This is a genomic window from Micromonospora sp. WMMD710 (genome assembly GCF_029626045.1).
Classification (GTDB): domain Bacteria; phylum Actinomycetota; class Actinomycetes; order Mycobacteriales; family Micromonosporaceae; genus Micromonospora.
On sequence record NZ_JARUBD010000001.1, the window covers coordinates 4,802,220 to 5,032,905 of the forward strand.

207 protein-coding genes, 1 tRNA gene, 4 pseudogenes and 1 riboswitch (2 of these 213 only partly in view) are annotated in these 230,686 nt (G+C 71.1%); of the genes and pseudogenes, 93 read left to right on the forward strand and 119 right to left on the reverse strand.

Translation table 11 applies throughout. The features are described from left to right. The 9 genes from O7620_RS22150 to O7620_RS22190 all read left to right on the forward strand — a co-directional run. Positions 1-575: the 3' portion of a peptidoglycan recognition family protein gene (locus O7620_RS22150; protein WP_278124873.1), read on the forward strand. Its footprint begins 580 nt before the window's first position; the window shows 575 of its 1,155 coding nt (coding positions 581-1,155); its start codon lies off the left edge, out of view; its stop codon occupies positions 573-575. A 224-nt stretch (positions 576-799) separates the two neighbouring features. After that, entirely contained in the window at positions 800-1,960 is a 1,161-nt protein-coding gene (locus O7620_RS22155) for an acyl-CoA dehydrogenase family protein (RefSeq protein WP_151492780.1), read from the forward strand. Then, positions 1,950-3,164, forward strand: coding sequence for an acetyl-CoA C-acetyltransferase (locus O7620_RS22160; protein ID WP_151492779.1), 1,215 nt, complete (start codon positions 1,950-1,952; stop codon positions 3,162-3,164). The genes O7620_RS22155 and O7620_RS22160 overlap by 11 nt, the downstream gene beginning before the upstream one ends. 15 nt (positions 3,165-3,179) lie before the next feature. Beyond that, positions 3,180-5,345: a 3-hydroxyacyl-CoA dehydrogenase NAD-binding domain-containing protein gene (locus O7620_RS22165; protein WP_278124876.1), complete on the forward strand. Its 2,166-nt coding sequence runs from the start codon at positions 3,180-3,182 to the stop codon at positions 5,343-5,345. Continuing rightward, a complete protein-coding gene (locus tag O7620_RS22170) occupies positions 5,342-6,463 on the forward strand; it encodes a CaiB/BaiF CoA-transferase family protein (RefSeq protein ID WP_278124878.1) in 1,122 nt (373 codons plus the stop codon). Before O7620_RS22165 ends, O7620_RS22170 begins: the two co-directional genes overlap by 4 nt. A gap of 212 nt (positions 6,464-6,675) precedes the next feature. Next, positions 6,676-7,938: a DUF2786 domain-containing protein gene (locus tag O7620_RS22175; protein ID WP_278124879.1), complete on the forward strand. Its 1,263-nt coding sequence runs from the start codon at positions 6,676-6,678 to the stop codon at positions 7,936-7,938. 147 nt (positions 7,939-8,085) lie between these two features. Further along, entirely contained in the window at positions 8,086-8,442 is a 357-nt protein-coding gene (locus O7620_RS22180; protein ID WP_278127104.1) for a YciI family protein, read from the forward strand. Continuing rightward, positions 8,439-9,695, forward strand: a complete 1,257-nt coding sequence (locus tag O7620_RS22185) for a DUF6596 domain-containing protein (RefSeq protein WP_278124880.1) — start codon at positions 8,439-8,441, stop codon at positions 9,693-9,695. Before O7620_RS22180 ends, O7620_RS22185 begins: the two co-directional genes overlap by 4 nt. Before the next feature lie 643 nt (positions 9,696-10,338). Continuing rightward, positions 10,339-10,539, forward strand: a complete 201-nt coding sequence (locus tag O7620_RS22190; protein WP_151488017.1) for a hypothetical protein — start codon at positions 10,339-10,341, stop codon at positions 10,537-10,539. Positions 10,540-10,583: 44 nt separating this feature from the next. Here the strand turns inward: O7620_RS22190 and O7620_RS22195 are convergent, their stop codons facing one another. Further along, a complete protein-coding gene (locus O7620_RS22195) occupies positions 10,584-10,844 on the reverse strand; it encodes a hypothetical protein (RefSeq protein WP_278124883.1) in 261 nt (86 codons plus the stop codon). Between the two features lie 398 nt (positions 10,845-11,242). Between O7620_RS22195 and O7620_RS22200 the strand changes: the two genes are divergently transcribed. Beyond that, complete coding sequence (locus O7620_RS22200; RefSeq protein ID WP_278124885.1) at positions 11,243-11,398, forward strand: hypothetical protein; 156 nt, start codon at positions 11,243-11,245, stop codon at positions 11,396-11,398. A gap of 286 nt (positions 11,399-11,684) precedes the next feature. On the opposite strand, the gene O7620_RS22205 is transcribed toward O7620_RS22200, so the two are convergent. The 4 genes from O7620_RS22205 to O7620_RS22220 all read right to left on the reverse strand — a co-directional run bounded on the left by O7620_RS22205 (position 11,685) and on the right by O7620_RS22220 (position 15,364). Further along, positions 11,685-11,858, reverse strand: coding sequence for a CsbD family protein (locus O7620_RS22205; RefSeq protein WP_278124886.1), 174 nt, complete (start codon positions 11,856-11,858; stop codon positions 11,685-11,687). 75 nt (positions 11,859-11,933) lie between these two features. Continuing rightward, positions 11,934-14,180 (reverse strand): heavy metal translocating P-type ATPase, encoded by a 2,247-nt coding sequence (locus tag O7620_RS22210; RefSeq protein WP_278124887.1) that lies wholly within the window; start codon positions 14,178-14,180, stop codon positions 11,934-11,936. Between the two features lie 12 nt (positions 14,181-14,192). Beyond that, a complete protein-coding gene (locus O7620_RS22215; RefSeq protein WP_278124889.1) occupies positions 14,193-15,140 on the reverse strand; it encodes a hypothetical protein in 948 nt (315 codons plus the stop codon). Then, positions 15,137-15,364: a copper ion binding protein gene (locus O7620_RS22220; RefSeq protein ID WP_151488013.1), complete on the reverse strand. Its 228-nt coding sequence runs from the start codon at positions 15,362-15,364 to the stop codon at positions 15,137-15,139. Before O7620_RS22220 ends, O7620_RS22215 begins: the two co-directional genes overlap by 4 nt. A gap of 95 nt (positions 15,365-15,459) precedes the next feature. On the opposite strand from O7620_RS22220, the gene O7620_RS22225 reads away from it, so the two are divergent. Next, positions 15,460-15,756: a metal-sensitive transcriptional regulator gene (locus O7620_RS22225; protein ID WP_030329541.1), complete on the forward strand. Its 297-nt coding sequence runs from the start codon at positions 15,460-15,462 to the stop codon at positions 15,754-15,756. 6 nt (positions 15,757-15,762) lie between these two features. Here the strand turns inward: O7620_RS22225 and O7620_RS22230 are convergent, their stop codons facing one another. Continuing rightward, complete coding sequence (locus O7620_RS22230; protein ID WP_278124893.1) at positions 15,763-17,793, reverse strand: copper-translocating P-type ATPase; 2,031 nt, start codon at positions 17,791-17,793, stop codon at positions 15,763-15,765. 314 nt (positions 17,794-18,107) lie between these two features. On the opposite strand from O7620_RS22230, the gene O7620_RS22235 reads away from it, so the two are divergent. Continuing rightward, positions 18,108-19,478 carry a YibE/F family protein gene (locus O7620_RS22235; RefSeq protein ID WP_151488011.1) on the forward strand — a complete coding sequence of 457 codons (1,371 nt, stop codon included), beginning with the start codon at positions 18,108-18,110 and terminating at the stop codon, positions 19,476-19,478. A 166-nt stretch (positions 19,479-19,644) separates the two neighbouring features. Then, a riboswitch (cyclic di-AMP (ydaO/yuaA leader) is annotated at positions 19,645-19,775 on the forward strand. A 4-nt stretch (positions 19,776-19,779) separates the two neighbouring features. Next, positions 19,780-20,799, forward strand: a complete 1,020-nt coding sequence (locus O7620_RS22240) for a hypothetical protein (protein ID WP_278124894.1) — start codon at positions 19,780-19,782, stop codon at positions 20,797-20,799. A gap of 57 nt (positions 20,800-20,856) precedes the next feature. Here the strand turns inward: O7620_RS22240 and O7620_RS22245 are convergent, their stop codons facing one another. Continuing rightward, complete coding sequence (locus O7620_RS22245) at positions 20,857-21,573, reverse strand: carbonic anhydrase (RefSeq protein ID WP_278124895.1); 717 nt, start codon at positions 21,571-21,573, stop codon at positions 20,857-20,859. A 225-nt stretch (positions 21,574-21,798) separates the two neighbouring features. Here O7620_RS22245 and O7620_RS22250 point away from each other — a divergent pair, with 225 nt between their 5' ends. Both O7620_RS22250 and mycP (O7620_RS22255) read left to right on the forward strand, forming a co-directional pair. After that, positions 21,799-22,134, forward strand: a complete 336-nt coding sequence (locus O7620_RS22250) for a MarR family winged helix-turn-helix transcriptional regulator (protein ID WP_151488008.1) — start codon at positions 21,799-21,801, stop codon at positions 22,132-22,134. A gap of 50 nt (positions 22,135-22,184) precedes the next feature. Continuing rightward, positions 22,185-23,426 (forward strand): type VII secretion-associated serine protease mycosin, encoded by a 1,242-nt coding sequence (mycP, locus tag O7620_RS22255; RefSeq protein ID WP_278124897.1) that lies wholly within the window; start codon positions 22,185-22,187, stop codon positions 23,424-23,426. A gap of 87 nt (positions 23,427-23,513) precedes the next feature. Here mycP (O7620_RS22255) and O7620_RS22260 read toward each other — a convergent pair whose 3' ends face one another. From O7620_RS22260 to eccCa, 3 genes are all read right to left on the reverse strand, one after another. Then, positions 23,514-23,792: a WXG100 family type VII secretion target gene (locus O7620_RS22260; RefSeq protein WP_139583997.1), complete on the reverse strand. Its 279-nt coding sequence runs from the start codon at positions 23,790-23,792 to the stop codon at positions 23,514-23,516. 25 nt (positions 23,793-23,817) lie between these two features. Continuing rightward, positions 23,818-24,126 (reverse strand): WXG100 family type VII secretion target, encoded by a 309-nt coding sequence (locus tag O7620_RS22265; protein WP_151488007.1) that lies wholly within the window; start codon positions 24,124-24,126, stop codon positions 23,818-23,820. Between the two features lie 205 nt (positions 24,127-24,331). Beyond that, positions 24,332-28,297: a type VII secretion protein EccCa gene (gene eccCa / locus O7620_RS22270; RefSeq protein ID WP_278124899.1), complete on the reverse strand. Its 3,966-nt coding sequence runs from the start codon at positions 28,295-28,297 to the stop codon at positions 24,332-24,334. A gap of 166 nt (positions 28,298-28,463) precedes the next feature. Between eccCa and eccD the strand changes: the two genes are divergently transcribed. Further along, positions 28,464-29,861 (forward strand): type VII secretion integral membrane protein EccD, encoded by a 1,398-nt coding sequence (gene eccD, locus O7620_RS22275; protein ID WP_278124902.1) that lies wholly within the window; start codon positions 28,464-28,466, stop codon positions 29,859-29,861. A 23-nt stretch (positions 29,862-29,884) separates the two neighbouring features. Here eccD and O7620_RS22280 read toward each other — a convergent pair whose 3' ends face one another. After that, positions 29,885-31,072 carry a type VII secretion protein EccE gene (locus O7620_RS22280; protein WP_151488004.1) on the reverse strand — a complete coding sequence of 396 codons (1,188 nt, stop codon included), beginning with the start codon at positions 31,070-31,072 and terminating at the stop codon, positions 29,885-29,887. 161 nt (positions 31,073-31,233) lie between these two features. Here O7620_RS22280 and eccB point away from each other — a divergent pair, with 161 nt between their 5' ends. From eccB to O7620_RS22320, 8 genes are all read left to right on the forward strand, one after another. Next, the gene (gene eccB / locus O7620_RS22285) at positions 31,234-32,748 is read left to right on the forward strand and encodes a type VII secretion protein EccB (RefSeq protein WP_278124904.1); all 1,515 of its coding nucleotides are present in this window, start codon (positions 31,234-31,236) and stop codon (positions 32,746-32,748) included. A gap of 88 nt (positions 32,749-32,836) precedes the next feature. Further along, the gene (locus tag O7620_RS22290) at positions 32,837-33,205 is read left to right on the forward strand and encodes a hypothetical protein (RefSeq protein WP_278124906.1); all 369 of its coding nucleotides are present in this window, start codon (positions 32,837-32,839) and stop codon (positions 33,203-33,205) included. Further along, positions 33,198-34,457, forward strand: a complete 1,260-nt coding sequence (locus O7620_RS22295) for a WXG100 family type VII secretion target (RefSeq protein WP_278124908.1) — start codon at positions 33,198-33,200, stop codon at positions 34,455-34,457. The genes O7620_RS22290 and O7620_RS22295 overlap by 8 nt, the downstream gene beginning before the upstream one ends. Before the next feature lie 166 nt (positions 34,458-34,623). Continuing rightward, the gene (locus O7620_RS22300) at positions 34,624-34,983 is read left to right on the forward strand and encodes a hypothetical protein (RefSeq protein WP_278124909.1); all 360 of its coding nucleotides are present in this window, start codon (positions 34,624-34,626) and stop codon (positions 34,981-34,983) included. Between the two features lie 232 nt (positions 34,984-35,215). Further along, a complete protein-coding gene (locus O7620_RS22305) occupies positions 35,216-36,010 on the forward strand; it encodes a hypothetical protein (RefSeq protein ID WP_278124911.1) in 795 nt (264 codons plus the stop codon). A 37-nt stretch (positions 36,011-36,047) separates the two neighbouring features. Continuing rightward, positions 36,048-36,389, forward strand: coding sequence for a YkvA family protein (locus tag O7620_RS22310; RefSeq protein ID WP_151487998.1), 342 nt, complete (start codon positions 36,048-36,050; stop codon positions 36,387-36,389). A 31-nt stretch (positions 36,390-36,420) separates the two neighbouring features. Further along, entirely contained in the window at positions 36,421-36,828 is a 408-nt protein-coding gene (locus O7620_RS22315; RefSeq protein ID WP_278124922.1) for a TIGR03618 family F420-dependent PPOX class oxidoreductase, read from the forward strand. A gap of 280 nt (positions 36,829-37,108) precedes the next feature. Continuing rightward, positions 37,109-37,753, forward strand: a complete 645-nt coding sequence (locus O7620_RS22320; RefSeq protein WP_151487996.1) for a C39 family peptidase — start codon at positions 37,109-37,111, stop codon at positions 37,751-37,753. Positions 37,754-37,763: 10 nt separating this feature from the next. Here the strand turns inward: O7620_RS22320 and O7620_RS22325 are convergent, their stop codons facing one another. Both O7620_RS22325 and O7620_RS22330 read right to left on the reverse strand, forming a co-directional pair. Next, positions 37,764-39,089 (reverse strand): FUSC family protein, encoded by a 1,326-nt coding sequence (locus O7620_RS22325; protein WP_278124924.1) that lies wholly within the window; start codon positions 39,087-39,089, stop codon positions 37,764-37,766. Between the two features lie 87 nt (positions 39,090-39,176). After that, the gene (locus O7620_RS22330) at positions 39,177-39,752 is read right to left on the reverse strand and encodes a M20/M25/M40 family metallo-hydrolase (protein WP_278124925.1); all 576 of its coding nucleotides are present in this window, start codon (positions 39,750-39,752) and stop codon (positions 39,177-39,179) included. A 209-nt stretch (positions 39,753-39,961) separates the two neighbouring features. On the opposite strand from O7620_RS22330, the gene O7620_RS22335 reads away from it, so the two are divergent. After that, entirely contained in the window at positions 39,962-40,567 is a 606-nt protein-coding gene (locus tag O7620_RS22335) for a hemerythrin domain-containing protein (protein WP_278124926.1), read from the forward strand. A 66-nt stretch (positions 40,568-40,633) separates the two neighbouring features. Here the strand turns inward: O7620_RS22335 and O7620_RS22340 are convergent, their stop codons facing one another. Further along, the gene (locus tag O7620_RS22340) at positions 40,634-40,816 is read right to left on the reverse strand and encodes an antitoxin (RefSeq protein ID WP_278124927.1); all 183 of its coding nucleotides are present in this window, start codon (positions 40,814-40,816) and stop codon (positions 40,634-40,636) included. 266 nt (positions 40,817-41,082) lie between these two features. Here O7620_RS22340 and O7620_RS22345 point away from each other — a divergent pair, with 266 nt between their 5' ends. Then, positions 41,083-42,270 carry an AI-2E family transporter gene (locus tag O7620_RS22345; protein ID WP_151487992.1) on the forward strand — a complete coding sequence of 396 codons (1,188 nt, stop codon included), beginning with the start codon at positions 41,083-41,085 and terminating at the stop codon, positions 42,268-42,270. Here O7620_RS22345 and O7620_RS22350 read toward each other — a convergent pair. Then, complete coding sequence (locus tag O7620_RS22350; RefSeq protein ID WP_278124928.1) at positions 42,260-42,913, reverse strand: dienelactone hydrolase family protein; 654 nt, start codon at positions 42,911-42,913, stop codon at positions 42,260-42,262. The genes O7620_RS22345 and O7620_RS22350 overlap by 11 nt on opposite strands. Positions 42,914-43,084: 171 nt before the next feature. Between O7620_RS22350 and O7620_RS22355 the strand changes: the two genes are divergently transcribed. Next, positions 43,085-43,264 (forward strand): hypothetical protein, encoded by a 180-nt coding sequence (locus tag O7620_RS22355; RefSeq protein ID WP_151487990.1) that lies wholly within the window; start codon positions 43,085-43,087, stop codon positions 43,262-43,264. A 45-nt stretch (positions 43,265-43,309) separates the two neighbouring features. Here O7620_RS22355 and O7620_RS22360 read toward each other — a convergent pair whose 3' ends face one another. The 10 genes from O7620_RS22360 to O7620_RS22405 form a co-directional block, all read right to left on the reverse strand. Continuing rightward, the gene (locus O7620_RS22360) at positions 43,310-45,682 is read right to left on the reverse strand and encodes a glycoside hydrolase family 65 protein (protein WP_278124929.1); all 2,373 of its coding nucleotides are present in this window, start codon (positions 45,680-45,682) and stop codon (positions 43,310-43,312) included. Continuing rightward, positions 45,679-46,464: an HAD-IA family hydrolase gene (locus O7620_RS22365; RefSeq protein WP_151487988.1), complete on the reverse strand. Its 786-nt coding sequence runs from the start codon at positions 46,462-46,464 to the stop codon at positions 45,679-45,681. Before O7620_RS22365 ends, O7620_RS22360 begins: the two co-directional genes overlap by 4 nt. Positions 46,465-46,524: 60 nt before the next feature. Then, positions 46,525-46,989 carry a DUF4442 domain-containing protein gene (locus O7620_RS22370; protein ID WP_151487987.1) on the reverse strand — a complete coding sequence of 155 codons (465 nt, stop codon included), beginning with the start codon at positions 46,987-46,989 and terminating at the stop codon, positions 46,525-46,527. A 146-nt stretch (positions 46,990-47,135) separates the two neighbouring features. Beyond that, positions 47,136-48,128: a hypothetical protein gene (locus O7620_RS22375; protein WP_278124930.1), complete on the reverse strand. Its 993-nt coding sequence runs from the start codon at positions 48,126-48,128 to the stop codon at positions 47,136-47,138. 94 nt (positions 48,129-48,222) lie between these two features. Beyond that, the gene (locus O7620_RS22380; RefSeq protein WP_151488022.1) at positions 48,223-49,521 is read right to left on the reverse strand and encodes an ABC transporter ATP-binding protein; all 1,299 of its coding nucleotides are present in this window, start codon (positions 49,519-49,521) and stop codon (positions 48,223-48,225) included. A gap of 132 nt (positions 49,522-49,653) precedes the next feature. Beyond that, a complete protein-coding gene (locus O7620_RS22385; protein ID WP_278124931.1) occupies positions 49,654-51,864 on the reverse strand; it encodes a bifunctional glycosyltransferase family 2 protein/CDP-glycerol:glycerophosphate glycerophosphotransferase in 2,211 nt (736 codons plus the stop codon). Positions 51,865-51,879: 15 nt separating this feature from the next. Beyond that, positions 51,880-53,907 carry a DUF5941 domain-containing protein gene (locus O7620_RS22390; RefSeq protein WP_278127106.1) on the reverse strand — a complete coding sequence of 676 codons (2,028 nt, stop codon included), beginning with the start codon at positions 53,905-53,907 and terminating at the stop codon, positions 51,880-51,882. 11 nt (positions 53,908-53,918) lie between these two features. Continuing rightward, the gene (locus O7620_RS22395; RefSeq protein WP_278124932.1) at positions 53,919-54,665 is read right to left on the reverse strand and encodes an ABC transporter ATP-binding protein; all 747 of its coding nucleotides are present in this window, start codon (positions 54,663-54,665) and stop codon (positions 53,919-53,921) included. Continuing rightward, positions 54,665-55,492: an ABC transporter permease gene (locus O7620_RS22400; RefSeq protein WP_278124934.1), complete on the reverse strand. Its 828-nt coding sequence runs from the start codon at positions 55,490-55,492 to the stop codon at positions 54,665-54,667. Before O7620_RS22400 ends, O7620_RS22395 begins: the two co-directional genes overlap by 1 nt. A 72-nt stretch (positions 55,493-55,564) precedes the next feature. Further along, positions 55,565-56,935 carry an L-serine ammonia-lyase gene (locus O7620_RS22405; protein WP_278124936.1) on the reverse strand — a complete coding sequence of 457 codons (1,371 nt, stop codon included), beginning with the start codon at positions 56,933-56,935 and terminating at the stop codon, positions 55,565-55,567. A gap of 485 nt (positions 56,936-57,420) precedes the next feature. Between O7620_RS22405 and O7620_RS22410 the strand changes: the two genes are divergently transcribed. Next, positions 57,421-57,630: a PspC domain-containing protein gene (locus O7620_RS22410; protein ID WP_007454856.1), complete on the forward strand. Its 210-nt coding sequence runs from the start codon at positions 57,421-57,423 to the stop codon at positions 57,628-57,630. 66 nt (positions 57,631-57,696) lie between these two features. Here the strand turns inward: O7620_RS22410 and O7620_RS22415 are convergent, their stop codons facing one another. The 7 genes from O7620_RS22415 to pdxH form a co-directional block, all read right to left on the reverse strand. Continuing rightward, positions 57,697-58,467 carry a DUF4230 domain-containing protein gene (locus O7620_RS22415; RefSeq protein ID WP_151487980.1) on the reverse strand — a complete coding sequence of 257 codons (771 nt, stop codon included), beginning with the start codon at positions 58,465-58,467 and terminating at the stop codon, positions 57,697-57,699. Between the two features lie 99 nt (positions 58,468-58,566). Next, on the reverse strand, positions 58,567-59,727 hold the full coding sequence (locus O7620_RS22420; RefSeq protein WP_151487979.1) for an acyl-CoA dehydrogenase family protein: 1,161 nt from the start codon (positions 59,725-59,727) through the stop codon (positions 58,567-58,569). A gap of 34 nt (positions 59,728-59,761) precedes the next feature. Beyond that, complete coding sequence (locus O7620_RS22425) at positions 59,762-60,067, reverse strand: type II toxin-antitoxin system VapB family antitoxin (RefSeq protein ID WP_278124939.1); 306 nt, start codon at positions 60,065-60,067, stop codon at positions 59,762-59,764. 188 nt (positions 60,068-60,255) lie between these two features. Continuing rightward, the gene (locus O7620_RS22430) at positions 60,256-60,858 is read right to left on the reverse strand and encodes a nitroreductase family protein (RefSeq protein WP_278124941.1); all 603 of its coding nucleotides are present in this window, start codon (positions 60,856-60,858) and stop codon (positions 60,256-60,258) included. Further along, entirely contained in the window at positions 60,858-61,787 is a 930-nt protein-coding gene (locus O7620_RS22435) for an aldose 1-epimerase family protein (RefSeq protein WP_278124942.1), read from the reverse strand. The genes O7620_RS22430 and O7620_RS22435 overlap by 1 nt, the downstream gene beginning before the upstream one ends. A gap of 18 nt (positions 61,788-61,805) precedes the next feature. Further along, on the reverse strand, positions 61,806-63,104 hold the full coding sequence (locus tag O7620_RS22440) for an MFS transporter (protein WP_278124944.1): 1,299 nt from the start codon (positions 63,102-63,104) through the stop codon (positions 61,806-61,808). Next, positions 63,101-63,730, reverse strand: coding sequence for a pyridoxamine 5'-phosphate oxidase (gene pdxH / locus O7620_RS22445; RefSeq protein ID WP_278127108.1), 630 nt, complete (start codon positions 63,728-63,730; stop codon positions 63,101-63,103). Before pdxH ends, O7620_RS22440 begins: the two co-directional genes overlap by 4 nt. 282 nt (positions 63,731-64,012) lie before the next feature. On the opposite strand from pdxH, the gene O7620_RS22450 reads away from it, so the two are divergent. The 3 genes from O7620_RS22450 to sepH all read left to right on the forward strand — a co-directional run bounded on the left by O7620_RS22450 (position 64,013) and on the right by sepH (position 67,708). Next, positions 64,013-65,119 (forward strand): citrate synthase 2, encoded by a 1,107-nt coding sequence (locus O7620_RS22450; protein ID WP_030329620.1) that lies wholly within the window; start codon positions 64,013-64,015, stop codon positions 65,117-65,119. A gap of 193 nt (positions 65,120-65,312) precedes the next feature. Next, the gene (serC, locus tag O7620_RS22455) at positions 65,313-66,440 is read left to right on the forward strand and encodes a phosphoserine transaminase (RefSeq protein WP_278124946.1); all 1,128 of its coding nucleotides are present in this window, start codon (positions 65,313-65,315) and stop codon (positions 66,438-66,440) included. A 185-nt stretch (positions 66,441-66,625) separates the two neighbouring features. Then, positions 66,626-67,708, forward strand: a complete 1,083-nt coding sequence (gene sepH / locus O7620_RS22460) for a septation protein SepH (protein WP_151487973.1) — start codon at positions 66,626-66,628, stop codon at positions 67,706-67,708. An 83-nt stretch (positions 67,709-67,791) separates the two neighbouring features. Here sepH and O7620_RS32100 read toward each other — a convergent pair. The 5 genes and pseudogenes from O7620_RS32100 to O7620_RS22480 form a co-directional block, all read right to left on the reverse strand. After that, positions 67,792-67,938 (reverse strand): annotated as a pseudogene (locus O7620_RS32100) (RNA 2',3'-cyclic phosphodiesterase); the annotation flags it as partial. A gap of 13 nt (positions 67,939-67,951) precedes the next feature. Further along, positions 67,952-68,461, reverse strand: a complete 510-nt coding sequence (locus O7620_RS22465; RefSeq protein ID WP_278124948.1) for a hypothetical protein — start codon at positions 68,459-68,461, stop codon at positions 67,952-67,954. 80 nt (positions 68,462-68,541) lie between these two features. Continuing rightward, positions 68,542-69,825 (reverse strand): MFS transporter, encoded by a 1,284-nt coding sequence (locus tag O7620_RS22470; RefSeq protein WP_151487968.1) that lies wholly within the window; start codon positions 69,823-69,825, stop codon positions 68,542-68,544. A 74-nt stretch (positions 69,826-69,899) separates the two neighbouring features. Further along, positions 69,900-70,349 (reverse strand): MarR family transcriptional regulator, encoded by a 450-nt coding sequence (locus O7620_RS22475; protein ID WP_278124950.1) that lies wholly within the window; start codon positions 70,347-70,349, stop codon positions 69,900-69,902. Between the two features lie 114 nt (positions 70,350-70,463). Then, on the reverse strand, positions 70,464-71,942 hold the full coding sequence (locus O7620_RS22480; protein ID WP_151487967.1) for an NCS2 family permease: 1,479 nt from the start codon (positions 71,940-71,942) through the stop codon (positions 70,464-70,466). A gap of 88 nt (positions 71,943-72,030) precedes the next feature. Here O7620_RS22480 and O7620_RS22485 point away from each other — a divergent pair, with 88 nt between their 5' ends. Continuing rightward, positions 72,031-72,276 (forward strand): DUF2530 domain-containing protein, encoded by a 246-nt coding sequence (locus O7620_RS22485; RefSeq protein WP_151487966.1) that lies wholly within the window; start codon positions 72,031-72,033, stop codon positions 72,274-72,276. Between the two features lie 24 nt (positions 72,277-72,300). Here O7620_RS22485 and O7620_RS22490 read toward each other — a convergent pair whose 3' ends face one another. Beyond that, positions 72,301-73,230, reverse strand: coding sequence for a DUF3027 domain-containing protein (locus tag O7620_RS22490; protein ID WP_192580114.1), 930 nt, complete (start codon positions 73,228-73,230; stop codon positions 72,301-72,303). On the opposite strand from O7620_RS22490, the gene O7620_RS22495 reads away from it, so the two are divergent. Beyond that, the gene (locus tag O7620_RS22495) at positions 73,229-74,830 is read left to right on the forward strand and encodes an MFS transporter (RefSeq protein ID WP_151487964.1); all 1,602 of its coding nucleotides are present in this window, start codon (positions 73,229-73,231) and stop codon (positions 74,828-74,830) included. The two genes, O7620_RS22490 and O7620_RS22495, sit on opposite strands and share 2 nt — an antisense overlap. A 13-nt stretch (positions 74,831-74,843) precedes the next feature. Further along, positions 74,844-75,494, forward strand: coding sequence for a futalosine hydrolase (locus O7620_RS22500; RefSeq protein ID WP_151487963.1), 651 nt, complete (start codon positions 74,844-74,846; stop codon positions 75,492-75,494). Here O7620_RS22500 and O7620_RS22505 read toward each other — a convergent pair. Beyond that, positions 75,457-76,326, reverse strand: a complete 870-nt coding sequence (locus tag O7620_RS22505; RefSeq protein ID WP_278124953.1) for a helix-turn-helix domain-containing protein — start codon at positions 76,324-76,326, stop codon at positions 75,457-75,459. The two genes, O7620_RS22500 and O7620_RS22505, sit on opposite strands and share 38 nt — an antisense overlap. A 552-nt stretch (positions 76,327-76,878) precedes the next feature. Here O7620_RS22505 and O7620_RS22510 point away from each other — a divergent pair. After that, positions 76,879-77,709 carry a 1,4-dihydroxy-6-naphthoate synthase gene (locus O7620_RS22510; RefSeq protein ID WP_278124954.1) on the forward strand — a complete coding sequence of 277 codons (831 nt, stop codon included), beginning with the start codon at positions 76,879-76,881 and terminating at the stop codon, positions 77,707-77,709. Here O7620_RS22510 and O7620_RS22515 read toward each other — a convergent pair. Both O7620_RS22515 and O7620_RS22520 read right to left on the reverse strand, forming a co-directional pair. Continuing rightward, positions 77,670-78,056 carry a cold shock domain-containing protein gene (locus tag O7620_RS22515; RefSeq protein ID WP_088986676.1) on the reverse strand — a complete coding sequence of 129 codons (387 nt, stop codon included), beginning with the start codon at positions 78,054-78,056 and terminating at the stop codon, positions 77,670-77,672. The two genes, O7620_RS22510 and O7620_RS22515, sit on opposite strands and share 40 nt — an antisense overlap. Before the next feature lie 27 nt (positions 78,057-78,083). Next, positions 78,084-78,707, reverse strand: coding sequence for an HAD hydrolase-like protein (locus O7620_RS22520; protein ID WP_151487960.1), 624 nt, complete (start codon positions 78,705-78,707; stop codon positions 78,084-78,086). Between the two features lie 83 nt (positions 78,708-78,790). On the opposite strand from O7620_RS22520, the gene O7620_RS22525 reads away from it, so the two are divergent. Beyond that, positions 78,791-81,277 (forward strand): helicase-associated domain-containing protein, encoded by a 2,487-nt coding sequence (locus O7620_RS22525; RefSeq protein WP_278124958.1) that lies wholly within the window; start codon positions 78,791-78,793, stop codon positions 81,275-81,277. A gap of 28 nt (positions 81,278-81,305) precedes the next feature. On the opposite strand, the gene O7620_RS22530 is transcribed toward O7620_RS22525, so the two are convergent. Together O7620_RS22530 and O7620_RS22535 are read right to left on the reverse strand one after the other, a co-directional pair. Then, complete coding sequence (locus O7620_RS22530) at positions 81,306-81,542, reverse strand: hypothetical protein (RefSeq protein ID WP_278124959.1); 237 nt, start codon at positions 81,540-81,542, stop codon at positions 81,306-81,308. A gap of 96 nt (positions 81,543-81,638) precedes the next feature. After that, a complete protein-coding gene (locus tag O7620_RS22535) occupies positions 81,639-82,523 on the reverse strand; it encodes a L,D-transpeptidase family protein (protein ID WP_278124960.1) in 885 nt (294 codons plus the stop codon). A 137-nt stretch (positions 82,524-82,660) separates the two neighbouring features. On the opposite strand from O7620_RS22535, the gene O7620_RS22540 reads away from it, so the two are divergent. Then, positions 82,661-84,340: a DNA repair helicase XPB gene (locus O7620_RS22540; protein WP_278124961.1), complete on the forward strand. Its 1,680-nt coding sequence runs from the start codon at positions 82,661-82,663 to the stop codon at positions 84,338-84,340. Between the two features lie 194 nt (positions 84,341-84,534). Here the strand turns inward: O7620_RS22540 and O7620_RS22545 are convergent, their stop codons facing one another. The 4 genes from O7620_RS22545 to O7620_RS22560 all read right to left on the reverse strand — a co-directional run bounded on the left by O7620_RS22545 (position 84,535) and on the right by O7620_RS22560 (position 91,726). Beyond that, positions 84,535-85,224 carry a hypothetical protein gene (locus O7620_RS22545; RefSeq protein WP_278124963.1) on the reverse strand — a complete coding sequence of 230 codons (690 nt, stop codon included), beginning with the start codon at positions 85,222-85,224 and terminating at the stop codon, positions 84,535-84,537. Positions 85,225-85,437: 213 nt separating this feature from the next. After that, the gene (locus O7620_RS22550) at positions 85,438-90,372 is read right to left on the reverse strand and encodes a carbohydrate-binding protein (RefSeq protein WP_278124964.1); all 4,935 of its coding nucleotides are present in this window, start codon (positions 90,370-90,372) and stop codon (positions 85,438-85,440) included. 147 nt (positions 90,373-90,519) lie between these two features. Beyond that, complete coding sequence (locus O7620_RS22555) at positions 90,520-91,233, reverse strand: hypothetical protein (RefSeq protein WP_278124965.1); 714 nt, start codon at positions 91,231-91,233, stop codon at positions 90,520-90,522. 148 nt (positions 91,234-91,381) lie between these two features. Next, positions 91,382-91,726 (reverse strand): type II toxin-antitoxin system HicB family antitoxin, encoded by a 345-nt coding sequence (locus O7620_RS22560; RefSeq protein ID WP_278124966.1) that lies wholly within the window; start codon positions 91,724-91,726, stop codon positions 91,382-91,384. 286 nt (positions 91,727-92,012) lie between these two features. Between O7620_RS22560 and O7620_RS22565 the strand changes: the two are divergent. Further along, positions 92,013-92,206: pseudogene (locus O7620_RS22565) on the forward strand (helicase); the annotation flags it as partial. A gap of 223 nt (positions 92,207-92,429) precedes the next feature. Here the strand turns inward: O7620_RS22565 and O7620_RS22570 are convergent. From O7620_RS22570 to O7620_RS22580, 3 genes are all read right to left on the reverse strand, one after another. Next, complete coding sequence (locus O7620_RS22570) at positions 92,430-93,542, reverse strand: DUF262 domain-containing protein (RefSeq protein ID WP_278124967.1); 1,113 nt, start codon at positions 93,540-93,542, stop codon at positions 92,430-92,432. Further along, positions 93,535-94,134 carry a hypothetical protein gene (locus O7620_RS22575; protein ID WP_278124968.1) on the reverse strand — a complete coding sequence of 200 codons (600 nt, stop codon included), beginning with the start codon at positions 94,132-94,134 and terminating at the stop codon, positions 93,535-93,537. The genes O7620_RS22570 and O7620_RS22575 overlap by 8 nt, the downstream gene beginning before the upstream one ends. Positions 94,135-94,778: 644 nt before the next feature. Then, positions 94,779-95,006, reverse strand: a complete 228-nt coding sequence (locus tag O7620_RS22580) for a winged helix-turn-helix domain-containing protein (RefSeq protein WP_278124969.1) — start codon at positions 95,004-95,006, stop codon at positions 94,779-94,781. A 438-nt stretch (positions 95,007-95,444) separates the two neighbouring features. On the opposite strand from O7620_RS22580, the gene O7620_RS22585 reads away from it, so the two are divergent. Then, on the forward strand, positions 95,445-95,705 hold the full coding sequence (locus O7620_RS22585; RefSeq protein WP_278124971.1) for a hypothetical protein: 261 nt from the start codon (positions 95,445-95,447) through the stop codon (positions 95,703-95,705). Between the two features lie 76 nt (positions 95,706-95,781). Here the strand turns inward: O7620_RS22585 and O7620_RS22590 are convergent, their stop codons facing one another. Beyond that, entirely contained in the window at positions 95,782-96,723 is a 942-nt protein-coding gene (locus tag O7620_RS22590) for a zinc metalloprotease (RefSeq protein ID WP_278124972.1), read from the reverse strand. A 158-nt stretch (positions 96,724-96,881) separates the two neighbouring features. Then, the gene (locus O7620_RS22595) at positions 96,882-97,634 is read right to left on the reverse strand and encodes a TIGR03089 family protein (protein ID WP_278124974.1); all 753 of its coding nucleotides are present in this window, start codon (positions 97,632-97,634) and stop codon (positions 96,882-96,884) included. Between the two features lie 141 nt (positions 97,635-97,775). Here O7620_RS22595 and O7620_RS22600 point away from each other — a divergent pair, with 141 nt between their 5' ends. Next, positions 97,776-98,873 carry a hypothetical protein gene (locus O7620_RS22600; RefSeq protein WP_278124976.1) on the forward strand — a complete coding sequence of 366 codons (1,098 nt, stop codon included), beginning with the start codon at positions 97,776-97,778 and terminating at the stop codon, positions 98,871-98,873. A 121-nt stretch (positions 98,874-98,994) separates the two neighbouring features. Then, the gene (locus O7620_RS22605) at positions 98,995-99,741 is read left to right on the forward strand and encodes an esterase-like activity of phytase family protein (protein ID WP_278124977.1); all 747 of its coding nucleotides are present in this window, start codon (positions 98,995-98,997) and stop codon (positions 99,739-99,741) included. 56 nt (positions 99,742-99,797) lie between these two features. Here O7620_RS22605 and ligD (O7620_RS22610) read toward each other — a convergent pair whose 3' ends face one another. Both ligD (O7620_RS22610) and ligD (O7620_RS22615) read right to left on the reverse strand, forming a co-directional pair. Then, entirely contained in the window at positions 99,798-100,712 is a 915-nt protein-coding gene (gene ligD / locus O7620_RS22610; protein WP_278124978.1) for a non-homologous end-joining DNA ligase, read from the reverse strand. Then, the gene (ligD, locus tag O7620_RS22615; RefSeq protein ID WP_278124980.1) at positions 100,702-101,643 is read right to left on the reverse strand and encodes a non-homologous end-joining DNA ligase; all 942 of its coding nucleotides are present in this window, start codon (positions 101,641-101,643) and stop codon (positions 100,702-100,704) included. The genes ligD (O7620_RS22610) and ligD (O7620_RS22615) overlap by 11 nt, the downstream gene beginning before the upstream one ends. 85 nt (positions 101,644-101,728) lie before the next feature. Between ligD (O7620_RS22615) and O7620_RS22620 the strand changes: the two genes are divergently transcribed. The 6 genes from O7620_RS22620 to O7620_RS22645 all read left to right on the forward strand — a co-directional run bounded on the left by O7620_RS22620 (position 101,729) and on the right by O7620_RS22645 (position 107,055). After that, entirely contained in the window at positions 101,729-102,751 is a 1,023-nt protein-coding gene (locus O7620_RS22620; protein ID WP_278124981.1) for a Ku protein, read from the forward strand. A gap of 72 nt (positions 102,752-102,823) precedes the next feature. Beyond that, a complete protein-coding gene (locus tag O7620_RS22625; RefSeq protein WP_151489306.1) occupies positions 102,824-103,462 on the forward strand; it encodes a DUF4241 domain-containing protein in 639 nt (212 codons plus the stop codon). Between the two features lie 100 nt (positions 103,463-103,562). After that, complete coding sequence (locus tag O7620_RS22630; RefSeq protein ID WP_278124982.1) at positions 103,563-104,273, forward strand: FKBP-type peptidyl-prolyl cis-trans isomerase; 711 nt, start codon at positions 103,563-103,565, stop codon at positions 104,271-104,273. 189 nt (positions 104,274-104,462) lie between these two features. After that, the gene (locus O7620_RS22635) at positions 104,463-105,290 is read left to right on the forward strand and encodes a hypothetical protein (protein ID WP_278127109.1); all 828 of its coding nucleotides are present in this window, start codon (positions 104,463-104,465) and stop codon (positions 105,288-105,290) included. Positions 105,291-105,323: 33 nt separating this feature from the next. Then, positions 105,324-105,977 (forward strand): HAD family phosphatase, encoded by a 654-nt coding sequence (locus O7620_RS22640; protein WP_278124983.1) that lies wholly within the window; start codon positions 105,324-105,326, stop codon positions 105,975-105,977. 67 nt (positions 105,978-106,044) lie between these two features. Continuing rightward, positions 106,045-107,055 carry an NADPH:quinone reductase gene (locus O7620_RS22645; protein ID WP_151489309.1) on the forward strand — a complete coding sequence of 337 codons (1,011 nt, stop codon included), beginning with the start codon at positions 106,045-106,047 and terminating at the stop codon, positions 107,053-107,055. 210 nt (positions 107,056-107,265) lie between these two features. On the opposite strand, the gene O7620_RS22650 is transcribed toward O7620_RS22645, so the two are convergent. Then, complete coding sequence (locus tag O7620_RS22650) at positions 107,266-108,900, reverse strand: fatty acid--CoA ligase (RefSeq protein ID WP_278127110.1); 1,635 nt, start codon at positions 108,898-108,900, stop codon at positions 107,266-107,268. Between the two features lie 71 nt (positions 108,901-108,971). Here O7620_RS22650 and O7620_RS22655 point away from each other — a divergent pair, with 71 nt between their 5' ends. Then, positions 108,972-109,463 carry an NUDIX domain-containing protein gene (locus O7620_RS22655; RefSeq protein ID WP_278124985.1) on the forward strand — a complete coding sequence of 164 codons (492 nt, stop codon included), beginning with the start codon at positions 108,972-108,974 and terminating at the stop codon, positions 109,461-109,463. A gap of 228 nt (positions 109,464-109,691) precedes the next feature. Here O7620_RS22655 and O7620_RS22660 read toward each other — a convergent pair whose 3' ends face one another. After that, positions 109,692-110,801, reverse strand: a complete 1,110-nt coding sequence (locus O7620_RS22660; RefSeq protein ID WP_278124987.1) for an FAD-dependent oxidoreductase — start codon at positions 110,799-110,801, stop codon at positions 109,692-109,694. A gap of 149 nt (positions 110,802-110,950) precedes the next feature. On the opposite strand from O7620_RS22660, the gene O7620_RS22665 reads away from it, so the two are divergent. Next, entirely contained in the window at positions 110,951-111,805 is an 855-nt protein-coding gene (locus O7620_RS22665) for a helix-turn-helix transcriptional regulator (RefSeq protein ID WP_278124988.1), read from the forward strand. 46 nt (positions 111,806-111,851) lie between these two features. Here O7620_RS22665 and O7620_RS22670 read toward each other — a convergent pair whose 3' ends face one another. Both O7620_RS22670 and O7620_RS22675 read right to left on the reverse strand, forming a co-directional pair. Continuing rightward, the gene (locus O7620_RS22670; RefSeq protein ID WP_278124989.1) at positions 111,852-113,528 is read right to left on the reverse strand and encodes an MDR family MFS transporter; all 1,677 of its coding nucleotides are present in this window, start codon (positions 113,526-113,528) and stop codon (positions 111,852-111,854) included. A gap of 138 nt (positions 113,529-113,666) precedes the next feature. Next, the gene (locus O7620_RS22675) at positions 113,667-114,209 is read right to left on the reverse strand and encodes a type 1 glutamine amidotransferase domain-containing protein (protein ID WP_278124991.1); all 543 of its coding nucleotides are present in this window, start codon (positions 114,207-114,209) and stop codon (positions 113,667-113,669) included. Positions 114,210-114,341: 132 nt separating this feature from the next. Here O7620_RS22675 and rfaE2 point away from each other — a divergent pair, with 132 nt between their 5' ends. Then, positions 114,342-116,165, forward strand: coding sequence for a D-glycero-beta-D-manno-heptose 1-phosphate adenylyltransferase (gene rfaE2, locus O7620_RS22680; RefSeq protein ID WP_278124992.1), 1,824 nt, complete (start codon positions 114,342-114,344; stop codon positions 116,163-116,165). Beyond that, the gene (locus tag O7620_RS22685) at positions 116,162-117,040 is read left to right on the forward strand and encodes a glycosyltransferase (RefSeq protein ID WP_278124994.1); all 879 of its coding nucleotides are present in this window, start codon (positions 116,162-116,164) and stop codon (positions 117,038-117,040) included. Before rfaE2 ends, O7620_RS22685 begins: the two co-directional genes overlap by 4 nt. A 1-nt stretch (position 117,041) precedes the next feature. Here O7620_RS22685 and O7620_RS22690 read toward each other — a convergent pair whose 3' ends face one another. From O7620_RS22690 to O7620_RS22700, 3 genes are read right to left on the reverse strand one after another with little or no spacing between them, the layout of a single operon-like run. Continuing rightward, positions 117,042-118,148 (reverse strand): glycosyltransferase family 9 protein, encoded by a 1,107-nt coding sequence (locus O7620_RS22690; protein ID WP_278124995.1) that lies wholly within the window; start codon positions 118,146-118,148, stop codon positions 117,042-117,044. An 8-nt stretch (positions 118,149-118,156) separates the two neighbouring features. Beyond that, a complete protein-coding gene (locus O7620_RS22695; protein WP_278124997.1) occupies positions 118,157-118,705 on the reverse strand; it encodes an Hsp20/alpha crystallin family protein in 549 nt (182 codons plus the stop codon). Then, the gene (locus O7620_RS22700) at positions 118,705-119,208 is read right to left on the reverse strand and encodes a DUF2231 domain-containing protein (protein WP_278124998.1); all 504 of its coding nucleotides are present in this window, start codon (positions 119,206-119,208) and stop codon (positions 118,705-118,707) included. The genes O7620_RS22695 and O7620_RS22700 overlap by 1 nt, the downstream gene beginning before the upstream one ends. 180 nt (positions 119,209-119,388) lie before the next feature. Between O7620_RS22700 and O7620_RS22705 the strand changes: the two genes are divergently transcribed. The 3 genes and pseudogenes from O7620_RS22705 to O7620_RS32105 all read left to right on the forward strand — a co-directional run. After that, the gene (locus tag O7620_RS22705) at positions 119,389-120,006 is read left to right on the forward strand and encodes a pyridoxamine 5'-phosphate oxidase family protein (RefSeq protein ID WP_151489319.1); all 618 of its coding nucleotides are present in this window, start codon (positions 119,389-119,391) and stop codon (positions 120,004-120,006) included. 45 nt (positions 120,007-120,051) lie between these two features. After that, positions 120,052-120,696: a class I SAM-dependent methyltransferase gene (locus O7620_RS22710; protein WP_278124999.1), complete on the forward strand. Its 645-nt coding sequence runs from the start codon at positions 120,052-120,054 to the stop codon at positions 120,694-120,696. An 84-nt stretch (positions 120,697-120,780) separates the two neighbouring features. Further along, positions 120,781-121,008 (forward strand): annotated as a pseudogene (locus O7620_RS32105) (patatin-like phospholipase family protein); the annotation flags it as partial. Positions 121,009-121,169: 161 nt separating this feature from the next. On the opposite strand, the gene O7620_RS22715 reads toward O7620_RS32105, so the two are convergent. From O7620_RS22715 to O7620_RS22725, 3 genes are all read right to left on the reverse strand, one after another. Next, positions 121,170-121,961, reverse strand: coding sequence for an ABC transporter ATP-binding protein (locus O7620_RS22715; protein ID WP_151489327.1), 792 nt, complete (start codon positions 121,959-121,961; stop codon positions 121,170-121,172). Between the two features lie 26 nt (positions 121,962-121,987). Continuing rightward, positions 121,988-122,704 (reverse strand): ABC transporter permease, encoded by a 717-nt coding sequence (locus O7620_RS22720; protein ID WP_278125001.1) that lies wholly within the window; start codon positions 122,702-122,704, stop codon positions 121,988-121,990. 211 nt (positions 122,705-122,915) lie between these two features. Further along, entirely contained in the window at positions 122,916-123,932 is a 1,017-nt protein-coding gene (locus O7620_RS22725) for an ABC transporter substrate-binding protein (protein WP_278125002.1), read from the reverse strand. Between the two features lie 385 nt (positions 123,933-124,317). Here O7620_RS22725 and O7620_RS22730 point away from each other — a divergent pair, with 385 nt between their 5' ends. The 4 genes from O7620_RS22730 to O7620_RS22745 are packed head-to-tail and all read left to right on the forward strand — an operon-like array spanning position 124,318 to position 127,373. Then, positions 124,318-125,031, forward strand: a complete 714-nt coding sequence (locus O7620_RS22730) for a GntR family transcriptional regulator (protein WP_225854317.1) — start codon at positions 124,318-124,320, stop codon at positions 125,029-125,031. Between the two features lie 37 nt (positions 125,032-125,068). Continuing rightward, positions 125,069-126,004 (forward strand): DUF6282 family protein, encoded by a 936-nt coding sequence (locus O7620_RS22735; protein ID WP_278125004.1) that lies wholly within the window; start codon positions 125,069-125,071, stop codon positions 126,002-126,004. Then, the gene (locus O7620_RS22740; protein WP_151489323.1) at positions 126,001-126,717 is read left to right on the forward strand and encodes a PIG-L deacetylase family protein; all 717 of its coding nucleotides are present in this window, start codon (positions 126,001-126,003) and stop codon (positions 126,715-126,717) included. Before O7620_RS22735 ends, O7620_RS22740 begins: the two co-directional genes overlap by 4 nt. Then, positions 126,714-127,373 (forward strand): 4-carboxy-4-hydroxy-2-oxoadipate aldolase/oxaloacetate decarboxylase, encoded by a 660-nt coding sequence (locus O7620_RS22745; protein WP_278125005.1) that lies wholly within the window; start codon positions 126,714-126,716, stop codon positions 127,371-127,373. Before O7620_RS22740 ends, O7620_RS22745 begins: the two co-directional genes overlap by 4 nt. 661 nt (positions 127,374-128,034) lie before the next feature. Here O7620_RS22745 and O7620_RS22750 read toward each other — a convergent pair. The 3 genes from O7620_RS22750 to O7620_RS22760 form a co-directional block, all read right to left on the reverse strand. After that, complete coding sequence (locus O7620_RS22750; RefSeq protein ID WP_278125007.1) at positions 128,035-128,451, reverse strand: hypothetical protein; 417 nt, start codon at positions 128,449-128,451, stop codon at positions 128,035-128,037. 87 nt (positions 128,452-128,538) lie between these two features. After that, complete coding sequence (locus O7620_RS22755; RefSeq protein ID WP_278125008.1) at positions 128,539-130,767, reverse strand: ATP-dependent RecD-like DNA helicase; 2,229 nt, start codon at positions 130,765-130,767, stop codon at positions 128,539-128,541. Between the two features lie 134 nt (positions 130,768-130,901). After that, a tRNA-Thr gene (locus tag O7620_RS22760) sits at positions 130,902-130,975 on the reverse strand. A gap of 144 nt (positions 130,976-131,119) precedes the next feature. On the opposite strand from O7620_RS22760, the gene O7620_RS22765 reads away from it, so the two are divergent. Then, entirely contained in the window at positions 131,120-132,832 is a 1,713-nt protein-coding gene (locus tag O7620_RS22765) for a metallophosphoesterase (protein WP_278125009.1), read from the forward strand. 119 nt (positions 132,833-132,951) lie between these two features. On the opposite strand, the gene ricT is transcribed toward O7620_RS22765, so the two are convergent. The 6 genes from ricT to tmk form a co-directional block, all read right to left on the reverse strand. Beyond that, a complete protein-coding gene (gene ricT / locus O7620_RS22770; protein ID WP_278125011.1) occupies positions 132,952-133,791 on the reverse strand; it encodes a regulatory iron-sulfur-containing complex subunit RicT in 840 nt (279 codons plus the stop codon). Positions 133,792-134,090: 299 nt separating this feature from the next. Next, positions 134,091-134,771, reverse strand: a complete 681-nt coding sequence (locus tag O7620_RS22775; RefSeq protein ID WP_151492242.1) for a hypothetical protein — start codon at positions 134,769-134,771, stop codon at positions 134,091-134,093. Next, positions 134,771-135,076 carry a hypothetical protein gene (locus O7620_RS22780; RefSeq protein ID WP_278125014.1) on the reverse strand — a complete coding sequence of 102 codons (306 nt, stop codon included), beginning with the start codon at positions 135,074-135,076 and terminating at the stop codon, positions 134,771-134,773. The genes O7620_RS22775 and O7620_RS22780 overlap by 1 nt, the downstream gene beginning before the upstream one ends. Before the next feature lies 1 nt (position 135,077). Beyond that, a complete protein-coding gene (locus O7620_RS22785; RefSeq protein ID WP_007454690.1) occupies positions 135,078-135,407 on the reverse strand; it encodes a YbaB/EbfC family nucleoid-associated protein in 330 nt (109 codons plus the stop codon). Positions 135,408-135,530: 123 nt separating this feature from the next. Further along, the gene (locus tag O7620_RS22790) at positions 135,531-136,784 is read right to left on the reverse strand and encodes a DNA polymerase III subunit delta' (protein ID WP_278125018.1); all 1,254 of its coding nucleotides are present in this window, start codon (positions 136,782-136,784) and stop codon (positions 135,531-135,533) included. Then, the gene (gene tmk, locus O7620_RS22795) at positions 136,784-138,874 is read right to left on the reverse strand and encodes a dTMP kinase (protein WP_225854736.1); all 2,091 of its coding nucleotides are present in this window, start codon (positions 138,872-138,874) and stop codon (positions 136,784-136,786) included. Before tmk ends, O7620_RS22790 begins: the two co-directional genes overlap by 1 nt. A 316-nt stretch (positions 138,875-139,190) precedes the next feature. Here tmk and O7620_RS22800 point away from each other — a divergent pair, with 316 nt between their 5' ends. Further along, positions 139,191-140,399: an amino acid deaminase/aldolase gene (locus O7620_RS22800; RefSeq protein WP_278125020.1), complete on the forward strand. Its 1,209-nt coding sequence runs from the start codon at positions 139,191-139,193 to the stop codon at positions 140,397-140,399. A gap of 23 nt (positions 140,400-140,422) precedes the next feature. On the opposite strand, the gene O7620_RS22805 is transcribed toward O7620_RS22800, so the two are convergent. Further along, the gene (locus tag O7620_RS22805; RefSeq protein WP_151492250.1) at positions 140,423-141,025 is read right to left on the reverse strand and encodes a TetR/AcrR family transcriptional regulator; all 603 of its coding nucleotides are present in this window, start codon (positions 141,023-141,025) and stop codon (positions 140,423-140,425) included. Between the two features lie 226 nt (positions 141,026-141,251). On the opposite strand from O7620_RS22805, the gene O7620_RS22810 reads away from it, so the two are divergent. Beyond that, a complete protein-coding gene (locus O7620_RS22810) occupies positions 141,252-142,568 on the forward strand; it encodes a D-arabinono-1,4-lactone oxidase (protein WP_278125022.1) in 1,317 nt (438 codons plus the stop codon). A 74-nt stretch (positions 142,569-142,642) separates the two neighbouring features. Here O7620_RS22810 and topA read toward each other — a convergent pair whose 3' ends face one another. The 6 genes from topA to O7620_RS22840 all read right to left on the reverse strand — a co-directional run bounded on the left by topA (position 142,643) and on the right by O7620_RS22840 (position 150,803). Beyond that, positions 142,643-145,498: a type I DNA topoisomerase gene (gene topA / locus O7620_RS22815; protein ID WP_278125024.1), complete on the reverse strand. Its 2,856-nt coding sequence runs from the start codon at positions 145,496-145,498 to the stop codon at positions 142,643-142,645. Between the two features lie 475 nt (positions 145,499-145,973). Further along, on the reverse strand, positions 145,974-146,699 hold the full coding sequence (locus O7620_RS22820) for a hypothetical protein (RefSeq protein ID WP_278125026.1): 726 nt from the start codon (positions 146,697-146,699) through the stop codon (positions 145,974-145,976). Continuing rightward, positions 146,690-147,232, reverse strand: coding sequence for a hypothetical protein (locus O7620_RS22825; RefSeq protein WP_151492065.1), 543 nt, complete (start codon positions 147,230-147,232; stop codon positions 146,690-146,692). Before O7620_RS22825 ends, O7620_RS22820 begins: the two co-directional genes overlap by 10 nt. 102 nt (positions 147,233-147,334) lie before the next feature. Next, positions 147,335-149,695 (reverse strand): sodium-translocating pyrophosphatase, encoded by a 2,361-nt coding sequence (locus tag O7620_RS22830; RefSeq protein ID WP_151492066.1) that lies wholly within the window; start codon positions 149,693-149,695, stop codon positions 147,335-147,337. Positions 149,696-150,012: 317 nt separating this feature from the next. Further along, on the reverse strand, positions 150,013-150,450 hold the full coding sequence (locus O7620_RS22835) for an ATP-binding protein (protein ID WP_151492067.1): 438 nt from the start codon (positions 150,448-150,450) through the stop codon (positions 150,013-150,015). Continuing rightward, complete coding sequence (locus O7620_RS22840) at positions 150,447-150,803, reverse strand: STAS domain-containing protein (RefSeq protein ID WP_151492068.1); 357 nt, start codon at positions 150,801-150,803, stop codon at positions 150,447-150,449. The genes O7620_RS22835 and O7620_RS22840 overlap by 4 nt, the downstream gene beginning before the upstream one ends. A 140-nt stretch (positions 150,804-150,943) precedes the next feature. Here O7620_RS22840 and O7620_RS22845 point away from each other — a divergent pair, with 140 nt between their 5' ends. From O7620_RS22845 to O7620_RS22855, 3 genes are all read left to right on the forward strand, one after another. Then, positions 150,944-153,373 (forward strand): DEAD/DEAH box helicase, encoded by a 2,430-nt coding sequence (locus O7620_RS22845; protein WP_278125029.1) that lies wholly within the window; start codon positions 150,944-150,946, stop codon positions 153,371-153,373. A gap of 101 nt (positions 153,374-153,474) precedes the next feature. Beyond that, complete coding sequence (locus O7620_RS22850; RefSeq protein ID WP_151492070.1) at positions 153,475-153,681, forward strand: hypothetical protein; 207 nt, start codon at positions 153,475-153,477, stop codon at positions 153,679-153,681. A gap of 111 nt (positions 153,682-153,792) precedes the next feature. Further along, positions 153,793-154,371, forward strand: a complete 579-nt coding sequence (locus O7620_RS22855; protein ID WP_278125030.1) for a hypothetical protein — start codon at positions 153,793-153,795, stop codon at positions 154,369-154,371. A 250-nt stretch (positions 154,372-154,621) separates the two neighbouring features. On the opposite strand, the pseudogene O7620_RS22860 reads toward O7620_RS22855, so the two are convergent. From O7620_RS22860 to ssd, 7 genes and pseudogenes are all read right to left on the reverse strand, one after another. Beyond that, positions 154,622-154,969: pseudogene (locus tag O7620_RS22860) on the reverse strand (Rv3654c family TadE-like protein); the annotation flags it as partial. 176 nt (positions 154,970-155,145) lie between these two features. Continuing rightward, entirely contained in the window at positions 155,146-155,520 is a 375-nt protein-coding gene (locus O7620_RS22865; RefSeq protein WP_278127112.1) for a TadE family type IV pilus minor pilin, read from the reverse strand. Between the two features lie 110 nt (positions 155,521-155,630). Further along, entirely contained in the window at positions 155,631-155,798 is a 168-nt protein-coding gene (locus O7620_RS22870; RefSeq protein ID WP_151492073.1) for a DUF4244 domain-containing protein, read from the reverse strand. A gap of 22 nt (positions 155,799-155,820) precedes the next feature. Beyond that, positions 155,821-156,402 carry a type II secretion system F family protein gene (locus O7620_RS22875; RefSeq protein ID WP_278127114.1) on the reverse strand — a complete coding sequence of 194 codons (582 nt, stop codon included), beginning with the start codon at positions 156,400-156,402 and terminating at the stop codon, positions 155,821-155,823. Positions 156,403-156,710: 308 nt separating this feature from the next. Beyond that, positions 156,711-157,946 (reverse strand): hypothetical protein, encoded by a 1,236-nt coding sequence (locus tag O7620_RS32110; protein WP_347403778.1) that lies wholly within the window; start codon positions 157,944-157,946, stop codon positions 156,711-156,713. Continuing rightward, complete coding sequence (locus tag O7620_RS22885; RefSeq protein ID WP_278125033.1) at positions 157,943-159,154, reverse strand: TadA family conjugal transfer-associated ATPase; 1,212 nt, start codon at positions 159,152-159,154, stop codon at positions 157,943-157,945. The genes O7620_RS32110 and O7620_RS22885 overlap by 4 nt, the downstream gene beginning before the upstream one ends. Continuing rightward, complete coding sequence (gene ssd / locus O7620_RS22890) at positions 159,151-160,257, reverse strand: septum site-determining protein Ssd (protein ID WP_278125035.1); 1,107 nt, start codon at positions 160,255-160,257, stop codon at positions 159,151-159,153. Before ssd ends, O7620_RS22885 begins: the two co-directional genes overlap by 4 nt. Positions 160,258-160,654: 397 nt before the next feature. On the opposite strand from ssd, the gene O7620_RS22895 reads away from it, so the two are divergent. The 5 genes from O7620_RS22895 (at position 160,655) to O7620_RS22915 (ending at position 168,377) form a co-directional block, all read left to right on the forward strand. Next, a complete protein-coding gene (locus O7620_RS22895) occupies positions 160,655-162,208 on the forward strand; it encodes an ATP-binding protein (protein ID WP_278125036.1) in 1,554 nt (517 codons plus the stop codon). Between the two features lie 828 nt (positions 162,209-163,036). Beyond that, the gene (locus tag O7620_RS22900) at positions 163,037-164,068 is read left to right on the forward strand and encodes a hypothetical protein (RefSeq protein WP_278125037.1); all 1,032 of its coding nucleotides are present in this window, start codon (positions 163,037-163,039) and stop codon (positions 164,066-164,068) included. A gap of 981 nt (positions 164,069-165,049) precedes the next feature. Next, entirely contained in the window at positions 165,050-165,595 is a 546-nt protein-coding gene (locus O7620_RS22905) for a hypothetical protein (protein WP_278125038.1), read from the forward strand. A gap of 317 nt (positions 165,596-165,912) precedes the next feature. Then, positions 165,913-167,421 carry an RNA-directed DNA polymerase gene (locus tag O7620_RS22910; protein WP_278125040.1) on the forward strand — a complete coding sequence of 503 codons (1,509 nt, stop codon included), beginning with the start codon at positions 165,913-165,915 and terminating at the stop codon, positions 167,419-167,421. 59 nt (positions 167,422-167,480) lie between these two features. Beyond that, positions 167,481-168,377 carry a hypothetical protein gene (locus O7620_RS22915; RefSeq protein WP_278125042.1) on the forward strand — a complete coding sequence of 299 codons (897 nt, stop codon included), beginning with the start codon at positions 167,481-167,483 and terminating at the stop codon, positions 168,375-168,377. 556 nt (positions 168,378-168,933) lie between these two features. Here the strand turns inward: O7620_RS22915 and O7620_RS22920 are convergent. From O7620_RS22920 to O7620_RS22930, 3 genes are all read right to left on the reverse strand, one after another. Continuing rightward, positions 168,934-169,290 carry a hypothetical protein gene (locus O7620_RS22920; RefSeq protein WP_278125043.1) on the reverse strand — a complete coding sequence of 119 codons (357 nt, stop codon included), beginning with the start codon at positions 169,288-169,290 and terminating at the stop codon, positions 168,934-168,936. Positions 169,291-169,353: 63 nt separating this feature from the next. Beyond that, the gene (locus O7620_RS22925; RefSeq protein ID WP_278125045.1) at positions 169,354-169,902 is read right to left on the reverse strand and encodes a GNAT family protein; all 549 of its coding nucleotides are present in this window, start codon (positions 169,900-169,902) and stop codon (positions 169,354-169,356) included. Between the two features lie 14 nt (positions 169,903-169,916). Next, positions 169,917-171,227, reverse strand: a complete 1,311-nt coding sequence (locus tag O7620_RS22930) for a hypothetical protein (RefSeq protein WP_278125046.1) — start codon at positions 171,225-171,227, stop codon at positions 169,917-169,919. 603 nt (positions 171,228-171,830) lie between these two features. On the opposite strand from O7620_RS22930, the gene O7620_RS22935 reads away from it, so the two are divergent. From O7620_RS22935 to O7620_RS22985, 11 genes are all read left to right on the forward strand, one after another. Then, positions 171,831-172,151 carry a hypothetical protein gene (locus O7620_RS22935; RefSeq protein ID WP_278127116.1) on the forward strand — a complete coding sequence of 107 codons (321 nt, stop codon included), beginning with the start codon at positions 171,831-171,833 and terminating at the stop codon, positions 172,149-172,151. Next, positions 172,148-172,456, forward strand: coding sequence for a DivIVA domain-containing protein (locus O7620_RS22940; protein WP_278125048.1), 309 nt, complete (start codon positions 172,148-172,150; stop codon positions 172,454-172,456). The genes O7620_RS22935 and O7620_RS22940 overlap by 4 nt, the downstream gene beginning before the upstream one ends. Positions 172,457-172,493: 37 nt before the next feature. Then, entirely contained in the window at positions 172,494-173,225 is a 732-nt protein-coding gene (locus O7620_RS22945; protein WP_278125050.1) for a GntR family transcriptional regulator, read from the forward strand. A gap of 113 nt (positions 173,226-173,338) precedes the next feature. Beyond that, the gene (locus O7620_RS22950) at positions 173,339-173,767 is read left to right on the forward strand and encodes a hypothetical protein (protein WP_278125051.1); all 429 of its coding nucleotides are present in this window, start codon (positions 173,339-173,341) and stop codon (positions 173,765-173,767) included. 96 nt (positions 173,768-173,863) lie between these two features. Then, a complete protein-coding gene (locus O7620_RS22955) occupies positions 173,864-174,163 on the forward strand; it encodes a hypothetical protein (RefSeq protein WP_278125053.1) in 300 nt (99 codons plus the stop codon). Then, a complete protein-coding gene (locus tag O7620_RS22960; RefSeq protein ID WP_278125054.1) occupies positions 174,154-175,584 on the forward strand; it encodes an FtsK/SpoIIIE domain-containing protein in 1,431 nt (476 codons plus the stop codon). The genes O7620_RS22955 and O7620_RS22960 overlap by 10 nt, the downstream gene beginning before the upstream one ends. Beyond that, a complete protein-coding gene (locus tag O7620_RS22965; RefSeq protein ID WP_278125055.1) occupies positions 175,581-176,258 on the forward strand; it encodes a DUF2637 domain-containing protein in 678 nt (225 codons plus the stop codon). Before O7620_RS22960 ends, O7620_RS22965 begins: the two co-directional genes overlap by 4 nt. Next, a complete protein-coding gene (locus O7620_RS22970) occupies positions 176,255-178,036 on the forward strand; it encodes a replication initiator (RefSeq protein ID WP_278125057.1) in 1,782 nt (593 codons plus the stop codon). The genes O7620_RS22965 and O7620_RS22970 overlap by 4 nt, the downstream gene beginning before the upstream one ends. Continuing rightward, positions 178,033-178,332, forward strand: a complete 300-nt coding sequence (locus O7620_RS22975; protein ID WP_278125058.1) for a helix-turn-helix domain-containing protein — start codon at positions 178,033-178,035, stop codon at positions 178,330-178,332. Before O7620_RS22970 ends, O7620_RS22975 begins: the two co-directional genes overlap by 4 nt. 2 nt (positions 178,333-178,334) lie before the next feature. Beyond that, positions 178,335-179,762, forward strand: a complete 1,428-nt coding sequence (locus O7620_RS22980) for a site-specific integrase (protein WP_278125060.1) — start codon at positions 178,335-178,337, stop codon at positions 179,760-179,762. 170 nt (positions 179,763-179,932) lie between these two features. Further along, complete coding sequence (locus tag O7620_RS22985; RefSeq protein WP_151493264.1) at positions 179,933-180,739, forward strand: HAD-IB family hydrolase; 807 nt, start codon at positions 179,933-179,935, stop codon at positions 180,737-180,739. 124 nt (positions 180,740-180,863) lie between these two features. On the opposite strand, the gene O7620_RS22990 is transcribed toward O7620_RS22985, so the two are convergent. Beyond that, positions 180,864-181,610: an oxidoreductase gene (locus O7620_RS22990; protein ID WP_278125063.1), complete on the reverse strand. Its 747-nt coding sequence runs from the start codon at positions 181,608-181,610 to the stop codon at positions 180,864-180,866. A 253-nt stretch (positions 181,611-181,863) separates the two neighbouring features. Here O7620_RS22990 and acs point away from each other — a divergent pair, with 253 nt between their 5' ends. The 5 genes from acs (at position 181,864) to O7620_RS23015 (ending at position 191,022) form a co-directional block, all read left to right on the forward strand. Next, positions 181,864-183,828 carry an acetate--CoA ligase gene (gene acs, locus O7620_RS22995; protein WP_151492878.1) on the forward strand — a complete coding sequence of 655 codons (1,965 nt, stop codon included), beginning with the start codon at positions 181,864-181,866 and terminating at the stop codon, positions 183,826-183,828. 263 nt (positions 183,829-184,091) lie between these two features. Further along, a complete protein-coding gene (locus O7620_RS23000) occupies positions 184,092-186,887 on the forward strand; it encodes an immune inhibitor A domain-containing protein (protein WP_278125065.1) in 2,796 nt (931 codons plus the stop codon). Between the two features lie 343 nt (positions 186,888-187,230). Further along, entirely contained in the window at positions 187,231-189,669 is a 2,439-nt protein-coding gene (locus O7620_RS23005) for an immune inhibitor A domain-containing protein (protein WP_278127117.1), read from the forward strand. A gap of 59 nt (positions 189,670-189,728) precedes the next feature. Next, the gene (locus O7620_RS23010) at positions 189,729-189,980 is read left to right on the forward strand and encodes a hypothetical protein (protein WP_278125066.1); all 252 of its coding nucleotides are present in this window, start codon (positions 189,729-189,731) and stop codon (positions 189,978-189,980) included. 109 nt (positions 189,981-190,089) lie between these two features. Further along, positions 190,090-191,022, forward strand: coding sequence for an alpha/beta hydrolase (locus tag O7620_RS23015; RefSeq protein WP_151493302.1), 933 nt, complete (start codon positions 190,090-190,092; stop codon positions 191,020-191,022). Between the two features lie 3 nt (positions 191,023-191,025). Here the strand turns inward: O7620_RS23015 and O7620_RS23020 are convergent, their stop codons facing one another. Beyond that, positions 191,026-191,391 carry a hypothetical protein gene (locus O7620_RS23020; RefSeq protein WP_278125068.1) on the reverse strand — a complete coding sequence of 122 codons (366 nt, stop codon included), beginning with the start codon at positions 191,389-191,391 and terminating at the stop codon, positions 191,026-191,028. Beyond that, positions 191,388-194,081 carry an SseB family protein gene (locus O7620_RS23025; RefSeq protein WP_278125070.1) on the reverse strand — a complete coding sequence of 898 codons (2,694 nt, stop codon included), beginning with the start codon at positions 194,079-194,081 and terminating at the stop codon, positions 191,388-191,390. The genes O7620_RS23020 and O7620_RS23025 overlap by 4 nt, the downstream gene beginning before the upstream one ends. A 152-nt stretch (positions 194,082-194,233) precedes the next feature. Here O7620_RS23025 and mycP (O7620_RS23030) point away from each other — a divergent pair, with 152 nt between their 5' ends. Beyond that, positions 194,234-195,457 carry a type VII secretion-associated serine protease mycosin gene (gene mycP, locus O7620_RS23030; RefSeq protein ID WP_151492929.1) on the forward strand — a complete coding sequence of 408 codons (1,224 nt, stop codon included), beginning with the start codon at positions 194,234-194,236 and terminating at the stop codon, positions 195,455-195,457. A 73-nt stretch (positions 195,458-195,530) separates the two neighbouring features. Here mycP (O7620_RS23030) and O7620_RS23035 read toward each other — a convergent pair whose 3' ends face one another. Both O7620_RS23035 and O7620_RS23040 read right to left on the reverse strand, forming a co-directional pair. Beyond that, entirely contained in the window at positions 195,531-195,824 is a 294-nt protein-coding gene (locus O7620_RS23035; RefSeq protein ID WP_278125073.1) for a WXG100 family type VII secretion target, read from the reverse strand. Between the two features lie 22 nt (positions 195,825-195,846). Continuing rightward, positions 195,847-196,167 (reverse strand): WXG100 family type VII secretion target, encoded by a 321-nt coding sequence (locus tag O7620_RS23040; RefSeq protein WP_151492931.1) that lies wholly within the window; start codon positions 196,165-196,167, stop codon positions 195,847-195,849. A 284-nt stretch (positions 196,168-196,451) separates the two neighbouring features. Between O7620_RS23040 and eccE the strand changes: the two genes are divergently transcribed. From eccE to rarD, 4 genes are all read left to right on the forward strand, one after another. Next, a complete protein-coding gene (eccE, locus tag O7620_RS23045; protein ID WP_278125075.1) occupies positions 196,452-198,332 on the forward strand; it encodes a type VII secretion protein EccE in 1,881 nt (626 codons plus the stop codon). 112 nt (positions 198,333-198,444) lie between these two features. Continuing rightward, a complete protein-coding gene (locus O7620_RS23050) occupies positions 198,445-198,831 on the forward strand; it encodes a phage holin family protein (RefSeq protein WP_278125076.1) in 387 nt (128 codons plus the stop codon). 117 nt (positions 198,832-198,948) lie between these two features. After that, positions 198,949-199,425 carry a GNAT family N-acetyltransferase gene (locus O7620_RS23055; protein WP_278125077.1) on the forward strand — a complete coding sequence of 159 codons (477 nt, stop codon included), beginning with the start codon at positions 198,949-198,951 and terminating at the stop codon, positions 199,423-199,425. 17 nt (positions 199,426-199,442) lie between these two features. Beyond that, positions 199,443-200,363: an EamA family transporter RarD gene (gene rarD / locus O7620_RS23060; protein WP_278125079.1), complete on the forward strand. Its 921-nt coding sequence runs from the start codon at positions 199,443-199,445 to the stop codon at positions 200,361-200,363. A 105-nt stretch (positions 200,364-200,468) separates the two neighbouring features. Here rarD and O7620_RS23065 read toward each other — a convergent pair whose 3' ends face one another. Next, complete coding sequence (locus tag O7620_RS23065; RefSeq protein ID WP_278125081.1) at positions 200,469-201,188, reverse strand: zf-HC2 domain-containing protein; 720 nt, start codon at positions 201,186-201,188, stop codon at positions 200,469-200,471. Beyond that, entirely contained in the window at positions 201,185-201,700 is a 516-nt protein-coding gene (locus tag O7620_RS23070; protein ID WP_109817284.1) for a sigma-70 family RNA polymerase sigma factor, read from the reverse strand. The genes O7620_RS23065 and O7620_RS23070 overlap by 4 nt, the downstream gene beginning before the upstream one ends. A 239-nt stretch (positions 201,701-201,939) precedes the next feature. Here O7620_RS23070 and O7620_RS23075 point away from each other — a divergent pair, with 239 nt between their 5' ends. Continuing rightward, positions 201,940-204,066 (forward strand): PhoX family phosphatase, encoded by a 2,127-nt coding sequence (locus O7620_RS23075; protein WP_278125083.1) that lies wholly within the window; start codon positions 201,940-201,942, stop codon positions 204,064-204,066. 110 nt (positions 204,067-204,176) lie between these two features. On the opposite strand, the gene O7620_RS23080 is transcribed toward O7620_RS23075, so the two are convergent. Then, complete coding sequence (locus O7620_RS23080) at positions 204,177-204,959, reverse strand: IclR family transcriptional regulator C-terminal domain-containing protein (RefSeq protein WP_151489201.1); 783 nt, start codon at positions 204,957-204,959, stop codon at positions 204,177-204,179. A 154-nt stretch (positions 204,960-205,113) separates the two neighbouring features. Here O7620_RS23080 and O7620_RS23085 point away from each other — a divergent pair, with 154 nt between their 5' ends. Further along, positions 205,114-206,331: an MFS transporter gene (locus O7620_RS23085; RefSeq protein ID WP_278125086.1), complete on the forward strand. Its 1,218-nt coding sequence runs from the start codon at positions 205,114-205,116 to the stop codon at positions 206,329-206,331. On the opposite strand, the gene O7620_RS23090 is transcribed toward O7620_RS23085, so the two are convergent. The 20 genes from O7620_RS23090 to mqnC form a co-directional block, all read right to left on the reverse strand. Beyond that, a complete protein-coding gene (locus O7620_RS23090) occupies positions 206,307-207,392 on the reverse strand; it encodes a polyprenyl synthetase family protein (protein ID WP_278125087.1) in 1,086 nt (361 codons plus the stop codon). The two genes, O7620_RS23085 and O7620_RS23090, sit on opposite strands and share 25 nt — an antisense overlap. A 90-nt stretch (positions 207,393-207,482) precedes the next feature. Continuing rightward, positions 207,483-209,036: an NADH-quinone oxidoreductase subunit NuoN gene (nuoN, locus tag O7620_RS23095; protein WP_151489198.1), complete on the reverse strand. Its 1,554-nt coding sequence runs from the start codon at positions 209,034-209,036 to the stop codon at positions 207,483-207,485. Positions 209,037-209,091: 55 nt separating this feature from the next. Further along, the gene (locus O7620_RS23100; RefSeq protein ID WP_278125090.1) at positions 209,092-210,624 is read right to left on the reverse strand and encodes an NADH-quinone oxidoreductase subunit M; all 1,533 of its coding nucleotides are present in this window, start codon (positions 210,622-210,624) and stop codon (positions 209,092-209,094) included. A 64-nt stretch (positions 210,625-210,688) separates the two neighbouring features. Next, positions 210,689-212,617, reverse strand: coding sequence for an NADH-quinone oxidoreductase subunit L (gene nuoL / locus O7620_RS23105; RefSeq protein ID WP_278125091.1), 1,929 nt, complete (start codon positions 212,615-212,617; stop codon positions 210,689-210,691). Between the two features lie 11 nt (positions 212,618-212,628). After that, positions 212,629-212,928: an NADH-quinone oxidoreductase subunit NuoK gene (nuoK, locus tag O7620_RS23110; protein ID WP_030486270.1), complete on the reverse strand. Its 300-nt coding sequence runs from the start codon at positions 212,926-212,928 to the stop codon at positions 212,629-212,631. Between the two features lie 58 nt (positions 212,929-212,986). Then, positions 212,987-213,757, reverse strand: a complete 771-nt coding sequence (locus tag O7620_RS23115) for an NADH-quinone oxidoreductase subunit J (protein ID WP_151489195.1) — start codon at positions 213,755-213,757, stop codon at positions 212,987-212,989. Continuing rightward, positions 213,754-214,395, reverse strand: a complete 642-nt coding sequence (gene nuoI, locus O7620_RS23120; RefSeq protein ID WP_151489194.1) for an NADH-quinone oxidoreductase subunit NuoI — start codon at positions 214,393-214,395, stop codon at positions 213,754-213,756. The genes O7620_RS23115 and nuoI overlap by 4 nt, the downstream gene beginning before the upstream one ends. Before the next feature lies 1 nt (position 214,396). Continuing rightward, positions 214,397-215,743, reverse strand: coding sequence for an NADH-quinone oxidoreductase subunit NuoH (gene nuoH / locus O7620_RS23125; RefSeq protein ID WP_278125095.1), 1,347 nt, complete (start codon positions 215,741-215,743; stop codon positions 214,397-214,399). Continuing rightward, positions 215,740-218,247 carry an NADH-quinone oxidoreductase subunit G gene (locus O7620_RS23130; RefSeq protein WP_278125097.1) on the reverse strand — a complete coding sequence of 836 codons (2,508 nt, stop codon included), beginning with the start codon at positions 218,245-218,247 and terminating at the stop codon, positions 215,740-215,742. The genes nuoH and O7620_RS23130 overlap by 4 nt, the downstream gene beginning before the upstream one ends. After that, positions 218,247-219,563, reverse strand: coding sequence for an NADH-quinone oxidoreductase subunit NuoF (gene nuoF / locus O7620_RS23135; RefSeq protein WP_151489191.1), 1,317 nt, complete (start codon positions 219,561-219,563; stop codon positions 218,247-218,249). The genes O7620_RS23130 and nuoF overlap by 1 nt, the downstream gene beginning before the upstream one ends. Further along, the gene (nuoE, locus tag O7620_RS23140) at positions 219,560-220,576 is read right to left on the reverse strand and encodes an NADH-quinone oxidoreductase subunit NuoE (RefSeq protein WP_278125098.1); all 1,017 of its coding nucleotides are present in this window, start codon (positions 220,574-220,576) and stop codon (positions 219,560-219,562) included. Before nuoE ends, nuoF begins: the two co-directional genes overlap by 4 nt. Next, on the reverse strand, positions 220,573-221,898 hold the full coding sequence (locus tag O7620_RS23145; RefSeq protein WP_151489189.1) for an NADH-quinone oxidoreductase subunit D: 1,326 nt from the start codon (positions 221,896-221,898) through the stop codon (positions 220,573-220,575). Before O7620_RS23145 ends, nuoE begins: the two co-directional genes overlap by 4 nt. Beyond that, positions 221,895-222,623, reverse strand: coding sequence for an NADH-quinone oxidoreductase subunit C (locus tag O7620_RS23150; protein ID WP_151489188.1), 729 nt, complete (start codon positions 222,621-222,623; stop codon positions 221,895-221,897). The genes O7620_RS23145 and O7620_RS23150 overlap by 4 nt, the downstream gene beginning before the upstream one ends. Next, the gene (locus O7620_RS23155; protein ID WP_151489187.1) at positions 222,620-223,297 is read right to left on the reverse strand and encodes an NADH-quinone oxidoreductase subunit B; all 678 of its coding nucleotides are present in this window, start codon (positions 223,295-223,297) and stop codon (positions 222,620-222,622) included. The genes O7620_RS23150 and O7620_RS23155 overlap by 4 nt, the downstream gene beginning before the upstream one ends. 14 nt (positions 223,298-223,311) lie before the next feature. After that, positions 223,312-223,677 carry an NADH-quinone oxidoreductase subunit A gene (locus O7620_RS23160; protein WP_007454588.1) on the reverse strand — a complete coding sequence of 122 codons (366 nt, stop codon included), beginning with the start codon at positions 223,675-223,677 and terminating at the stop codon, positions 223,312-223,314. Between the two features lie 132 nt (positions 223,678-223,809). Then, a complete protein-coding gene (locus O7620_RS23165) occupies positions 223,810-225,087 on the reverse strand; it encodes a geranylgeranyl reductase family protein (RefSeq protein WP_278125106.1) in 1,278 nt (425 codons plus the stop codon). Between the two features lie 139 nt (positions 225,088-225,226). Beyond that, positions 225,227-225,451 (reverse strand): hypothetical protein, encoded by a 225-nt coding sequence (locus O7620_RS23170; RefSeq protein ID WP_151489185.1) that lies wholly within the window; start codon positions 225,449-225,451, stop codon positions 225,227-225,229. A 71-nt stretch (positions 225,452-225,522) separates the two neighbouring features. Beyond that, positions 225,523-226,233, reverse strand: coding sequence for a demethylmenaquinone methyltransferase (locus tag O7620_RS23175; protein WP_278125108.1), 711 nt, complete (start codon positions 226,231-226,233; stop codon positions 225,523-225,525). A gap of 138 nt (positions 226,234-226,371) precedes the next feature. Then, positions 226,372-227,598, reverse strand: coding sequence for an LPXTG cell wall anchor domain-containing protein (locus tag O7620_RS23180; protein ID WP_278125110.1), 1,227 nt, complete (start codon positions 227,596-227,598; stop codon positions 226,372-226,374). Between the two features lie 412 nt (positions 227,599-228,010). Further along, positions 228,011-229,201 (reverse strand): cyclic dehypoxanthinyl futalosine synthase, encoded by a 1,191-nt coding sequence (gene mqnC, locus O7620_RS23185; protein WP_151489182.1) that lies wholly within the window; start codon positions 229,199-229,201, stop codon positions 228,011-228,013. A 240-nt stretch (positions 229,202-229,441) separates the two neighbouring features. On the opposite strand from mqnC, the gene O7620_RS23190 reads away from it, so the two are divergent. Continuing rightward, positions 229,442-229,813, forward strand: coding sequence for a hypothetical protein (locus O7620_RS23190; protein ID WP_278125113.1), 372 nt, complete (start codon positions 229,442-229,444; stop codon positions 229,811-229,813). Between the two features lie 43 nt (positions 229,814-229,856). On the opposite strand, the gene paaE is transcribed toward O7620_RS23190, so the two are convergent. Further along, positions 229,857-230,686, reverse strand: the 3' portion of a protein-coding gene (gene paaE, locus O7620_RS23195) for a 1,2-phenylacetyl-CoA epoxidase subunit PaaE (protein WP_278125116.1). It continues 280 nt past the right edge of the window; only the last 830 of its 1,110 coding nucleotides appear in the window; its start codon lies off the right edge, out of view — the gene reads right to left on this strand; it ends in the stop codon at positions 229,857-229,859.

A 230,686-nucleotide genomic window follows, 5' to 3' on the forward strand; every position in this document is an offset into this window, starting at 1 on the left:
CGGTCCACCACAGCGGGGTGTACGAACACAACGAGGACCCGGATCCGGCGGCGACGGTCCGTGCCATCTACTACGACCAGTGCATCCTGCAGGAATTCGGTGACATCGGCTACCACCTGCTGATCGACGAGGCGGGGCGGATCTACGAGGGTCGCTACTCCGACCCGGGAGGCCTCCCGGTGTACGGCCCGAGCGCCGGCACCGACGGCCGGCCGCTCATGGTCAACGCGGCGCACGTGGGTGGCTACAACGCGGGCAACATCGGCATCTGCCTGTTGGGCCGGTTCACGTCCCGCCAGCCCAGCGCCGCGGCACACCGGTCGTTGGTGTTCGTCCTGGCGGGCCTCGCCGCCACGGGTCGACTCGCCCCCGGCGCCAAGACCAACTACGTCAACCCGATCAGCGGGGCGAGTGGCACGGTCAACGTCATCTCCGGCCACCGGGACTGGGCGACCATCGGGGCCGGTCCGACCGAGTGTCCCGGCGACGCCTTCCACCCCTACCTCGGCGCTCTTCGCCAGGAGGTCGCGGTGATGCTGTCGCAGTTCCCGACTCCTCCGAGGCGCTCTCGATAGGTCGACACACCCCCGCGACAGGTCGACCCCTCGCCCCACCGTCTCCACCGCCCCCCGGTGGAGACGGTGGGGCCCGCGCTCATCCAGCCCGCCGGTAGCTTGAGCTCACCATGAAGGCGGGGTGTCGAGCGGATGGCCCGACTCCACGAAACCGGGAGTCGATCACGGCGAGGGCTGCTCACGGCTTATTGACATGCCGCCAACAGGGCGCGAGGGTGGTGCACATGCCCACGCCCGACGGCTCCCCCTCGCCCTGGCGCGAACCGGAACACGACGACCTCGCCGACCTGGCCCGCACCTTCTTCACCAAGGAGGTGCTGCCGCACACCGAACGCCTGCTGGCGCAGGGCCACCCGGATCGCGAGCACTACCGTCGCGCCGGCGAGCTGGGGCTGCTCGGCCTGTCCGTCCCGGAGGAGTACGGCGGCGGAGGCGGTGGCTTCACCCACGAGGCCGTCCTGCTGCACGAGCAGGCGTACACCGGGGAGAGCAGCCTCGGGCTGGCCGTCCACAGTGGCATCGTCACCGGCTACCTGGTGGCGTACGGCAGCGAAGAGCAGAAGCGGCGGTGGCTGCCCGGCCTGTGCAGCGGTGAGCTGGTCGGCGCGATCGCGATGACCGAGCCGGACGGCGGCTCGGACCTGCAGGCCATGCGCACCCGGGCGGTCCGCGACGGCGACGACTACGTGGTCACCGGCGCGAAGACGTTCATCACCAACGGCGGACTGGCCGATCTGATCCTCGTGGCGGTGAAGACCGACCCGGAGCAGCGGGCGGCCGGCGTCTCGCTGCTGGTCTGCGAGGTCGGTGGCGACCCGGAGGGCTTCCGCCGGGGCCGGCTGCTGTCCAAGATCGGGCTGCACGCCAACGACACCGCCGAGTTGTTCTTCGACGAGTTCCGGGTGCCGGCGGCCAACCTGCTCGGGGGCGCCGAGGGGTTGGGCTTCATCCAGCTCATGCAGCAGCTTCCACAGGAACGCCTCGTGATCGGCGTCGGCGCGGTCGCCGCCATGGAACGCGCCGTCGAGCTGACCGTCGCGTACGCCAAGGAGCGCAGCGCCTTCGGCAAGACGCTGATGGGTCACCAGAACACCCGGATGGTGCTCGCCGAGTGTGCCACCCGCGCCCGGGTCAGCCGGGTCTTCCTGGACGACTGCATCGTCCGGCACAGCCGTGGCGAGCTGGACGTTTCCACCGCCGCGATGGCGAAGTCCTGGCTCACCGACGGGCAGTGCGAGGTCATCGACCGGTGCCTGCAGATCTTCGGCGGCTACGGCTACACGACGGAGTACCCGATCGCCCGGATGTACGCCGACGCGCGCGTCCAGAAGATCTACGGCGGCACCAACGAGATCATGAAGGAGCTGATCGCCCGTGCCCTCTGAGGCGTACGTCTATGACGCGGTCCGCACCCCGCGCGGACGCGGCCGGGACACCGGCGCGCTGCACGGGGTCAAGCCGATCTCGCTGGTGGTCGGCCTGATCGACGCGTTGCGTGAGCGCAACCCCGGCCTGGACGTCGGCCGGCTGGAGGACCTGCTGCTCGGCATCGTCACCCCGGTCGGCGAGCAGGGCGGTGACCTGGCCCGCGCCGCCGCCCTGCTGGCCGGGCTGCCCGATCAGGTGGGCGGGGTGCAGCTCAACCGGTTCTGCGCGTCCGGGCTGGAGGCGGTCAACGCGGCCGCCGCGCGGATCCGCTCCGGCTGGGAGCACCTGCTGCTGGCCGGCGGGGTGGAGTCGATGTCCCGGGTGCCGATGGGCTCCGACGGCGCGGCCTGGGCCACCGACCCGCAGACCGCGCTGGCCACGTCGTTCGTGCCGCAGGGGGTCAGCGCGGACCTGATCGCCACCCTGGAGGGCTTCAGCCGCGACGACGTGGACGGCTATGCGCTGCGGTCGCAGGAGCGGGCCGCCAAGGCGTGGGCCGGCGGGCACTTCGCCCGGTCGGTGGTGCCGGTCCGTGACGCCAACGGGTTGGACATCCTCACCGTCGACGAGCACCCGCGCCCGGAGACCACCCGGGAGGCTTTGGCCCGGCTCACCCCGTCGTTCGCCACGATGGGCGAGGCGGCCGGCTTCGACGCGGTGGCGTTGCAGAAGTTCCACTGGCTGGAGGCCATCGAGCACGTCCACCACGCCGGCAACTCGTCCGGCATCGTGGACGGCGCGGCGCTGGTGCTGATCGGCTCGGAGGAGGTCGGTCGGGATCTCGGCCTCACCCCGCGCGCCCGGATCGTCGGCGCGGCGGTCACCGGCGCCGACCCGACCCTCATGCTGACCGGCCCGATCCCGGCCACCCACAAGGCGCTCGCCGTCGCCGGGCTGACCCTCGACGACATCGACCTGTTCGAGATCAACGAGGCGTTCGCCGCGGTGGTGCTCAAGTACGTCCGCGATCTGGGCCTCGACCCGGACCGGGTGAACGTCAACGGCGGCGCGATCGCCCTCGGCCACCCGCTCGGCGCCACCGGAGCGATGCTGCTCGGCACGGCGTTGGACGAGTTGGAACGCCGCGACCTACGCCGCGCCGTCGTGACCCTGTGCATCGGCGGCGGCATGGGCGTCGCCACCGTTCTCGAGCGCTGCTGACCGGGGGTAAGACCGATGACCGACACCATCCGGTACGACCGTGGCGCCGACGGCATCGTCACGCTCACCCTGGACGACCCGACCCAGTCCGCCAACACCATGAACCGGGCGTACGCCGCCTCGATGAGCGCCGTCCTCGACCGGCTGGAGGCCGAGCCCGATCTCGTCGGTGTGATCGTGACCAGCGCGAAGTCGACGTTCTTCGCGGGTGGCGACCTGCCGGAGATGATCCGGGCCACCCGTGAGGACGCGCCCGCCCTCGCCGACCTGCTCGGCACCATCAAGCGGGACCTGCGCCGCCTGGAGACGCTCGGCAAACCGGTGGTCGCCGCCGTCAACGGCTCCGCGCTCGGTGGTGGCCTGGAGATCGCGCTCGCCTGCCACCACCGGGTCGCGCTGGACGCGCCCGACAGCCGGCTCGGGTTGCCCGAGGTGACCCTTGGCCTGCTGCCCGGGGCGGGCGGTGTCACCCGGACGGTCCGGATGCTCGGCCTGGCCGGGGCGCTGACCACGGTGTTACTCACCGGCCGGCGGATGCGCCCGGCCGACGCCCTCGCCGCCGGCCTGGTCGACGAGGTGGTCGCCACCGAGGCGGAGTTGCTGGACCGTGCCCGGGCCTGGATCGCGGCCAACCCGCAGCCGAAGCAGCCGTGGGACCGGCCGGACTACCGGATGCCCGGCGGCTCACCGGCCAGCCGATCGCTGGCCGCCCAGTTGCCGGCCTTCCCGGCCACCCTGCGCAAACAGCTCAAGGGTGCCCGGCTGCCCGCGCCCGAGGCGATCCTCGCCACCGCCGTCGAGGGCGCGCAGGTCGACGTGGAGACCGCGTTCACCGTGGAGACCCGGCACCTGATCGGTCTGCTCACCGGGCAGGTCGCCAAGAACATGATCGGGGCGTTCTTCTTCGACCTGAAGGCCGTCAACGGTGGTGCGGCCCGACCGTCGGGCGTGGACGTGGCGCCGGTGCGCCGGGTGGCGGTGCTCGGCGCCGGCATGATGGGCGCCGGCATCGCGTACGCCTGCGCCAGCGCCGGTCTGGACGTGGTGGTGCGGGACGTCTCGCCGGAGGCGGCGGGGCGGGCCCGGGAGCACGCCGAACGGCTGCTGGCCCGCGCGGTCCGCAAGGGCCGCGCCACCGAGGCGGACGCCCGCGCCGTACTGGACCGGATCACCATCACCGACCAGGTGGATGCCCTCACCGGCTGCGACGCGGTCATCGAGGCGGTCTTCGAGGACCCGGCACTGAAGAAGGCGGTCTTCGCCGAGGTGTTGCCGGTGCTGGCACCCGACGCGTTGCTCGCCTCCAACACCTCCACCCTGCCGATCACCGGGCTGGCCGAGGGCGTGGACCGTCCGGCCGACTTCATCGGCATGCACTTCTTCTCCCCGGTGGACCGGATGCCGCTGCTGGAGATCGTGGTCGGCGACCGGACCGGCGACGAGGCGCTGGCCCGTGCGTTCGACCTGGCCCGGCGGATCGGCAAGACCCCGATCGTGGTCAACGACGGCCGGGGCTTCTTCACCAGCCGGGTCATCGGCCGGTTCATCGACGAGGCGGTCGGCATGGTCGTCGAGGGCGTACCGGCTGCGTCGGTGGAACAGGCCGCGTTGCAGGCCGGCTACCCGACCGGGCCCCTCGCGCTGGCCGACGAGGTGAGCCTCACCCTGATCCAGCGGATCCGCCGCCAGTTCGAGGCGGCCAGCGAGGAGTACCTGCCACTGCCCGCACACCGGCTCGTCGACGAGTTGGTCGACGCGTACGACCGGCCGGGCCGCGCCGCCGGACGCGGCTTCTACTCCTACGACGACGGCACCCGGGGCCGGTTGTGGCCCGGCCTCGCCGACCTGGTCACCGACGCCGGCCGTGCCGTGCCGTTCACCGACCTCCAGGAGCGGATGCTCTTCGCCGAGGCGCTGGACGCGCTGCGCTGCCTCGACGAGGGAGTGCTGCGCACCGAGACCGACGCCAACATCGGTTCGATCTTCGGCATCGGCTTCCCGGCCTGGACAGGTGGAGTGATCCGCTACGTGCGGCAGTACGCGGGCGGGCCGGCCGGTTTCGCGGCACGGGCGGCCGAACTGGCGCAACGCTACGGCGAGCGGTTCACACCGCCGGAGGATTTGGTCGACCGGCTCGTCGCCTCGGCCGGCCGCCCCGCCGAGTCGGTGGGCACCGCGTGACGCCGGCACGCGGCGGGCCACTCGCCGGGGTGCGGGTGGTCGAGTTGGCCAGCCTCGCGCCGGCGCCGTTCGGCTGCATGGTGCTCGCCGACCTCGGCGCGGACGTGGTGCGGGTCGACCGGCCCGGCGCCCCGGGAGCCGGCCGGCTGGCCGCGCCGACCGACGGGCCGTTGCAGCGCGGCCGGCGGGTCACCACGCTGGATCTGAAGTCCCCGGACGGCGTGGCGGACCTGCTGCGCCTCGCCGAGCGGGCGGACGTGCTGGTCGAGGCGTACCGGCCGGGGGTCGCCGAGCGGCTCGGCTTCGGCCCGCAGGTGTGCCAGGACCGCAACCCCGCACTGGTGTACGCGCGGATGACCGGCTGGGGTCAGGACGGCCCGCTGGCGAGCCGCGCCGGACACGACATCGACTACATCGCGGTGGCCGGGGCGTTGGAGCCGCTCGGACGGGCCGGCGAGCGCCCGTACGCGCCGATGAACCTGCTCGGCGACTTCGGTGGCGGCGGCATGCTGCTGGCCGTGGGAGTGCTGGCCGCGCTGCTGGAACGGGAACGCTCCGGCGTCGGCCAGGTGGTCGACGCGGCCATGGTGGACGGGTCGGCGCTGCTCACCTCGTTCCTGCACGGGCTCATGGGCGGTGGCCTGTGGGCGGCGCCGCGCGGGCGCAACCTGTTCGACGGTGGGGCGCCGTTCTACGACACGTACGCCACCTCGGACGGTGGATTCATGGCCGTCGGCGCGATGGAACCGGCCTTCTACGCCGTTCTCCTCGACGGCCTCGGCCTCGCCGACGACCCGGACCTGCCCGCCCAGTACGACCCGAGCGGCTGGGACGAGCTGCGCCGACGGTTCACCGAACGGTTCGCCGAGCGGACCCGGGACGAGTGGACGGCGGTCTTCACCGAGCTGGACGCCTGCGTCGCCCCGGTACTCGCCCCCGGCGAGGCGCACCAACACCCGCACAACACCGCCCGAGGCACCTTCGTCGAGGTGGACGGCCAGATCCAACCGGCCCCGGCCCCCCGCTTCAACCGCACACCAGCACCGCGCCCGACCCCGGCCCCCGACCCGACCCGCAACGCCCTACCGGTAGAGCAGATCCTCACCACCTGGCCCTAACACCCACCCACACCGACCTCCCTAAGTTGATCAAGAGGTTCGCGTCAGGGAGCCGTCCTCTGATGACGCGAACCTCTTGATCAACGCGGCAGAGCGGGCCTGGGAGCGGCGAGCGGGCGGGCGGGCGGGCGGCGACTTCCCTGTTTCGCGCCGCCGGCACCTGGCGCGGCATGATCATGGAGCCTGAAGGGTCAGCCGAGAAGGAGGTGCACGTGCCGGACGCGGACGAACTCGTCGCCAACGCGCTCGCGGCGGTGCGCGGCACCGACGTACGCCAGGCCGAACGGCAGCTGGACCAGCTGATGGTCGGCACCGGCGCGGCGGACGGCACCACGGCGGTCGACGCGGCGTTGCTGCGTCGCCTGGTCCGTGGCCTGGGGCGGCTCTGGCCGCGCGGGTGGCAGCCGGCCGACGTGCACCGGCTCACCGCGCGACGGCTCGACGCCCGCGCGGCCCGGCTGGTCGGTGACGCGATGGCCGCCCAGCGGCCCGAGCAGGCCGAGCCGGTCCCCACCTGGTGGGACGACCAGCTCCGCGAGCTGACCGCCGAGGTGCGCCACGACGACCGGGGCGTGCTGGCCGGCTGGGCCAGCCGCGAAGGGCTGGACCGGGTCGACGCCCTCCGCGCCGCCATCGACGTACTCGCGCTGGTGGAGAGCCTGCCGCCGATCGCGGTGCTGCGCCCGCCGCCCGGCTCGACCGGCGCGGCGATCCCCCGCGCGGCCGGTACGGCCCGCAGTGGGTCGCCGATGCTGGATCGGGTACGGGCGCTGCTGGCGAAGGCGGAGTCGACGACCTTCCCGGCCGAGGCGGAGGCGTTGACCGGCAAGGCACAGGAGTTGATCGCCCGGCACAGCATCGACGAGGCGTTACTGGCCGCCGGGGCGGAGAGCGGCGACGTGCCGGGCGGAGTCCGGCTGAGCACCGACCCCCCGTACGCGGGCGCGAAGGCCCTGCTGGTGCAGGAGGTGGCTGCGGCGAACCGGTGCGAGGCGGTCTGGTCCGACGACCTGGGCTTCACCACCGTGCTGGGCTGGCCGGCGGACCTGGTGGCGGTGGAGTTGCTCTACACGTCGCTGCTGGTCCAGGCGACCGCCGCGATGCTGCGCGGGCGTACCGAGCGCCGAGCGGGGTCGGGCCGGCGGACGAAGGTGTGGGACGAGTCGTTCCTCAACGCGTTCGCGCTGCGGATCGGTGAACGGCTGCGGACGGCCACCGACGCGGCCACCGACGCCGCGGACCAGGCGGCGGCCGGGACGGCTGGGGCGGAGCTGCTGTTGCCGGTGCTCGCCAAGCGCGGCGAGGCGGTCCGGGAGCGGCTGGACACCCTGTTCCCCGGCGTCACCCGGCACCGGCTCAGTGTCCGCGACGCCGAGGGCTGGTCGTCGGGCACGTCGGCCGCCGACCGGGCGTCGCTGGAGGTCGGCGGCGGCGGAAAGCCTCGACAGGTGCCCGGACGGCCCGATCGGCGCTGACCCGATCGGCGTGGGACCGCCGTCGGGGAGGTTTTCTGCGATTTTCTTCGGTACGCGGTAGGGAACGGGCTGACGGCTCCGACCCTCCGGTGAGCCGCACCCCGACCGGGGTGCGACCAGGACGCGAGGAGCATCGCCGTGAAGTACATGCTGCTGATCTGGAACCGGCCCGGCTTCACCGAGGAGCTGTCCGAGCAGGACCGTACCGCCCTGTTCGGCGAGGTCGACGAGATCATGAAGGAGCTGACCGAGACCGGCGAGCTGATCGGCGGCCAGGCGTTGGCCAATCCGTCGCAGACCCGTACGGTCCGGCTCGCCGGCGGCCACCCGGAAGTCGTCGACGGACCGTTCATGGAGAGCAAGGAGCAGTTCGCCGGTTACCTGGCTGTCGACTGCGACAGTCCCGAGCGGGCCGCCGAGATCGCCGCCCGCTGGCCGGACGTCCGCTTCGGCGGCGCGATGGAGGTCCGTCCGATCATGGACGAGGCCGGGACGGAGATGTGACCGGGGACCGGACGGTCGAGGATCTGCTGCGCACGCTCGCGCCGCAGGTCCTCGGCCTGCTGGTCCGCCGGCACGGGCAGTTCGACAGGTGTGAGGACGCGGTCCAGGAGGCGCTGCTCGCCGCCGCCCTGCAATGGCCCGGGCAGGGCGTACCGGACAATCCCCGTGCCTGGCTGCTCACCGTCGCCACCCGCCGGCTCACCGACGAGTGGCGCAGCGAGCGCGCCCGCCGCGACCGCGAGATGGCGGTGGCGTTGCGGGAGCCGGCGTACGGTCAGGTGGCGCCACCGGCCGACGCGGAGCCGGCGGTGGCGGACGCCGACGACACCCTCACCCTGCTGTTTCTCTGCTGTCATCCGGCACTGGCCGGGTCGGCGCAGGTGGCGCTCACGCTGCGCGCGGTCGGCGGGCTCAGTACCGCCCAGATCGCCCGGGCGCACCTGCTGCCGGAGGCGACGATGAGCCAGCGGATCCGCCGGGCGAAGCAGCGGATCGAGGCCGCCGGCGCCCGCTTCGACATGCCGGCGCCGGGTGAGCGGGAGGAGCGGCTACGCACGGTGTTGCGGGTGCTCTATCTGATCTTCAACGAGGGGTACACGGCCTCCAGCGGGCCGGACCTGCACCGGGTCGACCTGACCGGCGAGGCGATCCGGCTGGCCCGCATCCTGCACGGGCTGCTGCCCGACGATGGTGAGGTGGCCGGCCTGCTGGCGCTGATGCTGCTCACCGACGCGCACCGGGCGGCCCGGGTGGGTCCGGACGGCGAGTTGGTGCCGCTGGCCGAGCAGGACCGCAGCCGCTGGGACGCCGCCGCCACCGCGGAGGGGATCGCGCTGATCACGGAGGCGTTGACCTGGTCGCCACCCGCCCCGTACCAGCTCCAGGCGGCGATCGCCGCCGTGCACGCCGAGGCGCCGACGGCGGCGCAGACGGACTGGCGGCAGATCGTCGCGCTCTACCGGCTGCTGGCCCGGATCGCCCCGAATCCGATGGTCACCCTCAACCAGGCGGTGGCGGTCGCCATGGTGGACGGTCCACGCGCCGGGCTGGCCCTGCTCACACCACTGGACGCCGACGAGCGCACGGCCGGGCACCACCGGCTCGCCGCCGTCCGGGCGCACCTGCTGGAGCTGGCCGGTGAGCCCGGTGCGGCGCGGGAGGCGTACCTGGCGGCGGCGCGTGGCACCACGAGCCTGCCGGAGCAGCGGTACCTGGAGGTGCGGGCGGCGCGGCTGGCCGCCGGGCGGCACTGACCGTCCGACAGCCGCGCGGTCAGACCACGGGGTCGACGGCCGGACAGCGCGCGCCCCACTCGGGTACCACCTGGTCGATCAGGTAGGCGCGACGGCGTCCTTGGCGATTATGCAGATGAGGGATTTCTAGTAACGCTGCGATCGGTCCCGACCACCCGGTACGCCTTCAACCGGTCGCGCGCCCACCGCAGTTCGCTGCACCCACCTGGCCGGCAGCGCTGGCACGACCCATGCGCCTGGTGCTGCGCGAGGGTCTGCCGGGCCAGCATCGGCACCCACACCGACCGGGGCAACTCCCGCTCGATCACCTGCGGTGCGCCTTGAGCGTGTCTCGTGCCCACGTCAGCATGTCGCACCGGTCGCCCTGGCACTGTGCTCAGCCTCCGGTGGCCCGGTGCTCGCTGGGTGGCTTGTGATGCTGGGTGATCACCCGTTGCGCGGTCCAACCGACCAGCGCTGGCGTCACAGGTCCGTCGTCCATGGCCACGGCTCTACCTCCAGAACGGGCAGGTCCGGCCACCGATCCCTGATCAGGTGACCGGACCGCATCCGGTTGTCGCCCCGCCAGCCTCCCTTGCAACGTGCACACCGTCAAGCTTGGAAGTGGCAACGTGCGCACGTAACACGTACATACGGTCATGGCGTGAGACTCGTGGCGCTCTCCGACATCGCGGACATGCTCGGCGGCGTGTCGCGCACCCGCGCCACCGAGATCACGAACCGCGCGACCTTCCCGGCACCGATTGATACGGTCGCCAGCGGCAAGGTGCGAGTCTGGGACCGCGCCGACGTCGAAGCGTGGATCAAGAAGCACCGGCCGCACCAAGCGCGTGACGAAAGCTGAGACGGCCCGGACCCTGCCAAGGTCCGGGCCGTCTGCCGTACCGCTTACTGCTTCTCCACCACACCCTTGAGCCAGTCGGAGATGTAGTAGAGGCTCGTGCCGGCGTCGGAGGCACCCGGGCCATCGAGCTTGTCGGCTACGTCCTTCACGGCGTCGCGGAGTCGGTTCAACTCCTGCGCAACGGCCAGCATCGCGTACGCCGCGCCGCACTGGCGGAGGTCGTTGGCATTCAGCTTGACCCCCGATTCGTCGTCCCGCTGCTCTGCGCCGGACAGGTAGTTGGCGGCCAGCCCCCGGTAGTTCATCTCGGAGCACGTCTGGCACACCTGCGCGGAGCACCGACGGCGAAAACGGCGATCCGTCAGACAGCGTCCACATACTTATCCACAGCGACACCCCGCAAGTTGTCGCACTGATGTGCATTTGCCCTCTAGCTGCGACGCCCTGGCGCACGCGCGGGCGAGTCGGTAGTGGAGGGAGGTGCCGTTACAGTCCAACCGAGCGCGCGAGACGGGCCGCCGAACGCTCAGTGGTGGGGTCGCTGTCCGGTGCGAAAGCTAGATTGCTCCAACGGAAGTAGCCGGCCTGGCTCGCCAGGTCAAGGCGGCCGGCTCCCGGGGATGGCACTCCCCGGGGCCGCCTTGAACGGTCACGTCCGCTCATGTCCGAGGCAAGAACCATCTATGAGGGAGAACGAGACCCAGTGACCACGGGTACCGGGCCGCACCAGCCCGGGGGACCTGGCAGCACGGAGAACGCCCTGATCGCGGGGTTGTTGCTGGTGACGGCGCTGTCCATCGGGGCGCTGCTCTGCATCGTCTTGAGCAGCGCCGAGGAGATGGGCGACGTCGCCCGGTAGCGATTCCTGCCATCAGCGGAATTGCCCTGGCCGCGATCGGCGCGATTGCGGTCGTGCTGCGTAAGCGGCCTCCCCGGAGCCGGCGCTAGCGCGAGCGGCAGTGGGGGTTGTTAAAAGCACCTCCCTGCCAGCCGTTCGCCCACAACTTCATCAAGGCGGGCGACACTGACCCGGAGAAGATGTCGCCAGGGGGTCGGATGCCGGCTTCACTGATTCGGACCGGCTGGTCAGCGCGACGCCGGGCCGGTAAATGATCACCGGCCCGGCGTGCGGGTTACGTCGTACGTCAGCTCTTGAAGGCGTCCTTGATCTTCTCGCCGGCCTGCTTGAGCTTGGCGATGGACTGGTCAGCGCGGCCCTCGGCCTCGAGCTGCTCGTTGTCGGTGGCCCGACCGGCGCCTTCCTTCAGCTTGCCGGTCGCGTCCTCGGTGGCGTTGTTGATCTTGTCGTCGATACCCATTGCCAACCTCCAATTGCAAGCGTCTCTACGACCCCAGAGGTACCCCCGCCGTCACCACTCCAACCATTACCGCCGTCACAGATCACCAGCAGCCGGGCGGAACCGGCGCAGGCGCAGGCTGTTAGCCACCACGAAGACCGAGGACAACGCCATGGTGGCGCCGGCGATCATCGGGCTGAGCAGCCCGGCGGCGGCCAACGGCAGGGCCGCCACGTTGTAGCCGAACGCCCAGAAGAGGTTGCCCCGGATGATGCCGAGCGTGCGCCGGGACAGTCGGATCGCGTCCACCGCCGCGTCCAGGTCGCCTCGGACGAGCGTGAGGTCGGACGCCTCGATCGCCACGTCGGTGCCGGTGCCCATGGCCAGACCCAGGTCGGCCTGGGCCAGCGCCGGGGCGTCGTTGACCCCGTCACCGACCATCGCCACCGACCGCCCCTCGGCCTGGAGCCGCTGCACGACGTCGACCTTGCCGGCGGGCAGCACCTCGGCGATCACCTCGTCCACGCCCACCTCGGCGGCGACCGCGCGGGCCACGGTGGCGTTGTCCCCGGTCAGCAGGATCGGGGTGAGCCCCAGCGCGCGCAACCGCGCAACGGCCGCCCGGCTGGTCGGCCGGACCACGTCGGCGACCGCGAGGACCCCTCGGGCCCGCCCGTCCCAACCGGCGAGGATCGCCGTCCGGCCGGCGGCCTCCGCGTCGCTGACGGCCCACTCGACCTCCGGCGGTACGTCGAGTCCCCGCTCGCGCAGCAGCCGGGGCCGACCGACCAGCACGACCCGCCCGTCGACGGTGCCGGTCACGCCCAGCCCCTCGAGGTTGGCGAAGCCGGTGACCGGAGGCAGCGTGCCGGCCTCGGCGGCGCCCGCGGCGACCGCACGGGCGATCGGGTGCTCGGAGGCGGCCTCCACCGCCCCGGCCAACCGGAGCAGCTCGCCGCGGTCCTCCCCGCTCGCCGGCACCGCGTCCACCAGGGTCATCCGGCCGGTCGTCACGGTGCCGGTCTTGTCCAGCACCACGGTGTCCACCCGCCGGGTCGACTCCAGCACCTCCGGCCCCTTGATCAGTACGCCGAGCTGGGCGCCCCGCCCGGTGCCGACCAGCAACGCGGTCGGGGTGGCCAGGCCGAGCGCGCACGGGCAGGCGATGATCAGCACGGCCACGGCGGCGGTGAACGCGGCGGTCGGGCCGGCACCGGTGCCGAACCACCAGCCGAGCGTGCCGACGGCGAGGGTGATGACGATCGGCACGAAGACCCCGGAGATCCGGTCGGCCAGCCTCTGCACCGCCGCCTTGCCGCTCTGCGCCTGCTCGACCAGGTCGGCCATCCGGGCGAGCTGGGTGTCGCCGCCGACCCGGGTGGCGGTGACGACCAGCCGGCCACCCGCGTTGATCGTGGCACCGACCACGCCGTCACCGGGACCGACCTCGACCGGCACCGACTCGCCCGTCAGCATGCTGGCGTCGACGGCCGACGTGCCCTCGTCGACCACCCCGTCGGTGGCGATCTTCTCCCCGGGCCGGACCACGAACCGGTCGCCCACGGCGAGCCGGTCCACCGGTATCCGGGTCCCCACGCCGTCGCGCAGCACCGCCACGTCCCTGGCGCCGAGTTCGAGGAGGGCGCGCAGGGCCGCGCCGGCGGTGCGCTTGGACCGCGCCTCGAAGTAGCGGCCGGCCAGGATGAACACCGTCACCCCGGCGGCCGCCTCCAGGTAGATGGTGCCGGCGCCGTCGGTGCGGGTGATGTCGAGGCGGAACGGGTGTGTCATGCCGGGCAGACCGGCGTCGCCGAGGAAGAGCGCCCACAGCGACCAGCCGAACGCGGCCAGGGTGCCGAGCGAGACCAGCGTGTCCATGGTCGCCGCGCCGTGGCGCAGGTTGGTCCAGGCGGCCCGGTGGAACGGCAGGCCACCCCAGACCACCACCGGGGCGGCGAGGGTCAGCGACAGCCACTGCCAGTAGTCGAACTGCCAGGCCGGGACCATGGCCAGCAGGACCACGGGCACGCTGAGCGCCACCGACACCCACAGCCGGGTACGCGGGCCGCGCAGCGGGTCCACCGGCTGCTCTGCGGTCGGCGGGGCCGGCAACGCCGCCGAGTAGCCGGTCTTCTGGACGGTGTCGATCAGGTCGTCGGGCGTGACGCCGTCGGCGTAGCGGACGGTGGCCTTCTCGGTGGCGTAGTTGACGGTGGCGCTCACCCCGTCCATCCGGTTCAGCTTCTTCTCGATCCGGGCGGCGCAGGCGGCGCAGGTCATCCCCCCGATCGCCAGCTCGATCCGGTTCGGCGCCTCGGGCAGGGGTCTGCTGGTGGTGGTCATCGTCTGGTCCCGTCAGTTGTGCCCGTGCCCGGGGGTGCCGTGCTCGGCGCCTCCGGTCGGCGCGGGTCCGCTCGCGCCGGGGTCGCCCCCGGTCGGGGCGGTGCCGGCGACGACGGTGAACTCGGCGGTGTGCACCGCCCCGCCGTGCCGGAAGTCGAGGTAGAGCCGGTAGCTGCCGGTCGACGGCACCTCGGCGAGGAAGGTGACGTTCGGGCCGGGACGGGTCCGGCCGTCGCCGGGTGTCCCGTCCGGGTGCACGTGCAGGTACGCGAGGTCACCCCGGCGCAGCGCCACCAGGTGGCCGTACGCGCCCAGGTAGGGCTCCAGGTCGGTGACCGGCTGCCCGGCACGGCTGACGGTCAGGGTGAGCGACGAGGTGCGGCCGGGCTGCGGCGCGCCGGTCAGGGTGACCGTGTAACCGTCGACGGTGGTGCTGGTCGCCGGTGCGGGCAGCGGCCGCTCGGTCAGCTCCCCGGGGACGGTCACGTCGACACCGAGGGTCAGCGGCTCACCCCGGGTCGGGGCGAAGTCGGCGAAGGCACGCCACTGGCCGGGGCCGGCCAGCGGGGTGGCGACCCGCCAGGTGCCGTCCGGGCCGAGGTCGGGGTGGACGTGGCGGAAACCGGAGAGGTCCCGCCGGGCCACGATCAGGTGCATCCGCTTGTCGTGCGCCACGTCGTACCGGGTGACCGGGCGGCCGTCCGGGCCGTCGATCCGGAAGGCGAACTCGCCGGCCGGGGCGCCGACCGGGGCGAGGGTGTAGCCCCGGTCGGAGACGAGCAGGCCGCCGGGGAGCCGGTCGGCCGTCTCGTCGTGGCCCCCCGCCGAGGTGGCGCCGCCGTCGTGCCGACTCTCCACGGCGGGCACCTCGGGGTCGACCACCTGGCCAACCTCGTACGCCGTGCCGAAGACCGCAACGAGAGCGAGGGCGAACCCGCCCAGTCGGGTCACCGTGCTCACGCCGGGACTTCCGACGACCCGTCCACGAGGTCGTAGCCGGCCTCGTCGACGGCGGCCCGGACGCTCGCCACGTCCAGCGGCTGGTCGCTGCTCACGGTGACCCGGCCGCTGGCGAGATCGACCTGGACGTCGCGCACACCCGCGAGGGCGCCCACCTCGGCGCTCACCGCGCTGACGCAGTGCCCACAGGTCATGCCCTGCACCTGGTACGTCGTGTTGACCATCGGACCGTCTCCTCCGCCTCGCTTACCGGTACCCGGTGGGGGTATCGCACGAAGGACCGTACCATACCCCCCAGGGGTAGGCTATCCTGGTCGCCATGACCGCACCCACCCCGATCCGCGGGTACACCGCCAGCAAGGACCAGCTGCTCGCGCGGCTCCGCCGCGTCGAGGGGCAGGTCCGGGGGATCGAGAAGATGGTCGACGACGACCGCTACTGCATCGACGTGCTCACCCAGATCTCCGCGATCCAGGCCGCCCTGGACAAGGTGGCGCTGGGGCTGCTCGACGGGCACGCCCGGCACTGCATGCACGAGGGCGCCGCCGAGGGCCGCGCCGACGAGATGGCCACCGAGATGATGGCCGCGGTCGGCCGGCTGATGAAGCGCGGCTGACGCCCCTCAGTCCCGCTCCGGGTCGAGCCGCACCCGCCGCAGCAACTGGGCGTTGAGCGCGACCACGACGGTGGACGCGGACATCAGCACCGCGGCCAGCGCCGGGCTCAACGCCACCCCGGCCCAGGCCAGCACCCCGGCCGCCAACGGCAGCGCCACCGCGTTGTAGCCCGCCGCCCAGGCCAGGTTCTGCCGCATCTTCCGGTACGACGCCCGGGACAGCCGCACCACGGCAGCCACCCCGCGCGGGTCCGACGAGGCGAGCACCACCCCGGCCGACTCGATCGCCACGTCGGTGCCCGCACCGATCGCGATGCCCACATCCGCGCGGGCCAGGGCGGGCGCGTCGTTCACCCCGTCGCCGACCATCGCCACGGTCAGGCCCCGGCGCCGGAGTTCGGCCACCCGGCCGTCCTTGTCGGCGGGCAGCACCTCGGCGAAGACCTCGTCGACGCCGGGACGGAACCCGAGTTCGGCAGCGACCGCCTCGGCCACCGGCCGCGCGTCTCCGGTGATCATGGCGATGGTCCGGACACCCTCGGCACGCAACTCGTCGACGGCCCGCCGCGCCTCCGGACGCACCTCGTCGGCCAACGCGAACGCGCCGAGCACGGTGTCCGGCAGCCGCACCAGGTGCAGCACCGCCGCACCGCGCGCCGACCAGTGCCCGATCGCCGCCTCCAGATCGGCCGGGAGGGACACCCCCAGCTCGCGGAGCAGCGCCGGCCCACCCACCGCGTACCGCGTACCGTCGACGGTTGCCTGCACCCCGCGGCCCGGCAGCGACCGGAACCCGGCCGCCCGAGCCGGACCGGCGGGCCCCGCCGCCGCGACGATCGCCCGGGCCAACGGGTGCTCGCTGTCCGACTCCACCCCGGCAGCGAGCCGCAGCGCCTCGTCCCGGTCGACACCCGCCGCGGCCAGCACGTCGGTGACGGCGTGCTCGCCCCGGGTCAGGGTGCCGGTCTTGTCGAAGAGCACCGCGCCCACGGTCCGCATCCGCTCCAGCGCCAACCGGTCCTTCACCAGGATCCCGGATCGCGCGGCAAGCGCGGTGGAGAGCGCGACGACGAGCGGAATGGCCAGGCCGAGCGCGTGCGGGCAGGCGATCACCAGGACGGTGACCGCGCGCACCACCGCCTCGTCGGGCTGGCCGAGCGCCGTCCACACCAGCACGGTCAGCACGGCGGTGCCGGTGGCCACGTAGAACAACGCGGCGGCGAACCGGTCGGCCAGCAGTTGGGCACGACCGCCGGAACGCTGCGCCTGGGCGACCATGCGCTGGATGCCGGCGAGGGCCGTCTGGGCACCCAGCGCCTCGACACGTACCCGGATCGCCGAGTCGGTGGCGACGGTGCCCGCCACCACCCGGTCGCCGACCGCGCGGGCAACCGGCCGCGACTCGCCGGTGATCATTGATTCGTCCAGCTCCGCGCCGCCGTCGACGATGCCCCCGTCGGCCGGCACCCGACCGCCCGGGCGGACCAGCACCACATCGCCGACCCGCAGCTCGCCGACGGACACGGCCTCGACCCGCCCGTCGGCGGTCACCCGCTCGGCGTCGTCGGGCAGCAGCGCGGCCAGCGCCGCGAGCGCGCCCCGAGCCTGTCCGATGGCCTTCATCTCCTGCCAGTGCCCGAGCAGCATGATGGTGACCAACGCCGCCAGCTCCCACCAGAAGTCCAGGTCGAAGGCACCCACGCTGGTGGCCAGCGACGCGGTGTACGCGACGGTGATCGCCATCGCGATCAGCAGCATCATGCCCGGCGCCCGGTCCCGGACCTCCCGGACCGCACCGACCAGGAACGGCCAGCCACCCCACCAGAACACCACCGAGCCGAGCACCGGCCCCACCCAGGAACGCCCCGGAACATCCCCGCGCAGGCCGAGCCGGTCCGCCACGAGGTGACTGGTCAACACCACCGGCACGGTGAGCACCAGACAGACCCAGAACCGGCGACGGAACATCGCCGGATCGTGACCGGCGTGCTTGTCGTGCCCGCCACGATGCCGGTCCTGCGGTGACTCAGCGCGCATGACTCCACCATCCAGCCCCGCACGCCGCCCCGCGGGCTGTTCGACAACCCCCGACACTCCGCCACGACCTGCGTCCCGCGCCCGGGCTGGTTAGCATTTCCGGCGATGGCCCTCCGGATCCCGCCGCGCAGTCCGGCGCCGACACCGCCTCGACGCGGCGGCGCCCCCGGCCGAGCCGACCCCTCGTTCACGGTGTGTGACCAAACGGTCGTCATCCAGCGATCCGTCGCGCCCGCCGCCGCAATACCGCGGCGGCGGTGAACCGACCGGCCCGTCGGCACGTACCCCGCACCGGATTCGTTGGGAGTCTCGCATTGGGTTCCGACCACACCCGTTCCGCTCCGTCCGCCCCGCCCCGGGTACGACGGATCCTCGTCGCGACGGTGGTACCCCTGTTCGTCGCCACGGTGGTCGCGGCGCTGGTGCTCTGGCCCCGCGACGGCACGCCGGAGACCGGCGGCGGCGCGGACGTCCCGCGCTACCAGGGCACCGTGACCCGTGTGGTGACCGAGCCGTGCCCGCCCACGCCGCAGACCCCGGAGGGCACACCGGACGCCGGCGACGGGCCGTGCGGCACCGTGGACGTCCGGGTGCAGAACGGGCCGAGTGCCGGGCAGCAGGTCCAGACTCCGGTACCGGACGGCCCGGGGGCGCCCCGGGTCGACGTCGGCGACGAGGTCATCCTGGTCGAGCTGAACGACCCGGCCGATCCCAGCGCCAGCAGCTGGAACATCGCCGAACACCAGCGCGGCACGCCGCTGGTGTGGCTCGCGGTGGTCTTCGCCGCCGCGATCGTGGCGTTCGGCCGGTGGCGTGGCCTGGCCGCGCTCGCCGGGCTGGCCGCGAGCTTCGCCATCCTGCTCACCTTCGTGCTGCCGGGCATCGCGGCCGGTCGGTCACCGCTGCTCGTGGCGGTCGTCGGCGCCGCGCTGATCATGTTCGTGGTGCTCTACCTGACGCACGGGGTGACCGCGCAGACCTCGGTCGCCGTGCTCGGCACCCTGGGCAGCCTGGTGCTCACCGGCGTGCTGGCCACCATCGCCACCGCCGCCACCCACCTGACCGGCTTCGGCAGCGAGGACGCCACCACGCTGTCGATGTTCCAGGCCGACGTGGACCTGCACGGCCTGCTCCTCGCCGGGATCATCATCGGTTCGCTCGGGGTGCTCGACGACGTGACGGTCACCCAGGCGGCCACCGTCACCGAGCTGGCGAACGCCAACCCCGGCCTGACCCGGTTGCAGCTCTACCGGGCGGCCACCCGGGTCGGCCGGGCCCACATCGCCTCCACGGTCAACACCATCGTGCTGGCGTACGCGGGCGCCTCGCTGCCCCTGCTGCTCCTGCTCACCGCCGACACGCGCCCCCTCGGCCAGATCCTCACCAGCGAGTTCCTCGCGCAGGAGATCGTCCGCAGCGCGGTCGCCACCCTCGGCCTGATCGCCGCCGTACCGCTGACCACCGGGCTCGCCGCGGTGGTGACCGCCGCCGGCCGGTCGGCTGCCGCGCCGGCCGACGACGCCCCCGCCGGGCGGCCCCGGCCGGACCGGGCGGAAGCGCTGGCCGCCCTGAGCTCCCCCCGCACGGGTCCACCGGACGGACCGGACCCGACGGGGCCCACACCCCCGCCCACCGCCACCGACCGGTGGCCAGAGCCGAACAGGAGCACGGATACGGCATGGTGACACTCCTCAGCGTGACCAGATCGGGCATCCGGCCTGAGAACCGCATCACTGGTCACTCAACGCCATGGCGAAATGACGCTTTTAGTCGGCATCGGGACGTAGCTCAGGCGGTCGACTCTCGGGTAACCTCGCTGCCGGTCACCGCCGAAGGCGCGAAGCGGCGCCTGCGGTACCACCGCCCAATCGCCAACCGGCGAGCCGGGAACCCAGGTACGTGGGGTGAATCCGCGACAGCGGTAGGGGCCACTTCCGCCCCGAACCCGTCAGCTAACCCGGTCGGCGGTCGACGGAAGGGAACATTGTGACGGCACCCCTACGCCGCTGGTTGACACCGGTGGTGGCCGTGATCGCCGCACTGACCGTGCTCGCCGGGCCCCTCCCCGCGCACGCCGCCCCGACGACTCCCACGCCGTCCGGGCACGAGGAGGACGGCGAGCCCAAGCTGCTCACCGACGTCATCGAGAAGACCAACCGGGACTACGTCGCCGCCAAGTCCAAGCTGGACAAGTCCAAGAAGCGACAGCTCGAACTCTCGCACGAGGTGGACCGCGCGAAGGCCGACCTGGAGGCCCTGGCCCCGCAGGTCGGTCAGATCGCCGCCCAGTCGTACCGGACCGGTCGGATCGGCGCGATCGCGATGCTGCTGGAGAGCGACGCCCCCGACTCGTTCGTCCGGCGCGTCGCCACGCTCGACGAGATGAACATGGTCAACGAGAAGAAGCTCGCCGAGGTCAACGCGGTGAAGTTTCGCGCCGAGCAGGCCAAGCTGGCCCTCGACGCGGAGGTCCGCGAGCAGCAGAAGCAGGCCGCCCTGATGGCCAAGGAGAAGCGCGACGCGGACAAGGCGCTCGCCCTGGTCGGCGGCCAGGGCTTCACCGGCGGTCTGGTGGACGCCACCTCACGGGTCGCCGCGATCGGCCCCGGCCGGACCGTCGACGGTGAGTGGAAGTCCGAGTCCTGCAGCGAGAACGACCCCACCACCTCCGGCTGCATCACGCCGCGCACGCTGCACGCGTACAAGGAGGTCAAGAAGGCCGGCTTCAACCGGTTCGTCGGCTGCTACCGCCCCGGCGGGCCGTGGGAGCACCCGAAGGGCCGCGCCTGCGACTGGTCGTTGCAGAAGAGCGGCTTCAGCCCGTGGCACAACGACGACACCCGCATGTACGGCAACAACGTTGCCGCATTCCTCATCCGTAACGCCGACCGCCTCGGCATCTACTACGTGATCTGGAACCGGCAGATCTGGTTCCCGGCAACCGGCTGGAAGTCGTACAGCGGGGACTCGGACCACACCGACCACGTCCACATGTCGATGCTCTGACCCGCACCTCTCGCTGTCGAGGGCCGTCCCGCGTCACGCGGGGCGGCCCTCGTCGCGTCAGGCGGCTGCCGCCGCAGACCCGTCGGGCACGTCGAGCGTCGCCACGCCGGCCGGGACGGCGGCGACCGGGCGCACCACTCCGGCGGCCAGCCGGTACGACACGCCCACTACCGCGCACCGTCCCCGCGCCACCTCGTCGGCCAGCACGGACGACTGCCCGAGCAACGTCTCGACGGTCTGCGCGATGTGAATGTCGACGATGCCGTCGATGTCGTCGACCCCCTCGGCGGCGGCCCGACGGAGGCTGGGCAGGACGGCGTCGACCACCGCGCCCAGGTGCCCCGCCGGTGCGACGCCGGTGGCGGTGACCTCCCGGGCCGCCTGGACCGCGCCGCACGAGTCGTGGCCCAGCACGACCACCAGCGGGGTGCCGAGCACGGTCACGGCGTACTCGACGCTGCCCAGCACCTCCGGGCCGGTCGTGTGCCCGGCCGTGCGGACCACGAACAGGTCCCCCAGCCCCCGGTCGAAGATGATCTCGGCGGCCAACCGTGAGTCGGAGCAGCCGACGATCACCGCGAACGGGTGCTGTCCGTCGGCCACCGCGGCCCGGTGCCCGGCGTCCTGGTTGGGGTGGCGCGGGGAGCCGCTGACGAAACGCCGGTTGCCGGCGACCAGCTCGGCGTACGCCCGGGCCGGTTCGGTGTGCGTCGACGACTCGTCTGCGCCGCGCTGCGAACCCGGCTGCCCGCCGGATGCTCCGGGAAGACTCATCCCCGCTCCTCGTCCATGCGTATGACCTGGTCAACCGGGCTCTTCAGGCGGGCCTGCGGTGAGCGCCGGCTCGGGGCTACACCGTCACACGCACCGGAAGAGGCGTCAAGATATGCGTGATTTAGATTTCATGCATTGACCCGGCGGTCAGTCGTCGGACACCCCCCGAGAGTGGGGCGGGGAAGCCCTTGAGGCAGGCTTGGCACCTGGAGAGGTGATCCAACCATGGCACGGACTGTGACGGGCGACACCGGCGGCGGGCGGAACTGGACGTTCCTCACCAACCACGGGCACGTTCTGCTGGCCATCGCCCGCGACCCCACCGCACGGCTACGCGACGTCGCGGCGGAGGTCGGCGTGACCGAACGGGCCGCGCAGGCGATCGTCGCGGACCTGGAGGCGGAGGGCTACCTGCGGCGCACCCGGGTCGGGCGGCGCAACGAGTACACCCTCAACCCGTCCGGCCGGTTCCGGCACCCCGCCGAGGCCGACCGGCAGGTCGGCGACCTGCTCGCGCTCTTCACCGAGGCACCCCCCGTGGACACCACCCGCCCCTCCTGACCGCGACCGCCGGGCCGCTGCCCGGCGCACCACAGCGGTAATCTCTGCGGGTGCGCGAAAGCCTGCCGATGAGCGCGACCGAGCCGCCCCGCCGTGCCCGGCGGGCCACCCGCCGCGTCCTCAGTGGAGCGTTGGCGACCCTGCTCGGCACCGCCCTGGTGGCACCCGCCCCGGCGGTCGCGGCACCGCCCACCTGTGGCCCTGCCGGCGAGTCGGGCCTGACCGAGATGCCGTGGGGGCTGCGCCGACTGGAGCCGTCCTCGGCCTGGCCGTTGTCCCGTGGCGCCGGCGTGACGGTCGCCGTCATCGATTCCGGGGTTTCCGCCATCCACCCGGTGCTCAAGGGCCAGGTGCTCGACGGTCGCGACTTCAACGACCTCCCGGCCAACCAGGGGCAGTGCGACCTGGTCGGGCACGGCACGATGATCGCCGGCATCATCGCCGGGAAGGAAGGCACCGGCGTCCCGTTCAGCGGCATCGCCCCGGCCGCGCGCATCCTGCCGATCCGGGTCCTGCCCGATCTCAAGAGCACCAACGACGAGGCGCTGCCCGGGCAGGTCGCCGCCGCCATCGACTGGGCCGTCGACCAGGGCGCAGACGTGATCAACATGTCGCTGACGACACTGCCCCGCCCCGAGCTGGCGCAGGCCGTCGAACGGGCGCTGACCAAGCGGGTGATCCTGGTCGCCGCCGCCGGCAACCGGCAGGAGAACCAGCAGGACCGGCCGGGCTACCCGGCCGCCTATCCCGGCGTGATCGCCGTCGGCGGCGTGGACGAGCAGGGTAGCCACGTCGGCACGTCGGTCAGCGGCTCCTACGTGGACATCGCCGCGCCGGGGTTGAACATCGTCGGACCGGCCCCCGGAGGGTCCGGCTACCGCGCCGAGCCCAACGGCGGCACCAGCTACGCCGCCGCGTACGTGTCGGGGACGGCCGCGCTGGTCCGGGCCGCCTACCCCAACCTCGACCCACAGCAGGTCGCCGACCGGCTGGAACGGACCGCCGACAACCCGCCCGACGGGCACAACGCGGACATCGGCTACGGCGTGGTCAGCCCGTACCGGGCGGTGTCGAGTGTGCTCGGCACCCGCACGGACCCACCCGCCGGGGCACTGCCGGCACCCACCCCGGAGGCCGACCCGCTGAGCTGGCAACGCACCGCCGCGCTCTGGGCCGCGGCGGTCGGCGCTCTGCTCGTCGTGCTGCTGCTGGTCGCGCGACCGGTGCTGGCCCGAGGCCGTCGGCGCGGCTGGCGCCCGGGCCGGCGTACGGACACACCCGTCACCGACTGAGCTGGCTCCTGGGCCGCCACGGGCTGGACAACGCACTGCGGCCCCGACCCAGGTCGAACCCGGACCGGAGCCGCAGCGGAGATTGCCTCAGCTCCACACCTTGGAGTTGCTCATCTCGGTGGAGACGTAGTTTTCCCGGGCGATGCCGACGGCACCACCGATCTCGTTGAGAATCCGGTTGATGTCCCGGACGGCCGTGTCCCACTTCGCCTGGTGCTGCTCGTAGGCGACCCGGTCCTCGCCGTCCCAGTGCAGCTTGGACAGCATCGACCGCAGCGTGTCGAGCTTCTCGTCGATGGTCTTCGAGATGGCCTGCATCTGCTGGTTGCTGCTCTCGAGGACCGCGTAGTCAACCTTGATCGTCACGACTTCCTCCTCTGCTGACTGCGGATCACGGGTTGAGAGCAGAGTGGAACTTGTCCAGCATCTGCTGCTGCTCTTCGTCGTTGACCTGGTGCGTCGTACCCGACTTGTCGAGCAGGTCGGCGATGCTGTCCATCGCCGTCAGCAGCTTGACGGTGTCCTCGTTCCAGCGCGACATCAACGACTGGAAGCCCGTGGACGCCTGACCCTTCCACGCCATGGCCAGGTCGTCGACCACGTTCCACAGCTTCTTCAGCTCGCCGTCGACCTCGCTGCGCGTGGACCGCACGTCACTCGCGGCGGTATGCAGAGTCGCAGCTTCGACCTCGAACGCCATGCTTCACACCCTTCCGTCATGTTGTGGTGGCGGCTTCGCCGCACCCCTCCCCCGCGGCAAGGCAGCGACACCCCACCGACGGACACTCCAGTGAAGACCGTAGCCGACCCGGTCCAGCCGGCGCAGCCCTGACCGGCCACGTTCGATGGATAGTGGTGAATCGGGAATGCGACCCAACGATCGGCGCCCGTGCACGTCGACCCCGTCAGGACGGCTCGGACCAGGCGGTCTGGATCAGTTGCTGGCCGTCGCGGCGACGCACGAGGGTGCCCCGACCCGGCGGCTGCGGGCTCGGCCGCAACGTGCCGAAGACGGCACCCTCCTCCCGGTTGCCGGACATCAGCAGGCCCGGCGAGTCCAGTTCCCGTAGCCGTTGCAGCACCGGTTCGTAGAGCGCCCGGGACACGCCACCGACCCGCCGCGTGACGACCAGGTGCAGGCCGATGTCCCGAGCCTGCGGCAGCAACTCCAGCAGGGCGCTGAGTGGGTTGCTGCCGCCGGAGGCCACCAGGTCGTAGTCGTCCACCAGGATGTACAGGTCCGGACCCTTCCACCAACTGCGGTCGCGCAGCTGGGCCGTGGTCACGTCCGGGCCGGGCAGCCGGTTGGACAACGCGCTGCGGATCGAGCCGAGCCCCTGGGCGAACGCCTGGTTGGACGGTGCATAGTCCAGCAGGTGGTCGCCCTCCACCGCACCCAGCAGGCCGCGCCGGTAGTCGGCGATCACCAGCCGGGCCTGCGCCGGCGTGTACCGCTCGGTGATGCCTCGGGCGATCAACCGCAGCAGGTTCGTCTTGCCGCACTCGGCGTCGCCGAAGACCGTCAGATGCGGCTCGTTGACCAGGTCCAGGTAGACCGGCGCGAGCGCCGACTCGTTGACGCCGATCGGCAGACCGGGCACCGACCGGTCGATGATCCGGGCCAGCTCGGCCACCGGAAGTCGACGCGGCAGCAGCCGCACCTTCGGCGCCGGACGACCCGGCCAGTTCGTCGCCACGTGCCCGGCCAGGGCGATCGACGCCTCGGTCAGGTCCTCGATGTCGCGGCGGCCGTCGATCCGGGAGATGGCGGTGAGAAAGTGCAGCTTGTCCCGGGTCAGACCACGGCCGGGTGCCTTCTCCGGCACGTTCATCGCCGAGCGGCGGTCGATCTCCGACTCGGACGCGTCACCCAGCCGCAGCTCAAGCTTGGTGCCGAGCAGATCCCGCATGTTGATCCGGATCTCCGCCCAGCGCACCGCCGTGAGCACCACGTGCACGCCGAAACCGAGACCCCGGTTGGCGAGCGTCGTGATGGTCTGCTCCAGCTCCTCGTACTCCTGGCGCAGCGTGTTCCAGCCGTCCACCACCAGGAACACGTCACCGAACGGGTCGTCGGCGAACTCGCCGGCGGCCCGCCGACGGCGGTAGCTGGCCACCGAGTCGATGCCGTGCTGGGCGAAGCGCGCCTCCCGGTCGTCCAGCACCGCGACAACCTCGGCCACCGTGCGGCGCACCGCCTCGACGTCCCGCCGGCCGGCCACCCCGGCCATGTGCGGCAGCCGCTCCAGGCTGCGCAACGCGCCACCGCCGAAGTCCAGGCAGAAGAACTGCACCTCACGCGGCGTGTGGGTGAGCGCCAGCGACGCCAGCAGCGTACGGAGCATGGTGCTCTTGCCGCTCATCGAACGGCCCACGATGACCACGTTGCCGCCCGCGCCGGCCAGCTCGACCATCATCGGGTCACGGCGCTGCTCGTACGGGCGGTCGACCACGCCGACCGGCACGGTGAGGCGGCCCCGGCCCGGCCACGACGCGGTGCACAGGCCGTACGTCGGGTCCACGGCCAGCTGGCCGAGCAGTTCACCCAGGCCCGGCGGGTCGGCCAGCGGCGGCAACCAGACCTGGTGCGCCGGACGGCCACGGCCCTTGAGCTGGTCGATCAACACGTCGAGCATCGCCACGGCCTTGCCGTCCGCCGGCTGCTCCGGCTCCGGTGCGGTGTCCACCGGCATCTGCGGGGCCTGCGCCGGAATGAAGTCGAGCCCGTACGGCACGATCCGGCGTTGCACCAGCGCCTGCGACGCCGACGCCTGCTGCCCCGGCGCCCGGTACGCCCCCGACACGTACGCGGCCCGGAACCGCAGCATCGTGCTGGTGTCCGTCTTCAGGTAGCCGTGCCCGGGCGCGTTCGGCAGCTCGTACGCGTCCGGCACGCCGAGCACGATCCGGCTCTCCACCGCCGAGAAGGTCCGCAGACCGATCCGGTACGACAGGTGGGTGTCCAGGCCGCGCAGCTTGCCCTCTTCGAGGCGCTGGCTGGCCAGCAGCAGGTGCACGCCGAGCGAACGGCCCAGCCGGCCGATCATGACGAAGAGGTCGATGAAGTCGGGTTTGGCGGCGAGCAGCTCGCTGAACTCGTCACAGATGATCAGGAGGCTGGGCATCGGCGCCAGCGGTTCGCCGGCCGAGCGGGCCTTCTCGTACTCGAAGCGGGAGACGTAGTTGCCGGCGGCCCGCAGCAGCTCCTGCCGGCGCACCATCTCGCCGGCGAGCGCGTCCCGCATGCGGTCCACCAGCGGCAGCTCGTCGGCCAGGTTGGTGATCACCGCGCTGGTGTGCGGCAGCGCCTCCAACGAGGCGAACGTCGCGCCACCCTTGAAGTCCACCAGGACGAAGTTCAGTTCCTCCGACGAGTGGGTGACCGCCAGCGCGGCCACCACCGTACGGAGCAGCTCGCTCTTGCCGGAACCGGTCGCGCCGATCACCAGACCGTGCGGGCCCATGCCCTCGTGCGCGGACTCCTTGAAATCCAGCTCGACCACGTTGCCGTCCGGGCCGACGCCGAGCGGGATGCGCAGCCGGTCCCGGTGCCCGCGTGGCCGCCAGGTCTGCCGGACGTCGACCGTGGCGGCGTCACCCACGCCGAGCAGGTCGGGCAGCTCCATGCTGCGGGCCAGCGGCTCCTCGTTGCTGGTCTGCTGCTGGGAGAGCCGGTAGGGGGCGATCTGCCGGGCCAGCCCCTCGGCGGCCTCGGCGGTGAGCCGGTCCGGGCGGCCCAGCGGCGACGACGAGCTGCCCCGGACCAACTCCAGGGTGCTTCCGTCGCCCACGTCGAGGCACAGCAGCCAGCGGCCGGCGTCGCGCGGGACGGTGCCGGACAGGTCGATCATCGTGGCGCCCAGCAGACCCGGGCCCAGCAGCTGGCCGGTCGGCGACACCTCGCCGCCGTCGATCACCACGACCAGGTGCGGCGCGGTGGTCAGCGGCTTGGCCTCCGGCGCGAAGCGGGGTCGCCCGGCCAGCTCACCGGCGAGGGACTCCTCCGCGTCGGCGAGGCTCGCGAACACCAGTCGACGCGCGCCCGCCGCGTCGGTGCGTCCACTGTGGTGCGCATGCGGCAGCCACTTCACCCAGTTCCAGGCGGACTGCCGGTCCGGTGCGGCCACCACCGCGATCACCAGGTCGTCCGGGGCGTGGAAGGTCGCCAGCTGACCCAGCGCGGCCCGGGCCAGGTCGAGCACCGGCTCCCGGTCGCCACGTAGCACCACCCGGCTGAACGCGCGCACCGACAGCGCGGTCGGCAGGTCGGGCACGCTCGAGTGGGCGCGGACGAACCGGCGCAGCGCGATCGCGCTCATCGGCTCCAGGTCCTCGACCGGCTTGGTCTCCGGCGGAACGATCTCCACCGCCAGTCGCTGCGGGCCGAGCGCGATCCGGGTCTCGCCGAAGTCGTCCTCGGTGATCCGCCGCTCCCACAGCCGCCGGGACGCGGCGATCGACCAGAGCGCGTCCGGCTCCGGATGCCGCCACGCCATCGCCGCACGCTGCTGCTCGGCCGCGCGCCGGGTGCGCTTGCGCATCTGGGCCAGGTAGCGCATGTAGTCGCGGCGGTCGGCGTTCAGCTCGGCCTTGTCCTTGCCGCCGTTGTTGGCCAGCGAACCGATCGCCATCCCGAGCATGGAGACGCCGAACAGACCACCGGCGACGTACGTCATCATGCCGCCGCCCTTGCCGGCGTAGAGGAATGCCATCGCGCCGACCCCGCAGAACATCGGCAGGATCATGAGCAGCTGCCCCATCCCGCGGGGCGTCGGCTCCGGCAGCTCCGGAGGGGACTCCAGCAGCACCTCACCGCGCGGCAAGGCTGGCCCCGGCTGACGCGGGAGCCGGCGGAACACCACCGTGCTCACGGCTGTCTCCTCCCCAGAAGCGGCCTTGACGACATGCCGTCGCGGACCGAAGTCTGCGGGCGGGCATCGTACGTGCACGCCATCGTAGGTAATCTCCCGTGGGCGCGGTGGACCCGCATCGCGGCACCGCGGCCAGCCGATCGTAGACGGACACCTGGAGGCCACTGTGGCGACGAAGACGGCGACCGGTGGTCTGAGCCGGATCACCATCGTGGCTCCGCGTACCCGAATGGATCTGGCCCTGCCGTCGGACGTGCCGTTGGCGGACCTGCTCCCCACCCTGCTGCGCTACGCCGGAGAGGATCTCGCCGACGAGGGGGTGCGGCACGGCGGTTGGGCACTGTCCCGGTTGGGCGGTGCGCCGCTGGACGGCGGGCGTACGGCGGTGCAGCTCGGCGTCCGCGACGGTGAGGTGCTCTACTTCAATCCCCGCTCGGCGGCGGCCCCGGAGATCGTCTTCGACGACGTGGTGGACGCGGTGGCCACCGCCACCAACCAGCGACCCGGTGCCTGGCAGGTCGGCGAGAGCCGGTCCTTCGCGGTGCTGTTCGCCGCGGCGGCGCTGGGTGCCGGCGCGCTGGCCGCGCTCTTCGCCGGCCCACCGCACCTGCCCGGCGCGGTGGCGGCTCTGCTGGTGGCGGTGGCGCTGCTGGTCGGCGCGGCGGTGCTGTCCCGGGCCGCCGGTGACAGCCGGACCGGCGCGGTGCTGGCCATGGTCGGCCTGGTGCACGCGGGCACCGGGGGTCTGCTGCTGCTGGCCGGCGACCGGCCGTTGACCGACCTGGCAAGCCCGCACGTCCTGCTCGCGGCGACCGCCGTGGTGGTCGGCGGGGCGGTGGCGGTGCTGGCGGTCGGTGACCGGTACCCGCTGTTCTTCGCCTCGATCGGCGTGGGCGCGGCCACCGGCCTGGGCGCACTCCTCTGCCTGGCCTTTGGCATCGACGCCGCGGCCGCGGCGGCGGTGGTCGCGGCGGTCGCGTTCGGCGCGGTGCCGGCGCTGCCGATGGTGGCCTACCGGCTGGCCCGACTGCCGGTGCCGTCGATCCCGACCGGCCCGGAGGACCTGAAGACCGACAACGAGTCGGTCGACGGCCGGCAGGTGCTCCAGCAGAGTGAGCGCGCCGACGAGTTCCTGACCGGTCTGCTGTGGACCGTGTCGATGCTGGTCCTCGGCGCGGAGCTGGTGCTCGCCCTGGACGGCCGGCTGCCGGCGGTCCTGCTGTGCCTGGTGCTGGGGCTGCTCTCGCTGCTGCGTGCCCGTCCGCTGCTGGGCCGGGCGCAGCGCGTCCCGGTGCTGCTCGCCGGCACGGTGGGGCTGGGCCTCGCCGCCGCGGCGGCCTTCGCCGACGGGTCGCTGCCGGTCCGGCTCGGCCTGGTCCTCGGTGGGCTGCTGCTGGCCGCCGTGATCAGCCTGGTCTACGGGCTGACCGTCGCCGGCAAGCGCATCTCACCGGTCTGGGGCCGGCTGCTCGACATCGTCGAGATCCTGCTGATCATCTCGCTGGTGCCGCTCGCCGTCTGGGTCTGCGGGCTGTACGGCTGGATCGTCAACCTGCGGCCCTGACCGCCGAAGCACGGACCAGCCGGTCAGCGCGCCGGCGGGCGGGTGGAGACGCCCAGCATCGATCCGACCGGCGCGCTCGCGTACACACCGGGGCCGTGCTGCCCGTCCACCGGCCGGGCCGACGCACCGGCCCGGCCGGCCACCTCCCGGACCACCTTGACCAGCGCCTCCACGTGGTTGTCCATGGCCGCGACCCGCAGCAGCGGCGCCGCCATCCGCCCGTCCGCGGACACCGACACGGCCACCGTGTGCGACGGCGCAGAGGTGGCGGTGACCGCGTCCACGAGCGGACCGAGCGGTGCGTCCGGACGGCCGCGCAGGGCCATGCAGCGGTGCGTCCAGCCGCCGCCGCGCAGCCCCTGCCAGGTCTCCGTCGGTGGCTCCGGCACGAGGTCCAGCCCGGCGGCCGAGACCACCGCCGAGCGCAGCTCGTCGCGACCCAGCGGACGGTGGGACAGCCCGGCCGCGGTCAGCGCCTTGCCGAGCCGGCCGATGCCGGCGGCCAACGTCCGGTGTACGCCAGCCAGTCCGCCTCCCCGGCTCACCGCCTCCACACGGGCGTCGCGCACGGTGAGCCGCAGCGCCACCCAGACCGTCCGGTGCGCCGCTGGCGCCGCGCCGGGCGCCGGATACCAGACCAGGGTGTGTGCGACGACCTGGGTGCCGGACACCGGCGCGGCGAAGTCCGCGAGCACCGCCAGCGCTCGGTCTACGGTGGACGCCTCGACCGAGCCGACCGCCGTGCCGGTGCCGGACTGCAACGCGATCGCCGCGAACCAGCCGTTGTCGTCCTGCCCGATCCCGAGCCGGGTGCCCCGGTCAGTCAGCTCGATGACGCTCAACTCGGGGGCGAGCGCGGCGAGGCGTGGGTCCGCGGCGCTGCCGTCGGCCAGCGCCGCCGTCGCGCGTTCGCGGCGTCGCCGCAGTCGACGGCGCAGCAGCAGGTCCTCAAACCACCAGCGGCCGGCCCGGCGGGCGAACGCGGCCAGGACGACCAGTGCCGCCACGGTGCCCACCGCGGCGAGCAGCCAACTCGGGCCGGTGGTCGAGGCCCAGACCGCGACCGCGCACAGCTCCAGCAGAACGAGCTGCCCCACGAGCACCGGGCCGACCCGGCCGCGACCGGGACGGTCGGCCGGTGGCGTCGCTCGTGCCGGGACGTCGGACGGGCTCGTGGCTGCTCGGGCGGGTCGCGCCTGAACCTGCGTCATGGCTGACTGTCCCTCCTGCACGGTACGGCTCTGCGCCGGGTCGGTCCGGTGCCGGCCACGGGCGGTGGTCCCGAAGACCCGCCGTCGGCCCCTTATCGTAGGGAAGCCCGCGACGGCACCCCGAGGAGATCGTCGCGGATCCATCCCGCCGGAGGTAAGTCATGCGGACCCGCCGCGATCAGGTGCAGGCGTACCGCTTCGTCACCCGCCGCATCGTCTCCGCACTGCTGTCGGGCGATCCGGAGACCACCAACCTGCCGATGAGACGGCTCGGCATGGCGGTCTTCGGCAGTGTCATCGCCGCCGCGATCGTGCTCGGCGGGGTGGGCGCCTACGGTCAGTTGACCGGTAACACCGCGCCGTTGGAAGACAAGACGCTGGTCATCGAACGGGAGACCGGCGCGACGTACGTGTTCGTGGGCGGGCAGCTGTATCCGGCCCTCAACTACACGTCGGCGCGGCTCATCCTGAACGTGCCGGACCCGACGGTGCGGACGATGTCCCAGGCGTCGCTGCGGGACCGCCCTCGCGGTCGTACGCTCGGCATCGTCGGCGCCCCGGACGCGTTGCCGGACCGCACGTCGCTGACCGGGCTGCCCTGGTCGGTCTGCGACGTGCCGGACCCGGCCGATCCGCAGCGCTCCACCACCCGGGTCGTGATCGACCGGGCGTTGCCCGGTGGGGCGCCGCTGGGCGACCGGGCGGTGCTGGTCACCGTGGACGGTGAGCGGTACCTGCTCACCGGTGACAACCGGCTCCAGGTGCTCGGTGGCGAGCAGACGATCGCGGCGCTGAAGATGCCCAACGCCACCCAGCTGCGGGTCGGGCAGCAACTGCTCAACGCGGTCCCGGCCGGGCCGGCACTGCGCAGGCCGACACTGTCCGGCGACGGTGAGCGGAGCGGGCTGATCGTGGGCGACCGGCCGGCCACCATCGGCCAGGTGTTCCAGGCGGCCGGCCGGTACTACGTGCTGGCTCGCGAAGGGCTCGTCTCGGTCACCGAGATCACCGCCCTGTTGATGATCAGCGGTGGCGGTCAGATTACCGACATCACCCCGAACCAGGCCGGTCAGCTGCTGGTCGACCAGCGGGTGGAGGAGGAGGGGCTGCCGGAGACGCTGCCGAGCCTGTACCCGGCCCGGTCCGGGCAGACCACGCTGTGCGCGACGTACCGGGCGGGCACCGGTGGCGGTCCGCCGACCACCACCCTGGAGGTCTTCGACCGGGCACCGGCGGAGCTGACCGCGACCGATCCGGGGCCGGTGCCGGTGCGCCAGACCGCCCGGGACGCGGTGCGTACCGCCGAGGCGGTGCTGCTGCCCGGTGGGAAGGGTGTGCTCGCGCAGGCCGCGCCCGGGGCCGGGACCAGCGGTTCCGGCGCCGCCGGGTCGACGATCTATCTGATCAGTCCGCAGGGCGTCCGGTACCCGCTCGCGTCGGTCGAGACGCTGGCCGTGCTCGGCTACGCCGGGGCCACACCCCTCGCGGTGCCCGGGACTCTGCTCGCGCTGATCCCGACCGGGCCCACTCTGGACCCGGAGGACGCGGCGGCCTTCTTCGCGCCGGAGGGTGCCGCGCCGACCGCGACCGCCCCGACCGCGACGACCGGCGCCACGCCCCCGGCCGGAGGAGCAGGCGGTGCGGTCCCGGCGGTATCGACAGGCACCGACGGCTGAACGGCTCACACGGGTCGCCCGCGATCGCGGTGGTGAACTAACCTGGATGCGCTGACGGTTGTCAACCAGATCGACGGGGAGGGTTGCCATGACCGGGCGCACGGAAGTCGACCTGCTGTCCCTTGAGGACTTCCACAAGAACCTGTCGGCCCGGCTGAGCCAGGCCGAGTCGGTGTTGCGCAAGCTCAACACCGAGATGCAGTGCACCCCGCCGGCGTTGGGGTCGTTCACCGACGCCACCGACAACGCGCGCCGTTACAACACGGTCCACCAGTCCTACGTCGAGCAGGCCGAGCGGCTCCGACAGGCCGTGCTGGCGGCCCAGCAGGCCACCAGCACGATCCTGGCCAACTACCGGACGGCGGAGGCGCGCAACAGGGCCAACGCCACCGACATCACCGCCGCGTTGACCGGGGTCCAGCAGGCGTTGGAGCCGAAGGGGGACGGGCGTGTCTGAGTACACCCAGCGCTACCAGGGCCACAGCCACCAGGAGTTGTACGACGCCGTGATGGCCGGCAAGCCGGAGCAGATCGAGGGCGTAGCCGCCCAGTGGGCTTCGCTCAAGGGCATCCTGGACGGCCTCGGCCGGGAGCTGAGCGGTGACCTGGACAAGCTCGGCAACACCTGGACGGGTTCGGCGGGCCGCGAGTTCCAGCGACGGCTGGGGCTGATCGTCGTGCACTCCGACGCGCTCGGCGAGGGGATGGCCGGCGTCAAGCAGGGGCTCACGATGATGGCCGGCCAGTTGCGCACCGCGCACAAGCAGGCGGAAAACCCGGAAGAGACCGACGACAACGACCAGATGATCAACGGCGCCCTCTCCGGCAGCGCCTTCGGCCTGCCCGGCGCCGTGATCGGCGGCATGCTCGGTCACCAGCAGGACAAGGAAGAGCAGCAGAAGGCCCACCAGCGGATGGTGACCCTGGTGGCCGAGCTGGCCGCCGGTTACGACCTGTCCGCGTACGACCGGGTGGTCGATCCGCCTCCGCCTCCGCCGGACACGCCGGAGACGACCACCAACGACCGGACGACGCCGCGCGGCGGCCCGCACACCGCACCGCCCACCGCCGCGCCCACCATCAGTGGCCACACCACGCACACCGGTGACGCGACCATCGGAACGCCCGACCGGGCCGGTGAGCCGCCGGTGGTCGGCGTCGGTGACGACTCGGTGCCCGACCAGGACACCGGCGCCACGCCGGGCGTGCTCATCGTCTCGGACGACACCGTGGGCGGCGGCACCAGCCTCGCCGGCGCGGATCCGCTGGTCGGCGGTGCCCTGCTGGCCGGCGGTGCCGCCGGCCTGGCCGGTCTGTCCGGGCCCGCCACCATGCCCGCCAGTGCCGGCGGCCCGGGTCTGCTCTTCGGTGCGCAGGGCGGGGCTCCGGCCGGCGGGGTGCTGCGCACCTCGTCACTCGCCAGCTCGGGCAGCACGCCCACCACGTCGGCCCGGCCGGCCAGCGCGCCAGCCCCGGCCGACAACCGCTCCGGCAGCGGCATCGGGCGCAGCATGGACGGCCGGCGCGCGGAGGCCGGGAACGCCCGCCCGGGCTCCGTCCGCGCGGCGACCCGTCCCGGGCTGCTCGGCGGCCGTGGCCACTCCGACGATGACGAGTCCGACGAGCGGCTGACCTGGCTGACCGAGGACGAGATGGTGTGGCGGGAGGGTGAGTCCGGCCCACCCCCGGTGCTCGGCACCGACAGGTAAGGCACACACCCCGGCAGCACGTTCCGGTGGCCCCGTCCCCTGGACGGGGCCACCGCCGTTTTCGGGTGCCGGCGGCGATCGTCCACAGTGCCGCGGTGGTGGTGGTCACGCCGCAAAGCGCTCTCATCGAGCTGCGCCACGCCGGGGCGGGCGATAGGTTGGTCGGGTGTCGTCCGCAGCGTCCGTCCGCCCCGCCCGGTGGGCCGTGCTGCGGTCCCTGCGGGAGCTGACCCGGCTGGCGGTCACCGCGCTGGTGCTCGCGGTCGGCCTCGGCGGCGCCCTCGCCGCGACGGCACCCCCCGCCCCGGCGCAGCCGCGGCCGAGCGCCGTGACCAGCCAGGTGGACACCCTCCGACCGGACGTCGCTGGCACGGTCGAGCAGGCGAGCCGCCCGGTCACCTCCCCGCCGACCGGCACGGTCGACCGCCGTGCGGCGACCGCTCCGGTCACCGTGGGCCCCGAGCACGCACCGGCCGTCGATCCCGGCCGAGGTGTCCCGTCCCGACGCGGTCCGCCGAGCCACTGACCTCGGCCGACCATCGGCCCGCGGCCGCTCCTGCGGCCCGGCCCAGGTCACCCGTCGGGGCCTCCCGGCCCCCCACACCCGCCGGACGGCACCGAACGGTGACCAACCCGCCGGGCTCCGGCCAGCGGTGACCCGACCCCGAGGCGTGGCCGACCGGCCATCCGGCCCCTGTCGTCGAGATCGCCTCCCTGCCATCCGTGGATACCCGCCATTCGACCGCGAGGTGCTGATCATGCAGACCGTCCTCTCCGCTCTTCTGCCCGACGTTCCCCGAGCCGCCGCCATCTGGCTGAGCCTGCTCGGGGTCGTCGTGGTCGCGGTCGCCGCCCTGCTGCTGCGGCCCGGCCGACTCCGCATCGACCCGGGGGCCCGGATCCGCCGTGCGGCCATGCCCAGCCACCTCGAACAGGCTCACCAGGAGCGCGAGCAGAGCCGCTACGCGCAGGAGGTCACGGTGGCCGCCGAGCGGGCCACCACCACCGCCCAGCGCCGCCGGGCGGAGTGGGTCGCCGCGCAGGATGAGGTCGAGGCCGCCTGGCAGGCCTGCGAGGCCGCCGAGGCGGCCGTCCGGCGTCTCGGCACGGCGGCGGCGATGCCGCTGCCGCACACCGCCCGCACCCCCGCCGAGTACGCGGACCGCGAGCGCTACCTGCACCGGGCCGCGCTGGACGCGTACTGGCGGCGGGAGCTGTCGGTGGAACAGCTCAGTGACGTGTTCGCGCACCGTGCCGGCTGGGACCCGCGGCTGCACCCGGTGGAGCAGGAGCTGGTGTTGCAGCGGGCGATCCGTGACAACCTGGCCGCTCGACACGCCGCTGCCCGCGAGCGGGAACAGGCCGCGTGGCGGGCGGCGGAACTGGCGGTCGCGGCGGCTCGTAGCCTTCGCGAGGAGGCCCACGAGGCGAGCGGTCGACGGGTGGCGGAGTCGGCCTCGGTGCTGCCGCTGAGCGAGGTCGGCCGGTCGGTCGAGCAGACCCGGGAGAACCAGGTGGTCGCTCGGGGTCGCGCGGCGGTGCCGGCGTACTGATCCGCCGTCGACGGCCGTAGTGGGTTAGCGTGACGGCATGTCCCGAGAGGCGTGGGTCCTCGTGGTGATCGCCGGCATCCTGGCGATCGCCACACTGGTCGGTGCGGTGCTGCTCGCGGTGCGGGTGGTACGGACCCGGCGGCTGCTGACCGGGCTCGGCGCGGGTGGCAAGGTCGCCTTCTACGGGGCACTGATCTACACGATCTTCCCGATCGACGTGCTCCCCGACCCGATCTATCTGGACGACATGGGCGTCCTGGCCGGCGCGCTGATCTATCTCACCCGACTGGTGCACCAGCGGCGGGCGGCGGGGCGCCAACTGCCGGGGCAGCCGGACTCTCCGTCGGACCCGGATCGGGCGCGCCGCCGCGTGCCATGATCGAGGTCGGTTCGGTGGACGGGGGACGGGCATGGCGGGCGATCATCGGCTGGACGTACGCGACCCTCGCGTGGCGGCCTTCTGCGCGGAACGGCATCTCGCGACGCTGACCACCCTGCGCGCCGACGGCACTCCGCACGTGGTGCCGGTCGGGGTCACTCTCGACCCGGAGGCCGGGCTGGCTCGGGTGATCACCTCGGGCACCTCCCGCAAGGCCCGGCAGGTGGCCGCCGCCGGTGCGGCCGGCACCCCGGTGGCCGTCTGTCACGTCGATGGGCGCCGCTGGTTGACCGTCGAGGGCCGGGCGGTGCTCCGCTCGGATCAGCCCGCCGTGGCGGAGGCGGAGCGCCGCTACGCGGAGCGGTACCGGACGCCGCGCCCCAACCCGGAGCGGGTGGTCATCGAGATCACCGTGACCGGGCTGCTCGGCAGTCTCTGACGCCCTGGGCCGACCGCACCCCGCTGTCCGACAATCGGCCGCTTGTCCGTTTCCGTGCGCACTGACTCGCGTGCCGGTGGTCACGTTTCGGCCCTCGTCTCCTCCGGGCACCCGCGGTCCTGCGGAATCCCCCACCGCCAGCAGCCGTTACACCTGGTCGCGACGCCCGTAGCGGCAGCCCAGATCGGCTGCGGGCGTCACCGGCCGATGAGCCGAGCGCCATTCCCGGTGCGCTGCCTCCGCCAGTCGGAGGCGCCAACCCCCGAACGGAGACTCGACCATGAATCCGATCATGCAGAAGAGCGGTCTGTCCGTCGTCGGCCTGCTGGTCGCCGGCGGATGCGCCCTCGGCCCCGCCGTCGCCGCGCAGGCCGCCCCCGCGCAGGCCACCCCGGCCTCGTCGAGCCAGACCGCCAAGGGCGGCGAGCGGATCCTCGGCATCGACTACCAGGCCCAGCCGAACTTCTACTACTGCGGTCCGGCAGCCACTCGGATCGCGTTGTCCGCCCAGGGCAAGGCGGTCTCCCAGGACGAGGTGGCCAAGCTGCTCGGCACCACCGAGGCCGGCACCCCCTCAGCCCTGGACACCACGCGGGTGCTCAACGAGCTGACCGGCGGCAGGTACCGCACCACCGAGATCCGGGACGCGGTGGCCCGCCCCGACCAGGTCGAGAAGCTGCGCCAGGACGTCCTGGCCGCGGTCGACGCCGGCCGGCCGGTGGTGGCCAACATCAAGGGCACGACCGTCGACACCGACGGCAACCCGCACTCGTACGAGGGCGGCCACTATCTGACGCTCGTGGGCTACCGCGACGGCGGTGACACGATCCGGGTCGCCGACCCGGCCGACCCGGCGCTGGGCGAGTACTGGATGAGCCTGCCGAAGGTCGCCAACTGGATCGCCGAGCGCGGCTACTCCTCCTGATCCTGACGGCTCACCGGGCCGGCCTCTCCCTGCGGGGGAGGCCGGCCCGGCCGTCGTCGCGCCGCCGGGCGGCGAGGTGCGCACGCCGGCGGGCGCGGGCGGCCCGGGTGGGCCGGGCACGGTGCAGGTGTCGCCGCAGCGGCGGATGGACGGCGGCCTCGCCGGCACCTGCCGCTTTTCGCACGATCCGGTTGGCATCGTCCGGTTCGCAGCCGGCGGCCCGCAGCAGGTCGCTGGAGGCGGTACGCAAGCCGGTGACGAGCGCGTCGCCGAAGGACTTCACCCCGGTCGCGGCGGCCCGCCCGGCCAGGTCGGCGCATTCCTCGACCAACTTCCGGGTGCACAGCGGGTAGTCGCCCATCCGGCACTCCCTCCGCATCTCCGCCACCGCCTGACCCAACCGGGCGATCGCGTCCGGCAGCTCCGGCGGGATCGGCTCGTCGTACTGCAGGGCGGTCGTCGACCAGCGGGCCATGGCACGGCTGTCCAGCAGCAGCCGTTCCAGATTCGACGCACTGCGGGCGTACTCGTGGAACTGCTGGCGGCGGTGCCAGCGCGCTGGCGCGATCGTCACCACCTCCTCGGCCCCGCTCAGCGAGTCGTGCAGTCGCCCCAGGTCCTCCTCGGTGCCGCGCAGCCGTTCCAGGACCCGCATCGACCGGTCGCCGTTGCGCTGCCGCAGCGCCTGCGCCAGCTCCTCAAGTTGCTCGCTGAGGACCGCGAAGATCGGCGTCGCCGCCCGGTCCAGCACCCGCATGGGGTTGATCGGCAGCAGCAGCGCGACCACCAGGAGGCCGACCGCCCCACCGACGAGCGCGTCGAAGATCCGGGGCAACTCCAGACCCCGCCCCGTCGGGGCCAGCGTGGCGATCAGGACTGCGGTACCGCCGGCCTGACCGACCAGCGGGCCGCCCTTCCCGGCCACCAGCAGGGCGGTGGCGATGGCCAGGGCGACGACCACTCCGGTCTGCCACGGCCCCGAACCGAGGACGAAGCGCAGCGTGTCGCCGATGACGATGCCCAGTCCGACGCCGCCCAGCAGTTCGAAGGTGCGCCGGGCCCGTTGCCCGATGGCGGTGGCGATCGTGGCGACGGCGGCGGCGGGAGCGAAGACGTGCGATCCCGGGCCGAGCAGGTTCTTCGCGATCAGCGCGGCGATCGCGGCGGCCAACCCGGCCTGGAGCGAGATGACCAGGGTGACCTCCCACTGCCGGGCCCGGACCCGACGAGCCTGCCCGCTGCGGTGGCGCACCCGTTCGGCCACCTGACCGCTCCGCTCGGCGGCCTCGTCGAGGCGCGACCGCACAGGGCCGGCTGGTCGGCGGTCGTCGGTCATGGCGGCGGTTACCCCGGCGGCGGCCCGGCAATCGTGCCCGTACGCCCCGCCGACCCCATCCGCACCACCGGCAACCGGGCGTCGGCGTCAGCCGCCGTTGTCCCCGCTGACCTGGTCGATCAGGCCGGCGAGCAGGGCGGTGCGGGGTACGACGGAGTCCAGGTCCAGCCACTCCGACGGGCTGTGGTCCGCGCCGCCGACCGGACCGAGCCCGTCCAGCACCGCCGCACCCGCCTCGGCCAGCAGGTTCGCATCGGCACAACCACCCGTGGCGGTGTGGGACACCGGTACGCCCAGCCCCGCCCCCACCTTCGCCGCCAACTCGGTGAGCCGGCGGTCGGCCGGGCGCGGCTCCCAGGGCGGGGTGGGCGCGTGCACGGACACCTCGGCCCGGACCCCCGACACGGTCGGCAGAGCCACCAGCCGCCGGATCTCGGCCAGCGCGGCCTCGTACTCGCCGGTGCGCCATGCGCAAAGGTCGACCAGCATCCGGGCGCGGTCGGCGACCACGTTCGGCCGATCCCCGGCGTGCAGGTGCCCGACGTTGACGGTCACTCCGGGCCAGCGGCCGTTGAGGGCGTCCAGTGCGACCGTCAGTCGGGCCGCGGCGAGCAGCGCGTTGGCGCCGCGACCAGCGGGACGCTCAGCGCCACCGCCGTGCACGCGCCGAGCCCGAGGGCCAGCAGGCGGTTCAAGGGCATGACTGCTCCTCACTGGAAACCGTGAGGGCGGGCCGAGACGAAGCGTATGGCAGCCGTACCTGCGCGGACAACGCCCGGCGGCGGATCCATCGGCGACCGTAGGTTTGTGCGACCGGTGCCGGGTACCAGGGGCCACACACCCACCGATCCGCAACCGGTAAGGGGCCGAACATGAGCAGTCCAGAGACCACCGACGACGAGGACGTCGTCGACATCCTCGTCGCTGACCACCGTGCAGTCGAGGTCCTTTTCCTCGAACTGGAGACCCGGCAGGGCACCCCGGAGTACCGCCGCCAACTCGTCGACGTGGTGATCGCCGAACTCGTCCGTCACGCGGAGGCCGAGGAGGCGTACGTCTACCCGACCGCCCGCCAGGTACTGCCCGACGGGGACCAGATCGCCGAGCACGAGATCGTCGAGCACGCCGACGCCGAGAGGACCATGAAGGAGCTGGAGTCGATCGACCCGTCCGACCCCCGCTTCGACGAGTTGCTCGCCCACCTGACCAGCACCATCCGGCACCACGTGCGGGACGAGGAGAACGAGTTGTTCCCCCGGCTGCGTGCCGCCACGGCCGGGGAGGAGTTGGTCGAGCTGGCCGCGAAGGTGACCGCGTTCAAGCAGATCGCACCGACCCGACCACACCCGGGCGCACCGGACCACCCGCCGGCGAACAAGCTGCTCGCCCCGGGCACCGGGATGATCGACCGGCTGCGCGACGCACTGAGCGACCGGCCGACCACGATGGGCGAGCTGCGCGAGCAGCAGCAGCGCTGACCATCGTCCGGTCCGGACCGCACTCCCGGGCCGCCGAACCCTCGGCGGCCCGGGACGTCGGTTACGTCAGCGGACCTGATCGCCCTCACCGGTGCGCGCCTGGGCCTGGTCGACGCCCTTGTCGATCTGGTCGTCGTACTTGCCGCCGGTGCGCTTGTCGGCCATGTCGCCGGCCTTGTCCAGCCCTTGGTCGACCTGCTTGTCGTGCTTGTCCGCGACGTCCTTGGCCTTGTCCATGAAGTCACCCACGATGTGCCCCCTCCGGTCGATCGCTTCCCGGTCGCGTACTGGGCCGTCAGCGTTCCCTGGGCCTGGCGGCGCAAACACCGACGGTCCGGGCGTGGACCGTGAACACCCGACCGGAGCGCCCGCAGCGGCGTACGATCCGCGCGGGCGGCGCGAACCGGCCCATCCGGACTGTCCTGAATACACACGCCACGCCGCCGACCAGCCCCAGCGGGTGTCGGCGCACGGCCGGCCGGGTACCGACCTCGCCGAGATCGAGGAGGGCCGACATGGCGGCAGACGAACCCGGTGCGGACACCGCGCCGACCACCGGCAGCACACCGACACGAGGCAGCACGGTGACGACGGGCAGCACGACGACGACGGACGGCAGCCCGGTGACGGACGGCACCGGCCCGCGCCAGGCGTGGACGGCGCTGCCCTGGCTGGTCCGCACGGCGGTGCTGTGGAGCGCCTGCCTGGTGGTGATCGTCGCCGGGCTCTACCTGCTGGGCAAGATCGCCGTACTGCTGGCGCCACTGGCGATCGCGCTGGCCGCCACCATCTTCCTCACCGCGCTGCTCGACCCGGTGCTGCTCCTGTTGCGCCGACTGCGCCTGCCGGCGGCGCTGGCCGCGCTGCTGACCGTGCTGCTGCTGCTCGGCATCCTGGTCGGGCTCGGCGCGCTGGTGTGGAACCTGACCGCCAGCCAGTTCGACCAGCTCAGCCAGGAGCTGACCCAGGGGCTGGATCGCAGTCGGGACTTCGTCACGTCCACGCTGCCGGTCAGCGACGCCCAACTGGACAAGCTGGTCGAGCAGGCCCGCCAGGGGCTCAGTGGCAGCTCACCGGACCCGGTGGCGGGCGCCCGGACCGCCAGTGAGGTGGTCGGCTCCGCGCTGCTCGCCCTTGTGCTGCTGTTCTTCCTGCTCAAGGACGGCCGATCGATGTGGCACTGGATGCTGTCCCGGGTGGCCGATCCGACCCGGCCGGTGATGACCGAGGCCGGCCGGGCCGGCTGGCAGACGCTGGGCGCGTACAGCCGGGGAACGATGCTCATCGCGGCCATCGACGCGATCGGCATCGGTCTGGCCCTGGTGCTGCTCCGGGTGCCGCTCGCCCTGCCGCTGGCGCTGATCACCTTCCTCGGCGGCTTCGTGCCGATCATCGGGGCGACCGTGGCAGGTGCGGTGGCGGTGCTGGTGGCGCTGGCCGCCAACGGTCCGACCACCGCGCTGCTCACCCTCGCCGCGGTCATCGCCGTGCAGCAGATCGAGGGCAACCTGCTGGAGCCGTTGGTCATGAAGCGGCAGGTCCGGCTGCATCCTGCGGTGATCCTGGTGGCGGTCACCGCCGGCACGCTGATCGCGGGCATCGCCGGCGCGTTCGTCAGCGTCCCGATCACCGCCGTCGTCTGGCGCGTCATCGACACCGTCCAACGACGCCGGTCCGCCGCGAGCGGTCTGATCACCGGCTGAGGTGGGTGGTGAACCAGGCGCCGGCGAACTCGGCGACCCGGTCGAGGGTGCCGGGCTCCTCGAAGAGGTGGGTGGCACCGGGGACGACCCGCAGCTCACCGACGTCGCCCAGCTCGGCCGACGCTTGCTCGTTCAGCGCGAGCACCTCCTCGTCCAGGCCGCCGACCAGCAGCAGCGTCGGCGTACGCACCTGGGTCAGCGCGGCGCCGGCGAGGTCTGGCCGGCCGCCCCGGCTGACCACGGCACCCACCCGGTCGGCGCGGGACGACGCCGCGACCAGGGCGGCGGCGGCACCCGTGCTGGCGCCGAACAGGCCGATGGGTACGTCACCAGCGGGCCGCTCGACCGCCAGCCAGTCGACGATGCCGGCGAGCCGGTTCGCCAACAGCCCGATGTCGAAGCGCAGCTCGGCGGTGCGCGCGTCCACCTCGTCCTCCGCCGGGCTCAGCAGATCCACCAGCACCGTGCCGAGCCCACGGTCGTTCAGCGTCCCGGCCACCTCCACGTTGCGCGGGCTGTGCCGGGAACTACCGCTGCCGTGCGCGAACAGCACCACGCCGACCGGTTGGGCGGGCACCGTCAGGTCGGCGGGGAGTTCAACGTCCCCCACCGGAATCGTCACCGTGCTGCGCCGCACGTCCATGCCCCCACCTCCGCGTGGTCGCCTGCGGTCCGGGTACCCGGCCCGCCGCACGGCACGCACGCGGCCGGCGGCACCGTACGGCCGCGTTTGTGCGTCGGGGCGTCGGGTACGCGACGAGCGACCGCAGACCGTGTCGGCGCAACCGCGCCCCGACGGATCGCGAGGATCGCCATGGCCAAGCAGCAGATATCCCGGCAGCAGCAGATGACCGAACGGGACCGGCGGGAACAGGACGCCGAGCGCAATCAGGACTTCGGGGACCAGGCCGCCTCGGCCCGCCTGCCCGACGACCCCAAGGCGATGGCGCCCCGGGACGCGATCGGGCGCCCGTCCACCGGCGAGCCCATCTGACCCAGCGGTGCGACGGCCGGGGCGGGATCCTTCCCGCCCCGGCCGTTACTGCTGGTGCTCGGGCAGCCGCAGCAGCGGCGACCGGCCCGGCGGTTGCTCCGGCCGCGGTGCGGACGGCTCGGCGGGCGGCACCGGCACGGTCACCGGCTCGTCGCAGGTGACCCGCAGATCCTGGTCGTGGTGACGCAGCTCGATCACGTCGTCCGGCCCACCGTGCCGCAGCGAGTACGTCGTCTGGTGTGGCCGGACGTCCACCCGCAGCGCCAGGCCACGCCACTGGAGCGAGAACTCCAGCCGACTCAGGCGACTGGACAGCCGGGGCGCGAACGACAGCCGGCCGTCGTGGTCGCGCAGGCCACCGAGGCCGCCGACCAGGGCGATCCATGCGCCGGCCAGCGAGGCCATGTGCACGCCGTCGCGGGTGTTCTCGTTGAGGTCGTGCAGGTCCATCAGCGCGGCCTCGCGCAGATAGATGTGCGCCAGTTCGGGATGGCCCACCTCGGCGGCGAGCACGGACTGAGTGCAGGCCGACAGCGACGAGTCCCGCACGGTGCGCCGCTCGTAGTAGAGGAAGTTGCGGACCTTCTCCTCGGGGGTGAACGCGTCCCCCCGCCAGTGCATGGCCAGCACCAGGTCGGCCTGCTTGACCACCTGCTTGCGGTACAGGTCGAAGTACGGGTAGTGCAGCAGCAGCGGGTACTTCTCCGCCGGTGTGTGCGCGAAGTCCCACTCCTCGAGCCGGGTGAACCCCTCCACCTGCTGGTGGACGCCGATCTCGTCGTCGTAGGGGACGTGCATGGAGCTGGCCGCGTCCCGCCAGCTCGCCGCCTCCTCGTCGGTGACCCCGAGGTGGGCGGCGTCGTCCCGGTAGCGCATGACCACGTCGGCGGCGGAGAGCAGGTTCCGCTGCGCCATCAGGTTGGTGTAGACGTTGTCGTTCTTCACGGCGGTGTACTCGTCCGGGCCGGTCACCCCGTCGATGTGGAACTGCCCGTGCCGGTCGTGGTGCCCGAGCGAACGCCACAACCGGGCGGTCTCGACCAGCAGCTCCAGCCCGATCTCCCGCTCCAGTGCGGTGTCCCCGGTGACCAGGACGTACCGGCGCAGCGCGTCGGCGATGTCGGCGGCGATGTGGAAGGCCGCCGTGCCGGCCGGCCAGTAGCCGGAGGACTCCGGACCCCCGATGGTCCGCCAGGGGAAGGCGGCGCCTTTCAGGTTCAGCGTCTCGGCCCGCTCCCGGGCGCTGTCCAGCGTGCTGTGCCGCCAGTGCAACGCGTTGCGCACCGCGCTCGGCTGGGTGTACGTGAGCACCGGCAGGACGAACATCTCGGTGTCCCAGAAGGCGTGCCCGTCGTACCCGGGGCCGGTGAGCCCCTTCGCCGAGATGGGCCGCCGCTCGGCGCGGGAGCCGGCCTGGAGCACGTGGAAGAGACCGAACCGGACGGCCTGCTGCACCTCCGGATCACCCTCGACCCGTACGTCGGCCGCGTCCCAGAACTCGTCGAGGTAGCCGCGCTGCTCCCGGCAGAGCCCCTCCCAACCGTCCAGCTTGGCCGCGGCCAGCGCCGCGCCGACCTGGTCGCGCAGGGCGGGCAGCGACCGTCGGCTCGACCAGCCGTACGTCAGGTACTTGACCACCCGCAGCTTCTCGCCGGGTTTGAGGACGCAGCCGACCGTGGTGCGGACCCAGTCCTGGTACCCCTCGGACTCGATGGTGGTGTGCTCGGGGCCGTGCACCTCGTGTTCCATCGCGGCGGCGACCCGCAGCCCGGACACCTTGGTGCGGTGGATCAGCTGCCCGCCGTCCGGGGTGGTCAGCTCCTCCTCGGCCTGCAACGGGGATTCCAGGACGGCCGCGACCCGGGGGTCCTTGCTCTGCGCCGGCAGCGACTCGTTGGCCACCAACTCGGACTGCACGATCAGCCGCAGCGGGCCGTCGACCGCCTCCACCTCGTAACTGATGGCGGCGACCGAGCGCTGCGTGAACGACACCAGCCGGGTGCTGCGGACCTTGACCTCCCGGCCGGCCGGTGACCGCCAGTGCAGCTCGCGGTGCAGGGTGCCGGCCCGCATGTCGAGGATCCGCTCGTGGGCGATCAGCTCGCCGTAGCGCACGTCGAGGGGTTCGTCGTCGACGAGCAGCCTGATCAGCTTGCCGTTGGTGACGTTGACGATGGTCTGCCCGGACTCGGGGAAGCCGTAGCCGGCCTCCGCGTACGGCAGGGGGCGCAGCTCGTAGAACGAGTTGAGGTAGGTGCCGGGCAGGCCGTGCGGCTCGCCCTCGTCGAGGTTGCCGCGCAGCCCCACGTGCCCGTTGGAGAGCGCGAAGACCGACTCGGACTGGGCCAGCACGTCCATGTCTAGCCGGGTCTCCCGGACGTGCCACGGTTCGACGGGGTAGGCCCGTTCCCGGATCACGCGGTGCCCCGCTGTCCGGCCGGGCGTGGCGCCGGTGGGTCGGCGGCGTCGAGCAGGTCGGCGAGGTCCGTGACCACGATGTCGGCACCGTGGGCGAGCAGTTCGTCGGCCTGGCCGACCCGGTCGACGCCCACCACGTAACCGAAGCCGCCGGCCCGACCGGCGGCCACGCCGGACAGCGCGTCCTCGAAGACGGCGGCCCGCGTCGGGTCGACACCGAGCAGCCTGGCCCCGGCCAGGAAGCTGTCGGGTTGCGGTTTGCCGCGCAGCCCCTGAGCCCGGGCCACCAGCCCGTCGACCCGCGCTTCGAGCAGTGGCTCCAGCCCGGCGGCGGCGACCACCTCACGCCCGTTGGCGCTCGCGGTCACCACGGCTCGGCGCAGCCCGGCGGCGGCCGCCGCCTGCAGGTAGCGCACCGAACCCGGGTAGACGTCCACACCGGAGCTGCGCAGCCGGTCCAGCAGCAGGACGTTCTTGCGGTTGCCCACACCGTTGACCGTGTCGGCGGTCGGCGGGTCGTCGGGACTGCCCTCGGGCAGCACGATCCCGCGGGAGGCGAGGAACGCTCGGACGCCGTCGGCCCGGGGCCGGCCGTCGACGTAGCGGTTGTAGTCCGGGCCGGGGTCGAACGGCTGGAAGGGCTCGCCGGTGGCGGAGGCGCGCTGCCGCAGGAACTCGTCGAAGGTCTGCGTCCAAGCGGCGTTGTGCACCAGGGCGGTCTGCGTCAGCACACCGTCCAGATCGAAGAGACAGGCGGTCACATGAGCAGGTAGGCCCAGCACGGTACGAATCTAACCACCCGGCCGGTTCCGCAAACCCGTTTCCGCCGCCCTCGACGCGGCTCAGTTGGGCCGCAGCGTCCAGATCACGGTCATCTCCGAGGTGGGCCTGCCATCCTCGGTGGCGATCACCACCGGCACCGCGAACTCGGGACGCCGCCCGGCGTCCAGCTCGGCGATCACCTCGGCCGGCGGCCGGGAGAGCCGGGCCGTGGCCAGCACCGGCCCCAGGGCCAACTTGCGGTACGCGATCTCGGCGCGCACGGCGAGCGGGGTGACCCGGTCGAGGAGATGGCCGAAGGCGGCCAGGACGACCGCGCCGGTGGCCGTCTCACCGAGGGTGAACATCGCACCGGCGTGCGGACCGCCGACGTGGTTGTGGGTGGCCGGCGTGTCGGGCAACCGGACGACCGCCCGCACCCCGCCGTCGGCCTCCGGGGCGACCTCGACGAACTCGAAGCCGAGCGTACGAGCGAACGGCACGGCTTCGAGCATCCCGGCCGCCACCTGGCGTGAGTCGACTGACATGCCCCGACGCTACTCGCCGGTAACAACCTCGGCAAGCCCCGCTCCAGCCGCGTTGATCATGGAGTTGTGCTGCCTCACACAAGCGACAGAAGCCGCTATTTCCGGCACCACAACTCCATGATCGACCAGGCAGGGGTGGGGTGGGGTCAGAGGTTGGCGATCGTTCGCAGGATCTCTGCGTAGAAGTTGCCGTCGATGCTGCGGAAGAGGGCGAAATCCTGGCCCGGGTCGCCGAAGAACGGCCGCAGCGTCCACGCCAACTGGGTGCCGACGAAGCCGAAGAGCAGGATCCAGATGTAGAGCAGGGTCATGCTGGCCGGCCGCTGCGTCGGCTCGCCGCGCCGCACCGGCGGGCTGCCCCACGGGCGCTGCGCCGGCGGGTAGCCGGGCGGCAACGAGGCGCCCGCCGGCTGCCCGACCCACTGCGCGGGGACCTGCGTCGGCGCGACGGTGGCGGCGCCGTTCGAGGTCGACCCGGCCACTGCCGCGCCGGCCGGCACGGCGACCGGTTCGGCACTCTGGCCGGTGGCCGGCACCTCGGCCGGCACCGAGCCCGCCGGCACGGCAGCTGGCGCTACCTGCGCCGGTGCGGCGACCTGCGCCGGGGCCTGGGCGGTGGCCTGCGTGGCCTCCGGGGCGAGCAGGCCGTGGTCGTTGAGCACCTGCATCCCGCCGGTCAGGAAGCGCAGCCCGACCAGCGCCGACAGGGTCAGGATCGCCACGTTGAGCAGCTTGAAGAACCCGTAGTCGGGGGCGGTGATCAGGAAGAAGAGGCTGATCGGCGCGAACGCCACCGCGAGCATCGAGGTGACCGTGATGGCCACCATCACCAGAGCCAGCGACTGGCGTACCGAGAGCCGGGCACCGAAGACCAGGTTGAACAGGTAGAGCGTGGGAAGACAGATGGCCAGCGTGACCAGGAACAGCAGTGGCAGCTTGAGCGCGGAGGTCAGCGCCATCAACGGGCTGTGGAACGCGCCCAGCACCGCCCCGTAGCAGGCGAGCGCGATGGCGGAGCTGGCCAGCATCCGCCCGGTCAACGCGTTCAGGTCACCTTCGGCGACGATCTGCTGCCAGATGCCCTGGCGGTCACGCAGGATGCGCTCGATGACGAGCGGGCTGGGACGGTCACCCGACACGGGTGCACCCCTCTCGGTGGAGTCTCACAGTGGACTGGGTGCGCAGACGGTAGGACACCGGTCGATGCCGCCGCCACCCCGTCGCGGCGAGTCGTCAGCGCCAGCCGACGTCGATCCGCGCTCCGCGCTCGTCGAAGAAGTGCAGCGCGTCCATCCGCACCGAGACCGCGAGCTGGTGACCGGCGGTGACCGCCGGGTACGGCGCCAACCGCACCGCCAGCTCCGCGGGGCGCCGGTGGTGCCGGCCCGGGTCGGGCAGAACGCTCGTCCGGTTGCCGCCGGTCGGCGCCTCGACCGGCTCGACCGGCTTACCGGTGAGCCGCTGCATCACCGAGCCGAACCGGCGCAGGCCCCGCTGACCCACCGGCGGCGGGTCCAACGGAGCACCCATCTCGTCGACCATGATCGCCGTGGCCCCGATGTCGAGGAACGCGAGCGACTCGTGCCCGTGGTGCTCCAGGTAGCGGATCCGGCCGTGCAGCACGTCGCCGGCGCTGTCCGGGGAGACCGGGGTGAGCGCCTCGGCGCGCATGCCGACGACGATCCGCTCGCCGTGGTAGTGCGCCACCGCCCGGCTCCGGATGTCGTTCCAGGGCAGGTAGAGGGACTGCTCGCCGAGGTTGAGCGTGACGTACCGGTCGAGGTGGACGTAGACCGACGCCTCCAGCAGGTTCATCCGCGGGCTGCCCAGGAACGCGGCCACGTAGAGCGTCGCCGGCCGCCCGTACACCTGGGTTGGTGTGCCCACGTCCTGGAGCACGCCGCGGCGCATGATGGCGACCCGGTCGGCCATGGTGAGCGCCTCGGCCTGGTCGTGGGTGACGTAGACGGTGGTGACGCCGAGTTCCCGGGTGAGACCGGAGATCTCCGCGCGCAGCTCGGCGCGCAGGCCGCTGTCCAGGTTGGACAGCGGTTCGTCCATCAGGAACAGGCCGGGCCGGCGGACGATGGCCCGACCCATCGCGACCCGCTGCCGCTGCCCACCGGAGAGCTGCCCCGGCTTGCGGGCCAGCACGTCGCCGATGCCCAGCGCGCTGGCGACGTCGGTGACCCGCTCACCGCGTGGCACCGGTTCGACGCCGGACAGCCGCAGGGGGAACGCGATGTTGTCGCCGACGGTCATGTGCGGGTAGAGCGCGAAGTCCTGGAAGACCATCGCGATCTTCCGGTCCCGTGGCGGCAGGTCGTTGGCGAGTTCCCCGTCGAGCAGGACCGCACCCTGGGTCGGATCCTCCAGGCCGGCGATCATCCGCAGCACCGTGGACTTCCCACAGCCGGACGGGCCGAGCAGCACCATGAACTCGCCGTCGTTGACATCCAGGTTGATGCTGTCGACGGCCAGCGTGCCGTCCTTGAAGATCTTGCTTACATCCTTGAGCGCGACGGTGCTCACCGTCACCTCCCCCAGCTTGTCGGCCGAACCCCACAAGACTGTGGCCAGGATCATCGAATCAGCACATCGGGTAAACGTCTCATGTTCCCCCTGTGACGCTGCCATTACGCGACAGGACGCGGCACGCCGCGGTCAGCAGGGCAACCTCCACTCGGCCGGCTCACCCAGGAACACCCGGCGCACCACCCGCTCCGCCGCACGCCCATCGTCCAGAGTGCAGAATCGGCCCCGGAAGTGCGTACGGGCCTTGGCCGCCGCATCCGAGCGCACCGCGTCGGTACGGAACAGGTCGAGCAGATCGGCGAACGTGGTGACCACCGCGCCCGGCGGTTCCGCCGTCACGTCGAAGTAGACACCGCGGGCCAGCCGGTACGCCTCCCAGTCGGGGGTGTAGAGCACGATCGGCCGATCCAGCACCGCATAGTCGAACATCGCCGAGGAGTAGTCGGTGATCAGCACGTCGGCGACCAGGTAGAGATCCTCCACCCGCTGGTGGCCGCTGACGTCGCGAACCCGTTCGCGGTCCACCGGCCGGCCGGGACGGCGCTCCCGGTCGTGGAAGTAGTGGCTGCGCATCAGCAGGCGGCCCGACTCCCCCAGCGCCTCGACGAGCCGGTCCGGATCGAACGGCGGCCGGTAGCCGGGCAGGTGCTCGCGGTGCGTCGGGGCGTACAGCACCACCTGCTCGTCGGGGGCGAAGCCGAACTCGGCGCGCAGCCGGCGCACCTCGTCCGCCCCGGCGGTGACCAGCCGGTCGTTGCGCGGGTAGCCCACCTCCAGAGTGGTGTAGGTGGCCGGGTACGCCCGGTCCCACATCTGGGTGGAGAAGCTGTTCGAGCTGACGCTGTAGTCCCACCGGTCCACCCGGCGCAACAGCCCGGCGAAATCCATCCGGCCCGCACCGATCGGGTAGCGCTGCTGGTCGAGCCCCATCACCTTCACCGGCGTGCCGTGGTGGGTCTGCACGTGCACCTGCTCCGGCCGCTTGCGGACGAAGTCCGGGTAGTTCACGTTGTTGATCAGCCAGCGGGCGCGGGCCAACGCCCGGTAGTAGGCCGGGGTGCCGGCGACCACGTACTCCACCCCCGCCGGCACCTCGTCCACCCGGTCGCGGCGCACGATCCACACACCCCGGACGCCGGGGGCCAGCCGGCGGGCCACCTCGTAGATCGCCGCCGGATTGCAGGAGTACCCCCGAAACCAGTAGGCCGCGTACACCGCGAGCGTCGGGTCCACCGGCCGGCGCAGCTCCGCCCGGTAGTACTCGCGCAGCAGGCCGTCACGGGTCAGTCGGGCACCGCGCCGGGCCACCGGACCGACCCGCCGTCGCGCGGTGCGGGCCTGCCGGCGGGCCGTGTCACGGGCCCGGCTGGCGGCCCGCAACGCGCTGAACGTCCGCCACCGGCCGGTGGCGACGAGCCGGTGCTTGACCCCCTCCACCCCGTCCGGCACCGGGTAGCCGCCGGCCGGCAGCCAGCGCGCGTAGTCGGCGGTGATCTGCGCGAAGAACGCCGGCCGCAGCTCCGGCGCGATGCGCTGGCCGTTGCCGAGCACGGTCAGGTAGTGCCAGATCATCCGCTCGAAGACCGCCGGCCGCAGGGCGTCCGTCGCCGGCCCCCACTCATCCATCAGGTGGAACACCCGATGCCACTGCGGAAACACCTCGAAGTGCCGGTCGCCGCGGGTCCGGGTGATCGCGCCGGCGCGGCGCTGCCGGTAGTTGACACAGACCTGATCGAGTACGCCGATCCGACGCGCCGCCATCAGCACCGGGTAGCTGAAGGAGACGTCCTCGTACCAGCCCGGCGCGAAGCGCAACCCCAGCTCGACGAGGAACTGTCGGCGGACCAGCCGATTCCAGGCCGTGTGCAGCAGCCGCATCGCCTCGGGCCGCTCCCGCAGCCCGAAGGTGGCCGCGCCGGGCGACTCCGGGAACACCTCGGCCATCGCGCTGCGGGTGACGGTGTCGTTCCAGTGCGTCCGGACGTGATCGACCAGCAGAACGTCCGGGCTGGTGGCGCGCAGCCGCTCGGCGACCGCCGGCAGACACTCCGGCGCCAGCCAGTCGTCGCCGTCGAGGAACCAGACGTACTCGCCGACGGCCCGATCCAGCCCGGCGTTGCGGGCCGGACCGAGGCCGACGTTCTCCGGCAGCCGGACCGAGCGGACCCTCCGGTCACGGGCCGCGTACTCGTCGATGATCTCGCCGCTCGCGTCCGGCGAGCAGTCGTCGACGGCGATCACCTCAAGGTCGGTCATCGGCTGACCGAGGATGGAGTCCAGGCACTCACGCAGGTACCCCTGCACCCGGAAGGCCGGCACCACGAAGCTGATCAGGGTCATCCGGCCGTCCCTCCGTCAGCGCGGCACGGCACCTCCCGCGCCCACCGGCGCGGCCGACGCCCGCGCGCCACGGGCCGGCCGGACGAACCAGGCCAGGACGACGCTCGCCACGAAAACCACGAGAAGGTACGCACCGAGTGTAGCCATGCCGATACGCACGATGCCGGCAATCGCCACGAGGGTCAGCACGACCGAACGCCCGTCCCAACCCAGGGTGGCCGCGTGCAGCGGCGGTGCCGTCTGCCGCTTCTCCAGCCGGGCCGTCAGGTCGTAGTGGTGCACGGTGAGCACGAAGACGTACGCGAAGATCAGCCAACCCGGCGCGCCACCGACCACCCCGACCGCGATCGCGAACAGGTACTCGGCGGCCCGCAGTGCGGCCGGCACGAGCCAGTCCAGCGGACCGTTGTGCGCGGCCCCGGCACCCAGGCCGCCGGCCAGGAGCACCAGCAGCGCCACCGGCACCGCCCACCGCAGCCCGTCGGGCGTGTCGCCCCACAGCGCCGTGACCAGCAGCACCGCCGGGCCGAGCGCGGCGATCACCGCCAGGGTGAGCGGCCCCATCGGGCGGACCACCGGCAGCCGGCGGGCCACCGGGCCGTCGTCGCGGTGCAGGGTGGCGTCGACCGTGTCCAGCACCGGCACCCACATCCAGCGGGCCCGCAACGTCCGCAGCGCCCCGGTGTACGCGAACGCCAGCGCACCCCAGACCAGCACCGCGATCAGGCTGACCAGCGGGTTGAACAGCGCCACGGTGAGCGCGATCAACGCCCACCGCTCACCGATCGGGAAGACCACGGTCCGCTTCAGCCAGTACGACAGCGAGCCGGTGTCCGCCTGCACCCGGGTCGACGCGGCGTTCAGCCGGTCACCGATCCCGCCGCTGGCACCCGCCGCCGCCCGTGGCCGGCGGGCCGCCTCGTCGTGCAGCACCCCGTACCAGGTGTCGGTCATGTGCCGCACGGTCTGCAACGTCATCGCGGCGATGGCGAGGGCCCAGCCGTTGCCCAGGCCGGCGTGGCTCACCCCGAAGCCCAGACCGGCGTAGACCAGGTACTCCTTCGCCCGGTCGGCCATCGTGTCCAGCCAGCCACCCCAGGCGCTGAAGTGCCGGGTGTAGCGGGCCAGCTGGCCGTCCACGCAGTCGAGCACGAAGCCGAGGTAGAGCAGCACCGCGCCACCGACCAGCGCCAGCCGCCCACCGACCCCGAACAGCACCGCGGCGGCCAGCGCGAACAGCACCGAAATCACCGTCACCCCGGTCGGGGTGAGCCGAAGTCGGGCCGCCCACCGCACCACGTGCGGCGACCAGGTGCTGACGAAGTACGTGGTGAAGAAGTCGTCCTTCTCCTTCACCGCCAGCCGCAGCTCGGCCCGGTCCTCGTCGACCGAGGTCACCGCCGCCTCGGCGGCGACCAGCTCGGCGGCGTCCTCGACCCGGTGCGCCACGAGCAGGCGTACCCGCTGGGCGAAGATCAGGGTGCCGAGCGCCGCGAGGCCCGCGAAGAGCCGGTCCACGGCGGAGGAGGGATCGTCGTGGCCGGCGCCCCCGCCCGCCGGCAGCGGCGACACGTCGCCGGCCGGGCCGAGCGGTGCGGTGACGGGCCGCGCGCCGACGGCTGCGGCCCGGGCGGCGGCGGCGAGGTTCGGCAGGTCGTCCACGCCGACCCGCAGCGCGCCTCCGAACACGCCGGTGGCGTCGCCGTCGAGGTCGGTCAGCGGGCCGGCGTCGACCACCTGGCCGCGCTCCTCACGCACGGCCGTCCGGCCGGGCACCGGCGGGTCGGTCAGCACCAGCGCCACGGTCGGCCCCACCGGGCTGGTGGCGAGGTGCCGCAGGACGGCGGTGTGCGCCACCAGGTCGGTGCCGGTGACCAGCAGCGGACCGTCGGCGGCGTCGGCCAGCGCGGCCAGCTCGTCCAAAGTGGCGGCGAAGCGCACCTCGGCCGCCCCGGCCCGGCGTAGCTGGTCGGCGAGCCGGTCGGCCAACAGCTCACCGGTCGCGGTGCTGAGGCCCGCCGCGGGCGTCCCGGCGGCGAGCACGATCGCGAGCGTCACCGCGGAACCGCGGCGTGGTACGCGTCGAGCGCCTCGGCGATGGTGCCGTCGAGCGTCAACCGGCCCGCGTCGAGGTACAACCCCCGACGGCAGAACCGGGTCAGGTCCTTTTCGTTGTGTGACACCAGCACCAGCGTGCGCCCCTCCCCGAGCAGACGATCAATCGTCGCGTAACACTTCTTGCGGAACTCCGCGTCGCCGACCGCGGTCACCTCGTCCATCAGCAGGATCGGGTGCGGCAGGTGCGAGATGATCGCGAAGCCGAGCCGCACCTTCATCCCCGACGAGTAGTGCCGCACCGACGTGTCGATGGCCCGTTCCACCTGCTCACCGGCGAACTCGACGATCTCGTCGAAGTGCCGTTTCAGGTAGCTCGTCGACAGCCCGTGCAGCCCACCGACCAGGTGCAGGTTCTCCCGCCCGGTCAGGTCGTTGGAGAAGCCGGCGGACAACTCCAGCAGCGGCGCCACCGCGCCGTGCACACGGATGGCGCCCTCGTCCGGGATGAGCACCCCGGCGATCAGCCGCAGCAGGGTGCTCTTGCCGGTGCCGTTACGGCCGATCACCCCGACGGTCTCGCCCGGCTCGACGGTGAACGACACGTCGCGCAGCGGCCAGAACTGGCCGGGCAGGGCACCACGACCGCCCCGGTGGATGAACAGCTCCCGCAGCCGCAGCTGACGGCGACGGTTGCGGACGAACCGGATGCCCAGCCCGTCGGCCTCGATGATCGGCGTGGCCATCAGAGTTCCTTGAGCACGGCTGGCTCCAACCGGCGGAACGACCACCAGCCGGCGGCGAGCACCAGCAGGCTGCCGACGACCGTCGTGGCGAGCAGCCGGGCGTCCGGGAACTCGTCCGGGTACCAGATCGCGTGGTGCAGCTGGAAGATCCCGACCAGCGGGTTCAGCTCGTAGACCACCTTCAGCCAGCCGGGCAGGCCAGACTCCCGGACCAGGCTGAGCGGATAGATGATCGGCGTGGCGTAGAAGAGCACCCGGATGATCAGCCGCATGAACCGCTCCACGTCACGCATCAACACGTTCCACGCGGACAGCAGCAGCGCCAGCCCGACCAGCAGCACCGCCTGGACGGCCACCGCCAGCGGCAGGGCGAGCAGCGACCAGCCGGGATGGATCCGACCGTGCGCCGCGTAGATCACCGCGATGGCGATCAGGATCGGCAGGCCGGCCGCGTACTCGGCGAACCGGCCGGTGACCCGGCCGATCGGGAAGACCTGACGCGGCACGTTCATCGTGGTGATCAGCCGGGACTGGCCGGTCAGCGCGTTGGTCGCCTCACTCAGCGCCGAACTGGTCCACATCCAGGCGAAGATGCCGGTGATCAGGAACAGCGGGTACGACCCGGCCGCCTCGCCGAGGTGCCGCCCGGTGTCGGTGGAGTAGAGCACGCCGAAGACGAACCAGTAGATGGCGCCCATGCCGAGCGGCTCGATCAGCGACCAGAAGTAGCCCAGCACCGACTGCTGGTACTTGACCGCCAGGTCCCGCCTGACCAGGATGCGCAGCGAGTTGCGGTGCGACCACAACGCCGCGACGCCAGAGGTCACCGCGAGCCTCCCGCCTCCCGAAACGGACGACAGGTTAGCAGTCGGTGAACGAATGCCCCGAATCGGCCGGACTCAGCACTCGATCACGTTGACGGCCAGACCGCCCCGCGCCGTCTCCTTGTACTTGACCTTCATGTCGGCGCCCGTCTCCCGCATGGTCTTGATGACCTTGTCCAACGACACCGCGTGCACACCGTCGCCGCGCAACGCCAGCCGGGCGGCCGTGATCGCCTTGATGCTAGCCACCGCGTTCCGCTCGATGCAGGGGATCTGCACCAGGCCACCCACCGGGTCACAGGTCAGGCCGAGGTTGTGCTCCATCCCGATCTCGGCCGCGTTCTCCACCTGCTCCGGGGTGCCGCCGAGCGCCTCGGCCAGCCCCGCCGCCGCCATCGAGCACGCCGAGCCGACCTCACCCTGACAGCCGACCTCCGCGCCGGAGATCGACGCGTTCTCCTTGAACAGCACACCGATCGCCCCGGCCGCCAGCAGGAACCGCACCACGCCGTCATCATCGGCTTTCTCGATGAAGCGGCTGTAGTAGTGCAGCACCGCCGGGATGATCCCCGCCGCGCCGTTGGTCGGCGCGGTGACCACCCGCCCGCCGGCCGCGTTCTCCTCGTTCACCGCGAGCGCGAACAGCGTCACCCAGTCCATCGCGTGCAGCGGATCGGCCGTCCCGGCGTCCGCCTCCAGGCCGCGCCGCAGCTCCGCCGCGCGCCGCCGGACCTTCAACCCACCAGGGAGTACGCCGTCCCGCTCGCAGCCACGCTGCACGCACTCCCGCATCACCCGCCAGATCTCCAGCAGGCCCGCCCGGATCTCCGCCTCGCTGCGCCAGGAACGCTCGTTGGCCAGCATCACCTCGCTGATCGACAGCCCGGTGGCGGAGGTCTGCTCCAACAGCTGCGCACCGGTCAGGAACGGGTACCGCACCCGGGTGCTGTCCGGCTTGATCCGGTCCGCGCCCGCCGCCTCCTCGTCCACCACGAAGCCGCCGCCCACCGAGTAGTAGGTGCGGCTGCGCAGCTCGGCGCCACTGTCGTCGTACGCCACGAAGGTCATCCCGTTCGGGTGGTACGGCAGCGACCGCCGGCGGTGCAGCGTCAGATCCCGGTCCGGGTCGAAGTCGATCTCGTGCGCGTCCAGCAGACTGATCCGCCGCTCGGCGCGAATACGCTCGACCCGAGGGCCGACCGTGTCGGTGTCGACCGTCTCCGGCGCCTCGCCCGCCAACCCCAGCAACACGGCCGGCCCGCTGCCGTGGCCGTGCCCGGTGGCACCCAGCGAGCCGAACAGCTCAGCCTGCACTCGCGCGGTGCCGGTGAGCAGCCCGTCGGCCTTGAGCCCCGCCACGAACGTACGGGCGGCCCGCATCGGCCCCACCGTGTGCGAGCTGGACGGCCCGATGCCGACGCTGAAGAGGTCGAAAACACTGATCATGGCTGCGCTGCGCTTCCTTGCCGTCGTCCCGCCGTTGGGATCCGGCCCGGTCGTGGCCACCGATCAGGCGGCCCCGCTGATGGCCGCCCGGTCGGGCGGCCGCTCGGCCACCCGGGGTGAGGGTGCCCGACCAGCGAGCCTACCCGCCCAGCTCACCCCGCCCACCCGGCAGCTCACCGCCCCACGCGCCCGCCACCACCCCGCCACCACAAGATCACACTCGATCCACGTTCCAGTTGCCTCCACCCACCTCCGAGGCCACTACATCCAGGATCGAGCACGATCTCCACGGCGGCGGGCGGCGGCGGGCGGCGGGCGGCGGGCGGCGGGCGGGCGTTCCGGGAGGCGTCAGCGAGGGGCAGCCCGGGTAAAGCACCTACGGGTCCACGGACCGCCGATCCTCCTCGGGACCGAGGGCGCAGTGGCTGCCCCTTTCTACCGTGGATTGCAGACGCGGCGCACCGCCGCAGAGTGGGAGTACGACGATGAGTCGCAAACTGGTCCGGCCCCGCCAGGGGCGCATGCTCGCCGGTGTCTGCGCCGGCCTCGGTCAGCGGTTCGGCATGTCCGCCGGGATGGTCCGGCTGCTGTTCCTGCTGTCGCTGCTGCTGCCCGGCACCCAGGTGATCGTCTACCTGATCCTCTGGATCCTGATGCCGAACGAGGACCGCTACCTCGCCTCCACCGGACACTGACCCACCACGCAAGCGCAACGCCCGCTCCAACGGTGGACGTCGGGGCGGGCGTTTCCGCGTACTCGGTCAGGGGGCCGTGTAGGTGACCGTGATCTGCTGGTAGCCGAGGGAGCGCAGCAGCCCCTCCAGCATCTTGCGGGTGTTCTCCTCGGCGCGGGCGGAGAGCCCGCTGTCCCGCGCGGCGGCGGTGATCCGTTCCTCGGCGAGCTGGTAGACCTGCTGCTGCCGGTTGGGGTCGTTGCCGACCAGGTCACCGAGCCGGTTGAGCAGGCCGCGCTGCTCGGCGAAGACGTAGCTCTTCTCCAGGTCGAGGTTGGTCTCGCCAAGCTGTGGCGCGGGCAGTTTGATCTCGACCGACTTGCCGTCCGCGGACTGGACGACGGCACCCTCACCGATCTTGGTGAAGTCGACGTACGCCTCGACGCTGCCGGCCCCGACGAACAGGGTGCGCTCGTTGAGCAGGAAGTCCGGAACGTTGCGCCGGTCGTTCTGCGTGTCGACCACGACCTGGAAGTTGCCCTCGGCGGCCACGTAGCGGCTGAGGTCCTGGATCGACTTCAGCAGCGGTGGCTGACTGCGGTCGGTCTGCTCCTTGGCGAACGGGTTGCGGAAGTCCGGTAGGAAGCCGGTCGCCTGAATGCCGAGCAGCACGACCACGGCCAGCGCGGCGGCGCCGAGCAGCACCAGCAGGCCGCGGGCCGCCCCACCGCCTCCGGAGCCGCCCGGTGTGTCGGTGGTTGGGTCGGGTGTCGCGGTTGACCGCTCCTTGAGATCGTCGCCGGTCGGGTAACCGGGGAACTCCTTCGTGGGCTCGTTGATGCCAGCGTCGCGGGCCATCACGCTCACCGTCCTCGTCAGACACGTCGTCTGTCAATGACGGTACGGCCCCCGTACGACAGCCGCGCGTCGAGCGGCCGGAAAGCACAAAACGGCAGGTCAGGCGAAGGCGGAGAGCCCGGTGAGTCGCTGCCCGACGACCAGCTGGTGGATTTCCGAGGTGCCCTCGTAGGTCAGCACGCTCTCCAGGTTGTTCGCGTGCCGCATCACCGGGTACTCACCGGAGACGCCGTTGGCGCCGAGGATGGTGCGGCACTGCCGGGCGATGGCCAGGGCCTCCCGCACGTTGTTCAGCTTGCCCACGCTGACCTGCTCGGGCCGGAGTCGGCCGGCGTCGGCGAGCCGGCCCAGGTGCAGCGCGAGCAGTTGCCCCTTGACCAGCTCGACGGCCATGTCGGCGAGCTTGGCCTGGGTGAGTTGGAACCCGGCGAGCGGGCGACCGAACTGGGTGCGGGTCGTGGCGTACGCCAGGGTGGTTTCCAGGCAGTCGCGGGCGGCGCCGACGGAGCCCCAGACGATGCCGTACCGGGCCTCGGTCAGGCAGCTCAGCGGGGCCTTGAGCCCGACGGCCTCGGGCAGTTGGGCGTCCGCCGGGAGCCGGACGTCGTCGAGCACGATCTCGCCGGTCACGGACGCGCGCAGCGACATCTTGCGGCGGATCTCGCGGGCCGTGACGCCGGGCGTCTGGATGGGTACGACGAAACCCCGCACGCCCTCGTCGGTGCGCGCCCAGATCACCGCGACATCGGCGATCGGCGCGTTGGTGATCCACATCTTGCCGCCGTTGAGCAGCCAGTCGTCGCCGTCGCGGCGTGCGCGGGTGGCCATCGAGGCGGGGTCGGAGCCGTGGTCCGGCTCGGTCAAGCCGAAGCAGCCGATCGCCTCGCCGGTCGCCATCGACGGCAGCCAGCGCTGCTTCTGCTCCTCGCTGCCGTAGCGCCAGATGGCGTACATGGCCAGCGAGCCCTGCACGGAGACCAGCGAGCGGACGCCGGAGTCGCCGGCCTCCAGCTCCTGGCAGGCGAGCCCGTACGCGACGGCGGAGGCGCCGGCGCAGCCGTAGCCGGTGAGGTGCATGCCGAGCAGGCCGAGTTTGCCGAACTCGCGGGCCAGTTCGCGGGCCGGCACCTGGCCCTGCTCGTACCAGTCGGCGACGTGTGGGCGCACCCGGTCGTCGACGAGTTGGCGGACGACGTCGCGGATCTGCCGCTCTTCCTCGCTGAGCGACGGATCCAGGTCGAGCAGATCCAGGGCAGTCATCCCGTCACCTTAACGAAGCTTCAGGTAGCGCCGCTCACTCGATCGGCTCGGAGAGCACCAGCACCCGGGCGTGGATCTGGTTGCGCTGCTGCAGGGCCGCGCGCAATGCCCGGTGCAGCCCGTCCTCCAGGTAGAGCCCGCCGCTCCACTGCACGACGTGCGGGAAGAGGTCGCCGTAGAACGTGGAGTCCTCGGCGAGGAGCTTGTCGAGCGCCAACTCGCGCTTGGTGGTGATCAACTGGTCCAGACGCAGCGGGCGCGGAGGGATCTCCGCCCACTGCTTGAGCGTCAGATTGTGCTCCGGATAGGGACGCCCGTCCCGGACCGCTCTGAAGATCACGACGGCACGCTCCCCTCCCCGTGGCCGGGCCGACCGACGGCGCCGAGCCGGGCCGCGGCGGGCACCGCGCGGCGCGGCACCGATGACCGTGCCAGCCTAGCCGGCCGGTACACGTTGCGTTCTGCTCCCTGATGCCAGTTTCGCTACCGGTCGTCCGATCCTCAACTCCAACGAACGGGACGACCCGCTCAGCTCCACCGCCCGCGCCGTACAACCTCGTCCATTCCGCGACGCCCGCGGCGCAGAGACGGTGACCTATGGTCGGGTGCGCGGTAACCGATTGTGACGGCACCGATGGGTTGGTACTCCGCCGGAAGGCCGAACGCGTCCCGGTAGGCCGCCAGCCGCTGCGCCGGGATGCCGAAGAAGCACGCTCCCAGGCCCTCGTCCACCGCGGTGAGCAACATCAGCAGCGCGGCGAAGCCGGTGTCGACATGCCAGTACGGCACCGGCCAGCGGTCGGTGGACCGGTCGGTCCAGCCCTTGTCCGGTTCCGCGTACCGCTGGAGGTAGGCCGACTCGTTGGCGTGCGGCACCACGATCAGCGGCGCCCGCCGCATCCCGGCCAGCCACCGCTCCCGGCCGCCTCCGTCCGGCGTGGTCGCGGCCCAGAACCGTTCCCGGTCGGCCGCCTCCTCCAGCACCAGGAAGCCCCAGCCCTGCGCGAACCCGGCCGACGGCGCGCGTACGGCATGGTCGAGGAGCCGGTCCACCACGTCGGGCGGGACGGGACGGTCCGGGTCGTAGTTGCGCACCATCCGCCGTCGGCGGACGACCTCGGCGAACTCCATCAGGCTCCGGGGCGGATGCCCCAGGCGCCCCGCCAGGTCGTGCCGGGCTTGAGCGTGAGCAGATCCTTGCCCGACCGGAACGCGTCCGGCGGGCAGGTCATCGGCTCGATCGCCACCGAGCGCCGGTGCCGCTCGCCGGTGAGGGCGTCACCGGTGAAGACCTGCCACCAGCCGAACTCGGCGTCCGCCCAGATGCGCACGCCGGCCGATCCGTCCGGCGCGGCCAGGCTCACCGAGGAACCGCCGTCGGCGTCGCGGATCACGTCGCCGAAGCAGAGGTCGAGCGTGGCGGCACCGATCCGGCGCGGGCTGGTCCAGTCGTACTCGGTGCCGGCGACCGGGGTCGCCCCCACCGGCAGCAGCCGACCGTCCACCAGCACACGGGTACGGGTGGGCAGTCGCATCACCAGGTCGTCCACGGCGACGCCCGGCAGCTGCAGGTACGGGTGCACGGAGAACCCGAACGGCGCCAGTTCGCCGCCGATGTTGGTCACCTCGTGCTCGGCGCGCAACCCGTCCGCGTCGACGCTCCACCGGCTGCGCAGCCGCAGCGGCCACTCGTAGCCGGGCTGCGGCGGCAGGTCGTAGCCGAGGGTCACCGCGTCCGCCGACTGCTCCAGCAGCTGCCACGGCACCCAGTTGACCAGCCCGTGGATGGCGACGTGCCGTTCCGGCTCGGTCAGCGGGAGCTGGTGCGTCCGCCCGCCGAACGGGTAGCGGCCGTCGCGGATCCGGTTCGGCCAGGGTGCCAGCACCTGCCCGGCACAGCCGGGGCAGACCTCGTCGGCCCGGTACCCGTCGAGCAGGTCGACGCCGTCGTGCCGGTACGTCCGCAGCCCGCCGCCCACCTCCACGATGACGGCCTCGTGGCCGGCGGCGGAGATGGTCCATTGGGCGCCGGAGAACGGGCGCTGGTCGGGGCTTTCCATGCCGGCGACCCTAACCGGTCACGTGCGGTCGTCGCTCGACGCGGTCGCGGCCCGGTAGCGCAGCAGCGCCGGGAACGCGACCGCGAGCACCACCACGAGCACCGCCGAGGCGAGACCACCGGCGACCCAGGCCACGCCACCGCCGAACCCGGCGGCCATGGTGCCCGCCCGCAGGTCGCCCAGGCGCGGGCCACCCGCCACCACCACCGTGTTGACGCCCTGCAGCCGGCCGCGCATCCGGTCCGGCGCGTACACCAGCAGCATGGACTGGCGCAGCACGGCGCTGACCAGGTCGGCGGCGCCGGCGACGGCGAGCAGCAGGACCATCAGCCAGAGCTGGTGGGCCAGCCCGGCGGCGGCGATCGCCAGACCCCAGGCCACCACCGCGACCACCAGGCCGAGGCCCTGCCGGCGCAGCCGACCGATCCAGCCGGAGGTCAGCCCGCCGATCATCGAGCCGATCGCGATGGCGCTGTAGAGCAGGCCGACCGCACCACCGCCGCCGAATCGCTCGTGGGCGATCTCCGGGAAGAGCGCCCTCGGCATGGCCAGGATCATCGCGATCAGGTCGACCCCGAAGGAGAGCAGCAGCACCGGCGTGGTGGCCAGATACCGGAATCCGTCGATCACGCTGGCCAGGCCGGCGCGGTGGGCCTGACCGTCGGCGGGCGGCTCGGGCGGCAGCGCGGGCAGCCGCAGCGCGGCCCAGAGCATCGCGGTGAACAGCACCGCGTCCACCCCGTACGCGATCGGCAGCACCACCGTGGTGTCCGGCGAGGCGGAGAGGATCAGGCCGGCGGCGAGCGGGCCGGCGACCGAGGCCGCGGTGAACGTCGTGTAGTTCAGGGTGCTGGCGGCCGGGACCAGATCCTCCGGGACCAGTCGGGGCAGCATGGCGCTGCGGGCCGGCGAGGTGATCGCGAACGCCACCGACTGCACCGCCATCAACGCCAGCAGCAGCACCGGGCTGCCCACGTTGAGCAGCGCCTGGACCAGCAGCCCGAGGGTGGACGCCCAGAGCAGCACGGACCCGCCGAGCAGCACCGCACGGCGGTCGCGGGCGTCGGCGACCGCGCCACCCCAGAGCCCGAAGATCAGCAGGGGTACGAACGCCGCGACGCCCAGCAGACCCACCCAGAACGAGTCCCGGGTCAGGGCGTACATCTCCACCGGGACCGCGACGGCGGTGAACTGGAAGCCGAACATCGCCACGGTGTTGCCGAGCCACAACCGCCGGTACGCCGGGACGCGCAGCGGACGGACGTCGATCGCCCAGCGGCGCGCTCCGCGCGGCCGGGCCTCCTGCACACCGGTCACGGGGCCAGCCGCTCGACGGTCCAGTCGCCCTCGTCGACGTGGCGGAAGCGGAGCCGGTCGTGCAGCCGGCTCGCCCGGCCCTGCCAGAACTCCACCGCGTCGGGCCGGACCCGCAGCCCGCCCCAGTGCGGCGGGGACGGGATGACGGTCTCGTCGGCGTACCGCTCGGCGGCCTCCCGGTAGCGCTCTTCCAGCGCGGCCCGGTCCGGCACGACCTGCGACTGCGGGCTGGCCCAGGCGCCGAGCTGGGAGCCGCGCGGACGGCTCGCGAAGTACGCGTCGGTCTCCGCGCGGTCGACCGGGGCGATCCGCCCGGTGACCACCACCTGCCGCTGCATCGGAAACCACGGGAAGACCAGGCTGGCGTACGGGTTGACGCTCGCCTCGACACCCTTGCGGGAGAGGTGGTTGGTGAAGAACACGAAACCGTCCGGGTCGTACCCCTTCAGCAACACCGTCCGCCCACTCGGCCGGCCGGCCGCGTCGGCGGTGCCCACCACCATCGCGTTGGGTTCGGGTAGCCCGAAGGCCACCGCGTCGGCGAACCAGCGGTCGAACTGGGTGTGCCAGTCGGCGGCCAGGTCAGCTTCGGTCAGGCCCAGGTCCGCTGCGTACTCGTTACGCATGGCGGCCGGGGCGGGTGTGTCGCCCGTCACGTCCCCACTCCTTCTCGGCGGCCTCGCCGGCACCCTCCCGCGCTGACCAGCCCGCACCGCCCCAGTCTCACCGAGCCGCGCGGAGAATGCGCGTCCTGAGATGTCGTGTGCAGCACAGTCGCAGCGGGTCGCGTATCCGGTTACTGAGCGGGCAAGATGTTCCGAACACATCCCTGAGGGTCGCCTAAGGCGCTCGGCCGATCGGGCCGGATGAGCCGGACCGGGCGCACCGACCAGATCCAGGAGAATGACATGGCCGATTTCAAACCCGGACTGGAGGGCGTAGTCGCCTTCGAGACCGAGATCGCCGAACCTGACCGTGAGGGTGGCGCGCTGCGCTATCGCGGGGTCGACATCGAGGATCTGATCGGCCAGGTCTCGTTCGGCAACGTCTGGGCGCTGCTGGTCGACGGCCGGTTCGGGCCCGGCCTTCCGCCGGCGGAGCCCTTCCCGGTGCCGGTGCACTCCGGCGACATCCGGGTCGACGTGCAGTCGGCCGTCGCCATGCTGGCGCCGTACTGGGGTCTCAACCAGCTGCTGGACATCTCCGACGAGCAGGCCCGCGAGGACCTGGCCCGGGTGTCGGTGACCGCGCTCTCCTTCGTCGCCCAGTCCGCCCGCGGTCTCGGTCTGCCGGCGGTGCCGCAGAAGGAGATCGACAAGGCGCAGACGATCGTCGAGCGGTTCATGAAGCGCTGGCGGGGTGAGCCCGACCCGCGGCACGTCAAGGCCGTCGACGCGTACTTCATCTCGGCCGCCGAGCACGGCCTGAACGCCTCCACGTTCACCGCCCGCATCGTCGCCTCCACCGGGGCGGACGCGGCGGCCTGCATCTCGTCGGGCATCGGCGCCCTCTCCGGCCCGCTGCACGGCGGTGCCCCGTCCCGCGTGCTCAGCATGCTGGAGGCGGTGGAGCGCAGCGGCGACGCGGAGGGCTACGTCAAGGGTGTCCTGGACCGCGGCGAGCGTCTGATGGGCTTCGGTCACCGGGTCTACCGTGCCGAGGACCCGCGCGCCCGCGTGCTCCGGCGCACCGCCAAGGAGCTGGGCGCGCCGCGCTTCGAGATCGCCGAGGCGCTGGAGAAGGCGGCCCTGGCCGAGTTGCAGGCCCGCCGCCCGGACCGGGTGCTGGCCACCAACGTCGAGTTCTGGTCGGCCGTCGTGCTCGATTTCGCCGAGGTGCCGGCGCACATGTTCACCTCGATGTTCACCTGCGCCCGGATGGGCGGCTGGAGCGCGCACATCCTGGAGCAGAAGCGCCTGCAGCGGCTGGTCCGTCCGTCCGCCCGCTACGTCGGCCCGGAGACCCGCAAGCCGTCCGACGTCGAGGGCTGGGCCGCCATCCCGCACGGCGTCTGATCTGTCGGACCGGGTCCCTCCGGCACGCCTGGCGTGCCGGAGGGACCCGGTCGCGGATAACGCCGGTGGATGTGGCGAAGGACTCAGGTCCGCCCTCGGGGGCCCGGCTTACACCGATGGGTCCGGGTGCGAGGATGAGGGTCGGCAGTGTCGCCGGGCCCGCCCTCGCCCTTGCGGAAGGATCTTCAAGACCGTGGCTGACGCACCGACCATCCGGATTCCCGATGAGATCAAGCCCGCCGACGGACGTTTCGGCTGCGGCCCGTCCAAGGTCCGTCCCGCGGCGGTGTCCGCTCTCGCCGAGGTGGCCACGAGTTACCTAGGAACCTCGCACCGGCAGAAGACGGTCCGCGACCAGGTGGCCCGGCTGCGCTCCGGCATCTCCGAGTTCTTCTCGCTGCCCGAGGGCTACGAGGTCGTGATCGGCAACGGCGGCACCACCGCGTTCTGGGAGGTCGCCACCTTCGGTCTGATCCGCGACCGCGCCCAGTTCGCCAGCTTCGGCGAGTTCGGCGCCAAGTTCGCCACGTCGGTCTCCGACGCGCCGTTCCTGGGCGAGCCGACCGTCCGCAAGGCCGCCGCGGGCAGCGCGCCGACGCTGGTCGCCGAGTCCGGCGTGGACGCGTACGCGACCCCGCAGAACGAGACCTCGACCGGCGTCGCGGTGCCGATCAGCCGGGTGGCCGGCGCGGACGAGGGTGCGCTGCTGCTCGTCGACGCCACCTCGGGGGCAGGCGGCCTGGAGGTGAACGTCGGCGAGACCGACGTCTACTACTTCGCCCCGCAGAAGTGCTTCGGCTCCGACGGCGGGCTCTGGCTGGCGCTGATGTCGCCGGCCGCCCTGGACCGGGCCGCCGAGATCAAGGCGTCCGGCCGGTACATCCCGGCCTTCCTCGACCTGGTCACCGCGATCGACAACTCGCGCCTGGAGCAGACGTACAACACCCCGGCGCTGGCGACCATCTTCCTGGCCGCCGAGCAGACCGACTGGATGAACGCGCAGGGCGGTCTGGCCTGGGCGGCCAAGCGCACCGCGGAGAGCGCCGCGACGGTGTACGGCTGGGCGGAGCGGTCCACGGTGGCCACCCCGTTCGTCACCGACCCGGCACTGCGGTCCAACGTGGTCGCCACCATCGACTTCGCCGACGGGGTGGACGCCACCGCGATCGCGAAGGCGCTGCGCGCCAATGGGATCGTGGACACCGAGCCGTACCGCAAGCTCGGTCGCAACCAGCTGCGGGTGGCGCTGTTCCCGGCCGTCGAGCCGGCCGATGTCGAGGCGTTGACCGCGTCCATCGACTACGTGGTCGAGCGCCTCTGAGGTTCGTCACGGTGGGTGTCCGTCGGGGCCTCGACGGACACCCACCGTGATCATCGTTGCAGCTCAGTCGCGACATGCGGGGTGTCGCTTCCCCCACCCCGAGACAGATGCGCGTACGGTGGTCCGAGACGCCTGGGTGGCCGACTCGTGGCGTGCGGCCAACGAAGCGGGACGGAGGCAACGCTATGCGCCCAGTACGCTTCGTCGCCCTCTCCGAGGACGGCCATGCCCTGGTTCTCGCCGACGAGGTCGGGCGGCTGCTCGCCCTGCCTATCGACGACCGGATCGCCGGCGCGTTGCACCCCGAGCCCGGCGCGCCGCCGCTCCCGGTGGCACCGCCGTCGGCCGCTGACCCGATCCCGTCGCTGTCCCCTCGCGACATTCAGGCCCGGATCCGCTCCGGCGAGTCCGCCGAGGACGTCGCCCGGATCGCCGGCGTGCCCGTCGATCGGGTGCTGCGCTACGCGGGCCCGGTGCTCCAGGAGCGGGCGATGCTCGCTCAGCACGCCCGCCGCACCCGCCTCAAGGGCGCGGAGAAGCCCACCCCGCTCGCCGAGGTGGTCAACGGTCGGCTGAGCCAGCACGGCATCGACACCGAGAAGATCTCCTGGGACGCGTACCGGCGGGACGACGGCACCTGGCGGATCATCGCGACCTGGCCGTCCGGCAAGGCCACCGCGCAGGCGATCTGGGATCTCGACAAGACCCGGCAGGCGGTCACCCCGCACGACGACATGGCACAGTACCTGTGCGCCGAGCGGCCCACGCCGATTCTCGGCCAGGAGCCGGCGCCGGAGCGGGGTGGGCACGCCCTGCCCGGTCCGTCGCGCGGCGAGCCGAGCCGTGGCGGGCACGGGCTTCCGGCGGCGTCGGAGCACCCGCGACCCGGTCGCGACCCGATCCGCGCCGGCCGGGACGCGCTGCTCGCCTCCCTGGACCGCCCGCTCGGCGCCTCGTCGGGTCGCGGTCTGGAGCCGCGTACGCCGGCTGCCCTTGCCGGGTCGGACGCTCCCCGGCAGCGGCCGGTCGGCGGGGGCGCCGCGGCGCTGCTCGGCGGCGGCCAGGGTTCGGCCTTCGACGACGACTCGGACGCGCCCAAGGAGGTGCCGGCCGTGCCGTCGCTGGCGGTGCTGCGGCCCCGCCGCACCGGCACTGCGGCAGCAGCCGCCGGTGAGTCCACCGATGCCAACGGCAAGCCGCGCAAGAGGCTGCCGAGCTGGGACGACGTGCTCTTCGGCAGTGGCCCCGCCGCGCGTGAGTCCTCCTGACGCTTCGCGTTGACGGGTGGCGGTTCGCCACCCGTCGGCGCGAGGCACGGCCAGCCCCTCCCCGATCTTGCACTTTCTGCCCGGGCGACGGTGAGATGCAGGTGGGCGGGGTCGGCGAGCCGGACGTTGGTGCCGGCGGCCGCCGCCGCGCCCACGCGCAGCCGGGCGACCTGTGCGCCGAGATGGTTGACCGCCTCGACCGGCGGGTCGACCGCGACGAAGAGTCGCACACCGTCGGCCCGCTCAGTGGTGGCGTTGCCGGTGCCCGGCGCGGGCCGCCGGCAGGGTCAGCCCGGCGGCGTGCAGCACGCCCTCGACCCGCACCCGCTCGATCTCCTGGTCGACGCCCTCCAACACGGCGAGGTGTTCGGGGATGCCGAGAGCACGGCAGGCCAGTCGGAGCCGGTCGTCGTACGCCTGGAGCACCGCGCCGTGCCAGACCATCGACCGGCCGGCGCCGCCGATCCGTTGGCCCCCGAGGCGGCGCAGATCGGCGGCCAGCTGTTCCAGAGGCCGCCGATCGGCCCGGTCGAACTCGCTGAGATCGATGTCCCGGGTCAACGCGTCGGCCTCGATGGCCCGGTCGAGGCGGGCGATGGTGCGTCTCTCCTGACGGCGCTCACGCCACTCGGACCAGCCACACACCACCCGGTCGAGGATCTCGTCGTAGCAGAAGAGCAGGGCGAACGCCGCCGGGAGGCTGGCCACGGCGAGGAACGCCAGGGCCAGCATCAGCGCGCGTCCGACTCCCACGTATCGACGCTAAGCCCCGGCGTGCCACCTCGCCAGCGATTTGGCCGCATCCGCGCCATCCGCCGATCAGGGCGCGACCCTCAGCAGTCGGCGGAGGTCACGTAGAAGCGGGGCATCGGCAGCACCCGGAAGCGCAGCCGGGCGCCCGAGCGGCGCAGCTGCCAGGTGAGGGCGATCAGCGCGGTGGCCAACGAGATCAGACCACCCATCCAGATGCTGGCGCCGGCCCCGAAGTGCTCGGCGACCCAGCCGATCAGCGGCGCGCCGACCGGGTTGGTGCCCAGAAACACCAGCACCCACAGGGACATCACCCGCCCCCGGAAGGCCGCGTCCACCCCCAACTGGACCCGCTGGTTGGACGCCTGGGCGAAGAAGACCATGAAGAAGCCGGTCGGCACCAGCAGCACCACGACCAGCCAGTACGTGGACGCGAAGCCGACCAGGGTGCCGAAGCTGGCACAGGCGATCGCGGCGCCGAGCACCAGCCACACCGACGGGCGGCTACGGCGGCCGGTGCCGCTGAGCGCGCCGCCCAGCGCGCCGACGGCCAGAGCGGTGCTGAACAGGCCGAAGGAGGCGGCACCGGTGTTGAAGACCGTCTTCGCCAGCGCGGCGAGGGTGAGCTGGAAGTTGAACAGCGACATGCCGATCACCGACATGACCGCCATCGGCAGCAGCAGGTCCGGTCGACGCCACACGTACCGCAGACCGTCGATGACCCGCGCGGACGCCCGCTCGTCGCGCGGCAGCAGGGCCTCGCGGTGCAGCTCGGCCGTCCGCATCCGGACGACGTTGACCAGGGGCGCGATCGAACTGAGGGCGGTGAAGAGGAAGACCGGACCCACGTCGAAGGCGGCGATGGCCAGGCCGGCGACGGCCGGGCCGACGATCCGCGCCGAGTTGAACACGGCGGCGTTCAGCGACAGCGCGTTGGGCAGCAGGGGCGTGCCGACGAGTTCGGAGACGAACGCCTGGCGCACCGGGGTCTCCACGGCGTTGGCCGTGCCGAGCAGCGCGGCGAACGCGAAGACGTGCCAGAGCTGCACCAGGTCGGTGAGGACCAGCAGGGACATGCCGAGCGCCAGCACGCTCCAGAAGGTGTTGGCGGCGAACAGCAGCACCCGCTTGTCGTACCGGTCGGCCAGCCGGCCGGAGAGCAGCGTGAGCAGCAGCACCGGGGTGAACTGGCAGGCGGTGACCACGCCGAGGGCGGTCGCCGAGTTGTCGGAGAGCTCGAGGACGAGCCAGTCCTGGGCGATGAACATCATCCAGACACCGATCAACTTGATCAGCTGCCCGGATGCGAAGAGCCGGTAGTTGCGGACCTGTAGGGACTGGAACATCGTGCTCAGCTTGGCCTGCACTCTTGGTGCGCCTCCTCCGGGACGTACGCGTCATCGACAGGTGACGGCACGGCCCGGTGGCGTGGGCGCGGTGCTCAGGCGCGAGCGAGCTGCTGGAGAATCTCGGCGGCCCTGTGCAGGGTCTCCCGTTCGTCCTCGTCGAGCGCGGCCAGCCGGTGGGCCAGCCATTCGTCGCGGGCCCGCTCGAACTGGTCGAGCACGGCCTGCCCTCCTTCGGTAGCCGCGAGGATGACCTGCCGGCCGTCGGTCGGGTGGGGGGTCCGCTGCACGAGGCCGCGTTCCTCCAACTTCGCGACGATCTTGGTCATCGTCGGTGGCTGCACCCGCTCCACGTCGGCCAGTTCCCGAGGCGTCATGGCACCCGCCAGCCGCAGGCTGGTGAGCGCGGAGACCTGGGTGACCGTGAGGTCGCCGACCGGTCGGGCCTGGCGGACCCGCCGGTTGAGTCGGGTGATCGCATCTCGCAACTGGGGAGCCAGTTGCGCCGGTGGCACGCGTTCCGCCGTCACCGTCCGCTCCGTCACGTTAGTTAGCTTAACTAATGAGCCTGGCTAACGACATCCGTTATGACCAGGCTCACGAGGATGTTTGCGCTGCTCCGGGCGGGGAACCCGGTCGGGTTCCCCGCCCGGAGGGGGTCACAGCACCAGGGACTCGATGGGCCCGCGCAGGAAGTACAGCACGAACAGCGCGGCCACCCCGTACAGCAGCGGGTGGATTTCCCGGGCCTTACCCTTGGCCAGCTTCACCACCACGAAGGTGATCAGACCGGCGCCGATCCCGTTGGAGATCGAGTAGGTGAACGGCATCAGCACGATGGTGAGGAACGCCGGAATGGCGATCTCGTAGTCGGACCAGTCGATCGTCCGCACCGCGGTCATCATCAGGAATCCGACCACCACCAGCGCCGTCGACGCCGCCTCGAACGGCACGATCACCACCAACGGCGCCAGGAACATCGCCAGCAGGAAGAGCACGCCGGTGACCAGGCTGGCCACGCCGGTCCGGGCACCCTCCCCGACACCGGCGGCACTCTCGATGTACGACGTGTTGCTGGAGGTGCTGGCCGCACCGCCGGCCGCCGCCGCGATCGAGTCGACCAGCAGGATCTCCTTGGCCCTCGGCGGCGTGCCCTGCTCGTCGAGCAGGCCACCCTCCTGGCCGACCGCCACCATCGTGCCCATGGTGTCGAAGAAGTCCGTGATCAACAGGGTGAAGACGAACATCAGCACGACCACCCAGCCGGCGCGCCCCCACGAGTCGAGCACGTTGAACTTGCCGAGCAGCGACAGGTCCGGCAGGTCCACCACCGTCTTCGGCAACTCCGGAACGTTCAGCGACCAGCCCTTCGGGTTGGGCTTGCCGTCGACGAACGACGGACCGATGTTGCCGACCGCCTCCACGATCACCGCGAGCACCGTCGAGGCGAGGATGCCGATCAGAATCGCGCCCTTCACCCGGCGCACCACCAGCACCAGCGTGAGCAGCAGGCCCACCACGAAGACCAGCATCGGCCAGCTCACCAGCTTGCCGCCGATGCCCAGGCCGACCGGAACCGTGGTGTTGGCGGCGTCCGGGATGCGCCGGACGAAGCCGGCGTCCACCAGGCCGATGATGGTCAGGAACAGTCCGATGCCCACGCCGATGGCGGTCTTCAGCTGGGTCGGCACCGAGCGGAACACCGCGGTCCGCAGGCCGGTCAGCACCAGCACCGCGATGATCACACCTTCGATCACCACCAGGCCCATCGCGTCGGCCCAGGTCATCTCCGGCGCGATCTCGTACGCCACCAGGGCGTTGACGCCCAGACCGGCGGCGAGCGCCAGCGGGAACCGGCCGACCACGCCCATCAGGATCGTCATCAGGCCGGCGACCAGCGCGGTCGCGGCGGCCAGCGCCGGAATCGGAAGGGTCTTGCCGTCCCCGTCGACGGCACCGCCCAGGATCAGCGGGTTGAGCACCACGATGTACGCCATCGTGAAGAAGGTCGCCAGGCCACCGCGTACCTCGCGGCTCATCGTCGAGCCGCGCGCGGAAATCTCAAAGAACCGGTCGAAGCTGTTACGCGGGTGAGCGGGGTTGGGAGGTGTGCCGTTCTCGGGCGGCGCTACTGCCATCGGGTCCTCGCAGGTGATCTTCCGGTTGTCGCGCGCATCGTCCCAGATCAGCGGCGGGCAGGGGAAGTGGATCGCGTACGCTTGCCGAATGCCGAACGAGCAACAGCCGCGGCCCGCGCCCCTGGACCCGCCGATGGTGCCGTTCGCGGTCGCCGGGCTGATCGCGTGGGCGGTCGCCGGGCTCGTCCTGTTGCTCTTCTTCCGGGGCTGGCTGACCGACCACGGTCACGAGAACTGGCTCTGGACCTGCCTGGCCGGGTTCCTCTGGGGCTTCCCCGGCCTCGCCGTCATGCTGCGGCACGACGCCAACCGGCGCCGCCGCCGCGCGAGCTGACCCCGCCGGCGCCGACGCGAACCGTCAGGGGTGCCCGTACGGCTCCGCCGGCTCGGCGGCCTCCACCGACCCCGGTGCCCGACTGACCGACATGGCCTCCACGGCGCTGTCGTCGTACACCGTCGGTAGTTCCTCCACGGCGGTCTCGACCGCCTCGATCAGCGTCTCGGAGTGAGCGCCGCAGCCATGGTCGGCGCTCACCACCCGGCCGTCGTCGGGCGCGTAGAAGTTGCCGCACGCACCGAAAGCCGCGCGCATCGCACCCGCCAGGGGCAGGTAGAAGCCGCAGGTGCCGCAGCGGGCGGCGGCCGGCGCGGCCGTCGAGATCGCGGCGGACGGGCCGTGCTCACCGTCGTACCAGCGCTGCGCGGCGTCGATACGACCCTCCCGGGAGAGCACCCGGGCGCGGCCCAGGCCCAGCTCCCAGGCGGTCTCCTCGACCGCGGGATCGTCGGAGAGCAGGTAGCCGGGGGCCAGCCGGTCGTCGTCCGGCGGAGTCGGCAGCAGGTCACCCGGCCCGAGGTCGCCCGGCTTGAGACGCTCCTGCCAGGGCAACCAGCCGGGCGCGAGCAGCGCGTCCGAGCCGGGCAGCAGCACCGTCTCGCAGATCGTCACCGTCTTGCTGCGCGGCACCCGGGTGACGGTGACCGCCCACCGCCAGCCGCGGTAACCGGCGAGCCGGCATTCGAAGTAGTGGGTGACCAGCCGGTCGCCCTCGGCAACGACCTGCAGGTGATCGCCGACGTCGTCGGCCTCCACCTCGGTGATGCCAGCACGAGCCACCTCGACGGCGGCGGCGCAGACCTGGTCGAGACGGGCGGCGCGGGTGGAGGCGGGCCTGGTCACCCGACCATTGTTCCCCATGCGCCCCGCAGGGGTGACAGGGACTCCCGGGGAACCTTTCCCCGCAGTGGTGCGGCGCACCTGGATCAGATGGGCGAGGATGGTGCACATGCCGTCGTACTCCCGCTCCGGGCGTTCCGTCCTCGGGCGGACCGTCGGCACCGGCATCCGGACGATCCGCCTGCTGGTGCGCGGTTCGGTGGGCAGCGGACGCTGGGTGACCCGCCGGGCCGGACGGGCCCGGGCGCGGGGGGCCGGCGGCGAGGTCGGCATGGTCCGCCTGTTCGATCTGCACGCGCTGTCCTGCGCCGGTGACACGCTGATCGCCATCGGCCTGGCCGGGACGATCTTCTTCAACGTGCCGCTGGGCGAGGCCCGCAGCAAGGTCGCCCTCTACCTGCTGGTGACCATGGTGCCGTTCGCGATGCTCGCCCCCGTGGTGGGCCCGCTGCTGGACCACTTCCGGCACGGCCGGCGCTACGCCCTGGCCGCCACGATGCTCGGCCGCGCGTTCCTGGCCTGGCTGATCTCCGACTACATCCACGGCTTCGGGCTCTACCCGGCCGCGTTCGGTGTGCTCGCGCTGTCCCGGGCGTACGGCGTGGCCCGCTCGGCCGCCGTGCCCCGGCTGCTGCCCGAGGGGCTGGGCCTCTCGCAGGTGGGCGCCCGGGCCAGCGTCTATGGCACGGTCGCGGGCGCCCTGGTGGCGCCGATCGGGCTGGCCGCGTTCTGGTTCGGGCCGCAGTGGCCCCTGCGGGTCGCGTCGCTGATCTTCCTGGTCGGCATGGTGATCTCGCTTCGCCTGCCGCCGAGGGCCGACTCCGAGCCGCCCGAACGTGTCCCCCGTCCGCTGCGCGCGCTGGGCCGCCGCGGGGGTGACCGGCCGCTGGGCCGGGGCCGACCCGCCGGGCGGTTGGTGATCGCCACCCTGATCGGTGCGGCGACGCTGCGCGCGGCGTACGGCTTCCTGCTGCTCTTCCTCGCCTTCGCGATCAAGAAGGGTGACCTGACCACCGACGTGTTCGGCCGGGAGTTGGGTGCCGAGTGGGCGTTGGGACTGGTCGGCGGTGCGCTGGCGGTCGGCAGTTTCCTGGCCACCGCCGTCGGCACCCGGCTGCGCATCCATCGGCCGGCCACCATCCAGTCCAGCAGCATGGTCATCGTGGCCGGGGTGGCGGTGCTCGCCGTGATCCAGTTCTCGCTGCCGATGGTCGCCCTGCTCTGTCTGGTCACCGCGCTGGTGAGCGGGGTGGCGAAGCTCGCGGTGGACGCCTCGATTCAGGAGCGCATCCCGGAGCGGCTGCGGGCCAGCTCGTTCGCCCACTCGGAGACGGTGCTGATGCTGGCGTTCGTCGCCGGCGGCGGGCTCGGACTGGTCCCGTTCGACGGGCGGGTGGGTATCGCGGTCGCCGCCGGAGTGGCCGTACTGGCCGCCACCCGGGGCGTGCTGGTCGCCGCCCGACTGCGCGGCGAGAAGCTGGCCGGCCGGCCGCTCGGCGACGACGAGTTGACCGACGACGAGCCGGCGGACGAGCCCGCCGACCCGACGCCCACCTCGCCGGCACCCAACCAGGCCAGCTCGCCGCAGTACGACGAGCCGGGGCTGGCACCGCCGGGCTACCACATCTACCGACCGTCCTCGGCGGTCGGCGGCCCGGGTGGCGGCGCGGACGAGGAGTCCCGCCGGGAGTCCCCGGGCCCCCTCTCGTGACCAGGCTGCTCTCGTGACCGGGCTACTCGTCGTGACCGCGGTGCCCGCCGAGGCGGACGCCGTGCGGGCCGGGCTGGCCGACACGAGCGTGACCGTCGCCCCGGTGGGGGTGGGCCCGGCGGTGGCCGGTGCCGCGACGGCCCGGCTGTTGGCGCTGGCCGAGGCGGCCGGGCACCCGTACCGCGCGGTGGTCAGCGCCGGCGTGGCCGGCGGCTTCGCCGGGCGGGCCGCGGTTGGCGACACGGTGCTGGGCACCGCGAGCATCGCCGCCGACCTGGGCGCCGAGTCGCCCGACGGTTTCATCCCGATCGAGGACCTGGGCATGCCGCCCGCGCTGCTCGGCGGCGGCAGCGCGGTGCCCGCCGACCCGCGGTTGCTCGCGGTGTTGCGGGCGGCCCTGCCGAACGCCACGGTCGGCGCGGTGCTCACGGTCAGCACGGTCACCGGCACCGCCGCCAGCACCGAGGAGCTGCGTCGGCGACATCCGGAGGCGGTCGCCGAGGCCATGGAGGGGTACGGGGTGGCGGTCGCGGCCGCGCAGGCCGGGGTCCCCTTCGCGGAGCTGCGTACCATCTCCAACCCGATCGGCCCGCGCGACCGCGACGCCTGGCGGCTGCGCGAGGCCCTCAGCGCCCTGACCTTGGCGGCCCCGGCGCTGCACTGACAGGCCCGACGTCAAGCGTGAGCGCCGACGGCCGACTTGCCTGTAGCTCGAACCCGCAGGCGAGCAGGAACAAGATGTTGCCGGCCTCGGCAACCGCGTGGGCGGTCCGGATGCCGGCCACCGCCATCTCCCTGGCCAGCAACCCGATCAGCTGTCGCCCGATGCCCAGGGTGCGCAGGCCGGGAGCAACGAGAACACCCTCCAACACCAGCTCACGCTGGTCGCCCCAATCCTCGCCGAGGAGGAGGTCAACGCTCCGCTCGTGGGCCCTCAGCTCGCCGACCGGCCCGGTCCCGGGAACCTCGGCGAGAAAGCGCCACGACGTGGTCGGCAGCCCTTCGGAGGCACGCCGGAACCGCACCTGGACGCGTGTGCGATCCCGCAACCGCCGGTCGTCCCGCCGAGCGCGATCCAGGTCGTAGGTCAGCTCCGGCACGCGCACCGGCCACAACCGCTGCGGAAGCGTGTACGAGTGCACCCACCAGGCGCCAGGCCAGTCCTTCAGGCTCAGGACTCGGCGGACGTCGAGATGCGCCGGGTACCGCCGGCCGGCCTCGTCCCGCGGCTCGTCCTCTGGCGCGGCCTCTCGCTCGCTGACCGCCTTGCCGGAGGGGTCGCCGGGCCGTGTGACGGCGAGCTCGCCGCCGGCCGCGAGAACCAGCCGCTCCACCGTCCGGAAGGCCGTCTGGGCACCCTGCCCCGCCTCGATCCGCGCCACCGTGCTCTTCGGAACCCCGGCCTGCTCGGCCAACTCGCGCTGGCTCAGATCGGCACGTCGACGAAGATCCCGCAAGGTCGCCCCCACGTCGATCGCATCCTTGTCGGCAGCCACCGCACCATGGTTTTCCGCTCGGGTCGCGCCGTCAACAGCACCCCGTCCACCTGTGGACAACCCTGTGGATCGTGTCGCCGCCGCTGTGTACATCTCTTGCTGAATGCCTGTAGAGCTGCCCCGTGGGTGGGGCAAGCCGGGTACACGCCGCGGGCACGGCCGGGTACACGCCGCGGGCACGGCCGGGCCGGGCCGGGCACGGCCGGGCCGGACCCGGCTGGACCGCAGCTCACCCTGACGCGAACGCTCGCTCCACCGCGCCGGGCGGCGGGACCCGGCTGGCCATCCCCGCCAACACCGCGCCCCACTCACGGGGCAGCTCTACAGGGAGCACAGCAACCATCGCCACCTCACACCGGCCGGCACCCAATGGCCGGACCCGCGCCGACCATCTCCGCCGCCACCGCGCCCCACCCACGGGGCAGCTCTACAGGAAGCACAGCAACCATCGCCACCCCACACCGGCCGCCACCCCGACGATGGCTGACTGGCACCTCACAGACCCGGCACCACGAAGTGGGCGCAAGTGGGGACAGGGCTAACGTGAAGGGCGTGGCGCTCTCTCTGGCGATCTCGCCCTGCCCCAACGACACGTTCGTCTTTCACGCCCTCGTGCACGGCCGGGTGCCGGGTGCGCCGCCGTTCGAGGTGACGTACGCCGACGTGGACGTCACCAACACGGCCGCCGAGCGGGGCGCGTTCGACCTGGTGAAGGTGAGCTTCGCGGCGCTGCCGTGGCTGCTCGACGACTACCACCTGCTGCCCTGCGGCGGTGCGCTCGGTCGCGGCTGCGGGCCGCTGGTGCTCACCAGGGGCGACCGCACCGACCTGACCGGCGCGACGGTGGCGGTGCCGGGTGACCGGACCACCGCGTACCTGCTGTTCCGGCTCTGGTCGGCCGGGCAACCGCCGGCACGGGTCGAGGTGGTCCCATTCCACGAGATCATGCCGGGCGTCGCGGCCGGCCGCTACGACGCCGGGCTGGTCATCCACGAGGCCCGGTTCACCTACCACCGGCACGGCCTGACCGCGCTGGTCGACCTCGGCGAATGGTGGGAGGCCGACACCGGCCTCCCCATCCCCCTCGGCGCGATCCTGGCCCGGCGCGGCGCGGTCGACCCGGAGGCCGCCGCCGGCTGGGTCCGCGAGTCGGTCCGGCAGGCCTGGGCGGACCCGGCGGCGAGCCGGGAGTACGTCCTCGCGCACGCCCAGGAGATGGAACTCGACGTGGTGGACCGGCACATCGGCCTCTACGTCAACGAGTTCACCGCGGAGCTGGGCGAAGCCGGCTTCGCCGCGGTGACGGCACTGCTCGACCGCGCCGCCACCGCCGGGCTGGTGCCTCAGACCTCCAGCTCGCGCGCCACCGCGTGGACCAGCTGAGCGATCTTCTGCGCGGTCTTCTTGTCCGGGTACCGGCCCCGGCGCAGATCCGGCTGGACCTTCGCCTCCAACACCTTGATCATGTCCTCGACGAGGCCGTGCAGCTCCTCGGCCGGCCGGCGACGCAGCTCCGCCATCGACGGCGGCGCATCCAGCAGCTTGACGCCCATGGCCTGCGCGCCCCGGCGGCTGTCCACCACGCTGAAGTCGACCCGCTGACCACCCTTGAGGTCGGTGACGCCCGCCGGCAACGCGCCCTTCGGCAGGAACACGTCACCGCCCTCGTCACTGGTGACGAAGCCGTATCCCTTGGCCGTGTCGTACCACTTCACTCGACCCGTAGGCACCTGAAAACCCCTGCTTCACTTGAGCCGCTACTGCTCCAAGGCTAGCTGGATCATGCCGTCGAGCGCCCCTGGGAATCCGGTGAGATCGTCCAGCACCACTTCCGCACCCGCCGCGAGCAGCTCATCTCGCGAGCACGGACCCGTCGCCACGCCGATTCCCGGCACCCCGGCCGCCCTCGCCGCCACCATGTCCGCCACGTGGTCACCGACGTAGTGGGTTGCCCCGTGCTGCCGCAGGGCGGTCGCCTTCTGCTCGGCGAACAGGTCACCGGCCACCTCGTCGACCGCGATGCCGAGATGGTCCAGGTGCAGCTGTGCCAGCCGGGCGATCTTGGACGTGACGACGAGCACCCGTCCGCCCCGGGCACGGATCACCTCGATCGCCTCCCGTGCACCCGGCAGCGGCACGGTCGGGGTGATCGCGTACGCCGGGTACAGCTCCCGGTACACCAGCACGGCCGACTCGACCTCCTCCGGCGGGAACCAGTGCGCGATCTCCGTACGCAGCGGCGGGCCGAGCCGGGACACCGCCAGCTCGGCGTCCACCGGCACGCCGGTCCTCGCGGTCAGCGCCCGATAGGCCGCGGCGATACCGGGACGGGAGTCGACCAGCGTCATGTCGAGATCGAATCCGACGGTCAGTGCAGACATGTCGAGAAACGTACCGCCGACTCCCGACCGGGCGGACGTCCGAGGGGCGCGACAGCCCGGTGCCGGGCTAGCGTGGAAAGACGATGACCACCTCACTCGCCGACCACCTACGGTCGCTGCCCGACGATTCGCTGGCCGCGCTCCTCCAGCTGCGGCCCGACCTCGTCGTGCCCGTGCCGGCCGACATCTCCGCCCTGGCCATCCGTGCCCAGTCCCGGGTCTCGGTGGCCCGCGCGCTGGACGGACTGGACCAGTTCACCCTCCAGATCCTCGACGCCGCCCGCCTCACCCGGACCCCGGACGACGGCACCACGGCCACCGACGCCGTGCTCGCCATGGCGACCACCGGACCCCACCCGCCGGCCCCGACGGCCGTCCGGGCCGCCGTGGGCAGGCTACGAGCGCTCTTCCTGCTGTACGGCCCGGAGCACGCGCTTCAGGTGGTACCCGCCGTCGACGAGGTGGCTCCGTACCCCGCCGGGCTCGGCCGGCCTGCCGCGGAGCTGGACCCGCGCACGGCCGCGCTCTGCGCGGACCCGGCGAAACTGCGTCGGACGCTGCTCGCCGCGCCCCCGTCGGCCCGGGCGATCCTGGACCGGCTGGCGGCCGGGCCGCCCGTGGGCAGCGTGCCCCCGGGCGCGCTGCAGGCGCCACCCGTCGGCGCGGAGGACCCGGTGCTCACCGACCCCACCAACGGCGGCGCGCCGGCCGGCTCCCCGGTGCGCTGGCTGGTCGACAACCGGCTGCTCGTGCCCATCTCGGCCGGCTCCTCGACGGCCAGCGGCACGGTCGAACTGCCCCGCGAGGTCGGCCTGCTGCTGCGCCGCGACAGCGGCCCGCTCGGCCCGCTGCGCACCAGCCCACCGCCGGTGGCCGCCGCGCCCCGCGAGGCGAAGGCCGTCGACTCCGCCGGCGCCGGTCAGACCATGGAGGTGGTCCGGCACACCGAGGGACTGCTGGAGCAGCTCGCCGCCGAACCCGCGCCGGTGCTGCGCTCGGGCGGCATCGGTGTCCGCGACCTGCGGCGGCTGGCGCGCACGGCCGGGCTGGACGAACCGATGACCGCGCTGCTGCTGGAGGTGGCATACGCGGCGGGGCTCGCCGGTGAGCTGGAGATGCCCGGTGCCGCCACCACCCGGTACGGGGTGGATCAGCAGGTGATGCCGACCGGCGGGTACGAGGTGTGGCGAGCTGCCTCACTGGCCCAACGCTGGGAGCAGTTGGCCCGCGCCTGGCTGACGATGACCCGGCAGGTGGGACTGGTCGGCCGCCGCGACGACCGGGACCGGCCGATCACCGCGCTCTCCGCCGAGGTCGAGCGGGCCGGGGCGCCGGGCACCCGACGGGCCGTCCTCGGTGTGCTCGCCGACCTGGAGCCGGCGACCGCACCCACCCCGGAGGAGGTGCAGGACCTGCTGGACTGGCGGGCGCCACGGCGCAGCCGGGGCCGGGAGGCCGGCCACCGGGAGGTGCTGGCCGAGGCGGCGCAGCTCGGTGTCACCGGGCTGGGGGCGCTCACCTCGTACGGGCGGCTGCTGCTCGGTGACCTGACGTCGACCGACGGGCGGAGCGCCGACGACCCGCTGGGCGTGCACGCGGACGTCGAGAGCGGCGACCCGTCCGACGCCGCCCGGGCGTTGGACGCGTTGCTGCCCGCACCCGTCGACCATTTCCTGGTGCAGGCCGACCTGACCGTGGTGGTGCCCGGCCCACCCGAGCCGTCGCTGGCCGCGGAGTTGGAGGCGATGACCGAACCCGAGTCGGCCGGCGGGGCGAGCGTGCACCGGGTCACCACGGCGAGTGTCCGGCGGGCGTTGGATTCCGGCTACTCGGCCGGCGACCTGCACGACGTGTTCCGGCGGCGGTCCCGGACCCCGGTGCCGCAGGGCCTCACCTACCTGGTGGACGACGTGGCCCGTAAGCACGGCGGGTTGCGGGTCGGCCTTGCCGGGGCGTACCTGCGCAGCGACGACGAGGCCCTGCTCAGCGAGGTGCTGGCCGACCGGCGGTTGGAGCCGTTGACGCTGCGCCGGCTCGCGCCGACGGTGCTGTGCACCCCGTACCAGGTCGCTCGGCTGTTGGGCGCGCTGCGCGACGCCGGGTACGCGCCGGTGCAGGAGGACGCGACCGGCGGCACGGTGCTGTCCCGGCCACGGATCCGACGGGCACCGACCCGGGTTCCGATGACCACCCGGACGCTCGATCCGCTGGCCGCCCCGAAGCTGCCCATGCCGCGTCTGCTCGGCGTGGTGGAGCACATCCGGCGCGGTGACGCGGCGGCGCGGGCGGCTCGACGGGCACCGGCGGTGGTGCGCGGTGGGGCGGCGGGGCTCGGCGGCGGTCCGGTGCCGGCGCACACCCACAGCGAGGCGTTGGCGGTGCTCCAGCAGGCGGTCCGCGACAAGGCGCTGGTCTGGGTCGGGTACGTCGACGCACACGGGGCGACCGCGTCCCGCCTGGTCAAGCCGGTGTCGATCGGTGCGGGTTACCTGCGCGCCGAGGACGAGCGGACCGAGATGCTGCACACGTTCGCGCTGCACCGGATCACCGCGGCGGTGCTGGCGGACTGAGGTGTGACGCCGCCGGCGGCGCGGTCGGTCAGCGGCGGCTGCGTCGTACGGTGCCGATGACGGAGACGACCAGGAGCAGCGCGAAGCCGGCGCCGGCGGACTCCCCGACCGAGTCGACGAAGCCCTGCCGAAGCACCAGCCACCCGAAGAGGAACCACCCGAGGAGGAGCGTCGCCGCGACGGCGTAGGCGATGACGGTCGCCCGGGACACCTCGTCGGGTGGTGCCTGCTCATGCTGTGCGATCACTTCACGGTCGACCGTCATGCCCAGCCTCCCCGCCCGGTACGGCCCTGGACTCCAGGGTGACACTCCTGGGACCGGTGTGACAGGGGATAAGACCCGGAGTGCGGCGCGTGTCGCTCAGGTGCCGGGGCGGCGGCCGATCAGCACCACCCGGGTGCCGACCTTGCCCAGCTCCCACATGCGGACGGCGTCGGCGTGCAGCAGGTTGACGCAGCCGTGCGAGCCGATCGACTTGTCGTGCAGGTAGGTGGTGGTCTCGTGGAAGCCCATGCCCTGGGTGAAGTGCTGCCAGTAGGGCAGCCACACCTCGTACGGGTTGGACCATTCCTTCAGGTTGCGGTAGTTGACCGCGTACGTGCCGGCGGGGGTGCGGTAGCCGGGCATGCCGGTGCGGGTCACCGTCGGCGGCATGATCACCTTGCCGTTGCGGAGCGCCCAGACGGTCTGCCGGGTCAGGTCCACGCAGAACGTGGTGCCGGTGCCGGCCTTGCAGCGGGCCGGGTCGGTGGTGGCGAGGCGCTGGGCCACGTCGAGGGTGGTCGGTCCGGCGCGACCCTCGACGGGGCGAATGTCGTACCTCTTCTGGAACTTCTTGATCGCGGCGCAGTCGGCGGCGGACTGCCGGCCGTCCACGGTGACGGCTCCGAAGCCGCCCAGCCGGGCCAGGTAGGTCTCGACCGCGCGCTGGTGCTGGCCCTGCGGGCAGCCGGCGACGGTCGGCGTACCCCTGCTCGGGGTGGGTGTGGGTGTGGGCGCCTTGCGGGTCGGTTTCGGGGTGGGCGTCCGGGAGGGTTTCGGGGTGGGCGCGGCCGGCGTGGATCGGCCGCGCTGGTCCGGCCCGGACGTGCCGCTCGCCCCCGTTGCCTGTTCCGCCGCACCGGCCGGTGCGGCTCCCCCGCCACCACTCCCGCCGGACTGCGGATCGAACGTGCACGCACCGGCGCCGACCAGCACGACCACCAGCATGGCGACCAGCGGGGATGTGCTCCGGACACGCTTCATGGCACCTCCCCCGGACAGTCGTCCCTTTGCTAGACGTTCGTGAGTGCCGTCCCGGTTGCACCCGGTGCGCATCTTTCTTTCGAGATTCCGAACCGTGCAACACTGGATGGTCGGCCAACCGAGGAGAGGACGCTGGCGTGAGCGGTGGACCACTGATCGTGCAGTCGGACAAGACCCTCCTGCTGGAGATCGACCACCCCGATTCGCAGGCCTGCCGGATGGCGATCGCGCCCTTCGCGGAACTGGAGCGTTCACCGGAGCACGTGCACACGTACCGGCTGACCCCGCTGGGCCTGTGGAATGCCCGCGCGGCGGGGCACGACGCCGAGGGTGTCGTCGATTCGTTGATCAAGTACTCCCGCTATCCGGTGCCGCACGCGCTGCTGGTGGATGTGGCCGAGACGATGGACCGCTACGGCCGGCTCCAGTTGGCCAACGACCCGGCGTACGGGCTGGTGCTGCGCGCGCTGGACCGGCTGGTGCTGATCGAGGTGGCCAAGAGCAAGAAGCTCGCCGGGATGCTCGGCGACAAGATCGACGACGACACGATCCGGGTGCACCCGTCCGAGCGTGGTCGGCTCAAGCAGGCGCTGCTGAAGTTGGGCTGGCCGGCGGAGGACCTGGCCGGTTACGTGGACGGTGAGGCGCACCCGATCGAGCTGGCCGAGGCCGGCAAGGACGGCCGTAAGCCGTGGACGCTGCGGTCGTACCAGCGGGAGGCCGTGGAGGCGTTCTGGGCCGGCGGGTCGGGTGTGGTGGTGCTGCCCTGCGGGGCCGGGAAGACGCTGGTCGGCGCGGCGGCGATGGCCGAGGCGAAGGCGACCACGCTGATCCTGGTCACCAACACGGTCGCCGGCCGGCAGTGGAAGCGGGAGCTGATCGCCCGCACGTCGCTGACCGAGGAGGAGATCGGCGAGTACTCGGGTGAGCGTAAGGAGATTCGCCCGGTCACCATCGCCACGTACCAGGTGCTCACCTCGCGGCGCGGCGGCACGTTCACCCACCTGGACCTGTTCGGCGCCCGCGACTGGGGTCTGGTCGTCTACGACGAGGTACACCTGCTGCCCGCGCCGATCTTCCGGTTCACGGCGGACCTCCAGGCCCGCCGCCGGCTGGGCCTCACTGCCACTCTGGTACGCGAGGACGGCCGCGAGGGTGACGTGTTCAGCCTGATCGGGCCGAAGCGGTACGACGCGCCGTGGAAGGACATCGAGTCGCAGGGCTGGATCGCCCCGGCCGAGTGCACCGAGGTCCGGGTGACGTTGACCGACGCCGAGCGGATGTCGTACGCGACGGCGGAGGCCGAGGAGCGCTACCGGATGGCGGCGACCGCGCGCACGAAGCTGCCGGTGGTCAAGGCGCTCGTCGACCGGCATCCGGAGGACCAGGTGCTGGTGATTGGCGCGTACATCGACCAGTTGCACCAGCTCGGCGAATATCTGGACGCGCCGATCATCCAGGGCTCCACCACGAACAAGGAGCGGGAACGGCTGTTCGACGCCTTCCGGTCGGGGGAGATCCGCACGCTGGTGATCTCGAAGGTCGGTAACTTCTCCATCGACCTGCCCGAGGCGGCGGTGGCGATCCAGGTGTCGGGCACGTTCGGGTCACGGCAGGAGGAGGCGCAGCGGTTGGGTCGGGTGCTCCGGCCGAAGGCCGACAAGCGGCAGGCGCACTTCTACACGGTGGTGTCCCGGGACACGATCGACACCGAGTACGCGGCGCACCGGCAGCGCTTCCTGGCCGAGCAGGGCTACGCGTACACGATCGTCGACGCGGACGACGTCCTCGGCCCGTCCCTGCCGTCCTTCGACTGACGCGTCACGCCCTGCCACCCTTGATCGACTCCGTTTCGGCGCACGGGGCGCGGGGTGTCTCTCGCGCTCGCTATGGAGCTGCTGTCACCCCTCGCCTACGGGCTCGTCGTCGTGCTCAGCCTCTTCGTCGCCTTCATCGGTGCGCGGTCCCTACTGGTGCCGTGACGCAAACCTCTTGATCACCTAGACGGGGGTCAGGGGGGTGGGCAGCGGTCTGGGAGGGTGACCTCGCCGGGGCGGTGCTCGAAGGTGTCCATCGTGAACCACTCATCGAGTTCTGGATCGAAGAGGTTCTGCAGGCCGAACTGCAGCACCTGCACCCATCGGCTCGGGTCGCGCTGGTCGACGTAGATGTCGCCGAGCGCGAGTGGGAACCGGAAGAACTCCCCCGGCACGGTCGAGCCGCCGACCACGCCCACCCGCCAGTGGTCGACGTGCCGGTCCTTCGCGCCCTGAAGGATCTCCGGGCCGACGTAGCGGGACGTCTTCAGCTTGTCGTTGAAGATCTGGCGGTTGAAGAACACCGGAACCTTGCTGCACGCCCGGGGCGGGAACAGCGGGATGTTCGGCCACTTGTAGGTGAGCGTGTAGAGCGTGTTCTCGTAGATCAGGTTCGTGAACCAGATCGGGTGCTCGGGGCCGCCGGCGATCATCTGGCTGTTGCCGTCGCGGCCCTGCCAGCTGAACGGCACGTCAATGCCGAGGTCGCGCACGACGTACCGGCCGGTGCCCCGGAAGTCCGCCGGCAGCAGCGGCGGTCGCGGCTCGCGCGGCACGGGCGCCACGTCACCGTCCGCCCGGGCCGCGCGGGGCAGCGGCGCGGCGGCCGGACCGGGCGCGACCACCCCGAGCGCGAACAGCCCGCCGGCCACCGCCGCAACCACAACCCGAGGTGTACGCCTCGACGCCATCGGCCCTCCGCCAGTGTCGACAGTGGCTGACGCCCCGCCCGCGCCTGCCTCCGGCGAAGCGTAGGAGCAGCGCAAACGTGAGAGCGGGTGGAACGGATGGCCTCCACCGGACGGGTGACGCCTTGGTCGACACAGCGCACCGGCCCGGGACCAGCATTCGGTCCCGGGCCGGCGTTCACGCGAACCTTATGACTTGATCAGTTTCCACGGGCCGTTCGTGTCACCCGGTTCCTGACCGCGCGTCCACCACTTCGCCTCGTAGACGTGGCCCTTGAAGGACACCCGGTCCCCGGCGTTGTACACCTTGGTGAGCGTCCAGGCCGCCGGGCTGTTGTCCGGTGGGGTCGGGGCGATCTCCTCCCAGGGGCCGTTACGGTCGCCCGGCTTCTGGTTGCGGGTGTACCACTGGGCCCGCCACTTCTTACCGTCGTACATGGCGAGGTCGCCCGAGTTGAAGATCCGCGATGCGGTCCAGATCGCGGTGCCGTCCTCGGTCATGGCGATTTCCTGCCACGCGCCGTTGGCGTCGGCGCCCGGCTTCTGGTTCTTCGTGTACCAGGAGGCCCGGAAAACCCGGCCCTGGTAGGTGACCCGGTCCCCGTCGTTGTAGACCGTCGACGAGTTCCACTCCGCCGGCAGGTTCACCGTCAGCGTGGCGGTGGCCTGCACGGCGGTGAGGTGGTCGTCACCCGAATACGACGCGGTCAGTGTGTGCTGGCCGCCCGCGAGGCCCACCGGAAGGGTGAACGTCGCGGCGCCGTTGGTCACGGTGGCCGAACCGCGCACGGTCGTACCCTCGCGCAACTCCACCGTGCCGGTGACCGGCGTGCTGCCGGCCGCCACCTTCACGGTCACCGTCGCCGCGGTGCCCCAGGCGGTCGGGGCGGTGGTGACGGTCATCGTCGGGACCTGCTTGACGGTACGGAACACGGCCGGCTGGGCCACCGCCTCGCCGCCGTCGGCGCTCTTCGCGGAGACGATCCAGCCGTACGACGTGCCGGGCAGGAGCTTGTCCCAGGTCGCCGTGGCGACACCGTTCGAGGTCACCTCGTCGGTGCCGATCGTGCCGGACGGCACGTACGCGGCGAGCGAGTCGGTGGTGAACGACGTCTTGCGGGTGGTGAGGTCGACCGGCAGCGTCAGGTTGTCCTCCGAGCCGTTGTACCGCGGCTTGGGCTGGCTGCCGTCCTGGCGGATGTCGTACTCGGTCGCGCCGAAGTTCTTGAGGAACGGCGAGTACGTGTCGATGTGCATCTCGGCCCGGTCCACGTCGAACTGGAGCAGCCGCAGGAAGCTCGCCCCGAACTGCAACCGGTCGGTCGCCTTGTGGTCCGGCGTGCCGTCGCCGTTGACGTCGATGGTGCCGTCGGCGGCGACCTGCTTCGGCCACAGCTCGGCGGCGGTGACCGTGTAGAACTGGTAGTCCGCGAGCAGCTCGACGACGTCGTGGCTGACCGTCACACCGATCTTCGACTTCAGGTTGGTGCCGACGCCGTGCTCGTGGCCGGCGAGGACCAGGAAGACGTTCGGGTTGGTCTCGACGACCTGCTTGAACAGCGGCGAGCCGTCCGGCGCGGAGAAGTCCGCCCCACGACCGTCGGGGTTGGCCGACGGCTTCAGATAGTCGTGGGAGAGCAGGATCCCGTTGCGGTCCTTGTACCGCTTGAAGATCGAGTCAGCCCACTTGGCCTCCGCCGGCGTCACGCCGTACGACAGGCCGACCGCGACGAAGTCCAGGCCACCCGCGGAGAAGAGCAGGTAGTTGTTCTGGTTGTCCTTACCCGGCGTGACGGACCCGTCGGCGTTGGTCACCTCGTCCCACGCGTGGTATTCGGTGCCCTTCGGCCAGGCCTTCGCCGTCCCGTAGTACCGCTCGGCGCTGAAGGTCCGGCTGAACCGGGAGGTGGGGCCCGTCTCGGCGCCCAACTGGTCGTCGTGGTTGCCCGCGATGACCTGGTTGACGACGCCGTTGTCGTCGAGGATCTTCTGGAAGCCGGAGGCGGTGGCCAGTTCCTTCTCGACCTGCTCGTGCAGACCGGGCCGCTTCAGGGTGCCGTCCGGGTTCTTGGCCAGCGGGTCGTAGTAGTCGTTCTCGATGACGTCGCCGGTGTGCGCGGCGTACGCGATCTTGCGACTGTCCGCGTTGTCGGCGATCCACTGCATCTGGTCGCGGTACGCGGCCGACCAGATCGCCTGCTCCTCGGCCGTCTCGACGTCCGTGGGTTCGGCGTTGCCGTCGAAGTCGTCGTACGTGCCGCCGGCCGCACCCTCGGTGACGTACTGGGTGTCGGTGAAGTGCGCCAGCGAGAAGTCGTACGACGCCGGGTCCTCGAAGCGGTCCTTGTCGTTCTGCGCCGACGAGTCGTGCGGGGACAGGTCGTCGGCGAAGGGGTCCTCGCCGGTGACCAGCACGTGGACGACGCCGCCGTCGCGGTAGCCGGCCTCGACCGGCGCGGTCAGGACCGTCTCGTGCCCGGCCTGCCCTCGCGAGGAGGTCAGCACGACCCACTTCCCGGTGGCCGGGTTCCACGCCCGCAGCGCCACGATCCGCGCCGGGTCGATGGTGCCCGACCAGCGCAGCGTCGACTCCTGCTTGGTGGCGGCCAGCGGCAGGTCGTACCGCTGGAAGATCACCCCACGGCTGGACGGGGTGTCGATGGTCGCGCCGTCGAGCGGACGCAGCGAGCTGACATCCACGTTCCTGTCGTGCTGGACGTCGAGCGTGGTCGGCACGTCGGCCGCCTCGCCCTGGTAGCCGCCCGTCGGCAGGATCACGTCCGCCTTGGTGAACGTGGCGGTCAGCCCGACACCCTCCGCACCCGGAATCCGGGCGGACAGCTCGGCCGAGAGCGGGTCCGTGCTCTTCACGGTCGAGTTCAGCTCGGTCGGGACGTCCGGGATGCTCGCGCTGCTGAAGCGCACCTCGCGGGTGGCGGTGTTGCCGAGCGCGTCGGTCGCCGTCAGCGCGATGGTGTGCTCCCCGGCCGGCAGTCCGTGGCCGATCTGGTCACCCTGCTTGACGGCCGCGCCGTCCAGGGTGATGGCCGGCGTGCCCACCACCCCGGAGGCATCCTTGATCTTGACGTTGAGCGCGACGGTCGACGTCAACCGCTGCCCGGCCGCCGGGACGCTGCTCTCGATCTCCGGGGCGGTGTTGTCGGTGGTGAAGCGCCGCGTCGACGTCTTGTCCCCGACGACGGCCTTGATGGTGTGGGCGCCGTCCGCGATCGACGTCGTGTCCACGTCGGCACGCTTGCCCAGCGCCGGCAGCGCCGAGCCGTCCTCGGCGGTGACGTCGAACAGCACCATCGTGTCCAGCACCGCGTTGAAGCTGCTGCCGCAGGTGCCGTCACCGATGTACATGGCCACCTGGGAACCCGGCGGGTAGCTCGCCGAGCCGATGGTGACGGTCGTCTGCGCGATCGACCGGGTCAGCTGGGTCGCCTTCGCGCCGGCCGACACCAGCTGGAAGTCGCGCAGGGTGAAGTCGTCGTAGTTGTCGCAGCCACCCGGCTTGGCGCTGCCGTGGTCGTTGCCGGCGACGAACTCCACGGCGTTGACGCCCGGCACCAGCCACTCGTTCGGGAAGGCGAGGTCGGCGACCTCCTTCTCCCACATGCCGATCGCCAGCGGGATGCCGTTGATCAGCACCTTGTTGTCGTACCCGTTGTCGCTGCCGTTGCCACCGACGAACACCTTCAGGTGCGCGTCACCCCCGCTGCCGAGGGTGTCGACCGTACGGGTCGTGGGGGCGTCCGCGATGGTGAAGTGGAACTCGGCGTCCTTGTTGGCCGCGCAGGTGCCGTCGCCCAGCGCCAGTGCGGCCGCGGTCGTCTCCGCCTTCGTCACTGTCGTGCCGCTGGTGGTGACGACGTTCGTGATGCCGGCCGTCACCGTGCCCGCCGTGCTCAGCGTGAGGCTGGTCGCCGCTCGGTTCAGGGTGAAGTCGTCGTGGTTGGCGCAGGTCGCGCCGTTGAGAGTGCCGTTGTAGTCGCCGGTCCGGATCTCGACGACGTTGTCGCCGAGGTGCAGGAACCGGTTCGGGAACGCCAGCTTGACGTCCTCCGCGCCGGTCGCGCCGTAGTCACCGCCGAGGTCGACCCGGTGGCCGTTGACCAGCGCGTAGTTGTGGTAGCGGGCCTCGATGGAGTTGCCGGCCGCGACGGTGAGCCCGAGCGTGGCGGTGCCGGCGGCCAGCGCCTCCGTGTTCTCGGCGGGCTTGTCGTCGATGGCCAACGACTCGACGTGGTCCTTGCCACCGCTGGGCAGCGCGGCGATCACCGGTCGGGTTCCCCGTACGCGGGCACCGTCACCGGGGGTGACCACCGCTGCGCCGGCCGGGGCGTTGTTGACGTCAACGGTCACCGAGGTCTTCGCACCCGACACGGTGGTCGCGCTGACGGTGTGCGTACCGTTGGTGAGCTTGGTGGTGTCCAGGTCGGCGCGCAGGCCCGACGTGCTGCCCGGCTCACCGGAGATGACGAAGGTCAGGTCCTGGTTGAGCAGCTTCGTGGAGGTACCGCAGGTGCCGTCGCCGAAGTTGTAGCTGAACAGGTTCTGCTCGCCGTCGGCGACCACGCCGAGCAGGCTGAGGCTGATGCTGCTCAGCGCGTAGTCGTCGTAGTTGGGGCAGCGGCCACCCTCACCGTTCGGCAGCTCCTGGTAGCCGACGGCGGTCTTCGTGGTGGTGTCGACCCAGTTCGCTCCGGCGTGCACCGAGACGGTGTTCGGGCCGGGCTTCAGCCAGTCGCCCGGGAAGTCGAGGGTGCCGACCCGCCCGCCCGGGATGTCCGGGAAGTAGACGCGGTCGGCCTCGGCGGTGTGCCCGTTGACGGTGAGGTAGTTGCGGTAGCGGGACTCCGTGCCGTTGCCGCCCATCTCGAAGGCGAAGTGGGCGGTACCGGCGGTCTTGTCGGCGGCGATCTTGTCGCCGTCGACCGCGAGCGTGGTCACCGAGTCGTTCTCGGTGACCGGCTCGACGACGACGGGCACCGTGCCCTCGACGTTCTGCCCGGCGCTCAGGTTGATCAGCGGCGTGGTGGCGCTGGCCGGCACGGCCTCCGCTCCGGCCAGCGCCGGATGCAGGGTCGTCGCCGGTCCGGCGATGAGGACGAGCGCCATCGCGGACACGAGTCCGCGTGTTCGCTTCCGGCGCGCACGTTTGTCGTGCGTCATGGCGGGGTTTCTCCTTCGTTGGGTGCGAGGAACCGCCGACGCCGTGATGCCGACTGCGGCGGGCACAGGGGGCCGCCCTGATGGCGGCCGGTCTCAGGACGGCGGCCGAACGCGGGTGATCTGTCGGCGACGTACCTGGCGGCGCAGCAACGATCCGATGGCCGCGACGAGCAGCAGGGGGCCGACGGCCATCGCAGCCCGCCGGAGGGTGTTTTGGCCGTGGCCCGTCCCGCTGTCGGCAGCAGCTTGCGGTGGCGCGTCGCCGAGCACCCAATCGTGGGAGTACGCGTCGGTGCCGTACACCTGGCGTTTGCCCTCGGGTCCGGTCGCCACGGTGCGGTACGCGGGGTCGAGGTCGCTCAGCATCCTGATGTCGATGCGGGCGACGCCGAGCGGGCCGGGGCAGGTGTAGTCGACGTCCACACCGGAGTCGCTCGCCTTTCCGACGACGCCGGTGCACGCCTGGCCGCCGCTGCTGACGGTCATCTGCTTGAGCAGGTAGTCCGCGAACGGCTTAGATCCGGCGAGGATCGTCGCGTCCGTGTCCCGGGTGTCGACCGCGCCGTCGAGCAGGACGCGGTCCTGCGGCAACAGGCCGAGGTGGACGCCGAGCACTGTCAGCTCGTCGACGCCGCCTGGCTTCCACCTCAGGTGCACCACGTCGGGGCGGGCTGCGTCCGCCGCGACGGTCACGGTCTGCGGATAGCCGTACGGGTGGGCGTCGGCGGGTACCGCCGGGGCGAGCAGGGTGAGGGTGAACGCCGCCGAGATCACGACGCGGCGGGGCCACCGAGCGGTTACGGGCATGCCAGCGCTCCGGGTCTGCAGGTGCTGTGGCACGCCGGTGGGCGCGGCCGTTCAGTGACCCTGCCGGCCGTTGGCGAACTCGCCAGGCGAGCTTGATGAGAAACGGGCGCAGCGAGGGTGAACAGTTAGTTGATCAACTGCGTTCTCGTCAGGCGGCGCTGAGCTTCCGTAGGACGTACTGGTTCAGGCTCATGCCATCCTCGGCGGCGTGGATGGCCAGCTCGCGGTGCAGGCTCTCGCCGACGCGCAGGTTGAACTTGCCCGAGTAGCTGCGCTCGGCGAACGGCTGCGGCACCGCCTCGTCCTGCTCCTCCATGTCCGCGATCACTTCACGCAGTAGGTCCTGGAGCCCCTGCAGAGCCTCGATCTGGGAAGGGGCCAGCCAGGAGAGGGAAGGGAACTCGGCGCAGGTGGCGACGAACTCGTTGTCCTGGACCGACCACGTGACGCGGTAGGTGTAGTGGGACACGTCGGGGTGGGGATTGGTTCGCATCGTATGGCCTCCTTCTTGTCGATCGCCTTGAGCACTTGCCGTACCTGGTACGCCTTGGCCTTCCCGTGGTCGTTCTGGATGTTGACGCGTGGGTCGCCCGGCCAGGGCATCTTGAACACCGCATGGGAGGTGACGGCCTGCCGCGCCTTCCCGAAGTAGTGTTCACACACCCCGTAGAGATCGTTGTAGGCGATGTTCTGCTGGTTCTTCCGCATCGCTTCAACGAGCTTGTCTATGGACGGCACGGGAGTGATGGTACTACCGGCGGTACCAGTACACAACGCTTCGCCGGGATGAGCTAACGGCGGCTCTGGTAGGCGAGGATGACGTGTTCAGCCTGGTCGGGCCTAAGCGGTACGACTCGCCGTGAAAGGACCTCGAGTCGCAGGGCTGGATCGCCCCGGCCGAGCGCACCGAGGTCCGGGTGACCCGACCGACGCGGAGCGGATGTCGTACGCGACGGCGGAGGCCGAGGAGCGCTAGCGGATGGCGGCCACTACCCCCAAGAACTACCGGTGGTCAAGGCGCTAATCGACTCGCTTCCAGCAAGAGGCGTGTGCGGGCGCGGCGCGAGGACGGGATGTCTCTCGCGCTCGCCGGCTCGTAGGGCGTGTAGCGCTGCAGCCCGCCCGCAGGGTGGGCCCGCAAGTGTGAAATCTCAACATTCGAGCGGAACCCGGCTTGCTAACGCTGCAACAATCCGTCAGTTCTCAAGCTGCTTTGAGATCAATAGATTTAGCTGCTGAGAGCGAATTCGACGTGATCCCAAGTCAGATGAATTCCGAATTCCTGACATGTATGCTTCGATAACCTGATCGACTTCCTCGGGCGTCATGTTTAGCATTGTCGAGAGAGACGCCGAAAGCTTGACTCCCGCTTCGTCCTCACCCTTTCGCTTCTTGGCGGAAACTGCACGCTGAAAAAGGTCCGAAAGTTCTCGAATTTGCGCTGTCCGCGTCGCGTCAGCATTGTTAAGCTCTTCGCGCAGCCCCCAAGTAACATGCAGCAATGTGAACATGTCGACGATGTTCGACCACCTCGTCCTGCCGCCCCACTTGATGACGTCTTTGAGAAACGTCAGCAGCGTGAGGAATTCCGTCGCACGGTCCTGGTAGTCCTCGAAGTCTGCGGAAATCTTATCATAGCGCTCGTTGAGCTCAGCCTTTTTATTGGATAGCCCAAAAATGCAGGTGCCAAAAATCTCGGCATAGAATTCCAAATCACCACCTCGCTTGCGTCGTTCGCCACTGAAAACTCCGGAGACCGTAGTTAGCGGGTGAACTGCGCAATCCTTGAGGAAGTCGTTGAAGGGGCCAGGCAGGAGAGCATTCCGGAGCTCTTGATCTGTAAGCACCATATTCACCCTGTTGACGCGAGCAAAAACTGCGCGCACGAACTCGTCCGCAAGGTTCGATAGGCGGCGAATCGGGAAACGATACTGGAAGAACTCCTGGCGCACTTCGTCAGGAAGTTCCTTGAAGAACAATCCCTCGAACTTCTCGCTGAGCTTTCCGTCCTCTAGCCCATCCAGTGGGAACTTGTTATTTATGAACCCTAACAGGGAGGTAAGGCGCTGTTGACCATCGACAACGGAAGCTTTTTGCTCTCCTTCCGGCGAGGTCTCGTAGGCGAGGTAGATCTCCGGTATTGGGTACCCGAGTAAAATGGTCTCCATCAAGGAGACCTTCGCGCGCTCAGGCCAAACAGCCTTACGCTGATATTCAGGCCGCAGGATAAGCTCGCCCGACTTGTCCAGCGACCGGAACTCCGCCACAGTTTTCGACTCGATTTCGAACTTGAGCATGTGGTCAGCCATGGTGCACGCCCTCCTCGACCGCACGATCTCGCGCGATCCTCACACTCTTCGCTTGATAATTTCTCAGTGACTTATGGCTGCGGTATAGCCGATAATTGACTTCGCAGTTTAAAAAATTTTCCCCGAGATCCTGAATAAAGCTATCTTTCGATCGCGACCACCGCTCCCCAAAGGAGAGTCGAGGCAGCATGATGTCAAGGGCGATACATTCTTCGAAAACCAGTTTTCGAAGGTAGTTTTTTTTGTTTTCGAAAAACTCGTCTTCGATCATTTCCCGGAGCTCACTCCATGCCTGATCGAAAAGTTCGGGTGATATCACCGCGATATCCAAGTCCGACCCTTCCCGGAATCTCCTAAAGTTTTTTCCGGGGTTTAGAGAGTAGCCCAAACGGGCACTTCCCACTAGCTGGACCGCCATCGGGTCAACACCAAGTTCGGTTGCAACAAGATGCCGCCATCTGATGTAGTTGAGTTCGTGCGGCCATGCCGCGGGTATGCCGTCGAAAAGTCGGGCGGTCACGAAATAGTCAACTTCTTGCCCTAAAGAGCAGAACTCTTCCCAGAATGCGGGTAGTCCTGAAATCTCGGCCATACTCTCCCTAGCGAACTCGAGCTGAGTACGTCACCTGTGCTCCACACCTAGTTGCATATAGCCGTGAGGCTATGCGCAATCTTTTCACAAAATCGCGCTAAAGCGTAGCGCGTCGCTCATCGCTCGTGCTCTCGTCGGTAGAGCCCCCTCCGAGCTACCTCACGGTTCGGCAGACGCTTCGCGTTGCGTCTGCTGGCGCAACTGTGCCCCTGGGGCTTCGCGTCGATACGAACGTGCAGCCAGGAGGGTGCCCGGTGCTTTGACCACGCGTCCCCCTCCCCGGCGCACAGCCCTTGCGGCCGTTCGACAACTCCACCTTGGGCAGCCCACCGTATGACGACCTCGGCGCATCCGGTAGGCCGGCCGACCGGCGCAAGGGGTCACCTCGGCCGGAGCGGCGGGTGACCACTCGTTTCGATTTTCAAGCTGGCGGCGTTCACCACCGGGCGCCGGCATGGGGCAGTTCCCACGCGGCACCCTCCTCCAACTCCCCGGAACCCGGGCGGCCTCGTGTTCCTTCCGGCAACCACGCAAGTCTCTGCGTTTGGTCCTGGTCGCCAGCCGGTGGCTGCTGTCAGCAGATGTGCCGACCTGCTGACCTACGCGTTACGAATCGCTTCCTCCGTCAACGCGTCATAGCGAGGTCAGCGCCTCTTCGACTCAGAGACGAAGACGCCCCGACCCGGGCGGCCAACCAACACACCCCGCTCCCGCAGGACCGCCACTGCCCGGTGGATCGTCGACACCGACACGTCGTAGTGGTCGGACAGCTGTTGAGTGGACGGAATCTTTGACCCGGGCTGGAACTCGCCCACCTCGACCCGCCTCAGCAGATCATTGATCAACTCGTCCATCGTCGGCGGAATCGGCACGTGAAAGCCCCTTGCAGTCGGTTGGCCCTCCCAGTATCGAGCAACAGGTGAAAGAGCGGCAATAACTGACGCAGGAGAAGCAGGTGAGCAGCCACAGCTAGATTCGACAGGTAAGAGAGCGTTGACAGAGGTGACAGGTATCGGTAGCGTCACTGCCGGTGATGCGGTGCTGCTGCGGTCGGTTGGCGCCTCTCGTACCGGTCTCGCATCGCCGCCGAGACCCCACCCTCCGCGCTCCCCCGGCGCGGCCCTGCTGCCGTACCGCCGATTGAGGCTGCGGTCGGCAGGGTGGGGCGGTCTCCGCCGCCCGCAACCGGCGGAGGCCGCCCCCTCCACTTCGACGCGACCCGACGAAGGGCGGTCCCCCGTGCGCGACCCGATCCGCCGGCTGGTGAGCCGACGCCAAGAAGGACCACCAACGGCAGCAAGCCACGACCGATGACCGAGCGCTGGGTGATCCACCTGCCGGTGACCGCACCCGACCTGCTCCGGGCCCGGATCTTCGCCCGGACCGCCGCGCGCGTGCTGGCCCGGCTCAGCGCCCGCGTCGAGCCGGGCGGGGTGACCGTGTCGGCCGAGGACCAGCAGGGCGTACGCCATTGGGTCTTCTGCGATCAGCGACTACCCGGCGGCGGCCGATGCGCCCTGCCCGCCGACCACACCGCGCCCTGCCGGCGCTACGCGCCCTCCCGGAGATGACCAAGAGGTTTGCGTCACCGATCAGCACTCCGGTGACGCAAACCTCTTGATCAACGCGTTGAAACAGGCCCAAAAATCAGCCGGCGCGGAACGCCACCCAGGCGTCGCTCATCCGGTCGGCCTGGCCGGCCGTGAACATGTCCATGCAGGAGTCCTGCGTGTAGTCCATGAAGTTGTGGATCGGGTCCAGCCCTGGGGCGGTGCAGGTGTCCGCGCCCACCGGGCAGTTGAACTGCGGCGCCGCCTCGCGCGGGGTGTCCGCCACGAGGTCGCCGGACGCGGAGCAGCCGTGCGCGAAGGTGTGCTCCAGCATCAGCCAGTGCCCGACCTCGTGCGTGAGCGTGTCACCCAGGGCATACTTGCCGGCCGTTCCGCCCGGCATCGACTCGTCGAGCATCACGACGCCGTCGATGTAGTCGCGGCCGTTGTTGTAGCCCTTCGGGAAATACGCCCAACCGAGCAGACCGCCACCGATGTTCGCCGCGTACACGTTCAGGGTGCGGGAGTCGCCGGTGTAGAGGGCCTTCTTCATGTCCCGCTCGTTCTTGCCCGGCTCGACCGTGTACCAGGCGCTGTTCACCGTCCAGGTGGTGTCGACGAGCGAGAACCGGAACGGCGTTTCGGAGGCGTCGCCCGCCGTATTGCCCGCGAACGAGTCGTTGAGCACCGCCATCTGCGCCGCGATCAGGGTGTTCCACCTGGTCGTCTCGGCCGCGGTGAGGGGGTGGTCGGAGACCATGTGGAAGACCGTCGGGATGGTGACGCTGCCGTTGGGCAGGCGCGGCGCATCCTTGATCACGCCGTAGGCGTTGGCCTCGTTCTTGGAGTACAGCTCCGGTTCGTGGGCAGTGGCGCCCTCGGCGAGCCGGGCGGCACCGCCCGGCGCACACGCCACGACGCCCGGTGCGGCGGTCGCCGGCACTGCCACGCCCACCGCGCCGTAGGTGCCCCCGGACGCCAGGAGCGTCGCGGCGGTGGCGGTGAGGACGGCCAGTCGGAAGGTCGGTCTCCTGTGCATCGGTGCACCTTTCAGTGAGGGAGCGGTGCGAGGTCGATGACGTCGTCTTCGGGTATGAGAACATGCCGACGACATCGACAAAAGACCCTCTGAGCAGGGCGAATACCGATGTAACGGAACAGGATCGCGGAGCGCTGTTTGGGCCCGTCCGGCGTGCCTCAGAGCACCCGGGTGACCTGTTCGGCGGCGACGACCGCGTCCCGCCGCGCCGGGTCGAGGTTGGCGCTGATGACCACGGACGCGCCCGCGGAGAGCGGCGCGAGCAACCACTTCAGCGGCTGCTCGTGCTCGGCGGCGTCGACCAGCAGCCGGTCGCCGGCGCGCAGGTTGAGCATCGCGGCGAACTCCTGGGCGAGCGCACCCCACTGCCCGTAGGTGGTGCCGTCCGCGGTGGCCGGGTCCGACGGGCGGATGGCGGTGTGGTCGGGCGTGGCCTCACCGTGGCGGAGCACCTCGGCGGACCAGTCGAGCCAGCCCAACGGCACGTCGGCCAGCCGCCCCGGGCCGGTGCCGACGAGGTAGCGGTGCGTCGCGTCCGGCACGTCCTCCAGCCAGTCGTCCTGCCGCTCCGGGGTCACGAAGACCGCGTCGAACGGCCGGTCGCCGCCCGGTTCGAGCACCGTCAGGCCCGCGGTGGCGCGCGGCCGGAACGACACCGCCAGGCCCGAGGCCCACGCGCCCAACAACACCACGGCGGTACGCCAGTGCGGAGGCAGCAGCACCGCTACGCGGCTGCCGGGGCCGAGCCCGCAGCCGTCCCGCAGCAGGCTGGCGCTGCGCGCCGCCCACGCACCGACCTGCTGTGCGGTCAGGTCGACGCGCTCCCCGGTCGCCTCGTCGCGGTAGCTGAGCAGCGGGCGCTCAGTCTCGACGGGTTGGCCACCCAGATCGGCCGTGACGGTCTGCCGCATCTCCACGCTCCCCGGGTCGACGTCGGCACCACCCTACTCAACGACTTTGGTCGCACCGGTCGTCGGCCGATGGCCGTATCGGGTGACCGGGTGGCCCGCGCACGGTGCGGGTGACCCCCGAGACGCCGCCGAGGAGTGCCGATGCCGATCGAACCCGACCCCGTCACCGCCGATCGACCTTCCGCCGACCGTGCGGTGGGCGCCGACCGGCTGCCACTGCGCCGGCGGCTCCTGCCGGTGATCGCGTTGCTGCTGCTCGCGCCATGGGCGGCCGAGTGCTCGTGGGGTGGATTCGCCATCGACGACTTCCTCCCGGTGCTGATCGTCCTGGGTCCGATGTACGGCGGGGCGGCGATCCTGATCCGGGAGACCGCCCGCCGCCTCGGTGCGGGCTGGCCGACGATCGTGCTGCTCGCCGCCGCGTTCGGTGTGCTCCAGGCCGGCCTGGTCGACCAGTCGCTGTTCAACCCCGGCTACCTCGACGACACGCAGTACGCGGACACCCGGGCGGCGGCCGAGGCGTCGCTGGTGCCGGGGCTCGGGTTCAGTCTGCGGCAGGCGTTCGACTACGTGGGCAACCACATCCTGCTGACCATCTGCGCGCCGATCGCGTTCGTCGAGTCGTTCCTCGGACCGGAGCGCCGGCTTCGGCCGTGGCTGGCGCGCCCCGGGCTCGTCGTGGTCGGGGTGGTCTACCTGCTCGGCAGCCTCTTTGTCTTCTCGTCACCCGAGGGCCGGAAGAACTTCCTGGCCAGCCCGCTCCAACTGACCGTCGCCGCGCTGGTGGTCCTGGCACTCGTCACGACGGCCCTCCTGCCGCACTGGCGACGCCCGGGCCGCACGGTCGATGGTGCAGGGCGGAGGGCACCACGTCGCACGCGCCGGGTGCCGCATCCGCTGTGGGTGGGTCTGCTGGTCGTCCTGGCCCACCTCTTCACCGACCTCACGCCCGGCTGGGCGGGAGCGGCCATCGCCCTGGGGCTCGCGGCTGCCGTCGGTGGCCTGGTCGGGCACTGGTCGTCGGGCGTGAACTGGGGGCAGCGGCACGTGCTCGCGGCCGCCTCGGCGAGCGTGGTCAGCGCCGCCGCGTTCGCGTACCTGGTGCCGCCGTACTCCCCGGCGAGCCCGGCGGCGGCCCTCGCCGGCGACGTCGCGGTCTCCGTCATCACGCTCGCCCTGCTCGTGGGTGCCTGGTGGCGGCTGCGTGCTTCGCCCGCTGTTCACGTCGCCGCAAGCTGATGCTCCCCAACGGCTGTCAGCCTCCGTCCGGGTACGACCTAACGGAGGAAGTCCTTGACACTCAGAAGAGCATTCACCGCGCTCACCACGGCCGGTGTCGCTGCCGCCAGCCTGACCGGGGATGCCAGCCGTGGTCACCGGCGCGCTGCCGGTGCGGGACGCGGCGGGCGCACCGGTCGGGTACGACGCGGAGGGCATCTTCGCCCGCCCGCAGGGTGGCTTCTGGCTCGCCGTCGAGGGCGCCAAGGGCGTGGAGAACAAGCTGGTCCGGCTCGACGCCGCCGGGGTGACCCGACAAACCGTCGCGTTGCCCGCCGAGGTCGCCGCCGGCCTCGGCAAGCAGGGCCTGGAGGGCGTCACCGCGACCACCGACCGGCAGGGCCGGGAGATCGTCTGGGTGGCCGTGCAGCGGGAGCTGAGCACCGACCCGGCCGGCATCGTCCGGCTCGGCCGGTACGACGTCACGGCGGGCACCTGGAGCTGGTTCGGCTACCAGCTCGACAGCACCAGCGTGCCCGGCGACTGGATGGGCCTCTCCGAGATCACCGTGGTCGGCGACCGGCTCGCGGTCATCGAACGGGACAAGCTGAACGGTCCGGCCGCCACGGTCAAACGCATCTACACCGTGCCGCTGCCCGGCGCGGCGGCGACCGGCCCGCTGACGGTGCTGCCGAAGACGCTCGCCGTCGACGTGTTGCCCGCGCTGCGCGCCACCAACGGATGGACGCAGGAGAAGCTGGAGGGTCTGACCGTGGCCGGCAACGGCGAGGTGTACGCGATCACCGACAACGACGGGGTCAAGGACGCCACCGGCGAGACGGTGCTCCTGCACCTCGGCTCCAGCCGAAAGGTCTTCGGGCACCGCTGATGTCCCAGCCGCCTCGGCCCGGCGTTCACCCGCGTGGACGTCGGGCCGGGCGGCCGTCAGCGCGCCGGCAACTCCGGGCCGCCGTCGAGCAGCGGGGCGAGCAGGTCGCCGTACTCGTCGACCCGGTCCAGGACCTCGGCGGCGGTGAACTGGCGGACGGCTGGCCTGCGGCCGCGGGCGCCGGCCTCGACCTCGTCCCAGGTCAGCGGCGTGGACACCGACGGCACCGCCTGGGCCCGCAGCGAATAGGGCGCCACGGTGGTCTTCGCCGCGTTGTTCTGGCTCCAGTCGATGAAGACCTTGCCGGGGCGCAGGTTCTTCGCCATCTTCGACACGATCAGCTTCGGGTGCGCCTGCTCCAACTCCTGGGCGATCCGCCGGGCGTAGTCGGAGACGAGATCGGACGACTGGGTACCGGCGATCGGGCAGCAGAGCTGCATGCCCTTCTTGCCGGAGGTCTTCGGGTACGAATCGATGCCGTCGTCGGCGAGGCGGTCGCGCATCAGGACGGCCACCGGGCAACACTCGGCGAGCCCGGCCGGCGGGCCCGGGTCCAGGTCGACGACCATCATGTCCGGGTGCTCGCCCACCTTCCACTGCGGTGTGTGCAGCTCCAACGCGGCCAGGTTGGCCAGCCAGACCAGGGTGGGCAGGTCGTCGGCGACCACGTAGTCGATCGACTCCCGGCCCTTCGTCGAGCCGGGGGCGGGCAGATTTTCCACCCGCACCCAGTCCGGGGTCGAGGCCGGCGTGTTCTTCTCGAAGAACGACTTGTCGTCCACCCCGTTCGGGAAGCGGATCCGGGTCACCGGCCGGTCCCGCAGGTGCGGCAGCAGCACCGGGGAGATCCGGGTGTAGTAGTCGATCACCTCACCCTTGGTGAAGCCGGCCGCCGGATAGAGCACCTTGTCCAGGTTGGACAGCTCCAGGGGGCGGCCCTCGACGTCCACCCGCAGCCGTTCAGCCGGCATCGTCGACCTCCTCCGGCGGCTTGTCCGGGCGCAGCCGCAGCACCCGGGGGAAGCGCAGCCGGCCGTCCGGGGTGCGTTGGCCGTACTTCACCTCCACCACCACCCGGGGTGCTACCCAGATGGCGCCCCGGGCATCCTCGCGCGGCACGCCCGGCGCGAACGGTGACACGCCGGAGCGCAACGGTTCCAGCTCGGTGAGGAGCGCCCGTTCGATGGCCGCGCCGATTCCGCCGCCGACCCGACCCCGGTAGATCAGCCGGCCGTCCGGGCCGGGAACCCCGACCAACAGCCCGCCGATCCGGCGCGCGCCCGGCCGCCAGCCGCCGATGACGAAGTCTCCGGTCACCTCCAACTTGACCTTCACCCAGTCCGGCGAGCGCACCCCCGGGCGGTAGACGGCACCGACCCGCTTGGCCATCACCCCCTCCAGGCCGTGTTCGCCGGCCGCCTCGTAGGTGGCCGGGCCGTCCGAGAAGACCGGGGGCACCGCCCACCGGACACCGCCGAGAGCGAGGGCGTCCAGGGCCGCGCGGCGGCGCTCATACGGCCAGCCGGTCAGGTCGTCGCCGTTGAACCGCAGCAGGTCGAAGATCATGTACGTCACCGGCATGACCGCCGCCAGCCGGGCCGCCTTGTTGCGGTCCCGCACGTGCATCCGCTCCGCCAGGGCCGTGAACGACGGCTGCCCACCCTCCCCGAGCAGCACCACCTCGCCGTCGAGCAGCGCGTCGTCGACCTGCTCGTTGAGCGTGGCCAGCTCGGGGTACGCGGCGGTGATCTCCACGCCGGAGCGGGCGTACAGGTGCTGGCCGCCGCCGGAGATGTCGGCGAGCGCGCGGACCCCGTCCCACTTGAACTCGTACGCCCAGCCGGCACCGGCCGGGAGCGGCCCGGTCATCGCGAGCATCGGCTTGAGCGGCGCGCCGGACACGACCCGACTGTAGTAGCAGGCCGAACACCTCGCGTCATGTTCTTTCGGATGCGAGCATGGTCGATACCGGGGAAGGGAGCGCAGGATGCGTGCCATCTGGAAAGGAGCCGTGTCGTTCGGGCTCGTCTCGATCGGGGTGAAGCTCTACTCCGCGACCGAGGAGAAGGACATCCGGTTCCACCAGGTGCACCGTGAGGACGGCGGGCGGATCCGCTACAAGCGCACCTGCTCGGTCTGCGGCGAGGAGGTCACCTACGACGACATCGCCAAGGGCTACGACATCGGCGGCGGTGAGATGGTGATCCTCACCGACGAGGACTTCGCCGATCTGCCGCTGACCAGCTCCCGTGCGATCGACGTGCTGGAGTTCGTGCCGGCCGAGCAGGTCGACCCGATCCTCTACAACAAGGCGTACTTCCTGGAGCCGGAGGGCACCGCAACCAAGCCGTACGTGCTGCTGCGCGACGCGCTGATCGACTCGGAGCGGGTCGCCATCGTCAAGGTGGCGCTGCGCCAACGCGAGCAGCTCGCCACGCTGCGAGTACGCGAGGGCGTGCTGCTGCTCAACACCATGCTCTGGCCGGACGAGATCCGTACCCCCGATTTCGGGTTCCTCGACGAGGACCTCAAGGTGCGCCCACCCGAGCTGGCCATGGCCAGCTCGCTGATCGACTCGATGACCGGCGAGTTCGAGCCGGACGTCTTCACCGACGACTACCGGGCCGCGTTGCAGGAGGTCATCGACGCCAAGGTGGAGGGTCGGGAGGTCGTCCAGCCGGAGGAGGTCGAGGAGGCCCCGGCCGCGGCGGTGGATCTGATGGCCGCACTGAAGGCGTCGGTGGACCGGGCCCGGGCGGCCCGCGGCGAGCAGCCCGCCGGCGGCGGCGGGGGCGGCGAACCGACGCCCATCTCGTCGGCCCGCTCGGCGCAGAAGGCGGCCGAGAAGAAGACGGCCAAGGCACCCGCGAAGAAGACCGCGGCGAAGAAGACGACCGAGAAGAAGACGGCCGCGAAGAAGGCCGAGCCGGCGAAGAAGACGGCCGCGAAGAAGACGGAGCCGGCGAAGAAGACGGCCGCCCGCAAGACCGCACCCCGCAAGAGCGCCTGACCGTACGCGGCACCGACGGTGTCCGCCGGACCGGGTACGCTCCGCCGGCCAGTGGCCACCGGAGGAGCCCCCATGCCGTACACCCCTGACCTGGGCCGGTTGTTGACGCCCGGTGCCCGCTTCACGGATCAGCACGGCGCGTACCTCATCGAGGTCCACCCGGTGGGCGACATCGTGCTGCCGACCGGCCAGGTGGTGGGGTGTGATCCGCTGGTGCGGCCGGAGGCCGAACCGTTCACGGTCACCGTGCCCCCGGGGCGGCATCCCGCCCGGGCCTGGGTGGCCGCGGTGCTCCGGGAGGACGCCGAGGTGGACCGGCGGGTCGCCGCGCTGGAACTGGTCGTCTCCGACGAGCCGACGGTCCGCTGGGAGCCGGCCGTCGTCGGCGACCAGGACGTCGCCGCGCTCGGCGCCGACGACTACTTCGGGTACGGGGTGGACGCCGGCGCGGGCACCCTGGCCGATCCGACGGCGCTCACCGCCCTGGAGGCGTGGGAGTACGACCGGGTGGAAGAGGTGTTCATCCCGGCCGAGACGCCCGCCTCGCCCGTTCCGGGGCTGATCACGGTGGTGCTGGACGAGGCCACCGGCGCGAACGTCGTCACCGTGTCCACCGGGTGGGGCGACGGCTGCTACGGCACCTGGATCGGGCGGACGGCCGACGGCCGGGTCACCTCGTTCGTGACCGACTTCATGGTCGTCCCGGAATAACCGTCGCGGACAGCGTCACTCGGCGATCCGTTGCGTCCGGGGCGGGCACAGCAGGCCGCCGGGCGGGTACCGTGTGCGTCGGCTTTCCCCCCGGCACCGCGTGCCGGCCACACCTTCGCAGCAGGGAGTCGACGACGTGAGCGAGCGCACGCAGCAGAACCGGTCGGAGGGCCAGAGCCCGGCGACGAAGGCGGGGCGGCGGCTGGCCGCCCAGCTGGCGGCGCAGAAGGCCGCCGAGGCGAAGCGACGCCGCAACGCGTGGATCGGCGGTGCCGCCGGCGTTGCCGTGATGGCGCTGCTGATCACGGTCTTCGTGATCGTCGACAAGAACCGGGACGACAAGCCCGCGACCCAGGCCGGCGCGACCCCGTCCGCCTCCGCCCCGGCCCCGGACGCCCCGACCGCGCCCCCCGCGCCGCAGCTGCCCGAGGGGGCCGACCCGGCGCTGGGCAGCAAGCCGGCGGTGAAGGCGGGCACGGGTGAGCTGAAGAAGCTCACCGTCACCCCGGTGATCAAGGGGACCGGCCCGGCGGTGAAGAAGGGTCAGACCATCACCACCAACTACGTCGGCGTCTTCTACAAGGACGGCAAGGAGTTCGACTCCTCCTGGAACGCCGGGCAGCCGGCCTCCTTCCCGATCGGCGTGGGTCAGGTCATCCCCGGCTGGGACCAGGGCCTGGTCGGCGTGACCGTGGGCAGCCGGGTGCAGCTCGACATTCCGGGCGAGCTGGCGTACGGCAAGGACGCCGCCGCTAGCGGTTATCCCGAAGGCCCGCTGCGCTTCGTGGTGGACGTGCTCGCCGCCCAGTGACCTGCCCGGATCGTCCTGGTTGTCGCCGGGACGCGATGGAGTTGTTCACATGAGGCTTCCGGCCCGTCACCCTCCGGCAGTAGGTTCGGCGTCACCCCGGGCGGCCCCCCGTCCGGGGTGACCATGCGGACGCAGGACCCGGAGGTGCACGTGACGGCGCTGGACGAGCCCGGGCGGACCGCTCGGTTGATGTGGACGCACTTCGAGCCGGTGCACGCGGTCACCTACTTCCACCCCCGGGCTCGGGCCGCGTACGAGGCGGTCGGGCTGCGCGGCTACTGGCGGGGCTACTTCGCCGGTCGGGCCGCACCGCTGGGCGCGACCGAGGCGGCCCCGGTGATCGCCACCTTCTTCACCTTCGCGCCGCCGATGGTGACCCGGGCGCTGCCGGCGGTCTGGCGGCTGGCCACTCCGCAGGAGGCGCTGCGCGCCCGGCTGACCGGTGCGGTGCAGGCCCTCGCCGAGCTGACCTACGAGCTGCCGGAGACGCACCTGGCGGAGGCCGCCGACCTGCTGGAGAAGGCCGCCGGGGCGGCGCGGACGGCTGGCCGGGTGCTCGGCGCGGTCAACGCGGCGCTGCCGACCGGGGAGTACCCCCTCGCCCGGATGTGGCAGGCCGCCACCACGCTGCGCGAGCACCGGGGCGACGGGCACGTGGCGGCGCTGGTCGCCGCCGACCTGGACCCGGTGGAGACGCTGACGTGGCGGGTCGCGTTGGACGGCACGGCGCCGGAGTATCTGCTCGGCCGGGGCTGGTCGGAGGAGCAGTGGCACGCCGCCCGCGAGCGGCTGGCGCAGCGGGGCTGGTTGACACCGGACGGAGCGGCCACCGACCACGGGCGGGTCGCCTTCCAGGCGGTCGAGGACGCCACCGACCAGGCCGCCGCGCACCCGTGGCAGGCCCTCGGCCCGGCCGGCACCGATCGGCTCCGGGAGCTGCTGGAGCCGATCGCCCGGACCTGCCACACGCTGATCCCGGCGGGCAGCCCGATCGGGCTGCCCGCGCTGCCCGGCTGACCAGACGCCTCCGGTTCGGGCAGGATGGGGCCCGTGGTGGATGCGGTGGTCTTCGACCTGGACGGCGTGATCGTGGATTCCGAACCGGTGTGGGAGGAGGTCCGGCGGGCGTACGTGGCGGCGCACGGCGGCACCTGGCAGCCCGACACGCAGCGCCGGTTGATGGGCATGAGCACCGGCGAGTGGGCGCACTATCTAAGCGGTGAGCTGGGCGTGGACCGCACCGCCGGGCAGGTCGCCGACGAGGTGGTCGAGGAGATGACCCGGCGCTACCGCGACCACGTACCCCTGATCGACGGTGCCGACGACGTGGTGCGCCGGCTGGCCGCGCGGTGGCCGCTGGGGTTGGCCAGCTCGTCGCCGACCCGGCTGATCGCGGCGGCGCTGACCGCCACCGGCCTGACCGACGCGTTCGTGACGACCCTGTCCACCGAGCAGACCGAGCGCGGCAAGCCGGCGCCCGACGTCTACCTGGACGTCGCGCGGCGCCTCGGCGTCGACCCGGCCCGCTGCGTGGCCGTGGAGGACTCGTCGAACGGGGTCCGGTCCGCCTCGGCGGCGGGGATGCGGGTGGTCGCGGTGCCGCACGGGTCGTACCCCCTCGACCCGGACGCCGCGGGCCTGGCCGTGGTGTCGCTGAGCGCGATCGGTGAGCTGACCCCGCAGCTGGTGGACGACCTGGGTTGACGCGCGCTGAGCCGGGTACCGCAGCCGCGGTGCCCGGCCGGACGCCCTGCGTGTGAGGAGATCACGGATGAAAGCCGTCGTGTACGAACGCACCGGCGACCCTTCGGTGCTGGAGCTGGTCGACCGGCCGGTGCCGGAGCCCGGAGCGGGCGAGGTGTTGATCCGGATGGCGGTCTCCGGGGTGAACCCGACCGACTGGAAGTCGCGCCGGGCCTTCGCACCGGACGGCTGGCAGATCCCCGGGCAGGACGGCGCGGGTGTGATCGAGGCGGTCGGCGAGGGGGTCGACCGTGAGCTGATCGGCGAGCGGGTCTGGATCTGGGAGGCGGCCTGGCAGCGGCCGTGGGGCACCAGCGCGGAGTACACGCTGGTGCCGGTCCGGCAGGCGGTGCCGCTGGGCGACGCGTCGTTCGAGGTGGGGGCCAGCCTGGGCATTCCGTTCCTCACCGCGCACCGCTGCCTGACGGCTGGTGAGTTCATGCCGGACGCGCTGCGCGCCGGTGCGCTGACCGATCACACCGTGCTGGTGCAGGGTGGGGCGGGTGCGGTCGGCAACGCGGCGATCCAGCTCGCCCGCTGGGCCGACGCCACGGTGATCGCCACGGTGAGCAGTGCGGAGAAGGCGCAGCTCGCGGCGGCGGCCGGCGCCTCCTACGTGATCAACTACCGGGAGGAGGACGTGGTCGAGGAGGTCCACAAGATCGCGCCCGACGGGGTCCACACGATCGTGGAGGTCTCTCCGGCGCGGAACGCGGCGGCGGACGCGCAGGTGCTCCGTAACGGCGGCGCGGTCTGCGTGTACGCCGACGACGGCGGGACCGACGTGACGATCCCGATCCGCCCGCTGTACGTGGTGAACGCCCGCTGGCAGTTCGTGCTCGTCTACACGGAACCGAAGGCGGCGAAGGCGCAGGGCGTGATCGACGTCGCGGCCGCCGCCAACCAGGGTTGGGTGCGTGTCGGGGCGGACGCCGGTCTGCCGCTGCACCGCTACCCGCTGGCCGAAACGGCCGCCGCGCACCAGGCGGTGGAGGACTCGGCGGTGGGCAAGGTGCTGATCAGCACCAGCGACGCCTGATCGGGTCGCTCAGCACCCGATTTCCCCGCCATCAGGCCCGATTTCCCCGTCATCAGGACAGAGGCGAACAAGTTTCGCAACAATGACTGTGCGGGTCGCCCCGCGTGAAGCGGGCGGCCCCGGCGCGGTGCGAACGCCGGGGCCGCCCCCTGGGGGGAGGAACGTCAGGAGTAATCCCTCACCCAACAGGCGACGGTGCCCGGAAAGACGTTACGGGGCTGTCAGCTCCCGGACAGTCAGCTCGCCCTCGGCGTACCGCGAACGGACGACCTTCTTGTCGAACTTGCCGACGCTGGTCTTCGGCACCGCGTCGATGAACGCCCACCGCTCGGGCAACTGCCAGCGGGCCACCGAACCGGCCAGGAAGTCACGCAACTCCTCGGCGGTCACCGAGGCACCCTCCCGGACCACCACGGTCGCCAGGGGCCGCTCGTCCCACCGCTCGTCCGGCACACCCACCACGCACGCCTCCAATACCGCCGGGTGGCCCATCAGCGCGTTCTCCAACTCCACCGACGAGATCCACTCACCGCCGGACTTGATGACGTCCTTGGCGCGGTCGGTCAGCGTGATGTACCCGTCCGGGGAGAGGGTGCCCACATCCCCCGTACGCAGCCAACCGTCGCGGAACCTCTCCTCGTCTCCGACGTCGTCACCGACGTACCGCGCGGTCACCCACGGCCCACGGACCTCCAGCTCGCCCACGGCCGTGCCGTCGGCGGGCAACGGCCCACCCAGCGGGCCGACGATCCGCGCCTGCACGCCCGCCGGCACGCGGCCCTGCGTGTAGCGGTAGCGCCACGCCTCTTCGCCACTCACGCCGGCCGGCGGGCGGGACACCGACCCCAACGGCGACATCTCGGTCATCCCCCAGGCGTGGACGACATCGATCCCGTGCCGCTCGTCGAACGCGTGCATCAGCGCCGGCGGACAGGCCGACCCACCCACGATCACCTCGGTGAGCGACGAGGTGTCCACCTCGTGGCCGTCCAGGTAGGCCAGCAGGTCGGTCCAGATCGTCGGCACCGCGCCGGCCAGGGTGGGTCGCTCGGCGGCGATCATCTCGGCGATCGGCGCGGCCTGGAGGAAACGGTCCGGCATGATCAGCGACGCGCCGGAGAGGAACGCCGCGTACGGCAGGCCCCACGACATGGCGTGGAACATCGGCACGATCGCCAACTCCCGGTCGGTCGGCTCGAGGCCGAAGCCCTCCGGCATGCAGACCTGCAACGAGTGCAGGTAGATCGACCGGTGCGAGTACGCCACACCCTTCGGGTGGCCGGTGGTGCCGGAGGTGTAGCAGAGCGCCGCCGCGTCGTGCTCGTCCACCGCGGGCCAGTCGTACACGTCGGGACGGTCGGCGAGCAGCGCGTCCCAGTGGTGCACGGTGATCCGGTCGCCGGCCGGCGCCACCAGCGGCGCCGGATCGCCACCGCCGACGACCACCACGTGCCGCACCGTGGTCAGCTCGCCGATCACCCGGGCCAGCAGCGGGATGAGGGTGCTGTCAACCAGCACCACCCGGTCCTCGGCGTGGTTGGCGATGTAGACGACCTGGTCGGGGAAGAGCCGGATGTTGAGCGTGTGCAGCACCGCGCCCATGCTCGGCACCGCGAAGTAGGCGACCAGGTGCTCGTTGTTGTTCCACATGAAGGTGGCGACCCGCTCGTCGCCGGTCACCCCGCACTCGTCCCGCAGTGCGTGTGCCAGCCGGGCGGCGGCCCGGCCCACCTCGGCGTACGTCATGCGCCGGGGTTCCGCGCCGGTCCAGGTGACCACCTCGGCCGTGCCGTGCACGGTGGCGCCATGGTCGAGGATCCGGGAGACCTGCAGAGGGGCGTCCATCATCGTGCTACGCATGGGTAACAAGCTAGTGTCGCCGGTCACACGTTGGGAACCCCCGTAAATTGTCGCAGGTGAGCATCTCCTGGGCCGACTCGTACGTGGGGCAGTTACGCGCGCTCGCCGGCGACCGAACGCTGATGTTCGTCGGTGCCCGCGCCGTGGTCAGCGACAACGCCGGCCGCATCCTGCTGATCCAACGCTCCGACAACGGCCAGTGGGCCATGCCCGCCGGGGCGATGGAACTGGGCGAGTCGATCGCCGACTGCGCGGTGCGCGAGGTCCGCGAGGAGACCGGGCTGCGGGCACTGCGGGTCTGCGCGTTCGCCCTCTACACCGGGCCGGACCGGACCAGCACCAACATGTACGGGCACACCTACCAGGTCTTCACCACGGCGTTCAAGGTGGAGGAGTGGGACGGGCAACTGACCCGGACCACCGACGAGACTACCGACGCGGGCTTCTTTCCCCGCGACCGGTTCCCCAGCCCGCTCTCCGCCTCGGTTCTCGAAACCCTGGCCGACCTGGACGTCTTCGAGCAGACCAACCGTCTGATCCTGAAGTAGGCCCGGCTCCGGAGGGCCGGGCCGGCCGGCAGGCCGAGGTAGATGTCCAGCGGCTCGGCCGAGCCGCCCGCCGGCACCGGACCGGAGATGTTCTCACGCAGACCAACGTGGAGTAGTCACACTGCCAGGACGGCTCCAATTTCACCGTGGTGGTACGGCGCGCCGGCCTGCCTGCGCATCGATCCGCACGACGGGCGCGTCAGAATCGCCGTCAGCCGGTCGGTCTGCTCAGGCAGCCGTGGGGCCGAACTGTTCGGTGAAGCGCCCGGTGAACAGGTCGACACCCTTGTACTCGGAAACCGTCGCGGCGGGAATGACGGCCGGGCCGTCCGGCGTGGGCATCTGGCCGACACCGCGACGCGACCCGAGTGGAATCAGGATCATGGGGTCGGGCATCGGTCGGTAGGTGGCCGCGACCTGCTCGCCACGCAGGTGCGCGGTGATGTTCTGCGCCACGACCTCGGCGTGTCGCAACGCGTACGCCGCCATCTTGTCCTCGGCGACATCGGTGAGGTCGCCGATCGCGTAGACGTGGCCGAGGATGCCGTCGGGCCCGTGGACGTTGAGGGTCTCGGTGACGGACACCTGCCCCTGCGGCGTGAGCGTGGTGAGCCGGCCGTCGGTGAGGTAGTCGCTGTTGACACGCAGGCCGAAGGCACGGAACCAGATGTCGGCAGTGATCTCCTCACCCCCGGTGGTGGTGGCCGTGAAGGTCCCGGCCCGACTGGCCTCGGTCGTCGGCGGTGCGGTCAGGCCGGTGCCCAGCCGCACCTGGATGCCCAGCTCATCGAGCTGCCGGTGCAGGTCGTCGCGCATCTCCGACTCGAAGTCGGGCAGCAGCCGCTCGGCCGGATCGACGATGGTGACGTGCTTGTCCGGCCAGACGTCCTTGATCTCACCGGCCAGCTCCAACCCGACCGGCCCGGCACCGAGGATCAGCACCCGCTCGGCGCTGGCCAGCTCCTTGTGGGTCTGGCGCAGGTCGTCGAGTGCCTCGTCGACGGAGTCGGCGTTGAGTCTGGCCGGGTAGGCGTAACTGGAACCGGTCGCGAGGACCAGATAGTCCGCCGCGACGCGTCGGCCCGAGGCCAGCGTGACGCCGTCGGGATCCACCGAGACCGCTCGGTCGCGGATCACCGTCCCCCGCGTGAGCAGCGTGTCGAAGGGAAAGAACATGTTGCCGGCCCAGTCGGGCCGGGTCAGCGCCCGCAGCGATCCCGCCACGTTGACGAACGCGTCCCGAGGGTCGATGAGGACGACGTCGGCCTCCTCCTGGAGCGCCTTGGCGACCGCCGCGCCCCCGTAACCGCCGCCGACGACGACAACCGTACGACTCATGATTTCAACTCCTGCCGACCATCGATGTGCGCTCGACCGCTGTCGAGCGCCGTCCCCAACCGTCGTCAGCTCGACGGCACCCAGGGAGGCCGCTGTGAGGCTGGTAGTGGCAGGGACACCATCGAAATGGCCGGCGTTGTTACGTTCGGATGGTGAGCGACAACGAACTCGGACTGTTCCTGCGCGTCCGCCGAGAAGCGGTGACTCCGGCCGAGGTGGGGCTGCCCTCCGGGTCGCGCCGGCGCACCACCGGGCTACGCCGCTCCGAGGTGGCGGCCCTCGCCGACGTGAGCGTGGAGTACGTCACGAGACTCGAACAGGGCCGTGACCGTCGACCGTCTCCGCAGGTGCTCGCCGCCCTCGCCACCGCACTCCGGTTGACCCGCACCGAACGCGTTCACCTGTACCGCCTCAGCAAGGGGGCCGATCCCGGCTTCAACTGCCGGGGCGACACCACGCCGGAGCGCACGGTACGTCCGACCGTGCAGGCCCTGCTCGACCGTCTCGAACCGACACCGGCGGTGCTGCTCAACCAGCTGAGCGACATCCTCGCCCACACCGCCGGCTTCGTCCGGCTGGTCGGACCGATCGGGTTGCTGGACGCGACACAGCCCAACCTCGCCCGGTTCGTCCTCAGCGACTCCCGGGCACGGGGCGCGTACCCCGACTGGGACCACGTCGCCGACGAGCAGGTCGCCACCCTCAAGCAGGGGCCGTTTCGGGCATATCCGCCGATGGCCGCCCTGGTCGACGAGTTGACCGTCACCGCGGGCGACGCGTTCACCCGTCGCGTCGACACGGTCCCCAGCCTGCCGAAGGCCAGCGGCATCGTCCGGCTGGCCCATCCCGAGGCGGGCATGCTCCGGCTGGCGTACGAGATCCTCGAACTCCCCGACGACGACCAGCGGCTGATCGTCCACCTGCCCGCCGACGCGGCGACCTCCGCCGCGCTGGACCGCCTCACCAGCCAGCACTCGCAGCCCCTGCGCCTCGTGGCCGGATGACGCCGGCCGCCTCGGAACTGGTCCGGGGCGGCCGACGTCGACGCGGTCAGATCATCGTCTGGGACTTGGACTCCATGTCCGCGGCGGCCTCTTCCTTGGACTCGCGGTTCAACGGCTTACCGCCCGGCGCGGCGGCCTTACCGCCGAGTGGGTCGGCACCGCCGGTGGCGCCCTCCGGCCCCGCGCCCCGCAGCGTGCTGTTGGGCATCGTCACCGTGACCAACACCGCCACGATGGCGATCAGGCCGGCGGTCAGGAAGACCAGGTGCAGCGATTCGACGAACGACGCCTGGATGGCGGCCCGGACGGCACCGGGCAGCGCCATGATGGTCGCCGGGTCGTTGACGGAGATGTTCGTGCCGCCGCCGGCGGCGACCGCTGCCCGCTGCTCCGGGGGCAGCTGGGCGATCGCTCCGGGCAGCCGGTCGGCCAACTGCGAGTTGAGCCGCGACGACAGCAGCGTACCGAGGATCGCCACCCCGAACGAACCCCCCAGCGACCGGAAGAAGGTCGCCGAGGACGTGCCGGCGCCCAGGTCCCGCACGGATACCGCGTTCTGCACCGCGAGGACCAGCGACTGCATGCACAGACCCAGGCCGACGCCGATCACCACCATGAAGCCGAACGCCACCCAGAGCGACGTGCCCACCTGCAGTCGGGTGAACAGCAGCATGCCCACCACCAGGGTCGCCGACCCGACCACCGGGAACCACTTGTACCGCCCGATCCGGCTCATCGCCCGCCCGGTCAGGATCGAGGTGACGATGATGCCGGCCATCATCGGCAGCATCAGCAGACCGCTCCGGGTCGGCGAGGCGCCCTTCACGATCTGCAGGTACAGCGGGATGAAGATGATCGACCCGAACATCACCAGACCGAGCACGAAGCCGGCCGAGTTGGCGAGCGCGAACGTGGCGCTGCGGAACAGCCGCAGCGGCAGGATCGGTTCGGCGACCCGGGCCTCCTGGAGCACGAACAGGACGGCCAGCACGGCACCCGCCACCAAGAGGCCGATGATCACCCCGGAGCCCCACGGGTACTCGTTGCCGCCCCAGCTCAACGCGAGCAGCAGACAGCTCACCCCGGCCACCAGCAGTCCCGCGCCGAGCCAGTCGATCGCGTGGTCACGGCGCTCGAACGGGATCAAGCGCATCACGTGGTAACAGACCACGATGGCGAGGATCGCCAGCGGCACGTTGATGTAGAAGATCCACCGCCAGTCGGTCTCCGCGAAGTAACCACCGACCAGCGGACCGGCCACCGACGAGATCCCGAAAACGGCACCGAACAGCCCTTGGTAGCGGCCACGCTCCCGAGGTGACACGACATCCGAGATGATCGTGAACGCCAACGTCAGCAGACCACCGGCACCGAGGCCCTGGATGCCCCGCGTGACGATCAGCTGGGTCATGTTCTGCGACAACCCCGCCAACAGCGACCCGACCAGGAACGTGCCGATCGAGAACAGGAACACCGGGCGGCGCCCGTACAGGTCGGCCATCTTGCCGTACAGCGGCGTCGACGCCGTCGAGGCGAGCAGGTACGCGGTGACCACCCACGAGTAGTGGTTGATCCCGCCCAGCTCGCCGACGATGGTGGGCAGGGCCGTACCGACGATGGTCTGGTCGAGTGCGGCCAACAGCATGCCGGTCATCAGGCCGAACATGAGCAGCCGGATCTGCTGGCGATTCAGCACCGGCGCTGCGGAGGCTTCGGTGGTCATGTGCCCATCTATCCCGCGAGCCCCGAAACATGCGCCGAACCGAAAAAAACCTCCCACCGCCCACGCAGGGTTGATCAAGAGGTTTGCGTCATCCCGCACGGCGTGTCATGACGCAAACCTCTTGATCACCGGGGTGGGTTAGGAGGTTGCGAAGGATTTCGTGATCTGGGCGCAGAAGGCGGGGAGGTCGTCGGGGTTGCGGCTGCTGATCAGGTTGCCGTCGGTCACGCACTCCTCGTCCACCCAGGTGGCGCCGGCGTTGGTCAGGTCGGTACGCAGGGTGGGCCAGGAGGCGATCCGCCGGCCCCGCACCACGTCGGCCTCGATCAGCGTCCACGGGCCGTGACAGATCACCCCGACCGGCTTGCCCGCCTCGAAGAACGCCTGCACGAACCGCACCGCGTCCGGATCACCCCGCAGGAAGTCCGGGTTCGCCACCCCGCCGGGCAGCACCAGCGCGTCGTAGCCGCCCGCGTCCGCCTTGTCCGCGGTGACGTCCACGTCGTACGTCCTGGACTTGTCCAGGTGGTTGAAGGACTGGATGGAGCCGGGCTTGAGCGAGACCAGCTCGACCGTCGCGCCGGCGTCCTCGACCGCCTCGCGCGGCTGGACGTACTCGACCTCCTCGACGCCGTCGGCGGCCAGGAAGGCGATCCGCTTGCCCTGCAGTGTCGGTGCCATGTCGGTACATCTCCTTTCCGGGGGTACCAGAGTTCCCTTCCCGACCTCGAACGCCCGAAACAGCCCAGCGGGGGCTTCCGGGCCGAGCAGCGGGCAGGTTTGTCCCGAGGGCCGCTGGGGACCCGGGGAGGCATGGCAGGAGCAGCAGCGGAACAGCGCCGGCTCGCGACCGTCGTGGAGAGCTGGCTCGGACGCCCAGTCCTGATCGTCGGCGACGCCATGTTGGACGAGTGGCGGTTCGCCGACTCAGACCGGTTGTGCCGGGAGGCGCCCGCCCCGGTCCTCACCCTGCGCCGGCGGATCTCCGCCGCCGGTGGGGCCGCGAACACCGCGGTCAACGTCGCCGCCCTCGGCGGTCGGGCGGTGCTGGTGGCACCGGTCGGTGCCGACGTGGCCGGCGACGAACTGCACGACTGTCTGGACCGGGCCGGCGTCTGGGACCGTACGGTCAACCAGCCGGGCCGGCCCACGCCGGTGAAGCGGCGGATGCTGGCGGGTAACCAGATCCTGCTCCGGGAGGACTCCGGCGACGCGGACGACGCGCTCGACCCGGACGGCGTGGCCCGGCTGCTCACCGCGCTGGACTGCGCCACCGAGGAGCTGCGCGCCGCCGCCGGTGGGCAGGCGCCGACCCTGGTGGTCTGCGACTACGGTCTCGGCGCGCTGCCCGCGCCGGTGCGCGCCTGGCTGGTCGAGCAGCGGGAGCGGTACGCCACGGTCGCGCTGGACGCCCACGACCTGGCCGACTGGCGGGGCCTCGCGCCCACCGTGGTCACCCCCAGCTTCGCCGAGGCGACCCGGCTGCTGGCCCGCGCCGGCGGTGCGACCCGGCCGACGGCCGACACCGGCCTGCACCTGGAACACCCCGACATCGACCCGGCCGACGGTCCGTCCGAACTGAGTGTCGGCGCCGCCCCGGGCGGGGCCCGCGCCGACGATCGCCCCGGGCCGGTCGGTGAACCCACGCCCGGCGAGGGCCGGGTGGCCCTCACCGGCGACGGGCTCAGCGTCACCGGCACCGGCGTCACCGTGAACACCGAGGCCGGTGCGGGTGTCGACCGGGCCGTCCTGGCCGAGTCACGCCTGGCCGAGCTGCGCGCGCACACCGGGGCGGACGTGGTCGCGGTGACCCTGGACACCGAGGGTGCGGTGGTCGGCGGCGCCGACGGGGAGCCGCGGCGCAGCCACAGCACCCCGGTCCCGGCGAGCCACGCCGTGGGCGCCGGCGACGCCTACCTGGCGGCGATGACGCTGGCCCTGGCCGCCGACGCCCCGCTGCCCACCGCCGCCCAGCTCGCCCAACTGGCGGCCACCAGCACGGTGTCCGACACCGGCACCTGCGTGTGCCGGCGCGAGGATCTGCTGACCGCGCTCGACCTGCCGGCGGAGACGATCGGGCACCCGTCGCTGGTCGGCACCGACGAGTTGGAGGCGCTCGTCGCCGAGCACCGCGACGCGGGGCGTTCGGTGGTGTTCACCAACGGCTGTTTCGACGTGCTGCACCGGGGTCACGTCCGCTACCTGGAACAGGCCCGCGCCCTGGGCGACCTGCTTATCGTCGCGGTCAACTCGGACGGCAGCGTACGTCGCCTCAAGGGCCCGGACCGGCCGGTCAACCCGGTCGAGGACCGCGGTGCCCTGCTCGCCGCGCTGTCCTGTGTGGACCACGTGGTGGTCTTCGAGGAGGACTCACCCGCCGCGCTGATCGAGGCCGTCCGCCCCGACGTGTACGTCAAGGGCGGCGACTATCCACCTGAGCTGGTGCCGGAGGCGCCGCTGGTGCGCCGGCTGGGCGGCCAGGTGCGCACCCTGGGGTACGTGCCGGACCGGTCCACGTCGGCGATCATCGACCGGATCCGGTCCCACACCCAGGACCGGGAGACCGAGCCGACCCGGGAGAACGACCCGGCCCGGGAGACCGACCCGTCGCTGAGCACCCGCACCCGGGCGTCGTGAACCGCCCCCTCGACCTCGACACGCCGGCGGGCTTCCGTACCGAACGGCTGGTCGACGTGCTGATCCCGACCCGTAACCGGCCGGCCGAACTGGCGGTCACCCTCGCCGGGCTCGCCGCCCAGGAGGGGGTGCCCGGTTTCGGGGTGGTGGTCAGCGACCAGTCCGACGCCGAGCCGGCGTACGCGCACCCGGCCGCGGCGACCATGGCCCGGGCGTTGCGCCACCGGGGTCACCCGGTGCTGCTGACCCGCCGGCTGCCCCGGCGCGGGTTGGCCGAACACCGGGCGTACCTGCTCGCCGCCTCGGCCGCCCGGTACGTGCTCAGCCTCGACGACGACGTCTGGCTGGAGCCGGGGGCGCTGCACCGGCTGGTCACCGCGATCGAGGAGCTGGGCTGCGGGTTCGTCGGCAACGGCGTGCACGGCCTCTCGTACGTCGACGACGTACGGCCGGAGACACACGGGCACTACGAGGAGTGGGACGGCCCGCCCACCCCGGAGCGGATCCGGCCGGGGACACCGGAGTGGAACCGGGCCCGGATCCACTCGGCGGCCAACCTGCTGCACGTCACCGCACAGGCGGCGCTGCCGCCCGATGCCTGGCGCGCGTACAAGGTCTCCTGGATCGGTGGGTGTGTGCTCTACGACCGGGCGAAGCTCGTCGACTCCGGCGGTTTCGACTTCTGGCGGCGGGTGCAGGAGAACCACCAGGGCGAGGACGTCGCCGCCCAGCTCGCCGTGCTGGCCCGGCACGGCGGGGCGGGCATCCTGCCCAGCGGCGCGTACCACCTGGAGTCCCCCACCACGGTCACCGCCCGGGACGTGGAGGCGTGGGAGGTCGTCCTCGCCGACGAGGACACCCCGCAGCCGGCCTGACCTACGGGTTGAGCAGTTCGCGGGCGGCTTCCAGGACTTCGACCACCGGCACGTCGGTGACGAACGAGTCGCGGTGCGGGCACTCGCCGTCGCCGGGCCGGTGCGGATAGATGCCCGGCGTGCAGTCCACCCCGCAGACCGGGCAGTGCACCATCCACGAGCTGATCGGCCGGTGCCGGCCACGCAACGGATTCGCCGTAGTGATCAGGTTGCCGACCCAGAAGATGCCTACCGTGGGCGTACCCACGGCGGCGGCCAGGTGCACCGGGCCGGTGTCGTTGGAGACGACCAGCGCGCAGTCGGCGTAGCAGCCGACCAGCCCGCCGAGGCTGAGCGTGGCCACCTGCGGCCGGACCGGCACCCCCGCCGCAGCGACGACCCGGTCCACCACCTCCTGCTCGGCGGGCGTACCGGTCACCAGCACCTCGTACCCGTCGCCGTGCAGCGCACGGGCCACCTCGGCGAAACGCTCGGCCGGCCAGCGGCGGCGGGTGTCGGTGGCACCCGGATGCAGCGCCACCCGGGGCCGGTCGGCCGGCCCGAGCACCCGGGCCGCCTCGGCCCGGTCGGCGTCGGTGACCGCCAACGCCGGCACGATGGTGGTCGCCGGTGCGCCCACCAGGCCCACCACCTCCAGGTAGCGGATCACCTCATGCTGGTAGTAGACGTAGCGCAGACACCGGTCCAAAGGGGGCGCGTCGTCGGCGCACAGGCCGACGGTCACCCGTGCGCCGAGCCGGCTCACCAGCGGATTCGAGTTGGCGCCACCGCCGTGGATCTGCACCGCCACGTCGAAACCCTCGCCGGTGGCAGCCGCCAGGAAGTCGTCCATCGACGACTCGGGCTCACCCGATTCGGGCGTACGGATGCCGGGCGCGGGTGGCACCACCAGCACCCGGTCCACCGGGCCGGGCCGGTCGCGCCAGAGCTTCACGTGCCACGGCGCACCGAGCAACACGATCTCCGCCGAGGGGTACGCGGCACGTAGCGCGTCGAGCGCCGGCAGCGCGAAGATGAAATCGCCGAGCGCGTTCGCGCGCAGCACGGCGATCCGCCGCACGTCGGGGACGTACCCGGCCGTCGGGCCGAGCAGGGGCGGGGTGACCACGCGGCCCGCTACGGCCGGTCGATCTCGCCGACGGTGTCCGGGCGGTGCAGCTCCCGGTCCGCCGCGGGATCGGCCGGCATCGGCGTACCCCCGAAAGAGCCGCCAGAACGCGGCCCGGTGCGGCCGACGGTGATGGTGCGGGGCGTGGGCCGCGTCGCCCGGGGCACCCGGACGCGGAGCAGGCCGTGGTCCATCACCGCGTCGATGCCCTCCGGATCGACCCGGGACGGCAGGTCGATCCGGTATTCGAAGCCGCGGGTCTCGAAGCCGCCCGGGATGCCCTGGTCGGCGTTGACCTCGGCCTCGGAGCGGGCCCGCACGCACAGCTCCCGGTCGTCCAGCTCGACCGCCACCTCCTCCGGTGCCACACCGGGCAGCCGGACGACGACCTCCCAGCCGTCGGAGGTCTCGCTCAGCTCGACGTCGGACCCACCGGCCCGGCCACCGACCAGGCGACTCAGCTCGGCGCGCAACGACTGCAACTCGCCCATCGGATCCCAGCCCTGCTGGCGGCCCCGCCAGCCCCGGCCGAAACCGCCGCTCTGCTGCTCGCTCATCACACCTCTCCGATCCGCCGGGTGGCCGTGGTCGGCCGCAGCGAGCTGGGCGCGTCCAGGCCGGCATCGCGGTCGACGCCCACACCGAGCCGGTCGACCAGCTCGCCGCCGAGCCAGGCGCTGATGCCGAGGATCGCCACCGCGACCAACTCGATGGCGATCAGCGCGCCGCCGGCGGCCCGGGAGTCCGCGTTGAGCCGGACCGCCCAGACGGCGGCGAAGAGCAGGATCACCGCGACGTTGGCGGCCGAGTGCAGCAGACCGACCCGCTTGGCGCGGGTGCCGGTCGGTATCGCCAGCAGGTCGAACGAGCCGGCCACCGCGGCGAGCAGGCCGCCGATCAGACCGACGGTGATGTTCCAGTACGCGACCTCGGCGAGGAAGTCGGGACCGCCGACCGTGTCGACCAGGTCGAACAGCACCGCGGTGACCAGCAGCGCGACCGGGAACATGACCAGCATCGGATGGACTGGGTGACCCAGCACCTTGAGTCGGCTCTCCATCTCCCGGCCTCCACTGGTCGGCTTACTGGCTGACTGGCTCCTGCGGACGGTTCGTGCGGCGGGCGTGTCGGGTGAGGCCGTACCCCCGGCAACCAGGCACAAACCTCGCCCTGGTCACGGCGGCCTAGGCTGAGAACCGGTGGTGCCCGCCACCAGGTCAACGGCTGAGGGAGGATCAACGTGACGGTGGAGATCACCTCGCATGAGGAGCTGCGCGAACTGCTCGGGGTGCCGGGCGCGCGGGCCGCCAACAAGGATCGCCCCCGCCTGCACGAGCGGGACCGGCAGTGGCTGGCCGCCGCGCCGTTCTGCCTGGTGGCCACGGCCGGCGCCGACGGCAGTTGCGACGTCTCCCCCAAGGGCGACCCGGCCGGCTTCGCGCTGGTGCTGGACGACACGACCATCGCGCTGCCGGAGCGGCCCGGCAACAAGCGGGCCGACGGCTACCGCAACATCCTCGACAACCCGCACGTCGGGCTGCTCTTCCTGATCCCGGGCCGGACCGACACGCTGCGGATCAACGGGCGGGCCCGGCTCGTACGCGACGCGCCCTGGTTCGACGACATGGTGGTCAAGGGGCACCGGCCGGTGCTCGCCGTCGTGGTGGAGATCGAGCAGATCTTCTACCACTGCGCGAAGGCGTTCCTCCGTTCCGCGCTGTGGCAGCCGGAGACCTGGCAGCCCGACGCGCTGCCGACCCGCGCCCGCCTGATCAAGGAGGTCGAGGCGCCGGTGGAGAGCCTGGAGGATCTGGAGCGGCACTACGGCCCGGAGTACGCGAAGAACATCTACGCCTGAGGGGCCGCGGGACACCATCCACTTGGGGTGATCTAGCTTTTCGGCGTGGACGTTGACGACTGGCTGGCCGACAACCGCACCTCGTACGACAAGGTCGCGGTCAGTTACGCCCAGTTGGTGACCGACCTGCTGGCGCAGGCACCGTACGAACGGGCGGCGCTGGCGTTGTTCGCCGATCTCGTCCGCGCCGGGGGCGGCGGTCCGGTCGTGGACGTGGGCTGCGGGCCGGGCCGCATCACCGCCCACCTGCACGAGCTGGGCCTCAATGCCTTCGGGATCGATCTCTCCCCCGGCATGGTCGCGGTGGCGCGGCGCGACCACCCCGGCCTGAGGTTCGAGGTGGGCTCGATGACCGACCTCGACCTGGCCGACGGCTCGGTCGCCGGCCTGATCGCCTGGTACTCGCTCATCCACGTCCCCGACGATCGGCTCCGCGCGGTCCTCGCCCAGTTCCGGCGGGTGGTGCGTCCCGGCGGCCCGCTGCTGCTCGGTTTCCACGTGGGCGACGAGACGACCCTCAAGACCGAGGGGTACGGCGGCCACCCGATGAAGGTGCGCGTGCATCGGCGCCAGCCGGCCGCGGTGGCGGCCTGGCTGCGCGAGAGCGGCTTCCGGGTCGAGTCGGAGACAACTCTCACTTCGCCGGAGAGCAAGCTCGGCGCGATCATCTTCGGGCGCCGCGAGCCCTGAGCACCCGTTGTCACCCCTCCGACGCCCCTGCTGGCCTGAAACTGCGAACACCGTTAGCAGTTGGCTGCCTCAGGTGGAGGACCGATGACGGACGACGCACGAGCCGTCTGGGTGCTCGGCGGCGGCGGAGTGACCGGCATTGCCTGGGAGGTGGGCATTCTCGCCGGGCTCGCCGACGAGGGGGTGACCGTGGCGCAGGAGGCGGTCATCATCGGCACCAGCGCCGGTGCCGTCGTGGGCGCCCAGATCGCCAGCCGGACTCCGCTGGCGGACCTCTACGAACGCCAGCGCCAAGGCGTGCCACCCGAGACCTCGGCCGCACTGGGCTTCTTCGACCTGCTCCGCCTCGCACGGGCCCAACTGTTCGCCCGCAGCCCGGAGCGGGCCGCCCGCCGCCTCGGCCGCCTCGCTCTCGCCACCCCTCGACCATCGCCAACGTCCCAGCCGACCACCCCAACCGCCGGTGACCGAGTTCAAACGACAAGCTCGGTGGGTCCGACTCTTTCCGGCGAGTCGCTGCCAAGTAGCAGTTGGTGCAGTTCCGCGGAGCAGGCGGCGACCTGGTCCATGTGGGCGTTGTGCCCGAAGGAGCGGGGCCGTGGGATATCGATGTCTACGAGCTGTCGTAGCCGGCCGGGCCGGGCGCTCAGCACCGCCACCCGGTCAGCTAGCAGGACAGCCTCCTGGATGGAGTGGGTCACGAAGACGACGGTCGTGCCGAGATCCATGTGGATTCGCTGCAACTCGGTCGCCATCTCCTCCCTGGTCAGCGCGTCGAGTGCGGAGAACGGCTCGTCCATCAACAGGACCTTCGGCCGCTGGATGAGCGCTCGGCAGAGCGAGACCCGCTGCTGCATGCCACCGGAGAGCTCGTGGGGGAGGCGCTTGGCGAATCCGTCAAGCCCGGTCATTTCCAACAGGTGCATCGCGTGATCGCGATGCTCTGACCTGTGCCACCGGAATATCTCGACTGGCAGCAGCACGTTGCTGAGGACCGTCCGCCAGGGCAGCAGTGCTGGGCGTTGGAACATCATGGCAACGTCACGGCGAGGTCGGGTTACCGGCTCGCCGTCGACCCGGACGTCGCCCGCCGACTGCGGGATTAGTCCGGCGATGAGCCGCAGTAGGGTGGATTTGCCACATCCGGACCGGCCGACCACGGCCATGAACTCGCCGTCGCGGATGTCTAGGTTGATGTTTTCTAGTGCCTTGACAGTACCGGTCCGGCTCTTGAACGACCGTGACACTTCACTGAGGTTGATCATCATGCTCCCAGAGGTCTGTGCGCCGGTCATGACGCGATCGCTCGGGCCCACGGCACGAGGATTCGCTCGAGTGCACCCACGAGGTAGAACAGGCCGGCCCCCATGATGGCGAGCAGGGTCAGCGCGGCGAAGGCGAGCGGGGTGTCGGCGGACTGCCCGGAGCTGACGACGACCGAACCGAGACCCCGGTCAGGCTGGATGACCTCACCGATGATCGCCCCGACGATGGCCAGTGAGGTCGCCACCTTCAGACCTACGAAGACCTGCGGCAGCGCCCAGGGAAGGCGAACCTTCACGAAGGTTTGCCACCATGACGCGGCGAGCGAGCTGGCTAGCTCGCTCAGGTCGCTCGGAGTCGCGGTGAGCCCGGCCATGGCGGAGACCAGGATCGGGAAGAAGCAGAGCAGGACGACCATCACGATCTTGGGTTGGGTTCCGAACCCGATCCAGACCAGCAGGAGAGGCGCGAGCGCGACCTTCGGTACTGCGTTGATTCCGGCTATGAGCGGTAGGGTCATCCGTTCTATCGTTCGGGAGGCGGCTAGCACGATCGCGATGGCCAGTCCGCCAGCCGCGGCGATGCCGAAGCCGGTGACCGTCTCCAGGAAGGTCACCCAGGCTTCGCTGAGTAGATAGTCGGGCAGCCGGAAGAAGGCGTCGACGACATCGGGTGGGGCAGGCAGGAAGAATGGCTCGATGTTGAAGACTCTGGTGGCCAGCCACCAGAGGGCGACCGCCAGCACCGCGCCCAGGACAGGCAGCCCGGCACTCGACCAGAGTTGTGATGACCTGGGGCTGGTCCGCTTGACAGGCATGGTGGCTTCCTCCGTGGAGGGTCGTGTGGCAGGGGTTCGGCGGCGAGGCGCTGAATGGTGTGCCCGGTGGTCGTGAGGGGATGGCGCCCACCTGCGGCAACCATCCCCTCACGTTAGGTCCGCGAGGTGATGCTTTTGGTCAGCCCTTGGGGATGAAGCTGTTGTCGACGATCTTCGCCGGGGTCAGGCCGTTCGGGATCACACCGGCGCCCTGCAGGATGGCGATGGACCGAGTTACCCGCACCTCGTCCATGGATCCGATCGGAGCTCCGCCGGCCGGTGACACGTACGCGGCCATCGCCTCGATCTCACCCACGCCCGCCGCTACCGGGTAGGTCGGCTTGACCTTGTTCAGGATCGTCGCTGCTTCCTGCGGGTTCTTGACGCTGTACTGCAGCCCCTTGAGGATCGCCGCGGTGAAGCGGCGCACCAGGTCCGGGTTCTGCTGGATCAGGGTCGGGGTGGTGATGATGGCGTTGCCGAAGAGGTCCCCGAGGTAGTCGCTGTACGGCAACACCACGACCTCCTTCTTCGAGGTCGTCGCCAGTGCGCCACGGCTGAGCAGGAAGGTGCCGAGCGCGTCTACCTTGCGACTGGCCATCAGCCCGTTCAGCGCGGTGGTCTGCGCGCCCTGGATCTTGACCGAGTTGGGGTCGAGCCCGGCCATCCTGGCGTAGGCGGGAAAGAGCAGTTCCGTGACCGAGCCGGCGCCGGTGGCCATCGTCTTGCCTGCGAGGTCCCTCGGCGCACTGATGCCGGTGTCCTTCGTGGTCATCACGGCGACCAGTGTCTGCTGGTGAACAGCCGCGACTGCCCGCCAGTCGGTGAACTCGCCCTTGCCCGCCTGGATCACCGCGCCGGTGAAGTCGAGTGCGCCGAACTGAACCTGACCAGACTTGAGGGCGGTGAGGTTCGGCACATTACCCGAACCCTCCTTTATCTCCACCTCAATGCCGACCTCATCAAAATAGCCCTTCTCCTTCGCTACCCAGGCGAAGGCGTCCCGACCGACAGCGCCGAAGGCCGTGACGTACGCGACTTTATCGACCTTCTTCGAATCCTTGGGGTCGGCGTCTGAACCACTGCAGCCGCCCACGGCCACGAGGGCCGCAGCAAGGACCGCAGCTGCCAGCACTCGGGAGCGCGCAATCATCATTTCTCCATCTTCCAGGGGGTTGAGAGGCGGGCGCGGGGAGCGCCCGAGCAAGGCGGGTAGAGGCAACCACTGATCATCGATCGTGGACTGTAGAGGATTCACGCCGCACCTGTCACCGCCGAGATACGACCGATCTGAGCTCCAACAGCCGGCCACATTGCTCTTCCGGCAGCTCAATGGCCTGTTGACATCCGGATCGCGAGCAACGATCCTGTCTACAAGATTGTGCAAGATTTGGTGCACAGTTTGCAGGGCGGTCTCCGGCAGCGGGGATGCGGCAGGGCCACCACGATGCCAGGCGGTCCACTGCGGGCGGCGGCATCACACCTGGTGCCGCCTAATCGGTTCGGGCTCGGCATGCCGTGCCCGGCGACACGGGAGATCGGTGACCGCAGCCATGGGTACTTCGCCACGACGTCCGGCAGGCATTTCCGCCGAGGAGGCCTACGAGCACCTGCGCCAGGCGATCCACAATGGCGAGCTCGGGCCCAACGAACGGCTGGTCGAGGCCACGTTGGCCGACAGGCTTCAGGTCACCCGCGGGGTGGTGCGCACCGCGCTGATCCGACTGACCCAGGATGGTCTGGTTGTTCGCACCCCCAACCGCGGGGCACACGTACGGATGTTCACCGAGGCCGAGGCAGTCGAGATCCTCCAGGTGCGTGCCGCCCTGGAGGCGCTGACCGCACGGCAGGCGGCATTGAACGCGACTGACCAGGAAATCGCCGCGATCCGGCGGCAGCTCGACCAGATGACTCTGAAGCTCAAGCAGGATGACCTGCTCGGCTATTCGGAGGGCAATGCCAAGCTGCACGCGGCGATCATCGCGGCCGCCCGGCACGGGACCGCGGCGCAACTCATCGCCGGCCTGCGTGCACAACTCGTCCGGTTCCAGTTCCGCACGATTCTGGTCGCCGGCCGACCACCCAAGTCGCTCGCCGAGCACACCGCGATCGTCGAGGCCATCGCCGATCGCGATCCCGACGCCGCAGAAATCGCCATGCGCCAGCATCTTACGAGCGTCGTATCCGCCTTGGACAAGACCGCGACGGCGATCCGGCGTCGGTTCTCTCCCGTCGACTCCACCCACGCGGCTTGAGTCGAGCGTCACCCCACCAGCCCTCCCAAGGAGCAGCATGTCAGATCACCCCGTCCCGTCCCCGCGTGCCCGCGCCCTGGTCACCGGGGCGTACGACACCCACGTACACGTCGCTCCCGACGTGATGGAACGGCGGATCGACGACCTCGGCCTGGCACGACGGTTCGCCGAGGTCGGCCTCGCCGGCTTCGTACTGAAGTCCCATTACGTGCCGACCGCTGAGCGCGCGTCAGTAGTGCGCAAGGTGGTCCCCGACGTGGACGTGCTCGGCGCGGTCACGCTGAACGGATCGATCGGCGGCATGAACCCGGCCGCAGTCGAGATCGCGGGCCGCCAGGGCGCACGGATCGTCTGGATGCCCACCGTCGACTCGGGCAACCAACGCCGCAGCAACGCCACCGATCCACCCGGCGCCAAACCAGCTATGTGGGGAGCGCTCCAGGCCGATCTACACGCCCAGGGCATCGTGCCGGCTGTCGTCGAGGTCATCGACGAGGAAGGCCTGGTGCTCGACCATGTGCGGCAAGTGCTGCGGGTCATGGCCCGTCACGACCTGGTGCTCGCCACCGGGCACCTGAACGGCGACGAGATCCTCGCCGTGGTCCGGGCCGCGAAGGAGGAGGGCGTACGCCGTATCGTCGTCACCCACCCCGAGTTCACCTCCCAGCGCCTGCCAGTGCATCGACAGAGAGAACTGGCCGAGGCCGGCGCTCTGCTGGAACGCTGCTTCACCACGCCGTACACCGGAAAGGTCGCCTGGGACGACCTGTTCGCCAACATCCGGCAGGTTGGTGCCGAACACTCGATCCTCTCCAGCGACCTGGGACAACCATTCAACCCGCCAGTCGAAGACGGTCTTGCGCTCTTCGCCGACCGCCTGCTGGACGCCGGCTTCAGCGAGCAGGAGATCCACACAATGGCAGTGGTCAACTCCCGGCAGGTCGCGGCAGCGAAGATGGAGGTACCGGCATGAGTAGGCGCAGGCTGCTGGTGGTCGGGGCGCACAGCGCGGACTTCGTCTGGCGGGCAGCCGGCGCGGTCGCCACCCACACCGCCGCCGGCGGGGAGGCCCTCGTGCTGGCCCTTTCGTACGGCGAACGGGGCGAGTCCGGCGAGCTTTGGAAGGACCCGAACCAAACGATCGAGAACGTCAAACGGATTCGGCACGCAGAGGCGGAGCGGGCCGCAGCCGCCGTGGGGGCCAAACTCGAGGCGTTCGATCTGGGCGACTACCCACTACGTATCCGGGATGAGGACATCGATCGGCTGGCCGAGCTGATGCGCGACTACGCCCCCCACGTGATCCTTACTCACCCAGACCGGGACCCGTTCAATCCGGACCACCCGGCCGCGCACGCCGCGGTGGCGACCGCCCGGCAGCTCACCTCCGGCGCCGGTGTCGCCAGCGGCTTCAAAACCGCACCACCCTCGGAGTTCCTGGTCTTCGAACCACACCAGCCCGAGCTGTGTGGTTTCACACCCACCGTCTTCGTCGACATCACGGAGGTGATGCCAGCCAAGCAGGACGCGATGGCCGCGATGGGCGCCCAGGGCTACCTCCGTGAGTACTACACCCAGCGGGCCGAGCAGCGCGGCAACCACGCTCGTCGGGTCAGCGGCAACACCGCGATCCGGCAGGCCGAAGCATTCCAGCGGCTGATCCCGAATGTGGTCGGTGCGCTGTGAGCGCCACTCCCCATCGCACCGAGATCGACCCTGACACCCTTGCCGCATTGATCGCCGGCGGCGTTGCCACCGTGTACGAGGCGTCAGGGCGGCGCGGTCTGATCGACGTGGAGCTGACGCAGATCGTGCCGGGCGCCCGTGTCGCCGGCCCGGCCCGGACCGTCCAATGCGGACAGGGCGACAATCGAGCCGTACACGAAGCCATGACGGTGCTCAGGCCAGGCGAGGTGCTGGTCCTCAGCATGCCCGATCCCGTACCGACCGCGCTGATCGGCGAGTTGCTGGCAACGCAGGCCAAGGTGGCTGGTGCCGTTGGTGTGCTGGTCGACGCGGCGGTCCGGGACGTGGATGAGTTGCGCGCACTTGGCCTGCCAATCTGGGCCCGCTGGCGCCGCGTACGGGGCGCGACCAAACAGGAGCGGGGCTCGCTCGACGTCGTGGTGATGGTGGGTGGCGCCGCCATCGCACCCGGCGACATCGTGTTGCTCGACGCCGACGGCGCAGTGGTCGTCGACAGGAACAGCCTCGCCGAGGTGGCTGCGGCGACCAAGGCCCGAGTCGAGAAGGAGACCGGACTGCGGGCGCGCCTGGAGGCCGGCGAATTGAGCTACGACCTGCACGGGATGAGGGCGGCAGACGAGTCTGCAGCGCTCTGATCCTGATCAGTTGAGATCCGTCGCTGGCATCTTCCTAAAGGTCTGCGACGTCGAGGACTTCGGTGAAGATCGGTCGGTGGGCGTGCCGCGCCCGGAGGCCGGTTAGGCTCCCGAGCTTATGTTGATCGATGGGATCGTGGGCTGGCGGGCGGGTTTGGATGATCTGCTGGCGCGGTTCGCGCACCGTTTCGGGCGGGCGGAGCCGCGCCGGCAGGCGCTGAATTGTCTGGTCGGGTCGCTGTCGCCGCTGGCGACTAAGAACGGCTGGGCCCTGGCCGATCAGGGACATCAGCACGGCCACTGCCAATGGGCCGGGGGCGGGCGCAGAGGCCGGGGGACCGGAACGCGACAACCAGTTCCCAACCTGCTCTGCTCCTCTTCACCGTTGGCACTCTCCAGGCCAATAGTGACGACAAGCCGATCTGTGGTCATCCGGCGGGCGCTGTCCTGATTCGGCGCAGCCGGTTGCGGCCAAGCGACGACCACTCATGGATCAACGGACGGGCACCGGCAGGAATGAGTGCCTACGGGGAAGAGGGAGACCAGGTGTTGGAGTCGGTGGGCCTGACAACTAGCGTCGAGGGGGTTTACCCGCCGAGGCGGTCCGCCAAGGGTGGCTCTGATCAGATCGGCTTCGTGAAGTTCTCCCGCATGGAGATCTTTATTTCGGCGCACAGCGGATGGCCAGCCGGGCAGGGGTGCCGTCGATCGCCGACGGCCAGATCGTCAATCCCCCCTTGTCGTACGTCCAGCACGCCACCCCCGGGCCGTTGTCGCAGTTCGTGTGGTGACGCCAGCCGGCCGCCACGATCTGTTTATCCAGCTCGCGAACCGCCGTGTCCGCCTTGTTGTAGGCCTGGTAGTGGCGTTCCCAGCGCAGCTTCCCCCGGGATCGCTCGGCCACCGGTGTGCCCCGCAGCTGCCAACCCACGGGAATGGTGATCCCGTCGAGTCGGGCCTGGCCGATGGCGAGCAACTCCTCGGTCAACCGCTTTTTCGGCGGCGGGCCACCACAAGCCGACACGAGCGTGACAGCCGTGAGGGCGAGGGCTGCCGACCAGCGCCCATAGAACCGCATCACACGCCTCTTTCTCTGTTGCCGGATCCGGGCCGGCCATCTCGGCCGGCCCGGGGACACTCCTGCGTCGGCACGGTGGGAAGCGGGTCATGCCTGTTGCGGGTCGAGTCGGTGGGTAAGGGCGGTGTGGCGGCGGCCGGCGCCGACGGTGCGTACGGCGGCGGCCAATGCCCGTCGGGAGCCGACGAGCACGACGAGCTTCTTCGCTCTCGTGATGGCGGTGTAGAGCAGATTGCGTTGCAGCATCATCCAGGCGCTGGTCGTGATCGGGATGACCACCGCCGGATATTCGGAGCCCTGCGAGCGGTGGATCGTCATCGCATAGGCGTGGGCCAGTTCGTCGAGCTCGTCGAAGTCGTACTCGATGAGTTCGTCTTCGTCGGTGCGTACGGTCAGTGTCTGCTCGTCGGTGGATAGGGCGGTGACGACCCCGACGGTGCCGTTGAACACTCCCGCTTGGCCTTTGTCGTAGTTGTTGCGGACCTGGGTGACCTTGTCGCCGATGCGGAACACCCTGCCGCCGACCCGACGTTCCGGCATCCCCTCCCGCGCTGGTGTGAGCTGCTGCTGCAACAAAGTGTTCAGCACGCCCGCCCCGGCTGGGCCACGGTGCATCGGAGCGAGGACCTGCACGTCACGACGCGGATCGAGCCCGAATCGTTTCGCGATGCGGGTGCACGCGACGTCGACGGTCAACGCGGCGGTTGCCTCGGTGTCGTCGCTCGGGAAGAGGAAGAAGTCACTCATTCCCTGCACGATCGGCGATCGGCCGGCGTTGATCCGGTGGGCATTGCTGACCACCCCGGAATCGGCGGCCTGGCGGAACACCTGGGTGAGCCGCACTCGGGGAACCGGATCGGCGGCGAGCAGATCCCGCAGCACCTCCCCGGCACCGACGGACGGGAGCTGGTCGACGTCACCGACCAGCAACAGATGCACCCCGGGCGGAACGGCCTTGATCAATTTGTTGGCCAGGATCAGGTCGAGCATGGATGCCTCGTCCACCACCAGCAGATCAGCGTCCAGGGGCGTGTCCCGGTCATAGGTGGGCTCCCCGCCGGGTTGCAGCTTCAGCAGCCGGTGCACCGTCGCCGCCGGCTGGCCAGTCAACTCGGCCAGGCGTTTCGCGGCCCGCCCGGTCGGCGCGACGAGCAGGATCTTCGCCTTCTTCGCGGCGGCGAGTTCGACAATCGAACGGACGGTGAAGCTCTTCCCGCAGCCGGGACCCCCGGTGAGTACGGCGACCTTCGACGTCAGCGCCAACCGGACGGCCTGTTCCTGCTCCGGGGCCAGGTCCGTGCCGGTGCGTGCCTTCAGCCAGCTCAGCGCTTTGTCCCAGTCGACGTCAGCGAACTGCGCCAGCCGGTCCATGCGGCCACCGAGCAGCCGCAGCACCGAACCGGCCAGGGACTGTTCGGCGCGATGGAACGGCACCAGGTAGATCGCCGGAACGACGCCGTCCGGGCCGGGCAAGCTCTCCCGGACGACGCCTTCCTCACCAACCAGCTCGTCGAGGCAACGGACGGTCAACTCGGCTGACACGTCGAGGATCTTCACCGCGTCGGCGACCAGTTGCGGGGCGGGGAGGTAGCAGTGACCATTCTCCGTGGCCTGCGACAGCGTGTATTGCAACCCCGCCTTGACCCGTTGCGGGCTGTCGTGCGGGATCCCGACGGCCTGGGCGATCGTGTCAGCGGTCTTGAATCCGATCCCCCACACATCGGCGGCCAGCCGGTACGGCTCGTTACGCACCACACTGATCGAGGCGTCACCGTACTTCTTGTAGATCCGCACCGCGATCGACGTCGACACCCCCACACCCTGCAGAAACACCATCACTTCCTTGATGGCCTTCTGCTCCGCCCACGCGGCCGTGATCTTCGCCGTGCGTTTCGGACCGAGCCCCGGAACCTCCACCAACCGGCCCGGCTCGTCCTCGATGATCTGCAACGTGTCCAAGCCGAAATGCTCCACGATCCGCTCGGCGAACACCGGCCCGATGCCCTTGATCAACCCCGAGCCCAGGTAACGCCGGATTCCCTGGATCGTCGCCGGGAGCACAGTGGTGTGGGAGACGACCTCGAACTGCCGGCCGTACTGCGGATGCGACGACCACCAGCCCTGCAACCGCAGACTCTCCCCCGGCTGCGCCCCCAGCAACGCCCCAACCACAGTCAACAGATCAGAACCACGCCCGGTCGCAACCCGGGCGATGGTGTACCCGGTCTCCTCGTTGACGTAGGTCAACCGCTCCAACACCGCCTCAAGGACGTGCGGAGACGGGCGAGAAGACACAGCCGCAGACACGCCGACCATCGTGCCGCCACCACCGCCTCGACAGCAAAGCCCATCGCCCGGTAGGCGTTGGTGGGAGGATTTCGGGGGGCAATGCAAACCGCATCGATAAAATGTGGCCCTGACCAGCGGTGATGCTGGCCAGGGCCACTCTGAGCCGCCTGACGGAATCGAACCGTCGACCTACGCATTACGAGTGCGTCGCTCTAGCCGACTGAGCTAAGGCGGCAACGATCAGCAAGTGTACGGCACCACCCGCGCACCGACCGAACGGGATACCCCCACCCCGGCTGGCACGACCATCCGGACATTGGCCGCCATCTGGACGCTTACCGGACAGCGGATGATCGGGTCCGGGACTACGCTGCGCCGGGTGAGCGACGAAAGCGACCACCCCGACAGTGAGCGGGCCGCTCGACGGCCACGCAGCACCGACCCGCTGGAGTTGGGCTTCACGCCGCGCAAGCCGGTGCCGTGGCTGGCACCGTTCCTGCTGATCAGCACCGGCATCCGTACTCTGCTGGCGATGCTCTTCGGGGCGTACCTGGACAAGCGGGAGTTGCAGAACGCGTTCGGCGACGACATCTTCCGCCAGGTCGGGCCGGACGGCGGGGTCTGGCTCGACTACGTCGCCGACCTGGGCGACGGCTTCAACGCCACCTACTCGGTGGCGTACCTGCTGGCGCAGCCGGAGCTGACCGTGGACGGGCACCGGCTGCCCCGGGCACAGACGCTGGTCATGGGCGGCGACCAGGTGTACCCGTCGGCGGCCTACGCCTCCTACGAGGACCGGTGCAAGGGCCCGTACCAGGCCGCGCTGCCGGCGATGCCGCCGGAACGTCCCACGCTGTTCGCAGTGCCCGGCAACCACGACTGGTACGACGGTCTGACCGCCTTCCTGCGGCTGTTCGTCCGCTCCCGGGACCGCAACTTCGCCGGGTGGCGTACCGGGCAGTCACGGTCGTACTTCGCGGTGGAGTTGCCGGCGGGCTGGTGGCTGCTCGGTGTGGACGACCAGTCCGGCTCATACCTGGACGACCCGCAGCTGGCCTACTTCGACGAGGTCGCCCGCCGGCTCGGCCCCGAGTCCAAGGTTATCATCGCGGCACCGGCGCCGACGTGGGTCAAGGCGGCGGACAACCCGACGGCGTACGACTCGATCGACTACTTCGTCCGTACGATCATCGACCCGACGGGGGCGCAGGTCCGGCTGCTGCTCTCGGGCGACCTGCACCACTACGCCCGCTACGCCGGCACGGACCGGCAGTTGATCACCTGCGGTGGCGGCGGGGCGTACCTCTACCCCACCCACAAGCTGCCCGAGCGCATCGAGGTGCCGCCACGGGACACCCCGACCCGGCGGGCCAGCCGCACCGAGCCGTACGACCTGGTGGCCCGCTACCCGGACGCGGCCCGTTCCCGCCGCTACGGCTGGGGCATCTTCGGCCGGCTGCCGTTCCGCAACCCCGGCTTCGCGACACTGCTCGGCACCCTGCACACCCTGCTGATGCTGGCCATGGCCGGTGCGACGGCGAACTGGGCCGACAGCACCGACCAGCGACTGTTCAGCGTTCCGCTGGTGATGATGGTGCTCGTGACGGTGGTGGCGGCGGCCCTGTTCGCCAAGCCGCCCAGCGCGAGCGGCAAACGGCACGCGCGGCACTGGATCCTCGGCGTGGGGCACGGCGTGGCTCATGTGGCGTTGGCCGCCGGCGGCACCTGGGTCTGGCTGGCGCTGCCGTTCTACCACTGGCCGTGGCCGCTGCCCGCAGCCGCCGCGGCGGTGCTCTACGGCCCGATGATCGGGCTGGTGGCGAGCCAGTTGGTGGCGGCGTACCTGCTGGTGGCGGGCGCGTTCGGGGTGAACGTCAACGAACTCTTCGCCGGTCAGGGCATCGAGGACTCCAAGTCGTTCCTGCGGCTGCGCATCGACCCCGACGGAACGCTGACCATCTACCCGATCGCGGTGGACCAGGTCTCCAGAGACTGGCAGATCAACACCGACCAGTCCCCCACCGCAAGCTGGCTGACCCCCAAAACCCCGCTACCCCCCCGCCTGGCCGAACCCCCGATAGTCCTCCCCTAACAGCCCCGCCCCCCAATTCCCTGGTGATCAAGAGGTTTGCGTCAGATGGACCCCGATTTCTGACGCAAACCTCTTGATCACCGAGGCGAGGTCCGGGTGGGAGGTCCGGGTGGGAGGGGTTAGGGGGTGTAGTGCTGGTCGTGGGCTTGGCGGGGGGCGCAGACGGAGGCTCGGGAGCAGGAGCAGCGGGAGCCGTCGGCGTCCAGGCGGACCGTCACCGCGTCGCGCGGGACGCTGTGGCCGACGACCCGGCCGTCGCCCTCGGGGGTGGAGACCCGGCTGCCGACCGCCGGGGCGGTCTCCTGGAAGCGCTGGTAGAGGGGGTGCTCGTACTTCAGGCAGCACATCAGCCGGCCGCACGCCCCGGAGATGCGCAGGGGGTTGAGCGGCAGATCCTGATCCTTGGCCATCCGGATGGTCACCGGCTCGAAGTCGGTGAGGAACGTCGCGCAGCACAGGTCACGGCCACACGAGCCGATACCGCCCTGCACCCGCGCCGAATCGCGGGCCGAGAGCTGGCGCAGCTCGACCCGGCAGTGCAGGGTGGCGCCCAGGTCGCGGACCAGGGAGCGGAAGTCGACCCGGTGCGGCGCGGTGAAGTAGACGGTGCTGCGCTCACCGCCGCCCTCGGCGGAGCCGAGGACGTGGTCGACGGCCACCACCTTCATCGGCAGGCCGTGCGCGCGGATCAGCCGCTTCGCGGCCACCTTGGCCTCGGCCTTGCGTCGACGTAACGCCTCGTCCCGACTCAGGTCGTCGTCCCCGGCCAGCCCCACCAGCCGGGGAAAGCCGTCGGTCTCCTCGGTGACCCACTGCGCCGCCCAGACGCACTCGGCCACCTCGGGCCCGTCGTCGGTCGGCACGAGCACCTTGTCGCCGACCTGCGGACGCAACTCACCCGGGTCGAGGTAGTAGAGGCGCCCGTACCGGTTGAAGCTGACCGCGCAGAGCATGCCCATGCCCTCCACCCTACGACGGCCCAGCGCGCAGAGCCCACCGGCCGGCTACGCCCCGCTGCCATCCATGACCGTCGACTTGACCTATTGCCGGGCGACCCGTCGTGCCGTTGCTCATGGCCCGGACGGTTGAATCCGGGCCGCGGCAGGGGACAAACGCGTCCGGGCGGCGTTGAGTGGAGGCAGACCTGCGGGGGGTGCAGGGGGAAGACCACGGCGTCGCCGTGGGCGCCGGCTCTTCTCGGGTGTCCGCGAGCGACGCCGTGGTCTGTCCGGGCCGTCGACGGATCGGGACGGGTGGGTTACCAGCCGACCCGGGTGGGCTGGTCGTAGCGGGGGCGACCGTCCGCCGGCGGCCGCCAGGCGGACTCGGCCAGACTCGGCGCCCACTGACGCAGCAGCGTCTCGGCACCGTCGTACGCGACGCAGAGCACCGCCAGCACCCGCGCGGCGATCTCGGCCGCGTCGGCCACCCCGGGCCCGATCGGCCCGGGGCGCAGCGGTGGACCCGCGACGGTGGCGGCGACCACGGCGACGGCCTCCGCCGAGCGGAGCACGTCGGCCAGCGTCCGGGCCAGGGCGAGGCGGCTGCCCTCCACCCAGTCGGCGAGCGCGTCCGCGTACCCGGCGGTGGACTCCAACCGCCCGACCAGGCTGTCCGGCCCCTCGTCGAGGTGGCGCAGCAGCGCCGCGCGTTCCTGCCCGTACGCCGAGGCGGCCGGCCCCGCCCACAGCACCGGGTCGGTGAGCGCGGCGGACACATCGTCGTACCCCCGGACCAGCCGGCGCACGGCGTGCCCGGCGCCGGTGAGCGGCGTCGGATGGAGGTCGAGGAAACCGCGCACCGCGTCGCCCGGCAGCACCTGCATGCGGCGCAGCAGCGGCCAGACGCGGTGCCCCTCGGGGACGCCGGCGGCGAGCAGCGCGTCCACCCGGTGCAGCAGGTCCAGGCCGGGCTCGGCGAGCCGGTCCAGTGGGTCCATCACGGCTCCCCGGTGATCCGCCGGCGGGCGGCCCGGTCGACCTCGCCGTAACGGTCGGCGGCTTCGCGGACGGCCGAGGCGGCGGCGGCCAGCCGGACGGCGGCCGCGCGCGCCTCACGTGCCCGGTCATCGGTGGCGGTGGCCCACTGCCGGTGCAGCGCCCGGCCGATCTCACCGGGTCGACCAGGAGCGTCCGCGCCGAACGCGACCTGGGCCGGATCGCTGGCGGTGACCGTGCGGGACAGGGCGACCAGCGTGGCGCTCGCCTCGTCCAGCCGGGCGGAGAGCGCGCGCAGAGCGTCCATCTCAGGCCCCCGCGAGCGGTCGGTAGGCGGCGAACGTCTCGTTGTGCAGCTTTTCCCGGGCCCACTCGGCGGCGTCGGCCGCCGCGGTGACCGCGGCCTGCACGGAGCCGGCCACGTCGCGTGGGCTGCGGGTGTGCAGCGGGCCGAGGAACCGGACGTCGGTGATCCGCCCACCGGCGGTGACCACCACCTCGACCAGCCCGTCCGGCGACCGGACGGTGACCTCGACGGTCGACACCGCCTGGTCGAACTCGGCCTGGAGTGACTCGATCCGGCGGTAGCGCCGCACCGCCTCCTCGATCCAGGCCTCGTCGATCTCCCCCCGCGGCATCGGCCGACTCCTCCCGGATGACCCCTCACTGAGCGTGCCGTCACCGTCACCACGGCACACCGGACCGTACCGCACGGCAATCGGGCCTGTCGATGCCTGTGGACAACGGCCGGAAGCTGCGGGTCAGCCCTTCCAGAGGGCGAGCATCATCGCCTCGACGGCGATCCGCGGCTTGACGTTCGCCTCGATCGCCGCACGGCAGGCGAGCACGGCCTCCAGCCGGCGCAGCGACCCCTCGGCGTCCCACTTCTGCGCGCCGGCACCGGCCAGCGCCGCGGTGTCGGTGTGCACCGGGGCGACCGGGGCGCGCAGCGCCATGGTGAGCGCGTCCCGGTAGAAGCCGGCCAGGTCGACGAGCGCCCGGTCCAGTGCGTCGCGCTGCGCCCGGGTGGCCCGCGACTTCTGCCGCTTCTCCAACTCCTTGAGCTGACCGGCGGCACCCCGCATCGCACCGGCCGCACCCCGGCCGGTGCCGCCCGCGCCGAGCGCGGTCTCCAGTGCCGTCCGCTCGGCCGTGTCGGATTCGGCGACCAGCGCCTCGGCCTCCGCCTCGGCCGCCTCGATCAGCGCGGACGCCGCGTCGAACGCCGCACCGACACCGGTCAGTCGGCGGGGCACGGCGAGCACCGCCTCGCGCCGATTGCGGGCCTCCGGGTCGCGGGCCAGCCGCCGGGCCCGACCCACGTGCCCCTGCGCGGCCGCCGCCGCCCACTGCGCCACGTCGGGCGCGATGCCGTCCCGACGGACCAGCACCTCGGCCACCGCGGTGGCCGGCGGCTGCCGCAGGGGTACGACCCGACAGCGCGACCGGATGGTCACCGAGACGTCGTCGGGGTGGGTGGACGGTGCGCAGAGCAGGAACACCGTACGCGGCGGAGGCTCCTCGATGGCCTTGAGCAGCGCGTTGCCGGCCGCCTCGGTGAGCCGGTCGGCATCCTCGATGACCACCACCTGCCAGCGCCCGCCGGACGGGGTGCTGGCCGCGCGGAGCACCAGTGCGCGCATCTCGCCGACGCCGATGGAGAGCCCTTCCGGCACCACCATCCGCACGTCGGCGTTGGTGCCGCCCATCGTGGTGTGGCAGCCGGGGCACTCGCCGCAGCCGGTGCCGTACGTGCACTGGAGTGCGGCGGCGAAGGCCCGCGCGGCGACGGAGCGGCCGGAGCCCGGCGGCCCGGTGAAGATCCAGGCGTGGGTCATCCCGGCGGAAGGATCCACCCCGTCGGGAGCGGCGCCGCTGGCCGGGCCGGCGGCGATCAGCGCGGGCTCCCGGTCGGCGACGCCGGCCCGCAGCACGGCCGCTGCCGCGGCGGCGGCCCGGCGCAGCTCGGTCACCGCCTCGTCCTGACCGACGAGGTCGGCGAAGACGTCCGGCATCAGGTCTTGTGCTCCATCGTCACCAGCTCCGCGTCGGATAACTCCGGCTGCACCGAGGTGTCCGGGCCCTGCGCCGGGCGGGGGTGCACGATGCCGCCGGGCTTGCCGAGCATCTCCTCGACACGCCGGACCACCTGCCCGGTGATCTCGTCGGCCGGCCGGGACGCGTCGAGCACCAGGTAGCGCTTCGGGTCGGCGGCGGCGAGGTCGAGGAAGGCGTACCGGACGCGCTCGTGGAAGGCGACCGACTCGGCCTCCAGGCGGTCGGTGCCGGTGTTGCGCGAGGCGACCCGGGACAGGCCGGTGCGTGGCTCGACGTCCAGCAGCACCACCAGGTCGGGCTTGAGCCCACCGGTGGCCCAGGAGGAGAGCCAGGAGACCTCGTCGACGGGCAGCGTCCGGCCGGCGCCCTGGTACGCCAGGGACGAGTCGACGTACCGGTCGCTGATCACCACGCCACCCCGGACCAGCGCGGGCCGCACGACGGTGGCGACGTGGTGCGCCCGGTCGGCGGCGTAGAGCAGCGCCTCCGCGCGGGGTGACGGCGCCTCGTCGCCGGAGGTGTCCAGCACCAGCGACCGGATCCGCCGGCCGACCCCGGTGGCCCCCGGCTCGCGGGTGACCACGACGTCGCGCCCGTGGGCGCTCAGCCGCTCGGCGAGCGCGGAGAGCTGGGTGGACTTCCCGGCGCCCTCGCCGCCCTCGAAGACCACGAAGAGCCCGGCGGAGACGAACGGCTCGGCCGGCATCAGCGGGCGGCCCCGGATGGAGCCCCAGAGGTCGGCGAGGACGGGTACGCCCTTCTTGTCGTCCATCTGCCCGAACGCGCTGATCCCGGCGAAGATGCCGGCGGCGCCGGCGGCGAGCAGGAGCAGTCGGGTCGAGGAGATGGACAGGCCCAGGTCGGCGATCTCCAGCTTGCGCGAGCCACCGACACCGGCGAGCAGGCTGCTCAGCGCGATGGCGAGGATCAGCACCAGCCGGGTGCCGATCTGCACGACGGCGAAGACCCGGCCGCGGACCTCGTCCTTGATCTCACCGCCGAGCAGGGTGGTGCCGGCCAGGAAGGCCATGCCGGCGCCGGCGCCGACCAGCACCGCGCCGACGATCGCCATGGACAGGTGGATGGCGAAGGAGAGGGTCATCACGGCGGCGCTTGCCAGCACGATGCTCATGCCGAACCAACGGCGCCGGGACATCTCCTTGACGATCATCGGGCCGAGCCCGATGCCGAGCGCCAGGCCGACGAAGATGGCACCGAAGAGCAGCGAGAACGCGGCGTCACCGGCGCCCAGCGAGCTGGCGAAGAACTTCGCGGTACCGATCACGATGCCGCCACCGGCGAACGCGCCCAGGATGCCGAGGACCAGGCCGCGGACCAGCGGGGTCTGGCCGATGAACTGCCAGCCCTCCTTGAACTGGCGCAGCATGCTCTGCTCGGTGCGGTCGCCCTCGGCGGTCTGCCCCTGGCTGATCTCCTTGATCCCGAAGGCGACGACCAGGGCGGTGGCCAGTCGGGAGAAGGCGTTGAACCAGAGCGCCAGCTGGGCCGGTTCGGCCCAGTTCGGGAATTCGCCCCCGGTGATGCCCCGGACGCTGCGGTCCAGGCCGGCGCTGACGGCCGCGGCGAGCACCGGGGTCAGGCCGTACGTGGTGATCAGCGTGAGCTGGTTGGCCGCCTCCAGCCGGGCGCGCGGGATCAGGTTGGGGACCGCGGCCTCCTTGGCCGGAATCCAGATCAGGGTGATCGACTCGATCAGGAAGGTCGCGACGGTGGCCCACAGGACCACCACTCCGCCGCTGACGCCGGCCAGCGCCACCATCGGGATCGAGGCGAAGAGCACGAACCGGAGCAGGTCGCAGATGACCATCGTCCAGCGGCGGTCGAACCGGTCGGCGAGCACGCCGGCGATCGGCCCGAGCACCAGGGCCGGGAGCAGCCGGATGGCGATCACACCGCCGAATGCCGCGCCCTTCGCGGTGTTGCCCTGGACCTGGGAGGCGGCGAAGACCGAGGTGGCCAGCAGGCCGAGCCAGTCACCGAAGGAGGCCGCGCCGAGCACGATCCAGAGCCGGCGGAACGGCCGGATGCGCAGGACCGAGCGGATCGCGGCATAGCCGGACGGATCGACCTGGCCGGTGCTGGGCTGGTTGGCGGCGTTGCCCGACTGGTCGCCCGAGCGCGACACGCCGGACGACTCGCCGCTGTTCTGGCTTTCGATGGCCGTACCTCCACGTGCCGGCCCATCGCTGGGCACCCCCGGTGGAACACTCTAGACCCGGTGGGGGCCGCCCCACCGGCGACATTCTCCTGCTCGCTGAGCCTAGGCCGCCGAAGGTACCGCCCGCAGCCCGGCCGGACGCGAGGGTATTTCGCATTCATCGTCGGACAGTTAGCGTGCACACGTGGCTATCGAAAGCGACAAACTTCGCGAGCGCCTGGACCGGGCAACGGCCCACCTCGACCCGCCGTACGCCGTGGTCGACCTCACCGCGTTCGACGCCAACTCGGCCGCCCTGGCCGACCGCGCCGCCGGCAAACCGGTCCGCCTGGCCAGCAAGTCGGTCCGCAGCCGGGAACTGATCGACCGGGCGCTCGCCCGGCCCGGTTGGCGGGGCGTGATGGCGTTCACCCTGCCCGAGGCGATCTGGCTGGTCCGCGCCGGCGTGAGCGACGACGTGCTGGTCGCGTACCCGACCGCGGACCGGGCGGCACTCGCCGAACTGGCGGCCGAGGAGTCACTGGCCGCCGCGATCACCCTGATGATCGACGGCACCGGGCAGCTCGACCTCATCGACGCCGTCCGGGCCCCCGGGCAGCGCGCCGAGCTACGGCTCTGCCTCGATCTGGACGCCTCCTGGCGACCGCTGCGCGGGCGGGTGCACGTCGGCGTCCGCCGCTCACCGGTGCACAGCGCCCGGGCGGCCGGCGCGCTCGCCGCCACCGTCGCCGGCCGCGCCGGCTTCCGGCTGGTCGGGCTCATGTCGTACGAGGCGCAGATCGCCGGCCTGGGCGACGCGCCGCCTGGGCAGACGCTGCTGGCCGGCGCGATCAGGCTGGCCCAGCGCGGGTCGTACCGCGAGTTGCTGGCCCGGCGGGGCGCGGCGGTGGCCGCGGTACGCGAGCACGCCGACCTGGAGTTCGTCAACGGCGGCGGCACCGGCAGCGTGGCGGCGACCAGCGCCGATCCCGCGGTCACCGAGGTCACCGCGGGATCGGGCCTGTACGGGCCGACGCTGTTCGACGCCTACCGTGCCTGGCGGCCCACCCCGGCGGCGTTCTTCGCCTGCGCGGTGGTCCGCCGGCCAACGCCGGAGCTGGCGACCGTGCTCGGCGGCGGTTGGATCGCCTCCGGTCCGGCCGCGGACAGCCGGCTGCCCCGACCGTGGCTGCCGGCCGGCCTGAAGCTCGTCGGCACCGAGGGAGCCGGCGAGGTGCAGACCCCGCTGGCCGGCCCGGCGGCGGCCACCCTGCGCATCGGCGACCGGGTGTGGTTCCGGCACGCCAAGGCCGGCGAGCTGTGCGAACGGGTCAACGAGCTGTACCTCATCGAGGGGGACGCGGTCGTGGCGACCGTGCCCACCTACCGGGGCGAGGGGCGGGCCTTTCTCTGAGACCACCACCTCGGGCACCGGGGTCAGGCGGGTTGCGCCGCCTCGGCCTGCTGGTCGGCGGCCCGGTCGCTGTCCCGGCCGTCGACCTGCCGGTGCAGGTACTCCCGGATCAGCGCCTTCGCCTCGAGCAGCACCCGCTCGTCACCGTCGGACTTCCGCCGGAACGCGAGCTTGATCAGCGCGTCCGCCGCCTCCACGGCGATCTCCAGCACGAAGCGCAGCTTCGGCACGTCGGTGAGACCGAACCGCTCGGTGAGCACGCGGGCCAACTGGTCGGCGATCACGCCGTTGTTGTCGCGCTGCTCGTCGAGCAGGTGCAGGTCGACCACGTCGCCGAAGTGCAGGGTACGGAAGCCGGGGACGGTGCGGTGCATCGTGATGTACTCGTCGATGCCCGCGTCGACGCCGTCCCACCAGTGCGTCATCTCGTCGGAGGCGAACCGCTCGTCGAGCCGCTGCAGGTAGGACTCCATCGTGCGCAGGGTCAACGCCTGCACGATCGCCCGCTTGTCCGGGAAGAACTGGTAGACCGACCCGATCGCCACCTCGGCGCGCTCGGCGAGCAGGGTGGTGGTCAGCCCCTCGTACCCCACCTCGTCGACGAGTTCGGCGCAGGCATCCAACATGCGCTGTACCCGCGCGACACTTCGACCCTGCACCGGTACGCGGCGCAGCGGCCCGGTCGTGGCGGCTGGTGTGGACACTCGGCGCCACCCCCCTTCGACGGATGAACATATCTACACGTCACGAGTCCGTGACTACCGGTACAACGAGCGGGCCTCGATTGCGGTATTTACCAGGTACAACGTTCCTGATATGAAGTAAGTTCATATTCATGAATGGGGAGTGCGCATGGTCGGCACGGCACCGCTCACCGCCCGCTGGTCCAACTGGGCCGGTAACCAGCGTGGCAGCGCCACCGCGATCCTGCGCCCCGCCTCGCCGGACGACGTCACCGAAGCCGTCCTCGACGCCGCGGCAACCGGCCACCGCATCCGGGTGGCCGGCAGCGGCCACTCGTTCACCGCCGTCGCGCTCGCCGACGACCGACGCATGGACCTCTCCGAACTGGCCACCACCGTCAGCGTCGACGTCGAGCGCCGACTGGTCACCGTGCCGGCGGGAATGACCCTGCACGCGCTCAACGGCCTGCTCGCCCGGCACGGCCTGGCGCTGCCCAACCTCGGCGACATCGACGCGCAGACCGTCGCCGGGGCGATCTCCACCGGCACCCACGGCACCGGCGCCGGCTACGGCTGCCTGTCCACCTTCGTCGAGGCCCTCACCCTGGTCACCGGCACCGGCGAGGTGCTGCGCTGCTCGGCGGACGAACACCCCGACGTCCTCGCCGCCGCCCGGGTGTCCCTCGGCACCCTCGGCGTCCTGGTGGAGGTGACCCTGCGCTGCGTGGACGCCTTCGTGCTGCACGCCCACGAACGCCCCGCCGCCCTGGCCGACGTGCTCGCCGACCTACCCGCGCTGGTCGGCGGCCACGACCACGTCGAGTTCTACTGGTTCCCCTACACGTCCCGGGTCCAGGTCAAGACCAACAACCGGGTACCCGTCAACGACCGGCCCCTGCCCCGCTGGCGCGGCTGGCTGGACGACGACTTCCTGTCCAACACCGTCTTCGCCGCCGCCTGCCGCCTCGGCCGGGCCGTGCCGGCACTCGCACCGGGAATCAGCGCAGTCTCCGCCCGAGCGCTCACCGAACGCCACTACACCGGCCGCTCCGACCGGGTCTTCTGCACCCCGCGCCGGGTCCGCTTCGTCGAGATGGAGTACGGGCTGCCCCGCGAGGCGCTACCCGAGGCGCTCGCCGCGCTCCAACGGATCGTCGAAGGGCTGCCGTTCAAGGTGCTCTTCCCGGTCGAGGTGCGCTTCACCGCCGCCGACGACATCTGGCTCTCGCACGGCTACGGCCGGGACAACGCGTACATCGCCGTGCACCAGTACGTCGGCACCCCGTACGAGCCGTACTTCCGGGCCTTCGAGGAGGTCGCCGCCGGGCTGGGCGGCCGCCCGCACTGGGGCAAGCTGCACTACCGCGACGCCGCCTCGCTGGCGGCGGCGTACCCCCGCTTCGCGGACTTCCAGGCCGTCCGCGACCGCCTCGACCCGAACCGGGTCTTCACCAACCCCCACCTGACCCACGTCCTCGGCGCCTGACGGACTCCTGTAGATCTTGGTACGAGACGGTCCCTCCAGGGGCGCTCACGTACCAAGATCTCGTTAGAGCAAAGTTACTCCGTGCTGGACGCGGCCTTGCGGGGGGCGGCCTTCTTCGCCGGGGCCTTCTTCGCCGTGGTCGCCTTGGCCGTCGTCGTCTTCTTCGCGGCCGTGGACTTGCTGGCGGCGGCCGTCTTCTTGGTGGCCGTGGCCTTCTTCGCCGCCGTGGCCTTCTTGGCCGGAGCCTTCTTCGCCGCCGCCTTCTTCCGCGGCGCCGGACCCTTGGCCCGCTTCTCGGCGAGCATCTCGGAGGCTTCCTCGAGGGTCAGCGCCTCCGGGGTCTGCCCGCGCCGCAGCGACGCGTTGAACTCCCCGTCGGTGACGTACGGGCCGAAGCGGCCGTCCTTGATCACCAGCGGCTTCTCGGTCGCCGGGTCGGCGCCCATCTCGCGCAGCGGCGGTGCGGCGGCGCGCCGGCCACGGGTCTTCGGGGCGGCCAGCAGGGCCAGCGCCTCGTCCAGGCCGACGGTGAACATCTGCTCTTCGGACTCCAGCGAGCGGAACTCCTCGCCCCGCTTCACGTACGGGCCGTAGCGGCCGTTGTTCGCGAACACCTCGACGCCGTCCGGCGCGACACCGACCAGCCGGGGCAGGCTGAGCAGCTTGAGCGCGTCCTCCAGGGTCAGCGAGTCCGGAGTCTGCGTCCGCAGCAGCGACGACTTGCGCTCACCGCTGGACACGTACGGGCCGAACCGGCCGGACTTGAGCACGATCGGCTCGCCGGTCGCGGGGTCGTCGCCGAGCTTGCGCTCACCCCCGCCGCCGAGGAACAGCTCGTGCACCTTCTCCGGGGTCAGCTCGTCCGGGGCCAGGCCCTCGGGGATCGGTGCCCGGTCGCCCTGGGTGCCACCCTCCTCGCCCTCACCCGAGGCGGCCGGAGTCGGCTGCTCGCCGCCGGGCAGCTCCCGCTGCAGGTACGGCCCGTACCGGCCGACCCGCACGACGACCTCACGGCCGTCGTCGTCGGTGAAGAGCGGGATGGAGTTGACGCTGCGGGCGTCGATGTCGCTGAGGTTCTCGGTGACCAGCTTCTTCAGCCCGCCGGAACGGGCGATGTCCTGATCGCCGGCGCCGTTGGCGCTGCCGAAGTAGAACGCGGTGAGGAAGTCGACCGCGGCGTGGTCACCGCCGGCGATCTCGTCCAGCTCGTTCTCCATGGTGGCGGTGAAGTCGTAGTCGATGAGGCGGGGGTAGTGCCGCTCCATCAGACCGATCACCGCGAAGGCCAGGAAGGTCGGGATCATCGCCTGGCCGCGCTTGGTGACGTACCCCCGGTCCTGGATCGTCTGCATGATCGACGCGTAGGTGGACGGGCGGCCGATGCCCAGCTCTTCCAGGGCCTTGACCAGCGACGCTTCGGTGTAACGCGACGGGGGCTGGGTGTGGTGCCCCTGCGCGGCCAGCTCGTCGGCGGTCAGCGGCTGGTCCTTGACCAGGGTCGGCAGCCGACGCTCGGCGTCCTCGGCCTCGGCGTTCTCGTCGTCGCTGGACTCGACGTACGCGCGCAGGAAGCCCGGGTCGGTGATGGTCTTGCCGGTCGCGCCGAAGTCGGCCTCCTCCTGCGAGGTGGAGACCGCGCGGATGCGCACCGACACGCTGGAGCCGACCGCGTCGGTCATCTGCGAGGCGATGGTCCGCCGCCAGATCAGCTCGTAGAGCTTGAACTCCTCGGCCGACAACTCCTTGGCCACCTCGCCCGGGGTACGGAAGTTGTCCCCCGCCGGGCGGATCGCCTCGTGCGCCTCCTGCGCGTTCTTCACCTTGCCGGTGTAGCGGCGCGGCTCCGGCGGCACACTGCGCTCGCCGTACAGCTCGACGATCTGCCGGCGGGCCGCCGAGATGGCGGTCTCCGACAGGTTGACCGAGTCGGTACGCATATAGGTGATGTAGCCGTTCTCGTAGAGCCGCTGCGCGGTGCGCATCGTCTGCTGCGAGGACAGGCGCAGCTTGCGGGCCGCCTCCTGCTGGAGGGTGGAGGTGATGAACGGCGCGTACGGGCGGCGGCGGTACGGCTTCTCCTCGACCCGGGTGACCGTGAACGGCCGCCCGTCGAGCCGGGCCGCGAGACCACGGGCCCCGCCCTCGTCCAGGTGGACGACACCCGCGCCGGCCCGGACGCGGCCCGTGGTGGGCTCGAAGTCCTTGCCGGTGGCGATCCGGTCACCGTTGAGGGCGATCAGGGTGGCGTTGAAGGTGCGCGGCCCCTCGCCGGCGTTGGTCACCGCGAGGGTGGCCAGGATGTCCCAGTACTCGGCGGTGCGGAAGGCCATCCGCTGCCGTTCCCGCTCGACCACGATCCGGGTCGCCACGGACTGGACGCGGCCCGCCGACAGCCTCGGCATGACCTTCTTCCACAGCACCGGGGAGACCTCGTAGCCGTAGAGCCGGTCGAGGATCCGTCGGGCCTCCTGGGCGTCGACCAGATCCCGGTCGATCTCGCGGGGGTTGGCCACCGCCGCCTGGATCGCCGGCTTGGTGATCTCGTGGAAGACCATCCGCTTGACCGGCACCTTGGGCTTGAGCGTCTCCACCAGGTGCCAGGCGATCGCCTCGCCCTCGCGGTCCTCATCCGTCGCCAGGAAGATCTCGTCGACCTCCTTGGACAGCTTCATCAGCTTGCTGATCTGCTGCTTGCGGTCGGCGGAGACGACGTAGAGCGCGTGGAAGCCGTTGTCGACGTCCACCCCGAGGCGGGCCCAGGACTCGCCCTTGAACTTGGCCGGCACGTCGGCGGCGTTGCGCGGCAGGTCGCGGACGTGACCGAAGCTGGCCTCCACGACGTACCCCGGGCCGAGGTAGCCCGAGATCGTCTTGGCCTTCGCCGGTGACTCGACGATGACCAGACGGGTGGTTCCAGCGTTACTCGGCACGTCTCTCCCCGACCTCACTCCTGCTCGTGGCCTGCCGGCGCCCGGACAGCGACCGCTCTCGACCCCGCCGTCGCACCGGCGATCCGGATGTCCAACGTAACGCGCCGCCCGCGTTTCGGGTTTCGCGGGCGGCAAACCGCCTCCACGCGGCGGTCAACTCCCGCCCCGCCGCGCTCGGCACTGCCGGACGGCGCCACCGTACACCGTGGGTAGGGCTCGAAGCGGGTCACTGTGACGATGGCGGACCCTCGGCCGAGGTCCGACCCGCCCGTTTTCCGCGTGGATCGACCGGCCGGACTGTCCGGCACCAGACACCCCGCCGCCGCCGCCGACCCGCGTCGATCATGGACTTGTGGTGGGCGTTTTAACCCCGCAAGAGCATTACGTCCACCACCACAACTCCATGATCGACACGGGGGCGGGGGGCGGGGGGCGGGGGGCGGGGGGCGGGGGGCGGGGGCGGGGTGGGGTGGGGTTAGGGGCGGGGGGGCCAGGCGGTGGGTGGGGCGGCGGGGGGCGGGCCGCCGACCAGTTCGGCGAGGCGGGCCATCCGGCGGCGGCCGGTGATCCGGTACGCCGGGCCGTCCTCGTCCGGGCCGAGCAGCGTGCCGGCCAGCCCGACGGCGGCGAGTGCCGCGCCCACCGGTTCCCAGCACTCCTGGTCGCTCTCACCGAGCCGCAGCAGGAAACCGCCGGGCGGCTCCGGCGTCCCGGCGGCCGCGAGCCAGAGCCGCAGCCGCCGCCCGGTGAGATGGAAGGTGGCCGGTGGGCGTTTCGCCGGGCCGTGCAGCCACGCGGCTGCGAGCGGTTTCAAGACCCGGGTGTACGACGTACGGACGGCGTGTCGCTCGTCCCCGGTCGGCTCCCAGCTCGCCGCGAGCCCGCGCTGCCCCAGCTCGGCGACGAGCACGTGCACCCGCCAGGCGGCGTCCACCCGCACGGAGAGGCGCGCGGTGCCGCCCATCCGCACCACCTCACCCGGCCCGGCGAGCAGTCCGGCCAGGTCGGCGACCGTCGGCTCGGCCGCATCGGCGCCGAAGAAGACCAGTTGCCGGCCGGCGTCCTCGGCCGGGACCGGTGGGTCGGGGTGGGCCGGAGTCCCACGCCGTCGCGCGGGCACGGACACGTCGGGCTCGGGCGCGGGGAACAGCGCCGGGGGCGGCTGCGCCCCCGGAGTGTCACCGAACCCGCTCAGCGACACTCCGGCACCTCGTCGAAGGCTTGTTTCAGCTCCTCGGAGTTGAGCTGACTGGTGTCCAGGGCGCTGGCGTCGTACTCCTTGTTGAGCGTGTCGACGGCGGCCCGCACGCCGTCGTAGAAGGTGGCCGGCTCGGTGGTGCTCAAGCCGTCGATGGTGTCCCGGGCGCGGCCGTAGGCGTCCCGCATCTTCTCCAGCGAGTTGCGGAAGCCGGCGGAGATGGCCTCACCGTTGTCGGTCTCCGGCACGCCGGCCTGCTCCACCTTGCGGCGCGCGGTCTCGCTGGCCTGCTCGGCCCCACCGAAGAGCCGCACCAGGTTCTCCTTGGCCTGCGCCGGCGTGGTCTGCGCGGTCATCTGCTCGTCCGTGCTGCTGGTCAACTTGCTGATCTCGGAACGCCACGGGGTGAGCGCGCCGCAGACCGTGGCCGCCCAGGCCCGCGGGCTGGGGCCGCCTCCGCAGCCGGCGAGCACGACGACGATCGTGGCCAGGACCACCGTGAACTTTCCGGCGGCAGACGCCCGGCACGTACGCATGCGTTGCAGCGTACGACCTTCGGCCAGGTGTGGCACCGGTCCGGATGGGCGGGGTCCCCGGCCGACACGTACGTCGACCGGGGACCCTGGAGCCGTTGATGGTCAGGCGTTGACCGTCTCCGGCCGGTGGTCGGTGCTGCCCGCGCCGGTGTTGCCGTCGGCGTCGGAGCTGTCCATCGCGATGCCCTTGCGCTTGCTGAACACCACCGACGCCACGATGATCAGCGTCGCGACCAGCGCGACGCCGACCCGCAGGCCGACGTTGCGGTCGTCGCCGACGCTCCACGCCACCACGGCGGGCGCGATCAGCAGCGAGACCAGGTTCATCACCTTGATCAGCGGGTTGATCGCCGGGCCGGCGGTGTCCTTGAACGGGTCGCCGACGGTGTCGCCGATGACCGTCGCGGCGTGCGCCTCGGAGCCCTTGCCGCCGTACGCGCCGTCCTCGACCAGCTTCTTGGCGTTGTCCCACGCGCCACCGGAGTTGGCCAGGAAGACGGCCATCAGAGTGCCCGCCCCGATCGCCCCGGCCAGGTAGGCGGCGAGCGCGCCGGGCCCGAGACCGAAACCGACCGCGATCGGCGCCAGGATGGCGAGCAGACCGGGGGTCATCAGCTCGCGCTGCGCGTCCCGGGTGCAGATGTCCACGACCTTGCCGTACTCCGGACGCTGGGTGCGGTCCATGATGCCGGGCAGCTCACGGAACTGCCGGCGGACCTCCATCACCACGGCGCCGGCCGAGCGGGACACCGCGTTGATGGCCAGCCCGGAGAAGAGGAACACCACCGCCGCGCCGATGATCAGGCCGACCAGGTTGCGCGGGTTGGCGACGTTCAGCGAGTTGAGGATCTCGTTGCCGACGTCGGCCACGCCGGCGTCCGCGTACGCGCTGCTGAGCGTGTCGGTGTACGAGCCGAACAGCGCGGTCGCGGCGAGCACCGCCGTGGCGATCGCGATGCCCTTGGTGATCGCCTTGGTGGTGTTGCCGACGGCGTCCAGTTCGGTGAGCGTCCGGGCGCCGTGCTCGTCGATGTCGCCGGACATCTCGGCGATGCCCTGGGCGTTGTCGGAGATCGGCCCGAAGGTGTCCATGGCGACGATGACGCCGACCGTGGTGAGCAGGCCGGTGCCGGCCAGTGCGACCGCGAACAGCGACAGCGTGATGGAGCTGCCACCGAGCAGGAACGCCCCGAAGACGCCGGCGCCGATCAGCAGCGCCGAGTAGACCGCCGACTCCAGACCGATGCTGATGCCGGCCAGGATGACGGTGGCGGCACCGGTCTGCGAGCTCTTGCCGATGTCCTGCACCGGCCGACGGTTGGTCTCGGTGAAGTAGCCGGTCAGCGCCTGGATCGCGGCGGCCAGCACGATACCGATCACCACCGCGCCGATGGCCACCAACCGCGGGTCGCGGTCGGTGATGTCGAGCCCGCCCTCCAACTCGGCGAAGGTCGCCGGCAGGTAGGCGTACGCGGCGATCGCCACCAGCACCGCGGAGAGCACCGCCGAGAGGTAGAAGGCCCGGTTGATCGCGGTGAGGCCGCTGCGGTCGGACGTGCGCAGCCGGGTGATGAAGACGCCGACGATCGCGATCAGCACACCGATCGTGGAGATGATCAGCGGGAAGACCAGCCCGTCCTCGCCGAACGCGGCCCGGCCGAGGATCAGCGCGGCGACCAGCGTCACCGCGTACGACTCGAACAGGTCGGCGGCCATGCCGGCGCAGTCACCGACGTTGTCGCCCACGTTGTCGGCGATGGTGGCGGCGTTGCGCGGGTCGTCCTCGGGGATGCCCTGCTCGACCTTGCCGACCAGGTCGGCGCCGACGTCGGCGGCCTTGGTGAAGATGCCGCCGCCGACCCGCATGAACATCGCGAGCAGCGCGGCGCCGAAGCCGAAGCCCTCCAGCACGGTCGGCGCGTCGCCCCGGTAGACCAGGACGACCAGCGCCGCACCGAAGAGCCCGAGGCCGACGGTGAGGAAGCCGACCACGCCGCCGGTCCGGAAGGCGATCTTCATGGCGGCCTCGCGGCCACCCTGTCGCTCCCGGGCGGCGGCGGCGACCCGCAGGTTGGCGCGGGTGGCCAGCCACATGCCGGCGCCGCCGATGAACGCGCTGAACAGGGCGCCCACCACGAAGAAGAGCGAGCGGCCGATCTTCACGGCCGTCTCGTTGCCGTCGGTGTCGTGCACCGGCAGCAGGAAGAGCAGCACCACAGCGATCACGACGAAGATCGCCAGGGTGCGGAATTGGCGGAGCAGGTAGGCGGAGGCGCCCTCCTGGACCGCCCCCGAGATCTCCTGCATGTTCGTGGTGCCCTTGCCGGCTGCCAGCACCGCCTTTGTGAGGGCGGCGGCGAAGACGAGCGCCACCAGCGCGATTACCGCGGCGATGACGACGTACGTGACATTGCTTCCGGTAAGGGAAAGCCCGCCGCCGTCGGCGGCCAAGGTCTCGGACATCTGTGTCCTCCTGTTACCGAACACTCGCGCCGGTGGGTGGAGACGCACCGACCAGCGCCTGGATGCGGAATCGCAAGCGCGCCAACCCACCCCAGCGGACCAGCGATGACCACCCATACCCGCTGGCTGCGGGATGGGTCACTTGCTGACAACCCGGGTACTGTAGCCCTCCACAGTGTCAGAGGTCACACCCAGGTGGCACCGTGTCTCGATGATCTTCGTCGCTGTGTTATGAAACGAAATCTGATATAGGGATCGGTCCATGACAAGAAGACCGCATCCCGACGGGGATGCGGCCTTCATGCAGCAGTTGCGGGTCAGCGGCCGACCGGCCACACCATCCGCACCTCGGTGCCGACACCGTCGTCGACCGGGCGCACCTGCAGGTCCTCGACGAAACCGGCCAGCAACGCGAAGCCGACACCGGTGGTCAACGCCTCATCGGTGAGCGACTCGTTGGCCAGCGCGTCCGGCGGCAGCGCGGCCAGTCCGATGCCCGCCTCGATCGGCGCGCGGTCGACCACCCGCACCGCGTACGAGCCGGAGTCGGACATCTCCACCAGCACCGGATCGGGCAGGCCGTACTGGCGGTGCAGGGCGACCGCCCGGGTGCAGGCCTCGCCGATGGCCAGCCGTACCTCGTCCAGCAGGTCCTCACGAACCCCGGCGCGCCGGGCGACGGCGACGCCGACCAGCCGGGCGGTGCGCACGTGCACCGGTGCCGGTGAGAAGGAGAGCCGGACTGTCGCCATCACGCGTTGGCACCGGTCGGCTCCGCGCCGACCGCGGCATCGACCGTCGAATGCAACGGGAACACCTGGTCCAACGCGGTGATCCGGAAGATCTTGAGCAACGGCTCCTTGTCGCAGACCAGGGCGAACGAGCCGCCGGCCGTCCGCAGCCGCTTGAGCGCGCCGACCAACACGCCCAGCCCGGTGGAGTCGAGGAAGTCCACCCGACCGAGGTCGACCACCACGTGCCGGGCGCCACCGTCGATCAGTTCGAGGAGCCGTTCGCGGAGCCGGGGCGCGGTGTAGACGTCCACCTCACCGCCGACCTCGAGCACCGTGTGCTCACCCACAGTGCGGGTCGCCAGTGACAGCTCCATCGGTCCTCCTCGCCAGAGCCGTAAACTCTCTTGGGCATCTAACCATTACCGCCGGGACACCCTGCGGTCGCCGGCGGAGGCTTCCCTTTACCCCCCGGCCCGACTTTTCATCTCCGAACACCAGTGCGAGAGTGCAGGGCGTGACCTCCGACGACTTCAGCTCCGCGCGCCTGTCGCCGCGGCTCGACCTGAAGCCGTCGGCCAGCGCCACCGTATCCGCAGGTCCCGGCCCTGGGCCAACCCCGGGCGACCTGTTGCGTCGGCTGCGCGCCCGGGGCGCCGGCGACCCGGTCACCCACGTGGAACGGGTGCCGGCCCGCGCCGGTGAGCCCGCGCCGTGGCCGCCGTGGGCACCGACGGAACTGCGCGCGGCGTTCGCCCGGCGTGGCGTGGTCGCGCCCTGGCGGCACCAGGCCGAGGCCGCCAACCTGGCGTACGACGGCGGGCACGTCGTGGTCGCCACCGGCACCGCGTCCGGCAAGTCGATGGCGTACCAGCTCCCGGCGCTGGCGACGCTGCTCGCCGACCCGCGGGCCACCGTGCTGTACCTGGCACCGACCAAGGCGCTCGCCGCCGACCAGCTACGGGCCGTCGCCGCGCTGGAGCTGGAGGGGGTACGTCCGGCCTGCTACGACGGGGACACTCCGCGCGCCGAGCGGGAGTGGATCCGCCGGCACTCCCGATTCGTGCTGACCAACCCGGACATGCTGCACCACGGCATCCTGCCCGGGCACGCCCAGTGGTCCGGTTTTTTGCGCCGCCTCGCGTACGTGGTGATCGACGAGTGCCACACCTACCGGGGCGTGTTCGGCTCGCACGTGGCGCACGTGCTGCGTCGGCTTCGCCGGCAGTGCGCCCGGTTCGGGGCCACGCCGGTGTTCGTGCTCGCCTCGGCGACCTCCGGCGACCCGGCGACCGCGGCCGGGCGGCTGACCGGCCTACCGGTGACGGCGGTCACCGAGGACGCGTCACCGCGCGGCGGGGTGACCTTCGCGCTCTGGGAGCCGCCGCTGCTGCCACCCGACTCCACCGCCGCGTCCGCGGTGCCCCCGCAGGCGGCCGGCGACCACGACGCCATGACGGATCTCGTCCAGGTCCGCCGGTCGGCGCTGCGCGAGACCGCGGACCTGCTCGCCGACACGGTCGCCGAGGGGGTACGCACGCTCGCGTTCGTCCGGTCCCGCAAGGGCGCCGAGGTGGTGGCGGCCAGCGCGCGACGGGCGCTGGACGACGCGGTGCCCGGCCTCGGCGACCGGGTGGCCGCCTACCGGGGTGGCTACCTGCGCGAGGAACGCCGTGAGCTGGAGCGGGCTCTGCTGCACGGTGACCTGCTCGGTCTGGCCTCCACCAACGCGCTGGAGCTGGGCGTCGACCTGATCGGGCTCGACGCGGTGCTGATCTGCGGCTACCCGGGCACCCGGGCGTCGCTGTGGCAGCAGGCGGGCCGCGCCGGGCGCTCCGGGCAGGAGGCGCTCGCGGTGCTGGTGGCCCGGGACGACCCGCTCGACACCTATCTGGTGCACCATCCGGAGGCCATCTTCGGGGCGCCGGTGGAGGCGACGGTCCTCGACCCGGCCAACCCGTACGTGCTGGCCCCACAGCTGGCCTGCGCCGCGGTGGAGGCGCCCCTCACCCCGGCCGACCTGGCGCTCTTCGGCGACGGGGCGAAGGAGGCGATCGACGAGCTGGTGGCGGCCGGTGCGCTACGGCAGCGACCCACCGGCTGGTACTGGCGGCACCGGGAACGCCCCGAGGTGGATTTGCGCGGCGAGGGCGGCGCACCGGTCTGCGTGGTCGAGTCGGCCACCGGCCGGCTGCTCGGAACGGTCGACGGCGGCTCCTCGCACTTCCTACTCCATTCCGGCGCCGTCTACCTGCACCAGGGCGTCTCGTACGTGGTGGACGAGTTGGACCTCGCCGACGGTTGCGCGCTGGTGCACGTCGAGGAGCCAGACTGGTCCACCCACGCGCGGGATGTCACCGACCTGTCCGTGGTGTCGGTGCGCTCCTACGTGGACGCCGGTCCGGTCGGCATGTTCCTCGGTGAGGTGGACGTGACCAGCCAGGTGGTGTCGTACCAGCGGCGCCGGATCGCCACCGGTGAGGTGATCGACACCCGGCCGCTCGACCTGCCCACCCGTGAGCTGCGCACGGTGGCGGTCTGGTTCACCCTGTCGCCGCAGTCGTTGGCTGCCGCCGGAGTCCAGCCGGCCGACGTGCCGGGCGCGCTGCACGCGGCCGAGCATGCCGCGATCGGTCTGCTGCCTCTGATGGCCACCTGCGACCGGTGGGACATCGGCGGTCTCTCCACGGCGGTGCACCCGGACACGGAGGCGCCGACCGTCTTCGTCTACGACGGGCATCCGGGTGGCGCCGGCTTCGCGGAGCGGGCGTACGGGACGGCGTCGGCGTGGCTGCGGGCCACCCGGGACGCGATAGCGGAGTGCGGCTGCGAAACCGGCTGCCCGTCGTGTGTGCAGTCGCCGAAGTGCGGCAACGGCAACAATCCGCTCTCCAAGCCGGACGCGATCCGCGTCCTCGACGTGGTGCTCGCGAACCTGCCCGCCTGATCGGCCCTTGCATGAATCCACCGGGCACGGGGCACAATGATGTGGGAGCGCTTCCATCGATGCCTGTCCAGCCGTTCACCCCCGCGCCCCGAGGAGAAGCCGTGGCCGACACCATCGCCGAGACCGTCGACCTGCTCTACACCATCGACCAGGAACAACTCACCCTCGATCAGCAGATCGCGCTCGGATCCGCGCTGGCCGCTCTGGCTCAGGCGGAACGACTGGAGCAGATCAACGAACGGCTGCGCGGCATCCACCAGGTCCTCAACGGCTGGGCGCTGCGCGCCGCTACCGCCGAGAGCCGCTGACCTTCGCAGGGATCGACCGGACCGGCCGGGGAAGAGAGCGCCGGGGGCGCGGGCCCGCAGAGGTTGTCGGGCTGTGCGAGACTCCGGCGCACCATCCCCTGAGGAGATCAGATGCAGCTCGACAACTTGCAGAGCCAGCACCAGTTTCACGTCCGCCAGCGGCTGCGGATGATGGTCAACCAGTACGAGGTCCGGGCGGTCTCCCCGGACGGCACCGAGGGTGAGCTGTTGGCGTTCGCGCAGCAGAAGCGGCTCGCCTTCAAGGAGCAGGTGACGATCTACACCGACGACTCCAAGCAGCAGCCCCTGCTCGGCTTCAAGGCCCGCCAGCGCCTCGACCTCGGCGCCACGTACGACGTCACCGACGCGGCCGGCAACCCGATCGGCCTGTTCCGTAAGGACTTCGCCCAGTCGCTGCTGCGGTCCACCTGGCACGTCGAGCAGGCCGGTCTGCCGCAGGTCACGGGCCAGGAGCGCAGCCTGCCGGTGGCGCTGCTGCGCCGGTTCGTCGACTCGCTGTCCTGGCTGCCGTACCACTTCGACTTCACCGCCGGCGGCCAGCCGGGCTTCACCGTGGTGAAGAAGTGGGGCCTGCGCGACAAGTACGTCGTCGAGGTGCAGAACCCGCAGCTCGACCGCCGTCTCGTCATCGCGATGGCCGTGGCGCTCGACGCGCTGCAGGCGCGCTGACCCAACCGACGTGCACATCCCCGATCGCCGGCCGGGACGCGGGCACCCTGCCCACGTCCCGGCCAGCAGGCCGTCGGGCGCAGCCCCAGCCGGTGACCGTTCGGGCGCGGCCCGATTGGTGACCCGGTCGCAGCGCGGCCCGGTTGGTGACCGGTCGCTGCCGCGTTCGAGAAGCCGATGCCCACTCCCGGTCGGCGACGCTGTGGAGTTGATGTCGTAGACGAATCGCCGCCCGGTCCGGTCCGAGCGCTCAGCCGCGTACCGGGCCTGCTCGCGCTGTCGACACCGCGACCCGGGTCAGGCCGGGCAGTGGCGTGACCGCCACCTCGACGGTCACCAGCACGTCGAGCCCGTCGAGACGACAGGCGACCAGCCGTCCGCCGTTGCGGTCGACGACGTCCAGGGCCGACGCGCAGGCCCCCACGTCGCCGTCCAGCGCCTTGCCGGCTCCGGCCAGCGCGCCGAGGTCGGCTGCCACCGCCGCCCGCTGAGCGGCCATCGCCGCCACGGCGACGGCCGCACCGAACGTCCCGACCAGCACGAAGACCAGCCCTACCGCCAGCAGCACGACGGTCGCCCCACCCCGGTCGCCGTCCGACCGCCCGCCCTCAAGCCGCTCGCCCTGGGACCGCCCGCCCTCGAACCGCTCACCCTCAGACCGCCCGCCCTCAAGCCGCTCGCCCTGGGACCGGGTGTCTCGTCGCTCAGCGTCCGGGCGATCGTTGTGCCAGCGTCTGCGGTGTTGGTGCCGTGGTCCGTCCGTCGCCCGGTGGTTCATTGGTCCAGCTCCCCTGCACCCGGTTCGAGGGCCGCGACGGCGGTGGCGACCACGGTGATTCGTGGTAGTCGACCGCCCAGGGTGCGTACGGGCGCGCGCACCGTCACATACACCCGCTCGCCGTCGATCGACACCGACATCTCCGCGCCCGGCGGCCCCGCACCCCGGCCATCGGTGCTGCCGTCCGCGCCCCGGGCTGCGGCCAGCGCCGCCTCCCGGGCCGCGTGCAGGCAACTCGCCTGGGTACCGACGGCGTTGACGGCGGTCAGTCCGGCGAGCAGGAGCAAGACCAGCGCCGGCAGGCCGGCCGCCAGTTCGGCGGTGAAGGACCCCCGGTCTCCGCCGACGAGTCGCCGCCCGCCGCCGGGCAGCCCCGAGAACCTCCGAGCGCCTCTGGCGACCCGACCGGGTCTCCGCGTGCCGGTGGACGTCAGCCCGCCGGCGCTGGATTCCCGACCGGGTCCGGCCTGCCGGCGCCCGGTCACTTCAGCGCCCGGTCGATGACGGCGGTCAACGCCGACTGGACGTTGCCGGAGGTCAAGACCTTCAACAGGATCCCGGCGAAGGCGACCGCGGCGAGCGTGCCGACGGCGTACTCGGCGGTGTTCATCCCGGCGTCGCCGCGCAGGCGGCCGATGAGTTTGCGCATGGCTGTTTCCCTTCTCGATGGATCAGAGCACGTCGCCGAGGACGGCGACGATCACCGGCACCAGACCGGCGAGAATGAACGCGGGCAGGAAGCAGAGCCCCAGCGGTAGGACGATGAGCACCCCCGCCCGGCGGGCCGACGCCTCGGCGGCGGTGGCACGGTCGGCGCGCAGGTCGTCGGCGAGCCGGGTCAGCGCACCGGCCAGGGCGGCACCACTGTTGGCCGAGCGCGCCGCGGCCGCCGCCAACCGGTCCGCACCCGAGACTCCGTCCAGCGCGGACCACGCCTCCGCCGGACCGCCGCCGAGCAGCAGCGTGCGACCGACCCGGGCCAGCCGGTCAGCGAGCGGGCCGTCCAGCGCCTCCGCGACGGCCAACACCGATCGGTCCACCGGGGCACCTGCCCGCATCGCCGCAGCCAGTAGGTCGGCGGCGAGCGGCAGGTCGGCGGCCTCCCGCAGCCGACGTCTGCGCACGGCCGGCGGCTCGATCCGCCGCAGCAGCACGTCCAGAAGGAACGCGGTCAGGACCCCGCCGAGCAGCCCGAACCACCCTTCGACGATCACGGCCACGGCGAGTCCGCCAAGGCCGGCGGCGAGCCGGATCGCGTCCGGCCGCCGCCGGTTGGCTGGTCGCGGCCAGTCGACCGCAGCGCGCTGGCTCCCCGAACCACGCCGGTCGACCGGCACACGCTGGCTTCTCGACCCACGCCGGTCATCCGGCACACACTGGCTGCCCAACCCACGCCGGTCACCCGGCATTTCGCCGCCCGACCCGCGCTGGCGCGCCGGGCCGCGCTGGCGCGCCGGATGGCTCGCCGGGCCGCGCTGGCGGACTGTCCTACTCAACCGGAGTGACGCGACGAGCAGGGCAGCGAGCACCAGCCCGATGGCGACGAGCATCATTGGGGACATCAGGCGGGCCGCCCCGGCGTCGAACCGAGCCGTTCGGCCCAGAACAGGCCGACGACCTGTAGGGCGACCGCGAGGACAGCGCAGACACCGCCGACCGTGCTGTGCAGGAGCACCGCCACGGGATCGACGCCGATCGCGTACCCGAGCCCGATCCCGCCGACCGGCAGGGCCGCCAACAGCCAGGCGGTGGCCCGGGCGCCGGCCGCCTGCGCAGCGGCGGCCGCGAGCCCTCGGTCGGTTGCCCGTGCGTCCGCCTCGATCCGCTCGACCAGCTCGGCGAGCGGCGCGCCCGTCCGGTCCGCGAGCCGCACCGCAGCCGAGGTCAGCTGGCGAAGCCGGTCCGACCCACCGGCGGAGGCGACCTCGATGACCGGCGGCACGGGCACGCCCGCCCGGAGGTCCGCGGCGAGACCACATAGCTGGTCCAACCCGCGCCGACGGATCCGCTCGGCGCGCCGGTTGGCCCGCCGGCGCACCAGGCCACGCACGACCAGCGTGCCGTACCCGGCCAGTGCGACCCCGGCGACCGGACCGCCGATCACGGCGCCGACGCCGGCACCCACCAGACCGGCCAGCAGTAGTACGCGCGCAGATCGCACACCACGTACCGCGGCGAACCCGCCATCCTCCCGGCCATCGGGGTCGACCAACTGCTGGTCACGGCGATCCACGTCACCGCGAGGAACAGTTGCCGCACCTGCGACGCGGCCCGGGCCGTCCGCGTGCACTGCCCTGCGACCGTCGCCACCTGACGTGTCGCCCGGACCGTGCGCCTCGGGCTCACCGCCGTCGAACGTCGACGTGGCAACGGAGGCACCGGCACGCGGTTCCGCATCCAGGGCCACCGCCCCCGGTCGATCGGTGCCGGCCGGGCGGCGTGGGTCCCGGCGGGTCGGCGGACGGGCCGGGCCGGCCGGACGCGTGGAGCCCACCCAACTCGCGACACCGATGGTGTCCCGGTCGCAGCGTGCGCCCGGTGCCTGTCCGCCAGCGGATTCCGCAGCCGGCGGGTACTGCGAGATGGCAGCCTGGGTTGATCTCTCTTCGGGTCCGTCGGGCGTGCGACCCAACTCCCGGACCCACTGCACCAGGGCGTCGTCCGGATCATCAACGACGGTGCCAGGGCCTGCGGCCAGCACCCGACGGCGGCGGGCACGGATGGTCCGAACCGGCCACGCCACCAGGACCGCGGCACCCAGGAGCAGCACCGCCACCAGCACCGAACCGCCCGTCATGCCGGACCTGCCGATCCGGGCCACGGCTCACCAAGGATCGGTGGCACCGCCACACCCCGCTCGTGCAACAGCGCCCCCAGCGCGCGTGCGGCCTGCCCCAGCCCACGACCACGCACCCACGCGGGCACCACGGTGACCAGCCGATCCGGCCCCTCGGGGAGCAGCAGGCAGATCGATTCCAGGACTCGTCCGCGGTCGCCACGTCGTACCTGAAACAGCACCTGCAATGCCGCGACCACCTGGGCGTGCAGCGCGGCGCGCGGCAGCCCACCCAGCATGCCGAGCGCCTCCAGGCGCGCCGGTACGTCCGACGGCGCGTTGGCGTGCAGCGTGCCGGCGCCGCCGTCGTGGCCGGTGTTGAGTGCCGCCAGTAGGTCCACTACCTCACCGCCCCGGCACTCACCGATCACCAGCCGGTCCGGACGCATCCGCAGCGCCTGCCGGACCAGGTCGGCGAGGCTGACCACGCCGGTTCCCTCGACATTGGCGGTACGAGCCTGGAGCCCCACCACGTGCGGATGCCCCGGACGCAGTTCGGCGGCATCCTCGACCAGCACGATCCGCTCCGTCGCCGGCACCAGACCGAGCAGCGTGTTGAGCAGGGTCGTCTTCCCGGATCCGGTGCCGCCGGTGACCAGGTATGCCAGCCGAGCGGCGACGACGGCCGCGAGCACGGGAGCCACCGGACGCGGCACCGTCCCCTGACGCACCAACTCGTCGACGGTGAACGGCCGGTGCCGGAAGGTCCGCAGCGACAGGTACGGTCCCTCGGTCGCCACCGGCGGCAGCACCGCGTGCAACCGGGTGCCGTCGGCGAGCCGGGCGTCCGCGTACGGGGATCCGTCGTCGAGCCGTCGCCCGGCGCTGGCGATCAGCCGCTGCGCCAACCGGCGTACGTCCTCCACCGTGCCGACCGGCACCGGGACCTGGTGCAGCCCCGATCCCCGGTCGACCCACACCCGGACGCCGTTGACCAGCACGTCGGTCACCTCGGGGTCGGCGAGCAGCGTGGCCAGCGGCCCGGCGCCGACGAGGTCGTCGTGCACCCGGTCGGCGATGCGCAGCACGGCGGTGTCGCCGAGCACCGCGGCTGCGGGTTCCGCGCGTACCGCGGAGACGATCGCCGCCGGCGTGACCGGTGTGCTGGCACCGGCGATGCGCTGTCGTACCCGGGCGGCCAGGCTCGCATCGTCCGGCCGGGCCGTCATGCCGCACCCGTCGCGGGTACGCCGGTGAGGTCGGCGACGATCCGCTGGCAGAGCGCGGCCAGCGGGCCCTTCCCGGCGGCGGCTGGCGCCTCGCCCCGTTCCAGCCCTCGGCAGAGCCCTGGTTCGGGACGCAGAGTGCCGGCGAGGGGAAGCCCGAGTGCCCGCGCGACCTCGGTGGCGCGTAGCCGGCCCGGGGCGGGACCGCGCACCACGACCGAGAGCGCGGCGCAGTGCGGCGCGGCCGCGGCCACCACCCGGGCGGCAGCGGCGGTGGCGCGCAGCTCCGCGGGTACGACGACGTACGCCTGATCGGCTGCCTGCAGCGCGACCACCGCCGCGTCGTCCAACTGTCGGGGCAGGTCGATCACCACGAAGTCCCGGCCGCGTCGGGCGGCGTCGACGGTCGCCGCCATGGCCGCCGCGGGCAACGCCAGCAGGTCGCCGCGATCCCAGGAGAGCACCACCAGGTCACCCCGGCTGGGCAGAGCCCGGACCAGCGCCGGCGCGTCGACCCGACCGTCGGCACCACTGAGCGCCGGCCAGCGCAGCCCCTCCAACTGTTCCCAACCGAGTACGAGGTCGAGGCCACCGCCGAGCGGATCGGCGTCGACCAGCAGGGTGCGCAGCCGCGCCCGCGCGGCGGTCACGGCCAGCCCGCCCGCGAGCACACTCGCACCGGCACCGCCGCGCCCGCCGAACAGCGCGACGATCCGCGCGCTGGAGTCGTCCGCGAGGCTGGGGCCGTGCTCGGCGAACCGATCCACCAGCCACGGTTCGGCGGCCGGCAACGTGGCGACATGCTCGGCGCCGATCAACTCGGCGATCTGCCAACCAGGGTCGAGCTGACCGGACCGACCAACCAGCACCAACCGGGGTCGCCGCGGCAGCCGGGCCCGCAGGCACGGCTGCGCCTGGTCGGCGCCGAGCAGAACCAACGGCGCGGGAAGCCAGCGAGTGCGGGCTGCCGCTGGATCGGCGGCGAGTTCCACCTCGATGCCGCCTGCGGCGGCGAGCCGAAGCAGGTCGTCGAGCAGGTCACCGTCGCCGGTGACGAGCAGTGGAAGCCGTCGGATCGGGGGCGGAACGGAGGTACGGGGTGGCATCGCGGCCTCCAGCAGTCGGGGCTCGGTTGTGCCGCCGACCCTGCTCGGAATCCGCCCCTGGTACCGCCCCAGGTACGCCGCCTGTGGACAACTTCGCGGCCTGTGGACAACGCCCGTCGAGACAGTTGATCTGCTACGCGCGCGGCCTGTCCGGCTGGCGCGTCAGCGCGTGGCGAAATGCGGAGGCGTCGCGCGGATCGAGCGGCCGACGCGGTGAGCCGGCTTTCGTGTGACCCCCGGGTCACCACGTCCGACGCAGCGAATTGTCCCCTGAGACCAGAAAGCAGAAGATCATTCAGGTCGAGGGCCTCCAATGGCAGCTCTTCAGGTCTCGTCCTGACTGGACGGCGGCACTAGGCTGGCCGATGCCGGACCAGAGGACGCCGCGGAGGTAAAGATGGATGAGGAACTACTTCCGAAGGAACGCCTGGAAAGCGCCATACGTAAGGGTGAGAGCCAGTTCCGCGAATTCAAGACGGCACTAGAGGGCCCGCCGGGGCACAAAAGGCCGCGAGATGTCCGGGATATCAAACGAGATATCGCTGAAACCCTGGTGGCGTTCGCCAACAGCGAGGGGGGCCAGCTGTTCGTGGGCGTCGAGGACGACGGCACGGTAACCGGGGTACCGCACTCGGCGAATGCCATCGAAGGGCTTCTGGCCGCCCCGCAGACAAATGTCCTGGCGCAAACACCGCTGCCATCGCCGCTCAAGTCGCGCATCTATCATGACGGCAAGCTGGTCCTGCTATTTGCCGTCGCCAAGAGCACCGTGGCCATTCATCAGACGAGCGATGGGAAGTGTCTCCAGCGAAGCGACCGGGAGTCGATCCCGATCGCGACCGAGATCGTCCACTTTGAGCGCCAGGAGCAGCACTCCCGTTCCTACGATCGACAGTACGTCGACGGTGCCGACCTGGACTCCCTGGATATCCCACTCATACGCAGCCTCGGTGAGCAAGTCGCCCCCGGGATGTCAGAAGAAAAGGTTCTTCAGCTACTCGACCTGGCAGACTACGACGGGTTCCATGTGCGGCTTCGCCGAGCGGCACTGCTCCTCTTCGCCAACGACGTTCAGCGGTGGCATCCTCGGTGCCAGGTTCGAATCCTCCGGGTTGTGGGCACCGAGATGCGGCCGGGCAAAGAATACAATGTGTCGAACGACGAGATCGTCCGCGGCAATATCCTCACGCTGTTGGTGCGCGCCTGGGATGCCATCCGTAACCACCTCGTGCAGGTGAGGCTCGAACGGAGTGGCCTGTTCGAGGAGCGGGTCATGTACCCGGAGGATGCCTGCCGGGAAGCCCTGATCAATGCTGTTGCGCACCGCGACTACAGCGACGAGGGGCGCGGCGTCGAGGTGTTCGTGTACGACGACCGGATGGAAGTACGGAGCCCGGGATCCCTGCTGTCTACGGTATCCGTGCAAGATCTGCTTCGGCTCTCCGGGGCCCACGAGTCGCGTAACCCGTTTGTCGCCCGAACCCTGCGCGAGGCACGCTTCATGCGTGAGGTGGGCGAAGGAATGCGACGGATCTTCGCGCTCATGAAAGCCAACGACCTGGTGGACCCGGAGCTTCGGGCCGAAAATGACAACTTCGCCATCACACTGCACCACGAATCGGTTTTCTCCGAGACGGACCAGCGCTGGCTCGCGGCCTTCGACGGGTTCAACCTGCCCGTCGACGAGATGAAGGTCTTGCTCCTCGGGCGGGATGGCGCGCTGTTCAGCACCCAGCAGGTCTTCGACGCACTCGGCCTGGTCGACACCGAGCAGTACCGCGCGTTGCTCTCGAACCTTCAGCTGAAGGGGCTCGTGGTGACGCAGGTTTCGAAAGCAGCAGCGTCTGCCCGGGCGAGGCGCACCAAGGTGTCGGTCAGAAGTGTCCCACGGTTCGCGGCCTCAGGCACTCCAGGCGCTCGAACTTGTCGACCGCGACAAGACTTTCACTGATCGCTACCGGAAACTCGCGGCAATGTATGCGCCGCGAAAATGAGTCGATCCGGGGCGGCGTCTGACCTGCTCGGGCCACCAGCGCTCCGCACAAGCACCGCCTCCACCCACTCTGGCGGCCCTTGCCCAAACGACCGACGCAGCCGCCACCCCGCAGCCGCCGACAAGATCTGGCAGCTCGACCCGCCCCGTGTCGCGTGCGTGTTGGTGAAGCATTGACCCAGCCAGCGGAACCTCGCCATCCCGTCGCCGTCGACCCGCCCTGGTGGGGCGGGCCGCCGTCGGGGCCGCCACTGGCTGGTCTGGACGGGCCGGAGGACGACCTGTGCGGTGCGCGCTCCCACAGGAAAGGGACGACCCCCGTCGGGGGGAAAGTGACCTGACGTAGCAGCGAGTGTGATCAAGTGCCGTACCGCGTGGTCAGACGTACCGGTCATGTCGTTGAGCATGATCGAGAGCTGCCGCGCGGTACGGCACTTACTGACGATCTGCTGACTCTCGAATGAGGCGCTGCGGGTGCCCGAGGACGGCCGGAGGCCGCCCGCAGGGCAGGCCGCAAGCGGGCCACGTTCCGAACCCCTGCCTTGCAAAGATCAAGACTGCTGTCGGCCGGCGTCGGTGAACGTAGTTGACCTGCTCGGTCTGTCGGCTGACGTCGCACGTCGCCCACGTCTGTCGGCCTGCTTGGCTGTACCGATGGCTGTACAGCCAAACGCTCTCGTCGGTGGTGCCGGCTACTGACACGCGGATACATCCTGCGGCTTGCCGTATTCCTTGGCGGCAACTGGCACACTGAGGGCCGCCGTTGGGCTCAACCGGGGGTTGATCATGCTGAGAGAACTGATCTACGTCGACAGCGACAAGGTTCGGTCGCTGCTCTCCCAGCGTGAAGGCGGCATAGCCGAAGACCAGCGCGTGACCGAAAAGAAGCAAGGAACCTTGTCGGGTGGCGTGCGGCACATAGCTAGTCGAGAACAGATATGGGGCACTGAGGAGAGCACTCAGCGGTCGTTGGCCGATGCAGTTTTTCCAATGCTAGAGGAAGCCTTGACCGCCGAGGGCTATCTCTCGGATATCTCCGACGAACTTCAGAACACCACATCGGAGATATTTGACTCTTTCAAGGAGAAATATCCGCCGGGTTCCTTCGTCCGCATCACTGCCCCGTCCCGCCTGTTCGACGCGCGGTACGTGGCGAACGCATTCGCCGGGTATGCCACGGCTGCTGATGGTGTCACCGATATCGACTCAAACGCTTATGCAGTACAGCCTGCGGGCGCCCGCACCCCAGCGCCGAGGAACAAGCCCGGAACAAAAAGAGCTGCGAAAGACCGCGTCGTGTCCGAATTCAACACGCTTGAATCCCTGATCCCGGAGTTCGACTACTCCCAGGTGGGCGGCATACCTGCGAGTCAGCTGCGCGCATTCGTTAAGGTCGCTCGGGGGGTGTTCCATCCAGGCTTCCATCTTGCTATGGCGCCCGGCGGTAGCGAGGGAGTAAGCGTTACGGCCCGATTGCAAGAGGATCGGCGCTTCCTGGACAGTGAACCGGAAATCCTCTTTTCGCGCTATGGCGTCCAAGAACAGGAGTGGACGCTCGTCGGAACAATCGGCGCCTATTCCCCGCCCCCGGACTACACCTTTGACTCGAACCTGATTTCTCGGACTGACGGAACCGGGGTGGACCGAGGGAAGTTGGCGCAGTTGATTAACAACCTTCTTACACTGCTGGGTGCCCTTGGCTTGGCGGATCAACCCCAGCACCCCGGCTTCTCGGTCGTACCGTTCGCGGTCTACCGCCTCATACTCCCGACAGGGGGCGTGCAGGAGCACCCGGCAACGTCAGTGATGCATCCCTAGCGAGCGGTCCGCTTCGCGGCAGACGTGGCCGCCACTCTGCACCCATCCCCCGATAGGTGCCAAAGACTGCGGCATCCGGTCAGCGTCAAGGGTGGCCGAAGGCCATCGGCGTGCCGACGCGCAGCGCCCTTGACGCTGGCCGAATGGCGTAGAGGATCGGGCAGCGGGGATGGGCCACGCCCTGGTCCTCGACGTCTCAGTCGCGTCGACAGTGTCCACGTGATTCGAGGGCAAGCAGCTTTGCTGCGCGGCAGCGATCGCCCAGACCTCGATGGAGAGCGACCCCGATGGCGATCGTCCCGCCAAGCCTTTAGTGCTTCGGATCTTCCGCCAGCGTGGCCGGCCGGCCCGGCCGATGCCGGCCGGAGGTCGCCAGCAGGCCGGGGCCGGGCCGGCGCGGCCCGCTTGCGGGCCGCCTTGATCCTAAAGAGGCTGTTTCGGCAGTGGTACCGCACAGCATCCGCCGCATCAGAAGTTGCGTCAGGTCTAGCCGACGTCTCGTTTACAAGCTCTGTGCACCGCGTCCACCCTCATCCGGGAATGACCGCATGCTCGGAGCCTCGTCCATACCAGCCCACGTCAGCGTGCCGCCGTCCGGCGCGGATGCTGTCACGGTTGCTGTCGCTCACCTTCGCTGGCGGCGGCATCGTCCTCCGCGTCGAAGCGCCAACCTGTCATCGGGAAGCCAGGTCCAGATAGGTGTCCTACTGGCTGGCGGTGTCCTGGCTTGTTGCTGCCACCGTTGCTGTCGACAGCCTTCCGCTCCCGGTTCTTGCCACACCGGTGGGGGCAACCGGTCTAGTCCGGCGTGGCGAACGAATCTATGTCCCGGTCGATGGCACGATCACCGCTCGCAAGCACCCCTCCACACGATCGGCTCAACCGTTGGACGTCTGGGCACCAGTTCAAAGCGCTACGGCTGTCGCTGCCGCTGTTATCGCCGCCGTCGCCGCCTGGCAGTCGAGGAAGACTGCCGTCAGGATGACCGCCATCGAGAGCGAGCGCCGCAAGAGTGAGCTCTCTCCTCGGTTTCGTGTAGCTTGCGAGCCGCTCAACCCAGGTTCCGAAGACATCGTGCGCCTGCGCGTGGCGTTGATCGGACCGCCAGGGCTCGACCGTCTCGACCGGCTCACCGTAACCATCAGGAACGACCACCACCGCCGAGGTGAAGGAGAGCTCCAGCAGTACATGGACGGCCCGACCCAGGAAGAGGTCAAGCAGCACGTCTGGGGGCCTTACCGCTTCACGCCTCACACTGGTCCGGACGACGCTCGGGCTGATGGCATGGGGCGTCAAGTCGTGTACGACCAGAGTCTGCCGATCGGCGAGGAGCTGCCATACCAACTGGAGCACACCCACCCGGGCCACTGGATGAGGAGTTACACGCAGGCATCCTGGCTACGAGAACGGGGTCCGGTCATTCGTCTGGCATTCACCGCCGAGCACAAGGACCATGGGAGTTGGTACCTGCCGTGCGAGATCGAAACGGAGACCATGCCGGCGACAGTCCAAGTGCCGCAGCACTGACGTTCATCGTCAGTCCGCCACCGACGGCGCGATGCCACAACCTCCGGCATACAGGTCGACTCGTCCGTCGCCCACCAGATCAACCGCCGTTACGTGGTGGCTGATCTGGTGCTTCTCGGGCCTCTATGGGTGTTGTCGGTCGTCTTTGGTCATCGTTCGACGGCCCGGCGACGGCCGAAGACGGCCCAATAGTGGCTGGCCAAGCCGGGCCACCTCAGCGAAGATTGGTGCTCTTGCCCGGTCAAGGGGGGTGCATCGTGTCTTGGGCCTCATCATTGGACCTGGAGAGGGCTCTGGTTGCCTGTCACCAGGACTTGTTGGGTGACTGGTTCCGCGACCCGTGGGGCTGGCCCGAGTTGGACTGGGTAGTTGCCACTCGGCGAGACCTCATAGAGGAGCGCCTACGAAGCACTGACGTACGGGCCATCTCCAAGATTGATGTCCCAAAAGAGAACTTTGGCATCCGGCCGGCGATGGTGATGGACCCGCTGGACCGTCTTGCCTATCAGGCGCTTGTGGGTCACCTCAGCGTGCCGTTGATCGGCGGGATGCATCGCAATGCGTATGGCTGGCGGCTCCCGGTAAAGGACATGACTGCGGGCCTCTATTCTCCTAATGACAAGCAGTGGGAAAATTACCGCTCCTACCTGTCGCTCCTGGCAGGAGAATTTGATGTAGCACTCAAAACCGATATCGTTTCCTGCTTCGCAAGCATCCCAGTTGACCGGCTGATCGAAGAGATTGAGGGCAAAATCACTCGGGCGGGCGCTCGGCCCATCGTCGATCATCTTGTACCCCGCCTTAAGAGCTGGACCAAGATTTCCGGCCGGAGTGGCATCCCCCAACGCTTTCAGGCATCGGCCGTGCTCGCTAATCTCTACCTATCGCAACTGGACGAGGTTCTGGATCACCATTCATCCGAAATAGATTACGAATCGGGTAAACGGCGTAGCTTTGTCCGATGGATGGACGATGTGTGGCTTTTCGGTGAGGACGCTGGCAATCTCCGCCGCGCCCAGGTCGAAATCAATAGTGCACTGAACGACATGGGTTTACACATGAACTCCGGGAAGACTGAACTGCTAGAGGGGGAGCAAGTGGCCCTCAGTGCCCGTGAAGTCGAACACAGTGCAATCGACGAAGAGCTTCTATTCGGGAAGCTTTTTGTCAAGAAGTGGAAGGTTCTTTTCGAGAGGGGGTCGGCCACGAAGCGCCTTGATGAATTGGTGGAGCGGCTAGTTGATGCCAAAGAAACCGCGAGCCGCACTTCGCTGAAATTCGCCACTACCCGAATGAGAACCCACAAGCACTTTGCGAAAGTTGACAGCTTTGTAGAAGTGGCTATGCGAATGCCTCAAGGCGCTGACGCGCTAGCGCGGCTTTTCCGGGATGCCAAGAGGGCTGGCGATATGGAGGACTGGTATATCGATTACCTCGGAAAGCCGTGGTCTAAGGTTGAGTGGGCGGCAGCCCAGCTCGGTACCATGTTTCCGTCGCGCGGCACAGTGGGTCGTCCCATCCAAGAAGCATTCTCCTCCATTCTTTCCCGAGGTGGTTCGTCGCTACCCATGACTGCCGTGGCTGCACAGCGGCTTGCTAAGTGGAACCCCAAGGGGGCGCGGGTAGTAATTGCCGAAGCCGTGAAGCGCGCTGAAAACCCGCTGCATCGGCGCGCTCTTGCTTTAGCGGGCCTAGAAGCTGGCTGCTCTCGCACCAACGTTACTAAGTGGCTTAGTGAGTTCCCCGAGAACGCTGTAACCCTAGAACTGCTGCGGGATCGGTCATTCGTCAAACTTCCCTTGAAGCCGGATTTCACTGGCAGTTGACCGTTCGATTGAGCGAGCACGCCGATGCGCTGACGTCTGATACATCTAGGAGCTGTTGCATGGAGCCTCATCCTGGAAAAGCGGATCTGGAGCGGACCTACTGGTCCGAACGGCAAGGCCGTCGACCTAGTGGCTCAATAGGACAATCGGCAGTTCGGCGTCTCTTCTTAGTGTTGATCCAGGACTTCGACCGTCGCGATCTTTTACAGGAATACTTCGGATACGAATGTGTTGACGCCGGCTATGTGCCTGGGTTGATGGGCGACGAGATCGGGGACCGCATTCTCCTGGATCTCGGCCGGGAAATTGCTTGGCCCTTGTCTAATGTTGAAGTTCAGTCATGGGACGAGGACACGCTATTTGATATGATCGAGTATCTGCACGACCGCGTCTCTGTGGGGGACGAGACGGCGGGCGGGCTTCACTCGTACTCCGGCTGCGGCTGGCACTACTCGCGCTTCCACGCTAGGCCGGCACAGGACGAGTACCGTAGGCGGATCAACACTATCTTGCGGCGGTGTGAAATTGGATTTCAGCTAGGCCAAGATGGTGCTATTGAACGCACCCTTGTTCCTGGCACCGAAGCGCTGATGAAGAGTGCACCCAAAGGGGTGGATCCACACAATCGAACTCTCATGGAAGCGGCAATTAGCAAGTTCCGGAGGAGGGGCGCAACACCTACCGACCGACGGGATGCAATTCGTGATCTGGCTGACGTGCTAGAACACTACCGACCCAGCATAAAGACGCATCTATTGCCCAAAGACGAGGGCGCCTTTTTCGAGATTGCCAATAAGTTTTGGATTCGCCACAATAAGCCGGATCAGTATAAGGATTACGATCGGGAACTGTGGTGGGCATGGCTGTTCTACGTCTACCTTGCCTCGATCGCGCTGGTGATTCGACTCGTTGAGAGGCAAAAGGCTCTCGAAAACCCGGAGCAATCGGGATCATAAACGGGGCCTGCCTCCGCACTTGCCATCCCGTCTGCCCTCGACCCGCCGTCCTGGGGAGCGGGCCGCCGTGCGGCCCGCCTTGTCAAGCGGACCCTGACGGCCGTACGGACGCTGGCGGGTCGGGCGGTGGTCTGCTCGGCTCCCCCGCGTCGAGAGCAGGCGCGATGGCCTACCGCAACCACTGCGGACCGTGACCCGCTGACGGAGCCCGGCCATCCTGGAGCTGGAGCGCCCCCGCCGGAGGCGCAGTAACCGCAACCCCGCGACCGCCACCAGCTCGCCGACGCGGCCGACGTGCCCTCCCCCACGCCGCGCGGGTTCGTGGCCGCGCGGCCCGGCCGGCTGCCGGCCCACCACCTCACTCGTCAACGGTCTGTCGTTCTGCGGCGGACCACCGGGCTTCCCGCCCTCCGCGCCAGCCGCCGGGCATCTTGTGTGGCCGGAGCGGAGCGACAGCGGAGTGCAGGCCACGCGCCCTGGCGGCGGCGCGTGCGGCCCGTTCAGGGCCGCCTTGAATACGTACAGAAACTTTGAACCACATCGCCGGCAGCCGGCCTTACCGGCACGCCTTTCGAAGTCGTTCGACCGCGACATAGATCTGTTGTTCGGGACCAGGTCGACTCGGCCGCCACTCGGCCAGTATGGGCTGGATGGCTTCGACGAGCCCGGCAAGCTCATCCGCAGTGCTTGGCTCGGGTACGGCGTCAAGCGCCGCGACTGCGTCCGTGGTCGCCTGGTGCCGGTGGGCGTTCGTCGGTGTGTCCTGCCACGCGGGCGAGGTGCGCCACTCCTGCACGCGCTGATGCACCTCGGCTGCGGCGGCTCGGATGACGGCCGCTTGTTGGCGAGGTGTGGGGTCGGCGTGGGCGTGGCGGTCGGCGGGTTCCTGCGGCGGCGTGTCGGCGTCGCGCATGGCGGCGATCGTACCGGGTGCCAAGATCGGAATTGCTCGCCCGCATGCTGAGCGACGAGGCGGTCAGCCGGCGGTGGGGCTCCACCACTCTGGGGCGAGGATGGAGTAGAGCTGGGAGTCGCGCCAGGCACCGTTGGTGAAGACATGGTCGCGTAGGCGGCCCTCGTACTGCATTCCGAGCCGCTTGACAACGGCGATGGAGGCAGCGTTATCGGGGGCGATGGCTGCAGTGATGCGGTGAAGCTTCAGCTCTCGGAAGCCGTAGTCGACGATGGTTCGGGCTGCGTCGGTGGCGTAGCCGTGGCCCCAGTGGTCGGCACCGATGGCACAGCCGAGTTTGGCGGCTTGGTGTCCGGTGAGTCCGAGTCGGGCGAAGCCGATCATTCGGTCGTTGGTGTCAGCGACGGCTAGGTAGTACTCGGTGCGTGGGTCGAGCTGTGCCCGGCTCACCGCGCCGTTGACCATGGCGACGGTGGCGGCCTGGTCTCGGCTGTCGAATGAGAGCCACCGGGTGACCCTCTCGTCGCCGACGACCGTTAGGGCGTCGGCCGCGTCATCGGGTCGCAGTTCGCGGAGGGTGATGACGCGGCCGGGGATGGTGATCGGGTACATGTGCTGATGGTGCCTTATCGAGGGAGGGCGTTGGCAGGGGTGTGCGTGAAGTGTTCGATGCCGTCGATGAGGTCGCGGGCGTCGTTGGCGTGGCCAGTTCGGGTGATGGCCTGGTGGACGCGGCGGACGGAGTGAATGACGCCGTTGATGCGCTGGTCGGCGGGGAGGTCGAGCACGAGGGCGAGGGCGTCGGTGGCGGCGTCAAGCTCCCCGTTGACTACCCGAGCGATGGCAAGGTTGGTGTGCGAGCCCGCCTGGTCGCCGAAGGCCCAAGCGGGGTCGTAGCGGTCGGCGTACGCCTGAACGGCTTGCAGGGCGTAGCGCTCGGTGGCGTTGGCTTCGTCGGGCAGCCAGGCGAGCGCGTCGCTGGCGTAGTAGAGGGTCCGGGGATGGTTGAAGGTGCAGATGCCGCCGATCTCGTCCATCTCGTCGGGGCGTACCCGGGACCACGTCTCCTCGGCCTCGGTGATGGCGGCTTTGGCCTGTTCCGCGTTACCGAGGGCGGCGTAGGCGCGGGCGGCGCTGACCGGCAACCAGACGGCGGACGTACCGCCTGCTTGGGTGGCGTACTCCCGTCCGGCCTCGGCGTAGCGGACGGCTTCGGCGTACCGACCGGCCCAGTAGGCGACCAGTGATTGAAGCCCGCGGAGCCAGGCTTGCAGTCCGGGGTGCCCGGACTGGTCGGCGCAGAGGACGGCGGTTCGGGCTTGCAGCATGGCCGAGTGCGGGTCGGCCATGTCGTGCGAGACCTTGGCAAGGAGGCCGCTCGTGATGCCAGCGAGGAAGTGCAGGTCACGCGATTGGGTCGGCTGTTGGCGGCGTTCGAGGAGCGTGAAGAGGGTGTCTTGGGTTTCGACCAGGTCCGGCAAGATCTGGCTGACCGGTCGCTGTGGGTAGGCCAGGGCGAGGCGCTGGACGTCCTCGGTGAGCTGGTCGATGGCCGCCGGGGAGGTGGCTTCGGCGGCGAGCATGGCGTACTGGCGGGCGGGTTGTGCGGCCATGGCGAGGAGGTTCCTTTCCGGGCCGGCGCCGGTGGGCTCGACGATGAGCTGTCGAGTCGGCGCGGGAGTCAACTGGTGGGATGCCCAGGGGCGCTGCAACTCATCGACTGGCTTGCCGAACAGGGCTTGCAACGCTCGCCGGGTCGCGGGTGTTGATGAAGCCAAGTCGCGCTCACCACGGGCCAGCCGCCCGAGGTGCCGCGCGCTGATCGCCGCGCGAGAATCCATGCGGCTGAACTCGTCGGCCAACTCCTCGTACGTGCGGTCACTGCTCTGGATCAGGTGCTCCAGAACGGTGCGAGGTTCACGGCGCTCTCGGGCCATCGTCGACGCCTTCCTGATGGGCTTTCTCCACGCTCACCCGTGCGAGGTCCTCTACACAACACAGGTCCTCCGGGTGTCCGTCCGAGGTCCGCCAGAGGTGCTGTTTCGGTCCTCGATCGGTCTCCGCATCCGGGTGTTCCATCTCCACCATGGACGTTTCGCCCACCGCAATTGTGCATGTACTGGCCGCTGAGGTGCACGTGCCGATTCGGCACCGTGCCGCTCGCGCCCGCGCCGGTCTGGCTGCGGCCGAGGTGGGGAGCAACATCAGGGTTCTCAGGTGCGTGGGCGAGGGCCAGTCCGATCGAGCCTCGCACCACTCTTCACCGTCCCCTAGCCCTTGCTCGGCGTGCGAGGGGCGGGGATGGAAGATGGCCAGCCCTCGGCGGTCCCTTCGTGCGCCGAGTGATCCGAACCGGCTGCAACGACGGGACTGCCCCGACTGCGCCGGCACCGGTGAGCGCCCACGATCGGCGGCCGTGTTTCTGGCGGTCGCGTCCTAAGCAGGGCACCGGAGCAGGTGCTGACAGGCGATTCGCGGTGTCGGCCGTCGCCACAGTCCGCCTGCTTCGGTGCCCATCCATTGATCGAGGGCGGGCGGTGATGGTTCCCAAGCCAGGCGACGTGCTGCACGTCGGCAACGATGCGTCCGTCCAGTTCAGCGGTGATCGCGCGCTGATCTTTCGAGTCATCAAGGTTTGCGACCGGCCGACGTACGAGGGCTGGGTCTGGCTGACCGGCTACTCAATCGACCGGGCGGGCAACGCGGTCGATCGTCGAGAGATCTACGTACAGCGTGCGGGCTTGCGGCTGATCCCTGCGGCTACGTCCACCGCCGCGCGCCCATCATCCGCTCCCAGCGGCCGGGGTAGCACGGTTCGGAAGGCCCGCACGCCGGTTCTACCTTCGAGGAGGTTGCAGTGACCACGCATACGGTTGGCGTCTTCCAGGCAGCGTCGCGCTTGATCCGACTCTGTCCGGAGCAGGTGAGACGAATCCGGTTCCGTCGCACGAAGCTTGGACGGCGCGGCCTGGCCGAGGAACAGGTCTACGCCTTCCTCCGCGCCGTGGTCGACGACTTGACCGCGCGCGATGGCGTGGAAGCCGGTCTCCGAGCGGAGAACGCCCGGTTGAAGACCGCCCTGCGCCAATGGCAGAGCAACTTCGGCCCAAGGCCGAGCCGGATGTCCAACGCGGGGCGTTGGACAGAACCTGACCAGCGCAGATAGCCTGTTGACAAGCTGAGTTGTCGTCTGGGGTGAAACGGTGCCGATCGAAGTTGCGCCGCCAAAGTACGTCGTGATCGTCAACGCGGTGCAGCAACGCATCCAGGACGGCACGTACGCGCCAGGCTCAATGCTGCCCAGCGAAACCGAACTGGTCCGCGAGTTCGGTGCCTCCCGACCTGTGGTCGTACGAGCCTTAGACCTGCTGCGGCAGGACGGATGGATTGATAGCCGGCAGGGCAAGGGCCGCTTCGTCCTGAATCGGACCTCTGGTGCCGGCCAACGACAGAGAGAACGTCACTACGGCGTGCTGGAAGACGACGAGCGCACCGGTTCCACCCTCCTCGCTGCCGGCGAGCTGCCTGCCCCTCCTCGGGCAGCGGCAGCCCTGGGCGTGGAGCCGGGCACACCGGTCGTCGCGCGCCGCCGCGTCCTCGCCATCGACGGTCTCGGCCCAGTCGAACTCGGCACGGCTTACCTGCGATCCGACTTGGCCGAAGGGACCGGCGTCGGCGGCAACGACGTCCTTCCCGAAGGGCTGCTGCGGCACGTCGCATCTCGCAAGCGCGTGCGCTTCGACCATGTCAGCGAGCGGATATCGGCCCGCCTGCCGAACGCCGAGGAAGCGCAACTCTTGCAGGTCGGGCAGAGCGATCCCGTGCTGACAGTGCTTCTGTCCGTTTGCGACCGGACGGGCAAGCCGCTCCTGGCGGTGGATCTTCTCCTGCCTGCTCGTCGGCACGACCTCGAAGACGTGTATCCGCTCGACTAATCAAGCGAAAACTTCACTTGACAAGTTAAGTTGGCCGCGTCTACTTTTGGTCCGACTTAACAAGTCAACTGGTTGAGTTGGCGACGCTGATGGAGGTTCACGTAGTGGTTCCGATGACGTTGAAGGTGCCGGTTCCGTCCGAGTACGTCTTCCCCGCCGGGGCGCTCTGCCTCGGCGTCTCGCCGCAGATCGATTTCGAGCGGCGTGGCGAGGCGGACAACCAGGCGCGGGACAAGGAGACCGGGGAACGTGTCTGGGTGGTCCGGGTGATGGACCTGGACCCGGAGGCGGGGAAGTTCGGCCGGTCGACTGAGGTGAAGGTGAAGGTGGTCGCGGCGCAGCAGCCGGTGCCGCCGCCGTCGACGGTGCCGGGTTATCCGCCGGCGGTGGAGTTCGAGGGTTTGACGTTGACGCCGTATGTGGATTCGCAGCGGTGCAAGCCGGGCCGCTCGTCGGGTGACTGCCGTTCCCGGATGGCGTATTCGCTGAGGGCTGCCGCTCTTCGTGCGGCGTCGGTGGTGCCGGGTTCTGCGGCTGCCTGACCGCTGTTGTGGCGCGCGGGGCGGGTCGTTTCCCCGCCAAGAGTCCCGGCCCGCTCCCGCGCTCTCCCATCCCTCGTCTTGTTGAAGGAGGGCGTGATGCCCACCGTAGTTCACCCTGCCCTGATCCTGGCCGTGCCGCTGCTGGCCGGCGTCCTGCTGCTGGCCGTCCGCCCCCGCTTGGCGGATTTGCGGCACGCCTATCGAGAGGTGGCGGCGGCACTCCGTTCGGCGCTGCATCTGCCACCCGCCCTCGCATCGGTCTCCGCGATCCGTTGCCCGCGTTGCTGCCGGTGGGTCAAGCCGCGCCGGTTCGACCTACGCCGGATGTCGTGCCGGTCCTGCGTGTCGACGTTGGGTCGTGGCCGTCCGGGTCGGGGCGGTGACCTGTGCCTCTGATCAACATCATTCCGGGGGACAAGATCCCCGTCGCGCCGATGAACGTGCGTCTTCCCGCGTGGCGGGTTCCAGGCTGGCTGCTGGTCTTCTGGTGGCTGGGCCGGGGCCTGTTCCGCCTCGCCGTCCTGGCCGTCCGCTACTGGTGGATCACCGCGCCGGCCGGTCTTGCGTTGTGGGTGCGGGTCGAATTCGGCGGCCTCGTCCTCGGTGTCGTCGTCGCGGCTGTGGCCCTCGGGTGTGTGGGGTGGTGGCGGTGGCATCCGTCGTCCTGGCTGCGCTTCGGCTGGTACCCCCTCGTCGCGCGAGTCCGGGCGCTGGTGGTGTATCGGCCTCGGTGGGCGTCGGTGATGGCCACCTGCGGGCTCGCCACCGTCTTTGGTGGTGACCGGTATGTGCCTCGGCTGTTGCGGGTGCGCTGCGACCGCTACGGCGATGAACTGACGGTGCGGATGTTGCCGGGCCAGATCCCCGACGACTGGGGACAGGCCGCGGAACGCCTCGCCTACGCGTTTCGCCTGCCCACCGGTCAGGCACGCTCGACGGCCCGGCCTGATCGGGTGGTGCTGCGCTTGATGCGCCGCGATCCCCTGGCCGGTTTCGTCGGGCCGTTGCCGGTGGTCGAGGTGCCGGACCTGGACGGGTTGCCGCTGGGGGTGCGGGAGGACGGGCAGGTGTACCGGTTGCGGCTGACCGGCTCACACGTGCTCATCGCGGGCGCGACCGGCGCGGGCAAGGGGTCGGTGTTGTGGTCGCTGCTGCGTTCGCTGGCCGGGGGTATCCGGTCGGGGTTGGTGGAGGTGTGGGCGTTCGACCCGAAGGGCGGCATGGAGTTAGCCGCCGGGGTGCCGCTGTTCGCCCGGTTCTCCTACGACGACCCCGACGCCATGGCCGGCGTCCTCGACGAGGCCGTCAAGCGGATGCGGTTGCGCGCGGCTCGACTACGCGGCGTCACCCGCCAACACGTGCCGACCGTGGAGGAGCCGTTGCTGGTCCTGGTGGTCGACGAGCTGGCCGCGCTGACCGCGTACATCACGGATCGGAAGGTCCGTGACCGGATCAAGGAATCCCTCGGCCTGCTACTCAGCCAGGGCCGCGCGGTCGGCGTGCACGTGGTGGCCGCACTTCAGGACCCGCGCAAGGACGTGTTGCCGTTCCGGGACCTGTTCCCGACCCGGATCGGGTTGCGGCTGACCGAGCCCGAGCAGGTGGACATGGTCCTCGGTGACGCCGCCCGGGACCGGGGCGCGGTATGTGACCGCATCCCCGAATCCGCCCCCGGAGTGGGGTTCGTCGTCCTCGACGGCGTCCGGGAACCCGTGCGGGTGCGCTTCGCCTACCTCACCGATGACGACATCCGCGCGCTGGGCCGTGACTACCGCCGGCTCTGCGACACCGACGACGAGCAGGAGGTGACTCGGTGAAGACGACCACCGAACGGGTGGAGGGCGTGGTCCTGGTGCTCATCGTCCTGACCGTCGGCGGGCTGGCCGGCGCGGCGTCGTTCACCCACGTACACGACTGGACCATGAACAACTCCCCCACCGGCACCGGGGACTGGTTCGACTGGGCCAACGCCGCGATATCCGAACTCCTACCCCTGGCCGCGCTCCTCACCGTCCGGCGACGCCGCCGCACCGGCGGGCCGATCGGATACCCGATGTTCCTGCTCGTCTGCGCCGTCGTCCTGTCCCTGTCCGCGCAACTCGCCGTGGCCAAGCCGGGCGTGTCCGGGGCGCTGCTGTCCGCCGTGCCAGCTTTGGCGTTCCTCGGCCTGTCGAAGCTCATCTTCTCCACCACCGCACCTACGGCACCCGTCAACGAGCAGGCAGACGCGGACGGCTGGGGCGACGCCCCGCCCGGCTACAACCCGGCCGACGACAGGCTACCCGTCGACGAGGACCAGGCCGTGACCGTCGTCGACGAAGGCCAGGCGCTGACCGCCGCCGTGAGGGCTACCGACGAGCAGCCTCGCCCGGCGACTCTGCGCCCGGTCCCGACGATGCCGGTGCAGCGGCGGCCAGGGCTGGTGCCTGTGCCAGCGGCAGCGTTCACGCCTCGAAACGGCAGCCTCTCCGGCGGGGAGCAGAACCGGTGAACCAACTCGAACTCATCCCCACCACGCCCGTCGAGCAACCCCGACCAGGATCACGCGCCGACCGGCTCCGCAAGCCCCTCGCCAAGGACGCGCTCAAGCAGCTCGCCGAAGACAACGGCGTCTGCGTCCGGCCCCTGGCCCTGCGCCGTACCGACACCACCACCGGCCTTACCGAGGTCGTGGAAGTGCCGTGCGGGGCGACTCTCGCCGTCAAGTGCAAGCCCTGCGCCGAACGCGGCCGACGGCTACGCATCCAACAGATCCGCGAGGGCTGGCACCTCGCCGACGAACCCGCCGTACGCCCCGACAAGCCCGGCGAAGACGCCCTCGCCCTGGTGCGCGTCCGGGCGCACCTGGAATTCGAACGCGAAGCCGTGCAGTACCAGCCCATGAGCCCGGACGAGCGGGCCGCGCAGGTGGCCGAGATCGACGCCGCGATAGCCGACCTGGACGAAGCCCTCGCCGAAACCAGCCTGCGCGGACACCTCACCCCGAAAGACCGCGACGACCGCCCTCGCCGCAAACGCTCCACCCGACGCCGGCAGGACTCCCCCGACCTGCCCCGGCTACCCGTCGACCCACGCACCGTCGGCCGCGCCTACTCCGGCAAGACCGGCAAGACCCACCGGCCGTCGATGCTCATCACGCTCACCCTCGGCTCACACGGACCCGTGCACACCCACCTACGACGCGGCCCCTACGTCGCCCCGTGCTCGTGCGGACAACGCCACGGCCCTTATGACGATGTGCTCGGCACCCCCACCGACCCGACCAGCTACGACTACCGACGCGCCGCCCTGGACTCGATCCACTTCGCCCGGGTCCTGGACCGGTGGTGGCAGAACGTACGCCGCGCCGCCGGCTGGAACGTCCAATACGCCGGAGCCGTCGAGCTGCAACGTCGCCTCGCCCCACACGCCCACTTCGCCATCCGGGGCACCCTCCCGCGCCGGCTGCTCAAGCAGATCGCGGCTGCCACCTACCACCAAGTGTGGTGGCCCCGCTTCGACGAACTGGCCTACGGCGTCGACAAGCCGCCAGTCTGGGACGTCGACCGACAGGCGTACGTCGACCCGAAGACCCGCGAGCCGCTACCCACCTGGGGTGAAGCACTCGACGCCCTGGAGGAACCCGACAGCCGACCCGCCTACGTGGCCCGGCTGGGTCGCATCGACGCCCGCGGAATCGAGCAAGGCACCAAGGACGCCGAACGCTCGATCCGCTACGTGACCAAGTACGTCACCAAAGATTTGACCGACCAGGCGAAACCCCGCTCGGACCCCCAGAAGGCGCACTTCGACCGCCTCCACGCCGAACTGTCGGTGCTGCCATGTTCGCCGACCTGCGCTAACTGGCTGCTCTACGGCGTCCAACCGGACGGGGTCAAGGCAGGCTTGACCCCCGGCCGATGCACCGGGAAGGTCCACCAACGCTCCACCCTCGGCTTCACCGGCCGGCGCGTGCTCGTCTCCCGCCAGTGGTCCGGGAAGACCCTCGCAGACCACCGTGCCGATAACCGCGCCTGGGTGCGGGCCATCCTCGCCGGGGGCATGGCCGACACCGAGGAGCACAACCAGGCCGCCAACGACGCGGACGGGTCGAAGCGGTACCGGTTCGAACTCGCCCGACCCGAAGACCCCGACGTGCCGCCGCTGGAACACCGCCTTCTGCGCGCGATATCCGCCCGCATCCGCTGGCGAGCAGACCTCGACACCGCACGGCTACGAACAGCCGCCGCTGTTTCGGCAACCGATCAACCCGCCGCACTCGCGGCATGAACCCCTCGGAGGAAATCTTGTCCATCGTCGTGCCGTTCGCGCCACGGCAGTCCGGCCTTCGGGCCGGCGAAGCACATCCCCGCCCGGTCCGGGCGGTCTACACGGTCAAGGAGGTGGCCGTCATGTTGGCCCTGTCGGTCAGTTCGGCCTACGCCCTGGTTCGGGCTGGGCAGATTCCCGCCGAGCGCCTGGGGCGGCGCTGGGTGGTGCCGCGTAGCCGTTTCCACGCCTGGCTTGACGGCGCGTCCGATGACCTTGCCGCCACTGGCACCGACGCCCCGCGCGGAGGTCGGTGAGCATGGGCTTCGTCATCAAGACTCCGGCGGGTACGTACCGGGCGAACTGGCGGGACTCGGCGAACCGGCAGAAGGCGAAGACCTTCCGGACGAAGAAGGCCGCGAACGCCTACCTCGCCGAGGTGGAGGCTGCCGTGAACAAGGGCACGTACGTCGATCCACACGCGGGCAAGATGCGGTTCGACGAGTTCGTGGTTCGGTGGCTGGCCGGACGGTCGGTGGAGGCCCGGACGACCGAGCGGACGAAGTCGATGCTGAGGGCGCATCTGCTGCCGCAGTGGGCCGAATGGCCGTTGGGGCGGATCGACTATCTGGCGGTGCAGGAGTGGGTGACCAAGCTTGGTCGGACGCTGGCACCCTCGACCACGGCGAAGCACCTCGGACTGCTCTCGATGATCATGCAGACGGCGATCCGGGCGCGGCTTCTCGCGGTCAACCCCTGTGAGGGGGTCCGGGTGCCTCGCAACCGGGCGGGTGAGGCGCGCGCGGGCACGATCAGCCGGGACGCCTTCGTCGGCCGGCTGCTGCCCGCCGTTCCGGCCGAACATCGGGGGATCGTCTGCGCCGCCGCCGGGGCGGGGCTGCGGTGGGGTGAGTGCGCGGGCCTGCCGTGGGAGGCGGTCGACCTTGACGGCGGGCTGTTGCACGTGGCCCAGGTCGCGGTGGAGACCCACGGCGGGGTCGTGTTGCGGGCGTACCCGAAGACTCGGGCGGGAGTGCGGGCGGTGCCCATGCCGCCGTTCCTGGTTGACGAGCTGCGCCAGAGGCGCGGCCAGACCTCGCCGGACGGGCGGGCGTTGGTCTTCGCCGACCGGGACGGCGGGCCGCAGCGGCGGTCGAACTTCCGTCGGCGGATCTGGCTGCCGTCGTTGGTGCGGGCCGGGCTGCTCGGTCGGGTCGGCGAGGTGACGCCGGTCCGGTGGCTGGCGGTGTGGCCGGACCGGGACGGCCGGGAGCAGCGGGCGGAGTTTGCGACGGAGGCGGCCGCGGTGGCGCACGCGGCGGCGTCTGCGGTCGGCGGGCTGCGGTTCCACGACCTTCGGCACTCGTACATCACGTGGCTGGTGACGGACGGGGTGCCGGTCAACGTGGTGCGGCGGGTGGTCGGGCACGAGAAGGCGTCGACGACGCTGGACCGGTACACGCACACGCCCGAGGACTACGCCGACCGGGTCCGGCTGACCTTCGCTGACGATTCGCTGACTTTCCGCCCGTCGGCCCGCCCGGCCGACCCGGGAGGACACACCGTCACCAGCCCGGGAGCGCTCCCCGACAAAGGGACGACCCCCGTCGGGGGGAGACGGGGGTCGTCGGAGGTTCGGCTCCGGGGGGGTCGAGCCGAACCACTCAGCGGTCACGGGGGGTGCAACCGCCGAGGGTCTGTCTGTTTCGAGGATGTGAAAGCTCGTCGTACCGACAAGTCTGCCTGAGCGGGCCCGTCACGTCGAGTGGTGCCGCCTCCACTCACTGCGAAAATCTCCTCGCGCAGTGTGAGCGTGATCACGCGGAGCGGAGGTGGCGGTGTCAGCCCGCAGGTCTGGGGGGTGGCGTGACCCCGGGCATCCGCCGACGATAGACCATCCGGCTAGACTTTCGCGCCGTGGGCCGAAGTGCCGCTTTCTTCGATCTGGACAAGACCGTCATCGCCAAGTCGAGCGCCCTGGCGTTCGGTCGGCCGTTCTACCGGGACGGGCTGATCACCCGGCGTGACGTGGTCAAGTCGGCGTACGCGCAGCTGATGTTCCGGCTGGGCGGCACCGACGAGCAGACCATGGCCCGAACACGGGACTACCTGGCTGCGCTGTGCAAGGGCTGGCAGGTGGAGCAGGTCCGCCAGATCGTCGCGGAGACACTGCACGAGCTGATCAACCCTTACGTGTACGCCGAGGCGGCCGCCCTGATCGAGGAGCACCAGGCTGCCGGTCGGGACGTGGTGCTGGTCTCCGCGTCCGGCGAGGAGATGGTCCGGCCGATCGGTGAACTGCTCGGCGTGACCGACGTGATCGCCACGCGGATGACGGTGCGCGACGGCCGGTACAGCGGCGAGGTCGAGTTCTACGCGGCCGGCCCGAGCAAGGTCGAGGCGGTCACCGAGCTGGCTGCCGCCCGCGACTACGACCTGGCCGACTCGTACGCCTACTCCGACTCGTACAGCGATCGCCCGCTGTTGGAGTGCGTGGGCCACCCGAGTGTGGTCAACCCGGATCGGCAGCTGCGCAAGCTGGCGTCGGAGAACGCGTGGCCGGTGTTGGAGTTCCGGCACCCGATCCCGCTGGGTCGCCGGCTGCGGGAGCGGCCCGCCGTCCCGGTTGCCGCGGCGGCCCTGGGCGTCGGGGTGGGCGTGGCCATCGGCATCGCCTGGTACGGGCGCCACCGTCGCACCCGCGCCGCCGCCACCACGGCCTGACCCCATCCACCCTCGGGTCGATCATGGACCTGTGGTGGGCGCCTTCGCCAGTTTCGCGGCTTTTGTCAGGCACCACAACTACATGATCGACGTCACTGGCGGGGCGGGGGCGGGCCGGGAGGGTTCAGGGGGCGGTGAGGATCTCGTCGCCGATGGCGGTGAGCTGGCCGGCGCCCACCTCGACGGCCGCCATGTAGTGGCGCAGCCAGGAGCGCAGCCCGTCCGGGGTGCCGGTCGCGAACGCGCCGGCCGCGCCGACGTACTCCGGTTCCCGCTCCCGGTGACCGACGTCGACGGCGAGCAGGCCGCGCGGGTCGAGGCCGCTGGAGAGCAGCACCAGGCGGGCGGCACCGCGGGCCACCACGCCGGACGGACCGGCGAACGGGCGTAGGTTCAGCAACTCCCCGTGTACGACGGCGGCGAGCACCAGCGGCGACACCTTCGTGCCACCGGCGACCAGCCCGGCCAGGCCGTCCAACCGGGTGGCCACCACCGGGTCGGTCACCGGACGGCCCAGCTCGGCCTCCGGCACGATGTCGCGGGCGGCGAGGACGTGCAGCTTGGCGAGGGCCTGCCGGGGGGCCTTGGGCCAGAGTTCGCTCAGCCCGGGCAACGCCCCGGCGACCCGCAGTGCCCCTTGGAGTACGGGGTCGGTGACGGTGCCGGCCCGGACCTCCTCGCGCTCGTGGACGGCCCCTTCGAGGGCGGCGCTGGCCACCGCGGAACGCAGGCTGACCTCGGCCGCGACCTGGCCGCCGTGGCGACGCAGCGCACGGTGCCCGAGCGCCTGGTCGAAACGCTCGCGTGCCTGCTCGACGGCCGTGGCGATGTCGGCGAGCGCGAGCAGCGGGGCGAGCGGATCGGTGGTCACCCCGCCACGCTAGCGACCCGCCCCGGCACGGCGGGCCGCACCCGCCCGCAACGCGACCCGAACCACCCCGCCGCGCCTGCCAGCGCCACCCCGGCCGGGCGCATCGACCGGGCGCGACGGACGGGACGGGCCGTCGGGCGCGTGGCGGGGGCCGCTCGGCGCGACGGAGTGGGCAGCGGTCGCCGGGCACCGGGCCCACGACTACCCTCGTGCCCACGAGACGCAGGTCACCCCGAGGACGAGGAGTCACGGCATGAGCGAGGCATTGGCCAATCTGCTGAACGAGACGCGCCAGTTCCCCCCGCCGGCCGAACTCGCCGCGCACGCCAACGTCACCGTCGACGCGTACGCCGAGGCGCAGGCCGACCGGCTCGCGTTCTGGGCGAAGCAGGCCGACCGGCTGGCCTGGTCGAAGAAGTGGGACGAGGTGCTCGACTGGTCGAATCCGCCGTTCGCGAAGTGGTTCGTCGGTGGGCAGCTCAACGTGGCGTACAACTGCCTGGATCGGCACGTCGAGGCGGGCCGCGGCGACAAGGTCGCGATCCACTGGGAGGGCGAGCCGGGTGACACCCGCACGATCACGTACGCGGACCTGCACGAGCTGACGTGCCGGGCGGCGAACGCGTTGACCGATCTGGGGGTCACCGCGGGCGATCGGGTGGCGATCTACCTGCCGATGATCCCGGAGGCGGCGGTGGCGATGCTGGCGTGCGCCCGGATCGGCGCGGCGCACAGTGTGGTCTTCGGCGGCTTCTCCGCCGACTCGCTGAGCAACCGGATCCAGGACGCCAGCGCCAAGGTCGTGATCACGGCGGACGGCGGCTACCGGCGGGGCAAGCCGTCGGCGTTGAAGCCGACCGTGGACGAGGCGGTGGCGAGCTGCCCGTCGGTGCAGCACGTGCTGGTGGTCCGGCGTACCGGCGAGGAGGTGGCCTGGTCGGCGAAGGACCACTGGTGGCACGAGACGGTGGAGACCGCTTCGGCGGAGCACACCGCGCAGCCGTTCGACGCGGAGCACCCGCTGTTCATCCTGTACACCAGCGGCACCACGGCCCGGCCGAAGGGCATCCTGCACACGACCGGCGGCTACCTGACCCAGGCGTCGTACACCGCGCACGCGGTCTTCGACCTGAAGCCGGAGACGGACGTCTACTGGTGCACGGCGGACATCGGCTGGGTCACCGGCCACTCGTACATCGTCTACGGCCCGCTCTCCAACGGCGTCACCCAGGTCATGTACGAGGGCACGCCGGACACGCCGCACAAGGGCCGGTTCTGGGAGATCATCGACAGGTACGGGGTCAGCATCCTGTACACGGCGCCCACGCTGATCCGGACGATGATGAAGTGGGGCGAGGACATTCCGGCCGGCTTCGATCTGTCGTCGCTGCGGCTGCTGGGCAGCGTCGGTGAGCCGATCAACCCCGAGGCGTGGATGTGGTATCGGCAGCACGTCGGCGGCGGTGAGCTGCCCATCGTGGACACCTGGTGGCAGACCGAGACCGGCGCGATCATGATTTCCCCGCTGCCGGGGGTGACGGCGGCGAAGCCGGGTTCGGCGATGACTCCGCTGCCGGGCATCGTCGCGGACGTGGTGGACGACCAGGGCCAGTCGGTGCCGAACGGCGGCGGCGGTTACCTGGTGCTGCGGGAGCCGTGGCCGTCGATGTTGCGCACCATCTGGGGTGACGACGATCGGTTCATCGACACCTACTGGAGCCGGTTCGAGGGCATGTACTTCGCCGGTGACGGGGCGAAGAAGGACGACGACGGGCACATCTGGCTGCTCGGCCGGGTCGACGACGTGATGCTGGTGTCCGGGCACAACATCTCCACCACGGAGGTGGAGTCGGCGCTGGTGTCGCATCCGTCGGTGGCCGAGGCGGCGGTGGTGGGTGCGACCGACCCGACGACCGGTCAGGCGATCGTCGCGTTCGCCATTCCGCGAGGCAGCACGGACATCGCCGGCGAGGCGGGTGAGCGGCTCATCGCCGAGCTGCGAAACCACGTGTCGAAGACGCTCGGCCCGATCGCCAAGCCGCGGCAGATCATGCTGGTGCCGGAGCTGCCGAAGACCCGCTCGGGCAAGATCATGCGCCGGTTGCTGCGAGACGTGGCGGAGAACCGGTCGCTGGGCGACGTGACCACGTTGCAGGACTCGTCGGTGATGGAGCTGATCTCCTCCGGGATGAGCGGAGCGAGGTCCGACGAGGACTGACGGCAGGCGTACCCCGCGGTGGGTGGCGGTCCGGACGGACCGTCACCCACCGTTGTCTTTTTGTGGAGGTACGCGCCGGAAGCGCTCCCACGGATGTGCGGAGTACCGACGATCAGTGCCTATCCGGCGGATAACGCCTCGGTCACGTTCCCGCCGTTCGGCACGTTTTTCATTTAGCTTCACGCGCGTCGGATGGTGTCGGAGCGCCCTCACCGCGCCCCGGACCAGCCGATTTCCTCCGCCCATGCCGAGAACGGAGTGGCATGAACAGAAACTCCCATCCGGGGTCGCGTCGACGACTACTCGTCGCGTTACCCGCCATCGCCCTCGCGGCCACGTCACTGACCGTGAGTGGCAGCGCGGCGGCCCAGTCGGCGTCCGGCACCCCCCGGGCGGTGATCGGCGCCGACGAGTACTACATCAACTACGCCGAGCCCGAGGTGCAGCCGGACACCGCCGGCCGTGAGGTCAAGGGCAAGGGCGGCGTCTACACGCCCGCCGGGGACGCCGCGCGGGCGTTCGACCAGAAGCACGCGCGAGGCAACCCGGTCACCGCCAAGCAGCTGGCCAAGATCGAAGCCAAGTCGATCCAGACCGGCAAGAACCCCCGCAAGATCAAGCAGGCGCCGACCACCCAGACGGCGAAGCTGCTGACGCTGCTGGTGGAGTTCAACGACAAGGCGAACGACGACTTCACGGACGTGATGGTCCCGAAGACGGTGTTCGAGGACCGGACCTGCGTGCCGGGCACCGTGCAGAACGGGCCGAAGCACAACAAGATCCCGGACCCGGCGCGTCTGCCCCACGAGGACAACAACTCGATGTGGGTGCCGGACTTCTCGCCGTCGCACTACAACAAGATGCTCTACAGCAAGAAGGGCATCACCGAGCGGGTCCGCACGGACCTGAAGGGCCCGGACGGCAAGAAGGGTGTCGACCTGTCCGGTCGCACCATGCACAACATGTACCTGGAGATGTCCAAGAACGCGTACACGGTGGACGGGCAGGCCAGCCCCTGGATCACCGTGCCGCACTCGGAGGGCTGGTACGCGGCCAACCGCTGCACCCAGGACGAGGACGGCAACTGGGTCCCCGGCCGCGAGCAGTCGATGAACGGCCACCCGGACAACCCGGCCGGCGCCGGCCGGCTGGCGACCGACGCTATCGACGCGCTCGCCGCGAAGGACCCCGCCTTCCCGTGGGCCGACTACGACAAGGAAGACCAGGGCGACCGCGACGGTGACGGCAACCTCTTCGAGCCGGACGGCGTGATCGACCACCTCGTGCTGGTGCACGCCGGCCAGGGCAAGTCCCGCGGCGGCGGCGACCAGGGCGTGTACGCCGTCTGGGCGCACTCCTCCTCGGTTCCGGGTGGCTACAGCATCCCGGGCACCAGCCTGAAGGTGTCGAACTACATCGTGCAGCCGGAAGACGCCGGTGTCGGTGTGTTCGCCCACGAGTTCGGTCACGACCTCGGCCTGCCGGACCTCTACGACACCTCCGGCAACGCCGACTCCGACGTGGACTTCTGGGACCTGATGGCCTCGGGCTCGCACTCCGGTGAGATCTTCCAGGCGTTGCCGACGCACATGGGCATCTGGGACAAGTGGGTGCTCGGCTGGGCCGACCCGCTGACCATCCGCCCCGGGTCGAACCCGCGCGAGGTGAAGCTCGGGCAGACCTCCCGCACGCCGATCGACGCCGAGGACGGCATCAAGGTCGACCTGCCGGACAAGGTGACGACGCTGGCCACGCCGCACAGTGGCACCAAGATGTGGCACAGCAACAACGACCAGAGCTGGGCCGACGTCAAGCTGAGCCGCTCGGTCGACGTGCCGGCGGCCGCGGACTCCAAGTTCTGGATGTGGAACAACTACATCATCGAGGAGGACTGGGACTACGGCTTCGTCGAGCTTTCGACGGACGGCGGTACGACCTGGACCGAGCAGAAGGTGTACGCCGAGGACGGCACGGTCGTCACCACCCCCGACGGCTACCCGGACCCGAACGGCCGGATGAACGACTTCGGCGGCAAGAAGTACGGCCTGACCGGCAGCACCGACGGCTGGCGCCACGACTACGTCGACCTGTCGGCGTACGCGGGCACCACGGTGCAGCTGCGGCTGCGCCAGGCCACCGATGAGGCGTTCGAGGAGCGCAACTGGTTCGTCGACGACTTCGCGGTCACCGGCGGCGGCGCGACCACCTGGAGCGACGACGTCGAGGGCGGCGCCAACGGCTGGACGGCCACCGGCGGCACCTTCGTCGACACCACCGGCGCGGGCTGGAAGGTCTCCGGCGGCACCGAGGTGCACGCGCACTTCTACCTGGCCGAGTGGCGCAACTTCGACGGCTTCGACAAGGGCCTGAAGTACGCGTACGACACCATCTACTCCCACGAGGCGTGGAAGGTCGACCGGATCTCGTACAACGCGCCCGGCATGCTGGTCTGGTACCGGGACAGCGCACTCGGCGACGTCAACCACGTCACCGGGCAGATGACCGCGCTGCCCAGCTACGGCGCGAAGGGTGGGTTGCTCATTGTGGACTCGCACTTCGACCCGTACCGCCGCACCGGCGAGGCGGCGGTGAAGGACCCGTCGGTGACGGACAACCTGCCCAGCCGTCCGCAGTCGTCGAACGCGGCGTTCACGCTGCAGAAGACGTACCCCTTCACGGAGTGCCTGGAGGCCGCGGACGAGCCGTACAGCGCGTACTGCACGAAGTTCAAGGCGCAGGCGCCGGTGAAGTCCTTCACCGACGCCAAGGGCTGGTACCCGGGCATCGAGATGCGCGACGGGGCCCCGTACGCGCGGGACAACGACGCCTCGGTGGTCCTGCCGTCGCGCAACAACGCGCCGTACACCACCCGGGTCACCAACCCGGACGGCAGCCCGGCACCGGAGTTCTACGGTGTGACGCTGGGCGGTGGCGCGATCGTGCTGGGCACCGGTAACCCGGGCGACGCGGGCGTGAACTTCGGGGTCTCGCTGACGATCAAGAAGGCCGCGCGGGACAACTCGTCCGCCACGATCTTCGTCACCCCGGCGAAGAAGTGACGGTTACGCGGTTGGACAACTGACAACAGCGGTAACGGTGGGGCCGGTGGCGGAGACGCCTCCGGCCCCACTGTCGTATGCCCGATCGCACTGATCGAAATTGGTCGTTGTATTCAGTGTCGTTCGAACCCCTTGACCAGCGTGGCTGATGAAGCGCTGGTGTGTTACGGGGGAAAGCATCCTCAACAAAATCTTGCAACAAATCGACGCGTGCGTCTTCCCACCCGTCCCAGCAGTGTCTATGTTCACCATTGGTCCCACTAGTGGGATCGATCTCCCACCGGCCCGTACCCCCGTTGGGCCGGTTCCCTCACACCGGAGGTACCACGTGCGCAAAGTCGCAGTGGGTCTGATCGGGCTCTCACTGACGGCGACGGGCCTGGCTTTCGGCCCGTCGGCCTCGGCGGCGCCGCAGCCCAAACTGCCGGCAGCAGCACCGGCCGCTGCCGAACCGCAGGCACTGAAGGATGAGCTCCCCGACAAGCTTGAGGACAAGCGCCGCGAGCTGCGTGAACAGGGTCTCAGCGATGTGCTGAGCGGTCGTAGCAAGCCGATCGAGCGCAACGGCAGCATGGTCGTCAAGGTCGGTCAGGTCGGCAAGACGGGCACCAGCGGCAACGCCCGGACCGCCGGCGCGCAGACCAGCAAGGACCAGTACGTCGAGCTCGAGCGTGAGCGGACCGACAAGATCTTCGTCATCCTGGCCGAGTTCGGCGACGAACGGCACCCGTCCTACCCGGACAAGGACACCACGCCGGCCTTCGCCGGGCCGACGACCTTCCAGGGCCCGCTGCACAACAAGATCCCGCAGCCCAACCGGGCTGTCGACAACTCCACCGTCTGGCAGCCGGACTTCAGCCCGGAGCACTACCGCCAGCTGTACTTCGGCACCAACCCCGGCGACGAGTCGCTGAAGCAGTACTACGAGGCGCAGTCCTCCGGCCGGTACTCGGTCGACGGTGAGGTCACCGACTGGGTCAAGGTCCGCTACAACGAGGCCCGCTACGGTCGTTCCGACGACCCGATCGAGGACGAGGACACCGAGAACCCGGCCAACGACCCCGCCGTCTGCGCGGACAACGTCTGCTCGAACACCTGGGCGCTGGTCCGCGACGCCGCCAACCAGTGGGTCGCCGACCAGAAGGCCAAGGGCCGGACGGACGCGCAGATCGCCGCCGAGATGAAGACCTTCGACCAGTGGGACCGGTTCGACTACGACGGTGACGGCGACTTCAACGAGTCGGACGGTTACATCGACCACTTCCAGATCGTGCACTCCGGCGGCGACCAGGCCGACGGTGACCCGCAGCAGGGTGAGGACGCCATCTGGAGCCACCGCTGGTCGGCGTACAACAGCTCGCCCGTCGGGCCGCCGAACTTCCCGATCGGCGGCACCCAGATCGGCAACACCGGCGTCTGGATCCGCGACTACACGATCCAGCCGGAAAACGGTGGCCGCAGCGTCTTCTACCACGAGTACGGCCACGACCTGGGCCTGCCGGACGACTACGGACCCGCCGACAACAACAACGAGCACTGGACCCTGATGGCCCAGAGCCGGCTCGGCGCCAAGAATGAGCCCGCCATCGGCGACCGGGGCGGCGACCTCGGCGCGTGGAACAAGCTCCAGCTCGGCTGGCTCGACTACAAGGTGTTCGTCGCGGGCCAGGACAAGAAGGTGGAGATCGGGCCGCAGGAGTACAACTCGGATAAGCCACAGGCCGCCGTGGTGGTGTTGCCCCAGCGGGAGTACACCTTCAACTACGGCCCGCCGTTCGCGGGTTCCAAGCAGTACTTCTCCGGTAACGAGGACGACCTCGACAGCAAGATGACGAGGACGTTCGACCTCACCGGTAAGTCATCGGCGGCGCTGTCGCTGAAGGGCAAGTACAGCATCGAAGCGGGTTACGACTACCTCTACTTCGAGGCCTCGACGGACGGCGGTCAGACCTGGGCCGACCTGGACGGCACGGTCAACGGCAAGCCGATCGGCGTGGACGGCGCGGGCCGCCCGGCCCTCGCCGGCACCAGCAACGGCGCCTGGGCGGACATCAACATCCCGCTGACCTCGGTCGCCGGCAAGTCGGCGCAGATCCGTCTGCACTACGTCACCGACGGTGGTGTCTCCGAGGGCGGCTTCTTCGGTGACGCGATCACCGTGACCGCCGACGGTCAGACCGTGTTCAGCGACGGCGCCGAGACCGACGCCGGTTGGACCCTGGACAAGTTCCAGGTGGTCGGGGCGACCTACACCCGGCTGTTCGACAACTACTACATCGCCGGCAACCGGTCGTACGTCTCGTACGACAAGTACCTGAAGACGGGCCCGTACTTCTTCGGCTACGCGAACACCCGCCCGGACTACGTGGACCACTACGCGTACCAGGAGGGCCTGCTCATCTCGTACTGGAACACCCGTTGGGCGGACAACAACACCGCTCCGGCGTCGCCGACCAACCCGGGTGGTCACCCCGGTGAGGGCCGCAACCTGTACATCGACTCGCGCCCGGAGCCGATCTACAACCTGACCGGTGCTCCGTGGCGGGCCCGGATCCAGGTGTACGACGCACCGTTCAGCCTCAAGAAGGCGGACTCGTTCACCCTGCACCTCAACAGCCAGCCGCAGTACGTCCGCGGTGAGGCGGCGCAGCCCCTGTTCGACGACACCAAGAAGTACTTCTACGAGGAGCTGCCGAACCACGGCGTCAAGCTCCCCGCGACCGGTGTCAAGATCAAGGTTCTGGAGCAGGACGGCACGTCGATGAAGATCCGGATCTTCTGACCGCTGATCCCGCACCACCCAGCAGCGCCCGGGCAGGTCACCTGCCCGGGCGCCGCCCTTTGTCCAGCCGCCACCGGGAACCGTTCGACCTGCTGGAACGTCCCACCACCGTGCCCCTCTCCCCCCGTGTCACCCGGGGCGGTCGCGGACCCTGCTACGGGCTGGTGTCCGAGGACGGCATCGAGTACGCCCTGCACGGCACCGGTTTCGGCACCCTGACCGAGGGCAGCTTCGTCACCCTGCGGATCATCGCCCGATCCTCCGAGGTGGACTGCGGCCCGGGTGTCCGGGCCAGCATCGTCACGCGGTGATCCGCCGGGGCACCCGGACCCCCGTGTCGGTAGGGGACAACCCGGGCTTCTCCCTGTTCAACGCGACCACCAGGGCCGCCGGAGGCAACCGGGTCCTAGGCTGTCTGCCATGACCGACCAGCGCGGCGGAGCCGTCGACGAGTCCCGCGTCCTCACCGAGGGGCCGTGGACGCACCGTTTCGTCGGCGCCAACGGCACCCGGTTCCACGTGGTCGAGGCCGGCACCGGGCCGATGGTGCTCTTCCTGCACGGCTTCCCGGAGCACTGGTGGGCCTGGCACCAGATGCTCCCGGCCGTCGCCGACGCCGGCTTCCGCGCGGTCGCCGTCGACCTGCGCGGCTACGGCGCCAGCGACAAACCACCCCGGGGGTACGACGGCTACACCCTCGCCGCGGACATCGCCGGACTGATCCGGGCCCTCGGTGAGCGGTCGGCGACGCTGGTCGGCAGCGGCGTCGGTGGCATGGTGGCCTGGACAGTGGCGTCGTTCCACCCGGCCCTGGTCCGCCGCCTGGTGGTGCTGGGAGCACCGCACCCGCTGCGGCTGCGCGCCGCCATCTTCGCCGACCCGCGCGGTCAGTTCGCCGCCTCCACACCGGCGTTGAAGTTCCAGCTTCCCCGCTACGAGCACGTCCTGACCCGGGACGGCGCGGCGGCCGTCGAGGAGATCCTGCGCCGGTGGGGCGGGCCGCGCTGGGTGGCCGGATCGGACTTCGAGGCGTACGCCGAGCGGTGCCGGGAGGCGATGCGCATTCCGCAGGCCGCGTTCTGCGCGCTGGAGGGTTACCGCTGGGCGTTCCGCTCGGTGCTGCGACTGCACGGCTACCGGTTCGTACGCCTCATGCAGAAACCGCTGGTCACCCCGACCCTGCAACTGCACGGCGCGCAGGATGTCGCGGCCCTGCCGCGGACCGCCCTGGGTTCCGGCCGGTACGTCGTCGCGCCGTACGAGTGGCGGCTGCTCGACGGAGTGGGGCACTTCCCGCACCTGGAGGCACCGGAGCTGGTGCTCGGCGAGATCCTGCGGTGGGCGAAGTCCTGACCGTCAGACCCGCTGCTCCCGCAGGTCGGTGACCTCCGCGGCGGGTGCCCAGCCCTGGTAGACGCCGAAGTCGAAGACCTCCAGCCGCATCGCCTCGGCGACCGGCCAGCGACCACCGGTGTACTCCACGCGCAGCCACGCGTCGTGTTCGCCGAGCACGATGAACGGCTGCCCCTGCCACGTGCAGGTCGTCCGCACGTACGCCAGATCCTCGATCTCGTGCGCCGGCAGCACCCGCACGTACCGGCCGGGGCGGACCTCCTCGAAGCCCTCACCGGGCTCGGGCTGGTACAGCCGGATGTCGTCGCCGTCCGGGCTGGCCTGGTACTCCCGGCCCTGCCAGCGGGCCACGTAGCCGTCGCGCATCACGCCTCCCCGACCCGTCGCCACACGACCGCGTCCGTGTCCAGCGACGCGACCACCCGCTCGGTGCCGTCGGCGGCGATCCGCCAGAGCTGCGCGCCGTGCGGCAGCCGGGCGCTGTCCACCTTGAACTCGGCGACCACATCGCTGCTCTCACCCGGCGCGAAGCCGTTGCCCCTAAACGGCGGCCGTTCGATGACCCAGCCCTCCATGGCCCGCATCGCCGGCTCGTTCTGCCCGCCGTACGGGATCCGGTAGAGGCTCGGCCGGTGCGCCGGCCAGCGCAGCACGTAGATCTCCTCGGCGTCACGCACGAACGGCGACGCCGGGTAGCTGAGTCCGAGCGCGTCGTACAACTGGGCCGGCGTGGTCAGGTGCGCCAACTCGCCCGCCCGGTGCACGAAGCCGGACACCCGGTCGTAGCCCCGCTCCAGGTAGTACGCGAGCTGGCTGGGTGCGATGGCCTTCTGCATCACGGTCGGGCGGGCCGGGTCGACGGCCGCCGGAGCGTACCGGGGGCGGGCGGCCGGCTCCGCCACCACCGGCGCCTCCTCCGGGTCGACCTCCAGGTCGTCACCGAGCCCCACCTCGGCCGCCCAGTTGGCCAGGGCGACGATCTGCTCGCCGGGCAGCTTCGCACCGACCGGGGTGCCCGGGTTGACGGCGAACGACCAGTCCTCGTCCGGCCAGCGCCGGATCAGCTGGGCGAACTTCACCCGGACCGTGTCGACGTCACCGTCGATGTGGTCGGCGAGGCGCTCAGGCGACGTGTAGACCACCACGTACGTGTCACCGTCGAGCTGGGCGGTACGCCAGACGAAACCCGGGTCGCCGGGGCGGCTGCCCCGCACCGAGTCCGGTGCGGCCGGCAACAGCACCCGGGCCAGCAGCAGGGTGGACAGGAACGTGTCGGTGCTGCCCGCACCGGCCGCGTTAAGCAGGTCCTCCTCGACCGTGTTGGCCGGATCGAAGTCGAGCGGCGCCGGCTCGGCCGGTGCGCGCTGCTCCTCGCCGCCCGTGGCCGCGTACCGGTCGTCGATGTCCGGCCGCACCGGCTCCGGGCCGCTGTCCGGGCGGGGCGGCGGCGTGACGGGGTCCGGGCGGGGCGGCTCTGCCGCGCTGTCCGGGGCGGGCGGCGGCGGGCTGACGGGGTCGACGACCGGGTCGAAGACGGTCCGGCCGCCGAGGAGGTCGTCGGCACGCAGGCTGCCGGCCGCCGGCCAGCCACCGCCGGCCTGAGCCGTCCCGCTCGGGTCGGTCAGGTCGCGGGACTCGATGATGGTGCCCTCGATGACGATGGGCGTGAAGCCGCGGCGTGGCGCGGGCGGGCCGGAGACCGGTTCCGCGATGGACGCGGACAGCTCCTCCACCGGCTCGTACCGACCAGGCTCCCCCGGCCGGCCACGCGGGATCGCCTGGGTCTCCTCGGCCGACGGGGCGGGTCGGGTCGGTGGTGGCGCACCGGTCGCCCGGAACGCGCGGGTGGGCTCCTCGGCCAGCCGGTCCGGTCGGCGTGGAGGCAGGGGCTGGGTGGGCTCGTCACCGGGAGCGGGCGAGCGTACCCCTCGGAACGCCAGCGGGTCGCCGGCCGCCGGGCGCGGAGGCCGGGGGACGCTCGCGTCGGTCATCGGGAAGGCCCGGGTCGCACCGTCGGCGCTCGGCGCGTCGGCGGGACGACGGCGCGGGAACGGTTGGCTACCCCGGCCGAACCGGGACGGGGGCGCGGCGCGCTCGCCGGGACGGCCCGCGCCCGGTGTCGGGCCGGTGGCCCGGCCCCGTCCGGACGCCGGCTCGAAGAAGGAGCGCCGGTCGCCCTGGGCGGTGCCGTTGGCCGGTGCGGCGGCGTCGCCGGGCCGCGCGGTCGGCGGCCGGCCGGTGGCGGTGCCACTCTGGTCGGTCGGTACGGCGCCGGGACGGTCGGCGGGCGTCGACGGCGCGAACCGGGGTGCGGCGGGCCGAGCGCCCGCCGCGGGTACGGAGTCGGGGCCGGGTGCGGCGCTCGGGTGCCGCTGACCGGCGGCCGGCAGGTCCTCCCCGCCGGAGAGGCGGGACAGGTCACCCGCACCGGGCGTACTCCTCGACGTGCCCGGTCCCAGCGGACTGGTCATCCGGGGCACCGCGGGCCGCGTCGGCGCGGGCCGCACCGGCGGGATGGCCACCGGATCCGGGCCGGACGACGTCGGGCCGGACGGCATCGGACCGGCCGTGGGCGTCGAGCCTGCGGCGTCCCGACCCGGCGCACCGGTGCGGGTGCGGGCGAGGGTCTCCGCCCGTTCCAGCCGGGCGCGGGCACCCATGGCACGACCGGGCAGTCGGACGTCGCCACGGGAGAGTTGGGAGACGAACCAGGCGGGCAGGTAGCCCTCGACGGGCAACCCCGGATTGACCGCGAGCCACCACTCGTGGTTGGGCCAGCCGACCGCGAGGTCGGTGAACGGGACGCGTCGGTTGCTGCCCGGGTGGTCACCGAGGCAGGTCCGCAGCGCGGCGGCGGAGGTGAAGGCCAGCACGTGCGTCCGGCCACCGGTGGTCCAGGTGCCCCAGCCGGGCGACGCCTGGCCGGCCAGCGCCGGCGCGGAGACCGGCAACAGCAGATCGGTGCGGGACAGCAGCCGGAAGTACAGCTCCTGGTCGTTGGCACGCAGCGCGTCCCGCATCGCCACCTCGGCCTCCGTGGCCGGCTCCCATTCGGTCACGGCCACCTCTCCTTCCGAGAACAGGCCACAGGTATCGCGTACAACCTACAAGGTGGTACCAAGATCACAATGGCTGGCCGGCGGCGGTCCGCCGGGGCGCGAGCGAGGCGATAACATCCCGTCCCGGAGCCGACACGATACGGAGGCCGTCGATGTCCCGGTCGATTGCGCGCCCGGTCCTCGCCGGCCTGGCGGCCGGCCTGCTGACCGCGCCGGCCCTCCCGGTCGAGGCCGCTGACGCCGCGCGGCGGGCAGCGCCGACCTGCGCGACCCCCCTGGCCCCCGTCCGGCCGGTCGCGGCCCTCCCGTGGACGCAGCAACGGTACGACCCCGCACGGCTCGCGCCGCTGGCCACCGGGGCCGGAGTGACGGTCGCGGTGGTCGACTCCGGGGTCGATCGGGCCCACCCGCAACTGGCCGGGCAGGTGCTGACCGGCACCGACCTGCTCGACCCTGGCGGAGACGGCAGCCGTGACTGCGCCGGGCACGGCACCGGCGTGGCGAGCATCATCGCCGCGCAACCCCAACCCGGTGTCGCCTTCCACGGCCTCGCGCCGGGTGCCCGGATCCTGCCGGTACGGGTGAGTGAGCAGCAGGTGGTGCAGGGGCGGGAGTCGGGACGTACGGTCAGCGCCGCCGAGTTCGCCGAGGCCATCCGTTGGGCCGTCGACCACGACGCCGACGTGGTGAACCTCTCCGTCGTGCTGTACGCCGACGACCCGGCCGTCCAGTCCGCCGTCCGCTACGCCGTGGAGCGGAACGTGGTGTTGGTGGCCGCCGCCGGCAACCTGCACGACAGCGGCGATCCGCGCCCGTTCCCGGCCGCGTACGACGGGGTGCTCGGAGTGGGCGCGATCGGGGCGGACGGCGTGCGGGCGGCCTTCTCGCAGACCGGCGCGTACGTCGATCTGGTCGCACCGGGCAGCGAGGTGCTGACCGCCGCGCCCGGGCAGGGCCACCAGCGGGTCGAGGGCACCAGCTACGCGGCGCCGTTCGTGGCCGCCACCGCCGCCCTGCTGCGTCAGTACCGCCCCGAGTTGACCGCCGCCCAGGTGGCGGAGCGGATCATCGCCACCGCCGATCCGGCACCCGGTCCGGGTCACGGCGGCGGGTACGGCGCGGGTGTGCTCAACCCGTACCGAGCGGTCACCGAGACCGGTGCCGGTCAGCCGGCCGGCCCCCGGACCGCTGCCGCGCTCGCCGACGACCGCGCCGACGCCGCACAAATCGCCCGCGAGGCTCGCCGCGAAACGGCACGCGACCGGGCCCTGCTGATCGGGGCGGTGGTCGGGACGACGGCAGGTGCGGTGGTGCTGCTCGCCCTGGTGCTGCCCCGGGGTGCGCGTCGACGGTGGCGACCCGCCGGCCCGGCCTGAGCCCCTGCTCCTCGACGCCGGGCTCGGCCGGGGCGCGGACCCGGACACGGTCAGCGCTCCCGGCCCACCGGGATCACTGGAACAGCCCGGCGTTCTTCTTCTCGGTGTCCAGATAGTCGGCGGCGGAGTCGTTCACCGCCAGCTTGATGTCGCGCAGCATCGCCTGGAGGTCCTGCGAGGCGGACCGCCACCGAGCCTGGCGCTGCTCGTACGCCTCCCGGGCGTCGCCCTTCCAGCCCGCGACCAGTGGCGCGGCATCGCGTTCGAGTTGGCCAAGCTGCGAGTCGAGCGTGTTCAGCGCCTTCTGGATGTCCGCGCCGGCCTGCTGAAGTGCGGCGAAGTTGACGACCAGCACACCGTGGTCCATCGGATCTCCCTCCCGAGTGGGATCAGAGCGGCAGTTGGATGCCGCCGCGGTTGGTGCCGGCGACCCGGCTGGCCGCCTCGTCGTCCGAGACGTCGTACTGCCGGCCGGCGCTGCGGATGGCGCCGGCGGTCTCCCGCAGGGCCCGGTGCAGCGCGGCCTGATCCTGCGACCACTGCTGCTTGACCTGCTCGAACGACCGTCCACCGGCGCCGCGCCAGGCCTGCTGCAACACCTCCAACTCGGCCAGCAGGCCGGTCAGCATGGACTGCAACGACTGGTCCACCTGCTCGAACTTCGCGGCGGTTTGCTTCATCACCGCGGCTTCTGCCTGGGTCTGGGACACCCGGACGTCACCTCGTCTCCTCGATCGCGCCTGACCGTCGACGCGCCCGGAGGACGCGCCGGTCGCTTGGCCCGCTCCTCGAAGCACGGCGGACGCGGGCAGCGATGAACTTCGTGGCTGACGGTAGCGGCCTGGTAGCGGTTCTGCTACCCCCCGCGTCTCCCCTGTGGACAACCACGGCAGCCATCGGTCGCTTACGATGTGCCGCAGCCACGTCGCGGCGCGTGACGGGCCAGGAGAGCGGCCGGCCGCCCGGCTCGGTCCACATCGGTGGAGGAGGCGCGGTGCCGGCGATCACCACCGGGGGGCCGCAGCAGCCGACCCGGACCGGCCCCGCCCCGGGCGTCGTGGACACCGCCTCCGGTCCCACCGGTCCGAGCGCCGCCCCTCGTCGACGCGCTGGTCGGTGGGCAGCGCTCGCCCAGCGCGCCGGCACCGCAATACGCGCCGGCCAGCTCGTCACCGCCCAGGTCGCGGCGGCACTCGTCCTGGCCGCCCTCGGCCGGGGCGCGCCGGTGACCGTCGCGGCCGGGACCGCGGCGGCGGTGCTGTTGGCGGTCGCCGGGGTCCGCGTCCGGGGCCGGTGGCTCTTCGAGTGGCTGGGCACCGCCGTCGGGCACCTGACCCGTCGCCGGGCGCTGGTCGGGCCGGCCGGGCCAGCCGACCTGCTCGACCTTGTGGCGCCAGGCACCGTGGTCCGCTCCACGGAGCTGTCCGACGGGCCGGCGGCCGTGCTGGAGGACACCGACGGCATGGTCGCGCTGCTGGAACTCGGCGACCCCGGTGACCTGCTCGGCGACGCGTCCCGGGCGATCCCCGCGCCATCGGCCCTGCTGCCCGCACCGGGGGTGGACGTCCCGCCGCTGCGGATCCAGCTGCTGCTCGCCGGGACACCGGCACCCGTACCGGCGGCCGGCGGCACGGTCGGCACGTCGTACCGGCAGCTCACCGACGGGCGGCTCGCCGGGCGGGAGCAGGCGGTGCTGGCGGTCCGGGTGCTGCGCGTCGACGGCTGGTCGGAGGAGGCCCTGCGCCGGGTGCTCGCCGGCACGGTCCGCCGCGTCGTCCGCCGGCTGGGGCCGCTGACCGCACGGCCACTCGGCGTACCCGCGGCGCTGCGCGTCCTGGGCGAGCTGGCCCACCATGACGGCCACCCGGTGCGCGAGTCCTGGCCGGTGCTTCGGTCCGGCGCCCTCGTCCAGGCCACCTTCCGGCTGACCCGCTGGCCGGACACCGGCGGCGCGGGCAGCCGTCTCCTGGCGCCTCGGCTGCTCGCGCTGCCGGCGACCGCGACGACCGTGTCGATCTGCGCGGGCCCGCTTCCGGCCGGCGGCGCCACCGAGGTGCCGACCGAGCTGACGGTACGGCTGGCCGCCGGGACGACGACCGAGCTGACCCTGGCCGCCGAGGCGCTGGACCGGTTGGTGAGCGGCCTCGGTGGAGGGTTACGCCGGCTCGACGGCGCGCACCTGGAGGGGCTGGCCGCCACGCTGCCCCTGGCGCTCGCGACCCCCGGCACGCCGCCCCGGCCGGCGCTCGACGACTGGGAGCTGACCCTGGGTCAGGCCGGGATGCTGGTCGGCACCAACCGGCACGGCGGAGCCGTCACCGTGCGACTGTTCCGGCCGGAGAGCACCCGGGTGCTGCTGGTCGGCGGCGTACGCGCGGCCCAACTGGTGGCGCTGCGCGCGATGGCGCTGGGTGCCCTGGTGGTCGTGCAGACCGCCCGGCCACGCGCCTGGGAGCCGTTCGTCCGTGGGGTGGGCGCGCCGGGCGGGACGATCCCGCTGATCCCGCCGGGCCGGCGGGTCGCCGACGGGGTGGCGACCGCGCTGCGGCCGTTGCTGCTGGTGGTCGATGCGGGGCCGATGCCGGCCGAGGCGGAGCCGGGCGCCCCGTGGCGGGCCACCCTGGTGGTGCGGGACGAGCTGACCGCGGCGGACACCGATGCGCTGAGCCGCGCCGACCTGGCGGTGCTGCAACCGTTGGACACGGCCGAAGCCGCGCTGGCCGGCGCGGCGCTGGGGCTGGGCGGTTCGGCCGAGTGGCTGACCCGGATCCGCGACGACATGGTGGCCGTGGTGAACCGGCGGGCCCTGCGTTGGGCGCTGCTCTCCCCGACCCCGATCGAGGCGCAGCTGATCGGACGACCCGCGCGCGGCTGACCCGCCCGGCGCGGAACGCGATCGACCTGCCCGCGCGCGAGACGCGGCTGACCCGCCCGGCGCGGCAACTGGCGGGTTACGCCGCCGCCCGGTCCGTGGCACGATCCCCGCCATGGGTTTTCTGAAAGGTCTGCTGATCCGGCTGGCCACCACGGCGCTGGCCTTCTGGTTGGCCACACTGCTCATTCCAGGTATCACCCTGGACTCGAACTCGGCCGTCGAGACGGTCACCACGCTGCTCCTGGTCGCGGCGATCTTCGGCGTGGTCAACGCGGTCCTCCAGCCGATCATCAAGACCGTCGGTTGTGGTTTCTACCTGTTGACGCTCGGTCTCATCGCGCTGGTGGTGAACGGCCTGCTGTTCCTGCTCACCAGTTGGATCGCCGACCAGGCCGGCCTGCCGTTCTCGGTGGACGGTTTCTGGCCGGCCGCCGTACTCGGCGCCCTCTTCGTGAGCATCGTGACCTGGATCCTCGGCGCCGTCCTCGACCGGGACTGACCAGCACAGCCTCGACCCCGTCCGGTCCCCGACGAGCACCGGGGACCGGACGGGTCGGTGACCAGAGTGCGGGAATTGGTCGGCGCGGGGGGCCGCCGTCGCGGCTAGCGTCGCGGAGTGTTCTCACTGACTCGCGCCGACGGCCACCTGCTCAGCACCGATCCGGCACGCCTCGACCTGGACCGGGTGCACCGGTGGCTGTCCACCGACGCGTACTGGGCACTGGGGCGGGACCGGGAGATGGTCGCGCGGGCGTTCGCCGGCTCGCTGCCGTTCGGCGTCTACCGGCCCGGGGACGGCCAGCAGGTGGCGGTGGCCCGGGTGGTCACCGACCGCACCACCTTCGCCTGGCTCTGCGACGTGTACGTCGATCGCGCCGCCCGGGGCGACGGCCTGGGCGGCTGGCTCGCGGCCGCGGTCCGCGACCACCTGGCCGAGTTGGGCGTACGCCGGATCCTGCTGGTCACCAACGACGCGCACGAGGTGTACGCGCGGGTGGGCTTCACTCCGCTGGAGGTCCCGGAGCGGTGGATGAATCTCGACCAGCGGCCGCCGGTGACCCCGATCACCGGAAAGGAACATAGCGGGGATTAACCCCTTACGGTGGAGGCGTGACGTCACTCCGCCTGGGCTACCTCTACGGCTTCGTCGCGTACCTCATCTGGGGCTTCTTCCCGCTCTATCTCAAGCTGCTGCGACCCGCCGGCCCGCTGGAGATCCTGGCTCACCGGATCGTCTGGTCGGTGGTCTTCGTGGCCCTGCTGCTGGGCGCGCTGCGCAACATCGGTTTCCTGCGGGCGCTGCTGCGCCGGCCGTGGGCGATGGCGGGGATCGCCGCCGCCGCCGCGCTGATCGCGATCAACTGGGGCACCTACATCTACGGGGTCAGCTCCGAGCGGGTGGTGGAGACGGCGCTCGGCTACTTCATCAACCCCCTCGTCGTGGTGCTGCTCGGGGTGACGGTGCTGCGGGAGCGGCTACGGCCGGCACAGTGGGTGGCGCTGGGCATCGGCGGGTCGGCCGTCGTGGTGCTCGCCGTGGACTACGGTCGCCTGCCCTGGCTGGCCCTGACCCTGGCGTTCAGCTTCGCCGGCTACGGCCTGATCAAGAAGCGGCTCGGGCTGCCCGCCGCCGAGGGGCTCTTCGTCGAGTCCGCGGTGCTGGCGCTGCCCGCGCTGGGCTACCTGGCCTGGCTGACCCGCCGCGCCGAGTTGACCTTCGGGCATGTCTCGGTCGGGCACACCGCGCTGCTGGTGCTGGCCGGTGCGGTCACCGCGATCCCGCTGCTGCTCTTCGCCGGGGCCGCCAACCGGCTGCCGCTGACCGGCCTCGGCATGATCCAGTATCTGGCGCCGATCCTTCAGCTCGGCTGCGGCGTGCTGATCTTCCACGAGCCCATGCCGCCGGCCCGTCTGGCCGGCTTCGCCCTGGTCTGGTTGGCCCTGATCGTCTTCACCGCCGACGCCATCCGCCAAACCCGCCGACGCGCCACCCCCGCCCCCACCAAGGCCCCAGCCCCCCTCCCCACCTGACCAACCGGCCCACCCGCCCACCTCGGCCAAACCCTGGTTGATCATGAGGTTGACGGTGTTGTCGATCTCCCGAGGCCCTGCCAACCTCATGATCACCGGGGCGGGTCAGGGGACCGCGTAGGTCAGGATGGGGGTGCCGTCGGCTCTCTGCAGCTCCACGCTGACCAGTTCGGCGTCGGTGAACCTCGTGGCACCGGTGAACTGGAGACTGTCGCCCGGCGCGGCGAGCCACGAGCCGATCTGCTCACTGGCGCCGTTCGGGCCGTGCGCCACCAACCGGAACGGGTACGCCTTGCCGTAGCTCGTGCGCGGGTCGTACCCGCAGCGCATGGTCACCTCGGTGCCCCACTCGGTGCCGGTCAGCCCGATCTCGGCGTGCACCGGCCCAGCGGCGGCCACCGGTCGCATGGCGACCATCGACACCCGCGGGCCGGGGCTCGTCCCCACCGCGCCCGGGAGGGGCGTCGTGCCCGGGGTGTTTCGCAGCACCGTGGCGGTGCCGGCACCGACCACCAGTGCCATCGCGGCGGCGACCAGCCCGGTCACCGCGTACCCCCGGCGGTTGGACCACCGCTCGCGGCGCCGCCGGGCCCGAGCCTCGTCGAGCAGCGCGGGCACCCGGGGTGCGGTCGGCGGCGGCAGGAACTGCTCCAGCCCGGCCGGGTCGAGACGGCCGAGCAGTCCGGGCAGGACGGCGATCTCGGCGACCGCGTCGCGGCACTCGGCGCAGCCGGCGAGGTGCCGCTCGTACGCGGCCCGCTCGGCGGGAGCCAGGGCACCCAGCACGTACGCGCCATCGTCGTGCGCGAACTCGCACCGGGTCATCCCGTCACTCCCATCTCAGCCAGGACCAACCGTAGAGACCGCAGCGCGTAGTGGGTGCGGGACTTCACGGTGCCCGGTGGCACGCCCAACCGCGACGCCGCCTCGGCCACCGACCGTCCCTGGTAGAAGCATTCGACCAGGACCTCCCGGTGGGTCGGGCTGAGCCGGTTCAACGCCTCGGCGACGGTCCACGCCTCCACCGCGCGTTCGGCCTCGTCGACGACCTCGGGCGGCTCGGGCATCTCGTCGGTGAACACCTCGCCGACCCGGGTGGATCGCCGACGCCAGGCGTCGATGGCCAGGTTACGGGCGGTGGTGAAGAGCCAGGCTCGGACCGAACCGCGCCGCGGGTCGAGTGACTCCGGGTGCCGCCAGGCCCGCAGCAGCGTCTCCTGCACCAGATCCTCGGCGCGTTGCCGGTCGCCGTTGACCAGCCGCAGGGCGTGTGCGTACAGCGCCTCCGCGTGCTCGTCGTGCAGCGCGCGCAGCAGTTGGGCGTCGTGGTCGCTGATGGCGTTCTCCTCACTTCCGGCGCGCGTCCGGCGGTGCGTTCGCCCGGGAATACGTGCGGTGACGCCGAACGGTTCAGACCGAGGTCAGACCGGCTGCGGGTCGGCGCGGACCCGGACAGGTGTTCATGCCTGGTTCACATTGCGGCCGACGACCGCTCACCGCGTCCTCCTAGCGTCCGGCTGGTACACCCGCCGTCGACCTTCTCCGGCGCGCCACCGACTTCCAGGAGGCCACTCCCATGAGCGACCGTCCCCGGCTGCTCCCTTTGTTGACCGGCACTCGCCACGGCACCCGTGACGCCATGACCTGTCTCTACCGCTGCGGAAACGCCTGCGACCACCCGGTCCCGAACACGTCCGACAACGCGTACTTCGGAGACATGGTGAACGCGGAGGTCTCGCGGCGCGGCGTGGTCCGGGCCGGTGCGGTCGGCGCGCTGGTCCTCGGTTTCGGCGGTACGGCGGCCGGCGCGCTGGCCGGCGCGGCCCCCGCCGTGGCGGCCCCCGCCGCCCCGGACGTTCCGGAGGGCTTCGGTTTCGGCCGTCCCAGCACCGGTGTCGGCAGCGGTGCCCTGTCGTTCAAGCCGATCCCGCCGAACAAGCTGGACAACCTGGTCGTGCCGAACGGTTACGACCACGCCGTGGTGATCAAGTGGGGTGACCCGGTGGTGCCGGGCGCGCCGGAGTTCAACGTGCACCACCAGACCGCCGCCGCGCAGTCCAAGCAGTTCGGCTACAACAACGACTTCGTGGGTGTGCTGCCGCTCGACAAGCGCGGCAACCGGGCGCTGCTCGTGGTCAACCACGAGTACACCAACGAGGACCTGATGTTCCCGGGCTTCCCGGGCCTCGACGGGCTCTCCGTGGAGCAGCTGCGCACGGCCATGGCCGCGCACGGCATGTCCGTGGTGGAGTTGGAGCGGGTCGCCGGCACCGGGCAGTGGAAGCCGGTCGGCAAGGGCCCTCGACCGTACAACCGGCGGGTCACCGCGCTGAGCACCAAGTTCGACCTGACCGGCCCGGCCGCCGGCTCGGCGTGGCTGAAGACCGCCGCCGACCCCAAGGGTCGTACCGTTGTCGGCACGTTGAACAACTGCTCCGGTGGCGTGACCCCGTGGGGCACGGTGCTCTCCGGCGAGGAGAACTTCAACCAGTACTTCGTCGGCGCCGACGCCGCGCCCGCCGAGCTGAAGCCGAAGCTGGACCGCTACGGCATCAGCACCGCCAGCCGCTACCCCAGCGGCAGCCGTAAGTGGGAGCGCGCCGACGAGCGCTTCGACCTGGCCAAGCACCCCAACGAGGCGCACCGGTTCGGGTGGATCGTCGAGATCGACCCGTTCGACCCGGAGAGCCGCCCGCGCAAGCACACCGCGATGGGCCGGTTCAAGCACGAGGGCGCGAACGTGATCGTCGCCAAGGACGGGCACGTGGTCGCGTACATGGGCGACGACGAGCGGTTCGACTACCTGTACAAGTTCGTCTCGGACAAGAAGTTCATGAAGGGCAACTCCTGGGCTGCCCGCAAGCACAACCTGACCCTGCTGGAGTCCGGCACGCTCTACGTGGCGCAGCTGGACCAGACCAGCGCCGGTGAGATCGACGGCTCCGGCAAGCTGCCCAGCGACGGTGCCTTCAACGGCCGGGGTCGCTGGATCAAGCTGGTCAGCGGCAACCGGTCGTTCGTCGACGGGATGACCGCCGCGGACGTGCTCACCTTCACCCGGCTCGCCGGCGACAAGGTCGGTGCGACCAAGATGGACCGCCCCGAGGACGTCGAGCCGAGCCAGCTCACCGGCAAGGTGTACGTGGCGCTGACCAACAACACCAACCGGGGTGTCGGCAGCAACCCCAAGCCGGACGAGGCCAACCCGCGGATCGCCAACAAGCACGGGCAGATCCTCGAGCTGGTCGAGGACCGCAACGACAACGCGGCGGAGACGTTCGCCTGGTCGCTGCCGATCGTCTGCGGCGACCCGATCGACCCGTCGACCTTCTTCGCCGGGTACGACAAGACCAAGGTCTCCCCGATCTCCTGCCCGGACAACGTCGCTTTCGACGCCACCGGCAACCTCTGGATCTCCACCGACGGCAATGCGCTGGGCAGCAACGACGGCCTGTTCGCGGTCGCCGTGGAGGGCCCGGAGCGCGGTCACCTCAAGCAGTTCCTGACCGTGCCGATCGGCGCGGAGACCTGCGGCCCGTTCATCACCGGCGACAACCGCTCGGTCTTCGTGGCGGTGCAGCACCCCGGTGAGATCACCGGCGCCTCGGTGGAGAACCCGGCCTCGAACTGGCCGGACGGCGACTACGCCAAGCCCGGCGTGGTGGTCACCTGGCGTCTCGACGGCGGCCCGGTGGGCAGCTGACGTCACCCACGCGGCCGGCGGGCCGCTGACGTTGCTCCGGCGGTCCGGCCCTGGACCGCCCCCAGAGGCCCTCTCCCAGCCCGGGAGAGGGCCTCTCGGCGTCGTACGGGTCAGTGGTCGGCGGCGATACCGTCGGCGACGCTGCGGGCCACCGTGAGCAGCTTGGCGCGTACCACCCGGGCGGAGGTCATCATCTCGCTGGCCGGCAACGCACAGGCCAGCACGACCCGGCGTTCCATGTCCTTGTCTGGGGTGACCAGCACCGCCGCGCACGCCACGCCCTGGCGGAACTGCCCCAGCTCCAGTTGCATCCCGCGCCGGTCCCCGGCGGCCAGGTCGGCCTCGAACGTCTCGGTGGTGGTCAACGTGGCGCTGGTGAACGGCCGCATGCCGTACTCGCGCAGGTAGCGGAAACGCTGGTCGGCGGTGAGGGTGGCGAGCAGCGCCTTGCCGAGGGCGGTGGCGTGCGCACCCTCGTCGAAGCCGGGGACCAGATCCTCCAGGTAGGGCGACCGGTGCCCCTCGGCGACCGCCGTGATGGCCACCTGACCGCCGACGAAGCGGCCCAGGTAGTGGCTGTAGCCGGTGTCCATCGCGGCCCGCCGCAGCGTCTCACCGACGGCCGGCGGACCCCGGAACGCGGTCACCAGCTCCCGGTAGCGGTCGGCCACCTCCAACCCCACGATGTACGTGCCGTCCTCGCGACGGATCACGTAACCCTCGTAGGCGAGTGTGCGCACCAGATGGTAGGTCGTGGCCACCGTCAACTCGCAACGCCGAGCGATCTGCTTGACGGTCAGGCCCTTCGGGGCGCGACCGACCGACTCCAGCACCCGCAGTGCTCTGGACACGCTGCGGATCAGGTCCGAAGGTTCTGCCAAGGGGTCGCGCACAACCACCTCCGCCGCCGGGGACTTACACCATATGAAAAACAGGCCCGGTGCGAAATGCCTGTTCGGTTCGAGGATGCCAGATCACCATCCACAGCTTGTGCCCCGCCGGTCACGAAGAGTGCTCTGAACATGCCTCGCGTAGGTTTGCCGGACGATGACCAACACAGCCCTCTCCCCGGCCACCGCCCGTCCCCGACCCGTCCGGGCCAGCGTCGGTGCCGTCGCCACCACCGTCGCCTGCGTCCTGCCCGTCTTCCTGCTCGGTGGCCTCGCCGTGCAGATGGGCGCCGACGTCGGCTTCTCCCCTGCCGGCCTGGGCGTCGCCGTGGCCGTCTACTTCGGGGTCAGCGCACTGGCCTCGGTGCCCTCCGGCCGCCTGGTCGAACGGTACGGACCGGCCGTGGTGGCCCGCGGCGGCATCCTGCTGGCCGCCGGGTCGATGCTGGCCGTGGCGGCGCTCGCCCGGTCGTACCCGGTGTTGGTGGGGTTGCTGGCGCTCAGCGCCGCCGCGAACGCCCTCGGCCAGCTGGCCAGCAACGCGGCACTGGCCCAGCACGTGCCGGCCCGCCGCCAGGGGCTGTCGTTCGGCGTCAAGCAGGCGGCCATCCCGGTCTCCACCCTGCTCGCCGGTGCCGCGGTCCCCACCATCGCGCTCACCGCCGGCTGGCGCTGGGCGTTCGTGGCCGCCGCCGGTGCGGCGCTGACGACGCTGCCGCTCGTACCCCGGCAGGAGGCCGGCCGCGCCCGCAAGGCCAGCGACAGGCGTGCCGGCCGGGCCACCGGGGCGCTCGTGGTGATCGGCGCGGCGGCGACCCTGGCCGCCGCAGCGGCCAACGCGCTCGGCACCTTCCTGGTGGACTCCGCGGCCGCCCGAGGACTGTCCCCGGGCCTCGCCGGCCTCACCCTGACCCTGGGCAGCGCCGTCTGCGTGACGGCCCGCGTGGGTGCCGGCGCGCTGGCCGACCGCAGGGCCAGCGGCCACGTCGCGCTGATCGCCGCGATGCTGGTGGTCGGCGCGGTCGGCCTGGGCCTGCTCGCGTTGACCGGCGCGGTGCCGCTGGTGGCGGGCGTGGTGCTCGGCTTCGGCCTGGGCTGGGCGTGGCCCGGCCTGATGAACTTCGCGGTGGTCCGGCTCCACCCGCAGGCGCCGGCCACCGCCACGTCGATCACCCAGACCGGGGTGTACGCGGGCGGCTGCCTCGGCCCGCTGAGCCTCGGCCCGCTCGCCGCCCACCTCGGCTACCCGGCGATGTGGTCCACGGCGGCGGTGTCGATGCTGCTCGCCGCCGCGCTCATGCTCGTCGGCAGTCGGCTCCTGACCGTCGCCGGCACGACCCGGAGTGCGGATCAGCTGGTGCGGTCGGCGATGTAGTCGCAGAGCGATTCGAGGGCGCGACGCGACGGCCCGTCCGGCAGCGGGGCGAGGCGCGCGCGGGCGTCCTCGGCGTAGCTGCGCACGGTCTCCCGCGCCCGCTTGAGCGCCGGGCTCTCCCGGAGCAGCCCCAGCGCCTCCGCGTGCAGCGCGTCGTCGGTCAGCGGGCCGGTCGCCAGGATCTCCCGCAGGCGCACCGAGGAGGCGTCGGAGTCGTCCGCCGCACGGGCGTAGAGCACCGGCAGCGTCGGAACGCCCTCCCGCAGGTCCGTGCCGGGGGTCTTGCCCGACTGCACCGACTCGGACGCGATGTCCAGCAGGTCGTCGGAGAGCTGGAAGGCCACCCCGATCGTCTCGCCGTACCCGGCCAACGCCTCGACGTGCTCCGGCGCGGCACCACCGAACATGCCGCCGAAACGGGCCGACGTGGCGATCAGCGAACCGGTCTTGTCCGCGATGACGTTCAGGTAGTGCGCGACCGGGTCGTCGTCGGCACGCGGCCCCACGGTCTCCGCGATCTGACCGTGCACCAGGCGGGCGAACGTGCGCGCCTGCAACCGGACCGCCTCGGGGCCCAGATCGGCGGCGATGTCCGCGGCGCGGGCGAAGAGATAGTCGCCGACCAGGATGGCGACCGAGTTGGTCCAGCGGGAGTTCGCGCTCGGCGCACCCCGACGCACGGCCGCCTCGTCCATCACGTCGTCGTGGTACAACGTCGCCAGGTGCGTGAGCTCCATCACCACGGCGGCCGGAATGACCTGTGCGCCGGTCGGATCACCGAACTGGGCGCCCAGCGCCACCAGCAGGGGGCGGAAACGCTTTCCGCCGGCCTCGACCAGATGCCGGGCGGCCTCCGTGACGAACGGGTCCGCGCTCGCCACGCTGGCCCTTAGCTCGACCTCCACCGAGTCCAGCAGACCCAGCACGGACGCCTCGACGCGGGGATCGGCGAGATGCAGGCCGAGCGCGCCGAACTGACTCGTGCTCGCCCGACCCCGACGACCGCCGGAGCCGGAGGCACCTGAACGCTCGCCAGCCGGATTCACCACACCATCAACCATGCCACACCCGTTCGACCTGCTCCGGGTCGGGGATACGCACCCGAGGCCGGCACGCGAACGCGTACCGGCCTCCGATCGACGAGACTCGCGTCATCGCACGAATTCGGCTGCTCCGGCGGCCAGATCGAGCAGCGGCGCCGGGGCGACACCCAGCACCAGAGTGGCCACCACGCCGATCATCAGCGCGGCGGAGGTGAGCCCACCGGGCACGGTGACGGTCGGGGTGGACTCGCCCGGCTCGGAGAGCCACATCATCACCACGACCCGCAGGTACGGGAACGCCAGCACCATGCTGGTCAACACACCGGCGATCACCAGCCAGGCCTGCCCCTCCTCCAGGGCCGGCCCGAAGATCGCGAACTTGCTGGTGAAGCCGCTGGTCAGCGGGATACCCGCGAAGGCCAGCAGGATGAACGTGAACAGCCCGGCGAAGAACGGCGAACGCCGACCCAGCCCCGCCCAGCGGGACAGGTGGGTGGCCTCCCCGTCGGCGTCGCGCACCAGCGTCACCACCGCGAACGCGGCCAGCACCGAGAACCCGTACGCCACGAGGTAGAACATCGTGCCGGACAGCCCGTCGCGGCTTGGCGCCAGCACACCGACCAGCAGGTAGCCGGCGTTGGCGATCGAGGAGTACGCGAGCAGCCGCTTGATGTCGGTCTGGGTGACGGCGAGCACCGCGCCGATCAGCATGGTCAGCACCGCGACCGCACCGAGCACCGGCGTGAAGTCCCAGCCGGCGTCCGCGAACGCGACGTGGAAGACACGCAGCAGCGCACCGAACGCGGCGACCTTCGTGCAGGCCGCCATGAACCCGGTGACCGGGGTCGGCGCACCCTGGTAGACGTCCGGCGTCCACACGTGGAACGGTGCCGCGGCGGCCTTGAAGAGCAGGCCGATGGAGAGCAGCGCCATGCCGGCGAAGAGCAGCACCGGGCTGGCCGGCGACTCGGTCACCGCCGCGTTGATGGTGGCGAAGTCAACACCGGCGGCCCGACCCGGAACGCCGGCCGTGAAGCCGTAGATCAGGGCCACGCCGAACAGGAAGAACGCCGAGGCGTACGCGCCGAGCAGGAAGTACTTCATCGCCGCCTCCTGGCTCAGCAGCCGCCGGCGACGGGCCAGCGCGCAGAGCAGGTACAGCGGCAGCGAGAAGACCTCCAGCGCGATGAACATGGTCAGCAGGTCGTTCGCCGCCACGAAGATCAGCATGCCGCCGATCGCGAACGTGGTGAGCGGGTAGACCTCGGTGAGCCCGTTGCGGCCCTCGGCCTGCCGCCGGTCGTCGGCCGACTCGGCGGTCACCGCGGCCTGGGCGACGAACGCACCGCCGCGTTCCACCGAGCGGTCACCGATCAGCAGCAGCGCCATGGCGGCCAGCACCAGGATCGCGCCCTGGAGGAACAGCGTCGGCCCGTCCACCGCGAGGGCCTGACCGGCGGTGATAATCCGGTCGTCGGCGCTCAGGACCACCATGGTCAGCGCGGCGAGCACCGCCAGCAGTGCCAACGTCAGCTGCACCAGGTGCCGCGAACGCCGGGGCACGAACGCCTCGACCAGCACACCGAGCAACGCGGTGCCCAACATGATCAGGATCGGGGCCAGCGCCGCGTAGTCGAGCGACGGCAGTTTCAACTCGGTCACTGTGCCGACCTTTCGTTCGCGACTGCGGGGCTCCGCTGCGCTGCACTCCTCGCGCTCACCGGCGCGCCTCCTGGACGGTGCCCACCGACGGGGCGGGGTCGGTCCTGCCGATGTCGTCCATGGTCGCCTGGACGGCCGGGTTGATCACGTCAGTGACCGGCTTGGGGTAGAAGCCGAGCAGCACGATCAGCGCGATCAGCGGGGCGACCACGACCTTCTCGCGCAGATTCAGGTCCCGGCGCATGCCGTCGACCTCGGTCAGCGCCGGGTTGAGCGTGCCCTGGGTGGTGCGTTGCACCATCCACAGCACGTACGCGGCGGCCAGGATGATGCCGAGCGTGGCGATGACCGCCACCGGCTTGTTCACCGTGAAGGTGCCGATCAGCACCAGGAACTCGGAGATGAACGGCGCGGTCCCGGGCAGCGCGAGCGAGGCGAGACCGGCGAAGAACAGCACACCGGCGAGCACCGGAACCAGCTTGCCGGCACCACCGAAGTCGCTGATCAGCGCCGAACCACGCCGGGAGATCAGCATGCCCACCACCAGGAACAGCAGGCCGGTGGCCAGACCGTGGTTGAGCATGTAGAGCACCGCGCCCGTGCCGGCCTGCGTGGTGAACGCGAAGATGCCCACCCCGATGAACCCGAAGTGCGCGATCGAGGTGTACGACACCAGCCGCTTGAGGTCGTTCTGGCCGACCGCCAGCAGCGCGGCGTACACGATGCCGATCACGCCCAGCGCCAGAGCCCACGGCGCGAACCACTTCGACGCCTCGGGGAACAGCGGCAGGCAGTAGCGCAGGATGCCGAACGTGCCGACCTTGTCCAGCACGCCGACGAGCAGCGCGGCGGCACCCGCCGGAGCGGCACCACCGGCGTCCGGCAGCCAGGTGTGGAACGGGAAGAACGGCGCCTTGATGGCGAACGCGAGGAAGAAGCCGAGGAACAGCCACCGCTCGGTGCCGGTGCTGATGTCCACCTGCGACAGCGCCTGCCAGTCGAACGTCTTCCCGCCGACCACCCACAGGCCGATCACCGCGGCCAGCATGAACAGACCGCCGACGAGCGAGTAGAGGAAGAACTTCACCGCCGCGTACTGCCGCTGGTGGCCGCCGTAGCTGCCGATGAGGAAGTACATCGGCACCAGCATGACCTCGAAGAACACGTAGAACAGGAAGACGTCGGCGGCCGCGAAGACGCCGATCATCGTGCATTCGAGGACCAGCAGCAGCGCGAAGTAGACGGGCACCGACCGCTTCGACGACTCCGCGTCGTGCCAGGACGCCAGGATCACCAGCGGCACCAGCACCGCGATCAGCATCAGCATCACCAGGGCGATGCCGTCGGCCGCGAAGGTGAAGCTGACACCCCAGTTCGGGATCCACGAGTACGACTCGCGGAACTGGAACCGGTCACCGCCGGCGTTGAAGCTGACCCACATCACCACCGACAGCACCAGCACGAGCAGTGACCAGGCGAACGCCACCTGCTTGGCCAGCTCCGGCCGGTGACGCGGCAGGAAGGCCACCACCAGGGCGCCCACCAGCGGCGCCACGGTGAGCACCGAGAGGAACGGGAAGTTGGACATTATGCGGCCTTACCTCCGTCGTCACTGCGTGGTCCGCCGGCGGGGGCGGCCGGAAAGAGGTCGATCACGCCAACCACCCCGCCTGCACGGCCAGGAACGCCGCCATCACCAGCAGCGCGCCGGCCAGGATCGAGGTGGCGTACGAGCGGACGAAGCCGGTCTGCATCCGCCGGAGCCGGCCCGAACCACCGCCGACCGCGGCGGCGAGCCCGTTGACCAGCCCGTCGATGCCCCGGTTGTCGAGGAAGACCAGCGCCCGGGTGAGGAAGATGCCCGGCTTCTCGAAGACCGCCTCGTTCACCGCGTCGGCGTAGAGGTTGCGCCGGGCGGCGGTGACCAGCACCCCGGCCGGCTGCGGCGCGGTGGCCGTACCGGTCCGGAACAGGAACCAGGCCAGCCCGGCGCCGAGCACGGTGACCAGCAGCGACAGGATCGTGATCACCGTGTGGGAGAGCACGCCGTGGGCCTCACCGGCGGCCTCCTCGCCGAGCACCGGTGACAGCCAGGAGGCGACCCCGTCGTTCCAGGCCATCAGGCCACCGGCCACCACCGAGCCGGCAGCCAGCAGGATCAGCGGGATGGTCATCAGCTTCGGCGACTCGTGCGGGTGCTCGATGTCCTCGGTCCAGCGCTTGGGGCCGTGGAAGGTGAGCACGAACAGCCGCGTCATGTAGAACGCGGTCAGCCCGGCGCCGAGCAGTGCCGCGCCGCCGAAGAGCCAGGCGGTCCAGTCCTCCCGATCGAAGGCGCTCGCGATGATCGGCTCCTTGGAGAAGTAGCCGGAGAGCGGCGGGAGGCCGATGATGGCCAGCCATCCCATCATGAAGGTCAACCAGGTGATCTTCATGTGCTTCGAGAGGCCACCGAAGCGGCGGATGTCGACCTGGTCCTTCATGCCGTGCATCACCGAGCCGGCGCCCAGGAACATGTTGGCCTTGAAGAAGCCGTGCGCCAGCAGGTGGATGATGGCCAGCGCGTACGCCCCGCCGCCCAGGCCGACGCCGAGGAACATGTAGCCGATCTGGCTCACCGTCGACCAGGCCAGTACCCGCTTGATGTCATCCTTGGCCGCGCCGATGATGCAGCCCATCAGCAGGGTGAGCGCGCCGACGCTGACCACCACGAGTTGCAGCGTCGAGTTCGCCGAGAAGACCGGGTTGGAGCGGGCGATCAGGTACACGCCGGCGGTGACCATGGTGGCGGCGTGGATGAGTGCCGACACCGGGGTCGGGCCCTCCATCGCGTCCGGCAGCCACGCCTGCAGCGGGAACTGACCGGACTTGCCGGCCGCGCCGAGCAGCAGCAGCAGGCCGAGCACCAGCACGGTGGTGCCGGTCAGCGAACCGACGCCGTTGAACACCTCGTCGTACTGGGTGGTGCCCAGGGTGGCGAACATGATGAAGATGCCGATGGCCAGGCCGGTGTCGCCGACCCGGTTCATCAGGAACGCCTTCTTGCCGGCGGTGGCGGCGCTGGGCCGCCCGTACCAGAAGGAGATCAGCAGGTACGACGCCAGACCGACGCCCTCCCAGCCGAAGTACAGCATTACGTAGTTGTTGCCGAGCACCAGCAGCAGCATCGCCGCGACGAACAGGTTGAAGTACGCGAAGAACCGGCGGCGGCCCTCGTCGTGCGCCATGTACTCCACCGCGTACAGGTGGATCAGGAAACCCACCCCGGTGATCAGCAGCACGAAGACCGCGGCCAGCGGGTCGAACAGCAGACCGAAGTCGACCCGGAGATCACCGACCGCGATGAAGTCCCAGAGGCTCAGCTCGACCGACTTGTTCTCCAGGCCACGCAGCTGGAAGAAGAAGGTCAGGCCGAGCACGAAGGCGGCACCGATGGCGGCGACGCCCAGCCAGTGCCCCCAGCGGTCGGCCCGACGGCCGAGCAGCAGCAGGATGGCCGCGCTGACCAGCGGGATCGCCACCAGCAGCCAGACGCTGCCGAGCAAGCCCGTGGCACCGGCGTACTGCACAGTCTCTTCCACTTGCTTGCCCCTTAGTACTTGAGCAGGTTGGCGTCGTCGACGCTCGCCGAGCGCCGCGTCCGGAAGATGGACATGATGATCGCGAGACCGACCACGACCTCGGCCGCCGCCACGACCATCACGAAGAACGCCATGATCTGACCGTTGAGGTCGCCGTTGATCCGGCTGAAGGTGACCAGCGTCAGGTTGGCCGCGTTGAGCATCAGCTCCACGCACATGAACAGCACGATCGCGTTGCGCCGCACGAGCACCCCGGCGGCGCCGATGGTGAACAGCACCGCGGCCAACACCAGGTAGTAGTCGGGCGTCATGACTGGCCTCGCCTTTCGTTCGCGACTGCGGGGCTCCGCTTCGCTGCACTCCTCGCGCTCACCGATCCGTACCCTTCAGCGTGGTCTCCTGCGCGGTCAGCTCCCGCACCGGCAGGATGTCCGGCGTGCTCCGATCGGTGAGCCGGCCGTCCGGCAGCCGCGCCGGGGTGGCCACCGAGGAGGAGGTCGCGAAGACGCCCGGGCCCGGCTTGGGGCCGGGGTAGTTGCCCGGCGCGAAGCGGGCCCGCATCGTCGACGGCTGGTCGACCTTGTCCTGCTTACGCCGCTCGATGTGCGCGAGCACCATGGCGCCGACCGCCGCGGTGATCAGCAGCGCCGAGGTCAGCTCGAACGCGAAGACGTACTTGGTGAAGAGCAGTCGGGCGATGCCCTGCACGTTGCCCTCCGCGTTGGCCTGCTCCAGGCCGACCGCGGTGGTGCCCTCCAGCGCCCGGTAGAGCGCGCCGCCGACCAGGCCGGCGAAGCCCAGCCCCAGCACGATCGCGGCGACGCGCTGGCCGCGCAGCGTCTCGATCAGCGAGTCGGAGGCGTCCCGGCCGACCAGCATCAGCACGAACAGGAAGAGCATCATGATCGCGCCGGTGTAGACGATGATCTGCACCATGCCGATGAACGGCCCGGCCTGGAGCACGTAGAACACGCCCAGGCAGAGCATGGTGAGCACCAGCCAGAGCGCGGAGTGCACCGCGTTGCGGGCCGCCACCATCCCGATCGCGCCGATGAGCGCGAGCGGCGCGAGGATCCAGAAGGTGACCTCCTCACCACCGGACACCCCACCCGCCGCGGCCAGCACCGTAGACGTGGTCATGCTTGCTCTCCCTTGCCGGCCGCCGCGCGCTGGGCGGCCTGCTCGGCACCCGGGAACGTCACGCCGGGGTGCTCCTCGACCTGGTACCGGCCGGGGCCCATCGGGGACGTCTCGGCACCGGCGGAGGTGCCCGGGTTGTCCAGGGCGCCGACGTAGTAGTCCTTCTCGCTGTCGCCCAGGCGCATCGGGTGCGGCGGCTGCTCCATGCCTTCGAGCAGCGGCGCGAGCAACTGCTCCTTCGTGAAGATCAGGTCCTGCCGGTTGTCCCGGGCCAGCTCGTACTCGTTGCTCATGGTCAGCGAACGGGTCGGGCAGGCCTCGATGCACAGGCCGCAGAAGATGCACCGCGCGTAGTTGATCTGGTAGATGCTGGCGTACCGCTCACCCGGCGAGAAGCGCTGGTCGTCGGTGTTGTCGCCACCCTCGACGTAGATCGCGTCCGCCGGGCAGGCCCAGGCGCACAACTCGCAGCCGATGCACTTCTCCAGGCCGTCCGGGTGCCGGTTGAGGATGTGCCGCCCGTGGTAGCGCGGCGCCGACACCGGCGGCTTGAACGGGTAGTCGGTGGTGACGACCTTCCTGAACATGTGCGAGAAGGTGACACCGAATCCCTTGAACGTTCCGGTGATCGCGCCCACGTCACACCTCCCTGGAGTCCGAGCCGGCGACGATGTTGGCCGGCTCCCGCTCGGCGACCACGCGCGTGATACGCGGGCTCGGTGGTACCTGTAGATCCATCGGTGGCAGCGGGAAGCTCCCGTACGGCCGGTTGTCCACCTGTTCCTGCGTCGTCGGCTTCGGCTGCGGGCGGCGGTTGGGCCAGAACAGCGTGGCGATCAGCAGGACACCGGCCGGGATGCCGACGGCGATGAGCTTGCTGCGCGAGTCCCAGTCCTCGATGGATCGCAGGCCCGACAGGACCAGGATCCAGACCAGGTTGATCGGCAGCAGGACCTTCCAGCCGAAGCGCATGAACTGGTCGTAGCGCAGCCGGGGCAGCGTGCCGCGCAGCCACACGAACACGAAGACCAGCGCGATCACCTTGCCGAAGAACCAGAGCATCGGCCACCAACCGGAGTTGGCGCCCTCCCACAGGGTGATCGGCCAGGGTGCCCGCCAACCGCCCAGGAACAGCGTGGTGGTGACCGCGGACATGGTCACCATCGCGACGTACTCGCTGAGCATGAAGAGCGCGAACTTCAGCGAGCTGTACTCCGTCATGAAGCCGGCGACCAGCTCGGACTCGGCCTCGGGCAGGTCGAACGGCGCCCGGTTGGTCTCACCCACGGTGGCGATGAAGAAGATGATGAAGCTGGGCAGCAGCAGGATCGCGTACCAGCCCGGCGCGGGGATCTCGGTGCCGAAGACGGTCAGCTGGGTGCCGTCGCCCTGAGCGGCGACGATCCCGCTGGTGCTCATCGTGCCGGCGGTCATGAACACCGCGACGATGCTCAGGCCCATGGCGACCTCGTAGGAGATCATCTGGGCGCTGGAGCGCAGACCGCCGAGGAGCGGGTACGTCGAGCCGGAGGCCCAGCCGCCCAGCACGATGCCGTACACGCCCATCGAGGAGCAGGCCAGCAGCAGCAGCACCGCCACCGGCACGTCGGTGACCTGCAACGGCGTGTGGTGACCGGCGATGCTCACCATCGGGCCGAACGGCACCACCGACAGCGCGGTGACCGCGCAGATCACCGAGATGGTCGGGGCGAAGAAGTAGACGACCTTGTCGGCCGCCTTCGGCAGGATGTCCTCCTTGAAGGCCATCTTCAGGCCGTCGGCGAGGGTCTGCAGCAGACCGAACGGGCCGACCTGGTTGGGGCCGGGCCGCACCTGCATGTAGCCCACCACGCGCCGCTCGAACCAGACGCCGAGCAGGGTGGCCAGCAGACCGAAGGCGAACGCGAAGACAATCTTGCCCAGGACCAGCCACCACGGATCCCGGCCGAAGTCGGCCAGCGTCGGATCCTGCGCCAGGTACCTCACTCGACACCCCCAGCATTGAGCAGCGGACCCGGGAGACCGGCCTCGTCCGCCGCGACGCGCCCGGCCGGAACGGCCGCGCCCGGTGCGGGAACGGAGATCCGGACGACCGCGCCGGACGTCGCCCCGAGGCTGCGTCGCACGGTCGCACCGGGTGAGTTGGTCGGCAGCCAGACCACGCCGTCCGGCATCTCGGTGAGTTCGGCCGGCAGGGTCAACGCGCCCCGGTCGGTGCCGACCGTGACCGCGTCACCGTCGGCCACACCGAGTGCCTCGGCGGTGCCCTTGCCCAGCCGGACGACCGGCGGGCGGGCGGTGCCGGCGAGGTGCTCGTCGCCGTCGGTCAGGGTGCCGAGGTCGACCAGCTGGTGCCAGGTGGCCAGCACGGCCTCTCCGGCGCCCGGGTGCGGCACCGCGCCCGGCGACACCGACGGTGCCGCCGGCCGGGACGTGCGGGTGGCCGGCAGCGAGCCCAACTCGCGACGCACACTCAGCACGTCGCCGGTGCCGAGCCGCACGTCGAGCAGGGCGGCGAGCGCGTCGAGGACCCGGCCGTCGGTCATCGCGGCGGTGTCCAGCACCGCCTCGAACGGCCGCAGCCGACCCTCCCAGTCCAGGAAGCTGCCGGCCTTCTCGACCACCGGGGCGACCGGCAGCACCACGTTGGCGCGTCGGGTCACCGCGCTGGCGCGCAGTTCCAGGCTCACCAGGAACGGCACCGCGTCCAGAGCGGCCTCGGCCAGCCGAGGGTCGGCCAGGTCGGCCGGGTCGACACCGCCGACCACCAGGGCGCCGAGCTGCCCGTTGGCCGCGGCGGCCAGGATCTGATCGGTGTCCCGACCGGCCTGGCTCGGGATCACCCCAGCCGGGATGTCCCACGCCTCGCCCAGCTCGGCCCGCGCCGCCGGCTCGGTGACCAGCCGGCCACCCGGGAGCAGGTTGGGCAGGCAGCCCGCGTCGACCGCGCCACGGTCACCCGCGCGTCGCGGCACCCAGGCCAGCTTCGCACCGGTACGCCGGGCCACGTCCGCCGCGGCGGAGAGCCCACCCGGCACGCTGGCCAGCCGCTCGCCGACGATCAGGATCGCGCCCGGCGCGCTCAGCGCCTCGGTGACCGTGGCGTGCTCGGCAAGCACGCTGGCCTCCTCGCCCGGCACCACCCGGGCCAGCTTGGCACCGAGCTTCTCCAGGCCGCGGGTGGCGAACGGCGCCAGCGCGTACACCGTCAGGGTCTTCTTCAGGTACGCCTTGCGCAGCCGCAGGAAGAGGATGGGGCACTCCTCCTCCGGCTCCAGGCCGACCAGCACCACCGCCGGCGCGTTCTCCACGTCGGTGTAGGTGACGTCGGTGACCCCGGCGACCGAGCTGGCCAGGAAGTCGGCCTCCTCGCGGGAGACCGGCCGGGCCCGGAAGTCGATGTCGTTGGTGTTCAGGGCGACCCGGGCGAACTTCGCGTACGCGTAGGCGTCCTCGACGGTCAGCCGGCCGCCGGTGAGCACCGCCGTGCCCTGCCCGCCCTCCCGGGCCGCGTGCAGCCCCTCGGCGGCCACGGTGAGCGCCTCACTCCAGGACGCCTCGCGCAGCTCGCCGGTGCGCTCGTCGCGGACCAGCGGGGTGGTCAGCCGGTCGGTGGCGCGGGCGTACTGGAAGCCCCACCGGCCCTTGTCGCAGTTCCACTCCTCGTTCACCTCCGGCTCGTCACCGGCCAGGCGGCGCAGCACCTTGCCGCGACGCCAGTCGGTGCGCTGCCCGCAGCCGGCCGAGCAGTGCTCGCAGACGCTGGGGCTGGACACCAGGTCGAACGGGCGGGCGCGGAACCGGTACTGGGAACCGGTGAGCGCACCCACCGGGCAGATCTGCACGGTGTTACCGGAGAAGTAGGAGTTGAACGGGACGTCCCCGGCGTCGCCCTCTTCGCCGTACGCGTCGTCCCGGTAGATGTTGATCTCCTCGGCGGACGACCGGCCCATCAGGTCGATGAACTTGTCGCCGGCGATCTCCTCGGAGAACCGGGTGCACCGCTGGCAGAGCACGCAGCGCTCGCGGTCCAGCAGCACCTGGCTGCTGATCGCCATCGGCTTCTCGTACTCCCGCTTGTGCTCGTGGAAGCGCGAGTCGGTGCGGCCGGTGGACATCGCCTGGTTCTGCAGGGGGCACTCGCCGCCCTTGTCACACATCGGGCAGTCCAGTGGGTGGTTGAGCAGCAGCAGCTCCATCACCCCCTCCTGCGCCTTCTTGGCGACCGGGGAGGTGATCTGCGTCCGCACGACCATGCCGTCGGCGACGGTCTGGGTGCACGAGGCGACCGGCTTGCGCTGCCCCTCCACCTCGACCAGGCACTGCCGGCACGCGCCGGCCGGGGCCAGCAGCGGGTGGTCGCAGAACCGGGGGATCTCGGTGCCCATCTGCTCGGCGACCCGGATCAGCAGCGTCCCCTTGGGGGCGGTGACCTCGATGCCGTCGATGGTGAGGGTGACGGTCTCGGTCTGCTTGGCTACGTCGGTCATTAGTGGGCTCCCACCAGCTGCTTGTCCGACAGCTTCGGCGCGGTACGTCCCTCGATGTAGTCGAGGTAGTCCTGCTTGAAGTACTTCAGCGACGAGGTCACCGAGCTGGTCGCGCCGTCACCCAGACCGCAGAACGAGCGGCCGAGGATGTTGTCGCAGGTGTCCAGAAGGGTGTCCAGGTCCTCGTGGGTGCCCTGACCGGCGAGGATCCGCCGGTAGACCCGGACCATCCAGTAGTTGCCCTCGCGGCACGGGGTGCACTTGCCGCACGACTCGTGGTGGTAGAACTCCAGCCACCGGTACGTCGCGTACACCGGGCAGTCCTGGTCGGAGAAGATCTGGGTGGCCGTGGTGCCCAGGATCGAGCCGGCCGCCGCCACCCCCTCGAAGTCCAGTGGCACGTCCAGGTGCTCGGCCGCGAGCAACGGCGTGGACGATCCGCCCGGAGTCCAGAACCGCAGGTTGTGACCGGGCTGCATCCCGCCGGCCAGCTCCAGCAGCTCGCGCAGCGTGACACCCATCGAGCACTCGTACTGGCCGGGGTTGGCGACCCGACCGGAGAGCGAGTAGATCATCGGACCGGAGGACTTCTCGGTGCCCATGGTCTTCCACCAGTCGGCCCCACCGAGCACGATCGGCGGCACGCTGGCGATGGTGCCGACGTTGTTCACCACCGTCGGGCTGGCGTAGAGGCCGTGGGTGGCCGGGAACGGCGGGCGCAGCCGGGGCTGACCCCGGAACCCCTCCAGCGAGTCCAGCAGAGCCGTCTCCTCGCCGCAGATGTACGCCCCGGCGCCGGAGTGCACGACCAGTTCCAGGTCGTAGCCGCTGCGCAGGATGTTCCGGCCGAGGTAGCCCTTGTCGTACGCCTCCTGGACGGCGTTGCGCAGCCGACGTGCGGCGTGCACGGCCTCGCCCCGGATGTAGATGTAGGCGCGGCTGGCCCGGATCGCGTACGACGCGATGATGACGCCCTCGACCAGCGCGTGCGGGTCGTGGGTCATCAGCGGCAGGTCCTTGCAGGTGCCCGGCTCGCCCTCGTCTGCGTTGACCACCAGGTAGTGCGGCTTCCCGTCACCCTGCGGGATGAAGCCCCACTTGAGTCCGGTGGGGAAGCCGGCGCCGCCACGGCCGCGCAGCCCGGAGTCCTTGATCAGCTGGATCAGGTCGTCCGGGTGGGCCTTGAGCGCCTTGCGCAGCGCGGCGTAACCGTCGAGCTGCTCGTAGGTGCCGATCCGCCAGGCGTCCGGCGACAGCCAGCGCTTGGTCAGCACCGGCGTCAGCTTGGCCAACGTCTCCGGGCGGGGAGTGGTCACTTCTGGGCCCCCGTTTCGCTCGCGTCCGCCGGTCCGGCGCCGTCGGCGTCCGTGCCAGCCTTCGCTTCGGTGAGGTTGCGCTCCTGCGCCCCGGCCTCGTCGCCGGCGGGCTTGCCGTCGCCGGCCGGCGCGTTGGCCGCCACGCCGGCGGCCTCGGCCGCCCGCGCGTCGCCAGCCGCGGGCGCGGCCGGCCCGGCGACCCCGGCGGCCCCCGTCGGGGCGGACGCCCCGTCGCCACCCTTCACCGGGGCAGCACTGGCCTCGGCGGGCGCCGGCTTGGCGGCCTCCGCCTTCGCCTTCGCCTCGGCGGCGGCCTTGTCCGCCTCCGCCTTGCTGCGGATCGGGGTGTTCGGGTCGAAGCCCGGCACCGAGACGCCGTGCTGCTGCGCCAGCCGCAGCCCGCGAAGGGTGGGCTCGCCCGGCCCGCCGTCGGCGACCGCGCCGTCGCGCTCGTCGGCGAAACCGGCGAGCTGCACCGCCATCTCCTTGAGCGTGCAGAGCCGGGCGCCGCGGGTCGGCATCGGCCGCCCGCCCGCGCGCAGCTCGTCGACGACGCCGCGGGCCGTCGACGGGTCGACGCCGTCGAAGAAGTCGTAGTTGACGGTCATCACCGGGCCGTAGTCGCAGGCCGCCAGGCACTCGGCGTGCTCCAGCGTGATCGTGCCGTCGGCGGTCGTCTCGTCGTGCCCGACACCCAGGTGCTCGGAGAGCGTGTCGTAGACCTCCTGGCCACCGAGCACGTTGCACATGGTGTTGGTGCAGACGCTGACCAGGAAGTCACCGGTCGGCTTGCGCTTGTACATGGTGTAGAAGGTGGCCACCGCGCCCACCTGGGCCTTGTTCAACCCAAGCACCTCGGCGCAGAACGCGACACCGGCCGGGGAGACGTACCCCTCCTCGGCCTGGACCAGGTGCAGCAGCGGCAGCAGCGCCGAGCGGGACCGGTCCGCCGGGTAACGGGCGATGATCTCGCGCGCCCGCTCCCGCGTCTCGTCGGTGAAGACAACACTCATCGGTCACACCCACCCATCACGGGGTCCAGCGAGGCGCCGCCGGCGATCACGTCGGCGATCAGGCCGCCCTCGGCCATCGCCGGCAGGGCCTGGAGGTTGACGAAGCTCGGCTCCCGGTAGTGCACCCGGTACGGCCGCGTGCCGCCGTCGGAGACCGCGTGCACGCCCAGCTCGCCGCGCGGCGACTCGATGCCGACGTACACCTGGCCGGGCGGAACCCGGAAGCCCTCGGTGACCAGCTTGAAGTGGTGGATCAGCGACTCCATCGACTGACCCATGATCTTCGCGACGTGCTCCAGCGAGTTGCCCATGCCGTCGACGCCGATGGCCAGCTGCGCCGGCCACGCGATCTTGCGGTCGGCGACCATCACCGGACCCGGCTTCAGCCGGTCCAGCGCCTGCTCGACCAGCTTCATCGACTCGCGGATCTCGGCGAGCCGGACCAGGTAGCGGCCCCACACGTCACCGTCGGGGTGGGTCGGCACGTCGAACTCGTACGTCTCGTAGCCGCAGTACGGCATGGTCTTGCGCAGGTCCCAGGCGAGGCCGGCGGAGCGCAGCACCGGGCCGGTGACACCGAGCGCCAGGCAGCCGGTCACGTCCAGCACCGCCACGTTCTTCGTACGCTCGGTCCAGATCGGCTGGCCGGAGAGCAGGTCCTCGTACTCCTTGAGCTTCTTCGGCATCATCTTCAGGAACTCGCGGATCTTGACGATCGCCGCGTCCGGCACGTCCTGCGCCACACCGCCCGGCCGGACGTACGCGTGGTTCATCCGCAGACCCGTGATGGTCTCGAAGATGTCGAGGATGTACTCCCGCTCCCGGAAGCCGTACAGCATGATCGAGATCGCGCCCAGCTCCATGCCGGTGGTGGCCAGCCAGACCAGGTGCGACGAGATCCGGTTGAGCTCCATCATCAGCACGCGGATGGTGGTGGCCCGCTCGGTGATGTCGTCGGTGATGCCGAGCAGCTTCTCCACGGCGAGGGCGTACGCCGTCTCGTTGAAGATCGGGGCGAGGTAGTCCATCCGGGTCACGAACGTCGAACCCTGCACCCAGTTGCGGTATTCGAGGTTCTTCTCGATGCCGGTGTGCAGGTAGCCGACGACGGAACGGGCCTCGCGGACCGTCTCGCCCTCCAGCTCCAGGATCAGCCGCAGTACGCCGTGCGTGGACGGGTGCTGCGGACCCATGTTGACGACGATCCGCTCGTCGTTGATCGGGTCGGTGCCCGAGACGATGGTGTCCCAGTCGCCACCGGTGACGGTGAAGACCCGACCCTCGGTGGTCTCCCGCTCGGTCGCATAGTTCGACGTGGTCACTGGTAGGACCTCCTCCGGTCCGGCGGCGGAATCTCAGCGCCCTTGTACTCGACCGCCACGCCACCGAGCGGGTAGTCCTTGCGCTGCGGGTGGCCCTCCCAGTCGTCCGGCATGAGGATCCGGGTCAGGTTGGGGTGGCCGTCGAAGACGATGCCGAACATGTCGTACGCCTCCCGCTCCTGCCAGTCCGCCGTCGGATAGACCGCGGTCACGCTGGGCAGGTGCGGGGCCTCGGCGGAGACCGCGGCCTCCAGCCGGACCCGACGCCGGTAGGTCATCGAGGTGAGCTGGTAGATCACGTGCAGCCGACGTTCGTCGGCGCCCAGGTAGTCCACCCCGGACACCGAGGAGCACAGCTCGAAGCGCAGCGCCAGGTCGTCACGCATCACCTGGCAGACCTCGGCGATCCGCTCCGGGCGTACGTGCAGGGTCAGCTCGCCCCGGTCCACCACGACCTTCTCGATCGCGTCACCGAAGTGCGGATACGCCTCCTCCAGCGCGTCGCGCACCTCGTCGAAGTAACCGCCGTACGGACGGGGGGTTTCCTCGATCGGCTGGCGCTGGCGGACCAGGCCGCCGTAGCCGGACACGTCACCGCTGCCGTGGTTGCCGAACATCCCGCGACCGGCCGGGCTGGCCGGCGGGAACTCGGCCGGGGCACCACCGGTGGCACCGGCCGGCACCACCGGCAGCGGTACGCCGCCGTCGTTGGGCTTGTCGCTCATTTGGGGCCTGCCTGCGGGTGGAGGTGGTTCTGGGCGTTCATCCAGTTCTCGATGCGCAGCTGCTCCTCGCGGCCCTCGCGGACCGCGCGGGTCCACTCGGCACGGCGGGTCTTGTCACTGCGGTACGACGACGGCATGGAGCCGTAGGGCACGACCGGGACGTCGCCGCGCTCCTGACGGGCGGCCAGCATCTTGCGGCCGTTCGGGCCCAGCGGCTCGTACATGATCTTCTCGCGGAGCTTGAGGATCGCGTCGATGAGCATCTCCGGCCGGGGCGGGCACCCGGGCAGGTACATGTCGACCGGCACCACGTGGTCGACGCCCTGCACGATCGCGTAGTTGTTGAACATGCCGCCGCTGCTGGCGCAGACGCCCATCGAGAGCACCCAGCGGGGCTCGGCCATCTGGTCGTAGATCTGCCGCAGCACCGGGGCCATCTTCTGACTCACCCGGCCGGCGACGATCATCAGGTCGGCCTGCCGGGGCGAGGCCCGGAAGACCTCCATGCCCCAGCGGCCCATGTCGTAGTGCGGACCACCGGCGGCCATCATCTCGATGGCGCAGCAGGCCAGGCCGAAGGTGGCGCCCCACACGGACGACTTCCGGGACCAGTTGACCAGCTTCTCCACCGAGGTGAGCAGGACGCCGGCGGGAAGCTTCTCCTCGATGCCCATCTGACGTTCCTTCCTCAGTCCCAGTCCAGGCCGCCGCGCCGCCACACGTAGGCGTACGCGACGAAGACCGCGACGATGAACAGGACCATCTCCACGAAGCCGAAGATCGGCAGGGCGTCGAACGAGACCGCCCAGGGGTAGAGGAAGATGATCTCGATGTCGAAGACGATGAAGAGCATCGCCGTCAGGTAGAACTTGATCGGGAACCGCCCGCCGCCGACCGGCTGGGGGCTGGGCTCGATGCCGCACTCGTAAGCCTCGAGTTTGGCCTTGTTGTATCGACGGGGACCGGCGAAGCGGGCGGCGCCAACGGAGAACAGCGAGAACGCCGCGGCGAGGGCGAACAGCCCGATGATCGGTGCGTAAGGCGAGAGCGACATCGTTTTCTCCTGCTCGTCCTTCCCTGCCCTCGGTGCTTGACGAAAATCACACTATTCACGTCCCTCGCAGTGGCTGTCGGCGGGGGTCGATCTTTGTCGTGTCGGGGCTGCGACCAGCCCGACACCGTTCATCTATACGGCTGGCGCGGCCTTCGTCATCGCGTTGATGACCCGGTCCATCGCATCCCCGCCGCGCGGGTCGGTCAGATTTGCCAGCAGCTTGAGCACAAAACGCATCAGCGTCGGGTGTGGCATGCCGTGCTTGGTGGCGATCCGCATGATCTCCGGACGGCCGATCAGCTTCACGAAGATCCCGCCGAGGCGGTAGTAGCCACCGAGGCGGGCCTTCAGCTCGTTCGGGTACGCCAGTAGCGCCCGCTCGCGCTCCGGGCCGGCGGGGCGCGCGAGGGCCTGCACCGCCACCTCCGCCGCCAACTCGCCGGACTCCATCGCGTACGCGATGCCCTCGCCGTTGAACGGGTTGACCATGCCGCCGGAGTCGCCGACCAGCAGAACGCCGCGGGTGTAGTGCGGCACCCGGTTGAAGCCCATCGGGAGGGCGGCGCCGAGGATCGGGCCGTCGGCGTTGGTCTCGTCGGTCATCCCCCAGTCGGCGGGCGTGTTCGCCAGCCAGTCGGTGAGCAGCCGGCGGTAGTTGGTCTTACCGAACGCGGAGGACGAGTTGAGGACGCCGAGACCGACGTTGACCCGCCCGTCGCCGAGCCCGAAGATCCAGCCGTACCCGGGCAGCAGGTTGTCGCCGCTGTCCTTGCTGCGCAGCTCCAGCCACGACTCCAGGTAGTCGTCGTCGTGCTTGACCGGGGAGTGGTAGTAGCGGCGGACGGCCACGCCGATCGGCCGGTCCTCCCGCTTGGCCAGCCCGAGCGCGAGCGGGAACCGACCGGAGACCCCGTCGGCCGCCACGACCAGCGGGGCGTGGAAGGTGGTCGGCTCCTTGCCGGGCCCCACCTCCGCCTCGACACCGGTCACGCGGCCGTCGCCGTCGAGCACCGGGCCGAGCACGTTGACGTTGATGCGCAGTGTGGCGCCGGCGGCCACCGCCCGCTGGGCGAGCAGGTCGTCGAAGTCCAGTCGGGTGCGCACCAGCCCGTAGTTGGGGAAGCTCGCCAGCTCCGGCCAGTCCAGTTCCAGGCGTACGCCGCCGCCGATGACCCGCAGACCCCGATTGTGCAGCCAGCCGGCCTCGGGTGAGGTGTCCACACCCATCCGGATGAGCTGGCGCACGGCGCGCGGGGTCAACCCGTCGCCGCAGACCTTCTCCCGGGGGAACTCGGTCTTCTCCAACAGCAACACCCGTACGCCGTGCCGGGCCAGGTGGTACGCCGTCGCCGATCCACCGGGACCGGCGCCCACGACGATCACGTCGGCGTCGCGTTCCACCGCGGTCATTCGCGCCTCCTCCCGCACGCTCGTGAAATGCTTCACAAGCCAGACGGGACGAGTGTATGACCGACGTCATACCTGCGCAGGATCAGGGGTGCCTAACTCGCCGATGTGACAGTCAGCGACCGTCCACAGCAGTCGGGTGTCAGGCAGGGCTGGGCGCGTCCAGGCCGGCGTCGACGCGGATGGTTTCCGGCAGGTGCTCGCGCAACGCGCCACCAGCGGCCCGGTCCAGCGCGGCCAACACCTCGGCGACCACCTGCCGGACCTCCGCCGGGTCCGCTCCGGCCAGCGCGCGCAGCTGCGCGACGAGTTCGGCCGCGTCGTCGTCGGTGGCGGCCACCGGGTCCGCCGGCTCTGCTCCGGTCATGCCGACGAGCGTACGGGGCAAAGTGGACTAAAGACGGATATTCACGAAACGCGCCTGCGGTCAGCTCCGCGTTACTGGCGGATCCCCCGGTGCAGGGCGACCACACCACCGGTCAGGTTGCGCCACGCCACCCGACTCCAGCCGGCCGCGGCGACCCGCCCCGCGAGCGCCGCCTGGTCCGGCCAAGCCCGGACCGACTCGGCGAGATAGACGTACGCCTCGGGGTTGCTGGACACCGCCCGGGCGACCACCGGCAGGGAGCGCATCAGGTACGACAGGTACACCGTCCGGAAGGCCGGGTTGACCGGGGTGCTGAACTCGCACACCACCAGCCGCCCGCCCGGCCGGGTGACCCGGGCCAGCTCACGCAGGGCCGCGTCGGTGTCGTTGACGTTGCGCAGCGCGAACGAGATGGTCACCGCGTCGAAGCTGGCGTCGGCGAACGGCAGCCGCAGCGCGTCCCCGGCCAGCAGCGGCACCTGGGGGCGAGCGCGCTTGCCCGCGTACAGCATGCCCAGCGACAGGTCGGCGCCCACCGCGTACGCCCCGGACTGGGCCAGCTCCTGGGTCGACACACCGGTGCCCGCACCCACGTCGAGCACCCGCTCGCCCGGTCGCAGCCCGAGCGCCGCCCGGGTGGACCGACGCCAGGATCGGTCCTGGCCGAAGGAGAGCACCGTGTTGGTCAGGTCGTACCGCTCGGCCACGCCGTCGAACATCGCGGCGACCTCGTGCGGCTGCTTGTCCAGGCTGGCTCGCTGGCCCTGCGGGGTACGGCTCACCCCTCCACTCTGCCAGCCACGCGCGGGCCGCCGGCCGTCGGGTCCGCGTACCCGGGCGGGTGCGCGACCGGCGCGGCCCGGTCGGAGACGCGAAAGGGCGGGGTGGTCGCCCACCCCGCCCTCGTGTCGCGACGACCGTCAGTCGGTCGACTTCTCGTCGCCCGGTGCGACCAGGACCACCTTGCGCCGGCGGGAGAGCACCAGCAGCGCCCCGCCCGCGAGCAGGATCAGACCGCCGATGCCGCCGATCAGGCCGGCCTGCACACCGGTCACCGGCAGACCGCCGCCACCACCGCCGCCGGTGCCCGGCGAGGTGGTGACACCCGGCGTGGGCGTGCCGGTCGGAGTCGCCGTCGCCGTGGGCGTCGGGCTCGGCGTGGCCGCGGTCAGGTCGACGAACGCCTCGAAGGTCGTGTGGTTGTCCACCTCGTCGACCTCGGTGAAGGCCTTGCGCTGCGCCGAGCTGGCCACCTCGGGCTCCTCCTCGGGCTGCCCCTCGGCACCGTCCAGCCCGAATGCGAAGAGGTCACCCTCGTGCAGCACCGGCTCGGTGACGTTGTTGCCGACCTTCACCGTGACGTTCGCGGTGTAGTACTGCCCGGGCTTGACGACCGCGCCGGCGTCCTCGCAGAACAGCTGCTGCTTGCCCAGGAACACCTGCTCCAGGCAGCCCTGCGGCTTCTGCACGAACGTCACACCCACCGGCAGGGTCAGGCCGTAGAAGATGCCCGTCGCCTTGCGGCTGCCGTCGTTGTAGACCGCCCAGTCCAGCGGCACCGTCTCGCCCCGGCGTACCGGGCGCAGGTCGGGGTCGTCGCCCTGGACGCCGTTGACCACGACGTTCGCCTGGACGTCCTGCACCCAGCTGGTCAGGTCGTAGCCGGCCTTGGCCACGGTGATGTCGTGCTCGACCCTGTCGATCGGGGTGGAGCCGGAGGTGGCCGAGCTGATGGAGACCACCAGCGTGCCGGCGTCTCCGCGACCACCGGTGGAGAACAGCGGGATGCCGAACTCCTCGCCGGTGCCGGCCGGCAGGTCGCCGAGCGGGCAGGTGAACGTCGTGCCCTTCGTCTGGCAGCCGAGGGGCACCACGACGCCGACCTTGTTCTTCTTCAGCCTGCTGGTGTCCACGGTGTAGCTGACACCCGTGGCGGCAACCGTGCTCCGGCTGTTGTCGACCCGGAACTTGAACGGCTTGGCCTTGGCCGCCTTGACGCCCTTGGCGAGCTCGGTGCTGATCGGCACCAGGGCCAGATCGGCCTGGTCGGCGGCGTGCGCCGGGGCGGCCAGGGTGGCCAGGCCACCGGTCGCCAACAGGGCCACGACACCGGCGCGGGCCAGGGCCGAGCGGTGGAACGCTGTCATCAGTCCCCCGGGGGTAGGGAAGAAAGAGTGGTTGCGGAACGAGCGGACGTTATCGGAGGTCGATCTCCCACGCCAGCGCGCAGGGCCGCTTTCATCCGTCCGGCCTGGACCGATGAGACGGAACGGGCGGGATGGTCACCCATCCCGCCCGTACCGCCGTGCGTTATATGAACGACCCTCACGGGCCGATGGAGGACAGCCCTCGACCAGGACCATCAGACCATCCGCCACCAGCACGGTCGCGCTGATTTCGCCGATCGGCTGGCGACGGATCCGAGCCGGGACGCTAGCCGCCGACGATCATCTCCACCAGCCCCGGACCGGACAGCCTGCCGCTGCGACGGCGCGGACCACCCGTACCGCCCACCACCGTCGGGCGGGAGCACGAGCCCCGGTCAGCCGAACGGCCGGGTCAGTTGACCTCGACCAGTGGCAGCGACCGGCCCGCCCCGCCGCCGGGCAGGGCGATCGAGGAGAAGTGCGAGACCACCCGCTCGTCGGTCGGGTCGTCGGCCGGCGTGTGGTGCACGGCGAGCCGGTTGTAGAGGGTGTCCCGCTGCGCGGGGATCCGGTCCGCCGAGCGGATCATGCCGATCAGCTCGTGCAGGTTGGAGCGGTGCCGCGCGCCGGCCGAGGAGATGACGTTCTCCTCCAGCATGATCGAGCCCAGGTCGTCCACACCCATGTGCAGGGAGAGCTGCCCGACGTCCTTGCCGGTGGTCAGCCAGGACGCCTGGAGGTGCGGCACGGTCTCGAAGAAGAGCCGGGCCACCGCGACGAGGCGCAGGTATTCCAGGGTGGTCGCCTGGGTGCGGCCCTTGAGGTGGTTGTTCTCCGGCTGGTACGTCCACGGGATGAACGACCGGAAGCCACGGGTACGGTCCTGCACGTCACGGATCATGCGCAGGTGCTCGATCCGCTCGGCGTGCGTCTCGCCGGTGCCCATCATCATCGTGGCGGTCGACTCGATGCCCTGCCGGTGGGCCAGCTCCATGACCTCCAGCCAGCGCTCACCCGACTCCTTGAGCGGCGCGATGGCCTTGCGGGGCCGCTCCGGCAGCATCTCCGCGCCGGCGCCCGCGATCGAGTCCAGGCCGGCGGTCTTGATCCGGGCGATGGCCTCGTCCAGGCTCACCCCGGACACCTTGGCCATGTGCAGGATCTCGCTCGGGCCGATCGAGTGGATGACCAGCTGCGGGTACGCCTGCTTGACCGAGGAGAACAACTCCTCGTAGTACTCGACGCCGTAGTCCGGGTGGTGGCCGCCCTGGAGCATCACCTGGGTCGCGCCCAGCTCGACCGCCTCGCCGCAGCGGCGCAGGATCTCCTCGGTCGGGTGGGTCCACCCTTCCTTGTGCTTGGGCGCGCGGTAGAAGGCGCAGAACTTGCACGCCGTCACGCAGACGTTCGTGTAGTTGATGTTGCGGTCGATCAGGTACGTGACGACGTTGTCCGGGTAGCGCCGGCGGCGCACCGCGTCCGCCGCCTCGCCCAGCGCGTGGAAGGGCGCCTCGGTGTAGAGCAGCAGGGCCTCCTCGGGCGTGATCCGCCCACCGTCCGCGCCGCGCTGCAGGATGTCGTCGATCTCCCGGCTCACCGTCACACCCCGAGCCTACGTCGCCCGCTCAGCGGCCAGCACTCCGCTCTGCCTCCCGTGACGCGCACCCCAAGCGGCGCTCAGCGGCGGCGATCTGTCCAGCGGCGAGATCTTGGACAGTTTCCGTCAGCGCGGAACGGAAAGTGTCCAAGATCTGCGCGGATTTCCCTCCCGTTCGCGTCTCAGCAACCCGCAACCATCGCAAGCAACGTTGCTGGATCTCGTTCCCCACCCGCCGGAGGTCCGATGCCGATCTGGACTCAACAGCCCGCCTGGCTGCGACCGTACGATGCGTCCGATTCACCCGGGCCGATCCCGTCGGTGATCGCCCACTTCCGGCGACACAGACGGGAGGATGAGCCGACACCGACCGAGGCGCAGCGAGAGGCGAGCCGCTACACAGTGGTGCTGGTGCCACCCGAGGCCGCGGTAGCGCTGGGCGACAACCGAGGCGAGGTCGGCCTCCAACTGTTCCGCGACACCGACTGGGACCACTACCCGGCTCACCTCGACGAGGCGGTCACGCTGATCGAGGAGGCGTGCGGGGAGCGGGTCACCCTGGTCGAGCACCGCTCCGACCTCACCTACTGGACAGCACACGTCCGTCCCGAGAACTGAGGTGGCCTGCCGGCTCGGAACAGCAGAACTCGTCGCCGGTGAGTCAGGCGTCGTAGTCGACCGTGAGCTTGTCGGTGGTCGGGCTGGACTGGCAGGTCAGCACGTAGCCGGCGGCCAGCTCGTCGGGCTCCAGCGCGTAGTTGCGGGCCATGGTGACCGCGCCGTCGACGACCTTCGCCTTGCAGGTCGAGCAGACGCCGCCCTTGCAGGCGTACGGCAGCTCGCCCCGCACCTTCAGCGCGGCGTCCAGCACCCGCTCCTCGCGGCCCATCGCGAAGCTCGACGACCGGCCGTCCAACAGGATGGTGACCTCGGTGCCGGCGCCGGCCTGGTCGGCGGGGCGGCGCACCGGCTCCGGCGGCGCGTCGACGTGGAACAGCTCGGTGCGTACCGCCGACTCGGGCAGCCCACGCGCGGTCAGCACGTCCCGGACGTCGACCACCATGGCGTACGGGCCGCAGAGGAACCACTCCTCGATGGCGTCGCCCGGCACGATGGTCTCCAGCAGACGGCCCAGCCGCCGCGCGTCGATCCGACCGGAGAGCAGCGGCGACTCGCCCTGCTCGCGGGACAGCACGTGCACCAGGTGCAGCCGGGTCGGATGGCGGTCCTTCAGGTCGGCCAACTCCTCGGCGAACATCACCGTGTTCGCCGTGCGGTTGCCGTACACCAGGGTGAACGTGCTGGCCGGCTCGACGGCCAGGGCGGTCGCGACCAGCGCGAGCACCGGGGTGATGCCGGAGCCGGCGACGACCGCGCCGTAGTGCCGCACCCGGTCCGGCGCGAACGCCGTGGTGAAGGTGCCCAGCGGCGGCAGCACCTCGACCGTGTCGCCGCCGCGCAGCGCACCGCACGCGAACGCCGAGAAGGCGC

What these genes read in the sequence shown, in the direction of transcription:
- O7620_RS22155 (WP_151492780.1), top strand. Translation starts at nt 800, where the DNA reads ATGCCCACGCCCGACGGCTCCCCCTCGCCCTGGCGCGAACCGGAACAC.
- O7620_RS22165 (WP_278124876.1), top strand. Translation starts at nt 3,180, where the DNA reads ATGACCGACACCATCCGGTACGACCGTGGCGCCGACGGCATCGTCACG.
- O7620_RS22180 (WP_278127104.1), top strand. Translation starts at nt 8,086, where the DNA reads ATGCTGCTGATCTGGAACCGGCCCGGCTTCACCGAGGAGCTGTCCGAG.
- O7620_RS22195 (WP_278124883.1), bottom strand. Translation starts at nt 10,844, where the DNA reads ATGAACTACCGGGGGCTGGCCGCCAACTACCTGTCCGGCGCAGAGCAG.
- O7620_RS22205 (WP_278124886.1), bottom strand. Translation starts at nt 11,858, where the DNA reads ATGGGTATCGACGACAAGATCAACAACGCCACCGAGGACGCGACCGGC.
- O7620_RS22210 (WP_278124887.1), bottom strand. Translation starts at nt 14,180, where the DNA reads ATGACCACCACCAGCAGACCCCTGCCCGAGGCGCCGAACCGGATCGAG.
- O7620_RS22220 (WP_151488013.1), bottom strand. Translation starts at nt 15,364, where the DNA reads ATGGTCAACACGACGTACCAGGTGCAGGGCATGACCTGTGGGCACTGC.
- O7620_RS22225 (WP_030329541.1), top strand. Translation starts at nt 15,460, where the DNA reads ATGACCGCACCCACCCCGATCCGCGGGTACACCGCCAGCAAGGACCAG.
- O7620_RS22230 (WP_278124893.1), bottom strand. Translation starts at nt 17,793, where the DNA reads ATGCGCGCTGAGTCACCGCAGGACCGGCATCGTGGCGGGCACGACAAG.
- O7620_RS22245 (WP_278124895.1), bottom strand. Translation starts at nt 21,573, where the DNA reads ATGAGTCTTCCCGGAGCATCCGGCGGGCAGCCGGGTTCGCAGCGCGGC.
- O7620_RS22250 (WP_151488008.1), top strand. Translation starts at nt 21,799, where the DNA reads ATGGCACGGACTGTGACGGGCGACACCGGCGGCGGGCGGAACTGGACG.
- O7620_RS22265 (WP_151488007.1), bottom strand. Translation starts at nt 24,126, where the DNA reads ATGGCGTTCGAGGTCGAAGCTGCGACTCTGCATACCGCCGCGAGTGAC.
- O7620_RS22280 (WP_151488004.1), bottom strand. Translation starts at nt 31,072, where the DNA reads ATGACGCAGGTTCAGGCGCGACCCGCCCGAGCAGCCACGAGCCCGTCC.
- eccB (WP_278124904.1), top strand. Translation starts at nt 31,234, where the DNA reads ATGCGGACCCGCCGCGATCAGGTGCAGGCGTACCGCTTCGTCACCCGC.
- O7620_RS22290 (WP_278124906.1), top strand. Translation starts at nt 32,837, where the DNA reads ATGACCGGGCGCACGGAAGTCGACCTGCTGTCCCTTGAGGACTTCCAC.
- O7620_RS22305 (WP_278124911.1), top strand. Translation starts at nt 35,216, where the DNA reads ATGCAGACCGTCCTCTCCGCTCTTCTGCCCGACGTTCCCCGAGCCGCC.
- O7620_RS22310 (WP_151487998.1), top strand. Translation starts at nt 36,048, where the DNA reads ATGTCCCGAGAGGCGTGGGTCCTCGTGGTGATCGCCGGCATCCTGGCG.
- O7620_RS22315 (WP_278124922.1), top strand. Translation starts at nt 36,421, where the DNA reads ATGGCGGGCGATCATCGGCTGGACGTACGCGACCCTCGCGTGGCGGCC.
- O7620_RS22320 (WP_151487996.1), top strand. Translation starts at nt 37,109, where the DNA reads ATGAATCCGATCATGCAGAAGAGCGGTCTGTCCGTCGTCGGCCTGCTG.
- O7620_RS22325 (WP_278124924.1), bottom strand. Translation starts at nt 39,089, where the DNA reads ATGACCGACGACCGCCGACCAGCCGGCCCTGTGCGGTCGCGCCTCGAC.
- O7620_RS22335 (WP_278124926.1), top strand. Translation starts at nt 39,962, where the DNA reads ATGAGCAGTCCAGAGACCACCGACGACGAGGACGTCGTCGACATCCTC.
- O7620_RS22345 (WP_151487992.1), top strand. Translation starts at nt 41,083, where the DNA reads ATGGCGGCAGACGAACCCGGTGCGGACACCGCGCCGACCACCGGCAGC.
- O7620_RS22350 (WP_278124928.1), bottom strand. Translation starts at nt 42,913, where the DNA reads ATGGACGTGCGGCGCAGCACGGTGACGATTCCGGTGGGGGACGTTGAA.
- O7620_RS22355 (WP_151487990.1), top strand. Translation starts at nt 43,085, where the DNA reads ATGGCCAAGCAGCAGATATCCCGGCAGCAGCAGATGACCGAACGGGAC.
- O7620_RS22370 (WP_151487987.1), bottom strand. Translation starts at nt 46,989, where the DNA reads ATGTCAGTCGACTCACGCCAGGTGGCGGCCGGGATGCTCGAAGCCGTG.
- O7620_RS22385 (WP_278124931.1), bottom strand. Translation starts at nt 51,864, where the DNA reads ATGACCCTGATCAGCTTCGTGGTGCCGGCCTTCCGGGTGCAGGGGTAC.
- O7620_RS22395 (WP_278124932.1), bottom strand. Translation starts at nt 54,665, where the DNA reads ATGGCCACGCCGATCATCGAGGCCGACGGGCTGGGCATCCGGTTCGTC.
- O7620_RS22405 (WP_278124936.1), bottom strand. Translation starts at nt 56,935, where the DNA reads ATGATCAGTGTTTTCGACCTCTTCAGCGTCGGCATCGGGCCGTCCAGC.
- O7620_RS22410 (WP_007454856.1), top strand. Translation starts at nt 57,421, where the DNA reads ATGAGTCGCAAACTGGTCCGGCCCCGCCAGGGGCGCATGCTCGCCGGT.
- O7620_RS22415 (WP_151487980.1), bottom strand. Translation starts at nt 58,467, where the DNA reads ATGGCCCGCGACGCTGGCATCAACGAGCCCACGAAGGAGTTCCCCGGT.
- O7620_RS22420 (WP_151487979.1), bottom strand. Translation starts at nt 59,727, where the DNA reads ATGACTGCCCTGGATCTGCTCGACCTGGATCCGTCGCTCAGCGAGGAA.
- O7620_RS22430 (WP_278124941.1), bottom strand. Translation starts at nt 60,858, where the DNA reads ATGGAGTTCGCCGAGGTCGTCCGCCGACGGCGGATGGTGCGCAACTAC.
- O7620_RS22435 (WP_278124942.1), bottom strand. Translation starts at nt 61,787, where the DNA reads ATGGAAAGCCCCGACCAGCGCCCGTTCTCCGGCGCCCAATGGACCATC.
- pdxH (WP_278127108.1), bottom strand. Translation starts at nt 63,730, where the DNA reads ATGCGTAACGAGTACGCAGCGGACCTGGGCCTGACCGAAGCTGACCTG.
- O7620_RS22450 (WP_030329620.1), top strand. Translation starts at nt 64,013, where the DNA reads ATGGCCGATTTCAAACCCGGACTGGAGGGCGTAGTCGCCTTCGAGACC.
- sepH (WP_151487973.1), top strand. Translation starts at nt 66,626, where the DNA reads ATGCGCCCAGTACGCTTCGTCGCCCTCTCCGAGGACGGCCATGCCCTG.
- O7620_RS22480 (WP_151487967.1), bottom strand. Translation starts at nt 71,942, where the DNA reads ATGGCAGTAGCGCCGCCCGAGAACGGCACACCTCCCAACCCCGCTCAC.
- O7620_RS22485 (WP_151487966.1), top strand. Translation starts at nt 72,031, where the DNA reads ATGCCGAACGAGCAACAGCCGCGGCCCGCGCCCCTGGACCCGCCGATG.
- O7620_RS22495 (WP_151487964.1), top strand. Translation starts at nt 73,229, where the DNA reads ATGCCGTCGTACTCCCGCTCCGGGCGTTCCGTCCTCGGGCGGACCGTC.
- O7620_RS22490 (WP_192580114.1), bottom strand. Translation starts at nt 73,230, where the DNA reads ATGTGCACCATCCTCGCCCATCTGATCCAGGTGCGCCGCACCACTGCG.
- O7620_RS22520 (WP_151487960.1), bottom strand. Translation starts at nt 78,707, where the DNA reads ATGTCTGCACTGACCGTCGGATTCGATCTCGACATGACGCTGGTCGAC.
- O7620_RS22525 (WP_278124958.1), top strand. Translation starts at nt 78,791, where the DNA reads ATGACCACCTCACTCGCCGACCACCTACGGTCGCTGCCCGACGATTCG.
- O7620_RS22530 (WP_278124959.1), bottom strand. Translation starts at nt 81,542, where the DNA reads ATGACGGTCGACCGTGAAGTGATCGCACAGCATGAGCAGGCACCACCC.
- O7620_RS22535 (WP_278124960.1), bottom strand. Translation starts at nt 82,523, where the DNA reads ATGAAGCGTGTCCGGAGCACATCCCCGCTGGTCGCCATGCTGGTGGTC.
- O7620_RS22550 (WP_278124964.1), bottom strand. Translation starts at nt 90,372, where the DNA reads ATGGCGCTCGTCCTCATCGCCGGACCGGCGACGACCCTGCATCCGGCG.
- O7620_RS22555 (WP_278124965.1), bottom strand. Translation starts at nt 91,233, where the DNA reads ATGCCCGTAACCGCTCGGTGGCCCCGCCGCGTCGTGATCTCGGCGGCG.
- O7620_RS22560 (WP_278124966.1), bottom strand. Translation starts at nt 91,726, where the DNA reads ATGCGAACCAATCCCCACCCCGACGTGTCCCACTACACCTACCGCGTC.
- O7620_RS22570 (WP_278124967.1), bottom strand. Translation starts at nt 93,542, where the DNA reads ATGGCTGACCACATGCTCAAGTTCGAAATCGAGTCGAAAACTGTGGCG.
- O7620_RS22575 (WP_278124968.1), bottom strand. Translation starts at nt 94,134, where the DNA reads ATGGCCGAGATTTCAGGACTACCCGCATTCTGGGAAGAGTTCTGCTCT.
- O7620_RS22585 (WP_278124971.1), top strand. Translation starts at nt 95,445, where the DNA reads ATGACCGAGCGCTGGGTGATCCACCTGCCGGTGACCGCACCCGACCTG.
- O7620_RS22590 (WP_278124972.1), bottom strand. Translation starts at nt 96,723, where the DNA reads ATGCACAGGAGACCGACCTTCCGACTGGCCGTCCTCACCGCCACCGCC.
- O7620_RS22595 (WP_278124974.1), bottom strand. Translation starts at nt 97,634, where the DNA reads ATGCGGCAGACCGTCACGGCCGATCTGGGTGGCCAACCCGTCGAGACT.
- O7620_RS22600 (WP_278124976.1), top strand. Translation starts at nt 97,776, where the DNA reads ATGCCGATCGAACCCGACCCCGTCACCGCCGATCGACCTTCCGCCGAC.
- O7620_RS22605 (WP_278124977.1), top strand. Translation starts at nt 98,995, where the DNA reads ATGCCAGCCGTGGTCACCGGCGCGCTGCCGGTGCGGGACGCGGCGGGC.
- ligD (WP_278124978.1), bottom strand. Translation starts at nt 100,712, where the DNA reads ATGCCGGCTGAACGGCTGCGGGTGGACGTCGAGGGCCGCCCCCTGGAG.
- O7620_RS22620 (WP_278124981.1), top strand. Translation starts at nt 101,729, where the DNA reads ATGCGTGCCATCTGGAAAGGAGCCGTGTCGTTCGGGCTCGTCTCGATC.
- O7620_RS22625 (WP_151489306.1), top strand. Translation starts at nt 102,824, where the DNA reads ATGCCGTACACCCCTGACCTGGGCCGGTTGTTGACGCCCGGTGCCCGC.
- O7620_RS22635 (WP_278127109.1), top strand. Translation starts at nt 104,463, where the DNA reads ATGTGGACGCACTTCGAGCCGGTGCACGCGGTCACCTACTTCCACCCC.
- O7620_RS22645 (WP_151489309.1), top strand. Translation starts at nt 106,045, where the DNA reads ATGAAAGCCGTCGTGTACGAACGCACCGGCGACCCTTCGGTGCTGGAG.
- O7620_RS22650 (WP_278127110.1), bottom strand. Translation starts at nt 108,900, where the DNA reads ATGGACGCCCCTCTGCAGGTCTCCCGGATCCTCGACCATGGCGCCACC.
- O7620_RS22660 (WP_278124987.1), bottom strand. Translation starts at nt 110,801, where the DNA reads ATGAGTCGTACGGTTGTCGTCGTCGGCGGCGGTTACGGGGGCGCGGCG.
- O7620_RS22665 (WP_278124988.1), top strand. Translation starts at nt 110,951, where the DNA reads ATGGTGAGCGACAACGAACTCGGACTGTTCCTGCGCGTCCGCCGAGAA.
- O7620_RS22670 (WP_278124989.1), bottom strand. Translation starts at nt 113,528, where the DNA reads ATGACCACCGAAGCCTCCGCAGCGCCGGTGCTGAATCGCCAGCAGATC.
- O7620_RS22675 (WP_278124991.1), bottom strand. Translation starts at nt 114,209, where the DNA reads ATGGCACCGACACTGCAGGGCAAGCGGATCGCCTTCCTGGCCGCCGAC.
- rfaE2 (WP_278124992.1), top strand. Translation starts at nt 114,342, where the DNA reads ATGGCAGGAGCAGCAGCGGAACAGCGCCGGCTCGCGACCGTCGTGGAG.
- O7620_RS22695 (WP_278124997.1), bottom strand. Translation starts at nt 118,705, where the DNA reads ATGAGCGAGCAGCAGAGCGGCGGTTTCGGCCGGGGCTGGCGGGGCCGC.
- O7620_RS22700 (WP_278124998.1), bottom strand. Translation starts at nt 119,208, where the DNA reads ATGGAGAGCCGACTCAAGGTGCTGGGTCACCCAGTCCATCCGATGCTG.
- O7620_RS22715 (WP_151489327.1), bottom strand. Translation starts at nt 121,961, where the DNA reads ATGATCAACCTCAGTGAAGTGTCACGGTCGTTCAAGAGCCGGACCGGT.
- O7620_RS22725 (WP_278125002.1), bottom strand. Translation starts at nt 123,932, where the DNA reads ATGATGATTGCGCGCTCCCGAGTGCTGGCAGCTGCGGTCCTTGCTGCG.
- O7620_RS22735 (WP_278125004.1), top strand. Translation starts at nt 125,069, where the DNA reads ATGTCAGATCACCCCGTCCCGTCCCCGCGTGCCCGCGCCCTGGTCACC.
- O7620_RS22740 (WP_151489323.1), top strand. Translation starts at nt 126,001, where the DNA reads ATGAGTAGGCGCAGGCTGCTGGTGGTCGGGGCGCACAGCGCGGACTTC.
- O7620_RS22750 (WP_278125007.1), bottom strand. Translation starts at nt 128,451, where the DNA reads ATGCGGTTCTATGGGCGCTGGTCGGCAGCCCTCGCCCTCACGGCTGTC.
- O7620_RS22755 (WP_278125008.1), bottom strand. Translation starts at nt 130,767, where the DNA reads ATGGTCGGCGTGTCTGCGGCTGTGTCTTCTCGCCCGTCTCCGCACGTC.
- ricT (WP_278125011.1), bottom strand. Translation starts at nt 133,791, where the DNA reads ATGGGCATGCTCTGCGCGGTCAGCTTCAACCGGTACGGGCGCCTCTAC.
- O7620_RS22775 (WP_151492242.1), bottom strand. Translation starts at nt 134,771, where the DNA reads ATGGACCCACTGGACCGGCTCGCCGAGCCCGGCCTGGACCTGCTGCAC.
- O7620_RS22780 (WP_278125014.1), bottom strand. Translation starts at nt 135,076, where the DNA reads ATGGACGCTCTGCGCGCGCTCTCCGCCCGGCTGGACGAGGCGAGCGCC.
- O7620_RS22785 (WP_007454690.1), bottom strand. Translation starts at nt 135,407, where the DNA reads ATGCCGCGGGGGGAGATCGACGAGGCCTGGATCGAGGAGGCGGTGCGG.
- O7620_RS22790 (WP_278125018.1), bottom strand. Translation starts at nt 136,784, where the DNA reads ATGCCGGACGTCTTCGCCGACCTCGTCGGTCAGGACGAGGCGGTGACC.
- O7620_RS22805 (WP_151492250.1), bottom strand. Translation starts at nt 141,025, where the DNA reads ATGTTGGATGCCTGCGCCGAACTCGTCGACGAGGTGGGGTACGAGGGG.
- O7620_RS22810 (WP_278125022.1), top strand. Translation starts at nt 141,252, where the DNA reads ATGGTCGGCACGGCACCGCTCACCGCCCGCTGGTCCAACTGGGCCGGT.
- O7620_RS22825 (WP_151492065.1), bottom strand. Translation starts at nt 147,232, where the DNA reads ATGCGTACGTGCCGGGCGTCTGCCGCCGGAAAGTTCACGGTGGTCCTG.
- O7620_RS22830 (WP_151492066.1), bottom strand. Translation starts at nt 149,695, where the DNA reads ATGTCCGAGACCTTGGCCGCCGACGGCGGCGGGCTTTCCCTTACCGGA.
- O7620_RS22840 (WP_151492068.1), bottom strand. Translation starts at nt 150,803, where the DNA reads ATGGAGCTGTCACTGGCGACCCGCACTGTGGGTGAGCACACGGTGCTC.
- O7620_RS22855 (WP_278125030.1), top strand. Translation starts at nt 153,793, where the DNA reads ATGCAGCTCGACAACTTGCAGAGCCAGCACCAGTTTCACGTCCGCCAG.
- O7620_RS22870 (WP_151492073.1), bottom strand. Translation starts at nt 155,798, where the DNA reads ATGCGCAAACTCATCGGCCGCCTGCGCGGCGACGCCGGGATGAACACC.
- O7620_RS32110 (WP_347403778.1), bottom strand. Translation starts at nt 157,946, where the DNA reads ATGACGGGCGGTTCGGTGCTGGTGGCGGTGCTGCTCCTGGGTGCCGCG.
- O7620_RS22885 (WP_278125033.1), bottom strand. Translation starts at nt 159,154, where the DNA reads ATGACGGCCCGGCCGGACGATGCGAGCCTGGCCGCCCGGGTACGACAG.
- ssd (WP_278125035.1), bottom strand. Translation starts at nt 160,257, where the DNA reads ATGCCACCCCGTACCTCCGTTCCGCCCCCGATCCGACGGCTTCCACTG.
- O7620_RS22895 (WP_278125036.1), top strand. Translation starts at nt 160,655, where the DNA reads ATGGATGAGGAACTACTTCCGAAGGAACGCCTGGAAAGCGCCATACGT.
- O7620_RS22900 (WP_278125037.1), top strand. Translation starts at nt 163,037, where the DNA reads ATGCTGAGAGAACTGATCTACGTCGACAGCGACAAGGTTCGGTCGCTG.
- O7620_RS22905 (WP_278125038.1), top strand. Translation starts at nt 165,050, where the DNA reads ATGACCGCCATCGAGAGCGAGCGCCGCAAGAGTGAGCTCTCTCCTCGG.
- O7620_RS22915 (WP_278125042.1), top strand. Translation starts at nt 167,481, where the DNA reads ATGGAGCCTCATCCTGGAAAAGCGGATCTGGAGCGGACCTACTGGTCC.
- O7620_RS22920 (WP_278125043.1), bottom strand. Translation starts at nt 169,290, where the DNA reads ATGCGCGACGCCGACACGCCGCCGCAGGAACCCGCCGACCGCCACGCC.
- O7620_RS22925 (WP_278125045.1), bottom strand. Translation starts at nt 169,902, where the DNA reads ATGTACCCGATCACCATCCCCGGCCGCGTCATCACCCTCCGCGAACTG.
- O7620_RS22930 (WP_278125046.1), bottom strand. Translation starts at nt 171,227, where the DNA reads ATGGCCCGAGAGCGCCGTGAACCTCGCACCGTTCTGGAGCACCTGATC.
- O7620_RS22935 (WP_278127116.1), top strand. Translation starts at nt 171,831, where the DNA reads ATGGTTCCCAAGCCAGGCGACGTGCTGCACGTCGGCAACGATGCGTCC.
- O7620_RS22950 (WP_278125051.1), top strand. Translation starts at nt 173,339, where the DNA reads ATGACGTTGAAGGTGCCGGTTCCGTCCGAGTACGTCTTCCCCGCCGGG.
- O7620_RS22955 (WP_278125053.1), top strand. Translation starts at nt 173,864, where the DNA reads ATGCCCACCGTAGTTCACCCTGCCCTGATCCTGGCCGTGCCGCTGCTG.
- O7620_RS22975 (WP_278125058.1), top strand. Translation starts at nt 178,033, where the DNA reads ATGAACCCCTCGGAGGAAATCTTGTCCATCGTCGTGCCGTTCGCGCCA.
- O7620_RS22980 (WP_278125060.1), top strand. Translation starts at nt 178,335, where the DNA reads ATGGGCTTCGTCATCAAGACTCCGGCGGGTACGTACCGGGCGAACTGG.
- acs (WP_151492878.1), top strand. Translation starts at nt 181,864, where the DNA reads ATGAGCGAGGCATTGGCCAATCTGCTGAACGAGACGCGCCAGTTCCCC.
- O7620_RS23000 (WP_278125065.1), top strand. Translation starts at nt 184,092, where the DNA reads ATGAACAGAAACTCCCATCCGGGGTCGCGTCGACGACTACTCGTCGCG.
- O7620_RS23015 (WP_151493302.1), top strand. Translation starts at nt 190,090, where the DNA reads ATGACCGACCAGCGCGGCGGAGCCGTCGACGAGTCCCGCGTCCTCACC.
- mycP (WP_151492929.1), top strand. Translation starts at nt 194,234, where the DNA reads ATGTCCCGGTCGATTGCGCGCCCGGTCCTCGCCGGCCTGGCGGCCGGC.
- O7620_RS23035 (WP_278125073.1), bottom strand. Translation starts at nt 195,824, where the DNA reads ATGGACCACGGTGTGCTGGTCGTCAACTTCGCCGCACTTCAGCAGGCC.
- O7620_RS23050 (WP_278125076.1), top strand. Translation starts at nt 198,445, where the DNA reads ATGGGTTTTCTGAAAGGTCTGCTGATCCGGCTGGCCACCACGGCGCTG.
- O7620_RS23065 (WP_278125081.1), bottom strand. Translation starts at nt 201,188, where the DNA reads ATGACCCGGTGCGAGTTCGCGCACGACGATGGCGCGTACGTGCTGGGT.
- O7620_RS23075 (WP_278125083.1), top strand. Translation starts at nt 201,940, where the DNA reads ATGAGCGACCGTCCCCGGCTGCTCCCTTTGTTGACCGGCACTCGCCAC.
- O7620_RS23085 (WP_278125086.1), top strand. Translation starts at nt 205,114, where the DNA reads ATGACCAACACAGCCCTCTCCCCGGCCACCGCCCGTCCCCGACCCGTC.
- O7620_RS23090 (WP_278125087.1), bottom strand. Translation starts at nt 207,392, where the DNA reads ATGGTTGATGGTGTGGTGAATCCGGCTGGCGAGCGTTCAGGTGCCTCC.
- O7620_RS23100 (WP_278125090.1), bottom strand. Translation starts at nt 210,624, where the DNA reads ATGTCCAACTTCCCGTTCCTCTCGGTGCTCACCGTGGCGCCGCTGGTG.
- nuoK (WP_030486270.1), bottom strand. Translation starts at nt 212,928, where the DNA reads ATGACGCCCGACTACTACCTGGTGTTGGCCGCGGTGCTGTTCACCATC.
- O7620_RS23115 (WP_151489195.1), bottom strand. Translation starts at nt 213,757, where the DNA reads ATGACCACGTCTACGGTGCTGGCCGCGGCGGGTGGGGTGTCCGGTGGT.
- O7620_RS23130 (WP_278125097.1), bottom strand. Translation starts at nt 218,247, where the DNA reads ATGACCGACGTAGCCAAGCAGACCGAGACCGTCACCCTCACCATCGAC.
- nuoE (WP_278125098.1), bottom strand. Translation starts at nt 220,576, where the DNA reads ATGAGTGTTGTCTTCACCGACGAGACGCGGGAGCGGGCGCGCGAGATC.
- O7620_RS23150 (WP_151489188.1), bottom strand. Translation starts at nt 222,623, where the DNA reads ATGAGCGACAAGCCCAACGACGGCGGCGTACCGCTGCCGGTGGTGCCG.
- O7620_RS23155 (WP_151489187.1), bottom strand. Translation starts at nt 223,297, where the DNA reads ATGGGCATCGAGGAGAAGCTTCCCGCCGGCGTCCTGCTCACCTCGGTG.
- O7620_RS23160 (WP_007454588.1), bottom strand. Translation starts at nt 223,677, where the DNA reads ATGTCGCTCTCGCCTTACGCACCGATCATCGGGCTGTTCGCCCTCGCC.
- O7620_RS23165 (WP_278125106.1), bottom strand. Translation starts at nt 225,087, where the DNA reads ATGACCGCGGTGGAACGCGACGCCGACGTGATCGTCGTGGGCGCCGGT.
- O7620_RS23170 (WP_151489185.1), bottom strand. Translation starts at nt 225,451, where the DNA reads ATGACCGGAGCAGAGCCGGCGGACCCGGTGGCCGCCACCGACGACGAC.
- O7620_RS23180 (WP_278125110.1), bottom strand. Translation starts at nt 227,598, where the DNA reads ATGACAGCGTTCCACCGCTCGGCCCTGGCCCGCGCCGGTGTCGTGGCC.
- O7620_RS23190 (WP_278125113.1), top strand. Translation starts at nt 229,442, where the DNA reads ATGCCGATCTGGACTCAACAGCCCGCCTGGCTGCGACCGTACGATGCG.